The organism is Bacillus sp. SN1 (genome assembly GCF_002796895.1).
Taxonomy (GTDB): Bacteria; Bacillota; Bacilli; order Bacillales; family Bacillaceae; genus Bacillus; species Bacillus inaquosorum.
Genome location: NZ_PHIE01000003.1, coordinates 56,097 through 286,782 on the forward strand (window position 1 = coordinate 56,097; position 230,686 = coordinate 286,782).

Annotated in this window: 221 protein-coding genes, 1 tRNA gene, 3 pseudogenes, 1 riboswitch and 4 other annotated features (1 of these 230 running past the window's edge); of the genes and pseudogenes, 180 read left to right on the top strand and 45 right to left on the bottom strand. The window is 45.0% G+C overall.

Going from position 1 to position 230,686, the window contains the following annotated elements:
• Positions 1-288: the final stretch of a bacitracin ABC transporter permease BceB gene (gene bceB / locus CVV77_RS11945; protein ID WP_100275490.1), read on the top strand. It extends 1,653 nt beyond the left edge of the window; the window shows 288 of its 1,941 coding nt (coding positions 1,654-1,941); its start codon lies off the left edge, out of view; it ends in the stop codon at positions 286-288.
• A 36-nt stretch (positions 289-324) separates the two neighbouring features.
• Here bceB and CVV77_RS11950 read toward each other — a convergent pair.
• Positions 325-1,070: pseudogene (locus CVV77_RS11950) on the bottom strand (LMBR1 domain-containing protein).
• A gap of 188 nt (positions 1,071-1,258) precedes the next feature.
• Here CVV77_RS11950 and CVV77_RS11955 point away from each other — a divergent pair.
• The gene (locus tag CVV77_RS11955; RefSeq protein WP_100275491.1) at positions 1,259-2,452 is read left to right on the top strand and encodes an MDR family MFS transporter; all 1,194 of its coding nucleotides are present in this window, start codon (positions 1,259-1,261) and stop codon (positions 2,450-2,452) included.
• Positions 2,453-2,483: 31 nt separating this feature from the next.
• Here the strand turns inward: CVV77_RS11955 and ytvA are convergent, their stop codons facing one another.
• Positions 2,484-3,269 (bottom strand): YtvA family blue-light photoreceptor, encoded by a 786-nt coding sequence (ytvA, locus tag CVV77_RS11960; RefSeq protein ID WP_003238003.1) that lies wholly within the window; start codon positions 3,267-3,269, stop codon positions 2,484-2,486.
• A 402-nt stretch (positions 3,270-3,671) separates the two neighbouring features.
• On the opposite strand from ytvA, the gene CVV77_RS11965 reads away from it, so the two are divergent.
• The 3 genes from CVV77_RS11965 (at position 3,672) to CVV77_RS11975 (ending at position 7,276) form a co-directional block, all read left to right on the top strand.
• A complete protein-coding gene (locus CVV77_RS11965) occupies positions 3,672-4,007 on the top strand; it encodes a DUF4257 domain-containing protein (protein WP_003246114.1) in 336 nt (111 codons plus the stop codon).
• A gap of 103 nt (positions 4,008-4,110) precedes the next feature.
• Positions 4,111-4,325 (top strand) — a binding site (T-box leader).
• 109 nt (positions 4,326-4,434) lie between these two features.
• On the top strand, positions 4,435-6,849 hold the full coding sequence (gene leuS, locus CVV77_RS11970) for a leucine--tRNA ligase (RefSeq protein WP_019259235.1): 2,415 nt from the start codon (positions 4,435-4,437) through the stop codon (positions 6,847-6,849).
• Between the two features lie 115 nt (positions 6,850-6,964).
• A complete protein-coding gene (locus CVV77_RS11975; protein WP_003237998.1) occupies positions 6,965-7,276 on the top strand; it encodes a rhodanese-like domain-containing protein in 312 nt (103 codons plus the stop codon).
• A gap of 22 nt (positions 7,277-7,298) precedes the next feature.
• Here the strand turns inward: CVV77_RS11975 and melA are convergent, their stop codons facing one another.
• From melA to CVV77_RS12000, 5 genes are read right to left on the bottom strand one after another with little or no spacing between them, the layout of a single operon-like run.
• A complete protein-coding gene (gene melA, locus CVV77_RS11980) occupies positions 7,299-8,597 on the bottom strand; it encodes an alpha-galactosidase MelA (protein ID WP_003237996.1) in 1,299 nt (432 codons plus the stop codon).
• Between the two features lie 19 nt (positions 8,598-8,616).
• Positions 8,617-9,447 carry a carbohydrate ABC transporter permease gene (locus CVV77_RS11985; protein WP_100275492.1) on the bottom strand — a complete coding sequence of 277 codons (831 nt, stop codon included), beginning with the start codon at positions 9,445-9,447 and terminating at the stop codon, positions 8,617-8,619.
• Positions 9,444-10,355, bottom strand: coding sequence for a carbohydrate ABC transporter permease (locus CVV77_RS11990; RefSeq protein WP_003237991.1), 912 nt, complete (start codon positions 10,353-10,355; stop codon positions 9,444-9,446). Before CVV77_RS11990 ends, CVV77_RS11985 begins: the two co-directional genes overlap by 4 nt.
• Positions 10,348-11,628, bottom strand: a complete 1,281-nt coding sequence (locus tag CVV77_RS11995; protein ID WP_100275493.1) for an ABC transporter substrate-binding protein — start codon at positions 11,626-11,628, stop codon at positions 10,348-10,350. The genes CVV77_RS11990 and CVV77_RS11995 overlap by 8 nt, the downstream gene beginning before the upstream one ends.
• A 33-nt stretch (positions 11,629-11,661) precedes the next feature.
• On the bottom strand, positions 11,662-12,696 hold the full coding sequence (locus CVV77_RS12000; protein WP_088112231.1) for a LacI family DNA-binding transcriptional regulator: 1,035 nt from the start codon (positions 12,694-12,696) through the stop codon (positions 11,662-11,664).
• 217 nt (positions 12,697-12,913) lie between these two features.
• Here CVV77_RS12000 and CVV77_RS12005 point away from each other — a divergent pair, with 217 nt between their 5' ends.
• The 11 genes from CVV77_RS12005 to CVV77_RS12055 all read left to right on the top strand — a co-directional run bounded on the left by CVV77_RS12005 (position 12,914) and on the right by CVV77_RS12055 (position 24,224).
• The gene (locus CVV77_RS12005; protein ID WP_088112232.1) at positions 12,914-13,813 is read left to right on the top strand and encodes a dienelactone hydrolase family protein; all 900 of its coding nucleotides are present in this window, start codon (positions 12,914-12,916) and stop codon (positions 13,811-13,813) included.
• Positions 13,814-13,868: 55 nt separating this feature from the next.
• Positions 13,869-14,369: a hypothetical protein gene (locus tag CVV77_RS12010; RefSeq protein ID WP_100275494.1), complete on the top strand. Its 501-nt coding sequence runs from the start codon at positions 13,869-13,871 to the stop codon at positions 14,367-14,369.
• 200 nt (positions 14,370-14,569) lie between these two features.
• Positions 14,570-15,346 carry a 6-carboxyhexanoate--CoA ligase gene (gene bioW / locus CVV77_RS12015; RefSeq protein ID WP_100275495.1) on the top strand — a complete coding sequence of 259 codons (777 nt, stop codon included), beginning with the start codon at positions 14,570-14,572 and terminating at the stop codon, positions 15,344-15,346.
• A complete protein-coding gene (gene bioA, locus CVV77_RS12020) occupies positions 15,336-16,682 on the top strand; it encodes an adenosylmethionine--8-amino-7-oxononanoate transaminase (RefSeq protein ID WP_100275496.1) in 1,347 nt (448 codons plus the stop codon). Before bioW ends, bioA begins: the two co-directional genes overlap by 11 nt.
• Positions 16,672-17,841, top strand: a complete 1,170-nt coding sequence (gene bioF, locus CVV77_RS12025; protein WP_100275497.1) for an 8-amino-7-oxononanoate synthase — start codon at positions 16,672-16,674, stop codon at positions 17,839-17,841. Before bioA ends, bioF begins: the two co-directional genes overlap by 11 nt.
• Positions 17,838-18,533, top strand: coding sequence for a dethiobiotin synthase (gene bioD / locus CVV77_RS12030; RefSeq protein ID WP_100275498.1), 696 nt, complete (start codon positions 17,838-17,840; stop codon positions 18,531-18,533). The genes bioF and bioD overlap by 4 nt, the downstream gene beginning before the upstream one ends.
• Before the next feature lie 2 nt (positions 18,534-18,535).
• Positions 18,536-19,543 (top strand): biotin synthase BioB, encoded by a 1,008-nt coding sequence (gene bioB, locus CVV77_RS12035; protein WP_019259225.1) that lies wholly within the window; start codon positions 18,536-18,538, stop codon positions 19,541-19,543.
• Between the two features lie 68 nt (positions 19,544-19,611).
• Positions 19,612-20,799 carry a biotin biosynthesis cytochrome P450 gene (gene bioI / locus CVV77_RS12040; protein WP_100275499.1) on the top strand — a complete coding sequence of 396 codons (1,188 nt, stop codon included), beginning with the start codon at positions 19,612-19,614 and terminating at the stop codon, positions 20,797-20,799.
• 76 nt (positions 20,800-20,875) lie between these two features.
• The gene (locus tag CVV77_RS12045; protein WP_100275500.1) at positions 20,876-21,637 is read left to right on the top strand and encodes an NAD-dependent epimerase/dehydratase family protein; all 762 of its coding nucleotides are present in this window, start codon (positions 20,876-20,878) and stop codon (positions 21,635-21,637) included.
• A gap of 206 nt (positions 21,638-21,843) precedes the next feature.
• A complete protein-coding gene (locus tag CVV77_RS12050) occupies positions 21,844-22,704 on the top strand; it encodes a carbohydrate ABC transporter permease (RefSeq protein WP_019259222.1) in 861 nt (286 codons plus the stop codon).
• A gap of 23 nt (positions 22,705-22,727) precedes the next feature.
• Positions 22,728-24,224: an extracellular solute-binding protein gene (locus CVV77_RS12055; RefSeq protein WP_100275501.1), complete on the top strand. Its 1,497-nt coding sequence runs from the start codon at positions 22,728-22,730 to the stop codon at positions 24,222-24,224.
• Positions 24,225-24,263: 39 nt separating this feature from the next.
• On the opposite strand, the gene CVV77_RS12060 is transcribed toward CVV77_RS12055, so the two are convergent.
• The gene (locus CVV77_RS12060) at positions 24,264-26,579 is read right to left on the bottom strand and encodes a helix-turn-helix domain-containing protein (RefSeq protein ID WP_100275502.1); all 2,316 of its coding nucleotides are present in this window, start codon (positions 26,577-26,579) and stop codon (positions 24,264-24,266) included.
• A 215-nt stretch (positions 26,580-26,794) separates the two neighbouring features.
• Here CVV77_RS12060 and rmgP point away from each other — a divergent pair, with 215 nt between their 5' ends.
• The 6 genes from rmgP to CVV77_RS12090 all read left to right on the top strand — a co-directional run bounded on the left by rmgP (position 26,795) and on the right by CVV77_RS12090 (position 31,628).
• Entirely contained in the window at positions 26,795-27,760 is a 966-nt protein-coding gene (gene rmgP / locus CVV77_RS12065) for a polygalacturonan/rhamnogalacturonan ABC transporter permease (RefSeq protein ID WP_019259219.1), read from the top strand.
• Between the two features lie 7 nt (positions 27,761-27,767).
• Complete coding sequence (rmgQ, locus tag CVV77_RS12070) at positions 27,768-28,889, top strand: unsaturated rhamnogalacturonyl hydrolase (RefSeq protein WP_142397324.1); 1,122 nt, start codon at positions 27,768-27,770, stop codon at positions 28,887-28,889.
• The gene (locus tag CVV77_RS12075) at positions 28,886-29,389 is read left to right on the top strand and encodes a lipoprotein YteS (RefSeq protein WP_100275504.1); all 504 of its coding nucleotides are present in this window, start codon (positions 28,886-28,888) and stop codon (positions 29,387-29,389) included. Before rmgQ ends, CVV77_RS12075 begins: the two co-directional genes overlap by 4 nt.
• A 12-nt stretch (positions 29,390-29,401) precedes the next feature.
• Positions 29,402-30,688 (top strand): Gfo/Idh/MocA family oxidoreductase, encoded by a 1,287-nt coding sequence (locus CVV77_RS12080; protein WP_003237958.1) that lies wholly within the window; start codon positions 29,402-29,404, stop codon positions 30,686-30,688.
• Positions 30,689-30,709: 21 nt separating this feature from the next.
• Positions 30,710-31,378 carry a YesL family protein gene (locus CVV77_RS12085; protein WP_100275505.1) on the top strand — a complete coding sequence of 223 codons (669 nt, stop codon included), beginning with the start codon at positions 30,710-30,712 and terminating at the stop codon, positions 31,376-31,378.
• A 67-nt stretch (positions 31,379-31,445) separates the two neighbouring features.
• The gene (locus tag CVV77_RS12090; RefSeq protein WP_003223398.1) at positions 31,446-31,628 is read left to right on the top strand and encodes a sporulation protein Cse60; all 183 of its coding nucleotides are present in this window, start codon (positions 31,446-31,448) and stop codon (positions 31,626-31,628) included.
• A gap of 36 nt (positions 31,629-31,664) precedes the next feature.
• Here CVV77_RS12090 and opuD read toward each other — a convergent pair whose 3' ends face one another.
• Complete coding sequence (gene opuD, locus CVV77_RS12095; protein ID WP_029316884.1) at positions 31,665-33,203, bottom strand: glycine betaine transporter OpuD; 1,539 nt, start codon at positions 33,201-33,203, stop codon at positions 31,665-31,667.
• 188 nt (positions 33,204-33,391) lie between these two features.
• On the bottom strand, positions 33,392-34,654 hold the full coding sequence (locus CVV77_RS12100) for a BaiN/RdsA family NAD(P)/FAD-dependent oxidoreductase (RefSeq protein ID WP_029316883.1): 1,263 nt from the start codon (positions 34,652-34,654) through the stop codon (positions 33,392-33,394).
• Between the two features lie 205 nt (positions 34,655-34,859).
• Between CVV77_RS12100 and murJ the strand changes: the two genes are divergently transcribed.
• Both murJ and CVV77_RS12110 read left to right on the top strand, forming a co-directional pair.
• On the top strand, positions 34,860-36,494 hold the full coding sequence (gene murJ / locus CVV77_RS12105; RefSeq protein WP_100275506.1) for a lipid II flippase MurJ: 1,635 nt from the start codon (positions 34,860-34,862) through the stop codon (positions 36,492-36,494).
• A 68-nt stretch (positions 36,495-36,562) separates the two neighbouring features.
• Complete coding sequence (locus tag CVV77_RS12110) at positions 36,563-37,282, top strand: pseudouridine synthase (RefSeq protein WP_019259212.1); 720 nt, start codon at positions 36,563-36,565, stop codon at positions 37,280-37,282.
• Between the two features lie 119 nt (positions 37,283-37,401).
• Here CVV77_RS12110 and CVV77_RS12115 read toward each other — a convergent pair whose 3' ends face one another.
• Entirely contained in the window at positions 37,402-37,623 is a 222-nt protein-coding gene (locus CVV77_RS12115) for a DeoR family transcriptional regulator (RefSeq protein WP_003152337.1), read from the bottom strand.
• A gap of 287 nt (positions 37,624-37,910) precedes the next feature.
• Between CVV77_RS12115 and CVV77_RS12120 the strand changes: the two genes are divergently transcribed.
• A complete protein-coding gene (locus CVV77_RS12120; RefSeq protein ID WP_100275507.1) occupies positions 37,911-38,621 on the top strand; it encodes an ABC transporter ATP-binding protein in 711 nt (236 codons plus the stop codon).
• Positions 38,618-39,775: an ABC transporter permease gene (locus CVV77_RS12125; protein WP_100275508.1), complete on the top strand. Its 1,158-nt coding sequence runs from the start codon at positions 38,618-38,620 to the stop codon at positions 39,773-39,775. The genes CVV77_RS12120 and CVV77_RS12125 overlap by 4 nt, the downstream gene beginning before the upstream one ends.
• A gap of 38 nt (positions 39,776-39,813) precedes the next feature.
• Here CVV77_RS12125 and pbuO read toward each other — a convergent pair whose 3' ends face one another.
• Positions 39,814-41,112, bottom strand: a complete 1,299-nt coding sequence (pbuO, locus tag CVV77_RS12130; RefSeq protein WP_003237938.1) for a hypoxanthine/guanine permease PbuO — start codon at positions 41,110-41,112, stop codon at positions 39,814-39,816.
• 96 nt (positions 41,113-41,208) lie between these two features.
• Between pbuO and pepV the strand changes: the two genes are divergently transcribed.
• Positions 41,209-42,600 carry a dipeptidase PepV gene (gene pepV / locus CVV77_RS12135; RefSeq protein ID WP_100275509.1) on the top strand — a complete coding sequence of 464 codons (1,392 nt, stop codon included), beginning with the start codon at positions 41,209-41,211 and terminating at the stop codon, positions 42,598-42,600.
• A gap of 33 nt (positions 42,601-42,633) precedes the next feature.
• Here pepV and cysK read toward each other — a convergent pair whose 3' ends face one another.
• Positions 42,634-43,569 (bottom strand): cysteine synthase A, encoded by a 936-nt coding sequence (gene cysK / locus CVV77_RS12140; RefSeq protein ID WP_100275510.1) that lies wholly within the window; start codon positions 43,567-43,569, stop codon positions 42,634-42,636.
• 148 nt (positions 43,570-43,717) lie between these two features.
• Here cysK and thpR point away from each other — a divergent pair, with 148 nt between their 5' ends.
• The 5 genes from thpR to CVV77_RS12165 all read left to right on the top strand — a co-directional run bounded on the left by thpR (position 43,718) and on the right by CVV77_RS12165 (position 49,346).
• Complete coding sequence (gene thpR / locus CVV77_RS12145) at positions 43,718-44,269, top strand: RNA 2',3'-cyclic phosphodiesterase (protein WP_100275511.1); 552 nt, start codon at positions 43,718-43,720, stop codon at positions 44,267-44,269.
• Positions 44,270-44,294: 25 nt separating this feature from the next.
• Positions 44,295-45,209, top strand: coding sequence for a hypothetical protein (locus CVV77_RS12150; protein WP_100275512.1), 915 nt, complete (start codon positions 44,295-44,297; stop codon positions 45,207-45,209).
• Positions 45,210-45,257: 48 nt separating this feature from the next.
• Positions 45,258-46,187, top strand: a complete 930-nt coding sequence (locus CVV77_RS12155) for a YegS/Rv2252/BmrU family lipid kinase (RefSeq protein ID WP_100275513.1) — start codon at positions 45,258-45,260, stop codon at positions 46,185-46,187.
• Positions 46,188-46,212: 25 nt separating this feature from the next.
• Positions 46,213-48,369, top strand: a complete 2,157-nt coding sequence (pulA, locus tag CVV77_RS12160; RefSeq protein WP_100275514.1) for a type I pullulanase — start codon at positions 46,213-46,215, stop codon at positions 48,367-48,369.
• 179 nt (positions 48,370-48,548) lie between these two features.
• On the top strand, positions 48,549-49,346 hold the full coding sequence (locus tag CVV77_RS12165; protein WP_029316881.1) for a phosphotransferase family protein: 798 nt from the start codon (positions 48,549-48,551) through the stop codon (positions 49,344-49,346).
• Here CVV77_RS12165 and CVV77_RS12170 read toward each other — a convergent pair whose 3' ends face one another.
• On the bottom strand, positions 49,347-49,625 hold the full coding sequence (locus CVV77_RS12170) for a YtzH-like family protein (protein WP_003237926.1): 279 nt from the start codon (positions 49,623-49,625) through the stop codon (positions 49,347-49,349).
• A 204-nt stretch (positions 49,626-49,829) separates the two neighbouring features.
• On the opposite strand from CVV77_RS12170, the gene trmB reads away from it, so the two are divergent.
• From trmB to CVV77_RS12185, 3 genes are all read left to right on the top strand, one after another.
• Positions 49,830-50,471 (top strand): tRNA (guanosine(46)-N7)-methyltransferase TrmB, encoded by a 642-nt coding sequence (gene trmB / locus CVV77_RS12175; protein WP_100275515.1) that lies wholly within the window; start codon positions 49,830-49,832, stop codon positions 50,469-50,471.
• A gap of 68 nt (positions 50,472-50,539) precedes the next feature.
• Positions 50,540-51,385 (top strand): YtnP family quorum-quenching lactonase, encoded by an 846-nt coding sequence (locus tag CVV77_RS12180; RefSeq protein ID WP_181280848.1) that lies wholly within the window; start codon positions 50,540-50,542, stop codon positions 51,383-51,385.
• Between the two features lie 82 nt (positions 51,386-51,467).
• A complete protein-coding gene (locus CVV77_RS12185) occupies positions 51,468-53,168 on the top strand; it encodes an NAD-dependent malic enzyme (protein WP_100275516.1) in 1,701 nt (566 codons plus the stop codon).
• Between the two features lie 52 nt (positions 53,169-53,220).
• On the opposite strand, the gene CVV77_RS12190 is transcribed toward CVV77_RS12185, so the two are convergent.
• On the bottom strand, positions 53,221-53,538 hold the full coding sequence (locus CVV77_RS12190) for a PepSY domain-containing protein (RefSeq protein ID WP_003223432.1): 318 nt from the start codon (positions 53,536-53,538) through the stop codon (positions 53,221-53,223).
• A 158-nt stretch (positions 53,539-53,696) separates the two neighbouring features.
• Here CVV77_RS12190 and CVV77_RS12195 point away from each other — a divergent pair, with 158 nt between their 5' ends.
• Positions 53,697-54,770 carry a M42 family metallopeptidase gene (locus CVV77_RS12195; protein ID WP_100275517.1) on the top strand — a complete coding sequence of 358 codons (1,074 nt, stop codon included), beginning with the start codon at positions 53,697-53,699 and terminating at the stop codon, positions 54,768-54,770.
• Positions 54,771-54,826: 56 nt separating this feature from the next.
• On the opposite strand, the gene CVV77_RS12200 is transcribed toward CVV77_RS12195, so the two are convergent.
• Complete coding sequence (locus tag CVV77_RS12200) at positions 54,827-55,273, bottom strand: YtoQ family protein (RefSeq protein ID WP_019259201.1); 447 nt, start codon at positions 55,271-55,273, stop codon at positions 54,827-54,829.
• Between the two features lie 77 nt (positions 55,274-55,350).
• Between CVV77_RS12200 and CVV77_RS22035 the strand changes: the two genes are divergently transcribed.
• From CVV77_RS22035 to motS, 13 genes are all read left to right on the top strand, one after another.
• The gene (locus tag CVV77_RS22035) at positions 55,351-55,467 is read left to right on the top strand and encodes a hypothetical protein (protein ID WP_003237916.1); all 117 of its coding nucleotides are present in this window, start codon (positions 55,351-55,353) and stop codon (positions 55,465-55,467) included.
• A gap of 40 nt (positions 55,468-55,507) precedes the next feature.
• The gene (locus CVV77_RS12205) at positions 55,508-55,831 is read left to right on the top strand and encodes a thioredoxin family protein (RefSeq protein WP_003237915.1); all 324 of its coding nucleotides are present in this window, start codon (positions 55,508-55,510) and stop codon (positions 55,829-55,831) included.
• A gap of 15 nt (positions 55,832-55,846) precedes the next feature.
• Complete coding sequence (locus CVV77_RS12210; protein WP_019259200.1) at positions 55,847-56,656, top strand: DUF1444 domain-containing protein; 810 nt, start codon at positions 55,847-55,849, stop codon at positions 56,654-56,656.
• A gap of 15 nt (positions 56,657-56,671) precedes the next feature.
• Complete coding sequence (gene ytpR / locus CVV77_RS12215) at positions 56,672-57,277, top strand: YtpR family tRNA-binding protein (protein WP_019259199.1); 606 nt, start codon at positions 56,672-56,674, stop codon at positions 57,275-57,277.
• A 159-nt stretch (positions 57,278-57,436) separates the two neighbouring features.
• Entirely contained in the window at positions 57,437-60,292 is a 2,856-nt protein-coding gene (locus CVV77_RS12220) for a DNA translocase FtsK (RefSeq protein WP_100275518.1), read from the top strand.
• A 248-nt stretch (positions 60,293-60,540) separates the two neighbouring features.
• Positions 60,541-61,839 (top strand): UDP-N-acetylmuramate--L-alanine ligase, encoded by a 1,299-nt coding sequence (gene murC, locus CVV77_RS12225; RefSeq protein ID WP_003237911.1) that lies wholly within the window; start codon positions 60,541-60,543, stop codon positions 61,837-61,839.
• Positions 61,840-62,001: 162 nt separating this feature from the next.
• The gene (locus CVV77_RS12230) at positions 62,002-62,424 is read left to right on the top strand and encodes a DUF948 domain-containing protein (RefSeq protein ID WP_003237910.1); all 423 of its coding nucleotides are present in this window, start codon (positions 62,002-62,004) and stop codon (positions 62,422-62,424) included.
• A gap of 30 nt (positions 62,425-62,454) precedes the next feature.
• The gene (locus tag CVV77_RS12235; protein ID WP_019259197.1) at positions 62,455-62,910 is read left to right on the top strand and encodes a YtxH domain-containing protein; all 456 of its coding nucleotides are present in this window, start codon (positions 62,455-62,457) and stop codon (positions 62,908-62,910) included.
• A 23-nt stretch (positions 62,911-62,933) separates the two neighbouring features.
• Positions 62,934-63,260, top strand: a complete 327-nt coding sequence (ytxJ, locus tag CVV77_RS12240) for a bacillithiol system redox-active protein YtxJ (RefSeq protein ID WP_100275519.1) — start codon at positions 62,934-62,936, stop codon at positions 63,258-63,260.
• A 236-nt stretch (positions 63,261-63,496) separates the two neighbouring features.
• Positions 63,497-64,573, top strand: coding sequence for a bifunctional 3-deoxy-7-phosphoheptulonate synthase/chorismate mutase (locus CVV77_RS12245; RefSeq protein WP_003223454.1), 1,077 nt, complete (start codon positions 63,497-63,499; stop codon positions 64,571-64,573).
• 275 nt (positions 64,574-64,848) lie between these two features.
• Complete coding sequence (gene ccpA / locus CVV77_RS12250; protein ID WP_003237907.1) at positions 64,849-65,853, top strand: catabolite control protein A; 1,005 nt, start codon at positions 64,849-64,851, stop codon at positions 65,851-65,853.
• A 63-nt stretch (positions 65,854-65,916) separates the two neighbouring features.
• Complete coding sequence (gene motP / locus CVV77_RS12255; RefSeq protein ID WP_060400050.1) at positions 65,917-66,735, top strand: flagellar motor protein MotP; 819 nt, start codon at positions 65,917-65,919, stop codon at positions 66,733-66,735.
• Positions 66,725-67,447, top strand: a complete 723-nt coding sequence (gene motS / locus CVV77_RS12260; RefSeq protein WP_100275520.1) for a flagellar motor protein MotS — start codon at positions 66,725-66,727, stop codon at positions 67,445-67,447. Before motP ends, motS begins: the two co-directional genes overlap by 11 nt.
• 11 nt (positions 67,448-67,458) lie before the next feature.
• Here the strand turns inward: motS and CVV77_RS12265 are convergent, their stop codons facing one another.
• From CVV77_RS12265 to acuA, 3 genes are read right to left on the bottom strand one after another with little or no spacing between them, the layout of a single operon-like run.
• Positions 67,459-68,625 carry an acetoin utilization protein AcuC gene (locus CVV77_RS12265; RefSeq protein WP_100275521.1) on the bottom strand — a complete coding sequence of 389 codons (1,167 nt, stop codon included), beginning with the start codon at positions 68,623-68,625 and terminating at the stop codon, positions 67,459-67,461.
• On the bottom strand, positions 68,622-69,266 hold the full coding sequence (locus CVV77_RS12270) for an acetoin utilization AcuB family protein (RefSeq protein WP_100275522.1): 645 nt from the start codon (positions 69,264-69,266) through the stop codon (positions 68,622-68,624). Before CVV77_RS12270 ends, CVV77_RS12265 begins: the two co-directional genes overlap by 4 nt.
• 26 nt (positions 69,267-69,292) lie before the next feature.
• Positions 69,293-69,925, bottom strand: a complete 633-nt coding sequence (gene acuA, locus CVV77_RS12275) for an acetoin utilization protein acetyltransferase AcuA (protein WP_019259193.1) — start codon at positions 69,923-69,925, stop codon at positions 69,293-69,295.
• A 159-nt stretch (positions 69,926-70,084) separates the two neighbouring features.
• On the opposite strand from acuA, the gene acsA reads away from it, so the two are divergent.
• From acsA to sr7p, 3 genes are all read left to right on the top strand, one after another.
• Positions 70,085-71,803: an acetate--CoA ligase gene (gene acsA, locus CVV77_RS12280; RefSeq protein ID WP_100275523.1), complete on the top strand. Its 1,719-nt coding sequence runs from the start codon at positions 70,085-70,087 to the stop codon at positions 71,801-71,803.
• Positions 71,804-71,857: 54 nt separating this feature from the next.
• Positions 71,858-72,095, top strand: a binding site (T-box leader).
• A gap of 50 nt (positions 72,096-72,145) precedes the next feature.
• Complete coding sequence (gene tyrS, locus CVV77_RS12290) at positions 72,146-73,414, top strand: tyrosine--tRNA ligase (RefSeq protein WP_019259191.1); 1,269 nt, start codon at positions 72,146-72,148, stop codon at positions 73,412-73,414.
• A 129-nt stretch (positions 73,415-73,543) separates the two neighbouring features.
• Positions 73,544-73,672 carry a small protein SR7P gene (sr7p, locus tag CVV77_RS22400; RefSeq protein ID WP_003237888.1) on the top strand — a complete coding sequence of 43 codons (129 nt, stop codon included), beginning with the start codon at positions 73,544-73,546 and terminating at the stop codon, positions 73,670-73,672.
• A 21-nt stretch (positions 73,673-73,693) separates the two neighbouring features.
• Here sr7p and rpsD read toward each other — a convergent pair whose 3' ends face one another.
• Positions 73,694-74,296, bottom strand: coding sequence for a 30S ribosomal protein S4 (gene rpsD, locus CVV77_RS12295; protein WP_003237886.1), 603 nt, complete (start codon positions 74,294-74,296; stop codon positions 73,694-73,696).
• Between the two features lie 294 nt (positions 74,297-74,590).
• On the opposite strand from rpsD, the gene CVV77_RS12305 reads away from it, so the two are divergent.
• Positions 74,591-76,330: a diguanylate cyclase domain-containing protein gene (locus CVV77_RS12305; RefSeq protein WP_084992907.1), complete on the top strand. Its 1,740-nt coding sequence runs from the start codon at positions 74,591-74,593 to the stop codon at positions 76,328-76,330.
• 37 nt (positions 76,331-76,367) lie between these two features.
• Here CVV77_RS12305 and CVV77_RS12310 read toward each other — a convergent pair whose 3' ends face one another.
• Positions 76,368-76,859, bottom strand: a complete 492-nt coding sequence (locus CVV77_RS12310) for a GAF domain-containing protein (protein ID WP_100275524.1) — start codon at positions 76,857-76,859, stop codon at positions 76,368-76,370.
• Between the two features lie 126 nt (positions 76,860-76,985).
• On the opposite strand from CVV77_RS12310, the gene refZ reads away from it, so the two are divergent.
• On the top strand, positions 76,986-77,609 hold the full coding sequence (refZ, locus tag CVV77_RS12315) for a transcriptional regulator RefZ (RefSeq protein ID WP_019259189.1): 624 nt from the start codon (positions 76,986-76,988) through the stop codon (positions 77,607-77,609).
• Here the strand turns inward: refZ and hisJ are convergent.
• Positions 77,606-78,412: a histidinol-phosphatase HisJ gene (gene hisJ / locus CVV77_RS12320; RefSeq protein WP_003237875.1), complete on the bottom strand. Its 807-nt coding sequence runs from the start codon at positions 78,410-78,412 to the stop codon at positions 77,606-77,608. The genes refZ and hisJ overlap by 4 nt on opposite strands.
• A gap of 196 nt (positions 78,413-78,608) precedes the next feature.
• On the opposite strand from hisJ, the gene ezrA reads away from it, so the two are divergent.
• The gene (gene ezrA / locus CVV77_RS12325) at positions 78,609-80,297 is read left to right on the top strand and encodes a septation ring formation regulator EzrA (protein ID WP_100275525.1); all 1,689 of its coding nucleotides are present in this window, start codon (positions 78,609-78,611) and stop codon (positions 80,295-80,297) included.
• A gap of 93 nt (positions 80,298-80,390) precedes the next feature.
• Here ezrA and brnQ read toward each other — a convergent pair whose 3' ends face one another.
• A complete protein-coding gene (gene brnQ / locus CVV77_RS12330; RefSeq protein ID WP_019259186.1) occupies positions 80,391-81,728 on the bottom strand; it encodes a branched-chain amino acid transport system II carrier protein in 1,338 nt (445 codons plus the stop codon).
• Between the two features lie 194 nt (positions 81,729-81,922).
• On the opposite strand from brnQ, the gene CVV77_RS12335 reads away from it, so the two are divergent.
• The 5 genes from CVV77_RS12335 to CVV77_RS12355 all read left to right on the top strand — a co-directional run bounded on the left by CVV77_RS12335 (position 81,923) and on the right by CVV77_RS12355 (position 87,954).
• Positions 81,923-83,068, top strand: a complete 1,146-nt coding sequence (locus CVV77_RS12335) for a cysteine desulfurase family protein (protein WP_100275526.1) — start codon at positions 81,923-81,925, stop codon at positions 83,066-83,068.
• A gap of 3 nt (positions 83,069-83,071) precedes the next feature.
• Positions 83,072-84,277: a tRNA uracil 4-sulfurtransferase ThiI gene (thiI, locus tag CVV77_RS12340; RefSeq protein ID WP_100275527.1), complete on the top strand. Its 1,206-nt coding sequence runs from the start codon at positions 83,072-83,074 to the stop codon at positions 84,275-84,277.
• Positions 84,278-84,368: 91 nt separating this feature from the next.
• The gene (gene sspA, locus CVV77_RS12345) at positions 84,369-84,578 is read left to right on the top strand and encodes an alpha type acid-soluble spore protein SspA (RefSeq protein WP_003223491.1); all 210 of its coding nucleotides are present in this window, start codon (positions 84,369-84,371) and stop codon (positions 84,576-84,578) included.
• Positions 84,579-84,757: 179 nt separating this feature from the next.
• The gene (gene mbcS, locus CVV77_RS12350) at positions 84,758-86,347 is read left to right on the top strand and encodes an acyl-CoA synthetase MbcS (protein ID WP_084992919.1); all 1,590 of its coding nucleotides are present in this window, start codon (positions 84,758-84,760) and stop codon (positions 86,345-86,347) included.
• A gap of 20 nt (positions 86,348-86,367) precedes the next feature.
• Positions 86,368-87,954 carry an amidohydrolase gene (locus tag CVV77_RS12355; protein WP_100275528.1) on the top strand — a complete coding sequence of 529 codons (1,587 nt, stop codon included), beginning with the start codon at positions 86,368-86,370 and terminating at the stop codon, positions 87,952-87,954.
• Positions 87,955-87,989: 35 nt separating this feature from the next.
• Here the strand turns inward: CVV77_RS12355 and CVV77_RS12360 are convergent, their stop codons facing one another.
• Complete coding sequence (locus CVV77_RS12360; protein ID WP_003237863.1) at positions 87,990-88,793, bottom strand: NAD kinase; 804 nt, start codon at positions 88,791-88,793, stop codon at positions 87,990-87,992.
• 185 nt (positions 88,794-88,978) lie between these two features.
• Here CVV77_RS12360 and sppA point away from each other — a divergent pair, with 185 nt between their 5' ends.
• The 13 genes from sppA (at position 88,979) to CVV77_RS12425 (ending at position 100,108) form a co-directional block, all read left to right on the top strand.
• Entirely contained in the window at positions 88,979-89,986 is a 1,008-nt protein-coding gene (gene sppA, locus CVV77_RS12365) for a signal peptide peptidase SppA (RefSeq protein WP_100275529.1), read from the top strand.
• Positions 89,987-89,998: 12 nt separating this feature from the next.
• Positions 89,999-90,493, top strand: coding sequence for an RDD family protein (locus tag CVV77_RS12370; RefSeq protein ID WP_100275530.1), 495 nt, complete (start codon positions 89,999-90,001; stop codon positions 90,491-90,493).
• 74 nt (positions 90,494-90,567) lie between these two features.
• Complete coding sequence (locus tag CVV77_RS12375) at positions 90,568-91,248, top strand: DUF2953 domain-containing protein (RefSeq protein WP_019259179.1); 681 nt, start codon at positions 90,568-90,570, stop codon at positions 91,246-91,248.
• Between the two features lie 13 nt (positions 91,249-91,261).
• The gene (gene ytfJ / locus CVV77_RS12380) at positions 91,262-91,717 is read left to right on the top strand and encodes a GerW family sporulation protein (RefSeq protein ID WP_100275531.1); all 456 of its coding nucleotides are present in this window, start codon (positions 91,262-91,264) and stop codon (positions 91,715-91,717) included.
• 108 nt (positions 91,718-91,825) lie between these two features.
• Positions 91,826-92,329: a thiol peroxidase gene (gene tpx, locus CVV77_RS12385; RefSeq protein ID WP_003223506.1), complete on the top strand. Its 504-nt coding sequence runs from the start codon at positions 91,826-91,828 to the stop codon at positions 92,327-92,329.
• Between the two features lie 60 nt (positions 92,330-92,389).
• Positions 92,390-93,376, top strand: coding sequence for a class I SAM-dependent methyltransferase (locus CVV77_RS12390; protein WP_100275532.1), 987 nt, complete (start codon positions 92,390-92,392; stop codon positions 93,374-93,376).
• Between the two features lie 348 nt (positions 93,377-93,724).
• Complete coding sequence (locus tag CVV77_RS12395) at positions 93,725-94,912, top strand: acetate kinase (RefSeq protein ID WP_029316879.1); 1,188 nt, start codon at positions 93,725-93,727, stop codon at positions 94,910-94,912.
• Positions 94,913-94,997: 85 nt separating this feature from the next.
• Entirely contained in the window at positions 94,998-95,510 is a 513-nt protein-coding gene (locus CVV77_RS12400) for a MogA/MoaB family molybdenum cofactor biosynthesis protein (protein ID WP_019259174.1), read from the top strand.
• Positions 95,511-95,680: 170 nt separating this feature from the next.
• On the top strand, positions 95,681-96,892 hold the full coding sequence (locus CVV77_RS12405) for an argininosuccinate synthase (protein WP_003229357.1): 1,212 nt from the start codon (positions 95,681-95,683) through the stop codon (positions 96,890-96,892).
• Positions 96,889-98,274 (top strand): argininosuccinate lyase, encoded by a 1,386-nt coding sequence (gene argH / locus CVV77_RS12410; RefSeq protein WP_019259173.1) that lies wholly within the window; start codon positions 96,889-96,891, stop codon positions 98,272-98,274. The genes CVV77_RS12405 and argH overlap by 4 nt, the downstream gene beginning before the upstream one ends.
• A 64-nt stretch (positions 98,275-98,338) precedes the next feature.
• The gene (locus CVV77_RS22405; RefSeq protein WP_003237840.1) at positions 98,339-98,470 is read left to right on the top strand and encodes a hypothetical protein; all 132 of its coding nucleotides are present in this window, start codon (positions 98,339-98,341) and stop codon (positions 98,468-98,470) included.
• Positions 98,471-98,595: 125 nt separating this feature from the next.
• Positions 98,596-99,363: an SDR family oxidoreductase gene (locus CVV77_RS12420; RefSeq protein WP_003237838.1), complete on the top strand. Its 768-nt coding sequence runs from the start codon at positions 98,596-98,598 to the stop codon at positions 99,361-99,363.
• Between the two features lie 61 nt (positions 99,364-99,424).
• Complete coding sequence (locus tag CVV77_RS12425; RefSeq protein ID WP_003237834.1) at positions 99,425-100,108, top strand: metal-dependent hydrolase; 684 nt, start codon at positions 99,425-99,427, stop codon at positions 100,106-100,108.
• Positions 100,109-100,175: 67 nt separating this feature from the next.
• On the opposite strand, the gene CVV77_RS12430 is transcribed toward CVV77_RS12425, so the two are convergent.
• Positions 100,176-101,114, bottom strand: a complete 939-nt coding sequence (locus tag CVV77_RS12430; RefSeq protein WP_100275533.1) for a LysR family transcriptional regulator — start codon at positions 101,112-101,114, stop codon at positions 100,176-100,178.
• 152 nt (positions 101,115-101,266) lie between these two features.
• Here CVV77_RS12430 and snaA point away from each other — a divergent pair, with 152 nt between their 5' ends.
• From snaA to CVV77_RS12495, 13 genes and pseudogenes are all read left to right on the top strand, one after another.
• Positions 101,267-101,803, top strand: a complete 537-nt coding sequence (gene snaA, locus CVV77_RS12435; protein WP_100275534.1) for an N-acetyltransferase SnaA — start codon at positions 101,267-101,269, stop codon at positions 101,801-101,803.
• A gap of 13 nt (positions 101,804-101,816) precedes the next feature.
• Entirely contained in the window at positions 101,817-102,626 is an 810-nt protein-coding gene (gene tcyJ / locus CVV77_RS12440) for a sulfur-containing amino acid ABC transporter substrate-binding protein TcyJ (protein WP_100275535.1), read from the top strand.
• Between the two features lie 13 nt (positions 102,627-102,639).
• Positions 102,640-103,452, top strand: coding sequence for an amino acid ABC transporter substrate-binding protein (locus CVV77_RS12445; RefSeq protein WP_029316878.1), 813 nt, complete (start codon positions 102,640-102,642; stop codon positions 103,450-103,452).
• Positions 103,453-103,473: 21 nt separating this feature from the next.
• A complete protein-coding gene (gene tcyL / locus CVV77_RS12450; RefSeq protein WP_003237826.1) occupies positions 103,474-104,193 on the top strand; it encodes a sulfur-containing amino acid ABC transporter permease TcyL in 720 nt (239 codons plus the stop codon).
• A gap of 29 nt (positions 104,194-104,222) precedes the next feature.
• Positions 104,223-104,930 (top strand): amino acid ABC transporter permease, encoded by a 708-nt coding sequence (locus CVV77_RS12455; protein WP_100275536.1) that lies wholly within the window; start codon positions 104,223-104,225, stop codon positions 104,928-104,930.
• On the top strand, positions 104,927-105,706 hold the full coding sequence (gene tcyN / locus CVV77_RS12460; protein ID WP_100275537.1) for a sulfur-containing amino-acid ABC transporter ATP-binding protein TcyN: 780 nt from the start codon (positions 104,927-104,929) through the stop codon (positions 105,704-105,706). Before CVV77_RS12455 ends, tcyN begins: the two co-directional genes overlap by 4 nt.
• Complete coding sequence (locus CVV77_RS12465; protein WP_100275538.1) at positions 105,703-106,707, top strand: LLM class flavin-dependent oxidoreductase; 1,005 nt, start codon at positions 105,703-105,705, stop codon at positions 106,705-106,707. Before tcyN ends, CVV77_RS12465 begins: the two co-directional genes overlap by 4 nt.
• Before the next feature lie 13 nt (positions 106,708-106,720).
• Positions 106,721-107,002 (top strand): glutaredoxin family protein, encoded by a 282-nt coding sequence (locus CVV77_RS12470; RefSeq protein ID WP_100275539.1) that lies wholly within the window; start codon positions 106,721-106,723, stop codon positions 107,000-107,002.
• On the top strand, positions 106,999-108,324 hold the full coding sequence (locus CVV77_RS12475; protein WP_100275540.1) for an LLM class flavin-dependent oxidoreductase: 1,326 nt from the start codon (positions 106,999-107,001) through the stop codon (positions 108,322-108,324). Before CVV77_RS12470 ends, CVV77_RS12475 begins: the two co-directional genes overlap by 4 nt.
• Before the next feature lie 46 nt (positions 108,325-108,370).
• On the top strand, positions 108,371-109,063 hold the full coding sequence (ribR, locus tag CVV77_RS12480) for an RNA-binding riboflavin kinase RibR (protein ID WP_100275541.1): 693 nt from the start codon (positions 108,371-108,373) through the stop codon (positions 109,061-109,063).
• 17 nt (positions 109,064-109,080) lie between these two features.
• Positions 109,081-110,344, top strand: a pseudogene (locus CVV77_RS12485) (M20 peptidase aminoacylase family protein).
• An 18-nt stretch (positions 110,345-110,362) separates the two neighbouring features.
• Positions 110,363-111,265 carry a sulfite exporter TauE/SafE family protein gene (locus CVV77_RS12490; protein ID WP_100275542.1) on the top strand — a complete coding sequence of 301 codons (903 nt, stop codon included), beginning with the start codon at positions 110,363-110,365 and terminating at the stop codon, positions 111,263-111,265.
• Positions 111,266-111,440: 175 nt separating this feature from the next.
• Positions 111,441-112,760 (top strand): CBS domain-containing protein, encoded by a 1,320-nt coding sequence (locus CVV77_RS12495; protein ID WP_003237809.1) that lies wholly within the window; start codon positions 111,441-111,443, stop codon positions 112,758-112,760.
• Between the two features lie 18 nt (positions 112,761-112,778).
• Here CVV77_RS12495 and CVV77_RS12500 read toward each other — a convergent pair whose 3' ends face one another.
• On the bottom strand, positions 112,779-113,081 hold the full coding sequence (locus CVV77_RS12500; protein WP_003237807.1) for a YtpI family protein: 303 nt from the start codon (positions 113,079-113,081) through the stop codon (positions 112,779-112,781).
• Positions 113,082-113,211: 130 nt separating this feature from the next.
• Here CVV77_RS12500 and nrnA point away from each other — a divergent pair, with 130 nt between their 5' ends.
• Positions 113,212-114,153 (top strand): bifunctional oligoribonuclease/PAP phosphatase NrnA, encoded by a 942-nt coding sequence (gene nrnA, locus CVV77_RS12505; protein WP_003237803.1) that lies wholly within the window; start codon positions 113,212-113,214, stop codon positions 114,151-114,153.
• Between the two features lie 17 nt (positions 114,154-114,170).
• Here the strand turns inward: nrnA and CVV77_RS12510 are convergent, their stop codons facing one another.
• From CVV77_RS12510 to ytrH, 3 genes are all read right to left on the bottom strand, one after another.
• On the bottom strand, positions 114,171-114,362 hold the full coding sequence (locus CVV77_RS12510; RefSeq protein ID WP_003223533.1) for a YtzJ family protein: 192 nt from the start codon (positions 114,360-114,362) through the stop codon (positions 114,171-114,173).
• A 103-nt stretch (positions 114,363-114,465) separates the two neighbouring features.
• Entirely contained in the window at positions 114,466-114,969 is a 504-nt protein-coding gene (gene ytrI / locus CVV77_RS12515; protein ID WP_003237800.1) for a sporulation membrane protein YtrI, read from the bottom strand.
• Positions 114,966-115,307: a sporulation membrane protein YtrH gene (ytrH, locus tag CVV77_RS12520; RefSeq protein ID WP_003223537.1), complete on the bottom strand. Its 342-nt coding sequence runs from the start codon at positions 115,305-115,307 to the stop codon at positions 114,966-114,968. The genes ytrI and ytrH overlap by 4 nt, the downstream gene beginning before the upstream one ends.
• A 140-nt stretch (positions 115,308-115,447) precedes the next feature.
• Between ytrH and dnaE the strand changes: the two genes are divergently transcribed.
• From dnaE to CVV77_RS12555, 7 genes are all read left to right on the top strand, one after another.
• Positions 115,448-118,795: a DNA polymerase III subunit alpha gene (gene dnaE / locus CVV77_RS12525; RefSeq protein WP_100275543.1), complete on the top strand. Its 3,348-nt coding sequence runs from the start codon at positions 115,448-115,450 to the stop codon at positions 118,793-118,795.
• Between the two features lie 134 nt (positions 118,796-118,929).
• Positions 118,930-120,162 carry an NADP-dependent malic enzyme gene (gene ystJ / locus CVV77_RS12530; RefSeq protein WP_003237796.1) on the top strand — a complete coding sequence of 411 codons (1,233 nt, stop codon included), beginning with the start codon at positions 118,930-118,932 and terminating at the stop codon, positions 120,160-120,162.
• Positions 120,163-120,494: 332 nt separating this feature from the next.
• A complete protein-coding gene (gene accD, locus CVV77_RS12535) occupies positions 120,495-121,367 on the top strand; it encodes an acetyl-CoA carboxylase, carboxyltransferase subunit beta (RefSeq protein WP_100275544.1) in 873 nt (290 codons plus the stop codon).
• Entirely contained in the window at positions 121,352-122,329 is a 978-nt protein-coding gene (accA, locus tag CVV77_RS12540; protein WP_003237792.1) for an acetyl-CoA carboxylase carboxyl transferase subunit alpha, read from the top strand. The genes accD and accA overlap by 16 nt, the downstream gene beginning before the upstream one ends.
• Before the next feature lie 183 nt (positions 122,330-122,512).
• Entirely contained in the window at positions 122,513-123,472 is a 960-nt protein-coding gene (gene pfkA / locus CVV77_RS12545; RefSeq protein ID WP_003237788.1) for a 6-phosphofructokinase, read from the top strand.
• A 42-nt stretch (positions 123,473-123,514) separates the two neighbouring features.
• Positions 123,515-125,272, top strand: coding sequence for a pyruvate kinase (gene pyk / locus CVV77_RS12550; RefSeq protein WP_019259158.1), 1,758 nt, complete (start codon positions 123,515-123,517; stop codon positions 125,270-125,272).
• 83 nt (positions 125,273-125,355) lie between these two features.
• Positions 125,356-125,739, top strand: coding sequence for an FxsA family protein (locus CVV77_RS12555; RefSeq protein WP_019259157.1), 384 nt, complete (start codon positions 125,356-125,358; stop codon positions 125,737-125,739).
• A 31-nt stretch (positions 125,740-125,770) separates the two neighbouring features.
• Here CVV77_RS12555 and ytvI read toward each other — a convergent pair whose 3' ends face one another.
• Entirely contained in the window at positions 125,771-126,886 is a 1,116-nt protein-coding gene (gene ytvI, locus CVV77_RS12560; protein ID WP_019259156.1) for a sporulation integral membrane protein YtvI, read from the bottom strand.
• A 96-nt stretch (positions 126,887-126,982) separates the two neighbouring features.
• On the opposite strand from ytvI, the gene CVV77_RS12565 reads away from it, so the two are divergent.
• The 10 genes and pseudogenes from CVV77_RS12565 to coaE all read left to right on the top strand — a co-directional run bounded on the left by CVV77_RS12565 (position 126,983) and on the right by coaE (position 139,131).
• Entirely contained in the window at positions 126,983-127,447 is a 465-nt protein-coding gene (locus tag CVV77_RS12565) for a DUF441 domain-containing protein (RefSeq protein WP_029316876.1), read from the top strand.
• A gap of 333 nt (positions 127,448-127,780) precedes the next feature.
• Positions 127,781-128,899: a citrate synthase gene (gene citZ, locus CVV77_RS12570; protein ID WP_003237779.1), complete on the top strand. Its 1,119-nt coding sequence runs from the start codon at positions 127,781-127,783 to the stop codon at positions 128,897-128,899.
• 164 nt (positions 128,900-129,063) lie between these two features.
• Positions 129,064-130,335 (top strand): NADP-dependent isocitrate dehydrogenase, encoded by a 1,272-nt coding sequence (gene icd / locus CVV77_RS12575; protein WP_019259153.1) that lies wholly within the window; start codon positions 129,064-129,066, stop codon positions 130,333-130,335.
• A 43-nt stretch (positions 130,336-130,378) separates the two neighbouring features.
• Positions 130,379-131,317, top strand: a complete 939-nt coding sequence (gene mdh, locus CVV77_RS12580) for a malate dehydrogenase (RefSeq protein ID WP_100275545.1) — start codon at positions 130,379-130,381, stop codon at positions 131,315-131,317.
• Positions 131,318-131,530: 213 nt separating this feature from the next.
• A complete protein-coding gene (gene phoP / locus CVV77_RS12585; RefSeq protein ID WP_003237772.1) occupies positions 131,531-132,253 on the top strand; it encodes a two-component system response regulator PhoP in 723 nt (240 codons plus the stop codon).
• Entirely contained in the window at positions 132,246-133,985 is a 1,740-nt protein-coding gene (gene phoR, locus CVV77_RS12590; RefSeq protein WP_100275546.1) for a sensory box histidine kinase PhoR, read from the top strand. Before phoP ends, phoR begins: the two co-directional genes overlap by 8 nt.
• A gap of 241 nt (positions 133,986-134,226) precedes the next feature.
• The gene (polA, locus tag CVV77_RS12595) at positions 134,227-136,869 is read left to right on the top strand and encodes a DNA polymerase I (protein WP_100275547.1); all 2,643 of its coding nucleotides are present in this window, start codon (positions 134,227-134,229) and stop codon (positions 136,867-136,869) included.
• 22 nt (positions 136,870-136,891) lie between these two features.
• On the top strand, positions 136,892-137,722 hold the full coding sequence (gene mutM / locus CVV77_RS12600; RefSeq protein WP_100275548.1) for a DNA-formamidopyrimidine glycosylase: 831 nt from the start codon (positions 136,892-136,894) through the stop codon (positions 137,720-137,722).
• Positions 137,723-137,871: 149 nt separating this feature from the next.
• A pseudogene (gene ytaF / locus CVV77_RS12605) lies at positions 137,872-138,522 on the top strand (sporulation membrane protein YtaF); the annotation flags it as partial.
• 15 nt (positions 138,523-138,537) lie between these two features.
• The gene (gene coaE / locus CVV77_RS12610) at positions 138,538-139,131 is read left to right on the top strand and encodes a dephospho-CoA kinase (RefSeq protein WP_088112284.1); all 594 of its coding nucleotides are present in this window, start codon (positions 138,538-138,540) and stop codon (positions 139,129-139,131) included.
• A gap of 38 nt (positions 139,132-139,169) precedes the next feature.
• On the opposite strand, the gene ytbE is transcribed toward coaE, so the two are convergent.
• Both ytbE and CVV77_RS12620 read right to left on the bottom strand, forming a co-directional pair.
• Positions 139,170-140,012 (bottom strand): aldo/keto reductase YtbE, encoded by an 843-nt coding sequence (ytbE, locus tag CVV77_RS12615; protein ID WP_088112285.1) that lies wholly within the window; start codon positions 140,010-140,012, stop codon positions 139,170-139,172.
• A 23-nt stretch (positions 140,013-140,035) separates the two neighbouring features.
• On the bottom strand, positions 140,036-141,232 hold the full coding sequence (locus CVV77_RS12620; RefSeq protein WP_100275549.1) for an MFS transporter: 1,197 nt from the start codon (positions 141,230-141,232) through the stop codon (positions 140,036-140,038).
• A 183-nt stretch (positions 141,233-141,415) separates the two neighbouring features.
• On the opposite strand from CVV77_RS12620, the gene CVV77_RS12625 reads away from it, so the two are divergent.
• The 9 genes from CVV77_RS12625 to thrS all read left to right on the top strand — a co-directional run bounded on the left by CVV77_RS12625 (position 141,416) and on the right by thrS (position 150,799).
• Positions 141,416-141,796 carry a winged helix-turn-helix transcriptional regulator gene (locus CVV77_RS12625; protein WP_003229458.1) on the top strand — a complete coding sequence of 127 codons (381 nt, stop codon included), beginning with the start codon at positions 141,416-141,418 and terminating at the stop codon, positions 141,794-141,796.
• 201 nt (positions 141,797-141,997) lie between these two features.
• A complete protein-coding gene (locus tag CVV77_RS12630; protein ID WP_003237755.1) occupies positions 141,998-143,020 on the top strand; it encodes a glyceraldehyde-3-phosphate dehydrogenase in 1,023 nt (340 codons plus the stop codon).
• 238 nt (positions 143,021-143,258) lie between these two features.
• Positions 143,259-143,639 carry an adenosylmethionine decarboxylase gene (speD, locus tag CVV77_RS12635; RefSeq protein WP_003223584.1) on the top strand — a complete coding sequence of 127 codons (381 nt, stop codon included), beginning with the start codon at positions 143,259-143,261 and terminating at the stop codon, positions 143,637-143,639.
• Positions 143,640-143,912: 273 nt separating this feature from the next.
• Positions 143,913-144,371, top strand: a complete 459-nt coding sequence (gene nrdR / locus CVV77_RS12640) for a transcriptional regulator NrdR (RefSeq protein ID WP_003223586.1) — start codon at positions 143,913-143,915, stop codon at positions 144,369-144,371.
• A gap of 114 nt (positions 144,372-144,485) precedes the next feature.
• Complete coding sequence (gene dnaB / locus CVV77_RS12645) at positions 144,486-145,907, top strand: replicative helicase loading/DNA remodeling protein DnaB (RefSeq protein WP_100275550.1); 1,422 nt, start codon at positions 144,486-144,488, stop codon at positions 145,905-145,907.
• Between the two features lie 27 nt (positions 145,908-145,934).
• Positions 145,935-146,870: a primosomal protein DnaI gene (gene dnaI, locus CVV77_RS12650; protein ID WP_019259143.1), complete on the top strand. Its 936-nt coding sequence runs from the start codon at positions 145,935-145,937 to the stop codon at positions 146,868-146,870.
• 33 nt (positions 146,871-146,903) lie between these two features.
• Positions 146,904-147,545 (top strand): TVP38/TMEM64 family protein, encoded by a 642-nt coding sequence (locus CVV77_RS12655; RefSeq protein ID WP_088112287.1) that lies wholly within the window; start codon positions 146,904-146,906, stop codon positions 147,543-147,545.
• Between the two features lie 78 nt (positions 147,546-147,623).
• The gene (gene ytxC / locus CVV77_RS12660) at positions 147,624-148,469 is read left to right on the top strand and encodes a putative sporulation protein YtxC (RefSeq protein WP_100275551.1); all 846 of its coding nucleotides are present in this window, start codon (positions 147,624-147,626) and stop codon (positions 148,467-148,469) included.
• 398 nt (positions 148,470-148,867) lie between these two features.
• On the top strand, positions 148,868-150,799 hold the full coding sequence (gene thrS / locus CVV77_RS12665; protein WP_100275552.1) for a threonine--tRNA ligase: 1,932 nt from the start codon (positions 148,868-148,870) through the stop codon (positions 150,797-150,799).
• A gap of 43 nt (positions 150,800-150,842) precedes the next feature.
• On the opposite strand, the gene CVV77_RS12670 is transcribed toward thrS, so the two are convergent.
• Positions 150,843-151,625 (bottom strand): HAD family hydrolase, encoded by a 783-nt coding sequence (locus CVV77_RS12670; protein ID WP_100275553.1) that lies wholly within the window; start codon positions 151,623-151,625, stop codon positions 150,843-150,845.
• A gap of 175 nt (positions 151,626-151,800) precedes the next feature.
• Here CVV77_RS12670 and lytS point away from each other — a divergent pair, with 175 nt between their 5' ends.
• The 4 genes from lytS to lrgB all read left to right on the top strand — a co-directional run bounded on the left by lytS (position 151,801) and on the right by lrgB (position 155,575).
• On the top strand, positions 151,801-153,582 hold the full coding sequence (gene lytS, locus CVV77_RS12675) for a two-component system sensor histidine kinase LytS (protein ID WP_100275554.1): 1,782 nt from the start codon (positions 151,801-151,803) through the stop codon (positions 153,580-153,582).
• Positions 153,560-154,285: a two-component system response regulator LytT gene (gene lytT / locus CVV77_RS12680; RefSeq protein WP_019259139.1), complete on the top strand. Its 726-nt coding sequence runs from the start codon at positions 153,560-153,562 to the stop codon at positions 154,283-154,285. The genes lytS and lytT overlap by 23 nt, the downstream gene beginning before the upstream one ends.
• 133 nt (positions 154,286-154,418) lie before the next feature.
• Complete coding sequence (lrgA, locus tag CVV77_RS12685; protein ID WP_100275555.1) at positions 154,419-154,859, top strand: antiholin-like murein hydrolase modulator LrgA; 441 nt, start codon at positions 154,419-154,421, stop codon at positions 154,857-154,859.
• 20 nt (positions 154,860-154,879) lie between these two features.
• A complete protein-coding gene (gene lrgB / locus CVV77_RS12690) occupies positions 154,880-155,575 on the top strand; it encodes an antiholin-like protein LrgB (RefSeq protein ID WP_100275556.1) in 696 nt (231 codons plus the stop codon).
• A gap of 32 nt (positions 155,576-155,607) precedes the next feature.
• Here lrgB and CVV77_RS12695 read toward each other — a convergent pair whose 3' ends face one another.
• Positions 155,608-156,270 carry a hypothetical protein gene (locus CVV77_RS12695; protein ID WP_060399250.1) on the bottom strand — a complete coding sequence of 221 codons (663 nt, stop codon included), beginning with the start codon at positions 156,268-156,270 and terminating at the stop codon, positions 155,608-155,610.
• 116 nt (positions 156,271-156,386) lie between these two features.
• On the opposite strand from CVV77_RS12695, the gene CVV77_RS22170 reads away from it, so the two are divergent.
• From CVV77_RS22170 to CVV77_RS12715, 5 genes are all read left to right on the top strand, one after another.
• Positions 156,387-156,599 (top strand): hypothetical protein, encoded by a 213-nt coding sequence (locus CVV77_RS22170; protein ID WP_181280850.1) that lies wholly within the window; start codon positions 156,387-156,389, stop codon positions 156,597-156,599.
• Between the two features lie 129 nt (positions 156,600-156,728).
• Positions 156,729-156,859 (top strand) — a sequence feature (ribosomal protein L20 leader region).
• Between the two features lie 58 nt (positions 156,860-156,917).
• On the top strand, positions 156,918-157,439 hold the full coding sequence (infC, locus tag CVV77_RS12700; RefSeq protein WP_010886591.1) for a translation initiation factor IF-3: 522 nt from the start codon (positions 156,918-156,920) through the stop codon (positions 157,437-157,439).
• 12 nt (positions 157,440-157,451) lie between these two features.
• Positions 157,452-157,652 (top strand): 50S ribosomal protein L35, encoded by a 201-nt coding sequence (gene rpmI, locus CVV77_RS12705; RefSeq protein ID WP_003222418.1) that lies wholly within the window; start codon positions 157,452-157,454, stop codon positions 157,650-157,652.
• A gap of 31 nt (positions 157,653-157,683) precedes the next feature.
• Entirely contained in the window at positions 157,684-158,043 is a 360-nt protein-coding gene (gene rplT, locus CVV77_RS12710; RefSeq protein ID WP_003222420.1) for a 50S ribosomal protein L20, read from the top strand.
• A gap of 55 nt (positions 158,044-158,098) precedes the next feature.
• A complete protein-coding gene (locus CVV77_RS12715) occupies positions 158,099-158,368 on the top strand; it encodes a DUF1294 domain-containing protein (protein WP_100275557.1) in 270 nt (89 codons plus the stop codon).
• Positions 158,369-158,384: 16 nt separating this feature from the next.
• Here CVV77_RS12715 and ysdB read toward each other — a convergent pair whose 3' ends face one another.
• Positions 158,385-158,777, bottom strand: coding sequence for a sigma W pathway protein YsdB (gene ysdB / locus CVV77_RS12720; RefSeq protein WP_003237728.1), 393 nt, complete (start codon positions 158,775-158,777; stop codon positions 158,385-158,387).
• A 183-nt stretch (positions 158,778-158,960) separates the two neighbouring features.
• Between ysdB and CVV77_RS12725 the strand changes: the two genes are divergently transcribed.
• The 17 genes from CVV77_RS12725 to CVV77_RS12805 all read left to right on the top strand — a co-directional run bounded on the left by CVV77_RS12725 (position 158,961) and on the right by CVV77_RS12805 (position 176,177).
• Positions 158,961-160,046, top strand: a complete 1,086-nt coding sequence (locus CVV77_RS12725) for a M42 family metallopeptidase (protein ID WP_003237726.1) — start codon at positions 158,961-158,963, stop codon at positions 160,044-160,046.
• 197 nt (positions 160,047-160,243) lie between these two features.
• Positions 160,244-161,215, top strand: a complete 972-nt coding sequence (gene abnA / locus CVV77_RS12730) for an arabinan endo-1,5-alpha-L-arabinosidase AbnA (RefSeq protein WP_019259136.1) — start codon at positions 160,244-160,246, stop codon at positions 161,213-161,215.
• A gap of 176 nt (positions 161,216-161,391) precedes the next feature.
• On the top strand, positions 161,392-162,882 hold the full coding sequence (gene araA / locus CVV77_RS12735; protein ID WP_100275558.1) for an L-arabinose isomerase: 1,491 nt from the start codon (positions 161,392-161,394) through the stop codon (positions 162,880-162,882).
• Between the two features lie 15 nt (positions 162,883-162,897).
• Complete coding sequence (gene araB / locus CVV77_RS12740) at positions 162,898-164,580, top strand: ribulokinase (RefSeq protein ID WP_100275559.1); 1,683 nt, start codon at positions 162,898-162,900, stop codon at positions 164,578-164,580.
• Positions 164,581-164,596: 16 nt separating this feature from the next.
• Positions 164,597-165,286 (top strand): L-ribulose-5-phosphate 4-epimerase, encoded by a 690-nt coding sequence (gene araD / locus CVV77_RS12745; RefSeq protein ID WP_019259133.1) that lies wholly within the window; start codon positions 164,597-164,599, stop codon positions 165,284-165,286.
• Complete coding sequence (locus tag CVV77_RS12750; protein ID WP_100275560.1) at positions 165,264-166,082, top strand: sugar-phosphatase AraL; 819 nt, start codon at positions 165,264-165,266, stop codon at positions 166,080-166,082. Before araD ends, CVV77_RS12750 begins: the two co-directional genes overlap by 23 nt.
• Positions 166,079-167,263, top strand: coding sequence for a sn-glycerol-1-phosphate dehydrogenase (gene egsA, locus CVV77_RS12755; RefSeq protein WP_100275561.1), 1,185 nt, complete (start codon positions 166,079-166,081; stop codon positions 167,261-167,263). Before CVV77_RS12750 ends, egsA begins: the two co-directional genes overlap by 4 nt.
• 30 nt (positions 167,264-167,293) lie before the next feature.
• A complete protein-coding gene (gene araN / locus CVV77_RS12760) occupies positions 167,294-168,595 on the top strand; it encodes an arabinooligosaccharides ABC transporter substrate-binding protein AraN (RefSeq protein WP_100275562.1) in 1,302 nt (433 codons plus the stop codon).
• 35 nt (positions 168,596-168,630) lie between these two features.
• Positions 168,631-169,572, top strand: coding sequence for an arabinooligosaccharides ABC transporter permease AraP (araP, locus tag CVV77_RS12765; RefSeq protein ID WP_003237710.1), 942 nt, complete (start codon positions 168,631-168,633; stop codon positions 169,570-169,572).
• On the top strand, positions 169,573-170,418 hold the full coding sequence (gene araQ / locus CVV77_RS12770; protein ID WP_019259128.1) for an arabinooligosaccharides ABC transporter permease AraQ: 846 nt from the start codon (positions 169,573-169,575) through the stop codon (positions 170,416-170,418).
• 18 nt (positions 170,419-170,436) lie between these two features.
• Positions 170,437-171,939 carry an alpha-L-arabinofuranosidase AbfA gene (gene abfA / locus CVV77_RS12775; RefSeq protein ID WP_100275563.1) on the top strand — a complete coding sequence of 501 codons (1,503 nt, stop codon included), beginning with the start codon at positions 170,437-170,439 and terminating at the stop codon, positions 171,937-171,939.
• A 149-nt stretch (positions 171,940-172,088) separates the two neighbouring features.
• Entirely contained in the window at positions 172,089-172,415 is a 327-nt protein-coding gene (locus tag CVV77_RS12780) for a PadR family transcriptional regulator (protein WP_019259126.1), read from the top strand.
• The gene (locus CVV77_RS12785) at positions 172,412-172,966 is read left to right on the top strand and encodes an HAAS signaling domain-containing protein (protein WP_100275564.1); all 555 of its coding nucleotides are present in this window, start codon (positions 172,412-172,414) and stop codon (positions 172,964-172,966) included. Before CVV77_RS12780 ends, CVV77_RS12785 begins: the two co-directional genes overlap by 4 nt.
• Entirely contained in the window at positions 172,963-173,856 is an 894-nt protein-coding gene (locus CVV77_RS12790) for a DUF4097 family beta strand repeat-containing protein (RefSeq protein ID WP_100275565.1), read from the top strand. Before CVV77_RS12785 ends, CVV77_RS12790 begins: the two co-directional genes overlap by 4 nt.
• 110 nt (positions 173,857-173,966) lie before the next feature.
• On the top strand, positions 173,967-175,763 hold the full coding sequence (cstA, locus tag CVV77_RS12795; RefSeq protein ID WP_100275566.1) for a carbon starvation protein CstA: 1,797 nt from the start codon (positions 173,967-173,969) through the stop codon (positions 175,761-175,763).
• On the top strand, positions 175,706-175,894 hold the full coding sequence (locus CVV77_RS22410) for a hypothetical protein (protein ID WP_080010859.1): 189 nt from the start codon (positions 175,706-175,708) through the stop codon (positions 175,892-175,894). The genes cstA and CVV77_RS22410 overlap by 58 nt, the downstream gene beginning before the upstream one ends.
• Positions 175,809-176,177 (top strand): VOC family protein, encoded by a 369-nt coding sequence (locus tag CVV77_RS12805; protein ID WP_249033935.1) that lies wholly within the window; start codon positions 175,809-175,811, stop codon positions 176,175-176,177. The genes CVV77_RS22410 and CVV77_RS12805 overlap by 86 nt, the downstream gene beginning before the upstream one ends.
• Before the next feature lie 36 nt (positions 176,178-176,213).
• On the opposite strand, the gene CVV77_RS12810 is transcribed toward CVV77_RS12805, so the two are convergent.
• From CVV77_RS12810 to sspI, 4 genes are all read right to left on the bottom strand, one after another.
• On the bottom strand, positions 176,214-177,548 hold the full coding sequence (locus CVV77_RS12810) for a (Fe-S)-binding protein (protein WP_100275567.1): 1,335 nt from the start codon (positions 177,546-177,548) through the stop codon (positions 176,214-176,216).
• Positions 177,545-178,957, bottom strand: coding sequence for a glycolate oxidase subunit GlcD (gene glcD, locus CVV77_RS12815; protein ID WP_100275568.1), 1,413 nt, complete (start codon positions 178,955-178,957; stop codon positions 177,545-177,547). The genes CVV77_RS12810 and glcD overlap by 4 nt, the downstream gene beginning before the upstream one ends.
• A gap of 102 nt (positions 178,958-179,059) precedes the next feature.
• Positions 179,060-180,166 (bottom strand): CdaR family transcriptional regulator, encoded by a 1,107-nt coding sequence (locus tag CVV77_RS12820; protein WP_019259119.1) that lies wholly within the window; start codon positions 180,164-180,166, stop codon positions 179,060-179,062.
• Between the two features lie 68 nt (positions 180,167-180,234).
• On the bottom strand, positions 180,235-180,450 hold the full coding sequence (sspI, locus tag CVV77_RS12825) for a small acid-soluble spore protein SspI (protein WP_003222464.1): 216 nt from the start codon (positions 180,448-180,450) through the stop codon (positions 180,235-180,237).
• Positions 180,451-180,569: 119 nt separating this feature from the next.
• On the opposite strand from sspI, the gene CVV77_RS12830 reads away from it, so the two are divergent.
• Positions 180,570-181,316: a TrmH family RNA methyltransferase gene (locus tag CVV77_RS12830; protein ID WP_100275569.1), complete on the top strand. Its 747-nt coding sequence runs from the start codon at positions 180,570-180,572 to the stop codon at positions 181,314-181,316.
• 66 nt (positions 181,317-181,382) lie between these two features.
• On the opposite strand, the gene CVV77_RS12835 is transcribed toward CVV77_RS12830, so the two are convergent.
• Positions 181,383-181,589 carry a hypothetical protein gene (locus tag CVV77_RS12835; RefSeq protein ID WP_019259117.1) on the bottom strand — a complete coding sequence of 69 codons (207 nt, stop codon included), beginning with the start codon at positions 181,587-181,589 and terminating at the stop codon, positions 181,383-181,385.
• Positions 181,590-181,669: 80 nt separating this feature from the next.
• On the opposite strand from CVV77_RS12835, the gene pheS reads away from it, so the two are divergent.
• Both pheS and pheT read left to right on the top strand, forming a co-directional pair.
• Positions 181,670-182,704 carry a phenylalanine--tRNA ligase subunit alpha gene (pheS, locus tag CVV77_RS12840; RefSeq protein ID WP_003237687.1) on the top strand — a complete coding sequence of 345 codons (1,035 nt, stop codon included), beginning with the start codon at positions 181,670-181,672 and terminating at the stop codon, positions 182,702-182,704.
• A 15-nt stretch (positions 182,705-182,719) separates the two neighbouring features.
• Positions 182,720-185,134 (top strand): phenylalanine--tRNA ligase subunit beta, encoded by a 2,415-nt coding sequence (pheT, locus tag CVV77_RS12845; RefSeq protein WP_100275570.1) that lies wholly within the window; start codon positions 182,720-182,722, stop codon positions 185,132-185,134.
• 35 nt (positions 185,135-185,169) lie between these two features.
• Here the strand turns inward: pheT and rnhC are convergent, their stop codons facing one another.
• On the bottom strand, positions 185,170-186,111 hold the full coding sequence (gene rnhC / locus CVV77_RS12850; protein WP_019259115.1) for a ribonuclease HIII: 942 nt from the start codon (positions 186,109-186,111) through the stop codon (positions 185,170-185,172).
• A 133-nt stretch (positions 186,112-186,244) separates the two neighbouring features.
• Between rnhC and zapA the strand changes: the two genes are divergently transcribed.
• The 14 genes from zapA to CVV77_RS12935 all read left to right on the top strand — a co-directional run bounded on the left by zapA (position 186,245) and on the right by CVV77_RS12935 (position 202,632).
• Positions 186,245-186,502 (top strand): cell division protein ZapA, encoded by a 258-nt coding sequence (zapA, locus tag CVV77_RS12855; protein WP_003237682.1) that lies wholly within the window; start codon positions 186,245-186,247, stop codon positions 186,500-186,502.
• A gap of 6 nt (positions 186,503-186,508) precedes the next feature.
• Positions 186,509-187,042, top strand: coding sequence for a CvpA family protein (locus CVV77_RS12860; protein WP_100275571.1), 534 nt, complete (start codon positions 186,509-186,511; stop codon positions 187,040-187,042).
• A 72-nt stretch (positions 187,043-187,114) separates the two neighbouring features.
• Positions 187,115-188,827 (top strand): DNA polymerase/3'-5' exonuclease PolX, encoded by a 1,713-nt coding sequence (gene polX / locus CVV77_RS12865; protein ID WP_100275572.1) that lies wholly within the window; start codon positions 187,115-187,117, stop codon positions 188,825-188,827.
• A gap of 20 nt (positions 188,828-188,847) precedes the next feature.
• Entirely contained in the window at positions 188,848-191,205 is a 2,358-nt protein-coding gene (locus CVV77_RS12870; RefSeq protein WP_100275573.1) for an endonuclease MutS2, read from the top strand.
• Between the two features lie 14 nt (positions 191,206-191,219).
• Positions 191,220-191,624, top strand: coding sequence for a DUF350 domain-containing protein (locus CVV77_RS12875; RefSeq protein WP_003237674.1), 405 nt, complete (start codon positions 191,220-191,222; stop codon positions 191,622-191,624).
• A 188-nt stretch (positions 191,625-191,812) separates the two neighbouring features.
• Complete coding sequence (gene lcfA / locus CVV77_RS12885; protein WP_100275574.1) at positions 191,813-193,495, top strand: long-chain-fatty-acid--CoA ligase LcfA; 1,683 nt, start codon at positions 191,813-191,815, stop codon at positions 193,493-193,495.
• 110 nt (positions 193,496-193,605) lie between these two features.
• Positions 193,606-194,190: a fatty acid metabolism transcriptional regulator FadR gene (gene fadR / locus CVV77_RS12890; protein WP_003237670.1), complete on the top strand. Its 585-nt coding sequence runs from the start codon at positions 193,606-193,608 to the stop codon at positions 194,188-194,190.
• A gap of 14 nt (positions 194,191-194,204) precedes the next feature.
• On the top strand, positions 194,205-194,981 hold the full coding sequence (locus CVV77_RS12895; RefSeq protein ID WP_003237668.1) for an enoyl-CoA hydratase: 777 nt from the start codon (positions 194,205-194,207) through the stop codon (positions 194,979-194,981).
• 14 nt (positions 194,982-194,995) lie between these two features.
• Positions 194,996-195,769, top strand: a complete 774-nt coding sequence (gene etfB, locus CVV77_RS12900) for an electron transfer flavoprotein subunit beta (protein ID WP_019259110.1) — start codon at positions 194,996-194,998, stop codon at positions 195,767-195,769.
• Between the two features lie 35 nt (positions 195,770-195,804).
• A complete protein-coding gene (gene etfA, locus CVV77_RS12905; RefSeq protein WP_100275575.1) occupies positions 195,805-196,782 on the top strand; it encodes an electron transfer flavoprotein subunit alpha in 978 nt (325 codons plus the stop codon).
• A 213-nt stretch (positions 196,783-196,995) separates the two neighbouring features.
• Positions 196,996-198,483, top strand: a complete 1,488-nt coding sequence (abfB, locus tag CVV77_RS12910) for an alpha-L-arabinofuranosidase AbfB (RefSeq protein ID WP_100275576.1) — start codon at positions 196,996-196,998, stop codon at positions 198,481-198,483.
• A 326-nt stretch (positions 198,484-198,809) separates the two neighbouring features.
• Entirely contained in the window at positions 198,810-199,124 is a 315-nt protein-coding gene (trxA, locus tag CVV77_RS12920; protein WP_003222500.1) for a thioredoxin, read from the top strand.
• A gap of 135 nt (positions 199,125-199,259) precedes the next feature.
• The gene (gene uvrC / locus CVV77_RS12925) at positions 199,260-201,032 is read left to right on the top strand and encodes an excinuclease ABC subunit UvrC (RefSeq protein ID WP_084993011.1); all 1,773 of its coding nucleotides are present in this window, start codon (positions 199,260-199,262) and stop codon (positions 201,030-201,032) included.
• Positions 201,033-201,096: 64 nt separating this feature from the next.
• Positions 201,097-201,276: riboswitch (Lysine riboswitch) on the top strand.
• Positions 201,277-201,402: 126 nt separating this feature from the next.
• Positions 201,403-202,632 (top strand): aspartate kinase, encoded by a 1,230-nt coding sequence (locus CVV77_RS12935; protein ID WP_003237655.1) that lies wholly within the window; start codon positions 201,403-201,405, stop codon positions 202,630-202,632.
• Positions 202,633-202,677: 45 nt separating this feature from the next.
• Here CVV77_RS12935 and CVV77_RS12940 read toward each other — a convergent pair whose 3' ends face one another.
• Entirely contained in the window at positions 202,678-203,124 is a 447-nt protein-coding gene (locus CVV77_RS12940; RefSeq protein WP_003237653.1) for a YslB family protein, read from the bottom strand.
• Positions 203,125-203,415: 291 nt separating this feature from the next.
• On the opposite strand from CVV77_RS12940, the gene sdhC reads away from it, so the two are divergent.
• The 12 genes from sdhC (at position 203,416) to CVV77_RS13000 (ending at position 212,342) form a co-directional block, all read left to right on the top strand.
• On the top strand, positions 203,416-204,024 hold the full coding sequence (sdhC, locus tag CVV77_RS12945; protein WP_003237652.1) for a succinate dehydrogenase cytochrome B558: 609 nt from the start codon (positions 203,416-203,418) through the stop codon (positions 204,022-204,024).
• Between the two features lie 33 nt (positions 204,025-204,057).
• A complete protein-coding gene (gene sdhA / locus CVV77_RS12950) occupies positions 204,058-205,818 on the top strand; it encodes a succinate dehydrogenase flavoprotein subunit (protein ID WP_019259104.1) in 1,761 nt (586 codons plus the stop codon).
• Between the two features lie 2 nt (positions 205,819-205,820).
• The gene (gene sdhB / locus CVV77_RS12955; RefSeq protein WP_003222517.1) at positions 205,821-206,582 is read left to right on the top strand and encodes a succinate dehydrogenase iron-sulfur subunit; all 762 of its coding nucleotides are present in this window, start codon (positions 205,821-205,823) and stop codon (positions 206,580-206,582) included.
• Positions 206,583-206,641: 59 nt separating this feature from the next.
• Positions 206,642-207,085 (top strand): acyl-CoA thioesterase, encoded by a 444-nt coding sequence (locus CVV77_RS12960; protein WP_088112311.1) that lies wholly within the window; start codon positions 206,642-206,644, stop codon positions 207,083-207,085.
• 115 nt (positions 207,086-207,200) lie between these two features.
• A complete protein-coding gene (gene gerE, locus CVV77_RS12965) occupies positions 207,201-207,425 on the top strand; it encodes a spore germination transcription factor GerE (protein WP_003184172.1) in 225 nt (74 codons plus the stop codon).
• Between the two features lie 249 nt (positions 207,426-207,674).
• Positions 207,675-208,115 (top strand): MarR family winged helix-turn-helix transcriptional regulator, encoded by a 441-nt coding sequence (locus CVV77_RS12970; RefSeq protein WP_003237645.1) that lies wholly within the window; start codon positions 207,675-207,677, stop codon positions 208,113-208,115.
• A gap of 7 nt (positions 208,116-208,122) precedes the next feature.
• Positions 208,123-208,941: a glutamate racemase gene (racE, locus tag CVV77_RS12975; protein ID WP_080030800.1), complete on the top strand. Its 819-nt coding sequence runs from the start codon at positions 208,123-208,125 to the stop codon at positions 208,939-208,941.
• Positions 208,942-209,055: 114 nt separating this feature from the next.
• Entirely contained in the window at positions 209,056-210,156 is a 1,101-nt protein-coding gene (gene gerM, locus CVV77_RS12980) for a spore germination protein GerM (RefSeq protein WP_084993021.1), read from the top strand.
• 110 nt (positions 210,157-210,266) lie between these two features.
• Entirely contained in the window at positions 210,267-211,004 is a 738-nt protein-coding gene (gene rph, locus CVV77_RS12985; protein ID WP_019259098.1) for a ribonuclease PH, read from the top strand.
• A 12-nt stretch (positions 211,005-211,016) separates the two neighbouring features.
• A complete protein-coding gene (locus CVV77_RS12990) occupies positions 211,017-211,613 on the top strand; it encodes an XTP/dITP diphosphatase (protein ID WP_100275577.1) in 597 nt (198 codons plus the stop codon).
• Positions 211,614-211,628: 15 nt separating this feature from the next.
• A complete protein-coding gene (locus CVV77_RS12995; protein ID WP_019259096.1) occupies positions 211,629-212,138 on the top strand; it encodes a metallophosphoesterase in 510 nt (169 codons plus the stop codon).
• A gap of 130 nt (positions 212,139-212,268) precedes the next feature.
• Positions 212,269-212,342: transfer RNA gene (locus CVV77_RS13000), tRNA-Arg, on the top strand.
• Positions 212,343-212,404: 62 nt separating this feature from the next.
• Here the strand turns inward: CVV77_RS13000 and CVV77_RS13005 are convergent.
• Entirely contained in the window at positions 212,405-213,229 is an 825-nt protein-coding gene (locus tag CVV77_RS13005) for a YsnF/AvaK domain-containing protein (protein ID WP_100275578.1), read from the bottom strand.
• A 224-nt stretch (positions 213,230-213,453) separates the two neighbouring features.
• Here CVV77_RS13005 and CVV77_RS13010 point away from each other — a divergent pair, with 224 nt between their 5' ends.
• Complete coding sequence (locus CVV77_RS13010) at positions 213,454-214,716, top strand: Kelch repeat-containing protein (RefSeq protein ID WP_100275579.1); 1,263 nt, start codon at positions 213,454-213,456, stop codon at positions 214,714-214,716.
• Between the two features lie 165 nt (positions 214,717-214,881).
• Here CVV77_RS13010 and CVV77_RS13015 read toward each other — a convergent pair whose 3' ends face one another.
• Both CVV77_RS13015 and CVV77_RS13020 read right to left on the bottom strand, forming a co-directional pair.
• On the bottom strand, positions 214,882-215,337 hold the full coding sequence (locus CVV77_RS13015) for a GNAT family N-acetyltransferase (RefSeq protein ID WP_084993029.1): 456 nt from the start codon (positions 215,335-215,337) through the stop codon (positions 214,882-214,884).
• 187 nt (positions 215,338-215,524) lie between these two features.
• Positions 215,525-215,851: a hypothetical protein gene (locus tag CVV77_RS13020; protein WP_100275580.1), complete on the bottom strand. Its 327-nt coding sequence runs from the start codon at positions 215,849-215,851 to the stop codon at positions 215,525-215,527.
• 445 nt (positions 215,852-216,296) lie between these two features.
• Positions 216,297-216,542, top strand: a binding site (T-box leader).
• Positions 216,543-216,663: 121 nt separating this feature from the next.
• Between CVV77_RS13020 and ilvB the strand changes: the two genes are divergently transcribed.
• The 11 genes from ilvB (at position 216,664) to lonB (ending at position 230,667) form a co-directional block, all read left to right on the top strand.
• Entirely contained in the window at positions 216,664-218,388 is a 1,725-nt protein-coding gene (gene ilvB / locus CVV77_RS13025) for an acetolactate synthase large subunit (RefSeq protein ID WP_100275581.1), read from the top strand.
• Positions 218,385-218,903: an acetolactate synthase small subunit gene (gene ilvN / locus CVV77_RS13030; RefSeq protein WP_003237622.1), complete on the top strand. Its 519-nt coding sequence runs from the start codon at positions 218,385-218,387 to the stop codon at positions 218,901-218,903. Before ilvB ends, ilvN begins: the two co-directional genes overlap by 4 nt.
• 23 nt (positions 218,904-218,926) lie before the next feature.
• Positions 218,927-219,955 carry a ketol-acid reductoisomerase gene (gene ilvC, locus CVV77_RS13035; RefSeq protein ID WP_003222549.1) on the top strand — a complete coding sequence of 343 codons (1,029 nt, stop codon included), beginning with the start codon at positions 218,927-218,929 and terminating at the stop codon, positions 219,953-219,955.
• Entirely contained in the window at positions 219,942-221,498 is a 1,557-nt protein-coding gene (locus CVV77_RS13040; protein ID WP_100275582.1) for a 2-isopropylmalate synthase, read from the top strand. Before ilvC ends, CVV77_RS13040 begins: the two co-directional genes overlap by 14 nt.
• 20 nt (positions 221,499-221,518) lie before the next feature.
• Positions 221,519-222,616 carry a 3-isopropylmalate dehydrogenase gene (gene leuB, locus CVV77_RS13045; RefSeq protein ID WP_060399216.1) on the top strand — a complete coding sequence of 366 codons (1,098 nt, stop codon included), beginning with the start codon at positions 221,519-221,521 and terminating at the stop codon, positions 222,614-222,616.
• 49 nt (positions 222,617-222,665) lie between these two features.
• Positions 222,666-224,084 (top strand): 3-isopropylmalate dehydratase large subunit, encoded by a 1,419-nt coding sequence (gene leuC / locus CVV77_RS13050; protein WP_100275583.1) that lies wholly within the window; start codon positions 222,666-222,668, stop codon positions 224,082-224,084.
• Positions 224,085-224,096: 12 nt separating this feature from the next.
• Positions 224,097-224,696: a 3-isopropylmalate dehydratase small subunit gene (gene leuD, locus CVV77_RS13055; RefSeq protein ID WP_019259087.1), complete on the top strand. Its 600-nt coding sequence runs from the start codon at positions 224,097-224,099 to the stop codon at positions 224,694-224,696.
• A gap of 118 nt (positions 224,697-224,814) precedes the next feature.
• Positions 224,815-225,819, top strand: a complete 1,005-nt coding sequence (gene ddcA / locus CVV77_RS13060; RefSeq protein WP_100275584.1) for a DNA damage checkpoint antagonist DdcA — start codon at positions 224,815-224,817, stop codon at positions 225,817-225,819.
• Between the two features lie 227 nt (positions 225,820-226,046).
• Entirely contained in the window at positions 226,047-227,321 is a 1,275-nt protein-coding gene (gene tig / locus CVV77_RS13065; RefSeq protein WP_019259085.1) for a trigger factor, read from the top strand.
• 271 nt (positions 227,322-227,592) lie between these two features.
• Positions 227,593-228,855: an ATP-dependent protease ATP-binding subunit ClpX gene (gene clpX / locus CVV77_RS13070; protein WP_003222561.1), complete on the top strand. Its 1,263-nt coding sequence runs from the start codon at positions 227,593-227,595 to the stop codon at positions 228,853-228,855.
• 153 nt (positions 228,856-229,008) lie between these two features.
• Positions 229,009-230,667: an ATP-dependent protease LonB gene (gene lonB / locus CVV77_RS13075; protein WP_100275585.1), complete on the top strand. Its 1,659-nt coding sequence runs from the start codon at positions 229,009-229,011 to the stop codon at positions 230,665-230,667.
• Positions 230,668-230,686: the final 19 nt, after the last annotated feature.

The window sequence follows — 230,686 nt, forward strand, 5'->3', positions numbered from 1 at the left end:
GGTGAAAGTGAAGATGAAAAACCGAATTATACGATTTTGAGAAAACTCGGTTTTACGCAGGGCGACCTGATAAAGGGGATACGCATCAAACAAATGTACAACTTCGGCATTCCGCTGGTTGTCGGCCTCTTCCACAGCTACTTTGCCGTCCAATCCGGCTGGTTCTTATTCGGATCTGAGGTGTGGACGCCGATGATAGTGGTAATGGTGTTATACACTGCGCTTTACTCCATTTTTGGTTTTCTGTCAGTTCTTTATTATAAGAAGGTTATTAAATCGTCGTTGTAAAACAGCAAAAGCTCCAGAAATTCTGGAGCTTTTTGTTTATCGTTTTGGCGCCCGATAACCGGCGGCTTCAGCTTCTTCAACTGAGCAAAACATTTCAGCCGGGTCGGTTGTCCGGTCATAGTATGTACTGCCAGGCGTGTGGTAGATGCCGTTTTTGCTTCCTTTGATATCACAGCCTTCTGCTGTGTCAGCTGTTTTGGTTTCATCACTTTTATTCGTATTGCTTGAAGGATTTCCAGTATTTTCATGAGAACTGGCAGTTTGGCTTTTGCCTCTTTTAATTGTTTTTCAAGCTTTGTTTTATCTTGTTGGAGTGTTTCATTTTCAGCCTTTACCGTTTTTGTATCTTCTTTGAGCTGTTTTTGATTTTCTTGAAGCTCTTTCATCTCTGCTTTTAATGATTTCTCAGTCTTTTTGAGTTCGCTATTTTCTTTTTTTAGCTGTTCAAGCTTGCCTTGATCTTCTGTGTTGTCTTTCAATTTCTTTGCTTCAGAGCTGACAGATTTATATTCTTTCTCAAGTTCTTCATGCTCTTTTGTGAGACTTTTGTATTCGGCGTTTAGCGCTGAATATTTTTTCTCAGCATTTGCTGCAGCAGCATCAGGTTCTGACAATCCTGCTCCGGTGAAGAGCAGCACGAGGCCTCCTATGAAAAGTGGCCAAAAGAGTCTCTTAGAGAAACGTTTTTCCTTTTTCAGCACATATCTGACGAGGTGATACAATCCATAGCCAAGCGAAATGAGACATGCAAGAAAACCTAAAAATGCTAATGCCATTTCCATAAAATTACCCCTTTTTCTATTTATTTTACATTTTTTGAACAATATTTGTTAGATTTTTTCACGCTCATCAGTTGAAAAATGTGAGATAGACAGATAGAATGAATGTGCTATGATAACTGGATTCGTACGGAGCCGTTTTAGGTTTCGTTTTTTTCATGAGCTTTTTTAGGTAAGAAAGGGGGATGAGTATGCCGCGTGCTCTTAAAATTTTAATTATAGGAATGTTTATCAATGTGACAGGTGCTTCTTTTTTATGGCCGCTGAATACGATTTATATCCATAATCATTTAGGGAAGTCATTAACAGTAGCAGGGCTTGTCCTCATGCTGAATTCAGGCGCCAGTGTAGCCGGAAATTTATGCGGCGGTGTTTTGTTTGATAAAATCGGCGGCTTTAAATCGATTATGCTTGGGATTGCGATTACGTTAGCAAGCCTGATGGGCCTTGTCTTTTTTCATGATTGGCCGGCCTATATTGTGCTGCTGACGATTGTGGGCTTTGGTTCCGGTGTTGTTTTTCCGGCCAGCTACGCAATGGCAGGATCAGTGTGGCCTGAAGGGGGAAGGAAGGCATTTAATGCGATTTATGTCGCGCAAAACGCTGGTGTGGCTGTCGGATCAGCGCTCGGCGGTGTCGTGGCGTCTTTCTCGTTTTCATATGTATTTTTGGCGAATGCTGTATTGTATCTGATCTTTTTCTTTATCGTATATTTCGGGTTTCGAAATATTCAGACGAAGGATGCGTCTCAAACGTCTGTGCTTGATTATGATGCTATAAACAGCAAAGCAAAATTTGCCGCGCTCATCATATTATGCAGTGGCTATGTACTTGGATGGCTTGCTTATTCTCAGTGGTCTACCACGATTGCTTCGTACACACAAAGCATTGGAATATCTCTTTCCCTATACAGCGTGCTGTGGACGGTTAACGGAATTTTAATTGTGCTTGGCCAGCCGCTTGTCAGTTTTGTAGTGAAAAAATGGGCGGAGTCGCTGAAAGCGCAAATGGTCATCGGCTTTATCATTTTTATTGTATCCTTCAGCATGCTGCTGACGGCAAAGCACTTCCCGATGTTTCTGGCTGCAATGGTGATCCTGACTATCGGGGAAATGCTTGTCTGGCCTGCGGTGCCAACGATTGCCAACCAGCTTGCCCCTAAAGGGAAAGAAGGATTTTATCAAGGCTTTGTCAACAGCGCGGCGACAGGCGGAAGAATGATTGGCCCGCTGTTCGGCGGAGTGCTTGTCGATCATTTCGGCATTCAGGCTCTTGTTTTATCTCTTTTGGTTTTGCTGTTGATCAGTATTGCCACAACGCTTTTATATGACAAACGGATAAAACCGGCAAAAGAAACCAATAGGCAAGCAACAATCTCTTCATAATAAAAGATCCCGCCGGATGAGCGGGATCTTTTTACATGATCGGAAGCACGTTAACGGCATCCTTTACATTTGAATATGTTTTTAGCGATGAAAAATTGGCATCGAGTTTATTCATTTTCATAGCCAATTCGGGCTTAATGCCGGTAATAATTAATTCAGTTCCTGTCAATTTCAGCAAATGGCTCAGCTTGAAAATCTGGTCTGCAGTTTGTTCATTCACTTGTGCCAATCCTGATAAATCAATGATCAGATAATCATCCTTGGATGTTGATAAGATATTCGTCAATGTGCAGACGATGGAATTAAATCGTTCCTCTGTCAGGCTGCCGATCAGCGGAAGAGCCGAAATGCCGTTGCGAATCGGGACAATAGGCGTTGAAAGTGCAGTAATTTCTGTGAGGGAATCCTCGAGAAGCTTTTCATACTCTTTTTGCTTGGTGATGTCTTTTTGAATACCGACAAAATAGGTCTTGCCTTCAATCTCCAGTGGATCAATATTTAATTCATTCCAGAACATTGTTCCGTCTTTTTTGTAGTTTTGGATCTGAACGGTAACCGGCTCTTTATTTTGTAGCGCGGTTCTGATGTTGTCTACTTCAGCGGGGTCTGTGTGTTTTCCCTGTAAGAAGCGGCAGTTCTTTCCTAAAATCTCCTCAGCTTCATAGCCGGTCATTTGAACAAAGCCTTGGTTGACGTAGACAATAGGATTGTCTTCAAGTGCGGGATCTGTAATGACCACACCGACTCGCGCGTGATCAAGCGCTTTTTTGATGACTTCCAGCTGTCCTTGTACTCCAAATGATTGAAAACTAGCCATATAAATCCCCCTTAGGCTGTCAGCTAACTGTGCGAAAGCCTGGTACTCCCCTTTTTGTAATGAATTCTACAGTAACCGTAGCACAACACATGTTCTGATTCAAGCAAGCGCAGTTTGTTGTTTGTCATTAGGGCTTGTCCTCGTATACACTAAAAATAAGAACAGAGATTGAACATATGAACGGAAGAATATTGTATAAGCTTAATAAGTGACTAGGTCAATGTCACTGGGTGAAAAATGAATCCAATGCATCAAGCTTACCGATCATGTGTTCACATATAATGGAAGAAACAAGCTTTTTCAGATTTGCCAGTATGTAGATATCGAAAATCATCGGAATCGTTTAAGGGGGCTGGATGGCCTGAAGTCGCTTTACGAAATAAGGGCTTTAGGAAGGTGATGATGAAGATGCTGCATCAGGTACTCATTGCTTGTGTAATTGGAGGTATCATGGGGATTCTCGGTCATGTGAAAAAGAGAGGCAGGCTGGAGAAGCCCAGAATGACGAAGCGGTTTATCTACCTTGGATTTTTGGAAGATTGGTTTATCGGAATGACGGCTTCCATTTTACTTGTATTATCCGCTGACCCCGATTCAGGAATTCAACTTGTCATCTTATCCATTATCTCAGGCTACGGCGGTGAAGCTGTTCTCAGAAGTTTTGACTTTGTTAGAGAACTGAACAGCGGCGGCGAACCGGCCGAGTCCAAACGTCAAACCAAAACTCCACCCGAATAATTGTCCTCAATCCTCGCCCGTTCAGGGTACATTCCCATTGTATACAAACCTGCTTGCACTTATGAACAGAATTCTATAAAATACAGTTAAGATTACGGTTGCGATAAGAACAATGAAGAGGAGCAGTAAGAAGCAGATATTGTAACAGAGAGTTGACGGCTGGTGAAAGTCAATCAAGTTTGTTTCCGAACTCACCTCAGAGTTGCAGCGGTGAAAAGCCGCTGACGCATAACTGCGTTAAAAGTATCAAGTGAGTGCGGCGAATGCCGCGCTAACGAGGGTGGTACCGCGGGAAAACGAAAGTCTCTCGTCCCTTTTAGGGATGAGGGAGTTTTTTTTAGTTTGGGAATATTCTGAATATAATCCTCTCCTTCCCGTCAATACTTGAACCATAAACGCCGTATTCAATCAGAAGGAGGTTTTTACTTTGAGTTTTCAGCACAAAGAGATAGAAAAGAAATGGCAAACATATTGGCTTGAAAACAAAACATTTGCCACTCTTGATAATAATGAAAAACAAAAATTTTACGCGCTCGACATGTTCCCTTATCCGTCAGGAGCGGGATTGCACGTCGGCCATCCTGAAGGATATACAGCCACAGATATTCTGTCCCGCATGAAGCGCATGCAGGGCTACGATGTCCTTCATCCAATGGGCTGGGACGCATTCGGACTGCCGGCTGAACAATACGCGCTGGACACAGGGAACGATCCCGCTGTGTTTACGAAGCAGAATATCGATAATTTCCGCCGCCAAATTCAGTCGCTTGGCTTCTCGTATGACTGGGATCGTGAAATCAATACGACTGACCCTGAATACTATAAATGGACGCAATGGATTTTCTTAAAGCTTTACGAAAAAGGCCTTGCTTACGTTGACGAAGTGCCTGTAAACTGGTGCCCTGCGCTTGGAACGGTTCTTGCCAACGAAGAAGTTATTGACGGCAAGAGCGAACGCGGCGGCCATCCGGTCGAGAGACGCCCGATGAAGCAGTGGATGCTGAAAATTACAGCATATGCGGACAGGCTTCTTGAAGACTTGGAAGAGCTTGACTGGCCGGAAAGCATTAAAGATATGCAGCGCAACTGGATCGGCCGCTCTGAAGGCGCGCACGTTCATTTTGCTATAGATGGACATGATGAATCCTTTACGGTGTTTACGACAAGACCAGATACGCTGTTTGGCGCTACATACACTGTGCTTGCTCCGGAACACGCATTGGTGGAAAACATCACAACGGCAGAGCAAAAAGAAGCTGTTGAAGCATATATCAAAGAAATTCAATCAAAGAGTGACCTTGAGCGTACAGATCTTGCGAAAACAAAGACAGGCGTTTTCACAGGAGCTTATGCGATCAATCCTGTAAACGGAGAAAAATTGCCGATCTGGATTGCGGATTACGTTCTTGCATCATACGGAACAGGTGCAGTCATGGCTGTTCCTGGCCACGATGAGCGTGATTTTGAATTCGCCAAAACATTCGGCCTTCCGGTGAAGGAAGTTGTGAAAGGCGGAAACGTTGAGGAAGCAGTGTACACTGGCGACGGCGAACACGTGAACTCTGATTTTCTGAACGGCCTTAACAAGCAGGAAGCGATTGAGAAAGTGATTGCTTGGCTGGAAGAAACGAAAAACGGTGAGAAGAAAGTGACGTACCGTCTGCGCGACTGGCTCTTCAGCCGCCAGCGTTATTGGGGCGAGCCGATTCCGGTTATTCATTGGGAAGACGGAACATCTACGGCTGTGCCGGAAGAGGAGCTGCCACTGATTTTGCCGAAAACGGATGAAATCAAACCGAGCGGTACAGGCGAATCACCGCTTGCGAACATTAAAGATTGGGTGGAAGTCACAGACCCTGAGACAGGGAAAAAAGGAAGAAGAGAAACGAATACAATGCCGCAATGGGCGGGAAGCTGCTGGTATTTCTTGCGCTATATTGATCCGCGGAATCCGGATCAGCTGGCATCACCAGAGAAATTGGAAAAATGGCTTCCTGTTGATATGTATATCGGCGGCGCAGAACATGCCGTGCTTCACCTTCTGTATGCCCGCTTCTGGCATAAGTTCCTTTATGATATCGGCGTAGTGCCGACGAAAGAACCGTTCCAAAAGCTGTACAACCAAGGAATGATTCTCGGCGAAAACAATGAAAAAATGAGTAAATCTAAAGGGAACGTCGTTAACCCTGACGAAATCGTTGCCTCTCACGGCGCTGATACGCTGAGATTATACGAAATGTTCATGGGGCCGCTTGATGCTTCAATCGCCTGGTCTGAATCAGGATTAGACGGCGCGCGCCGCTTCCTTGATCGCGTATGGCGCCTGTTTGTTGAAGACAGCGGTGAGCTTAATGGCAAAATCGTTGAAGGCGCTGGTGAAACATTGGAGCGCGTGTATCATGAAACGGTCATGAAAGTCACAGACCATTACGAAGGCCTTCGTTTCAACACGGGTATTTCCCAGCTGATGGTCTTTATTAATGAAGCTTATAAAGCAACAGAGCTGCCGAAAGAATATATGGAAGGCTTCGTGAAGCTTCTTTCTCCTGTCGCGCCTCATTTAGCGGAAGAACTTTGGGAGAAGCTTGGCCATTCCGGCACGATTGCATATGAAGCTTGGCCTGTATATGATGAAACGAAACTTGTGGATGATGAAGTTGAAATCGTTGTTCAGCTGAACGGAAAAGTAAAAGCAAAATTACAGGTTCCTGCCGATGCGACGAAAGAACAGCTGGAACAGCTTGCTCAAGCAGATGAAAAGGTTAAAGAGCAGCTTGAAGGCAAAACGATTCGAAAAATCATCGCGGTGCCTGGCAAGCTTGTCAATATTGTGGCAAACTAAGCCTAGAAAAAATCCCCTTTGCCAAAGGGGATTTTTTTTCATCAGTCTCTAAATAGCAATCGCCCAGCTGACTTTGATATACTGAACATGATCATTGTGAATAGGAGTGTTTTCTTTGGAGATAAAAGAAATCAGCACAGCCGCTTTGAAAGAAAAAATTGAGGCGGACGAAGAACTATATTTAATTGATGTAAGAGAAGATGAAGAAGTGGCGGAAGGCATGATCCCGCAAGCCGTTCATATTCGGATGGGGGATATTCCTGAAAAAATGGACACCCTTGATAAAGACAAAGAGTACGTATTTATCTGCCGCTCAGGAATGCGCAGCATGAATGTCTGCAGGTACTTGGATGAGCAAGGCTTTAAAACAGTCAATGTTGAAGGCGGCATGATGGCCTGGGAAGGCGAAACAAAACCAAAAAACTAGGGGAGAGCGGTCCCCTAGTTTTTTATTTGTATTCCGGAAGCCAATCGCCGTGTGCTGCAAATAAATCGTCACACATGGAGATGATGTCAGTCATGGAAAGCTCCGCGCTTGTATGCGGATCAAGCATTGCCGCTTGGTAAACCGCTTCTTTTTTCCGTGTGACAGCGGCTTCAATTGTCATCAGCTGTGTATTAATATTCGTCCGGTTTAAGGCCGCAAGCTGCTCAGGCAGTTCTCCGGCGAAGCACGGGGTAATTTTTTTTCTGTCGGCGACGCATGTCACTTCCACAACCGCTTTTGAAGGCAGATTGGTGATCAATCCTGTATTCAAGACGTTTCCTCCGAAGGTGAACGGCTCGTTTGTTTCCATTGCTTCTATAATTCTTGAACCATACTCCTTTGAACGCTTGTGCGTAAGGTTTTTATTGTTGACGATATCATCCCGCATTTTCTCCCAATCTTGAATCTGTTTGACGCATCTTCTCGGATATTCGTCGAGCGGGATTTGCAGCTCGCTGATCAGCTCGGGATAGTTCCGTTTAATAAAGTATGGATGGTATTCTGCGTTGTGTTCGGACGATTCGGTGACATAATAGCCGAACTTATCCATCAATTCAAACCGCACCATATCATGATGCTTTGTTTTTTGTTTTTCTTTCGCTCTCCTTTTGATTTCCGGATAGAGATCTGCACCGTCTTTTTTGACTTCCAAAAGCCAAGCCATATGATTGATGCCCGCGATGCGTTCCTCGATTCCGTCATGCTCCATTCCGAGAGATTTGAATAAATCCTTCGTGCACACTTGAACACTGTGGCAGAGCCCGATTGTTTTGATATTCGTATAGCGGAGCATGGCGCCTGTAAGGGATGCCATTGGATTTGTATAGTTTAAAAACCACGCATCCGGGCACATGTCTTCCATATCTTTTGCGATATCAAATAAGACCGGGATGGTTCTGAGTGACCTGAAGATCCCGCCGATTCCGACTGTGTCGGCAATCGTCTGACGCAGTCCGTACCGTTTAGGAATCTCGAAATCTATGACTGTGCTCGGTTTATATCCTCCAACCTGGATCGCATTGATGACATAGCTTGCGTTCTGCAAGGCGAGTTTTCTGTCATCGTAGCTGTTGATGGCCACGCTCGGGTTATAGCGGTCTCTCAGATTTTCGAGCATGAGCTGGGATTCCTGCAAGCGTTTTGGATCAATGTCAAAAAGTGCGAATTCAAAGCCATTCAGCGCTTCTGTTAACAAGCAGTCTCCCAAAACATTTTTGGCGAAAATGGTGCTCCCTGCACCGATAAATGTAATCTTTTTCATATGGCTTCCTCCTTTAATGTTATCCCTTTACCGCTCCGGATGACAGGCCGGCAATAAAGTATTTTTGCAGCGTCAAAAACAGAATAACCATCGGCAGCATCGCCATGAGCGCGGCTGCGGCAACTAAATGCAGATTGTTGGCGTTTTCTCCGAAAAAACCTGCCATGGCCACTGTTAATGTTTGAACCTTTTGATCTTGTAAAAAGAAAATCGCAAATTGATAGTCGTTCCATATGAAGACACAGGAAATAATACAGATGGTCGCAGTGATCGGCTTCAGCAGAGGAAACACGATCGTAAAAAAGATTTTCAGCATGCCTGCGCCGTCAATTCTTGCGGCTTCTTCAAGCTCTTTTGGAATGGTCGAACGGATAAAGCCTGAATACAAGAATACGGTTAACGGCATATAAGCCGCTGTATTGATCAAAATGGCGATGGCGTGTGTATTGACCATTCCAGCGTCCACGACCATTCTGTACAAAGGCACCATGGACGTTAACGGAGGGATGATCATAATGGAAATCAGCAAGGCGAAAACGGCTTTATTCAGCTTCGTTTCCCGCCGGGCAAGAGGGTAGGCGGCAAGTGAGCCGAATACGATCAATAACAAGGCAGAAAAACCTGTGATGATAATGGTGTTCATAAAAGAGTTTCCAAGCGAAGCGCGCTCCCATGCCTCTGAAAAATTGTGAAAGGAGATGTCAGCCGGAAACAGCCATTTTGAACTGTAGTCTCCTTTTGCTTTTATTGAAGTGGTCAACAGGATGTAAAAAGGAATAAAATGCGCAAAGGCCACAATGGCGGCAAGAATCGTAATGATCCGCAGGTTTTTTGAACGGGCGGCTTTCATGACATTTCCGTCTCCTTTCTTTTAAAGTACGCAAGCGCGCAAAAGCTGATGATCAAAATGACAAATGCCATAAATATGCCTTGCGTTGCAGCATAGCCGGCATCCTGCCGTTTGAAGTACAAATCATACATAAACGTGGACATGGATTGCGACGCATTTCCGGGGCCGCCTGCGGTGAGCGCGATAATGACGTCAAACAGCTTTAAGCCTCCGATAATATTGATGACCATATTAATCGTGATCGAGGGCATTAGCAGCGGAAGCGTGATCGTGAAAAACTGCTGGCCTTGTTTCGCGCCATCCATTTGCGCCGCTTCGTAGTAGTCTTTCGGAATGCTTTGCAGGCCTGCTAAGTAGACTACCATAGCGATCCCGACATATTGATAGGTGTTAATCATGACAATGATCCACGGATTGAGCGATGGACTGGCTAGCGCATTGATCGGGCTGATGCCGAAAACACCGAGCAAATCGTTGAGCGCACCTCCATCATAGGAGAAGAAAAAGTACCAAATGTAGCCCATAATGAGCGGGCTGATCATCACCGGCAAATACACAATTGTTCTTGTTATCGCTTTCATTTTGATGCTTTGATTTAAGAGCAGGGCGTACAAGAGTCCGACCACGTTTTGAAAAAAGGTGCTGCCGAGTCCGTAAAGCAGCGTGTTTTTTAAGATGTGCCAAGTATCAGGATCAGAAAACAGCCTTTCATATTGTGCGAATCCCACCCATTGGTAGACTTGTGAAAAGCCGTTCCAGTTTGTAAAGGTGATCAATGCACCTTTCACAAACGGATAAATCATAAAGACCAGAACGGAGAGCAAAGCAGGAATATACATCCACCAAAGTGAGGACTGCTTTTTCGGCTTAACCTGTTCCACATGGACATCCCTTGCGATCTCACTCATTGTTTTCAGCTCCCTGTGTTTCCGATTGCTCCCGGAGTCGTTTATATTCTCTTTCCAGCTTCTTCGAAATCTCTTGAGGTGTCAAAATGTCAGCCGCAAGCTCCTGCCCGACCGTGCCCAGGACGTCCCACATTCCGTTTGGCAGGTATAAACGGTCGAAGTAAGGTTCGACTTTGACATCTTGATAATGCTCATAGTCATTTGCGTAGAAAATATCAGCTTTCACATTGGTCAGCCCTGAAGGAAGTGATGTGGCTTCAGCCATTTGTTTAGCATTGGCGGAACGGGCCATAAATGCGATAAATTCTTTTGCTTCTTTTAAGTGGGGCGAGTCTTTCCATGCCGCAAGCGTGTAGCGTTCGCCGCCGATCCATATTGGGTCATCTCCGGCATGTATGGCAGGTGTCGGGATAATGCCGACCTTGACGTTCGGGTTGATCTGAGCAACGTCCTGGCCGAGTGTGCCGCCTTGCATTGTAAAGGCGATTTTATTTTGGGCCATTAATTCGATGAGCTGTGATTTTTTTGCGGTTACGGCGTCAATATTGATTAGTTTTTCTTTCTGCATTTGTTTAAGGATGTCTGATAAATAAGTGAATTTGCTCCAATGAAAGGTACCGTTGATGAGCTGTTTTTTTTCATTATGGGCAGTATCTGTGATGAGAAGAGGTGTAGCGAATTGGTCGTAATATTGGGCGAATGAGCTTTTGTCATATCCGGCAAACCAGAAGGGCACAATCTTTCCCTTGCTCTTTTCTTTAATCGTTCTCAGCGCTTTCATAAAGTTATCCATCGTTTCCGGCGGATCAATGCCGTAACGGTCTAAAATATTGCGGTTATACGCCAAACCGTCTTTTGCCTGATTGATCGGATAGGCATACACCTTTCCGCTTTTATTTTTGAGGATGCTGTTTAAATTAGGATCGAGATCTTGAGTCCATTCCATATCCCGGAGATCTGCTGTATATTCTCCGTATCTGATTTTCCCCCAGCCATGTGTATCGAAAAGATCAGGCAAATCATTGGCTGCCATTCTGACACGCATCATATTTTCATAGTCATTGCCTGGGAAATGAAGGCTGACACGAATGTCACTGTGTTCCTTTTTAAACGCTGCCGCCAGTTTTCTGAACGTAGCTCTTTCACTGTCCGTTGACATTGTAGAATAAATGGTTAACGTCTTTTTTGCGGTATCTGCTGAGCTTTTTTCTGCTGAGCAGCCGGGCAGAATAAGCAGAATAAGAGAGAGAAATAAAACAAAAGTGTGTTTCATCTTTTCCTCCTTATCATCGTGATGAATCTTTTCTTATGTCACCTCCTTAGCTGTATATCCGCAGCTTTGTCTCACGATTAATGTTGTGGGCAGAGTGACGCGGTGGGGAAGCGTTCGGCCATTGAGGCGGTCAAGCAGCAGTTTTACGCCTGTACGGCCCATTTCCTCTGTGTACACCTTCACCGTCGTTAAAGGCGTGCTGGCAAATTCAGCTTCTTCAATGCCGTTAAAGCTGACGATCGCCGTATCCTGCGGCACTTGGAGTCCGGCTTCCTGGAGCGCTTTTAATGCGCCGATCGCCATGGAATCGCTGGCGATAAAGAATGCTTCCGGCAGATTGCCTTGATCAATTGCTTTCTTCATCAGGCGATAGCCCTCACGCATGCTGTATTCACCGACCAGCACATGCTCAGGTTGAGGGGCGGCAAACTCCAAAAAGGCGGTCAGCCGTTTGTCTTCAATGGTTCTGCGAATGCTTTGGCCGTCCTTCAGCGTATGCTCTTTTTCCTGCCCGCCAATGTAGCCTAACCGTTTGTAGCCTAGATCGAAAAGGTGATCAATCGCCTGGCGTGAAGCGGATTCAAAATCGATGCCAATCGAATCGTATGCTTGAGGATCAGGAGAATGATTGATAAATACGGCATGCTCCAGCCTTCCGCTAATATGCTTAACCGCTTCATCATGAACACGGCCGATGACAATAACACCGTCCAGTTCCCGAAAAATATGCTCTTGAAAGGAACCGAGATGAATCGAATTCGTAATGAAAATTTCCTGTTCAAAGCATTCTTTTTCAATGCCTTTGCGAATCGAAGAAAAATAAGGGTCCTGCCGTTCCTGATCGGGAGACAGGCAGCTCAGCACCCCGATCAGCGGCTGGGCCCGCTGTTTTTGCCCGCGGGCTTTCCGGCGTTTGGCAACCGTTTGATAGCCAAGCTCTTCAGCGATATTGATGACTCTTTGTCTCGTTTCGCCTGCAACAGAAAGCGACTCATCTTCATTTAAAATTCTGGACACAGTCGCACTTGAAACATTAGCTTTCAAGGCGATATCTTTAATCCTAACCATAGGTATCCCTCTCATCTATTTAGTAAAATATTAACTCATCTGTTTTTGATAAATTGATACTATCATATGGAAGTAAGCGGTTACAATAATTACTTTCAGAATATTTCGTTATATTTACTAAATATTTAGTAAATGATGCGATTTGCATTGGAAAAATAAAGGGGAAACCAGATCCATCTCGTAAATGTGAAGTAAGCGAATAAGGAAGGGTGATGGAATGAGAGCGAAAAGAAGAAAGCAGCTGTTTCAATTGCTTGGAGATTTGCCTGAACGGAGGGAAATCAGTACGGAGATATTGCGGATTGAAGAAAGAGAAGGAAACATCATTGAAACGCTCCTGCTCGATCTAAACGGATATGAAAAGGTGCCTGCTTATTTTGTGAAACCGAAGTCCGCAGAAGGGCCGTGTCCAGCCGTCTTGTTTCAGCATTCGCATGGCGGCCAGTATGATAGGGGGAAAAGTGAACTGATTGAAGGAGCGGATTATTTGAAAGCGCCTTCTTTTTCCCGTGAGCTCACGTCTCTCGGGTACAGTGTACTTGCGATAGATCATTGGGGATTTGGAGATCGGCGGGGAAAAGCGGAAAGCGAGATTTTTAAAGAAATGCTTCTTACCGGAAGAGTGATGTGGGGCATGATGATTTATGACAGTGTAAGAGCGTTAGATTATATGCAGTCTCGGCCTGATGTCCAGCCTGACAGAATCGGGACCATCGGCATGTCTATGGGAGGGTTGATGGCGTGGTGGACAGCGGCGCTCGATGACCGGATTAAGGTGTGCGTGGATTTGTGCAGCCAGGTAGATCATCACGTGCTGATAAAAACACAGAATCTTGACCGGCACGGCTTTTATTATTACGTCCCGTCGCTTGCAAAGCATTTTTCCGCATCGGAGATCCAAAGCATGATCGCGCCGCGTCCGCATCTTAGCCTTGTTGGTGAACACGACCAGTTAACGCCGGCTGAGGGTGTGAACAAAATCGAAAAAGAATTGACAGCTATGTATGCTGGACAGGGAGCTTCTGATTGCTATCGGGTGGTCCGTTCCGCTTCGGGGCATTTCGAAACAGCAGTCATGAGGCATGAAGCTGTCCGGTTTTTGCAAAAGTGGCTGTGACTGCCACGGGAAAATTGGCAGAAAGGTGCAGATTTGAGCGAGGGAAGTGGAACCAATGGAAGTACAAGACATATTGGATTGGGCTTTCCGGCGGCATCTCAATCCATTAAGTTGGTATATTCGCCCTCTCTTTTTACTAGTATTGGTTTATGCTGCGTATAAGCGCAGCTGGAAAGGGATTATCATCACTTTTGTATTGATGATGAGCAGTATGGTCTGGTTTCCGGAACCTAAGAGGATTTATCTGCAAATGCAAAAAGTGCTGGAATTTGAGCAAATGCTTTTAAGCAGTCCGGTCTCGGCTGTTTTAACAATTGTTTTCATGATGGTTTTGGTCGGTTTTATTTTGGCTGTTTTTTGGAAGCGTTCACTTGTATTAGGTGTAATCCTATTGAATGTAACACTCGTTGGGAAGGTGGCCCTGTCTTTATTTTTCACAGGTGAGAGTGGCTGGGCACCGTTAGGCAATACGATTTTTGGGCTGATGATGGTAAATGGGATCGGCTTGTTCATCAAGTATCGAAATCGAAAAAAACGCAGAGGAATAGACATCTAAGGGCCAGGACCGTTTTACTGTAAAGCGGTCTTTTTGCTCGTTTCAAGAACCTGCCCAAAAACAAATTGGAGATTTCTTATATTGACAGAATCATATGTGAATAATAATATTCTAATTGTTAACCTTTATTTATAATTGGTTAACAATTAGAATAGGATGTAATACACGTTCTTCAGTTATCAGTGAAAGGGCGAGAAACGATGCAAGAAGAAACATTTTATAGTGTCAGAATGAGGGCTTCTATGAATGGATCTCATGAAGATGGCGGAAAGCATATATCCGGCGGAGAACGGCTTATTCCTTTCCATGAGATGAAACGTACAATCAATGCCTTATTAGAAAAAGGGTTATCCCATTCAAGAGGAAAACCTGATTTTATGCAAATTCAATTTGAAGAGGTACATGAACCGTTAAAAACCATTCAGCCATTGCCTGTGCATACGAATGAAGTGAGCTGTCCGGAAGAGGGACAAAAGCTTGCTCGATTGTTATTGGAAAGAGAAGGCGTTCCGCGAAAAGTGATTGAAAAAGCATATGAACAAATCCCTGAATGGTCGGGTGTCAGGGGAGCTGTGGTGTTTGATATTCACACCGGCAAGCGATTCGATCAAACAAAAGAAAAAGGGGTGCGTGCCTCCAGAATGGATTGGCCGGACGCCAATTTTGAAAAATGGGCGCTTTACTGTCACGTGCCGGCACATTCAAGAATAAAAGAGGCCCTTGCACTCGCTTCAAAGGTCAGCCAGCACCCGGCAGCCGTTGCAGAATTATGCTGGTCAGATGACCCTGATTACATAACAGGCTACGTTGCGGGTAAGAAAATGGGCTATCAGCGTATTACAGCAATGAAAGAATACGGGACAGAAGATGGCTGCCGAATCTTTTTTATTGATGGCTCCAAAGATGTAAACACGTACATACATGATCTGGAGAAGCAGCCTATTTTGATAGAGTGGGAGGAAGAGCATGACTTATGATTTGATAGAAAAAAGCAAAAAGCACCTCTGGCTGCCGTTTACCCAAATGAAAGATTATGATGAAAACCCCTTAATCATCGAAAGCGGCACTGGAATCAAAGTCAAAGACATATACGGCAAGGAATACTATGACGGTTTTTCTTCTGTTTGGCTTAATGTCCACGGGCACCGCAAAAAGGAATTAGATGACGCGATAAAAAAGCAGCTCGGAAAAATCGCGCACTCCACGTTATTGGGCATGACCAACGTTCCTGCAACTCAGCTTGCCGAAACTTTAATCGACATCAGTCCAACAAAGCTCACACGGGTCTTTTATTCAGACAGCGGCGCAGAGGCGATGGAAATAGCCTTAAAAATGGCGTTTCAATATTGGAAGAACATCGGAAAGCCTGAGAAACAAAAATTTATCGCAATGAAAAATGGGTATCACGGTGATACGATTGGCGCCGTCAGTGTCGGTTCAATTGAACTGTTCCACCACGTATACGGGCCGTTAATGTTTGATAGTTACAAAGCTCCGATTCCTTATGTGTATCGCTCTGAAAGCGGCGATCCTGATGAGTGCCGTGATGAGTGCCTGCGAGAGCTTGAACAGCTTCTCGAGGAACATCATGAGGAAATTGCCGCGCTTTCCATTGAATCAATGGTTCAAGGAGCGTCCGGTATGATCGTGATGCCGGAAGGATATTTGGCAGGCGTGCGCGAGCTTTGTACAAAATACGATGTCTTAATGATTGTTGATGAAGTCGCTACAGGCTTTGGCCGTACCGGAAAAATGTTTGCGTGCGAGCACGAGAATGTCCAGCCTGATCTGATGGCTGCCGGTAAAGGCATTACGGGAGGCTATTTGCCAATTGCCGTTACGTTTGCCACTGAAGACATCTATAAGGCATTCTATGATGATTATGAAAACCTAAAAACCTTTTTCCATGGCCATTCCTATACAGGAAATCAGCTTGGCTGTGCGGTTGCGCTTGAAAATCTGGCATTATTTGAATCTGAAAACATTGTGGAACAAGTAGCACAAAAAAGTGCAAAACTCCATTGCCTTCTTCAAGACCTGCACACGCTTCCTCATGTTGGGGATATTCGGCAGCTTGGTTTTATGTGCGGCGCGGAGCTCGTTCAGTCAAAGGAAACCAAAAAGGCTTACCCTGCTGATTGGCGGGTTGGATACAAAGTTTCCTTAAAGATGCGAGAGCTTGGCATGCTGACAAGGCCGCTGGGGGACGTGATTGCATTTCTGCCTCCTCTCGCCAGCACAGCTGAAGAGCTCGCGGAAATGGTTGCCATTATGAAACAAGCGATCCAAGAGGTTACCAGTCTTGAAGATTGACGCCTGGTTAAACGAGCGGTTAGACAGGGTAAAGGAAGCCGGCGTTTACCGCAACCTGCGGACAATGAAGGGTGCTCCGATTCCAGAGAGGAAAATTGATGGCAAGAATCAAACGGTCTGGTCCTCAAACAATTATTTAGGACTCGCTAGCCACAGCCGCTTGATCTCTGCAGCCCAAGAGGCACTGCAGCAATTTGGGGCGGGAAGCAGCGGCTCACGTTTAACGACAGGCAATTCGGTCTGGCATGAAAAGCTTGAAAAAAAGATTGCCGGCTTTAAACGGACAGAAGCGGCTTTACTGTTTTCGAGCGGTTATTTGGCCAATGTCGGTGTCCTTTCATCATTACCAGAAAAAGAAGATGTCATTTTAAGTGATCAATTGAATCATGCAAGTATGATTGACGGCTGCCGTCTGTCTAAGGCTGATACAGTTGTTTATCAGCATATTGATATGGATGATCTTGAAAACAAGCTGAATGAAACACAGCGTTATCAGCGCCGTTTTATCGTTACAGACGGAATATTCAGCATGGATGGCACGATAGCCCCTCTTGATCAGATCATCTCACTTGCCAAACGCTATCATGCTTTCGTAATCGTTGATGATGCCCACGCCACAGGTGTTTTGGGTGAATCAGGAGGAGGAACGAGTGAATACTTTGGTGTTTGTCCTGACATTGTGATCGGCACCTTAAGCAAAGCTGTTGGCACAGAAGGAGGTTTTGCTGCAGGTTCAGCGGTCTTCATCGACTTTTTGCTGAACCATGCAAGAACATTTATCTTTCAAACCGCTATTCCGCCAGCCAGCTGTGCGGCGGCTCACGAGGCTTTCAACATCATTGAAGCCAGCGGGGAAAAACGTCAGCTTTTAATTTCTTATATCAACATGATCAGAACCAGTCTGAAGAACATGGGTTATTTAGTAAAGGGGGATCACACGCCGATTATTCCTGTGATCATCGGCGATGCCCGTAAAACGGTCACATTTGCTGAAAAGCTGCAGGACAAAGGGATTTATGCCCCTGCCATACGGCCGCCGACCGTACCGCCAGGTGAAAGCCGGATCCGGTTAACCATTACTGCTGACCACAGGGCGAGTGATATTGATCATTTGCTGACATCATTTCATTCAATTGGAAAGGAGCTGCATATCATTTGAGGGGTTTTTTTGTGACAGGAACAGATACAGAAGTGGGGAAAACGGTTATATCCAGCGGTCTTGCCGCTTTATTGCGAGAACATAACAGAGATGTCGGGGTGTTTAAACCTTTTTTAAGCGGTATTTCTCGTCATCATCCGGAGAGCGACACTAGTCTGCTGAAAGAGACGTCGCAGACGAGTCTTTCTCATGAAGACATTACGCCTTTTGCCTTCAAAGCACCGCTTGCGCCATACGTTGCAGGAAAGCTGGAGGGAAAGGCTGTCACCATGGAAGAGGTCTTGAGCCATTGGGAGCGGATAAGAGAAAAACATGAATGCTTCATCGTAGAAGGTGCGGGCGGTATATCTGTGCCGTTGGGAGAGGATTTTTTAGTCAGTCATGTCATAAAAGCGTTGCAGCTTCCCATGATCATTGTGGCACGTCCTCATCTCGGAACAATTAATCATACCTTTTTAACTGTCCAATATGCGAAAAGTATGAGTATTCCAATCGCCGGAATTGTCATCAATGGGATCAGTGATTCTCCTGATGATGATGAAAAAACCAATCCTGAGATGATTGAGCGCTTATGCGGTGTGCCGATTTTAGGGGTTACGCCTAAGCTTGCCAACGTTACGAAAGAAACGGTTCTACATATGGTAAAAGACCATATCAATCTATCATTACTGATGAATCAAGTGGGGGTATGAGAATGAATCAATGGATGGAACTCGCAGACCGGGTGCTGGCTGGAGCAGAAGTGACCGACGAAGAGGCGCTTTCGATATTAAACTGTCCAGATGAAGATATTTTGCTTTTGATGCACGGGGCTTTTCAAATCAGAAAACACTTTTATGGAAAAAAAGTGAAGCTCAATATGATTATGAATGCGAAATCAGGACTCTGTCCGGAAAATTGCGGCTATTGTTCACAGTCTTCAATTTCAAAAGCGCCGATACAGGCTTATCGGATGGTGAATAAGGAAACGCTTCTGGAAGGCGCAAAGCGGGCGCATGATCTGAATATCGGCACATATTGTATCGTGGCAAGCGGCAGGGGACCTTCAAACAGAGAAGTGGATCAGGTCGTAGACGCGGTGCAGGAAATTAAAGAAACGTATGGACTGAAGGTTTGTGCGTGTCTCGGACTGTTAAAGCCGGAGCAGGCGAAGCGGCTGAAAGAAGCCGGGGTAGACCGCTATAATCATAATTTGAATACGTCACAGAGAAACCATTCAAACATCACGACTTCACATACATACGATGACAGGGTCAATACAGTCGAACTCGCAAAAGAATCGGGGCTGTCTCCGTGTTCAGGCGCCATTATCGGTATGAAGGAGACGAAACAGGACGTCATCGATATTGCAAAAAGCTTAAAGGCCCTTGACGCGGATTCCATTCCGGTGAATTTTTTGCATGCGATTGACGGCACGCCATTAGAAGGCGTCAACGAATTAAACCCGCTCTATTGTTTAAAAGTGCTGGCGCTGTTCCGTTTTATCAATCCGTCAAAAGAAATCCGCATTTCTGGAGGAAGAGAGGTCAATCTCCGCTCATTGCAGCCATTAGGTCTTTACGCCGCTAACTCCATTTTTGTCGGAGATTACTTAACAACTGCCGGGCAGGAGGAGACGGAGGACCATAAAATGCTGAATGATTTAGGGTTTGAAGTCGAATCAGTCGAAGAAATGAAGGCCAGTTTAAGTGCGAAAAGCTGAGAGAATCACTAAAAGCAATCGGTGTGATGTCGATTGCTTTTATTTTTGAACAGAAAGGAGAAGATCACATGACAATTGCATTTCCAACTGCATCTTCTGAGTTTTTGAAAAACCCATATCCTTTTTACGAAACATTGCGCGCTATTCATCCTATATATAAAGGGAGTTTCTTGAAATACCCGGGCTGGTATGTTACAGGATATGAAGAAACGGCAGCTATTTTGAAAGATGCCAGATTCAAAGTCCGGCCCCCGCTCCCTGAGGCGTCAATCAAATATCAGGATCTTCAACATGTGCAAAGCCAGATGATGCTGTTTCAGAATCAGCCTGATCATAGACGATTACGGACGCTGGCCAGCGGAGCGTTTACTCCGAGAATGGCAGAGAGTTATCGTCCGTATATCGATGAAACTGTCCATCATTTGCTCGATCGAGTGCAAGGTGAAAAAAAGATGGAGGTGATTTCGGACTTTGCTTTTCCTTTAGCAAGCTTCGTCATAGCCAACATTATAGGTGTACCGGAGGAAGATAGGGAGCAGTTAAAAGAATGGGCTGCGAGTCTCATTCAAACGATTGATTTTACCCGGTCAAGAAAGGCATTAACAGAGGGCAATCATCTCGCTGTACAGGCCACGGCTTATTTTAGAGAGCTGATTCAAAAGCGAAAACGGCATCCGCAGCAGGATATGATCAGCATGCTCTTGAAGGGGAAAGAAAAGGATAAGCTGACGGAAGAGGAAGCGGCCTCTACGTGCATATTACTGGCGATTGCCGGACATGAGACAACCGTCAATCTCATCAGCAATTCAATTCTTTGCCTGCTGCAGCATCCACAACAGCTTTTAAAGCTAAAAGAAAACCCAGCTCTTATTGGGACCGCAGTTGAGGAATGTTTGCGCTATGAAAGCCCCACGCAAATGACAGCCAGAGTTGCGTCAGAAGATATTGATATCAGCGGGGTGACAATCCGTCAAGGGGAACAAGTCTATCTTCTGTTAGGGGCTGCCAATCGAGATCCAAGCATCTTCACGCACCCCGATGTCTTCGATATTACGAGAAGCCCTAATCCGCACGTTTCATTCGGGCATGGCCATCATATTTGCATGGGGTCCTCGCTGGCACGATTAGAAGCACAAATTGCGGTCAATACCCTGCTGCAGCGATTGCCCGGCCTTAAACTGGCTGATTGTGAACGGCGATATCGGCCGCTTTTTGGATTTCGGGCGCTTGAAGAGCTGCCGGTGACTTTTGAATAAACCTAGCATGTGAGTGCCAAAAAAAGTGTCACCCCCGCCAAAAATGGGCAATCTATAAAAAAGGGGAGTGAACACAGTGAAAAAAGTGCTGATCGCCGGCGGAAATGGTGTAATTGGAAGACTGCTGGCTGAAGGGCTTAGATCAGATTATGAAGTGACAGTGCTTGATAAAGGTCATTTCAATGGCACAGCCTCTTCCATTCAGGCTGATGCGGCAAATTATGATGAGCTATTAAAGAAGATTCCGAAAGACACTGATGTAATCTTGAATTTACTGGCTGTCAAAATCAAATACGATGTCATGGACATCGCTGAATTTGAGAAAATGACGGATGTTTTCTATAAGGCAAGCTATTATCTGTGCCGCGCCGCAGCGGAGCTGGGCATTGAAAAGCTCGTGTTCGCCAGCAGCAATCATGTCACAGATGTATACGAAAAAGACGGGCGTTCGCTCTTAGGGCGGGAGATCACAACAAGCGATTATCCGCTGTCAAAAAACTTGTACGGTGTATTAAAGCTGACCTCGGAACAGATCGGCCATTTGTTTTATTTGGAAAATAAGCTTTCAGTGATCAATCTTCGCATTGGAACAGTTGTCACTGATGAAATGGATACGCTGCATGAAAAAGAACGGACGAAAAAGACACTGCTTTCTCATCCCGATCTGCTGTCGATTTTCAAAGCCGCTATTGAAACCAATATCCGGTACGGCACTTATTACGCTGTCTCTGACAATCCGGGCCGGCCATGGTCCATTGAATCCGCTGTCAATGAACTTGGGTTTTCACCACAAATCAATACAGCCGAGCTTCTGAATGAGGAAGAGAACGGAGCATAATCATTTTCTAAGATTATGCTCTTTTTCTTTTGTCATCGGTTTTAATCCACGGCAGTCCCCGCCGGGCCGGGGACTCTGTTCAAATGATTATAGACATGGCAATCACAGATTTGCTACATTTTAGACACGATATCGTCACATGCTGCGCTCGTTCAGAAAAGAATGATAACGCTTACAAAAGAGAGGTGGGAGCTATCGCACATTCATTGAAAAGTCGCCTGTTTGATATTTTGATTTACGGGTTTTTGCTGATGTTCGCTTTAATATGTGTACTTCCGTTTATTCATGTCATCGCAGCATCCTTCGCCACAGTAGAAGAAGTCGTGTCGAAAAAATTCATTTTAATACCGACCACTTTTTCGCTTGATGCTTATCGTTACATTTTTTCAACAGATATTATTTATAAGAGTTTGCTTGTTTCTGTGTTTGTGACAGTGATAGGCACTGCGGTCAGCATGTTTCTTTCTTCACTGATGGCTTACGGGTTATCCCGCCGTGATTTAATCGGCCGGCAGCCGCTCATGTTTCTCGTCGTATTTACGATGCTTTTCAGCGGCGGCATGATTCCGACTTTCCTTGTGGTCAAATCACTTGGATTGCTTGATTCTTACTGGGCCCTCATTTTGCCGACAGCCATTAATGCCTTTAACCTGATCATTCTGAAAAACTTCTTTCAAAATATCCCGTCAAGCCTGGAAGAGTCCGCGAAAATCGACGGGTGCAATGACCTGGGCATTTTCTTTAAAATTGTGCTGCCGCTGTCACTTCCTGCGATCGCAACGATTTCACTATTTTATGCGGTAACATATTGGAACACGTATATGACGGCGATTTTGTACTTAAATGATTCAGCTAAATGGCCGATTCAGGTGCTTCTGCGCCAAATCGTGATTGTATCAAGCGGGATGCAGGGGGATATGTCAGAAATGGGGTCGGGCAGCCCGCCGCCTGAGCAAACCATTAAAATGGCCGTGATTGTGGTGGCGACCATCCCGGTTCTGCTCGTCTATCCATTTATACAAAAGCATTTTGCAAAAGGAGCTTTGCTGGGATCTGTCAAAGGATAAAGAAAATGAAACGGAGGGGTACGATGGGTAACAAATGGAGGGTGTTTTTGATTGTGCTTGTACTTGCATTTGGCGGAGTGCTGGCGGGCTGTAAAGGGGCTGATCAGTCTTCGGCTGAAGGCAAAGCTGACTCGGATTCAAAGGTGAAGCTGTCTTGGATGGCGATTTTGTATCACCAGCAGCCGCCGAAAGACAGGGCGATTAAAGAAATTGAAAAGCTGACAAATACAGAACTGGACATCACCTGGGTTCCGGATGCGGTGAAAGAAGACAGGCTGAATGCGGCGCTTGCAGCCGGCAATCTTCCGCAAATCGTGACCATCCAGGATATTAAAAATTCGTCAGTCATGAATGCCTTCAGATCAGGAATGTTCTGGGAGATTGGCGATTATATCAAAGATTATCCGAACTTAAGCAAAATGAACAAACTCATTAATAAAAACGTAACAATCGACGGCAAGCTCTACGGGATATACAGAGAGCGTCCGCTTTCCAGACAGGGCATCGTCATTCGGAAGGACTGGCTCGACAATTTGAATTTGAAAACGCCGGAAACGCTTGATGAACTTTATAAAGTGGCCAAAGCGTTTACGGAGGACGATCCGGACAAGGATGGGAAAGACGATACATTCGGGCTGACAGACCGCAATGACTTAATTTACGGCGCGTTTAAAACGCTCGGCTCGTATGAAGGCATGCCGACAGATTGGAAGGAATCAGGCGGCAAATTCACGCCTGATTTCATGACGAAAGAATACAAAGACACAATGAATTATATGAAAAAACTGCGTGACAACGGCTATATGAATAAGGATTTTCCCGTCACAAGCAAAACCCAGCAGCAGGAGCTGTTTTCTCAAGGAAAAGCCGGCATTTATATTGGGAATATGGTAGATGCGGTTAATCTGCGCGACCATGCCTCCGATAAATCGATGAAGCTTGAAATCATCAACCGCATAAAAGGACCAGATGGGAAAGAGCGGGTGTGGGCATCAGGAGGCCATAACGGCTTGCTTGCTTTCCCGAAAACGAGTGTGAAAACGGAAGCTGAGCTTAAAAGGATCTTAGCGTTTTTTGACCGAATTGCCGAAGAAGACGTCTATAGCCTGATGACTTACGGCATTGACGGCGTTCATTACAACAAAGAAGAGGGCAAAACGTTCACACGCGAGGAAAGCCAGGTGAAAGACTGGCAGACTGATATTCAGCCGCTGTCCGCCTTAATCGCCATTGATAAAGCCTACTTAAAAAATACTGGGGATCCGCTTCGGACGGCGTACGAGGAGCTGACGGAAGACAATGAAAAGATCATCGTCTCAAACCCTGCTGAAAGCCTGTACTCCGCCGCGGAGTCGGAGCGGGGAGATGAACTGAAGAAAATCATTGATGACGCGACCTATAAATATATGATAGGAGACATCACAGAAAGCCAGTTTGATAAAGAAGTGAAAAAATGGGAGTCAAGCGGCGGAAAGCAGATTATTCAGGAATACGAAGAAGCGTTTAAACAAACAAAATAACTTGGAAAAACCCAAAACGCGCGAGCGGTTTTGGGTTTTTTACATGCTTCTTTTTTGCTGGCGATAGTTACCCGGTGTAATTCCCTCCAGCTTCTTAAATGATCTGATAAAATTTTGCGAGTTTTTGTATTTCAGCTTTTCGGCAATGTCTTTGACCGCCATGTCAGTTTCGGCAAGCCAGCTTTTCGCCATATGGTGGCGGTAGCTGGAGACATACTCGCTGAATGAAATGCCCATTTCTTTTTTGAAAATGCTGCTTAAATAGTTTGGATTGTAATGCAGCCTGCGGGCGATTTCATCCAGTGTCAAATCGGATTCAAACTCGTGGTGGATGATATGAATGATGTTGTCGGAAATATTTTTGTACTGGGCATCCGCGCGGGCGTTTACTTTGTCTGTCATCGGGTCAATGAACTCATTTTTGAGCCAGTTTTCGGTATCCTCGAACGTTTTCAGCTCGAAAATTTGGTCATACAGCATTTTATTTTCTTCAAGCTCGAATAATTCGATCCCGAGCACATGCATCAGCTCAATCACATGGTTCAGAAAGCGGGCGATTGCGATTTGGAATTGATACGGGTTGGTGTTTTGGGTGAAGATTGATTGTAAAATCGCGTGCAGGCATTTGTCCGCTTTCTCCTTGTCCCCCGCTTTGACGGCATCGAACAGCTCATGCTGAAGCTGCTTTGGAAAATGGGTTTTGAAGGTTTTTTTCTGATCAAGGTCTTCGTAAAAGATAATCGATTTGTTTTCCGCTTTGAGCCGGTATTTCAACGCTTCTGAGCCTTCTGCATAGGCTGTTTTTGCCTTTGCCAGCGCATCAAACGGCTGGCTGATGCCGATGCTGACAGACAGCTGCAGCTCAGCTTCCGCTTTTTCCTGAATCATCCGCGCAGTCTCATTCAGCTCAGCCATGAATGCTTCCTTCGTCCCGTTCTGGTTGATCAAAATGGTTGCCTGCTGTTTATCCACGACGGCGGGGGCAAGATGCTTGTCCGCCGGGATGTTGCGCTCAATCAGGCTGTTGACGGCAAATAAAAGCAGATCCATATCTTTTTTCTCATAAGGCGTATGATTCAGCGTGTCAATTTGAAGCACAAGCAGGGCGAGATGCCGCCAATTTTGCTCTAAACCGAGGCTTTCAAAGCGGTTATTGACCTCCTCGTCCGTCAGTTTTCCAAGCATGAGCCTGACCATAAAATATTGCTGTAAATGAGTCGCCTGCTGTTTCATCGTTTCTTCAAGGTCGTCATTTCTGTCTTTCAGCTGCTTAAAGCTCTGTTCAATTAACTCAAATTCATTTTGAGGCGGCTGTTTCTCTTGTATGGCACCGTGTCTTGCGAATGATTCGTAAAGCACTCTGATCGGCTTGTAAAAATGGCGGGAGCCAAGCCAAGAGAATAATAATGAAAGCGTTAACAAAATAAAACATACCGTAAAGGTGATCCAGCCGATTGATTTTGCTTCTTTTTTTAATTCAGGCAAGGAAACGAGAGAAAAATAAGTCCATGTGTTATAGTCTGATTTTTGATAGGTGACTTTATATTGAATCCGGTCTATGACTGTTTCAAACTGTCCGCTTTTGGCGGTCTGCGCCAGCATTTTTTGGACAAAGTCGTCGTTTGGAAGAGATTCACCGATGTCAGACATGTTGTTATGCAGGATGATGCGGCCTTTTTCATCAATGATAAACAGGTTGTTGGCATTTGAATAGTCAGGCATATTTTTGACCAGCGAACAGCTCGGGATGCTTGCGGCGGCCAATCCCTTTGTATTTGTGCTGTTTAAAGGAAGCTGTTTAATCAAATTGATATTGTAGCGGCAGTTGTCTGATGTGCCTTCTTTTGTCGAAATCAAATGATTGTTTTCCTCAAGCATCCAATACGAGCGGCTCGCTTTGTGTTGCGTGTACGCTGCGGCTGCTTCATGAAGAGAGTCTGTATTCAAGCGGTACAAGCCGGAATTGTTCATGTACCATTTTTTCATATAACTGACTAGCGTCATGTTGGACAGGTCGGTATCAAAGCTTTGCAGATAGTTGAGCTCTTGGTTCACTTGATTATAGATTTGAAATTGGTCAGAGTGCAAAGGCTCGGACAGTGTGCGAAGGAGAGGCGGCGAACTCACATAGTGGGTTAAAGAGTGATCGACGGTTTTCAAGATATGCTCGATGCTTTGCTGGGTCTGCTGAAGTGTGTCGAGTTTTTCCTCCGAAACGTTGGAGATAGCCATTTTCTGAGAGTGCTCGTACGAAAACAATCCGACCAGAATGACCGGAATGGTGCTGAGCAGACAGAAAAACGTGATCAGTTTGTAATAAAACTTGTATTGGCTTCTTTTCATAAAACCCCCCATTTCATAACATCCACTTCACCTTAATACAATTAATCCAAAGATTGATAGATATTGTCAATAATCATTTTCTAATATCGGTGTCTTTTTTTCAGGTGGAATGGCTGAACCCTTGATCATAAAGGGATAAGGCAGGATGTGATCATATGATTGTAGACGGACTTTTGCCTGCTGCGCTACAGTGAATGCAAGAACCCGTGAAAGGAGGCTTGGAAAAGATGAAAACAGCAGAAGCGCAAGCGCCGGCTGTTGATGCAGTCATTTTTAAAAAAGAAAAAAGAAAGCGCTTACTAAGCAAGCTGATCCAGCAGAAATATTTGTACTTGATGATTTTGCCGGGGTGTATTTATTTTTTGCTTTTTAAATATGTCCCGATGTGGGGAATTGTGATTGCGTTTCAGGATTATCAGCCGTTTCTCGGCATTTTGGGCAGTGAATGGGTCGGGCTGAAGCATTTTATCAGGCTGTTTACTGAGCCTACATTTTTTCTCCTGTTAAAAAACACGCTCGTGTTATTTGCTTTGAACCTGGTTATATTTTTCCCGGTGCCGATTTTGCTGGCGCTTCTATTAAACGAAGTGCGGATCGCTCTCTTTAAAAAATTTGTTCAGACGCTGATTTATATCCCGCATTTTATGTCATGGGTTATTGTTGTATCGCTTTCGTTTGTGCTTTTAACAGTAGACGGAGGTTTGATTAATGAACTGATTGTGTTTTTTGGCGGCGAAAAAATCAACTTTCTGCTGAACGAAGAATGGTTCCGGCCCCTGTATATTCTGCAGGTCATCTGGAGGGAAGCGGGCTGGTCGACGATCATTTATCTGGCAGCCATTACAGCGGTTGACCCCCAGCTGTATGAAGCGGCGAAAATGGACGGAGCGGGACGGCTGCGGCAAATGTGGCATATTACGCTGCCCGCCATTAAAAGCGTTATCGTCGTTTTGCTGATTTTAAAAATCGGAGACACGCTGGAGCTTGGCTTCGAGCATGTGTATTTGCTGTTAAACGCGACAAACAGGGAAGTGGCGGAAATTTTTGATACGTACGTTTACACTGCAGGGCTGAAACAGGGCCAGTTCAGCTACAGTACAGCGGTCGGCGTATTTAAAGCGGCGGTCGGGCTGATTTTGGTCATGCTTGCGAATCGTTTGGCGAAGAAATTTGGCGAGGAAGGAATCTATTAAGAAAGGGATGGGATCAATGGATCAATCAATCGCTGTAAAATCGCCTCTTACGTACGCGGAGGCATTGGCAAAAACCATTATGAACACGTACACAGTGGAGGAGCTGCCGCCTGCAAACCGCTGGCACTACCATCAGGGTGTTTTCTTATGCGGTGTATTGGGGCTGTGGGAAGCAACCGGGCAAAAGCGGTATTTCGAGTATGCAAAGGCCTATGCAGATCTCTTAATTGATGATTATGGCAATCTATTATTCAGAAGAGATGAGCTGGACGCCATTCAAGCGGGTCTTATTCTTTTTCCATTATACGAGCATACGAAGGATGAACGGTATGTAAACGCGGCAAAAAGGCTGCGCGGTTTATATGGAACGCTGAACCGGACGTCTGAACAGGGGTTTTGGCATAAGGACGGCTATCCTTATCAAATGTGGCTTGACGGCTTATACATGGGCGGGCCGTTCGCACTGAAATATGCGAATCTGAAGCAGGAGCCGGAGCTGTTTGATCAGGTCGTGCTGCAGGAGTCGCTGATGAGAAAGCATACGAAGGATTCAAAAACCGGCCTCTTTTATCACGCCTGGGATGAAGCGAAAAAAATGCCTTGGGCCAATGAAAAGACAGGCTGTTCTCCGGAATTCTGGGCGCGTTCCATCGGGTGGTACGTCATGTCTCTTGCTGACATGATTGAAGAGCTGCCGAAGAAGCATCCAAACCGTCACGTGTGGAAAAAAACGCTGCAGGACATGATTGAAAGCATCTGCCGCTATCAAGACAAGGAGACGGGGTTATGGTACCAGATCGTTGATAAGGGCGACAGGTCCGATAACTGGCTGGAAAGCTCAGGATCCTGTCTGTACATGTACGCAATCGCAAAAGGAATCAATAAAGGATATCTAGACAGAGCTTACGAAACAACACTGTTAAAAGCGTATCAAGGTTTGATTCAGCATAAAACCGAAACGGCAGAAGACGGTGCGTTTCTCGTCAAAGATATATGTGTCGGAACGTCAGCCGGTTTCTATGACTATTATGTCAGCCGCGAAAGAAGCACAAACGATCTGCACGGGGCCGGTGCGTTTATTTTGGCTATGACAGAGCTGGAGACTCTTTTTAGGTCAGCAGAGAAATGATGACAGGTATACGTACGGCTTTGTGTGTGATTGTCTCAGTCCTCTTTTTGGCATCATGCTCAAGCAGGCCGGACGGAATGCATGTCATCCTCTTTTCTGATATGCGGGCAGGCGTACAGGAAAAAATAAAAGAGGCTGCTAAGCAGAATACCGGGAAGGTGGATATCTTTCCAGCCTATCCGGAAAAACTGCTGACTGAAATCACCGCTCATGAGGGAGATGTCTTCATCGTGCCTGAAGACATGTTTCAAGCTTACGATGATCCGGAAAATTTTCAGCCGTTAGACGAATTGCCATTGGACAAAACATCTCCTTATACAGCTGTTGATCAAAAAACGGGAGAAAAAACAGTCTATGCCGTTCAGATTGAAAAAGGGGGAAAACAGCTGAACGGCTATTCTTTTCGATTAAATCGCAATATGGCGGCGTTTATCCCTGTGTACGCTACAAAAACAGAGGAAGCGCTGCAGCTGATTTCTCAACTAACTGAAGTCCGATAGAGGTGAGGACCATTGAAAAACATCGTCATTTGCGGATTGAGCAGCAGAGCTCTCAGTATGTTTATCAAACCGCTGATGGAGCGGTTTTCAGCACATTATCAGATTACGGGATTGCTGGATGCCGATCCAAAACGTTTTGCCGTTTGCAAAAAGAAGTTTCCCGAGCTTTCCCGCGTGCCGGAGTTTAACGAAGACGCTTTTGATGAAATGATGCGCGTTTCAAAGCCTGATATCGTCATTGTGACAGGCAGAGATGACACACATGTCACATATATCTTAAGAAGCCTTCAGTGGGATACGGATGTGATTACAGAAAAACCAATGGTGACGACGGTGCAGGATGCGAATCGGGTGCTTGGGGCGGAGGCGAAAAGCAAAGGGAAAGTCATCGTCGCGTTTAACTACCGCTACAGCCCGTTTCATCGGAAAATTAAAGAAATGATTCTGGACGGAAAAATAGGCAGGGTAACCTCTGTTGATTTGAATTGGTATATTGATACGTATCACGGCGCCAGCTATTTTAAACGCTGGAACCGATCGAGGCCATTTTCAGGCGGTCTTTCTGTCCATAAATCAACACATCACTTTGACCTCGTCAATTGGTGGCTCGGGCAAAATCCGGCGGAGGTATTTGCTTATGGCGCCCTGAATTACTATGGGCCGGACAGTGAGTGGAACCCGCTGCCGGAAGAAGACGGGCGTTTTTGCGGGACGTGCCGGGTTAAAGAAAAATGCCATTACTATTCAAGATGGCATCCCCGCTCCTCCACAGCTTCTGTTAAGGATGATCATCTCCAAGCGGGAGACCAGTCCAGCTTATATACTGCATACAGGCCAGACGCGTGTATTTTTGACGAGGAGATTGACATCGAGGATACGTACGTGGCGGCGGTCAAATATGACGGCGGCGCGCTTTTAAGCTACTCGATCATATTCTCCGCCCCGTATGAAGGCTACCGGCTGACGATCAACGGCACAAAAGGGCGTATCGAATCAAATGAATTTCACGAGCCTTCCAGAATTCCGTTTGCTTTTCCTGAGCAGACAATTGAATACTATCCGCTTTTTGAATCAAAGCAGACCATACAAGTGGTCAAAAACGAGGGCGGACACGGCGGAGGCGATCCGCTTTTGCTTGAAGATCTTTTTTTAGGAAAAGATCCGCTGCGCCGCTATGACATTTTAGCCGGGGCTGAAGCAGGAGCCTACTCCATCGCGGTCGGTGAGGGAATGTGGCGCTCTGTTGCCGAAAAGAAGCCGATCGACATTAAGAGGCTTTTTCAGATGCAAAATGCATAATGCAGAAAAGGAGGGGCCGCCGTGGAGCATGATGGTTCAATGGGGCGGGTGCTGCGCTTTTGCGAGTGGGTCATGAGATTTGCGTATACAAATTTACTTTGGCTGTTTTTTACGATGATCGGTCTCGGGGTGTTCGGCATCATGCCCGCGACCGCAGCTTTATTCGCTGTCATGCGGAAATGGATCCAGGGGCAGGACAACGTTCCTGTGCTGCAGACTTTTTGGCGGGAATACAAGGCTGAGTTTCTCCGTTCTAATCTGATCGGCGCTGTACTGGCAGTGATCGGATTGATCATTTATATCGATTTGGCCTTTATTTATCCGAGCCATTTCCTTCTGTATGTCCTGCGCTTTGCCATTATGATATTTGGATTTTTGTTCATATCCATGCTTTTTTATGTATTTCCTTTGCTTGTCCATTTTGATTGGAAAAAACGTTTGTATGTGAAGTTTTCGCTCTTGCTCAGTGTGGCGTATTTGCAATATACGCTCGTCATGTTTGCGCTGACTGTCGCTCTCTTTTTCCTGCTTGCGTACCTGCCTGGCATTGTCCCTTTTTTCAGCGTCAGCCTGATCAGCTACTGTCATATGCGAATGGTTTATGCTGTGCTGCTGAAAGTGGAGCAGCAACACGGCGAGCCGCAGAGGAAACACCAGACACGGGAAGCTTTGTATCCGGAGACGAGGTGATCATCATTTCTCTATCATAACGCTGTTCCAAACGGAATAGATTGATAGAGAAAGGAGAGCGGATAAGATGCTGAAGGTGGCGGTATTTGATGAAGAGCATGAAAAAGACCTACAGACGGAAATCAATTCATTTCTAAAAGGGATATCGGAGGAGCAGCTGATTGATATCAAATATACGGTTTCGGCGGCGTGCGACCCAGACGGCGAGCAGCTTTACTGTTTTTCCGCCCTTATTTTATATCGCAAATAAAAAGATCTTTCCGCGGGCGCGGAAAGATCTTTTTTGTTAATAAGCCTTTTTCACTCTTGGACTTCTCGGTTTATCGATTTTCTCCGCTTTTCTGATCTCTCTTCGTTCTTTTGAGAGTGATTTATAGAGAGCGGCAATCATCAGCAGGATGACGATAGAAAACGGCAGTGCTGCCAGAATCGCTGTGTTTTGCAAAGCGGCAAGCCCGCCGGAATATAGGAGCACAGCCGCCATGGCGGACTGAATGATGCCCCAGCTGAGTTTCACAGAGTTCGCCGGGTTTAATGAACCGTACGACGTCTGCATGCCCAGCACGAATGTCGCTGAATCAGCAGATGTGATAAAGAATACAGCGATCAGAACCAATGCAAGGATCGATGTCACCATTGTCAGCGGATAGTGATCAAGTGTTCCGAACAGCATCGTTTCAGTTGACATCTTTGCCACATTGAACGTGCCTTTCTGCTGAAGATCCATGGCTGATACGCCAAAAATAGAGAACCATAGAAATGCCAAAATACAAGGTGTCACCAAGACGCCGATTAAAAATTCGCGGATCGTCCGGCCTCTGGACACACGGGCGATGAAAATGCCGACAAATGGTGACCAGGAAATCCACCATGCCCAATAGAAAATCGTCCAGCCGTTAATCCATTCGCGTTTTTCAGGATCGTTCGGTGCCAGTCTGAAGCTCATTTGAACGATATTTTGAATATATTGTCCGATAGAATCTGTAAATGAGTTCATAATCAGCACAGTAGGCCCGACGACGAGCATAAACAGCATTAACAATCCGGCCAATACCATGTTGATGTTGCTCAGATACTTAATGCCTTTTCCGAGTCCGCTCCACGCAGAAAGTAAAAAGAGCACTGTCACAATGGCAATTAAAATAAATTGAACGGCAAAGTTATTCGGAATGCCGAACAAATAATTCAAACCGCCGTTAATTTGGGTTGCACCGAGACCAAGACTCGTCGACACCCCGACAACAGTGGCGAAAACAGCAATACAGTCAATCAATTTGCCGATCGGGCCGTTTACTTTATCGCCGAGAATCGGTGACAGCGTGCTGCTGATTAATCCGGGAGCGCCTTTACGGAATTGGAAATAGGCGATGCATAATGCCACGACGGCATAAATGGCCCAAGCATGCAGACCCCAGTGGAAAAACGTATAGCGGAGCGCATCTCTGAAGGCTTGGGAGGTTTCTGTTTCACCTGATGGAGAGCTAATTGCGTAATGGCTGATCGGTTCAGCCGCACCATAGAATACTAAGCCGATTCCCATACCTGCGCTGAACAGCATGGCAAACCATGATAATAACCCGAATTCCGGTTTTTCATCGGGTTTTCCGAGTTTGATTTTTCCGATCGGGCTGAAAATCAAAAAGAGACAGAACCCGACAAACAAAGAGACAACTAAAAGATAATACCAACCAAATGAATTGGTGATAAATGCTTGTGCGGATTGAGACACGTTTTGCAGGCTGTCAGGAGAAATAACGCCCCACAATACAGCTGCAGCTGTGATAACAATCACAATCCAAAATACACTAGATATATGTTTCAAAATTTCTCACCCTCTAAATTTTTGTGTACGCCTATATCTTGCTCGTAGGCTTAGTATGGTCGTACGCTGGCAGATCATCCCTCTCTTAAAATTACCCCGCAATCAGGTGAAACAAAACAAGTCTCACCCTAACATGAATGCGGATAATGTTCAAATGTTCGGTTTGTGGTAAGAGTTTAAAAAAGTAATGGTTAAGAACGGGCGAATTGTCCGGCATTGAGCCCCGCAAGTCTGCCTGTGACAAGGGCGGACGTAATATTGTATCCGCCTGTGTAGCCGTGGATATCCAAGATTTCGCCGCAAAAATACAGGCCCTCCATTTTTTTAGATGCCATCTTTTTCGGGTCAATTTCTTTTACAGATACCCCGCCACCCGTAACAAATGCCTTATCAAGAGACAGCGTGCCGTTTGCGAGAACGGTAAACTGCTTGCAGTCCTTTACAAATTGTCTGAAAGGGTCCTTCGGCAGCTCAGAAAACGATACGTTAGGAGAGATGCCGTTTTTTTCGAGCAAGAATAGGAGATAGCGCTCCTGCATCCAAGGCTTCAGTACGTTTTTAATGGCTTTTTTCGGTGCTTCCTTCAGTTCTTTGTACATCTTTTGGAATAGCGTTTCTTCATTGATATCCGGATACAAGTCAATTCTGATCGGCACTTGAGGCTGTTTTTTCAGCTCTTTTACGACAAATTGGCTGCATCTGAGAATGGCAGGTCCCGAGAGGCCGAAATGGGTAAACAGCATGTCCATTTTATGTGTGATGATCGGTTTGCCTTTTTTATTTAACACACTGACGGCGACATCTCTTAGTGATAAGCCCTGAAGTGTTTTTTGCTTAATGAACGGTTCGGAAGATGTGACAGGAACCTCTGTCGGAAACAGCTCTGTTATAGTATGGCCTGCGGCTTCAGCCCATTCATAGCCGTCTCCCGTGCTTCCGGTATGAGGCACACTTTTACCGCCGACAGCGATAATGACTGCCTGGCTATGGATCATTTCGCCGTTATTCGTCACAATCCCTGCTGTCTGTCCATCTTCATATATGACAGATTTAATTTTCTCGTTCGTTCTGATCGTTACGCGGAGCTGTTTCAGCCTGTTTAACAGCGCGTCAACGACACTTTGGGCTTTGTCTGTCACAGGAAACATCCGGCCGTGATCTTCTTCCTTCAATTGAATGCCGAGATTTTCAAAAAACTTGATAATGTCTTCGTTATTAAATTCAGAAAACGCGCTGTATAAAAACCGCCCGTTGCCGGGGATGTGCTTAATAATTTCTTCCACAGGAAGGCGGTTCGTCACATTGCAGCGGCCGCCCCCGGAAATCGCGAGTTTTCGGCCTAATTTATTTCCTTTATCTATCAGCAAAACATCAGCGCCCTGTTCTCCTGCTGCAATTGCAGCCATCAAGCCTGAAGGGCCTCCGCCAATTACGATTACGTCATACTGTTTCATCTTTATCATCAACTTTCTTTTTCCATTTCGTATGCGAACACCCCGTCCGCAGTACTATTATAGCGAAAGAAAGCCTCTCCTTAAACGTCTTTTGCCGCGAACCTGAATCGTTCACAAGATTGCTTTTGTATTTATTACCGTCTAAATGCCCAGTTGTGGTAAAATAGAAAAGTTGAATCTTCGTAGAAAATGGTGATGAAGAAACATGTCAAGCAAACTGTTAAGAGGCACGTTTGTGTTAACGCTCGGTACATATATATCACGGATTCTGGGAATGGTCTATTTAATTCCTTTCAGCATTATGGTCGGGGCGACAGGCGGTGCATTATTTCAATACGGATACAACCAATATACTTTATTTTTGAATATTGCTACGATGGGCTTTCCTGCTGCCGTTTCTAAATTTGTTTCCAAATATAATTCCAAAGGGGATTATGAAACAAGCAGAAAAATGCTCAAGGCGGGCATGTCGATTATGCTTGTCACAGGAATGATTGCCTTCTTCATTCTGTATTTATCAGCTCCTATTTTTGCGGAAATATCGCTGGGAGGCAAGGATAATAACGGCCTGACAATTGACCATGTCGTTTATGTCATCCGCATGGTCAGCTTAGCGCTTTTGGTCGTGCCGATTATGAGCCTTGTCCGCGGATTCTTTCAAGGGCACCAAATGATGGGGCCGACAGCCGTTTCCCAAGTCGTTGAACAGATTGTCCGCATCATCTTTTTATTAAGTGCGACATTCTTAATTTTGAAGGTTTTCAACGGCGGCCTTGTGATCGCTGTCGGTTATGCGACCTTCGCAGCGCTGATCGGTGCCTTCGGAGGACTGATCGTGCTGTATATTTATTGGAACAAACGGAAGGGCAACCTATTGGCGATGATGCCGAATACGGGGCCGACAGCAAACTTAAGCTACAAGAAAATGTTTCTCGAGCTGTTCAGCTATGCCGCACCGTATGTTTTTGTAGGACTAGCCATCCCTTTGTATAACTATATTGATACAAATACGTTTAACAAAGCAATGATTGAAGCCGGCAATCAAGCCATCAGCCAGGACATGATGGCGATTCTTACCCTGTATGTGCAGAAGCTCGTCATGATCCCGGTTTCCCTTGCAACTGCTTTCGGACTGACATTAATTCCAACGATTACTGAATCGTTTACAAGCGGAAACTATAAACTGCTGAATCAGCAGATTAACCAAACGATGCAGACGATCCTGTTTTTAATTATTCCGGCTGTTGTCGGGATCTCTGTATTGGCAGGGCCGACGTATACATTCTTTTACGGGTCAGAAAGCCTGCATCCTGAACTGGGGGCCGACATTCTGCTTTGGTATTCGCCAGTTGCGATTTTGTTCTCTTTGTTTACGGTCAACGCAGCCATTCTGCAAGGAATCAATAAACAAAAATTTGCGGTTGTCAGCCTTGTGATCGGCGTTGTGATCAAGCTTGTGCTGAATGTTCCGCTGATCAAGCTGATGCAGGCTGACGGTGCGATTTTAGCAACGGCGCTTGGATATATCGCTTCGCTTTTATACGGATTTATCATGATTAAGCGCCATGCAGGCTATTCGTACATTGTATTAGTCAAACGGACAGTCTTGATGCTGCTATTATCAGCGGTAATGGGAATAACCGTAAAAATCGTGCAGTGGGTATTAAGCTTCTTTATTTCCTATCAGGATGGTCAGGTGCAAGCTGCGATCGTTGTGGTGATTGCGGCCGCTGTTGGCGGAGCTGTCTACCTGTATTGCGCCTACCGGTTAGGATTTTTGCAGAAAATATTAGGCCGCCGTTTGCCCGGTTTCTTAAAGAGAGGCAGACATGCCGGCTGATGAACAAGATATGAAGAAATAGAGGGCTCGCATGCTGCGGGCTTTCTTTTATAAAGGAGAGATTAGGAATGAGGCTTGATAAGCTGCTTGCCAACAGCGGATATGGTTCCAGAAAAGAAGTCAAAGCCGTTGTGAAGGCGGGGGCTGTCATGGTTGACGGCAAACCGGCCAAAGATGTAAAGACGCACGTTGATCCTGATACGCAGGAGGTAACCGTTTACGGAGAACCGATTGATTACCGAGAGTTCATTTATCTCATGATGAATAAGCCGCAGGGAGTGCTGTCGGCTACTGAGGACAGCCGGCAGCAAACAGTGGTTGATCTGCTGACGCCGGAAGAGATGAGATTTGAGCCGTTTCCGGCCGGCAGGCTTGATAAAGATACAGAGGGCTTTTTGCTACTCACAAACGACGGCCAGCTTGCACATCGGCTTCTATCGCCTAAAAAGCATGTTCCAAAAACGTATGAAGTCCATTTAAAATCACAGATTTCGCCGGAAGACATCTCCGATTTGGAAGCGGGTGTCTACATAGAAGGCGGCTATAAAACAAAGCCGGCAAAAGCGGAAATCAAAGCAAACGACAACGGCAATACCGTGATATACCTGACGATTACAGAAGGAAAATACCATCAGGTCAAGCAGATGGCTAAGGCTGTCGGCAATGAAGTGATTTATCTGAAGCGGCTTTCGATGGGGCGTGTTTCCTTGGATCCTGCCCTGGCGCCGGGAGAATACCGTGAGCTTACAGATGAAGAACTTAAGTGGCTGAACGAGCCGCAAGCATGAAAAAACCCCGCATACCGAATGCGGGGTTTTATTTATAAGCACACAAAAACAAGGCTCAGAAGTTTCTTCGCCCCGTATCTATCAGGCCGCTCTCAGGCGGCCCTATGTAATTTTCAAATTTATGAGGTAATCTTTACTTTCTTTCTCGTTGTCTCCCACTTGCCACGGCTTGGACTATGAACAAGATCATTGTATGCCAACACATTTAAGTCTCTTTGAATCGTTCTAGGTGTAATGCCGAATTCGTCAACCAGTTCCTGTGTTGTCACAAGACCTTTTTCTTGGATAAACATGTAAACTGATTTGATTCGAGTTAGCATACGGTTTGTTGAAGGTTTCAAAAAACCACTCCCTATCATAAGATCGGATGGACTTGACTAACCACAACTCACGACTATCAACTGCGTACGAAATAGCAACAAAGGCAGACATCTATCGTTTTAGATAATTCGCCCTCATTATACACGATATCGCAGTGATGAATCTAGGGATAACTCCTATTAATTTTTTCCAATTTTAGTTGGGCAGCCATCCTTGTTGGATTACTATGTATTCCGGCTCAATATTATTATGCTTAAAGAAACTTTTTTTATTCTGTTTCGTAGTAAATTTTGGAGGTGGGTGAGATTTGACAAAATTACTTGAAGCTTCGATAGAGCAGGCCGGGTACACAAGCCGAAAAAAAGTGCTCACCGATGTGTTTTTGGAAGTCGGAAAAGGGGAGCTTGTCGGGTTAATCGGAGCTAACGGCGCCGGAAAAAGCACCGCAATCAAGGCGATACTCGGCCTCTCAGAAGACTTTAAAGGGCATATTGCCTGGAATGACTGTTCATTTGCATATATTCCGGAGCATCCGTCCTTTTACGAAGAATTGACGCTGTGGGAGCATTTGGACCTGATCAGCACGCTGCACGGTATTGAGGAGAGTGAATTTGCGCCTCGGGCCGAACGCCTGCTGCAGACGTTTTCGCTTGATCATGTTATGCATGAGCTGCCTGTCACTTTTTCAAAAGGCATGCAGCAAAAATTGATGCTTATACAGGCTTTTCTCTCTAAGCCGGATATGTATGTGATCGATGAACCATTTATCGGCCTTGATCCGATATCGACGAAACGCTTTGTGGACATGCTTAAGGCTGAAAAAGAACGGGGAGCCGGCATCCTTATGTGCACACACGTACTCGATACCGCAGAAAAAATTTGCGATCGGTTTTACATGATTGAGAAAGGGTCTTTATTTCTCCAAGGCACGTTAAAAGACATTCAGGAGCAGACTGGATCAGAGGAGCAGTCATTGCTTGACTGTTTTTATCAGGCAGTCCAAGGTGATCGGTTATGAACGGCCGATCGCTCTTTTTTCGAAGGCTACTTGACTATTACAGGTATCAGTTTAAGGTATTGCATGCGGTCATTGACTGGACAGTCGCTCTCTACATTGTTTTGCCGGCGCTTGCTTTTGTCATCTACCAGTATATTGATTTGATGAACGGAAGAGGCCTTTTTTATGAGTGGTCTGAGGTGTTGGAATGGAGATGGCTGTACGCTGTATGCGTGCTGATCGTGTGTACCGGCTCGATCCATACGTTTTTAATGGAAGCGGACAAAGTGTTTTTGCTGCAAAAGAAAGAGATAATCTATCAGCTAAAACGGCATGCGCTGGTGTATTCTTTTTTGGTCACGCTGGCCAAATGGCTACTGCTCTTTTTCATTGTCCTTCCCTTTATCAGTCATTCTGTTCATATCACATTGGCAGAAGGCACAGCTCTATTGTGTTACCTGTTTGGTCTTCATACATTCTTTTTATCCTTAAAGCAAGACAGGATCAGAAAGCCGCGCTCCATTTCGAGACGGATTGCCGATATTCTTCTCAGAGCTGTTCTTTTCTCTGGTTCTGCTGTCCTGATCGTTTTCACTGAGTGGCGTTTGCTTACGCTCATTGGCATTTTGTTTTTGATTGTTGCATTCGTCCGCGGTTTGACAAAGGCAGCTTCGTTCTCGGCTTTTGAAGCAGAGGTGACTGAAGAGAAAAAAAGCAGGCTTGCGCTTGCCGGGCTTGTGATGATGATGAGCCAGGAGGCGGGAATCCCGAAAGTGAAAGACAGGATGAGAAGAAAACCGTTATTATACCGGAATTCAAGAAGGATATTTAAAAGTCGAACCATATGCACTGGCTATAAGGAATTGTTTTATAAAGTCATGCTGAGGAATGGCGAGTATACGAGGCGGATGTACATGCTGTTGTCAGCAGTCATCATTCTAATCTTTATGACCCCGATTTGGCTGAAGCTGATTGCGCTGCTGGTGTATACAATCGTTTGCCGTTATATCCTTACGCTTATCTTTGACAAAGTGATGGATGCGCCTATTTTAATTGGAGCCGATAAGGAAAGTGATGAGTATTACCGGGCCAGAAAAAGCTGTATACACACGCTGCATTATGCGTTTGTCGCCTGCTGTTTTTTTGCGGCCGCTGTCTCTTTATGGTTTACATAAAAAACCCAAACGGCTGGCGTTTGGGTTTTCTGTATGTGTTATAAAATAAACAGCTGGATGAAAAACAGAATGGCGAAAATAATGACGAGCGGATGAATCTCTCTCCATTTTCCCCGCGCTGCTTTTACGATCGGATATGAAATAAAGCCAAGCGCAATTCCTGTAGAAATGCTGGATGTCAAAGGCATGGCCAGAATGACGAGAAACGCTGGAAATGCCTCGTCCATCTCTTTCCAGTTCATATTGGAAACCGAGCCCATCATCAGGCTGCCGACAATAATCAAAGCAGGAGAGGTGATGGCGGCTATGCCGGACAAGGCGCTGACAAGCGGACTGAAAAACATTGAAACCGCAAACATCACCGCAACAGTCAAAGCCGTAAGCCCAGTTCTTCCCCCGGCTGCGACACCAGCGGAAGATTCGATAAATGCAGTCGTCGGACTTGTGCCGAAAACAGCTCCTACTGTCGTCGCCGTTGAATCGGCAAGCAGCGCTTTTCGCACGTTCGGAAGCTTGTTGTTCTTCATTAGCCCGGCTTGCTCTGCAACACCGATCATCGTGCCGGTCGTATCAAATATCGTTACCAAAAGAAAAGAAAAGACAACAGCGTACAGGCCGTGGTGAACGACATCGCCAAAAGCGGAAAACGGATTTGAGATGATCAATCCTTCCGGCAAATGAGGAAGCGACATAAAACCCTTCGAAAAATGCAGCTGGCCGGTAAAAAAGGCGATCAAAGCGGTAGCTGCCATTCCGATAAATAAAGCGCCGCGTACATTCAGCACCATCAGAACCACACTGATCAAAAGGCCGATCAGCGTTAAAATAACACCAGGTGAATGCAGATTGCCGAGAGTAACCAGATTTGACTCATCAGCCGCCACAATTCCCGCCTGCCGCAAACCGATAAAAGCAATAAACAGCCCGATCCCTGTTGTGATCCCGTATTTTAAATTGTTTGGAATCGCTTCTATAAGTTGTTTTCTTAAAGGCGTTAACGATAGAATAATGAAGAGAACCCCTGCTGTAAATACTGCGCTGAAAGCTGTTGCGTATGTGATGCCGCCATCGCTTGCGCTTACGACATGAAAGGCTAAATAAGCGTTCAAGCCCATGCCGGGCGCAATAGCAATCGGATAATTTGCTGCCAGGGCCATCCACAGCGTTCCGACAATGGAGGCAATAATCGTTGCGGTGAAAACCTGGTCGAAAGGAACTCCGGCGTTAGCCAGAATGACCGGATTAACCACGACGATATAGACCATTGTGAAAAAGGTCGTCAGCCCTGCTATGATTTCTTGCTTTATGGACGTTTGCTGCTCTTTTAGATGAAACATAGTATCCTCCAATTACGAACGTTTTAACAAAACACCATTAATATTATTCGTTTTATTTGGTTTTTGCAAGTCATTTCTTGCGGAAAGGGGATCGTTATGAACTGGGAAGTTGAAGTGATCAGAAAAAAAGAGGATTTAATTCGTGATACGCAGGAATTTTTGAAAATCAACAGTGTAATGGATGAAACAACCGCCGGACCCGGCAAACCGTTTGGAGAAGGAGTAAACGCCAGCTTGACTTCATTGCTGGAGCTAGGAGAAAAAGAAGGCTTTACAACAAAAAATCTTGACGGCTTCGCAGGCCATATTGAATGGGGCGAGGGCGATGACATTGTCGGCGTACTTTGCCATGTTGACGTCGTGCCGCCAGGAGACGGCTGGACGAGTGATCCGTTTTCAGCTGATATCCGCAACGGACGGATTTATGCAAGGGGCGCCATTGATGACAAAGGCCCGACGATGGCGGCATTCTACGCGCTGAAAATCGTGAAAGACATGAATCTGCCGCTGTCCAAGCGCGTCAGAATCATTATCGGAACAGATGAAGAAAGCGATTGGAGATGCGTGGAGCATTATTTCAAGCATGAAGAAATGCCAACGCTGGGATTTGCGCCTGACGCCGATTTTCCGATTATTAACGCTGAAAAAGGGATCATTGATGCTTCTTTACTTATCCCGCACCGCTCAAACCAAGCCAATGCAGAGGCAGTGCTTGTCTCGTTTCAGTCAGGCCTTCGCTTGAATATGGTGCCTGACGCTGCGGAAGCTGTCATTGAAGGGCCGAAAAAAGAAGAGATACTTGCTTCATTTAAAAACATGCTTCGCACGACAGATCAAAAAGGGGAAGCTGAAATAAAGAACGGCCAGCTTATTTTGCGTATGTACGGGGTTTCCTGCCATGCGATGGAACCGAACAATGGAATTAATGCCGGCATTTTATTATGTGAATTTCTGCAGCAGGCTGAGCTTGAGGATGCAGGACAGCGGTTTGTGCAAGTCGTGACAGACAAGTTCTCAAACGATACAAGAGGGAAGAAACTGAACATCGACTGCGAGGATGAAATCAGCGGCGAGCTAACATTAAATGTCGGAACACTGCGTTATACGGAAGGGCAAGGAGGAGAGCTCGGGATCAATATCCGCTATCCTGTGACCGCAGAAAGCAAAGTGATCCGCGATGCATTCGAGAGCGCATCTGAATTTGAGCTTGGAGAATTCAAAGACAGCAAGCCGCATCATGTGTCAGCTGACCATCCGTTAGTCAAAACCCTGCAAAAGGTTTATGAAGGCCAGCTGGGCAAAAAAGCTGATTTAATCTCAATCGGCGGGGGGACTTATGCCAGATCTTTAAAAGCAGGTGTCGCGTTCGGCCCGCTCTTCCCCGGACGTCCTGATAGCGCACACCAAAAGGATGAATATATTGAAATTGATGACCTGCTTAGATCGACAGCGTTATATGCGCAGGCAATCTACGAACTTGCAAAATAAAAGGACCGGCTTCTTCTGAAGCCAGTCCTTTTTTTAAACAAATGACCATAAATCAGTTGATAAATACCGTTCTCCTGTATCGGCTGTCATGCAGACCACAACTTGGTCAGGAGAGAGGCGTTTTGCTGTTTCGATTGCCGCGAAGCAGGCAGCACCTGACGAAGGCCCGACAAGAATTCCTTCTTCAGCAGCGAGGCGTCTTGTCGTCGTATAGGCGTCTTCATCAGAGATTTTGATAATTTCATCATATACGTCTTGATTTAAAATCGGTGGAATGAAGCCTGGGCTCGTCCCTACAAGCTTATGGGCGCCGGGTTTTCCTCCGGATAATACAGGAGAACCCGCAGGCTCGACAACATGAACCGTGATATCCGGGAAAAGCTCTTTGAGCGCTTCACCTGTTCCGGTAATGGTTCCGCCCGTTCCGGAAGAGGCGACAAAAGCGCCGAGCGGTTTTCCGATTTCCTCTATTGCCCGGGCAATTTCAGGCGCCGTCGTTTTCCGGTGCGCGTCAGGATTGGCGGTGTTATCGAACTGCATTGGTATATAGCTGTTTGGAATTTGTTCGGCAAGCTCCTTCGCTTTTTTGATGCTGCCCGGCATTCTTTCCGCTCCTGGTGTTAATACAACCTCTGCACCGTAAGCTTTCAGAAGGTTGATCCGTTCCTTCGTCATCGTATCAGGCATGACTAAAATCGCTTTATATCCACGTGCCGCCGCATTCATGGCGAGCCCGATTCCAGTATTTCCGCTTGTTGGCTCTATAATAACTGAGCCCGGCTTGAGCAAACCGTTTTGTTCTGCTTCTATGATCATTTGATAAGCGGCTCTGTCTTTCACACTGCCGCTCGGATTGAAAAATTCAAGCTTTAAATAGACTTGTGCCGCGTTTTCCGGCTGAAGCCGATTCAATTTCACAAGCGGTGTATCTCCTATCAGATCAGCTGTATTGTAAACGATTTTCAACATTGTCATTCCTTTCTGAATAAAACAAGTGTCATATAATATCCTAACATAATAAACGTTTGTGCGAGAGTGTTTTCATACACTGTTCCTCTATCCGCACAGCCTCTTTATTGATAAAATAATAGCTGTTAAAGAAGGGAGTGTCAGACGGATGCCAGATACATGGCCTCATTATTTCATCGGCGTTCCCATTCCTGAGGGAATTGCGAATCCGATTTACCGGGCTGCGAAAAACGAGCCGGTTTTGACGTTTCAAAAATGGGTGCACCCGCTTGACTATCATATCACGTTAATTTTTCTGGGAGCGGCGGATGAGACACAAATCCAGCAGCTTGAGGGTTCGCTTGCTGCGATTGCTTCAGAAACCGATCCGTTTCCGATTGAGTTTGGCAAAATAGATGTATTCGGCGACCGCAGAAGGCCACGTGTTTTACACCTAGAGCCAAAGAAAAACAGAACGCTTGAAATGTTGCGGGAACATACGAAACAGGCTGTTCTTCAAGCCGGCTTTCAAGTGGAAAAAAGACCGTATCACCCTCATATGACACTGGCTAGAAAATGGACAGGCGAAGAAGGATTTCCGGCACATGTTCCGTTTGAAAGCGGCGAGGTTTCGATGATGGCTGAACGGTTTTCGCTCTTTCAAATACACTTGAATCAATCACCAAAGTACGAGGAAATATTTAAATTTCATTTATCTTAATTCATTGCGGAGTGGAGAAACAAACATGGCACAAATCATCAAAATTCATGATTATATATCGAGATATGAGCTTGATCCGTACCATTATATCAACCAGTTTGTAAGGCTGAAAAAAGAGCGCTGGCTTTCACTATTAGAAGCAGCGGAGCGCCAGCATGAAGAAAGACAAGCCAGTGCCGAAGAGCCGGAACCGGTGCAGAAACGAAAAAAATTTTCATTGAAAAGAAGAAAAGAAGAGATAAAAGCCGATATACAAGAAGAGAGACACCAATGGTTTGAGGAAGAAGACGATATACATGTAAGGCTGCCGAAGAGCAGGATGGCGCTTGCTTCATTTTATAAAAGGCATTTATATGACTTTCAGCTCAAATGGGCAAGCTCAACTCTAGCAGAAATATCTCATCTCTCAAACCAGGTGAAGCAGGACCGCATTTTGCGTTATCTGACCCAGCAGCTGCCTGATTCTTATTTCATTATGTATAAGCCCGTGCTGCAAATTCAGCAGGCGGCGGTTGAATTAAGCATTGTGATTATTTCCCCGCTTGACATTTATTGCGTTTCTTTTTTAGAGGCGGAGGAAGACAGTGTGTACATAGGGTCTAAAAATCGTTTTTGGGAGAAGAAAACAGCCTCTCAGACTGCATCAGTGTTAAATCCGGGGCTGAGCCTGTTTCGCACTGACTCCGTCGTGTCAAAGATCATAAAGGAAAAACAGGCTGATATTCCGGTTCGAAAATTGCTTCTGAGCAGAACGTCGTACATTGATTACCCCGAGCCGCCATTCGGTTTAGAAATAGCGGATAAGCGGGGCGCGGAGGAATGGATTGAGCGGCAGAAGAAAAACACGGCTCCGATTAAACATCATCAGGTAAAGGCTGCAAAGGCTCTATTGTCTTACTGCATGTCTGACTCCTATCGCAGACAAGAGTGGCTGGAGTAAAAGAGAACGATTTGAGCGGTTTTCTCATAACATAAGCAGGTGAGAAAGATGAGCCATTGGTTTTTTATTATTAATCCGACAGCGGGACATCGAAACGGCCTGCGTGTTTGGAAGTCCATTCAAAAGGAATTAATCAAACGGAAAATTGAGCACCGCTCATTTTTAACTGAACATCCCGGGCACGCCGAAGTGCTCGCGAGACAGATTTCAACGATACAGGAATATAAGCTGAAGCGCCTGATTGTCATTGGCGGAGACGGAACGATGCATGAAGTTGTCAACGGGCTGAAAGATGTTGACGATATTGAACTGAGCTTTGTGCCGGCGGGCGCGTATAATGATTTTTCGCGAGGATTCTCTATTAAAAAAATCGATCTGATGCAGGAAATCAAAAAGCTGAAGCGTCCGTTAACCCGAACCTTTCATTTAGGAAGCGTCAATTTCCTTCAGGATAAATCGCAGATTCTTTATTTTATGAATCATATCGGAATCGGGTTTGACGCATATGTCAACAAAAAGGCGATGGAATTTCCTTTGAGACGGGTTTTTCTTTTTCTCCGCCTTCGATTTCTTGTGTATCCGCTTTCCCATTTGCACGCCTCGGCGACCTTTAAGCCATTTTCGTTAGCCTGTACAACGGAAGGCGAGACGCACGAATTTCATGATGTCTGGTTTGCGATTGTATCTAACCACCCATTTTACGGGGGCGGCATGAAGGCGGCGCCGCTTGCAAATCCGCGCGAGAAGGCATTTGATATCGTGATCGTTGAAAATCAGCCGTTTTTCAAAAAATATTGGCTTTTATGTCTGATGGCATTTGGAAAGCATACAAAGATGGACGGCGTTACGATGTTTAAAACAAAGGACATTACGTTTTACACGAAAGACAAAATTCCGTTCCATGCTGACGGAGAAATCATGGGCACCACCCCGTTTCGTCTGGCATCGAGTCCTTCGCCCCTAAGGATCAAAACATAAACGTGTTTGGAGGAGAGTGCTTCCGATGGTCAGCATCCGCCGCAGCTTCGAAGCGTATGTCGATGATATGAATGTCATTACCGTTTTAATTCCTGCTGAACAAAAAGAAATCATGACACCGCCGTTTCGGCTTGAGACAGATACAACCGATTTTCCTCTGGCTGTCAGGGAGGAATACCGTCTTGAAGGAAAATACAAATACGTCTGCGTATCCGACCATCCGGTGACATTCGGAAAAATACATGCCGTCAGAGCGTCCAGCGGCGACAAAACGGATCTCCAAATTGGCGCGGTCATCCGGACGGATGCGTTTGATGATGCATTTTATTATGACGGAGAGCTGGGGGCTGTTTATACTGCGGATTATACTGAATTTAAAGTATGGGCGCCTGCCGCATCCTCAGCTGCTGTCAAGCTTTCACATCCGAATAAAAGCGGGCGCACATTCCAAATGATTCGGATGGAAAAAGGCGTCTACACCGTTACTGTCACCGGCGATCTCCACGGATATGAGTATGTGTTCTGTATCTGCAACAATTCAGAGTGGACGGAAACCGTTGACCCGTATGCAAAAGCAGTGACGCTAAATGGAGAGAAGGGCGTCGTCCTGCGCCCGGATCAAATGAAATGGGCTGACTCGGTCAAACCATTCTCAAACCCTGTGGATGCCGTCATCTATGAGATGCACATCCGCGACTTCTCCATCCATAAAAACAGCGGCATGAAAAACAAGGGACAATACTTAGCGCTGACGGAAACCGATACGCAAACCACAAATGGCTGTTCTTCCGGACTGGCGTATGTAAAAGAGCTTGGTGTTACGCATGTAGAGCTTCTGCCGGTGAATGATTTTGCCGGAGTTGATGAAGAAAAGCCGCTTGATGCTTACAATTGGGGATATAACCCGCTTCATTTTTTTGCCCCGGAGGGAAGCTATGCCTCAAACCCTCATGAACCTCAAACAAGAAAAACAGAGTTAAAACAAATGATCAATACTCTTCACCAGCATGGCCTGCGAGTCATTCTGGATGTCGTCTTTAACCACGTGTATGAGAGGGAGAGTTCCCCCTTTGAAAAGACAGTGCCCGGTTATTTTTTTCGGCATGACGAATTTGGGATGCCGTCAAACGGCACCGGCGTTGGCAATGACATCGCGTCAGAAAGGCGGATGGCGAGAAAGTTCATTGCGGATTGCGTCATCTACTGGCTTGAGGAATACGATGCGGACGGCTTTCGCTTTGACCTGCTCGGCATTTTAGATATTGATACCGTGCTTTATATCAAAGAAAAAGCAGCTGCGGTAAAGCCCGGAATCCTGCTTTTTGGGGAAGGATGGGATTTGGCTACACCGCTGCCGCATGAACAGAAAGCCACCTTGGCGAACGCTTCAAAAATGCCGGGCATCGGCTTTTTTAATGATACGTTTCGTGACGCTGTGAAAGGGAACACCTTTCACCTCGCGGCTGCCGGCTTTGCGCTCGGAAACGGTGAAGCATCTGAAACCGTTATGCATGGGATTGCCGGGTCTTCCGGATGGAAGGCATTAGCACCGGTTGTTCCGGAACCCAGCCAGTCTATCAATTATGTCGAGTCACACGACAATCACACCTTTTGGGATAAAATGAGCGTTGCGCTTTCTCAAGAAACTGACAGCCGAAAGAGAAGCAGGCAAAGGCTGGCTGCCGCGATTATCTTGCTTGCCCAGGGGGTGCCGTTTATTCACAGCGGACAGGAATTTTTCCGGACGAAGTACGGAGTGGAAAACAGCTATCAATCCAGTGACAGCATCAACCAGCTGGATTGGGATCGGCGTGAAACGTTCAAAGAAGATGTTGACTATATCCGCAGGCTGATCTCGCTGAGAAAAACGCATCCGGCATTCCGTCTCAGATCGGCTGCAGACATCCAGCGCCATCTCGAATGTTTGACGCTAAAAAAGCACCTCATCGCATACAGGCTTTATGATCTCGGTGCGGTTGACGAATGGGAAGACATTATCGTCATCCATCACGCGAGTCCGGACTCCATGGAATGGAAGCTGCCAAACGACAAAACGTACCGGCTTTTAAGTGATACATCAGGTTTTCAGCATGACCCGAAAGAAATCAAGAAAGCGGTTGCGGTAAACGGCATCGGAACGGTTATCTTATATTTAGCATCAGATCTTAAGAGTTTTGCTTGACGAAGTTTGTGCTATAGCGCTAAAATTTAAAGGACGGCTATTGATTAGCATATGAGACTCTCAATAGCTGTCTTTTTTATTTTCATACGATTCGTACGAAAAAGGCACTCGCTGGATAGACTAGAGACGATTAGCCTTTATTCTAAAATATTTTAAGAAATGATGGGTTGAACATTGATATGAACTGGTTGGGACAATTACTAGGTAGCGATTGGGAGATCTTCCCCGCCGGAGGAGCTACAGGAGATGCATATTATGCGAAACATAACGGGCAGCAGCTTTTTTTAAAACGTAATAGCTCACCTTTTTTAGCTGTTTTATCCGCCGAAGGCATTGTTCCGAAGCTGGTTTGGACAAAACGGATGGAAAATGGAGACGTCATTACGGCTCAGCACTGGATGACCGGCAGAGAGCTGAAGCCTAAAGATATGAGCGGACGGCCCGTAGCTGAATTGCTTCGTAAAATACACACATCAAAAGCCTTGCTGGACATGCTGAAAAGACTTGGAAAAGAACCGCTGAACCCGGGGGCTCTACTGTCTCAGCTGAAGCAGGCTGTATTTGCTGTGCAGCAATCTTCGCCGCTGATTCAAGAAGGAATCAAGTATTTAGAAGAACATCTGCATGAAGTGCATTTCGGTGAGAAAGTCGTTTGCCATTGTGATGTCAATCATAATAACTGGCTATTGTCTGAAGACAACCAGCTGTATTTAATTGACTGGGACGGCGCCATGATCGCTGATCCGGCGATGGATCTCGGGCCTTTGCTGTACCACTACGTCGAAAAGCCAGCTTGGGAGAGCTGGCTGAGCATGTACGGCATTGAGTTAACGGAAGGCCTGCGGTTACGAATGGCTTGGTATGTGTTATCTGAAACAATCACTTTCATTGCGTGGCATAAAGCAAAAGGCAATGATAAGGAATTCCATGATGCAATGGAAGAACTGCATATTCTCATGAAACGTATCGTTGAATAATCAGGAATACGAATCCATTTGCTCTACCCATTGAGACAGGCTGTTCTGATGCTCTTGTATGTGTGAGTCGATGGATTTGGATGATATTCCTGATTGGCTGTAACGGTAAACATCTTCCAGCACGTTTTTGAAGTTTGAATCAAGCTCGGTGTTTGCCATCAGCGATTTAATCACACGCTCAAGCTGCTCGTACTCTGCGACGGTTCCGCAGCAGTCCAATTGATGGTCAGTCAATATATCCTTCAATAAATGAACTTGATGCTCATAATGTAAGCCCATAACGGTACACATCCCTTCAGTATCCTACGGGTTAAATTGTTCAAAACAGAGCGTTTTTATACATGTGAAAGGAGTGTTCCGGCAGACAGGAACCTCTTTTTTTATATGCTCAGCCTTAGCAGGCACACTGGAAAAACGAGCTTGCGGGTCTTTTTAATTCATGGTATGTTGTTAGTCGAAATAATAGATAGAGGTGTCAATCATATGAGAATGCGCCACAAGCCTTGGGCTGATGACTTTTTGGCTGAAAACGCAGATATTGCCATCAGCAATCCTGCTGATTATAAAGGAAAATGGAACACAGTGTTTGGCAATGACAATCCGATCCATATCGAGGTTGGGACAGGGAAAGGGCAATTTATTTCTGGAATGGCCAAACAAAATCCAGACATCAATTATATTGGGATTGAGTTATTTAAAAGCGTCATCGTGACAGCCGTCCAAAAAGTAAAAGACAGTGAAGCGCCGAATGTAAAGCTTCTGAATATAGATGCGGACACGCTGACAGATGTGTTTGAGCCGGGTGAAGTCAAACGGGTCTACTTGAACTTTTCTGATCCTTGGCCGAAGAAACGCCACGAAAAACGCCGTCTGACGTATTCCCACTTCCTCAAAAAATATGAAGAAGTGATGGGAAAAGGCGGAGAGATTCATTTTAAAACGGACAACCGCGGCTTGTTTGAGTACTCTTTGAAGAGCTTCTCCGAGTACGGCCTGCTGCTGACATACGTCAGTCTCGATTTGCATAACAGCAACCTGGAAGGCAATGTTATGACAGAATATGAAGAAAAATTCTCAGCACTCGGCCAGCCGATCTATCGGGCTGAGGTTGAATGGAGAACGTAAAACAGACTCTGACAGGAGTCTGTTTTTTTTATGGGCCGTTTGCTACCATGATGACAGGGGGGATGAAAATGGAAACAATGAAAATTGGAAACATGACGTTAACCTGGCTTGACGGAGGCGTGACACGTATGGACGGAGGCGCCATGTTCGGCGTTGTTCCAAAGCCGCTTTGGTCTAAAAAATATCCAGTCAATGAAAAAAACCAGATTGAACTAAGGACAGACCCTATCCTCATTCAAAAGGACGGGCTGAATATCATCGTCGACGCCGGAATTGGGTCCGGCAAGCTGACTGATAAACAAAAACGAAACTATGGCGTGACACAAGAATCGAATGTGAAAACATCATTAGCGGCACTCGGATTAACGGTTGCTGATATAGACGTGATCGCTATGACACACCTTCATTTCGACCATGCATGCGGTTTAACGGAATATGAAGATGAACAACTCATCTCTGTCTTTCCGAATGCAGTGATTTATGCATCAGCTGTTGAATGGAATGAAATGCGCCATCCGAATATCAGATCGAAAAATACGTACTGGAAAGAAAACTGGGAGGCAGTTGCCGACCAAGTCAAAACCTTTGAAGACACCTTAACGATCACAAAGGGAATTACGCTGCATCACACCGGAGGCCATAGTGACGGCCACAGTGTTCTTACATGCGAGGATGCGGGTGAAACCGCTGTACATATGGCAGATCTGATGCCGACACACGCCCACCGCAATCCGCTATGGGTGCTGGCTTATGATGATTATCCAATGACCTCTATACCGCAAAAGCAGAAATGGCAGGCATTCGCAGCGGAAAAAGACGCATGGTTTATTTTTTATCATGATGCCGAATATCGCGCGCTTAAATGGGATGAGGATGGAAGCATCAAAGATTCAGTGAAGCGAATCAAGCAATAGCATATTTTTATGTTTACCCTGCATGATTTCCGGCTAATAATGCAAACCTAGTACTAATTATGCTCAGAAAGGAAGAGGCAGGGTGAAACAATTTACAGTAACAAACGAAGGAGACATTCAAACAACATTAAGAGGCCTTGAAGTACTCTCTGTTCCTTTTTTGAACAAAGGTGTTGCTTTTACTGAGGAAGAAAGACAAGAACTTGGCTTAAAAGGCTTTCTGCCGCCAAAGGTATTAACGATTGAAGAGCAGGCGAAAAGAGCGTACGAACAGTTTTCCGCACAGCCTGACGATTTGAGCAAAAATGTCTATTTAACAGCACTGCATGATCGGAATGAAACGCTGTTTTACCGCCTGTTAAATGATCATTTAGGGGAAATGCTCCCGATTGTCTACACGCCAACAGTCGGAACGGCGATCCAAAGATACAGCCATGAATACAGAAAGCCAAGAGGACTCTATCTGTCAATCGATGATCCGGACGGTATGAGAGAAGCATTTAAACAGTATAAAGATCAAAGTGATACGATCGATTTAATAGTCGCAACTGATGCAGAAGGAATTTTAGGAATTGGAGACTGGGGTGTCGGAGGCATCGCAATTTCTATCGGCAAGCTAGCGGTTTATACAGCGGCTGCGGGGATTGATCCGAGCAGAGTGCTGGCTGTTGTTTTAGATGCGGGGACAAACCAGGAGAGCCTCCTGAACGACCCGCTTTATGTCGGCAACCAGCATTCCAGAGTGCGCGGGGAACGCTATGACCAATTTATTGACGATTATGTTGCGCTGGCAAGAGAAACGTTCCCAAATGCACTGCTGCATTGGGAGGATTTTGGAGCGAAAAACGCGCGCAGCATTTTGAAACGCTATAAAGAAAAAGTGTGTACGTTTAATGATGATATCCAAGGTACAGGCGCTGTTTCACTGGCGGCAGTTTTATCCTGTGCAAAAGCGTCTAAAGTGCCGCTGAGGGATCACAGAGTCGTGATATTTGGAGCGGGGACGGCAGGAATCGGAATTGCTGAACAGCTACGGGAAGCATTGGTGCGCGAAGGACTGAGCGAGGAAGAATCATTCGAGCGCTTCTGGTGCATAGACCGAAACGGATTGTTGACAGATGATATGGATCAGCTTCTCGATTTCCAAAAGCCTTATGCCCGATCAGCTGATGAGGTGAAGGATTATCAGCGGAACGGTGAAGGTGGAGGCATTGACCTCGCTGAGGTGGTCCGCCAGGCGAAACCGACGATTCTGATCGGTACGTCTACGGTTTCCGGCGCTTTTACTGAAGAAATTGTAAAAGAAATGGCGTCACACGTAAAACGACCGGCGATTTTACCGATGTCAAATCCGACAACTCTTTCTGAAGCAAAACCGCAGGATTTAATCGAATGGACGGAAGGCCGCGCACTGATTACAACAGGAAGCCCATTCCCTCCAGTAGAATATAACGGCGTGACGTACCATATCGGCCAAGCGAACAACGCGCTTGTCTTCCCGGGTCTCGGTCTTGGAACGATTGTCACCAAATCAAAATTAATTACTGACGGCATGTTTGAAGCATGTGCCCGGGCGATTGCAAGTATGGTCAATGTCGGAGTGCCTGGCGCGCCGATGCTTCCGAAAGTAGAGGATTTGCGGACTGTATCGGCAACCGTCGCAGTTGAAGTCGCTAAAACCGCAATTAAGGAAGGCGTTGCGACGGAAGAGCCTGAGGACATCATACAGGCTGTGCAGGACGCGATGTGGTATCCGGTATATAAACCGATTCGCGCGATATAATAAAAAAGAGCCGCTGCATGGGCAGCGGCTTTTATTTTACGCTTGTCCGGTGTTAAGAGGCGATTGTATCAATGACATCTACAATTTCCCCCGTTTTCGCATCCACCATGACTTCATACTGCTCTAATTCTCCGAAAGCTGATCGTGTAATGCCGGTTTTGTACACCTGTACCGTTTCTCCGTTCACATTGTAAGGCTCGGGCTGCGTGTAAATCCATGATCCGTCAATCGGCCCCCGCTGTTTAAAAGCGGATTTTACGATTCGAAGCGCTTTTTCTGACGAAATATAAGGCTTCATCACATATTGTTTCACAACGACTGCCGTACAAATGCCAAGTCCTGCTCCTAAAAGAAGATGACGCAATTTCAAAATAAAGCACCTCCTGGTTGATCGTACTTTTCATTATACAGAAACCGCCAAATCCTGTTAAGCAATACGCGGCTGTTCGAGCAGATTCGTCCAGGATGCTTGGAAAACTTGATTTTTTCTAATAAAATAAAAGGACTACATAGAAATGAGGGGAAAACATGAATCAAGAAACGAAAGCGCTTTTCCAAACACTGACGCAGCTTCCCGGCGCGCCGGGCAATGAGCATCAGGTTCGTGCTTTTATGAAGCGGGAGCTTGCCAAATATGCCGATGACATCGTTCAGGACAGACTGGGAAGTGTTTTCGGAGTCAGAAAAGGCGAAGCGGGCGCACCGAGAATCATGGTAGCCGGACATATGGATGAAGTCGGCTTCATGGTCACTTCCATTACAGATAACGGGCTGCTCAGATTCCAGACGCTCGGGGGCTGGTGGAGCCAGGTGCTGCTTGCACAGCGAGTTGAAATTCAAACAGATAACGGGCCGGTTCCGGGTGTGATTTCAAGCATACCGCCGCATCTGCTGACAGATGCTCAGCGAAACCGCCCGATGGATATCAAAAACATGATGATCGATATTGGAGCGGATGATAGGGGAGACGCCATCAAAATTGGCATAAAACCGGGACAGCAGATCGTGCCTGTCTGTCCGTTTACGACGATGGCGAATGAAAAGAAAATTTTATCAAAAGCGTGGGATAACCGGTACGGATGCGGCTTGAGCATTGAACTGCTAAAGGAATTGCATGGAAAAGAACTTCCGAACACGCTCTATGCGGGTGCAACGGTTCAGGAAGAAGTAGGGCTGAGGGGCGCACAGACGGCTTCTCATATGATTAAACCAGACTTGTTTTTCGCCCTTGACGCAAGCCCGGCAAACGATATGAGCGGTGACAAAAACGAATTTGGCCAGCTTGGTAAAGGCTTTTTGCTCCGCATCCTTGACAGAACGACAGTCATGCACCGCGGAATGAGAGAATTTGTTCTTGATATGGCGGAAACGCATGATATTCCATATCAATATTTTGTATCCGGCGGGGGAACAGATGCAGGCAGAGTTCATATTTCGAACAGCGGCGTTCCGTCAGCGGTTATCGGAATTTGTTCCCGCTACATTCATACGAACGCTTCTATCATTCATATTGATGATTATGCTGCTGCTAAAGAAATGCTTATTAAACTTGTGACAGCCTGCGATAAACAGACGGTTGATGCGATTAAAGAAAATATGTAGGATTACACAAAAGCTTGTTGAACGAGGCAGTTACCTCGGATCGACAAGCTTTTTTCTTATTCTGTTTCAAAGACATAGGAAAGGGCCTTAATGGCTTGGTTCACGGTTTCAACCGTTATATTTGCTTTGTTGGAAAGCTCTTTTAAAGGATGGTGGAGCGATTCCGGCCGGATGATAATCAGTGGTTTTCCTTTTGCGATGGCATATGATGCATCCATTGCCGTGTTCCACTGTTTGTATTTTTCGCCAAACAGGGCAATCACAAAGTCTGCTTTATTCATCAGGACGGCGGTTCTGAAGTTGTTCATGTCAGAGGCTTTGTCGTCCTTCAAAACGGCATTTGGCTGAACGCCCATAATTTCTTCTCCGATATTGTCTGAGCGGTCATGATTCTCCATCGGGCCGACAAACGTAATCGGCAGCTTCAGTGATTTTGTTTTCTCTTTGATTTCCTCGCGCCAATTGCTGTGGATTTCTCCTGCTAAATAGACGGTAAACTCCATACTGAATCCCTCCTTATGTATGTGCATCTGTAAATTTTACCCTCATGTACAAGATGTTAAACGAAACGAGCTTGATAATGCAAATAAAATATGATAATGATAATGGGAAAGCCAATCTTACATATTCATTCGTTGCAAATAAGTGGTTTTGCCGCAAGCAGTTTGGTATGATCCAAATGGACGAGTATCGATAAAACAACATGTAAGAACATAAAACAACTGGAGGGATATGAAATGAAAAAAATTGAATCAACTCAAGAGCTGGAAAAAGCGGTAAAGGATGATTGGGCGGTATTTATGTTTTCAGCCGACTGGTGCCCTGATTGCCGTTTTGTAGAGCCTTTTCTGCCTGAACTGGAAGCGAACTTCCCTGAATTCACTTACTACTACGTAGACCGCGACAAATTCATTGATACGTGTGCAGAGTGGGAAATTTACGGGATCCCAAGCTTTGTCGTGTTTAATGAAGGAAAAGAAGTGAATCGTTTTGTGAGCAAAGACCGCAAAACGAAAGAAGAAATTGAACAGTTTTTAACTGACTCTCTCGCTAAAGCGTAAAGGAGGACATCTGGTTTGAAAATGACCTCAAGGAAGCTGTCAGATATACTGAAGCAGCGCCTTCAGCACGAGAATCGCTCCTTTCTGTTTGACAGAGAAAAAGACACCCTCCGTGTTGAGGATCAAACGACCAAAAAAGGAATTACGCTCGACCTGCCGCCGATTATTGCAAAATGGGAACTGAAAAAAGACGAAGCCATTGATGAGATTGTGTACTATGTCTCCGAAGCGATGACGGCAATGGAAGGGAAGGCTCAGGAAATGACCGGCAAGGAAAGCCGCATTTACCCGGTTATCCGCTCGACTTCTTTCCCGGACAAGTCCAGCGAAGATATTCCGCTCATCTATGACGATCATACCGCAGAGACAAGAATTTATTACGCGCTCGATCTCGGGAAAACCTACCGTTTAATTGATCAGCGCATGCTTGAGAAAGAAAACTGGACAAAAGAGCGGATCAGAGAGACGGCCGCATTTAATCTCCGTTCCCTGCCGACGGTTGTCAAAGAGGATACGGTTGCCGGCAATCACTTTTATTTCTTCAGAGCAAACGACGGTTACGACGCCAGCCGGATTCTGAACGAAGCGGTTTTAAATGAGTACAAGCAACGTGCAGAAGGTGAACTGGCGATCTCTGTACCGCATCAGGACGTCCTGATTCTTGCTGACATCCGGAATGAATCGGGGTATGATATTCTAGGACAAATGTCGATGAGCTTCTTTGCAGGCGGCACCGTTCCGATTACCGCCCTTTCATTTTTGTACAATGAAGGAAAGCTGGAGCCGGTGTTTATCCTGGCGAAAAGCCGTCCGAAAAAGGATTAGAAAGGATTTTTACTTATGAACGCTTTTTATAATAAAGAAGGTGTGGGAGATACGCTCCTCATCTCTCTTCAAGATGTGACACGCGAACAAATAGGCTATGAAAAGCACGGCGACGTCGTCAAAATCTTCAATAACGAAACAAAGGAAACAACGGGCTTCAACATTTTCAATGCGTCTTCTTACTTGACCATTGATGAAAACGGCCCTGTTGCGCTCTCAGAAACATTCGTGCAAGATGTGAATGAGATACTGAACAGAAACGGCGTTGAAGAAACATTAGTCGTTGATTTATCTCCGAAGTTTGTTGTGGGATATGTGGAATCAAAAGAAAAACATCCGAATGCGGATAAACTAAGCGTATGTAAAGTCAATGTAGGAGAAGAAACGCTTCAGATCGTCTGCGGCGCGCCTAACGTTGATCAAGGCCAAAAAGTTGTCGTTGCCAAAGTCGGCGCCGTGATGCCGAGCGGACTTGTCATTAAGGATGCAGAGCTTCGCGGCGTTCCGTCAAGCGGAATGATCTGCTCAGCGAAAGAGCTCGCTTTGCCGGATGCCCCTGCTGAAAAAGGAATCCTCGTGTTAGAAGGAGACCATGAGGCGGGAGACGCATTTCAGTTTTAGACTCCCATAAATCCGCCCAAAAAAACGAATCATGTGAAAAGCCGCTAAGCCCTTGTTTAGCGGCTTTGTTTTTGCTGAAAGCTTAATCTTTTCTGGGCCGACCAGCAGTGGTATACTAAAAACCGTCCCAGAAAACTATAAGGGAGTTAGAGATAAATTATGAGTTGGCTTCATAAATTTTTTGATTTGTTTTTAGGCGAGAGCGAAGAGGATGCTGAACGGGAGACAAAACCCGCTCAAATTCCGCAGCAACAAGAAGTACATCAACATCACCCTGAAGGACAACTAAAAAGGTTGGAAGATCCTAAAATATATTATGAATATCCAAAAGGCAAGTTCCGTTTTCCAATCGTGCCTGACGGATACAAAAACCAAGACCTGAGAAGGCGCCGCGCACCATCGGACGAACCGAAATCCGCGCCTCGTCCAAGCGCCGCACCATACAGAGAACGTCCCAAAGATGAAAAAGAGCAGCATACATACCAAACATCAGAGCCGGCGAAGAAACCGTTTAAACCGACAAATATCCCTTCGCCTATATATGGATTCAATCAAAAACCATCCGTCAAAAAGGATGTGCCAAAACAGCCTTCTGAGGAGACATTGAAGGCACCGGACAAATCTGTAAAAGAGAAGGTAACACTGCTGTCAGAAGAAATCGAACGTGAACGCGGCTATCCTGCTCCAGACAGACCGGTACAGCACGTGAAAGAACGACCTTTCTTTCCGGATACCCAATTCGAAGAACAGCCTTCTGGCACCTTAGACGGAATGGCTGCAGAGCGTGACGAAGCGCTGGCGCAGCGTCCAGCCGAAGAGCCGTCAGACAACAGAATGCCATCTGCATCCGGCATCCAGCAGTCGGAAAAAGAGGAGTCTTTCTTCCCTGCTGAACATAATGAAGAGCAACCAGAACCTGCGACACTGGCAGATACGGTGGCTGAGGCACAAGAAGACCTTTCAGACCGTGAAGACATCATGCCTGTAACGGCTGAGATTCAAGAAGAACAAAGGGAACAACAGCCAGAGAAAGTAGAAGAGCCTGTCTTCCGCGCTGAACATGATGAAAAGCAACCAGAACCTGAGTCTCTGACAGAGGCAGTATCTGAGTGCGAAGAATCAGAAGAGCCGTCACACAGCATAGTAAATGCTCATGACGAAATCGCGGCAGCTGCTGAGGCCCCATCTGTTCAAGAAGAACAAACGGAAATTCAACAAGAAGAGCCTTCCTTATTTGCTGACCAAGCATATGAGTCTCTGACTCAAGCGGAAACTGAGGCCAAAGAATCAGAAGAGCCATCAGATAGCATAATAAACAATCAGTACGAAATCCCAGCAGAAGCTGAGGACACAAAGATAGACATTCAGGCAGAAAACCTTACAGAATCGGAGCAGGGTTCCGAACCGTTTTCTGCAGCCCATGAAAATCATCAGGAAATCCATGCGGGAGAAACACATGCACCTATAGCAGAACCGCAAAAAAAGCCTGTCATGCAGGAGAAACGTGCTGAACGAAGCGCATCTCTTCAAAAAGGGCCGTCCGTTCCTTTTAATGTCATGATGCTGAAAAGAGATACGCATAAACAGCAAAAAGCAGAGGAGCGCCGCGGCAGCTATGTGTTTCCGAATGTCGCACTGCTTGATGTCCCGCCAGCGCAAGTTCAGGACGATACTGCGTGGATCGAAGAACAGCGCCAGCTTCTTGATTTGACCCTGAAAAATTTCAATGTCCGCGCCAATGTGGTCCATGTGACCCAGGGGCCGTCTGTCACGAGGTTTGAAGTGCATCCTGAACCAGGCGTAAAGGTGAATAAAATCACCAACTTGTCTGATGATATTAAACTCAGCCTTTCTGCAAGAGATATTCGGATTGAAGCGCCGATTCCGGGGAAAAACACGATCGGAATAGAAGTGCCGAACCGCACGAGCAAGATGGTTGATTTGCGCCAGATGATTCGGAGCTCCGCTTTTAGGACAAGCAAGTCACCGCTCACGGCTGCGCTGGGATTGGATATCTCAGGAAATCCTGTCGTTATCGACTTAAAGAAAATGCCGCATGGCTTGATTGCCGGCGCTACGGGGTCGGGAAAAAGCGTATGCATTAACACAATATTAGTCAGCCTGCTTTATAAAGCTGATCCGAGTGAAGTAAAGGTGCTGCTGATTGATCCGAAAATGGTAGAGCTGGCCCCTTACAATAAAATTCCTCATCTCGTCAGCCCGGTCATTACTGACGCCAAAGCGGCTACCGCTGCTTTAAAATGGGTCGTTGAGGAAATGGAGCGGCGTTATGAGCTGTTTGCCCATTCCGGTGTACGCGACATTGACCGCTTTAATCAATTAACCGCTGATCACCAAATGGGCGAAAAGCTGCCGTATTTAGTGGTGGTTATTGATGAGCTTGCTGATTTGATGATGGTGGCTCCAAATGATGTCGAAGAGAGCATTGCGCGGATCGCCCAAAAAGCCAGAGCATGCGGAATCCATCTGCTCGTCGCGACTCAGCGGCCGTCAGTCGATGTCATTACAGGCCTGATTAAGGCAAATATCCCGACAAGAATCGCATTTTCTGTCTCAAGCCAGGTTGATTCGCGAACGATCATCGACATAGCCGGTGCGGAAAAACTTCTCGGAAAAGGGGATATGCTCTTTTTGGAAAACGGTTCAGGAAAACCTGTCCGCCTGCAGGGAAACTTTGTGTCGGACCGCGAAATCGACCGTGTCGTTTCCCACGTCAGAAACCAAATGCCGCCAACCTATTTATTTGAACAAGAAGAGCTGGTAAGACAAGGATCAGCCTTGAAAGAAGAGGATGAACTGTTTTACGAAGCATGTGAGTTTGTTGTTGAACAAAACAGCGCGAGCACTTCAAGCCTGCAAAGAAGATTCAGAATCGGATACAATCGCGCGGCAAGGCTGATCGATATGATGGAAGCGGAAGGCATGATCTCTGAGGCAAAAGGAAGCAAGCCTCGTGAGGTGCTGATCACAGCAAGTGATTTAATAAACGAATAATATGGGTTCATTTTCACACTAAACATGGTATGATAGTGTTTAGAGCATTTAACAGCTATGCCGCTTTACAGCAGATGCGCATAGACAAATCTTGATATTCAGGTTTAATCGGAAAGAAATAACCGGATACTGAACATAACAAAACATATATAATACGCCGCTAGGGCGGCTTTTCAGCCGCCGCGGTCGCAAATTGAAATGAGCGTCATATACTGGGGAACAGATAGACGTTTGTTGGAGGTACAATTATGACTGTTTATCATTTTGTTGGAATAAAAGGGACCGGTATGAGTCCGCTTGCCCAAATACTTCATGATAATGGATATACTGTCCAAGGATCGGATATCGAAAAATTTATTTTTACGCAAACTGCGCTTGAAAAAAGAAACATTACAATTCTTCCTTTTAGCGCGGACAATATCAAACCCGGCATGACAGTCATCGCCGGAAACGCATTCCCAGACACGCATCCAGAGATTGAAAAAGCCATGTCTGATGGAATTCCGGTGATACGTTATCATAAGTTTTTAGGCGACTATATGAAAAAATTCACCAGTGTTGCTGTTACAGGCGCACACGGCAAAACGTCAACTACGGGTCTGCTGGCTCACGTGATCCAAAACGCAAAACCGACGTCTTTCTTAATCGGGGACGGAACAGGCCAGGGAAATGAAAACAGCGAATACTTTGTGTTTGAAGCGTGCGAATACCGCCGCCATTTCTTAAGCTATCAGCCTGACTACGCGATCATGACGAATATTGATTTTGATCACCCTGATTACTTCTCGAGCATTGACGATGTGTTTGACGCTTTCCAAGAGATGGCTCTTCAAGTCAACAAAGGCATTATTGCCTGCGGCGACGATGAGCATCTGCCGAAAATCCATGCGAACGTCCCAGTTGTGTATTACGGCACGGGGGAAGAGAATGATTTTCAAGCCAGAAACATCGTAAAAAGCACGGAAGGGACAACTTTCGATGTATTTGTCCGCAATACATTCTATGATACGTTTTATATTCCTGCGTATGGCCACCACAATGTCTTAAACTCATTGGCGGTCATTGCGTTATGCCATTATGAAGAAATCGATGCCAGCGTTATTAAGCACGGCCTCAAATCATTCGGCGGCGTCAAACGCAGATTCAATGAGAAACAGCTCGGAAACCAAGTGTTAATTGATGACTACGCTCATCACCCGACAGAAATAAAGGTAACGATTGAGGCGGCAAGACAGAAATACCCTGATCGTGAAATCGTCGCGGTATTCCAGCCTCATACATTTACGCGGACGCAGCAATTCCTTGACGAATTCGCAGAAAGCCTGAGCGGGGCTGACTGTGTGTACTTATGCGATATTTTCGGTTCAGCCCGGGAGAATGCAGGAAAGCTGACGATCGGCGACCTGCAGGGAAAAATTCATAATGCCAAGCTGATTGAAGAAGATGACACATCTGTTTTAAAAGCTCATGATAAAGCCGTTCTCATCTTTATGGGAGCAGGAGATATCCAAAAATATATGAGAGCCTACGAAAACGTCATGGCATAATAAAAAGCAGTGATCTCACTGCTTTTTATTTATCTGATGGAAAAGCTTGTTAAAGGATTTTTTTACATAATGGAGAAATAATATGTATACAGCCCAGTACACATGTTTATGATTTAAGAAAACGGGTAAACAGCAGTATATCCTGCAGCAAGGAGGTTTGAGATGATTATTATTCTTTATTTAAGCGTTGCACTCATCGCAGTCGCATTTCTCGTATTAGTGATCTACTTGTCTAAAACATTGAAGTCACTGCAGCTGACACTAAAGCATGTTGCATCCACTCTCGAAGGGCTGGAGGGACAAATGAAAGGCATTACAACTGAAACAGCCGAGCTTTTACATAAGACCAACCGCCTGGCTGAAGATATTCAGGAAAAATCCGAAAAGCTGAACACGGTCGTTCATGCTGTTCAAGGGGTGGGAACTTCTGTACAGCAGTTCAATACATCCATGAAACAGGCGGCAGGGTCTGTATCGGCATCAGTAAGAGAAAATCAAGACAAGATCAATCAAGTTGTCACATGGAGCCAAGCAGCGATGGAAATTTGGGCGAAATGGAAGCAAAAGAAAAAATCAGCTCTGTAAGAGAAAAAAACACTATGAGGAGGAATAATGATGAGCAAAGATGGAATTAATAGTAAAGATTTTTTAATCGGAACTTTAATCGGGGGAATCATCGGTGCCACTACCGCTCTTTTTCTAGCGCCTAAATCAGGCAAAGAACTTCGTGATGATCTTGGCAGCCAAGCTGTTGCTTTGCGGGACAAAACTGACAAAATGACGGCTGATGCGAAGGAAAAAGGCACGCAATATGTCAGCATCGCTAAAGACAAAACATCGAACATCACACAGCTTGTAGCAGATCAGTCAGGGCAGATCATGAACAAGGTGAAGGATTTAAGAGACCGTTCCAAATCTGCAAAAACGGATTCATCAACAGCAATGCAAGATATGAGAGAAGAAGCGATGCAGGCGGCCGACGAAACAAAAGATCAAGTCCTCCAAACGAAAGAAGATGTAAAAGACGAACTGAAAGATGCACAAAAACAGGCCGAGCATATCAATCGCTGAGCTGGGAAGGAAGTTCTTGAGTAATGGCAAAACAGCTTATTCAATCTGAGGAAGAATTTAAACGGATTGCAGAACAGGAAGGCACTTTCGTCTTCTTTAAACACAGCATCACATGCCCGATCAGCCAGGCAGCATTTCATGAGTTTGATGCCTTTGCAAATCAGCATGAGGATGTACGGGCTTACTTTCTGCAAGTACAAGATGCCCGTCCGCTGTCAAATTTCATCGCAGAAACATACGGTGTAAAGCACGAAAGCCCTCAGGTTTTCGTCATCCAAAACGGTAAGGTGAAATGGCATATCTCACATTCACAAATTACAGAAGCGGCCATTGAGCAGCATTTGTCATAGAAAAAAGCGTCCAGATATGATCTGGCGCTTTTTTTTTTGAAAAAACCCTTGAACATTGCCCTCACATCATGTAGGATAACTTCATAGATTACTTTATCACTTAAAAGCGTTTGGGTAATAAAGTAGAGTTTTTATAAAATTTTTTGTATTTCAGTATTTCCATTTGGAATTACTTATAGTAAGATGCATGATAACTACAAAATAAAAAATGAATGTGCAGGGAAAGGATGAAAAAAATGAGCAACACAGAATTAGAGCTTTTAAGGCAGAAAGCAGACGAATTAAATCTACAAATTCTAAAATTAATCAACGAACGCGGAAATGTTGTAAAAGAGATCGGTAAAGCGAAGGAAGCACAGGGTGTCAATCGATTTGACCCTGTCAGAGAACGCACAATGTTAAACAACATCATTGAAAACAATGACGGGCCGTTCGAAAATTCTACCATCCAGCACATTTTTAAAGAGATATTCAAAGCCGGTTTAGAGCTTCAGGAAGAAGATCACAGCAAAGCGCTGCTTGTCTCCCGCAAGAAAAAACCTGAAGATACAATTGTTGATATCAAGGGTGAAAAAATCGGAGACGGCCAGCAAAGATTCATCGTCGGTCCATGCGCAGTAGAGAGCTACGAGCAGGTGGCTGAAGTGGCTGCAGCTGCGAAAAAACAAGGAATTAAAATTTTGCGTGGGGGAGCCTTTAAGCCTCGTACGAGCCCATACGATTTCCAAGGGCTTGGAGTTGAAGGTCTTCAAATTTTAAAACGTGTAGCGGACGAATTTGATCTGGCAGTTATCAGTGAAATTGTAACACCGGCTCATATCGAAGAAGCGCTGGACTACATTGATGTCATTCAAATCGGAGCACGCAACATGCAAAACTTCGAATTGCTGAAAGCGGCCGGCGCAGTGAAAAAGCCAGTGCTTCTGAAGCGCGGACTTGCTGCAACGATCTCTGAATTCATCAATGCGGCTGAATACATCATGTCACAAGGAAACGACCAAATCATCCTTTGTGAGCGCGGTATCAGAACATACGAAACAGCAACGAGAAATACGCTGGATATTTCTGCTGTGCCGATTTTGAAACAAGAAACGCATTTGCCGGTCTTTGTTGATGTAACGCATTCAACTGGCCGCCGCGACCTCTTGCTTCCGACAGCTAAAGCTGCTTTAGCGATCGGCGCAGACGGCGTAATGGCTGAGGTTCACCCTGATCCGTCAGTCGCACTTTCTGACTCTGCTCAGCAAATGGCGATTCCTGAATTCGAAAAATGGCTGAATGAACTGAAACCAATGGTGAAAGTCAACGCTTAATTGAACAATACAAAAGGCCGCGTCTGCGGCCTTTTTTTATGCTTTCTCGTTTATTTAGTTATAAAACCCAAGTATACGTTTTCATCATCTATAAAAACGTGTATAATTTCATGAGAAGTATTTAAATTTGATGAATAATGAAAAATAATGTACACTACTGACTTACGCTTACAAATCATAAACGACATAAATTCGGACATTATGACATTTCTCTACATAAAGTGTTTATGCTATAGATAAGGATAAGTGTATCCAGTAAAAGGAGTGGTTTTAGGATGAGCAATATTACGATCTACGATGTAGCGAGAGAAGCTAATGTAAGCATGGCAACCGTTTCCCGTGTCGTGAACGGCAACCCGAATGTAAAACCGACAACGCGGAAAAAAGTCTTGGAAGCCATTGACCGTCTCGGCTACCGTCCAAACGCGGTGGCAAGAGGGCTGGCAAGCAAAAAAACAACAACTGTAGGTGTCATCATTCCAGATATCTCAAGCATTTTCTATTCAGAGCTTGCACGCGGAATTGAAGATATCGCGACAATGTATAAATACAACATCATTTTGAGCAACTCTGACCAAAACCTGGAGAAAGAGCTGCACCTGTTAAACACAATGCTCGGCAAACAAGTGGACGGCATCGTGTTTATGGGCGGAAACATTACGGACGAGCATGTTGCGGAATTTAAACGCTCCCCAGTACCGATTGTACTTGCCGCTTCTGTAGAAGAGCAGGGGGAAACACCGTCAGTCGCCATCGATTACGAACAGGCGATTTATGATGCAGTTAAGCTTTTGGTTGATAAAGGACATACAGAAATTGCATTCGTATCTGGACCAATGACAGAACCGATCAACCGCTCGAAAAAACTCCAAGGCTACAAACGTGCGCTTGAAGAAGCGAACCTTCCGTTTAATGAACAATTTGTCGCTGAAGGGGATTACACATATGATTCCGGACTTGAAGCGCTGCAGCATTTGATGAGCCTGGACAAAAAACCGACAGCCATTCTTTCTGCAACTGATGAAATGGCACTCGGCATTATCCATGCCGCTCAGGATCAAGGCTTATCAATTCCTGAGGATCTCGACATTATCGGCTTTGATAATACAAGATTAAGCCTCATGGTTCGTCCGCAGCTTTCAACAGTTGTTCAGCCGACATATGATATTGGCGCCGTTGCGATGAGACTGCTGACAAAGCTCATGAATAAAGAGCCGGTTGAAGAGCATATCGTCGAACTGCCGCACCGTATAGAGTTAAGACAGTCAACCAAGTCATAAGAAAAACAAGAGAGCAAGCTTCACCTCTAAGGTGAATTCTTGCTTTTTTCATGGGGAGAAATGATGAAACGTTTTGATTATCTTACACCTGTTGGTTTTGTGTTAGGAACGATTATTATTGTGATCGGAATTATTTCGGGATCGGGAGTAAGCGGTTTCCGCTCTTTTCTTGATCTAACCTCTTTCTTCATCGTAACAGGGGGGCTTTGCGCCGCTGTTTTTATCAGTTTTCCGCCGAAAGAGCTGAAAAAAGCGCCGTCTGTGTTAAAGCAGGCATTTATCCGCCAGGAAGACAATGTGAAAGATCTTGTGAAAACCTTTGTCTCTCTTTCTGATCATGCGCGAAAACACGGGCTTTTATCATTGGATGATCAGGCTCGGGAGATCAAAGATCCATTCTTGAAAAAAGGGCTGCTTTTAGCAATTGACGGCTGGGATGAAGAAACGATTCGGCTCGTCATGGACTCAGAAATCGCAGCAATGGAGGAACGGCACCGCAAAGGACGGCGTGTTTTTGAAAAAGCGGGTGAATTCGCTCCGGCATGGGGCATGATCGGAACGCTCGTCGGGCTCGTGCTGATGCTCAAAAACTTAAATGATCCACAAATGCTTGGACCGAATATGGCCGTTGCGCTTCTGACGACCTTATATGGGTCATTGCTGGCAAACATGGTGTTCAACCCGATTGCGGCTAAGCTCGAAGAAAAAACAGAAAGTGAAATCTTCATCAAGCAGGTAATGGTTGAGGGCATTATCGGAATCCAATCCGGTAAAAACCCTCGCAATCTCGAAAGCCAGCTTGTCGTTTTCAGCTCCCGGGAAGAATGGCAGAAGCAGCCGAATCAAGTAAAAACAAAAAAGGGATCTGTACATGAAGCTTAGAAGAGAACGTTTTGAAAGAAGGAATGGAAGCGGGAAAAACAGTCAATCTTCATCCAGCTGGATGGTCACCTTTACAGATCTGATTACCTTGATCCTTGTGTTCTTTATTTTACTTTTTTCGATGTCCCAAATCGATCTGCAAAAATTTAAAGCCGCAGTCGACTCGATCCAAAAGGAAGGCCGCGGGCTCCAGCCGGACCAAACGTCCATAGAAAAAAAGGATACATCCCCAGCCGATGCGGAGAAGCAAGAGGATCAGCAGGATCAGCTTCTCAAGAAAGTAAATACATATATAAAAGACAATCATTTGAAGGCCACAGCCAAACGGGATGAACGCGGTGTCGTGCTCGTTCTGCAGGAGGCTGTGCTGTTTGATACAGGTGAGGCAAAGGTGCTGAAAAATGCCGAAACACTTCTTCACCAAATTGCCGTTCTTCTTCAAACCATTCCAAATGACATTCAGGTGGAGGGCCATACAGACAGCCGAAATATTTCGACATACCGATACCCGTCTAACTGGGAGCTGTCAGCAGCACGGGCGAGCGGAGTCATTCAATATTTCACATCAAAAGAGAATCTTCCATCGAAGCGCTTTATCGCTGTCGGTTATGCGGATACAAAGCCTGTAAAGGATAACAAGACAAACGAACACATGAAGGAAAACCGGCGTGTGGAAATTGTGATCAAAAAATCAAAAACGACCTCTTCGTGAAGGTCGTTTTTTTACTTTGTTCTTTGCTGCTGCTCAGATCGTATTGCATATAATGCTTTGCTGACAGTTTGAGCATTTTTTTCTGTAATTTCGGGCTTGCGGGGTATTGGAGGATATAAATCGTCCGGATCGCTCCAGCTGGACGGAAGGGTAACAGGGCATTGTTTTTGCCACTTAGCGATCCATTCGGGCGGGATATCGCGTCCGGGATCAATTCCCTTCATTTCAAGCCAGATTCTGGCCCAGGCGCGGGGCACGACACGCCAAATATCATATCCGCCGCCTCCGACTGCAATCCATTTTCCTCCGCAATATTGATGCGCTAAAGTGTGTGCAAGCCGGGGAATTTCTTCGTATATGTTGATAGTCGCAGATAAATGCGTCAGCGGGTCATAGTAATGGGCATCGGCGCCGTTTTGGCTGATAATGACATCCGGCTGAAAATAAGCGGCGACTTCTGAAGTTGCTGTCTGGTAAGCTTCAAGAAAAGAATCATCCTCTGTAAAAGCGTCAAGCGGGATATTAAAAGAATAGCCATATCCTTTTCCACTGCCTTTTTCCTGGACTTGGCCGGTTCCGGGGAATAAATACCTTCCTGTTTCATGAATGGACAGCGTGCATACGTCAGGGTTATCGTAAAACGTAAATTGCACACCGTCCCCGTGGTGGGCGTCGGTATCAATATAAAGTACCCTGGCGCTGTATTTTTTCTGGATATATTGAATCGCCACAGCGCTGTCATTATATATGCAAAACCCTGAAGCTCTCCCCCGAAAGCCGTGATGAAGGCCTCCTCCAAGGTTGGCCGCATGCAGGGCTTGTCCCGACATTACCCAGTCTGCGGCCGTTAAGGTGCCGCCGACTAAGAGTGATGCAGCTTCATGCATGCCTGCAAAGACAGGTGTATCTTCTGTGCCGAGCCCGTAGCTTTCTCCTTCTTCAGCGGGAAGTTTTCCTCCACCTGCAAGCTTTACCGCCTGAATGTAATCGTCTGTGTGGACAAGGGCAAGCTCCTCTTCAGCCGCGAGTCTTGGACTGACAATGTCTCCATCATCAAAGGCATTGATCGTCTTAAGCAAATCGTATGTTAACAGAACCCTCTGCTGATTAAATGGATGTTCCTGATGAAACATATAGGTTTGATAGGATGGAGAATAGATAAATACGCTGTCTCTCATAGCAGATCCCTTTGCTCTGACGGCCAGACGACGTGGTGACCATTTCTTTGTAATGCCTGCAAAAACGGCAGCGGATTCATCGTTTTTACACGGAAGACAAGCACTTTCACACCGGGATCATCATGCGGATAGACAAGCACACTCAATATTTTCACTTGAAGTTCTTGGCAAAGGCTGCTGATTTGCGCAAGGCTTTTGGTGATGTCGTTTACTTTTATTTCAATTTGCGACCCCGGCTGGTCAGCGCCAGTCAATTTGACAAATGTCCGCAGCAAATCCGTTTTTGTCAAAATGCCTATTAATTTTTGATGCTTTACCACTGGAAGACAGCCGATGCCATGCTCGTAGAACACGGCAGATATTTCTTCGACAAAATCAAGCGGGTGGGCGCAGACGACATCTTTTTTCATAATTGAATCTACTCTTCGTGTGAGAAATCGGCTTCGTTTGCTTTCTTCAAAAATACTCGGGCTGGCCTGTTTCATGTCTCTGTCTGTAATCATGCCGATCACATGGCGGTCTTCATCTACAACAGGCAGATGCCTGATATGGAATTCCTTCAGTTTGCATATGGCTGTTTCAAGCGTATCCGTCTTCGTTAATGTAATGACATCCCTTTTCATGATTTGCTCAACAATCATTATTTTTTCCCCTTTGTCAGTGTCAGTTAATACATAAAACGATGATAAAAACGGAGCCTGTCAAATTGTTCAATTGATTCCTGGCTGACGTTTTTTCCGATGCGTGCCATCAGACAGTTTGCAGGGTGGGAGCTGATCTCTGGCTCATCCGTCGCAAACCAGACCAATCCGCCTGCATTCATCATCTTCTCCATGAGCTTTCTGTATTCCCACACATCTTTTTTCATTCCTTTTAAATCCCAATGCCAGTAATATTCCGTTGTCATCACAATATAGTTTTCCATTTGCTCATCCATCATGCTGACGGTCAGAAGCGTCTTACCGACAGAACATCCCCGATAGGCCGGCGCCACCTCGATGGCCCCGAGCTCAAGCAAATCCTCCATATTTCCTTCAGACCATCTTTCGAGCGGGTCAGGATATAAATACGTCACATAGCCGACAATGGTTCGGCCGTCTCTGGCGATGATAATGCGCCCCTCGGGAAGGCCGGCAATGTCGACTAGCGCTTCATGCTGCTCGCGGGGCGGGCGAAATGCGGTTAAATCCTTATGAAACTCATAACCTGCCAAATCCTCTTGAGAGACAGGCCCTTCTATCAGTAAGGAGCCGGTTGCTGTTTTGATGTTTGCTGAATGGTATGTTTTATGATGTTCCACTGATCCACCGTCCCATCAATTCTTATAAAAATACATGCCTTCTTTAAGAATAACAAATTATAAAGCGTTTTCAATATGGTTTATATTTTAAAAATTGAGAAGAATATGAATATATACTATAATAAATGTGACAACTTCAGCAAAGGGGGATGTTTGGGCATGAATTTGAAAGCGTTACCAGCAGTGGAAGGGGATTATCATTTAAAAAACTATGAAGAAACGTACCGGCATTTTGATTGGACCGAGGCAGAGAAACATTTCTCCTGGCATGAGACAGGGAAACTGAATGCGGCATATGAAGCGATTGACCGCCATGCCGAATCGTTTCGAAAAAACAAAGTAGCGCTTTATTATAAAGACGCAAACCGGGATGAAAAATACACATTTAAAGAAATGAAGGATGAATCAAACAGAGCCGGGAATGTGCTGAAACGGTATGGAAATGTGGAAAAAGGGGACCGCGTTTTTATTTTTATGCCGAGATCACCCGAGCTTTATTTTATTATGCTGGGTGCTATCAAAATTGGCGCCATCGCCGGGCCGCTGTTCGAAGCATTTATGGAGGGAGCGGTGAAGGACCGGCTTGAAAACAGTGAGGCGAAGGTTGTTGTCACGACGCCTGAGCTGCTGGAGAGAATACCGGCTGACAAACTGCCTCACTTACAGCATATATTCGTAGTCGGCGGAGAGGCTGAGAGCGGCACAAACATCATCAATTATGATGAAGCAGCAAAGCGGGAGAGCACAAGACTGGATATCGAATGGATGGACAAAAAAGACGGCTATCTGCTTCACTATACATCGGGTTCTACCGGAACGCCAAAGGGTGTGCTTCATGTCCATGAAGCGATGATTCAGCAATATCAGACAGGAAAGTGGGTCCTTGATTTACAGGAAGAAGACATTTACTGGTGCACAGCTGATCCGGGCTGGGTGACAGGTACGGTATACGGCATTTTTGCACCGTGGCTGAACGGAGCGACAAATGTCATCGTCGGCGGACGTTTCAGCCCGGAAAGCTGGTATGGAACGATTGAGCAGCTTGGCGTCAATGTCTGGTACAGCGCGCCGACCGCTTTTCGGATGCTGATGGGTGCGGGAGATGAGATGGCTGCGAAATATGATCTAACCTCACTCCGGCATGTGCTCAGTGTCGGAGAGCCGTTAAATCCGGAAGTCATCAGATGGGGGCATAAAGTCTTTAACAAACGAATCCACGATACGTGGTGGATGACAGAAACGGGCAGCCAGCTCATCTGCAACTATCCTTGCATGGATATCAAACCGGGTTCAATGGGTAAGCCGATTCCCGGTGTGGAGGCAGCAATCGTTGACAATCAGGGCAACGAGCTTCCGCCGTATCGAATGGGCAATCTCGCCATTAAAAAGGGCTGGCCTTCCATGATGCATACCATTTGGAATAACCCTGAAAAGTACGAATCGTATTTCATGCCGGGCGGCTGGTATGTGTCTGGCGATTCTGCTTACATGGATGATGAGGGATATTTCTGGTTCCAAGGCAGAGTTGATGATGTCATTATGACCTCCGGTGAACGCGTCGGCCCATTTGAAGTGGAAAGCAAGCTTGTCGAACATCCGGCCATTGCAGAAGCGGGCGTGATCGGAAAGCCCGATCCGGTGCGGGGAGAAATCATTAAAGCCTTTATCGCACTCAGAGAAGGATTTGAGCCGTCCGATAAACTGAAAGACGAGATCCGCCTATTTGTAAAGCAGGGTCTTGCAGCCCATGCGGCTCCGCGTGAGATTGAATTTAAAGATAAGCTTCCGAAAACCCGGAGCGGAAAGATCATGAGACGCGTGCTTAAGGCGTGGGAGCTTAATCTGCCGGCCGGAGATCTGTCAACGATGGAGGATTAAAAGGCGACGTTGACACGGGATTTTATTTATGTTAAAAATGAGATAGCTTCATATGAAAAGGTAAAGATTGAGACAAGTAGAATATCCTTACGTTCCAGAGAGCTGATGGCCGGTGAAAATCAGCACAGACGGATATATCGAATACACTCATGAACCGCTTTTGCAAACAAAGCCAGCCAGGCTTTCAGTAGTGAAAGAACGGACCTGATCCGTTATCAGGCAAAGTGATAAGACGAATGTTTTGCGTTCTCTTATTAGTAGGGTGGTACCGCGATAATCAATCGTCCCTTCGTGTAAACGAAGGGGCGTTTTTTATTTTAATCAAAAAAGGAGCTATATCTCATGACAAACTTACTTGAAGACTTATCCTTCCGCGGATTGATTCAGCAAATGACGGATGAAGAAGGATTAAATAAACAGCTGAATGAAGAAAAAATCCGCCTGTACTCAGGCTTTGATCCGACAGCAGACAGCTTGCATATCGGACACCTGCTGCCCATTTTAACACTCCGCCGTTTTCAGCTTGCGGGGCATCATCCGATTGCACTTGTGGGCGGCGCGACTGGTCTCATCGGCGATCCGAGCGGAAAAAAAGCGGAGCGTACATTAAACACTGCTGACATCGTATCCGAATGGTCCCAAAAAATTAAAAACCAGCTGTCCAGATTTCTTGATTTTGACGCAGCAGAAAACCCTGCTGTCATCGCGAACAACTATGACTGGATCGGCAAAATGAATGTGATTGACTTCCTTCGTGACGTCGGTAAAAACTTCGGCATCAATTACATGCTGGCAAAAGACACGGTTAGCTCAAGAATTGAATCCGGCATTTCATACACGGAATTCAGCTACATGATTCTTCAATCTTATGATTTCTTAAATCTGTACAGAGAGAAAAACTGTAAGCTGCAAATCGGCGGAAGTGATCAGTGGGGCAACATCACAGCGGGCCTTGAACTGATCAGAAAATCAGAAGAAGAAGGAGCAAAAGCGTTCGGTCTCACCATTCCGCTTGTCACAAAAGCAGACGGCACGAAGTTCGGAAAAACGGAAGGCGGCGCGATCTGGCTTGATAAAGAAAAAACATCGCCGTATGAGTTCTATCAATTCTGGATCAACACAGATGACCGTGACGTTGTCAAATACTTAAAATACTTTACGTTCCTATCAAAAGAGGAAATTGAAGCATACGCTGAGAAAACAGAAACGGCGCCTGAAAAGCGTGAAGCGCAAAAACGCTTGGCAGAAGAAGTGACAGCGCTCGTTCATGGACGCGAGGCGCTGAAGCAAGCCATCAATATTTCCCAAGCATTGTTCAGCGGCAATATTAAAGAGCTTTCTGCCCAAGACGTAAAAGTGGGCTTTAAAGATGTCCCTTCTATGGAAGCTGACATCAGCCAAGAGCTTTCACTTGTAGATGTATTGGTGCAATCTACATTATCTCCTTCAAAACGCCAAGCGCGTGAAGACATTCAAAACGGAGCTGTTTACATTAACGGCGAACGCCAAACGGAGATCAATTATATCCTATCGGCTGAAGACCGCATCGAAGATCAATTTACTGTTCTGCGCCGCGGAAAGAAAAAATACTTCCTTGTGACGTACAAATAAGAAAAAAGATCCTTTGCCTAACGGCAAAGGATCTTTTTTTGTTTATCGCATAGGAATGACAGGAAAAGAGTATATTAGATAGGGCAAACACGACCAGTCACCACCTTTTAACAGAAAGGAGCGCTCACCGTGAATCTCATGTGCACGATTGCAAAAGAAAGGCTGCAGCGGGATTATTGGGAGCAGCAGGCGCAGGAAAGTGTTGGCCGGCAAGAGGCAAAAGACGAATCAGACGATAAAAAAACCCCGACCGCATAGCGGCAGGGGTTTTTTAAACGATTAACGAGAGTAGAACTCAACGATAAGCGCTTCGTTAATTTCCGGAGCAAGTTCAGAACGCTCAGGAAGACGAGTGAAAGTACCTTCAAGCTTTTCAGCGTCGAAAGTAAGGTATTCAGGAACGAAGTTGTTCACTTCTACAGATTCTTTGATGATAGAAAGGTTTCTTGATTTTTCGCGAACACCGATTGTTTGGCCAGGTTTCACTAGGTAAGACGGGATGTCAACGCGGCTTCCGTCTACAAGAATGTGACCGTGGTTAACCAATTGGCGAGCTTGACGGCGAGTACGTGCTAAACCTAGCTTGTACACAACGTTATCAAGACGAGAATCTAAAAGAATCATGAAGTTTTCACCATGTTTACCAGCTAGTTTGCCAGCTCTGTCAAACAAAGTGCGGAATTGGCGTTCGTTTACACCGTACATGTGACGAAGCTTTTGCTTTTCTTGCAATTGCAAACCGTATTCTGATAATTTTTTACGTTGTCCTGGACCGTGTGGGCCTGGAGCGTAAGGGCGTTTTTCTAATTCTTTTCCTGTACCGCTAAGAGAGATTCCTAGACGGCGGGACAGTTTCCAAGATGGACCTGTATAGCGAGCCATAATGTGACTCCTCCTTTGGTTTTATTTTTGTGGAAAATAAAAACCGTCTGCTCTATTCGACCATGCACATTTTGTTTTCATGTATCCTCGCTCCAGCAGCAGAGAGTTACACGATACACCTTATGGATAAGGAACAAAATGAAAACATAGAAGCTGAACAAAAAGGCTGCAATATTTCACACAAAGGTCATTATATAATTTATTTGTTTTGAAGTCAACCATTCCTCCATTATTGATTCGCCGTTTATGATATAATAAACAAAAATTAGTGGTAAACTTTTAGGTGATAAAAACATGGTAGAACAAACAAAAGATCAATTATCCGCCTTTCATTATCATATGCTCGATTTTTTATTGACCAAATCTGAGAAAGTCACATTCACCGACTCTTTCATATGGCTGACTTCGGCTATTCAAACCTATTTTTCATCCCTTTGTATTTCGCTTACACCGTCACCATCAGACTCTGTGGCAAATGTGGCAGATGATGAAGTGCGTTTTTCCGCTTATAAAATAAACGCTTCATTTTATAAGATTGAGGACGTCTCTGGCAGGCGCTTTCACCTTACATGCAGACAGGATGGAGAGATTCCTGAAGGGCTTCCGGACGTGGTTGCTTCATTTTTAAACCAGTCAAAGAAACAGGAAAGACTCTATATCCAAACGATCTATCAAAAAAAGATATATAAAATGACTGAGCTGTTCCATTCACTGCTTGATCAGACAGAGGTGCTGAAGCAGCTTTTAGAAAGCTTAACCCGCACGTTTTCTCTGTTTAAGTTCTCTTTATTTATATCGCACGACCAAGATCAATGTTTAGGCGTTCCTGCAAAAGAGCTGTATATGGAAGGGGAAAAATCTGATTCCTTTGCGCTCAAAGTGTATTTGACCGGAGATATTTTGCGGAAAAATGAATCTGCCGCCTACATTCCGATAAAAGGACAGCAGGGAACGTACGGAGTTTTGATGGCTGAAGGAACGGGAGGCAGTTTTATTACTGACGCCTATCTTGATGAAATGTCGCTGATAGCAAACGCGGCAGGAAAAGCGTTTGAAAATGCCCAGCTCTATGAACAATCAAAAGCAAGCATCGCAAATTTGGAATTGATCAATGAAACGTCACGCCGCCTGAATCAGCGGCTGACGCTGACCGATACGATGAATGATCTGGCTGTGAGAATGGCAGAATCGTTCCAAGCGGAAGAAGTCGGTTTTTTTCATATAGACCATTTTGAAAACCTAACATTGCTCCCCGGCAGCACAGCGTTTTTCAAAGAAGCGAAGCCATCTGATTTTTATCATGAATTGAAAGAAAAGCTGTATGAAGGGGAAAAAGGGGTTTTTATCGGAAATGGCCAGTCTGTTTTCGGGAAGGCCGGCTACGGCTCCCTGATGGCTGTTCCAATGATTGAGAACGACAGGCTTTTAGGCTTTGCGGTTTTATTGAAACAGGAGATGTACGCTTTTACTTTTGAAATGTACAAGCTGTTTCAGGCGCTGATTCATCACGCGACACTGGCTGTAACCAACTCAATGCTCCGGGACCGCCTTGAGCATCTTGTCAAAACAGATCAGCTGACTGAGCTGTATTCAAGGGTGTATTTAGATGAAAAAATTCAATACAGCATGAAAATCCACCAAAAGGGTGTTTTTATTCTTGTTGATATAGATAATTTCAAGAATGTAAATGATACGTACGGACATCAGACTGGGGACGAGATTTTAATTCAAGTCGCTTCGGTGATTAAAAGCAACATCCGCAAGCATGATGTCGGCGCCCGCTGGGGAGGCGAGGAGCTGGCGATTTATTTGCCGAATGTGACGGTTGCGGTGGGAAAACGGATTACTGAGAGACTGGTTTATGCGGTCAGAAAAAACACGAAACCCGAGGTGACCATATCCTGCGGGATTTCCTGCTGGACGGCAGAAACAAGAAAGTCCCTAAAAGAGCTTGTGCATGAGGCTGATGAAGCGCTCTACAGCGCGAAACGAAACGGAAAAAACCGCATGATGGTTCACGAATCAATAAAATAAAAAAAGCCCAAAACAATATCAGTTTTGGGCTTTTATGTTACTGTGCTAACGCTTTTTCAAGCGTTTCGGCAAATTGTGATAAGTACTTTTCATCAATTTCGTCGAAACGGTTTTTTACTGGACTGTCGATGTCCAAGACGCCGACAACTTTTCCGCCTACATGAATCGGAAGCACAATTTCTGATTGAGAAGCCGCATCGCAGGCGATGTGTCCCGGAAACGCATGAACGTCCTCAACACGCTCCACTTTTCCGTTTGCATATGCTGTGCCGCAAACGCCTCTGCCGAAAGGAATCCGAACACATGCCGGCAGACCTTGGAACGGCCCTAACACAAGCTGTCCATCCTCTTCTTTGGCAAAATAGAAACCCGCCCAGTTCACTTCAGGCAACGTATGATAAAGGAGCGCTGAAGCATTTGCATAGTTTGCAATTTGGTCTGTTTCGTCTTCGGTCATGGCTTCGAGCTGTTTTAGCAGAAGCTGATAGTCTTTTTCTTTATCTCCAGATTGTTTTTCGACATGGAACATGGAAAACCCTCACTTTTTCTATAATATAAAACAAAGTTCCGGCTTTTCTGCCGGCATTTGTCGATAAGTTCTTACAGGAACAGCGGTCTTCTGCTTGAATAGTATCAAGAGGAAGGAGTGAGCCGAATGAAAGTAAGCACCAAAGACAAAATTATTGAATCTGCTGTCATGCTCTTTAACCAAAAAGGATTTTCTGGCACGTCTGTCCGTGAAATCGCAAAGTCAGCCGGTGTAAATGTTGCGCACATCTCCTACTATTTTAAAGGCAAAGGAGGTTTGATGGAACACTTAGTTTCAGAGTTTTACGAAGGCTACAACAAAACACTTGAAACAGCGGCAGGCAATATCTCTTCTCAAAGCACGCAGGAACAGCTGCTCCAATTGGTTTTCGATATTTTATCCTATCAGCATAATCATCGTCAATTAACTCGTTTTGTCTACCGGGAAGTCACGATCGACTCCACGTTAATCAGAGAAATTATGTCGACATATCTAATGAAGGAAAAGTATATCTTTCAGCTGATCATTGAGGAAGGAGAAAAACAGCGTGAACATTTAACGCTGCCGCTGCCTCATTTTATTCTCCAATTAAAATCTCTCTTGATGATGCCTTATCTCCAGCCTCAATATATTTCAGAAGTGCTCTACATGCAGCCGCACGAACCGTACTTTTATAAAATGTATTTTGAAGAAATCAAGATTTGGATCAGAAGCGTCTTCCGGACAGGAGACGTGGCGCTCATCAATTAACACTGCTCCAAAAACGCCTCATATGCGTATCCGACATCTCCCGCTTGATGGGCATCAGACCCGAACACAAGCGGGATCTTCTTTTGCTTCGCTTCATTCAGCATCCAATCCTCGATATAAATGCCGCCTGCGTATGTTTTTCTTAATCCGGAAGTATTGAAGTCGAGCTCCATTCCGTTTTCTTCAATGGCATGCAGGCACTGAGAAACGAGTCCGCGAATATGTTCAGACATGCTGTACGGAAACAGCTTGATGAATTTTTGGACGAGTGTGATGTGACCGACTCTTTTTGGCTTATAGCCGCCGAGAGATGCTACAATGGAAGAATAGATGCTGCGGTAATACTGTTCGTATACAGCTTCAATGCTTCCGCAGGCTGAAATCAGCTCTTGAAAGGTATGCTCATCATAATCAAGGCACAGATAGGAAGAACCTGCGCGCAAAAAATGAACGGATAAGATGCTGTCATCTAAATATGGCCCGTATGTGTCCAGAAATAATGTAATCTCATCTTCAAATTCAGCAATATAATCGACCTCAAGCCCCGTTCGTATGGTAAGCTGTCCGCGATATTCTTTTTTTAATCCGGAAATTTCATCGATATAGCGTTCCATAGAGGCTTGCGCCATCGCGCTGTCTTTTAGCGGCGTCGGATCAGTAAAAGAGGAAGGCAATGGGGCGTGTTCGGTAAAAGTAATCGATTTAAAGCCTTTCTTTAAGGCTTCTTCTGCATATTGTCTGAGTGTGTCATTTGAGCCGTGAGGGCAAAATGGTGTGTGAATATGCCCGTCTCGCTTTTGCATTGGCGTCACCCCGTGAAAAAATAGTCAAATCCTGCCGATTTTGCACAAAAAGTTTTTGATTTCTGGTCAAAAAATGTTGGTTACATGGTATCATAATAACAATGAAAACGACAGTTTTTCTCAATACATATCCTGAAATCTTTCTGAATAAATAAAACACCCTGACAGATTAAGGTTAACAGCAAGGGGGCTCATTATGGAGTTTGTCATTGGATTATTAATTGTACTGCTTGCGTTGTTTGCGGCAGGCTACTTTTTCAGGAAAAAAATCTACGCCGAAATCGACCGGCTGGAATCGTGGAAGATTGAAATTCTGAACCGGTCGATTGTGGAAGAAATGTCCAAAATCAAACATTTGAAAATGACGGGTCAGACAGAAGAGTTCTTTGAGAAGTGGCGTGAAGAATGGGATGAGATTGTCACAGCCCATATGCCGAAAGTTGAAGAGCTCCTTTATGATGCCGAGGAAAATGCAGACAAATACCGATTTAAAAAAGCCAATCAAGTGCTCGTTCATATCGACGACCTGCTGACAGCGGCCGAATCGAACATTGAAAAGATTCTGCGGGAAATCAGCGACCTTGTCACAAGTGAGGAAAAGAGCCGTGAAGAGATTGAACTGGTGAGAGAGCGCTATTCAAAATCGCGAAAAAACCTGCTGGCTTACAGCCATCTTTACGGGGAGCTTTATGACAGCCTTGAAAAGGATCTTGACGAAATTTGGAGCGGGATCAAACAATTTGAAGCAGAAACAGAAGGCGGAAACTATATTACCGCACGAAAAGTGCTGCTTGAACAGGAACGCAATCTTGAAAGGCTTCAGTCATACATAGATGACGTGCCGAAGCTGTTAGCGGACTGCAAGCAGACGGTGCCCGGCCAGATTGCAAAGCTCAAGGACGGCTATCGCGAAATGAAAGAGAAAGGGTATAAGCTTGAGCATATCCAGCTTGATAAGGAATTAGAAAATCTGTCAAATCAGTTGAAACGGGCGGAACATGTCTTGATGACTGAGCTGGATATTGATGAAGCGTCCGCAATCCTGCAGCTCATAGACGAAAATATTCAATCTGTTTATCAGCAGCTGGAGGGTGAAGTCGAAGCCGGCCAATCTGTGCTTAGCAAAATGCCTGAATTGATCATTGCTTATGACAAGCTGAAAGAAGAGAAAGAACATACAAAGGCGGAAACTGAGCTGGTGAAGGAAAGCTACAGACTGACAGCTGGCGAGCTCGGCAAACAGCAGGCCTTTGAAAAGCGCCTTGATGAGATTGGCAAGCTGCTCTCATCCGTTAAAGATAAGCTCGATGCAGAGCATGTCGCCTACTCTCTTTTAGTAGAAGAGGTTGCTTCAATAGAGAAGCAGATTGAAGAAGTGAAAAAAGATCATGCCGAATACCGTGGAAAGCTGCAAGCGCTGAGAAAAGAAGAGCTTCAGGCGAGAGAGACGCTCAGTAATTTGAAAAAAACAATTGCTGAGACAGCAAGACTGCTGAAGACAAGCAACATTCCAGGCATTCCGAGTCATATTCAAGAGATGCTGGAAAACGCGCATCATCACATTCAAGAAACAGTCAATCAATTAAACGAACTCCCTTTAAATATGGAAGAAGCCGGAGCCCATTTGAAGCAAGCAGAAGATATTGTCAACAGGGCAAGCCGGGAATCAGAGGAACTTGTCGAGCAGGTGATCCTCATTGAAAAAATCATTCAGTTCGGAAACCGGTTCAGAAGCCAGAATCATATTTTATCTGAACAGCTGAAAGAAGCGGAAAGACGTTTTTATGCTTTTGACTATGAAGATTCTTATGAAATTGCAGCTGCCGCTGTAGAGAAAGCTGCGCCAGGTGCAGTTGCAAAAATCAAAGCTGATATATCCGCTTAATCAATCACGATATGAAAAAGAGCCCGCATTGTAATAAGCGGGCTCTTTTTCCATTATAAAATGCCTGCGCAATAACGCAGGCGTTCTATGACATTAATTTATGTCTTTAAGCTGTTTGGATGGGCCAATAAATAAGGTAAGCACATAGCCGATAACCGCTCCGATGATTCCTGGAAGCAACCAGCCGATGCCGAGACTGTAAAGAGGAAGGTTCGCACTTAGAAACGCATCTAAAGATCCAAGTGAAAAGCCGGCTGCTTTGATGCCGTCTAAAATACTGAATAATCCTGTACCGATCAAGCATGCGATGTACACTTCGCGTCTTTCCTTAAAGAGCTTATCAATAAATGAAAGAACAATGATGACAATGGCAAGCGGATAGATAGCTGATAAAATAGGAACAGAAAACGCGATAATTTGCGCGAGTCCGAAATTCGCAATGATCAAGCTGAATAACGTGACAATCGTAACGACAATTTTATATGATAATGCCGGGATAAGCTTTGAAAAGTACTGGCCGCAAGAAGTGACAAGGCCGATGCTTGTTGTTAAACATGCGACTGTAATCGCTGAACCGAGTACGATGTTTCCTAATGAACCGAATAAATAATGGGAAGACGCAGATAGAATTTTAGCTCCTTCGCCAACAGGACCGATTGCGTTCGTGCTTGTTGCACCCAGGTATGCAAGGGATACATAAATGAATGTCAGTCCTAAAGCGGCAATCACACCCGCTTTAATACATGCAGCGGCAAGAGCTTTAGACTGTGTAACGCCTTTGCTTTTTACAGCATTTACAACAACAACACCAAATACGATTGAAGCAAGTGCGTCCATTGTTTTGTAGCCTTCTAAAAATCCTTTAAATACCGGTGTTCCTTTATATGCTTCTGTAACTGCACCCAATCCGCCCATCGGTGTAAAAATGGCTTTAAGAACAATCACTAAAATAATGGTGAATTTGATTGGAGTAAGAATTTTTCCGACCCGGTCCACAACCTTGGATGGGTTTAACGCTAAATAGTACGTAATTCCGAAAAAGATCAGTGTGAATACAAATAAAGAAAGTCTTTCTGGTACGCCAGTCAAAAACGGAACAGCGCCGATTTCATATGAAACAGTTCCTGTTCTCGGGATAGCAAATAATGGACCGATTGATAAATAAAGCACGACAGTAAAGATTGTGCCGAAAACAGGGTGTGCTTTATCAGCAAGTCCTTTAGCGTCCTTGCCGGTTAATGCGATGGCGATAATACCGAGAAGCGGCAGGCCTACCCCAGTCAGTAAAAATCCGCCGATGGCCTTCCAGACGTTGTGTCCGGCTGCTTGTCCAAGTTCCGGCGGATAAATCATATTTCCTGCTCCAAAGAATAACGCAAATAGCATGAAACCAATAATAATGGTATCTTTGACAGGCAGTGAGTGTTTCATGAAAAAAATCCTCCTAATAATTATGTTAAAATATTCTGTCAATTAATTGTCAGATAATATGACGAAACGAACAAATCTTATTATATGGTAAAAAATTTAGAAGTCAATACTAGTTTTTCGTAATTTTCTATTAAAATTTGTTATGGTAACATAAATATCATACCTTGTACCGCTTTCATAAAGGAGTAAAAAAGATGATATATTTAGATAATAGTTCAACGACGAAGCCTTACGATGAAGTCTTGAACGTGTATGAACAGACAAGCAGCCGATATTTTGGCAATCCTTCATCTTTGCACCGATATGGAGCCGAAACGGAACAGCTGCTTCAGGCAGCCAAAAATCAAATCAAAAGGTCCTTAGGCCTAAAAAAATATGATATTGTATTTACGTCAGGCGCCACAGAAGCCAACAATGCGGCTTTAAAAGGAGCGGCGTTGTCAAAAATAAAAACAGGCAAACATATCATAGCCACTTCTATCGAACATCCATCCGTTACGGAATCGTTAGAACAGCTGACAGAGCTATTCGGGTTTGACGTCACTTATCTTTCAGTGAATGAAGACGGATTTGTTTCAATAGAAGAATTAAAAAAAGCCATCCGTCCTGATACTGTGCTTGTCAGTATGATGCATGTGAACAATGAAGTCGGTTCCGTGCAGCCGATTGAAGCGGCAGGGGAAGTGCTGAAGAAGCACCCGAACATTTTGTTCCACGTCGATTATGTGCAGGGCATCTATAAAGTGCCATTGGCAATTGAAAAGGCTGGCATTGATCTGTGTTCAATTTCCGGGCATAAATTTCACGGGCTGAAGGGGACAGGCGCACTTATTGTAAAAGAAGGAACACGCCTTATCCCGCTGATAACGGGGGGCTCTCAGCAAAAAGGCATACGGGCCGGAACGGAACATACTGCTGGTGCAGTTTCACTTGCCAAAGCCATTAATCTTGCCGCAGCTGACTTTGAGACCCGGCTTGACACAATGGCTGCCGCAAAGGAATTGTTTATGAAGAGACTGAGTGAAACTGAAGGTGTCGTTGTCAACACGCCTCAACTAAATAGTGCGCCGCACATTATTAATTTCTCTGTTCCGGGGATTAAAGCAGAGGTGCTTTTACACATGCTTGAGGAACAGGATATATTCGTCTCAACAACATCGGCCTGCTCGGCAAAAGAACATAAACCCAGCAAAGTTCTCTTACAGATGGGTAAGGGAGAGCAAATTGCCGGAAGCAGCATTAGAATCAGCTTAAACTACAGCCAGACAAGCGATGTGGCAGAACCGTTTATGAACGCGCTGCGTCCTGGCATCAAAAAATTAAAGAAAATGATGAGGTAGAACATGAATTACGATCATATATTAATTCGTTTTGGGGAAATTTCGACCAAAGGCAAAAACAGAAAAAGCTTTATTGAGCGCTTAAAGCAAAACGTCAGACTCGTTTTGAAAGACTATCCGAACTTAAAATACTTTTCCAATCGGGACCGCATGACGATTACATTAAATGGAGAAGATCTAGAGGCTCTTTTTCCTCATTTAAAGCAGGTGTTTGGCATTCAAAGCTTCAGCCTGGCGATTAAGTGTGACAGCCGCCTTGATGATATTAAGGCAACTGCTCTGCAGGCGATCGAGGATCAGTATCAGCCTGGTGATACGTTTAAAGTCGCGACGAAGAGAGCCTATAAACAATTTGAATTAGATACAAATCAAATGAACGCTGAAATCGGCGGCCATATTTTGCGAAATACAGAAGGTTTGACGGTCGATGTCCGCAATCCTGACATCCCGCTCAGAATCGAAATCAGGGAGGAAGCGACCTTTTTGACGATTCGCGATGAAAAAGGTGCAGGCGGCCTGCCCGTTGGTTCAGCAGGCAAAGCGATGCTGATGCTTTCCGGCGGTTTTGACAGCCCTGTGGCCGGTTTTTATGCGATGAAACGGGGATTGTCGGTAGAAGCTGTTCATTTCTTCAGCCCGCCATACACAAGCGAGCGCGCAAAGCAAAAGGTCATGGATCTGGCAAAATGCCTGTCCCGCTTTGGGGGAAGCATGACGCTTCATATCGTTCCGTTTACAAAAACGCAAGAGCTCATCCAAAAACAAATTCCTGAGAACTACACAATGACGGCAACACGCCGCCTCATGCTTCAAATTGCCGACAGAATCAGAGAAAAGAGAAACGGGCTTGCCATCATTACGGGAGAAAGCCTCGGTCAGGTAGCGAGCCAAACGCTTGAAAGCATGTATGCGATTAATGCGGTGACGGCAACACCGATTTTGCGTCCGTTAGTCGGTATGGATAAAACAGAAATCATCGAAAAATCACGGGAAATCGGCACATATGAGACAAGTATTCAGCCGTTTGAAGACTGCTGCACGATCTTTACGCCGCCAAGCCCGAAAACACGTCCTAAAAAAGAAAAAATTGAACACTTTGAAAGCTTTGTTGATTTTGAGCCGTATATTCAAGAAGCGGTTGAAAACATTGAGACAATGACGCTGTATAGCGAACAAGAAGCAAACGATAAATTCACAGAACTCTTTTAATCAGCTCCGGTTCCTGTATACAATTACCAAAGTTTTTTTGAATGAAGCCATGTGTTTTAACACATTCTATACTCACAAGGAGGTGAGACACATGGCTAACAATAACTCAGGTAACAGCAACAACCTTTTAGTACCAGGAGCTGCTCAAGCTATCGACCAAATGAAATTAGAAATCGCTTCTGAATTCGGTGTAAACCTTGGAGCAGACACAACTTCTCGCGCTAACGGTTCTGTTGGAGGAGAGATCACAAAACGTCTTGTATCTTTTGCTCAACAAAACATGGGCGGAGGACAATTCTAATTTACAATTTCACATAATGGCTTAGGAGTGGGGTTATCCCCACTCTTTTTCATTTTATATATAAAAAAAAGGACCAGCGGCCTATAAAATCCTATGTTTACAGAGCTTGATTTTAGGCATATCCTTACGGAAAGAGCCTGTATTTATGTATAATGGGTGGAGAAAGTGAGGAGTTGTTCGTGTTAAAACGAGAAGATCTAATTGCCCCTAAGCAATATAATTTAGTAAATGAAATGGAAAAGTTCAGTGCCGCTGGACAAAAAACCGCCCTTCTATGGGAGGATGAGTCAGGCAAGCAAGAATCTTGGTCATATGAAAAGCTGATGGAAGAAACAAATAAAATCGGAGCGGCTTTGGCTGACCTTGGATTTAAAAAGGGAGACAAGCTGATTGTAATGGTTCCGCGGGTGCTTGAAGCCTATGCTGTTTATTTGGCTATCCTGAAATCAGGAATGGTAGTCATTCCATGCTCTGAAATGCTTCGTGCGAAAGATCTTGAATACCGGATTGAACATGCCGAAGTGAAAGGCGCTATCGTCTATTCTGCATTTATCGGCGCTTTCCGTGATGTCAGTACTGCTGACAAACTGATTAAGCTCTCTATTGGCGAAAACGATGCCGGCTGGAAAAATCTCTTATCGATTGAAGCGGACGGAAGCCAATTCCAAACAGCAGACACAACAAGAGATGATATGGCTTTCTTATCTTATACATCCGGAACAACAGGTCAGCCTAAAGGTGTTGTACATACACATGGTTGGGCATTTGCTCATTTAAAAACATCTGCCGGCGCTTGGCTTGATATTTCTGAAAAGGATACCGTCTGGGCGACTGCTGCTCCTGGCTGGCAAAAGTGGGTGTGGAGCCCGTTTTTAGCGGTACTCGGCAGCGGAGCAACGGGTTTTGTGTACCACGGAAGATTCAAAGCAGAAAAATATTTAGAACTTTTAAACCGGTACAAAATCAATGTCTTCTGCTGTACGCCGACGGAATACCGCTTAATGGCGAAGGTCGAAGGCTTAGACCGCTATGATCTTTCTGCCCTGCACAGCGCCGTTTCCGCAGGCGAGCCGCTCAACCGTGAAGTCATTGATGTTTTTCAAAAGCACTTCGGCATTAAGGTGCGGGACGGATATGGCCAAACAGAAAGCACGCTTTTAGTCGGTGTCTTAAAAGATATGGATATTAAACCTGGAAGCATGGGAAAACCGACACCGGGAAATCAGGTGGAGATCATTAATGAAGACGGTGAAATCTGCAAACCTGGTGAGGTTGGAGATATCGCTGTTCACCTCAGCACGCCGGCGCTCTTTAAAGAATATTATAAAGATCCGGATAGAATGAAAACACAAATTCGCGGCGATTATTTCCTAACAGGAGACAGAGCAAAAAAAGATGAGGATGGTTACTTTTGGTTTGAAAGCCGAAATGACGATATCATTATCAGCTCCGGCTACACGATCGGGCCATTCGAAGTGGAAGACGCACTCGTTAAGCACCCTGAAGTAAAAGAATGTGCTGTTGTCGCAAGCCCTGATGAAATCAGAGGTTCCATCGTTAAGGCGTACGTTGTCCTGCAAGATCACGAAAAACGCAGTGATGAGCTTGTCAAAATTCTGCAAAATCATGTCAAGACCATTACCGCTCCATACAAATATCCTAGAGAGATAGAATTTGTGGAAAGCCTGCCGAAAACGGCTTCTGCAAAAATCAGACGAGTGGAATTAAGAAAACGTGAAGAACAGCTCAAAGCCAATAAAAAGGCGTAAAAGAAAGAGAGTGAACGTGAATGAAGGCGATATGGCACGGCGGTTTCATTTATACGATGCTCGAAGAAGGCGATCGGACAGAGGCAGTTTATGTTGAGGATGGTGTCATAAAGGGCATCGGCAGCTATGAGCTTCTGAAGAAAAAGTACGGGTCTCCGGAAACAGAAGAAATCAGTCTGGACGGGGCAGTGATGTTTCCCGGATTTGTCGACAGCCATTTACATTTGATCGGCCACGGGGAGAAACAGCTTCAGCTCGATCTGTCTGCACTGACGTCGAAGGAAGCTATTTTGCAGGCTGCGAAGGAAAGAGAGGGGCAGCTGCCTGAAGGCGATTGGCTCATTGGAGAGGGCTGGAATGAAAATCAGTTTGAGACACCGGACTATTTGACTAAGCATGATCTTGATCGTTTATTTCCCGACAGGCCCGTCTTGCTCAAGCGAATCTGCCGGCATGCGATAGCTGTCAATTCTGCTGCACTTCAAGCGGCAGGGATTTCACAAAGTACTCCTGACCCTGACGGCGGAGTCATCGTAAAAGATACAAATGGCGAGCCGATCGGGCTTCTGTTTGATAAGGCTCAGGATTTGATTCTGAAGGCTGTCCCGTCAGTCTCCCAGCACTATGTTGATGAGGCGCTTACGGCTGCGATAGAAGATTGCTGGACGAAAGGCCTGACGGGCGGACATTCGGAAGACTTGTCCTATTATGGTGATGCTTCGGTGCCGATGAAAGCTTATGGGAAAGCTGCCGCCAGCGGAAAGTATCCGTTCCGCTGTCATTTGCTCGTTCATCACGAAGCAGTCGATCGCTGGGAGCAGCTGGAGAAGCCATCCGGTCCGTATGTGGAGTTCGGTGCGATGAAAATCTTTGCTGACGGAGCGCTTGGCGGAAGAACGGCTTTATTAAAAGAACCATATCAGGACGATCCATCCACTAATGGTGTTCAAGTTCATGATGATGAAACCCTTGGCCGGCTCATTCAAAAAGCGAGAGAAAAAGGCATGGAGGTTGCCGTTCATGCAATCGGCGATTTAGCTTTTGAAAAAGTGCTGAATGCAATTGAGAAGCATCCACCCCGAAACGGTCGGCATGATCGGCTGATTCATGCCCAAGTGCTGGATGATGAATTAATCGAAAAAGCAGCACGCATGCCGATCGCGCTTGATCTTCAGCCTCATTTCGTTGCCAGTGATTTTCCGTGGGTCATTGACCGACTTGGAAAAGACCGGATGAACACAGCCTTTGCGTGGAAAACGCTCATGTCTAAAGGCATTTTATGCGCGGGCGGCTCAGACGCACCGATTGAGCCAGTTGACCCGCTTCTTGGCATTCAGTCCGCGGTGCTCCGGAAAAGCAGCCACGAGCCAAATGGTCCGAGCTATAATGAAAGCGAATGTTTAACTGTGTATGAAGCGATTAAGCTCTATACAGAGGGAAGCGCCGGGATCATTTATAAAGAGAAGTCACGCGGAAAAATTGCCGAAGGCTATGACGCGGATTTTACGGTTCTAAGTGACGATCCGTTTACAATTGATCCTGCACAGCTTCATCTTTTAGACATTAAAAAAACCGTGATCAACGGTCAGATTGTATATGAGAAATAATAAAAGGACAGGCAGCTGCCTGTCCTTTTCATTTCCTATAAAAAAGTACGCTTCACTTTCTCCCAAAATGAATTGTCCTTTAGTTTGACTGTTTTGATTTTCTTATCAGACAGTTTAATTTCGATCGTTTTCACGTTTCTCGTACTGAGTGCTTCATTGTCCAAGCCGATGATCGGGTGCTCATTGCCGTCTTGCACCACTCGAAGGGTCAGCTTTCGGTCAGAGCTAAGGACAAATGGCGAGCCGAGTGTCCGGTAGGTGTTATTGTTCAGGGAAGCAAGCTCAGATACCTGCATACATGGGAGCAGCGGATCAACAACCGCTCCTGCAACGGACTTGTTATATGCAGTGCTGCCTGTAGGTGTTGAGATAATCATTCCGTCTCCTCTAAATGTTTCAAAGTGCAGATCATCGATCAGCACGTCCATCACAAAGGTTTTTATGATGCTTGAACGGATGGAAACCTCGTTTAAGCAGTGAAAAGGGCTGGCGTTATCGACTGTCACTTCAATCAGCGGATATTTTCTGACTTCAATTTGTTCAAACGTCATCGCATCGACCATTTTTTCACGCTCATCACTATGAAAGTCGCAATATAAATGAGCTTTCCCCTTTTTGGTAATGCCGACGTACAAGCAGTCATCACGGAAATTCGTCTTTCTGACTGCCTGCAAAAATGTGCCGTCCCCGCCAATGCTTGCGATAATATTGGCGTCTGAGTGCTGATTCACAACGGTAAATCCATACTCTTCAGCCAATTGCGTTAAGGAGCTGACTTGTTCGTTTGTTTCCTGGTCCTGCTTGTGAAAAAAATAAACATTACGGCGTTGATCGGTCATATCCCATTTCCCCTTTGCTGTTATATTTAAGTTTTTCTGCCATCCAGTATTTGTGATAAAATACCTTTGGCCATAAGTGTACCACGTTTGCCGGCAGCCCGTTAAGCCGGAGCTTTCTCATCAATTGAAACATTTTTCATATTGAATCGTATAATGAGAGAGTTTGGGAAAAGGAGGAGAAAAAAATGAATGCAAAAAGATGGATCGCATTAGTTATTGCCTTGGGGATTTTCGGCGTGTCTATCATCGTCAGTATCTCAATGAGTTTCTTTGAAAGCGTCAAAGGGGCTCAAACGGATCTCACATCACTGACGGATGAATCGCAGGAAAAGACGCTGGAAAATGGCAGTCTCTCAAGTAAAATTGCCGTATTGGAGGTCAGCGGCACCATTCAGGATAATGGGGATTCAAGCAGTCTGCTCGGTTCAGACGGATATAACCACAGAACGTTCTTAAAAAACCTTGAACGTGCAAAAGATGACAAGGCAGTCAAAGGCATTGTTCTGAAGGTGAATTCTCCGGGCGGCGGAGTATATGAAAGTGCTGAAATACATAAGAAGCTGGAAGAAATCAAGAAAGAAACGAAAAAACCGATTTACGTGTCGATGGGATCGATGGCAGCATCCGGCGGTTATTATATCTCAACGGCGGCTGATAAAATTTTTGCGACACCGGAAACTCTGACTGGGTCACTCGGTGTCATTATGGAAAGCGTCAATTATTCAAAGCTTGCTGATAGCCTCGGCATTTCTTTTGAAACGATTAAGAGCGGGGTTCATAAGGACATTATGTCTCCTTCCCGTGAGATGACGAAAGAAGAAAAGAACATCATGCAATCCATGGTTGATAATTCGTATGAAGGCTTTGTTGATGTCATTTCTGATGGCCGCGGCATGTCGAAAGCAGAGGTAAAGAAAATTGCGGACGGACGCGTGTATGACGGACGCCAGGCGAAAAAACTGAATCTCGTTGATGAGCTTGGTTTTTATGACGATACCATTTCAGCGATGAAAAAGGATCATAAGGATTTGAAAAACGCCTCTGTCATTTCTTACGAGGAAAGCTTCGGTTTAGGCTCACTGTTTACCATGGGCGCGAACAAAATGTTTAAGAGTGAAATCGATTTTCTGAACATGAGAGAAATTCTTTCTCAATCCGGTTCGCCAAGAATGATGTATCTCTATGCGAAGTAGGAGGGATCAATAATGGACGCGACATATGAAGAGTTAGAGCGCAATGACATGAAAGGCCCGCAAGAAGAGGAGCAGCTGACACATGCCTATGCGGGGTTTTGGGTTCGTTTCTGGGCTTTCCTGCTTGATTGGCTCGTTGTATGGGGATTAAATCATTTACTTGTTTCTCCCCTCTTTACCGTATTGGATCTGCCGAAAACATCCGGCATGTTTACCTTCTCGGCCTACAGTGTGACAACGCTTGTTGTGTATCTTGCCTATTTTGCGCTGATGACAAAATGCTTCAGGCAGACGCTTGGTAAAATGGTGTTTGGCCTCAAAGTGGTTTCTGTGAAGGCGGATCGTAAGCTGACATGGAGCACAGTGATTTTCCGTGAAGTGGTCGGACGGTATATCGATAAGATTTGGATTTTATATATCGTTGTTGCTTTTTCACCCACAAAGCAGGGAATTCATGATTACATTGCAGATACGACTGTGGTGCATGAAAAACTATACCGCAAATAACTGATAAACCCGGACCTCGTCCGGGTTTATTTTTTTCTGAATTGGCGATAATGCTCCTAGAGGAAGTGAAGAGTATGGTATATGTGCTGACAGCCATTCTTATTCTAATAGGTATCGTGCTGCTACTCAGAATGAAAATTTATGTCGCTGCAGAGTATCTTCACGCTGATGATAACGACAAAATAACTTTGAAGATCACAGCGCTGTTTGGCCTGATCCGGGTTAAAAAAACAATTCCGGCGATTAAGGTGAACAAAAATGATGGAACAGTCGATCTCAAACAGAAATCAACATCTAAAGTGAAAAAAAGCAGCAGCAAGAAAAAGATTACGTTTGATGATGTGCAGCAAACTATCAAAAAAATTGAAATGCTTGTACATCAAGTTACTAATTTAAGGAAAACCGGCGCCTCTATTCTGGCGCATTTGCATATCACAAAACTCGAATGGGTTACAGTTGTCGGAATTCAGGACGCAGCAGTGACAGGTGTGTTAACAGGTGCTGTATGGGGTGTGAAAGGCGGTATCGCTGCCATGCTGTACGACCATCTGGACTTTGTGAATAAACCCGTCTATGAAGTGATTCCGTCGTTCCAGGTCCCTGTCTCCAAGACCCATTTTCAGTGTATATTCTTTTTTCGCTTTGGACATGCTATGCTTGCAGCTTTCAAATTCGTCAAATACGGACGGGAGCTATCCGCATTAAAAAAGAATCCGTCGTCTCGAATGACTTCAAAGAAAGATTCATCAGTTTAAGGAGGAAGCGTAAATGGCAGACCATCCCATCCAAGGTTTAATGAAAACCGCAATGGAAAACTTGAAGGAAATGATTGATGTTAACACCATCATCGGAGATCCGGTTGAAACGCCGGATGGAAGCGTGATTTTAACTGTTTCTAAAGTTGGATTCGGATTCGCCGCAGGCGGAAGCGAGTTTGGCCAAAAGCCGGCAGAAAAGAAATCAGAAGTCGATGAGACAAGAGAACAAAAACTTCCTTTCGGAGGTGGAAGCGGGGGCGGTGTGTCCATTACGCCGATCGCGTTTTTAATTGTCGGATCGACCGGCATCAGAATGCTTCATTTAGATGAAAATACCCATTTGATTGAGAAAATTTTAGACGCTGCCCCTCAAACTCTTGAACGCATCCAGCAAATGTTCAAGAAAAATAACAAGAACCAAAGCCAGGGCCAAAATCAAAACCAAATGAACAATATGAATTATTAAAGAAGGTTAACTGCGCCGGCCGCAGTTAACTTTTTTTTGGCATAAACTTTGCAGTTTGCAGGAAACTTTACTATGATAGAGACATACATACAAAAGGGAGGAATTATAATGGCTGAAATTACATTTAAAGGCGGTCCGGTTACACTTGTCGGACAAGAAGTGAAAGTAGGAGATCAAGCCCCTGATTTCACAGTGCTGACTAACAGCCTTGAAGAAAAATCGTTAGCTGATATGAAAGGAAAGGTAACGATTATTTCTGTTATCCCTTCAATTGATACAGGTGTTTGTGATGCACAAACACGCCGTTTTAACGAAGAAGCTGCAAAGCTTGGAGATGTCAACGTCTATACAATCAGTGCAGACCTTCCATTTGCACAAGCGCGCTGGTGCGGTGCTAACGGAATTGACAAAGTGGAAACGCTGTCTGACCATAGAGATATGTCATTCGGCGAAGCGTTCGGTGTGTATATTAAAGAACTTCGTCTGCTTGCGCGTTCCGTATTTGTCCTTGATGAGAACGGAAAAGTCGTTTACGCTGAATATGTAAGCGAAGCAACAAACCACCCGAACTATGAAAAGCCAATTGAGGCTGCCAAAGCATTAGTGAAGTAAGCAGGGAAAAAAGCTCCTGGCTGCCGCCGGAGCTTTTTTTATGGCAAGGAGGAACACAAGATGCAAAAAGACCATGTAGGCACGGTGTACGAGCTATTAGACGAAGCCGTGATCATCATAAAGAATGAATTGCAAATTTCATATATAGAGGCATTGGCTGAAGCGGGAGAAATGTATTTTCTTGAAAAAGCGGATCAGCTGAAACTGCCGGATAAGAAAGCCGAACAGATTCAGGCGCTGCTTGAAAAAGCGGAATTCGGCACATATGAGCACGAGTGGGTGCGCAAAGCTTTTCAGCTTGCCGTCCTGAAAGGGCTGAAAGATATTTCCCATCCGAACAGACAAATGACGCCGGACACGATCGGGCTTTTCATCAGTTATTTGGTGAATAAGTTTATGGCGGACAAAAAGGAACTGACGGTTCTAGATCCGGCTGTGGGAACGGGAAATCTTCTGTTCACCGTGCTGAACCAGCTATCTGAAAAAACGGCGAATAGCTATGGCATTGAAATTGATGACGTGCTGCTGAAGATCGCGTATGCCCAAGCGAACCTTCTGAAAAAAGAGCTTGAGCTTTTCCATCAGGACAGCCTTGAGCCGCTATTTATCGATCCTGTTGACACGGTCATATGCGATCTGCCGGTCGGCTATTATCCGAATGACGAAGGAGCAGAAGCGTTTGAGCTCAAAGCGGACGAAGGCCATTCCTTCGCGCATCATCTGTTTATTGAACAGAGCGTCAAGCATACCAAACCGGGCGGCTACTTATTTTTTATGATCCCGAATCAGTTGTTTGAGAGCTCCCAAAGCGACAAGCTGAAACAGTTTTTCAAAGATAAGGTTCATATTAACGCGCTGTTGCAGCTGCCAAAATCCATTTTTAAAGACGAGGCTCATGCCAAAAGCATTCTTGTGCTTCAGAAAAAAGGAGAGGAGACGAAAGCGCCGAGTCAAATTCTGCTTGCGAATCTTCCGTCTTTCTCTAATCAGAAGCCGATGCTTGATATAATGGCTCAAATGGATACGTGGTTTAAAAAAGAAAAATAGATGGTAAATAGCAGCTTAAGCAGCCGTCATATGATGGATGCTTAGGCTGTTTTTATTATGGCTACTTGACGATCGGGCTGACGAATTGAATCCGTCTTTGAAACACAAAATACAGAAGGAAAAACCGTAAAATGTAAGCGTTCGCCAATACGAAATTTATAGGTGATGTGTCTGAAAATAACGACTTCTTTTTGTAAGCGTTATCAATACACAAGTTGACTTGAAATGCTGACATGACAATGTTTAAATGGAAAAGTCAGATATTTTTCGGAGAAGATGATGAGATTCACCGGGAAAAAAGTACGAAAAAACGAAGTTGTTGATACAGAGTATAAAGGAGCGTCAATCATGTCCAAAATTATTGCAATTAACGCAGGAAGCTCGTCTTTGAAATTTCAGCTTTTCGAAATGCCTTCAGAAACCGTTTTAACGAAGGGTTTAGTTGAACGAATTGGTATCGCCGACAGCGTATTCACGATTTCTGTAAACGGCGAAAAAAATACAGAAGTAACTGATATTCCAGATCATGCGGTAGCTGTTAAAATGCTGCTGAATAAGTTAACGGAATTCGGCATTATTAAAGATTTGAATGAAATTGACGGAATTGGCCACCGCGTCGTGCACGGCGGAGAAAAATTCAGCGATTCTGTTTTATTGACTGATGAAACCATTAAGGAAATTGAAGATATTTCTGATTTGGCACCGCTTCACAACCCGGCAAATATCGTTGGAATTAAAGCGTTCAAAGAAGTGCTTCCAAATGTTCCTGCGGTAGCTGTTTTTGATACGGCATTCCACCAAACAATGCCTGAACAGTCTTACCTGTACAGCCTGCCGTATGAATACTATGAAAAATTCGGCATCCGTAAATACGGCTTCCACGGCACTTCACATAAATATGTGACTGAGCGCGCGGCAGAGCTTCTCGGCCGTCCGTTAAAAGATTTACGCCTGATTTCCTGCCACCTTGGAAACGGAGCAAGTATTGCTGCTGTTGAAGGCGGAAAATCAATTGATACATCTATGGGCTTTACGCCGCTTGCAGGTGTTGCAATGGGTACACGCTCTGGAAACATCGACCCTGCCCTGATCCCATACATCATGGAGAAAACAGGCCAGACAGCTGACGAAGTATTGAATACATTAAACAAAAAAAGCGGACTGCTCGGCATCTCCGGTTTCTCAAGCGATCTTCGTGACATCGTTGAAGCAACGAAAGAAGGAAATGAGCGCGCGGAAACTGCTCTTGAAGTCTTCGCAAGCAGAATCCACAAATACATCGGTTCTTACGCTGCAAGAATGAGCGGTGTTGATGCGATCATCTTTACTGCCGGTATTGGTGAAAACAGTGTGGAAGTCAGAGAACGCGTGCTTCGCGGCTTAGAATTCATGGGCGTGTACTGGGATCCTGCGCTTAATAACGTGCGCGGCGAGGAAGCTTTCATCAGCTATCCGCATTCTCCAGTAAAAGTCATGATCATTCCGACTGATGAAGAAGTCATGATTGCGCGCGACGTTGTCCGTTTAGCAAAATAAATCGCATGAAAGCACATTCTCTTGAATGTGCTTTTTTGTTGATGCATGATAGTGACAGACAGAAAAAAATAAAAGAGGTGGGCCAATGAGCGTTCAAGAGCATAAACAGGAAGCTCCCGATATCGTTCGGTGCAAAGTGATTACAGTCAGTGACACGAGGACAGAAGAAACGGATAAAAGCGGCAAGCTGATGATGTCGTTTTTAGAAGAAGCCGGTCACCACATTGCTGCATATGAAATTGTAAAAGACGATAAGGATGCTTTGCAGCGGGCTGTGCTTGCGGGCTGCATGGATGAACAGACAGACGCGGTTCTCTTAAACGGAGGGACAGGCATAGCAAATCGGGACGTCACAATTGAAGCCATTACGCCGCTGTTTTCGAAAGAGCTGCCCGGCTTTGGAGAAATATTCAGGATGCTGAGTTATACAGAGGATATCGGCTCTGCCGCAATCATGTCGAGAGCCACTGCTGGCGTCATCCAGCATACAGCCGTTTTCTCAACGCCAGGCTCAAGCGGCGCGGTAAAGCTGGCAATGAATAAGCTGATTATTCCCGAACTTACACATGTAATTAGAGAAATCAGAAAAGACAAGTAAATGAATAAATACTACGAAACTTCACCTGGAAATTTAGGTGAAGTTTTTTTTATAAAAGGCTTGAAAAAACGAAACGTACTTGTTAAAGTGTATACATACAAAATGTATTTTTATTAAATATAATTTATTTTTATACAAAAAAGAAACACGGTTGAGAGGGGATTTTTATCATGTCAGAACAGAAAAAAGTCGTATTAGCATACTCAGGAGGTCTTGATACTTCCGTTGCAATAAAATGGCTTCAGGAGCAAGGATATAATGTAATCGCATGCTGCCTGGACGTCGGTGAAGGCAAAGATTTGGCATTTGTTCAGCAGAAAGCGCTGGAAGTCGGCGCGACAAACTCCTACGTGATCGATGCGAAAGAAGAATTCGCACAGGACTACGCGCTTATCTCTCTGCAGGCCCACACGATGTATGAAGGAAAATATCCGCTCGTTTCGGCATTATCTCGACCGCTGATTGCGAAAAAACTGGTTGAAATCGCGGAAAAAGAAGATGCACAGGCGATTGCACACGGATGCACAGGGAAAGGAAATGACCAGGTTCGTTTCGAAGTCTCCATTAAATCATTAAACCCTGACCTTGAAGTCATCGCGCCGGTTCGCGAATGGCAGTGGTCACGTGAAGAAGAAATTGAATATGCGGCAAGCCGCGGCATTCCGATTCCGATCAATCTTGACAGCCCGTATTCTATCGACCAAAACCTGTGGGGACGCGCAAATGAGTGCGGCATTTTAGAAGATCCATGGGCGGCGCCGCCAGAAGGCGCATACGATTTAACAGCTCCGCTGGAAAAAACGCCGGACACGCCGGAAGTGATTGAAATTGCATTTGAACAAGGTGTGCCTGTCTCCATTGACGGCGTATCCTACTCGCTTTCTGAACTGATTTTGAAGCTGAATGAAATGGCAGGCGCACACGGTGTCGGACGTATCGACCATGTGGAAAACCGCCTTGTCGGCATTAAATCCCGGGAAGTATACGAATGCCCTGGTGCGATGACACTAATCAAAGCGCATAAAGAATTAGAAGATTTGACACTGGTTAAAGAGGTGGCTCACTTTAAACCGATCATCGAGCAAAAAATGTCAGAAATCATTTACAACGGCTTATGGTTCTCACCGTTAAAAGACGCGCTGCACGCTTTCTTAAAAGAAACGCAAAAACATGTTACAGGCATTGTCCGCGTGAAGCTGTTTAAAGGTCATGCGATTGTAGAGGGACGTAAATCAGAATACTCTCTATATGATGAAAAACTTGCAACGTATACAAAAGACGATGCGTTTGATCACCATGCGGCAATCGGGTTTATCGAGCTTTGGGGACTTCCGACAAAAGTGAACAGCATCGTGAAAAAGAAGGAGCAGATTAAAGCATGAAGAAGCTTTGGGGAGGCCGATTTCAAAAAACACCGGAAAAATGGGTCGACGAGTTCGGCGCGTCCATATCATTTGACCAAAATTTAGTCACTGAAGACATTACAGGGTCTCTCGCACATGCTGCTATGCTGAAAAAATGCGGTATCCTGACAGCGGAAGAAGAGCTGAAAATCCGTGAGGGACTGAAAACCCTTCTGAAAAAAGCAGAGGAGGGAGCATTGGAATTCTCAGTCGATTATGAGGATATACATTTGAACATTGAGAAAATGCTTATTGATGAAATCGGCCCTCTCGGCGGCAAGCTGCATACCGGAAGAAGCCGGAATGACCAGGTCGCTACTGACATGCATTTATATTTGAAAAATCATGTCGGCCACATCATTGAACTGATTGAGGCATTCCAAAGCGCGCTGGTCGAAAAGGCGGAAGTGAATATCGAAACGATTCTGCCGGGCTACACACATCTGCAGCGTGCCCAGCCGATTTCATTCGCTCACCATCTGCTTGCGTATTTCTGGATGCTGGAGCGCGACAAGGAGCGTTTTCAGGATTCAATGAAGCGGATTAACAAATCTCCGCTCGGCTGCGGAGCACTCGCGGGAACAACCTTCCCAATCGACCGTGATTATTCAGCAGAACTGCTCGGTTTTGATTCCATTTATGAAAACAGCCTGGACGGCGTCAGCGACAGAGATTTCATTTTGGAGTTTTTAAGCAACAGCAGTATGCTGATGATGCACCTATCCCGTTTCTCTGAAGAAATCATTCTATGGTGCTCTCAGGAGTTTAAATTCATCGAGCTTGACGATACGTACGCAACGGGAAGCAGCATGATGCCGCAAAAGAAAAACCCTGATATGGCAGAGCTGATCCGCGGCAAAACGGGACGCGTATACGGCGATATGATGGGGCTGTTTACAATCATGAAAGGCCTTCCGCTCGCTTACAACAAAGACCTGCAGGAAGACAAAGAGGGCATGTTTGACACGGTGAAAACGGTTGAGGGCAGCCTGCAAATCTTCACAGGCATGATCCAAACAATGACTGTAAACAAAGACGTCATGAAGCAAGCGACAAAACAAGACTTTTCAAATGCGACGGAATTGGCCGATTATTTAGCGAAAAAAGGAATGCCGTTCAGAGAAGCGCATGAAGTGGTCGGAAAACTTGTGTACACATGCATTGAAAAAGGGATCTATTTAAGCGATATGCCGTTTGGTGATTTTCAGCAGGCGAGCACGCTCTTCGAAGAAGATATTTACACTGTGTTAGACCCTTACCACGCAGTTGAAAAAAGAATGAGCGCCGGAGGCACCGGATTCAAACAGGTGGAGCAGGCGCTTGAAAAAGCGAAAGCTTGCGTGGCAGCAGGAGTTTGCTAAAATTTCCTTCATAAAATCCCGTCATTATAGCCAACCTACCTCTATAATGATGGGAGGCAGAAGGATGAAAAAAGAACCGGAACGCTATATTTATGATGAACAAGAAAGCCAGGAGACAACAAGGCTCATTTCAGAAGCATATCAAAGCGGTTATGTCGATATGCCTGATCAGGAGTCTTCATCTTCTGCAGAATAAGCTGTCTGTACAGGCAGCTTTTTTTGTATGTCAAAGTGTAAAAAGTGATATTGATGGGCTTTTATAGTAAAGTAGAAGAAGAAACACTTTATGAAAGCGGCGACGTTGCTTTGGGAGGTATTCATGTGCGACATGCTTTAATTACTGCCGGTTCGAAGGGTTTAGGCCGCAAAGTGACTGAGACGTTGCTTGCAAAGGGGTATTCAGTAACAGTCAATTACAGGCAGGATGAGGAGGCTGTGAGCCGCCTGAAGGAAGCCTGTCCTGATTGTCTTGACCGGCTGCAATTTGTAAAAGGAGATGTCACCAAAAAAGAAGATCTGCTGCGTATTGCAGAGACTGCTTTAAACCGCTTCGGAAGGATCGACTTTTTGATTAACAACGCGGGACCATACATATTTGAACGTAAAAAATTAGCCGATTATACTGATGATGAATGGTACGGTATGCTGGAAGGAAATTTAAGCGCCGTCTTTCATTTATTCAAAGCGGTTATTCCTATTATGAGAAAACAGCAATTCGGCCGCATCATCACGTACGGATTTCAAGGAGCGGCGCACGCACCCGGCTGGCTTCACCGATCGGCATTTGGCGCTGCGAAAGTGGGTTTGGCTTCTTTGACGAAGACCATTGCCATTGAAGAAGCCGAATTCGGCATAACCGCCAACATGGTTTGCCCGGGGGACATTGTCGGGGACATGAAGGAAGCGTCAATAGAGGAAGCCAGAAAGCGGATCGGCAAAGAAAAAACGCCGATAGGGAGATCCGGTACAGGCGAGGATATCGCCCGGATTATCGCCTTCTTGTGTGAAGAGAATTCAGACCTTGTGACAGGGACTGTCATTGAAGCCACCGGTGGCCTCAATGTCATTAATAAGAATCAAACAACATAAGTTTTTCAGCTTTTTGAAAAGGGAAATTAAAAAATTAAAATAACGTGACGAGGTGAAAGAAATGAAAGTGACATATCACGGACATTCTGTAATCACAGTGGAAACGAAGGACCATCATATTATATTTGATCCGTTTTTGACAGGGAATTCGTTAACGGATGTAAAGCCGGAGGATGTAAAAGCAGACGTCATCTTATTGACGCACGGCCACAATGATCATGTCGGCGACACTGAGCAAATCGCCAAGCAAAACAACGCGCTTGTTGTAGCTCCGAACGAGCTCGCCGTGTACCTAGGCTGGAAAGGCTTGAATGTTCATCCAATGCACATTGGCGGCTCCCGCCAGTTCGATTTTGGAAAAGTGAAGCTCACACAGGCCTTTCACGGATCAGCCATCACAGATGAGGAAAACAAGACGATTACTTATACAGGCATGCCAGCTGGTATTTTACTGACAGTAGAAGATAAAACGATTTTCCACGCGGGCGATACGGCTCTTTTCTCTGATATGAAGCTGATTGGCGAATTGAATCATATTGACCTTGCCTTCCTGCCGATTGGCGATAACTTTACGATGGGGCCTGAAGACGCCAAGCTTGCCGCTGAATGGCTGCGGGCAAAACAGGTCGTGCCGGTTCATTACAATACATTCCCGGTTATCGAACAAGACCCTGAGGCATTCGCTGACAGCCTGCCGGGCGGAGTCGGTAAAGTCATGGCGGTCGGTGAGACGATCGAGCTTTAAATGGTGATAACATCTCCTGATTGTTCAGGAGATGTTTTTTATTTTTTGAGAATCAGGTGGCAGCTTGTTATCCTGTAATGGCTTTATCAGAGTTTCTTTCCAGTCCTTCTTCCAATTCTTTGCTGCGCTGATGAAAATGCTTGGTCAGCCGAGCGATCAAGTCCTTCGTGGCGCAGTCAAAATGATTTTCTTTTCGATTTGTTAACAGTCCTATAGGCGGTGCAATATCCATATTCAGAATGGGGATGACTTTAGTGCCGTTAAGCGTTTTAGAATGTGCGGTGCTGGTGAAGATTGAAATCCCAATGTTTTCCCGCACGTAATATTTATGCGCCATGCTGCTTGTGAGCTCCATTTTTCTGTAACGATTGCCGAGTTCTTTATGTAAGTGTTGTTCAATTTGTATGCGAATAGGGCAATTGGCAGGCGTAAATATAAAGCACTCTCCTTCTAAATCAGATAAATGAACAGCCTTCTTCTCAGCGAGCGGATGGCGATCAGATACAAGCACATTTAATGTGTCATAAAAAAATGGGTGATAGTAGTTTTCGAGAATCAATTCCGGCTCGCCGCAGACTGCAAAATCAATCGTCCCGTCTAAGAGCTTTTGACTGCAGGTATTGGCGTCATCAACGTTGATATTAACCGTTATCTTTGGGTAATCCTTTAAGAAATCCTTTAAAATGTCAGGGAATATCAGACTGGCAGTCGGCTCTGAAACTCCTATGTTGATGATGCCTGCCTCTTCTTCCTTTAAGTCGGAGAGGTTGTGTTTAAGCGCCTCGTATTGCGTCAAAAGATCTCCTGTTCGTTCATAAAAAAGTTTCCCCGCTTTTGTCAGCTGCAGGTTTTTTCCTCTTTCAAACAACTGTACGCCTAAATCCTGCTCTAATTGCTTCATACGCATCGATATCGTCGGCTGCGAGTAGTTTAATATTTCCGCCGCTTTATAGAAGCTTCCGAATTTTACAATCGTATGAAACGTTTTAATTGAGCGAAACTCCAATGTGCTCCCCCCTGTTTTTCATCATCAAAATTACTGAAGTGAAGGTTTACTTTTTTTGATTAGTCAAAGATAAAAGTATGCTTTATAGTATAAACAATAAAAGCTTAGTAAACAAATAGGAATTGTATATTTTATGAGGGGGAGTGCCAGAAATGAGTAAGGATATTTTTCGATTGGCAACTGTTGAAGATGCACCGGAGTTGTTGAAATTGGTTAACAGCGCTTTTCAGCCAATTCGGCAGCTTGATATTGATTGGCCTTCCACGAGAGCTGACATCCATATGGTGTCAGAGAATATCGAAAATAATTCAGCGGTCGTGCTGGAGCGGGATGGGAGGCTAATTTCAACAATTACCATCAGGTTTCCATGGGAGAGTGAGACCCCTCCTTCAAAATATCCGTTTGTTTGGTGGTTTGCGACGCTTCCGGAATATAAAGGGCAGGGCGCCGGGAGCGAGCTGCTGACGTACGTAGAAGAAAAAGTGCTTCGAGATATGCTGAAGGCACCTGCGCTGACGCTAGGCACTTCGGCGCGCAAGCATCCTTGGCTTGCCGACATGTACAGAAGGAGAGGGTATGAAGTGTACTTTGAGCAGGAAAAAGACGGGGACATAGGTGTGATGATGCATAAGGTTCTGATTCCGGAACGATTTAACCCGGCGCTTTTAGGTGCGCCAAGCTGGGCATAATGTGAGGTAGCCTATGAATAAGCGTATGGGAATGGTTTTGCTGCTGTCGGTGGTTGCGTTACTTGGCGGGTGTGGCTCGGAAACAAATAATAAAACAGATCGTCAGGTTCAAACGGTCATAGTCGGTACTGGAACAGATTTTCCGAATATTGCGTTTTTAAATGAAAAAGGCGATTTGACCGGGTATGACATTGAAGTGATGAAAGCCATCGATAAGGAATTACCGCAATATACATTTGAATTTAAAACGATGGATTTCTCAAATCTGCTGACGAGCCTCGGAAATAAAAAAATTGATGTGATCGAGCACAACATGGCCAAAAATAAAGAACGAGAAAAGCGTTTTTTATATCATAAAGTGCCGTATAACTACTCGCCGATGTACATCACGGTGAGAGAGGATCATAACAAGATTCATACATTAAAAGACTTACACGGAAAAACAGTCATTGTCGGTGCCACGTCAAATGCGGCCGATTATATTACGAAGTACAACAAAACGCACGGCAGCCCGATTCATTTGAAATACGCAGGACAGGGAAGCAATGACACCGCCAATCAAATTGAAACCGGGCGCGCCGACGCAACGATATCAACACCGTTTGCCGTTGATTTTCAGAATAAAACGCACGCCTTCCGCCAAAAGACAGTCGGTGACGTGTTATTAGATACCGAGGTGTACTTTATGTTCAATAAAGGCAGCCAAACCTTGGCGGATGCCACGGATCAAGCGATTAAAAAGCTGGAGAAAAACGGAACGTTAAAAAAACTAAGCCGGAAATGGCTCGGTGCAGATTATTCAAAATCAAGTTTTGAAAAATAAATGGGGCGATGAGATGAGAACAAAAGCAGCATTTATAACAATATTATTTTCACTTATTACGGTTCTGTCGGCTTGCGGCGCAGACAATCAAACGACGGGAGCTGAACAAAAGAAGATAAAGACAATCACGGTCGGAACAGGAACTCAATTTCCGAATATTTGCTTTATCGATGAAAAAGGCGATTTAACCGGTTATGATGTCGAACTGATCAAAGAGCTTGATAAACGCCTGCCGAATTATAAATTCACATTTAAAACGATGGAATTTTCCAACCTGCTTGTCAGCCTCGGACAGCATAAAGTCGATATCGTGGCACACCAAATGGAGAAAAGCAAAGAGCGTGAGAAAAAATTTCTGTTTAACAAGGTAGCCTACAATCATTTTCCTTTAAAAATTACCGTGCTGCAAGATAACAATACGATTCAAGGGATTGAAGATTTAAAAGGAAAACGGGTAATTACGAGCGCAACCTCCAACGGAGCGCTTGTACTGAAGGAATGGAATGAGGAAAATGGACGCCCATTTAAGATTGCCTATGAGGGGCAAGGAGCGAATGAGACCGCGAATCAGCTGAAATCAGGGCGTGCGGACGCGACCATTTCAACGCCTTTTGCAGTAGATTTTCAAAACAAAACGAGTGCTATTAAAGAAAAAACCGTCGGTGATGTGCTTTCGAATGCCAAAGTGTATTTTATGTTTAACAAAAATGAACAAACGTTAAGTGACGATATTGATAAAGCCTTACAGGAAATCATTGATGACGGAACGCTGAAAAAACTCAGTTTGAAATGGCTTGGAGACGATTATTCCAAGGAGCAGTATTAAGTAAAAAGAGAGGGAGCAGTGATGGAAAAAGCGTTTGATATCAATATGATTGCAGATTTTGTGCCGACGTTAACCGGTTATTTGCCGGTTACATTATACATTTTAACACTGTCATTGCTTTTCGGATTTGTATTGGGGCTCTTTCTGGCGCTGCCCCGCATTTACAACATTCCTATTGTAAATCAATTGGCAAAAGTGTATATCTCGTTTTTCAGGGGAACGCCCATTATGGTGCAGCTTTTCATCGTGTTTTATGGAATCCCGGCTCTGACGGGGCTTATCGGGATTGATACATCAAAAATGGACCCGTTTTATGCTGCTGTCGCAACTTATGCGTTAAGCAATGCAGCGGCAGCCGCTGAAATCATTCGAGCGGGCGTGGGGAGTGTAGATAAAGGCCAAACGGAAGCGGCGTACAGCATTGGCCTGAGCGGAAGGCAGGCCTTCAGGCGCATCGTTCTGCCCCAGGCACTTGTGCAGGCTTTTCCGAATATGGGAAACATGGTGATCAGTTCTTTAAAAGATACGTCTCTTGCTTTTTCAATAGGTGTCATGGATATGTCCGGAAGAGGCCAAACCCTGATCACCTCAAGCAATCATTCTCTTGAAGTTTACATTGCGCTATCGATTGTTTATTATGCCGTTGCGGTTTTATTCGAATGGTTCTTTAGATTGGCCGAAAACCGAATCAAGAAGAATCAAACAAGGCTTGTTACCGTTTTTGACATGAACATCCATTGACATATTTCTTGGGATGAGGAGGGAGAAGATTGCAATTTGACTTTCCATTTATCGCTTCCGCCATGAAAGAAATGATAAAGACCATTCCGCTAACATTGATAATGGCTGTTTTGCCGATCGTGTTTGGATTTCTCGTGGCTCTTGGAAATATAATTATTAGAATTTTCAGGATTAAAGGTTTGATGGCTTGCTCAAGGTTTTATGTGTCATTTTTTCGAAGTACACCTGCAATCCTTCACATTATGCTGATTTATTTAGGGATACCGCCGATTGCAGATCAAGTCAGCAGTTTTTTTCATCTTGGCTGGTCCGCCAATCAGATACCGGTCGCCGTGTTTGTCATCATGGCTTTGTCTTTAACTGCCGGAGCTTATCTGACAGAAATCATCCGGTCGGGCATTCTGGCGATGGATACCGGACAGGTCGAAGCAGCTTATTCAATCGGCCTGACACATAGCCAAACCTTTCGCCGTGTGATATTGCCGCAGGCGCTGATGGTTTCAATCCCGAATTTCACAAATTTGGGCATCGGCTTTTTGCATACAACCTCTATCGCGGCTATAGTGGCTGTTCCTGAGATAACAGGGACGGCGACTATCGTTGCTTCTGATAATTATGCATTTTTAGAAGCTTTTATCGGAGCGGCGATTATCTATTGGGCGCTGACTCTAATCTTGGAAACCGCAAATGGATTATTAGAGAGAAAGGCAGCCAGATTTCAAGGAGGCGCATTATGATTGAGATTAAAAATATCCATAAACAGTTTGGCATTCACCATGTATTAAAAGGGATAAATCTCACTGTACGCAAGGGAGAAGTTGTAACCATTATAGGTCCTAGCGGTTCAGGGAAAACCACCTTTTTACGCTGCCTGAATTTATTAGAACGGCCGGACGAAGGGGTCATTTCTTTACACGACAAAGTGATTAATTGCAGCTATCCGTCCAAAAAAGACATTCACTGGCTGAGAAAACAGACGGCAATGGTATTTCAGCAATATCATCTGTTTGCTCACAAAACGGTGATTGAAAATGTCATGGAGGGCTTGACGATCGCACGGAAAATGAGAAAACAAGACGCGTATGCCATAGCTGAAAATGAACTGAGAAAGGTCGGTCTTCAAGACAAATTGAACGCTTATCCGAGTCAATTATCGGGTGGACAAAAACAGAGGGTTGGAATAGCGAGGGCACTTGCCATTCATCCGGATGTGCTGCTGTTCGATGAGCCGACGGCTGCGCTTGACCCGGAGCTGGTCGGTGAAGTCCTTGAAGTGATGCTGGATATCGTGAAAACCGGAGCCACCATGATTGTTGTTACACATGAAATGGAGTTTGCAAGAAGGGTCTCTGATCAAGTTGTTTTTATGGATAATGGAGCCATTGTTGAACAAGGAACTCCGGAAGAAGTCTTCCGCCATACCAAAAAAGAAAGAACGAGACAGTTTCTCCGCCGCGTTTCGCCGGAATATTTATTTGAACCAAATGAACACATAAAGGAGCCGGTGATATGATCCGCTTAAGTATTTTAGATCAAAGCTTGATTGGTGAAGGGGAGACAGCAGCCGATACATTACAGCACACGGTGAACTTGGCACAGATGGCTGAAGAGTGTGGGTATCATCGTTTTTGGGTGGCTGAACATCACAACAATGATGAAATCGCAGGCTCTGCGCCTGAGGTTCTTTTAGGCTATCTTGCCGCAAGCACAAAGAAAATTCGGTTAGCATCAGGCGGGGTGATGTTGCAGCATTACAGCCCTTACAAAGTGGCGGAGCAGTTCCATCTTCTGTCGGCGTTAGCTCCCGGCCGTATAGATCTCGGAGTGGGCAAAGCGCCCGGCGGGTTTCAGCTGTCCACAGACGCGCTGCAGGATGAATATGAAAAACCGGCGCGCCAGTTTGATGAAAAGCTGGAGGAGCTTACTCATTTCATTCGGGATGATTTTCCTGATAGCCACCGCTATGCGGCATTGCGTCCTGCTCCGCGGGTTGAACAGAAGCCGGGAATTTATCTGCTGGGAGGAAGCGCAGAGAGTGCCATTTCAGCTGCAAAACTGGGAATCTCTTTCGTCTTTGCTTACTTTATTAACGGTGAAGAGGAAGTGCTGAAAGAAGCGCGCCGAGCCTTTGACGCACATCTGCCGCCTGGCTCTGAGGCCGAATTTCATCTTGCTCCCGCTGTTTTTGCGGCACATACAAAAGAAGAAGCTGAAAAACATATTGTGTCGCGTGAATCGATAAAAGTGGTTTTACAAGACGGGCGGAGGGTCAACGTCGGCACCCGTGAACAGGCTGAAGCCTATCTAGAAAACGTCAGCCAGCCGTATGAGATCCTCGTGCAAAAAACCGGGGTGATTGCCGGAACGAAGGAAGAAGCGGCAGAAGAATTAAAACGTTTATCAGACACATACCAAATCAATGATTTTGTTATTTTTACACCGATCAAAAATGCTGGCGAAAAACAGCTTTCTTATCAGCTGCTGAGCGATGCGGTTTTAGCTGCAAAACGTTAAGGGGGACGGAAGCATGAGTGATGTTGTGAACATTGTGGTTTGGAGTAAAAAAGGCTGTTCATATTGCGGGGAAGTCAAGAATTATTTGAATGAAAAAGGATTATCGTTCCAAAATATCGATGTTTCGGAGAAAGAAGAGCTGCGGGATATTTTACAGGCGAAATATGGAATACGTCATGTGCCTGTGGTCGAAATCGGTAAAGGCAATCAGTATCAAGGGGTTACTGAAATCGGCCTTGAACACCTTGAGCTTGCACTTGCCAATTATGCACAGATAAGGGAGGCAAGAAGATGACACGATCAGATTTTATTCAGTTCGGAGCCATGATTCACGGTGTCGGGGGAACAACCGACGGCTGGCGTCATCCCGATATCGATCCCTCGGCGAGTACGAATATTGAATTCTACAGGCAAAAGGCGCAAACAGCCGAAAAAGGCTTGTTCAGTTTTATTTTCATTGCAGATGGCTTATTTATTTCTGAAAAATCAATTCCCCATTTTTTAAACCGATTTGAGCCTATCACCATATTATCGGCGCTTGCATCGGTCACGAAAAATATTGGTTTAGTAGGAACGTTCTCTACATCTTTTACTGAGCCATTCACCATCTCCAGACAATTGATGTCGCTGGACCATATCAGCGGGGGCAGGGCCGGATGGAATCTGGTTACTTCTCCGCAGGAAGGAGCGGCACGCAACCATAGTAAGACCAGCCTGCCAGAACACACCGAGCGTTACGAGATTGCACAGGAGCATTTGGAAGTTGTGCGCGGGCTGTGGAGTTCCTGGGAGCATGATGCATTTACACACAATAAAAAAACAGGGCAATTTTTTGATCCCGCGAAGCTTCATCGCCTGAATCACAAAGGAAAGTATTTTCAAGTAGAGGGGCCCTTGAATATCGGGCGTTCTAAACAGGGGGAGCCAGTAGTGTTTCAAGCGGGTTCATCAGAAACAGGACGGCAGTTTGCCGCCAAAAATGCAGATGCGATTTTTACCCATTCCAATTCATTAGAAGAGACAAAAGCGTTTTATGCGGATGTGAAAAGGCGCGCTGCTGCAGAAGGGCGTGATCCTTCCAGTGTGCGGATTTTTCCGGGGATCAGTCCGATTGTGGCAGATACGGAAGAAGAGGCAGAAAAGAAGTATCGTGAATTTGTTGAGTTGATTCCGATTGAAAATGCTGTTACCTATTTGGCCCGTTTTTTTGATGATTATGATCTGAGTGTTTACCCGCTGGATGAACCGTTCCCCGATATTGGCGATGTCGGAAAGAATGCGTTTCAAAGCACAACGGACCGGATTAAGAGAGAAGCAAAAGCCAGAAATCTGACATTGCGGGAGGTAGCACAGGAAATGGCTTTTCCGCGGCCTCTATTCATCGGCACACCAAAGCATGTCGCATCCTTAATTGAGACTTGGTTCAACGCTGAGGCGGCTGATGGATTTATCATCGGGTCGGATATACCGGGAACACTTGATGCTTTTGTAGAAAGAGTGATTCCGATTCTTCAAGAAAGAGGGCTTTATCGTCAAGATTATCGCGGCGGGACATTGCGGGAAAATCTCGGTCTCGGCATTCCCCTGCATCAGTCCGTGTTACATTCATCAAATTAGGTGCCGTTTGATCAGAAGCGGAAGCTGAGAGGGGAGGATGACTTTTTTGGCAATCATTGCGGGTACGGTTGTGAAAGGAAAACAATTAGGCAGAAAGCTGGGATTCCCCACGGCAAATGTAGATGCGAAAATGAATGGGCTGCATGATGGGGTTTATGGGGTTCTGGCGGCAATCAATCATCAATTTCATTTAGGGGTTATGAATATCGGTGTGAAACCGACGGTCGGCTCTCACCTTAAAAAGACTTTGGAGATTTTTTTGTTTGACTTTCATAAAGACATCTATGGAGAAAAGGTCGAATGCAGCATTCTCTTTAAAATTAGAGAAGAAAGAAGGTTTGATTCTTTGGAGTCTTTAAAAAAGCAAATCAAAAAAGATATTTCATGCGCGGCAAAACGCTTTGAACTGATTGGGATTACAACACAAAACAAAAAAGAAAACCTGCTTTCCCATCAGGAATTGAATCTTCCGGATCTCTGCTTTTACAAGAAATGTAACAATCTATATGGCATCAACCGAGGCGTTTACAATGTCATAGACAATTGGTTTTTTGAGTACGGAATTACACAAGTTGCTTACAGGCGTATTTATATTTTATCTTTTTTAAGCTATTTGAAAGAAGGCGATCAAAAAGTTTCCAGTAAGTATATAAAATTTGGGGCGGGCGGTCTTGCTGATAAGTTGAGCCGCTTTGTTGCAGCTTATATTGAAGAAACTGAAGAAAATATATTGGGATAGGGAAAGGAGCGGGAAACATGTCTTTGGATTATTGGAGAAATATAGAAGGCGCATATCCATTTCAGGTGGAAAATGAAAATGACATGCTCAAGTTGAAAGAGGGGCATAATCCCGTGAATCTCTCAACGCTGGAAAAACAGCTCATCGGCATTCGCCGGCACCTGCACCAATATCCTGAACTGTCGAAAGAAGAGTTTAAAACAACTGATTTTATAAAAAAATGCCTTGCAGAAAAGGGGATACAGATTCGTCCAACTTCACTGAAAACAGGTGTATTCGCAGACATAGCAGGGGAATCAGAAGGCCCATCAATTGCTTTGAGGGCTGATATTGACGCCTTGCCAATCGAAGAAAAAACAGGATTGCCTTATGCGTCTAAACATAAAGGAATCATGCATGCGTGCGGTCATGATTTTCATACGGCAGCGCTTCTTGGTGCGGCCTTTTTATTAAAGGAAAATCAAGACAGCCTAAAAGGAAAGATTCGTTTATTATTTCAGCCGGCAGAGGAATCAGGCGCCGGCGCTGCAAAAGTGATAGAGGACGGCCAGTTGGATGGTATTGATGCAGTGATTGGCCTTCACAATAAACCGGATATACCAGTGGGGACGATAGGGCTAAAAACAGGACCGCTTATGGCTGCTGTTGACCGATTTAAAGTAGAGATACAAGGAAAAGGCGCTCATGCAGCATTGCCGCATAATGGTTTTGATCCCATTGTCGGCGCCTCTCAGCTTATCGTCGCCCTGCAAACGATTGTAAGCAGAAATCTAAACCCGCTAAAAAGCGCGATTGTCACCGTGGGGAAAATCAACGGCGGCAGTACATGGAATGTCATCCCGGATACTGTTGCAATCGAGGGCACTGTTCGTACATTTGATCCGGAGGTTCGTAATCAAGTGAAGCAGCGTTTTTTGGCTGTCGCAGAGCAGATTTCTTCTGCTTTCTCGTTAAAGGCAAATGTGAAGTGGCAATCCGGACCGCCGCCGCTTTGTAATGATGAGGCAATAACTGAGCTGGTGCGAGGCGCTGCACATAAAGCAAGACTTCAGGTCATTGATCCCGACCCGTCAACTGCCGGAGAAGATTTCGCTTACTATCTGGAGCATATTCCTGGATCATTTGCGTTTTTTGGAACAGGCGGCGATCATGATTGGCATCACCCGGCATTTACAATTGATGAAACTGCCATTATAAAAGCCTCTTATTTTTTATGTGAAAGCGCTAAGAGATTGTTAGATTCATCCATGCAGGAATGAAGAGTCAAAAATATCTGATTGATATAGATGGGGTGTTCTGATGAAGAAATTAATCGTTTTTGCATTTATAGGCTTGTTATCGCAATTAATAGACGGTTCGTTAGGTATGGCTTATGGGGTTACCTCAACTTCCTTGCTATTGGCTTTCAGCATCACACCTGCTGTGGCTTCGGCCTCTGTCCATTTAGCGGAAGTCGTAACGACTGCCGCATCGGGAGTGTCGCATATTAAATTTGGCAATGTTGACAAACAAACCGTTTATCAGCTTGTCATTCCTGGTTCAATAGGCGCTTTTTTAGGCGCGGCATTGCTCAGCCGTTTACCTGGAGATGCGGCGAAACCCTATATTTCTTTGTTTTTGCTCCTGCTGGGCGGATATGTATTGATCAGATTTTTATTTCAATACAAGCCTGCTCTTGAGAAAAAACACGTGCCGTTAAGCCGAAAACAATCCATCCCATTAGGAGTGATCGCCGGTTTTGCAGATGCCACAGGCGGGGGCGGCTGGGGCCCCGTCACCACTCCGATTTTATTATCCCGCAAAGGCTTAAGCCCGAGGAAAGTCGTAGGGACTGTAGATACAAGTGAATTTGCTATCGCAGTATCTGCAACTGCCGGTTTTCTTATTTCATTAGGATGGGAGGATGTCAATTGGTTATGGGTCGGCTCGTTAATGGCGGGCGGAATCATCGCTGCTCCTATCGCAGCATGGCTGGTGCAAAAATTTCATCCGCAATTGATGGGTGTGCTTGTAGGAGGATTTATTATTCTAGTAAACGCCAGAACATTGATAAATGAATGGATCGAAAACACAGCTGTTTATCCATTGATCTATACGGTGATAGGAGCAATATGGCTGTTTGCTGTTTTATTCGCTTTATCTAAAATAGGGAATCGAAATATGGTTAAGACAGCGGTTGATGTCCATTTAAAAGAAAAATAAAGACTTTTCCGCTTTATAAAGTAAAAGGGATCACGAGGTCCTTGCGCTTGACTGGAACAAAATCAACGCTGTAAGAAGCCGGGCAGGCTTCTTTTTTTATTTTCCAGCCTCATTGCGTACAAATCCTCCGAGCCCTTATAATAAAAGCAGAAGACTGTCCTTAGAGGTGAAAGGCTTGGCAACGAAGCATGAACAAATATTAACGTATATTGATTCACTGCCTGTCGGTGAAAAAATTTCTGTGCGAAGAATTGCAAAGGAAATGAAAGTAAGTGAAGGGACCGCGTACAGAGCGATCAAGGAAGCAGAGAATAAAGGGTTTGTCAGCACGATTGAACGTGTGGGCACAATCAGGATTGAGCAAAAGAAAAAAGAGAATATTGAAAAGCTTACCTATGCAGAGGTTGTAAATGTCATAGACGGACAAGTGCTCGGAGGCCGGGCCGGACTCCATAAGACATTGAATAAATTCGTCATCGGCGCGATGGAGCTGGACGCGATGATGCGTTACACCGCAGCGGGGAATCTTTTGATTGTCGGAAACAGAATCAACGCACACAGACAGGCGCTTGAGGCGGGCGCGGCAGTATTGGTGACCGGGGGCTTCAACACGGATGACAGCATTGTGCAGCTGGCAGATGAGCTTGAGCTGCCGATTTTATCCACGAGCTATGACACGTTTACAGTCGCCGCAATGATTAACAGGGCGATTTATGACCAGCTGATCAAAAAAGAAATTGTCCTGGTGGAGGACATCCTAACGCCTGCTGACCGTACGGTATATCTTTCGCCTAAGGATAAACTTGAAAAGTGGTATGAGAAAAATTTTGAAACGGGACACGGCCGGTTCCCGGTTGTCGACGATCAGATGAAAATCCACGGCATCCTGACATCAAAAGATATTGCCGGCCATGATCGAAACGCACCCATTGAAAAGGTCATGACCAAAAATCCCGTTACGGTTATTGGGAAAACATCTGTCGCCTCAGCGGCGCAAACGATGGTATGGGAAGGGATCGAAGTGCTTCCCGTCACTGACGGCCACCAAAAACTGATCGGCATGATCAGCCGCCAAGACGTGTTAAAAGCCCTTCAAATGATTCAAAAGCAGCCCCAGGTCGGGGAGAAGCTTGATGATATCGTTTCAAGGGGATTTAAAGATGAGGATAATGATAAAGAGGATCAAACGGTTTACGAGTATGAAGTCACGCCGCAGATGACAAATCAGCTCGGAACCATTTCTTATGGTGTGTTTACAACCATTTTGACGCAAGCGGCAAACCGGTTTTTGCGCTCGAAAAAACGCGGCGAACTTGTAATAGAAAGCATCACCATTTTCTTTTTGAAGCCTGTGCAGATGGAATCGGTTATCGAAGTCAAACCGCGCATTTTGGAGGCCGGCAGAAAGTTCGGAAAAATGGAAGTTGAAGTGCACAGCCAAGGCCATATCGTGTCGAAAGCGATGCTGATGGTTCAGCTGATGGAAAGAAGCTAAGGGACGTTCAGGCGCCCCTTACGCGTGATCTCTTTCAGCTTCTTTGGCGTGAAGGGGATAGTAATGCCTGTAGGCTTTATAACCTGCCCAAGCGCTTCCTGCTCCTATGACGATAAAGATACCGCCGATTACTAACGTTAATACTGAATGGAATAATATCATTTGGTTAAGCCCGTAGAACAGGACCAGTGACCCTAAGGCCATGCTTGATTTTGCTGAACAGATTTCTTTTTCCAAAGATTGCTTTGACCGTACGCCTTTTACTTTATAGAACACATAAAAGCAGGCTGAAAGCCCAATCAAAAAAACAAGAACCAGCATAAATGAAATCCTCCATCGTAAAAGTTTACAAACCCATTCTATACAAAAACGGGCTTGGTTTTGACGTTATTTTTCTTTTCCGTCGGCAGAGAATGTGATTTAATGAATAAAAACAATAAAGGAGTATCAAATGAAAACAGAACTGATCAGAACCATATCATTATATGACACGATTATCTTACATAGACATGTGCGTCCTGATCCGGATGCCTACGGATCACAGTGCGGACTTACGGAAATCCTGCGGGAAACGTACCCTGAAAAAAATATTTTTGCAGTCGGCACGCCTGAGCCGTCCCTCTCTTTCTTATATTCCCTTGATGAGGTGGACAATGAAACATATGAAGGCGCACTTGTCATTGTCTGCGATACGGCAAATCAGGAAAGAATCGATGATCAGCGTTATCCTTCAGGCGCCAAACTGATGAAAATCGACCATCATCCGAACGAAGATCCATACGGTGACCTTCTCTGGGTCGATACAAGCGCAAGCTCAGTAAGTGAAATGATTTACGAGCTGTATTTAGAAGGAAAAGAGCACGGCTGGAAGCTGAATACGAAAGCGGCAGAGCTGATCTATGCCGGCATTGTCGGAGATACCGGCCGCTTTTTATTTCCGAATACCACGGAAAAAACATTAAAATATGCAGGCGAGCTCATTCAGTATCCATTCTCTTCCTCAGAGTTGTTTAATCAATTGTATGAAACAAAACTGAATGTGGTGAAGCTTAACGGCTTTATCTTTCAAAATGTGTCATTGTCCGAAAACGGCGCCGCTTCTGTTTTCATCAAAAAGGATACGCTTGAAAAGTTCGGCACAACGGCTTCTGAAGCGTCGCAGCTTGTCGGTACGCTTGGAAATATCTCAGGTATTCGCGCTTGGGTGTTTTTCGTAGAAGAAGATGATCAAATCAGAGTCAGATTCCGTTCTAAGGGCCCTGTCATTAACGGACTTGCCCGGAAATATAACGGCGGAGGGCATCCGTTTGCTTCAGGCGCCTCTATTTACAGCTGGGATGAAGCTGATCGGATTTTGGCTGATCTGGAAACATTATGTAAAGAACACAAGTAGAGGGGAGACCCTCTCTCTTAGTGTTCATCTGTGACGGGGATGAACCAGCAGCCGAAATCAGTAAGGTCCTCGTAGACTTGGAGATTGTGAGATTGAAGTTCTTTTTTGATGAGGGAAGCGAGTGAGTGTGTTTCGGCATATGCAGAAAAACCTTGTCTGAGCCGGGCTGCTTGATCTTTTGCTAACTGACGGTCACTGTAAACCTCCATTTCCCTTCCTCCTTCCTTTCGCCATTAAGCCTCTCACATATAGTTTATAAAAAAGAATGGGAAAAAGCGACAGAAGTTTGGAGAATTTGAAAAAAATCCATAATTACGCGGCGAATGATATTTCAAGTTCTACTGTCAGTCTTGTATAAATAATTAATTCCTTGACGGTTGCCTCGTATTTTTTTTCATTAATCATATAGACTTTATTTTCGATTGTCCTTTTCAAAAGATCCTTTGTTTGATAGACGCTCTCTATGTCTTTTGTAATTACCTCTGAAATATTATCCTTTACATGCTCCTCGAATTTTGTTTCTTCCGGCTGCGATATTTTATATTTTTCCCCATTCACTAATTTGACGCTGACGCTTTGGATCAGCAGTTTTCTTTTATTGTCTTCATTCAGTTTATGGAGGTCTTCCTGATAGATCGAAATTTGATTGTTTAAATCTTTTACGTGCTCTTTTTGTTTTTCGATGAGGCTGACCTGCTCCTCTTGGAATGTTCCGTAAGTAAACAGGAAAAAGAACCAGCTGATTACGGCTCCGCACATCATGCCCGCGAAAAAACGCTGCCACCCCGGTTTTTTGTAATGCTGTGGGACCCTCATGAAGAAAGATGCTCCTGGGTCAGCCATGAAATAATGAGCCAGCCGCTTTGCGCGCCGCCCATGGCCGAAATAATCAAAAGAAGCTGCTTAAAGATATCTCTCGTATTGCCTTCAAGAATGCCCCGTTCAAAGCTGTATACCGCATCAAAGGTGCCTCCGATAGCTGCGACAAGCGCCCATATTTTTAACCGGTTTGCAAGCTTTGTAATGGCCGTAAGCGGGGCTTCGCCTGCCAAATATGCTCCGAGTCCTCCGATGAGTGCGCCCCCGATCAGCACCCCTAACGCAATGAAGTAGCTATTGATAAAATTCACCATAAATCCTGCTTCTTGATCCATCTTTATCACCTCACCTTTTATATCATATTGAGCTTTCAGGACAAGTATGATGATGAGTCAAAAAAGAACATTTGTTTCTTTTGAAAACCCGCCTTATAATGAAGAAAGAAATGGATCGTAATGGAGAAAGAGGTGATAGCATGTCTTTTGTTCACCTGCAAGTGCATAGCGGGTACAGCCTGCTAAACAGCGCCGCGTCCGTGGAAGAGCTCGTCAAAGAAGCTGACAGGCTCGGATATGCGTCTTTGGCGCTGACAGATGATCATGTCATGTACGGAGCTATTCAATTTTATAAAGCATGCAAGGCGAGGGGAATCAACCCGATAATCGGTTTGACGGCCTCTGTTTTTACTGATGATAACGAGCTTGAAGCCTATCCGCTCGTCCTGCTGGCCAAATCAAATACAGGCTATCAAAACCTGCTGAAAATCAGCAGCGTCCTGCAATCGAAATCAAAAGGCGGGCTAAAGCCGAAATGGCTTAACAGTTATCGAGAAGGCATTATCGCGATGACGCCCGGCGAAAAAGGATATATTGAAATGCTTCTTGAAGGAGGGCTGTTTGAACAGGCCGCTCAAGCCGCGCTTGAATTTCAATCCATATTCGGAAAGGGAGCTTTCTATTTCTCCTATCAGCCTTTTAAAGGGAATAAAGCCTTGTCTGACCAGATACTGCGGCTGTCTGAAGAAACGGGTATCCCTGTTACAGCGACTGGCGATGTGCATTACATAAGGAAAGAAGATAAGGCTGCCTACCGCTGTCTGAAAGCGATTAAAGCAGGGGAGAAACTGACGGATGAACCAGCCGGAGATCTGCCTGATCTCGATTTGAAGCCACTCGAAGAAATGCAAAACATTTATCGAGAGCATCCCGAAGCACTGCAAGCTTCTGTTGAGATCGCAGAACAATGCCGAGTTGACGTCAGCCTCGGACAGACCCGTCTCCCATCTTTCCCGACTCCAGACGGAACGTCCGCTGATGCTTATTTAACGGACATCTGTATGGCAGGACTCCGCAGCCGTTTTGGCACGCCTGATGAACGATATCTTCGCCGTCTTCAATATGAGCTTGACGTCATCAAGCGGATGAAGTTCAGCGATTACTTTCTGATCGTATGGGATTTTATGAAACACGCCCATGAAAAAGGAATCGTTACAGGACCGGGAAGGGGATCTGCGGCAGGCTCTCTTGTGGCTTATGTGCTGTATATTACAGATGTTGACCCGATTAAACATCACCTGCTATTTGAACGATTTTTAAACCCCGAGCGCATCAGCATGCCGGATATTGATATTGACTTTCCGGATACAAGAAGAGATGAAGTCATCCAATATGTTCAGCAGAAATACGGTGCGATGCACGTTGCACAGATTATTACCTTTGGAACACTTGCGGCAAAAGCGGCGCTCCGGGACGTCGGCAGAGTATTCGGCGTCAGCCCTAAGGAAGCAGATCAGCTTGCAAAACTCATCCCTTCAAGGCCGGGCATGACGCTGGAGGAAGCGAGACAGCAATCACCGCAGCTGGATAAGAGGCTTCGGGAGTCAAGCCTGCTTCAGCAAGTCTATACAATTGCCCGAAAAATAGAAGGGCTGCCAAGGCATACCTCAACCCACGCAGCAGGTGTTGTCCTGAGTGAAGAACCGTTAACGGATGTTGTTCCGCTTCAGGAAGGGCATGAAGGGATATATTTGACGCAATACGCGATGGACCATCTTGAAGACTTGGGTCTTTTAAAAATGGATTTCTTAGGCTTACGCAACCTGACGCTTATCGAGTCCATCACTTCAATGATCGAAAAAGAAGAAAACATCAAAATAGATCTTTCAAATATTTCCTATCAGGATGACAAAACGTTCTCCTTGCTGTCAAAAGGGGATACGACAGGGATTTTCCAGCTTGAATCGTCAGGGATGAGAAGCGTCCTGAAGCGGCTAAAACCTTCAGGCCTCGAGGATATTGTGGCGGTCAATGCGCTGTACCGGCCTGGTCCGATGGAAAATATTCCGTTATTTATCGACCGTAAACACGGCCGGGCGCCTGTTCAATATCCCCATGAAGATGTAAGGAGCATCTTGGAAGATACATATGGCGTCATTGTGTATCAGGAACAAATTATGATGATTGCTTCCCGGATGGCAGGGTTTTCTTTAGGCGAAGCAGACCTGCTGAGACGGGCGGTCAGCAAAAAGAAAAAAGAAATCTTGGACAAAGAGCGAAGCCATTTTGTTGAAGGGTGCTTAAAAAAGGAGTATTCTGTAGACACTGCAAATGAAGTCTACGATTTAATCGTCAAATTCGCAAACTACGGCTTTAACCGAAGCCATGCGGTGGCATACAGCATGATCGGGTGCCAGCTTGCGTATTTGAAAGCTCATTATCCGTTATATTTTATGTGCGGATTGCTGACAAGCGTCATTGGCAATGAGGATAAAATATCTCAATATCTTTACGAAGCAAAGGGGAGCGGGATTCGTATCCTTCCTCCGTCAGTGAACAAAAGCAGTTTTCCGTTTACAGTTGAAGACGGATCTGTCAGATACAGCCTCCGCGCGATAAAAAGTGTAGGCGTCTCAGCAGTCAAAGATATATATAAAGCAAGAAAAGAGAAACCATTTGAAGATCTTTTCGATTTCTGCTTTCGCGTGCCGTCAAAAAGCGTAAATCGCAAAACGCTTGAAGCACTAATCTTTTCTGGTGCGATGGACGAATTCGGCCAAAACCGGGCCACGCTGCTCGCATCCATTGACGTTGCTTTGGAACATGTTGAGCTATTTGCCGCGGACGATGACCAAATGGGATTGTTTTTAGATGAATCGTTTTCGATTAAGCCGAAGTATGTGGAGACGGAGGAGCTACCGCTTGTAGATTTGCTTGCGTTCGAAAAAGAAACGCTTGGCATTTATTTTTCAAATCATCCGCTCTCTGCCTTCCGAAAACAGCTGGCTGCGCACGGAGCAGCATCCATTCTGGAGGCCCAGCAGGCAGTCAAGAGGCAGCTTTCTCTCGGAGTCCTCCTGTCGAAGATCAAAACGATTCGGACGAAAACAGGTCAAAACATGGCGTTTTTAACGCTAAGTGATGAAACCGGCGAAATAGAAGCTGTTGTCTTCCCAGAACAATTCAGACAGCTTTCTCCCGTTTTAAGAGAGGGCGCTCTTTTGTTCACAGCGGGCAAATGTGAAATAAGACAGGACAAGGTCCAGTTCATTATGTCCCGGGCAGAATTGTTAGAAAATATGGATGCCGAAAAAGCGCCATCGGTTTATATAAAGATAGAAAGCAGTCAGCACAGTCAGGAAATCCTGGCGAAAATTAAGCGCATTTTGCTGGAGCATAAAGGGGAAACAGGCGTTTATCTCTATTATGAAAGGCAAAAACAGACGATTAAGCTTCCTGAGTCGTTTCATATCGATGCGGATCACCAGGTGTTATATCGCTTAAAAGAGCTGTTGGGTCACCAAAACGTCGTTTTAAAACAGTGGTAACGATTCACTTTTTGTTATACAATTGGAGCAATTATGTGATCCTGTTTAAATATTCAGATAGATAACTCCGCAGAATGCAGCAATCAAAGCAGCAGTATACGAATCAAAAATATCCATAAGGAGTGTTTAGGAGAATGTCATTAAGAGAAGAAGCATTACACCTGCATAAAGTCAATCAGGGGAAACTGGAGTCTAAATCGAAAGTAGAAGTCAGAAACGCGAAAGATTTAAGCCTTGCGTATTCCCCGGGTGTTGCAGAACCGTGCAAGGATATTCATGAAGACATTAACAAAGTATATGATTATACAATGAAGGGGAACATGGTAGCAGTTGTAACTGATGGTACAGCTGTGCTCGGCCTTGGAAATATCGGCCCTGAAGCTGCGCTTCCTGTTATGGAAGGAAAAGCTGTTCTTTTCAAAAGCTTTGCAGGCGTAGACGCGTTCCCGATTGCTTTAAGCACAAACGATGTAGATAAAATTGTTGAAACTGTTAAATTGCTTGAACCGACATTTGGCGGCGTAAACCTTGAAGATATTGCAGCGCCAAACTGCTTTATCATTGAAGAGCGCCTCAAAAAAGAAACAAACATCCCAGTTTTCCATGATGATCAGCACGGTACTGCCATTGTAACTGTAGCAGGTCTTGTAAACGCGCTGAAACTGTCTGGAAAATCCATGTCTTCCATTAAAGTTGTCGCAAATGGAGCCGGTGCGGCAGGTATTGCGATTATCAAGCTTCTTCACCATTACGGCGTACGCGACATCGTGATGTGCGATTCAAAAGGAGCGATTTATGAAGGGCGCCCGAACGGCATGAACGATGTCAAAAATGAAGTGGCGAAATTCACAAACCAAGACCGCAAAGACGGTTCTCTGAAAGATGTCATCGTTGATGCTGACGTATTTATCGGCGTTTCAGTAGCAGGTGCGTTAACAAAAGAAATGGTTCAAAGCATGGCAAAGGATCCGATTATCTTTGCAATGGCAAATCCGAATCCGGAAATTATGCCGGAAGATGCGCGTGAAGCTGGCGCAAGCGTTATCGGAACGGGCCGTTCTGACTTCCCGAACCAAGTAAACAATGTTCTTGCATTCCCTGGCATTTTCCGCGGAGCGCTTGACGTTCGCGCCACTCACATTAACGAAGAAATGAAAATCGCTGCGGTTGAAGCTATTGCTTCACTGGTTTCAGAAGAAGAGCTTAGCGCAGACTACGTTATCCCTGCACCGTTTGATAAACGTGTTGCGCCTGCTGTTGCGAAGGCTGTGGCAAAAGCGGCGATGGAAACAGGTGTCGCAAGAATCACTGTTGACCCTGAGGAAGTTGCTGAAAAAACGAGAAAACTTACGATTATTGGTGAATAATTTTAGTTCATTCCAAAAATGGCAGCGCGTTGGCGGAGACCGGCGCGCTGTTCTCAAGTTAAACTGGCGGCGAAATTTTTTTAATGGCTGGTCTTAAAAAAATTTCAGCCGAGTTTAATGTTATTTTTGAATACGCTGCCAATCCTGTTATTTCAACGTTTTATCTGAATTCATCCGAGCCTTTCCGAACGCGTCATTGTATAAAAAGTTGTCGAATTGAGGATGACAGCGTTTGACAAAAAAAGTACAATAGTTTCGGTAAAGTTATTAGCAAGTCTATCTGTTTGATGACATGCGGTGAAGAGAACCCTTCACAAAAGGGAGGTAATCATTTGTTAAAGGATATATTCACTAAAAAGAAAAAGTATGCTTCCGTACCATCTGATCAAGCGAAGCACGATGTTCCGGAAGGCATTATGACAAAATGTCCCAAGTGTAAAAAAATCATGCTCACTAAAGAGTTGGATAAAAATATGCGGGTATGCATGAACTGCGATTATCATTTCCCTATGAACGCAAAACAGCGTATCGCAAGCTTAATGGATGAACAATCCTTTGAGGAATTCAATCAAGGAATGTTATCGGAAAACCCGCTCGGTTTCCCGGGATATCTTGAAAAGCTTGAAAAAGATCGCGAGAAAACATCCTTAAACGAGGCTGTTGTGACAGGCAAGGGCACCATCGGCGGACTCCCGGCTGTTGTCGCAGTCATGGATTCTTCATTCAGAATGGGAAGCATGGGTTCAGTCGTCGGTGAAAAAATCACGCTTGCGATTGAAAAAGCAAAAGCTGATAAAGTTCCGTTTATTATTTTTACGGCTTCTGGCGGCGCGAGAATGCAGGAAGGCATATTGAGTTTGATGCAGATGGCTAAGACAAGCTCTGCTTTAAAACTGTTCAGTGAAGAACAGGGCCTCATTATCTCAGTTATGACGCATCCGACTACCGGGGGCGTATCAGCCAGCTTTGCATCCCTTGGCGATTACAATTTCGCTGAGCCTGGCGCGCTGATCGGTTTTGCCGGAAGACGGATTATTGAACAAACGATAGGTGAAAAATTGCCTGAGGACTTCCAAACGGCAGAATTTTTATTAAAACATGGACAGCTTGATGCGGTTATTCACCGCGAAGACATGAAACAAACGTTAGAAAATCTGCTGGATATGCATCAATCGGGAGGTGACTTTGAGTGGCTGCAAGATTAGAATTTGAAAAACCGGTGATTGAACTGCAAACCAAAATCGCCGAACTGAAAAAATTCACCCAAGATTCCGATATGGATCTGAGTGCGGAAATCGAACGGCTCGAAGACCGTCTCGCTAAGCTTCAGGATGATATTTACAAAAATCTGAAGCCTTGGGACCGTGTTCAAATCGCGCGTCTGCCGGACCGTCCGACAACGCTTGATTATATTGAACACCTGTTTACCGACTTTTTTGAATGTCACGGAGACAGAGCGTACGGAGACGATGAAGCCATTGTCGGCGGCATTGCGAAGTTCCATGGCCTTCCTGTAACGGTAATCGGGCATCAGCGCGGCAAAGACACAAAGGAAAATCTTGTCCGTAATTTTGGGATGCCGCATCCTGAAGGCTACCGAAAAGCGCTTCGTCTCATGAAACAGGCTGACAAATTCAACAGACCGATTATCTGTTTTATTGATACGAAGGGAGCATATCCTGGACGAGCAGCGGAAGAAAGAGGACAAAGCGAAGCCATTGCCAAAAACCTGTTTGAGATGGCCGGTCTTCGAGTGCCTGTTATCTGCATCGTCATCGGTGAAGGCGGAAGCGGCGGAGCCCTGGGTCTGGGTGTAGGAAATCACTTGCATATGCTGGAAAACTCTACTTATTCTGTTATTTCTCCGGAAGGTGCCGCGGCACTTTTATGGAAGGACTCCAGTCTTGCTAAAAAAGCAGCAGAAACAATGAAAATCACTGCGCCGGATTTAAAAGAATTAGGTATTATAGATCATATGATAAAAGAAGTAAAAGGCGGAGCGCACCACGATGTAAAGCTGCAGGCAAGCTATATGGACGAAACCCTTAAACAATCGTTAAAAACTTTGCTGAAGCTGAGCGAAGAAGAATTAGTTCAGCAGCGCTATGAAAAATATAAAGCAATTGGCAAAGTCTCGATTGAAGATCAATATATCGGGGTAAACTAAATAAACGTGAAGCCTTTGGCTCACGTTTATTTTTTGTGACATTCCTTAAATTTTATTTAAAAACAATTTATTTAATTGTATAATAGGTAAGGTTTCATAGGGAAGATGGAGATCCCTTTTCATTGTTTTTAGGGCAATGATCATGTTATGTTTAATCATATATGTTGCTGAGGTGAATGGAGAATGAAACGTATAGGGGTATTAACGAGCGGCGGGGATTCCCCGGGAATGAACGCAGCAGTTCGCGCAGTAGTCAGAAAAGCGATTTATCATGACGTTGAAGTTTACGGCATTTACAACGGATACGCAGGATTGATCAGCGGAAAAATTGAAAAGCTTGAACTCGGATCTGTAGGCGATATTATACATCGCGGAGGAACAAAGCTTTATACGGCAAGATGTCCTGAATTCAAAACGGTTGAAGGCCGTGAAAAAGGGATAGAAAACTTGAAGAAGCTCGGTATTGAAGGCCTTGTTGTCATCGGCGGAGACGGTTCCTATATGGGTGCCAAAAAATTAACGGAACACGGGTTTCCATGTGTAGGTGTACCAGGTACAATTGATAACGACATTCCGGGCACTGATTTTACAATCGGCTTCGATACAGCTTTAAATACTGTAATTGACGCAATTGATAAGATTCGCGATACAGCGACTTCTCATGAACGTACATATGTGATCGAAGTAATGGGCCGCCATGCCGGCGATATCGCATTGTGGGCAGGTCTTGCAGGGGGCGCGGAATCAATCTTGATCCCTGAGGCAGACTATGACATGCACGAAATCATTGCCCGCTTAAAACGCGGCCACGAACGCGGCAAGAAGCACAGTATTATTATTGTTGCCGAAGGTGTAGGCAGCGGTGTTGAATTCGGGAAACGCATTGAAGAAGAAACAAATCTTGAAACTAGGGTATCTGTATTGGGCCATATCCAGCGCGGAGGTTCTCCGAGCGCTGCTGACCGCGTGCTGGCAAGCCGTCTTGGCGCATATGCAGTTGAACTGCTGCTTGAAGGAAAAGGCGGACGCTGTGTAGGTATACAAAACAATAAGCTTGTAGACCATGATATTATAGAAATACTGGAAACAAAACACACAGTTGAGCAAAACATGTATCAGCTTTCAAAAGAACTGTCTATTTAATGTGCAGCTGAAGGCTGAAGATTTCAGAAGGAAGTGAACCAAATGAGAAAAACTAAAATTGTTTGTACCATCGGTCCGGCAAGTGAAAGTATTGAAATGCTTACGAAATTAATGGAGTCAGGAATGAACGTGGCTCGTTTGAATTTTTCTCACGGAGATTTTGAGGAGCACGGTGCAAGAATCAAAAATATCCGCGAAGCAAGCAAAAAGCTTGGCAAAAACGTTGGTATCCTGCTTGATACAAAAGGTCCTGAAATCCGCACACATACAATGGAAAACGGCGGCATTGAGCTTGAAACAGGCAAAGAGCTTATCATTTCAATGGACGAGGTTGTAGGAACAACAGATAAAATTTCAGTGTCATATGAAGGTTTAGTCGATGACGTTGAACAAGGGTCAACGATTCTGTTAGATGACGGCCTTATCGGCCTTGAGGTGCTTGATGTTGATGCCGCTAATCGCGAAATCAAAACAAAAGTACTAAACAACGGAACACTCAAAAATAAAAAGGGTGTTAACGTACCGGGCGTCAGCGTTAACCTTCCTGGTATCACTGAAAAAGATGCGCGAGACATCGTTTTCGGTATTGAGCAAGGAGTAGATTTTATCGCAGCGTCTTTCGTACGCCGTTCTACGGACGTGCTTGAAATCCGTGAGCTTCTTGAAGAGCACAACGCTCAGGATATTCAAATCATCCCTAAAATCGAAAACCAAGAGGGCGTTGACAACATCGATTCTATTCTCGAAGTGTCTGACGGTTTAATGGTTGCACGCGGAGACTTAGGTGTGGAAATTCCAGCTGAAGAAGTGCCGCTCGTCCAAAAAGAACTGATCAAAAAATGCAACGCGCTGGGCAAACCTGTTATTACAGCGACACAAATGCTTGACAGCATGCAGCGCAACCCGCGTCCGACTCGTGCGGAAGCAAGTGACGTTGCAAATGCGATCTTCGACGGCACAGATGCAATCATGCTTTCTGGTGAAACAGCTGCCGGAAGCTATCCGGTTGAGGCGGTTCAAACAATGCACAACATTGCTTCCCGTTCTGAAGAAGCTTTAAATTATAAAGAAATTCTTTCTAAACGCAGAGATCAAGTAGGCATGACGATTACAGATGCTATTGGACAATCTGTCGCGCATACGGCGATTAACCTGAATGCTGCTGCAATCGTAACGCCGACTGAAAGCGGCCATACAGCACGTATGATCGCAAAATACCGTCCGCAGGCGCCGATTGTTGCGGTTACTGTAAATGACTCGATTTCCAGAAAGCTAGCGCTCGTATCAGGCGTATTTGCAGAAAGTGGCCAAAATGCGAACTCAACAGATGAGATGCTTGAGGATGCTGTCCAAAAATCATTGAACAGCGGAATTGTAAAACACGGCGATCTGATCGTCATTACAGCAGGATCTGTCGGTGAGTCTGGCACTACGAACTTAATGAAAGTGTACACTGTCGGCGATATCATCGCTAAAGGCCAAGGCATTGGACGCAAATCAGCTTACGGTCAGGTTGTCATTGCACAAAATGCAAAAGAAGCTGAGCAAAAAATGACTGACGGTGCGGTTCTTGTTACAAAAAGCACTGACCGTGACATGATTGCATCACTTGAAAAAGCGTCTGCCCTTATTACAGAAGAAGGCGGCTTGACAAGCCATGCTGCGGTAGTCGGATTAAGCCTTGGCATTCCGGTTATCGTTGGTCTGGAAAATGCGACATCTATTTTGGCAGATGGCCAGGATATTACAGTTGACGCTTCCAGAGGCGCAGTCTATCAAGGACGTGCGAGCGTTCTTTAATCAGAGGTGAAAACGGAAGGGGCTTCCCTTCCTTTTCTCTTTATGTTGAACAGAGGCGTGTTACACGTGTGGGGGGCTTGGATATGAGATTTTTATTTTTGCTTTTTATTGTGTTTCCGGCAATAGAAATCGGCATATTCCTATTTGCAGGCAAGCTGATCGGCATATTGCCGACGGTCCTTTTAATGATTCTGACGGGTATTATCGGCGCAGCAGCTGCAAAAAAACAAGGAACCGAAGTGTATTACAAGGTTCAGCGTGATCTTCAATATGGCAAAATGCCTGGCGAAGCGATTGCTGACGGCCTGTGCATTTTCATTGGCGGTCTTTTGCTGATGCTTCCGGGCTTTTTATCAGATTTGGCCGGTGCCTGTCTGCTTATCCCGTTCACCCGCAGCTGGTGTAAGCCGATTCTGTTCAAATGGCTGAGAGGAATGTCGAAGAACAAGCGGATTATCATCAAATAAAAAACGGCAGCCATGCAACATGGGCTGCTTTTTATTTTTGCTGAACGGTGATATAGGACCATATTTCCTTTAATGCGCCTGTTGTAATGAACGCCTGAATGATGACGAGAACAGCCGGTCCTGCAATTAGTCCTAAAAACCCGAATAATTTAAAACCGGCAAACAGGGCGATGAGCGTTGCCAGCGGATCGATACCGATTGATTTACTAAGTATTTTGGGTTCTGTCAGCTGCCTTTGAATAAGAACGACGAGGTACAGCACCCCGATTCCGATCGCCTGGGGCAGCTGGCCTGTAATCGATAAATACAAAATCCACGGCACAAATACCGAGCCAGCACCCAAATAAGGGAGAAGATCAACAAGCCCGATTAAAAAAGCAATTGTTGCGGCATGTTCAATTTTTAAGAGAGAAAGGCCGATAAATACAATCACCATCGTAATGAAAACAAGAACGGCCTGCGCTTTGATAAAACCGGTCATTGCTTTTTTTAATTCGCTGCTGATCGCTTTGCTGTTAGCTGTAACCCGATCCGGCAGAACCGAAACGAGCATGGCTTTCAGCTTGTGCCAATCCTTTGTCATAAAAAATGTTGCCAGAAGAGAAAAAATCAGAACCGCCGCTGTATTGGGAAGAAGCGCGAAAAACCTTGGGATCATTTCTAGAATGTGGGACAGCAGCAGCCCGGCATTTTTAGCGGCGGAATCACCAAGTGTCTGAATGTGGGTAACGATGGAAGCCTGCTGGTTGGTCTCCAATTCTTGAAACAAAAGGGTCAGTTCGTGATAGAGCGGCTGGATATGTGTTGTAAACAATTTTTCACAATATGAGATAAACGTGCTGATATGCGGAGGCAGCGTTTTTGCAAGATACGCTGTTCCCGTTATGATTTCGGCTACCAGAATGGTGAGTACGCCGAAGGCTGCGAGCAGAAAAAAAGCAAGCACGCCCAGAACGTTTATCGTTCGGGGGAATCCTGTCACTCTGTCCAAATAGTCAACAACAGGATGAATCGCTGATGAAAGAATAAGGGCGATCAGGAACGGATAAGTTAACGGAAACGAATAATAGGCCGCAGCTATCGATCCTGCGGTAATTGACATGACAAAGAGGGTTCTGAAAAAAATAGTGATATAAGATTGATTCACGAAAACGGTCCTCCTCTCGTCAGCATGTCCTATTTTTTATATGTATTCACGCCCCGGCTGAATATGAATACATTCATCTTAAAGGAGGGATGGCATGTGTTTACACAAGCGAATTTATTTTTAATATTACTCTTGGCTATCGCACTTATCGCAAAAAATCAATCATTGCTCTTTGCTGTATCCGTCCTTTTGATCATCAAAATCGTTGGACTTGACCAGAAATTATTTCCAACCATCCAGTCTAAAGGCATCAACTGGGGTGTGACCATTATTACAATCGCTGTTCTTGTTCCGATTGCAACAGGAGAAATCGGATTTAAGCAGCTTGGAGAAGCAATGCGGTCTTCCTACGCATGGATCGCCTTGGGAGCGGGAATCGCAGTGGCGCTGATTGCCAAAAACGGCCTGGCCCTGCTGGAAAATGACCCGCATATTACAACTGCTCTTGTGATCGGAACCATTCTTGCAGTCGCACTTTTTGGCGGAGTAGCGGTGGGTCCGCTGATCGGAGCGGGAATTGCTTATATTGCCATGCAGATCGTAAAATTGTTCACTTCATGAAAAAAAGCGGCTTTAAGCCGCTTTTTTTTGTATGCAAAAACCCGCAAATAAAGGCGTTTTTTCGGGGAAATCACAGAATGAAAAAAAAAATTATAGGTAAACATTTAACAAATGTCTGATTATTGTTTATAATGAGAATAGGCTTAAACTTAAATAAGCTTATAAGAATTTGTTATGTTCTTTCATAAGCAAAGGGTTTCATTACCAGCAGGCAGTAAAATGTAAGCATTTTCTTTTAGGGGGAGAGAAATACTTGCATCGTGCTTTTTAAGTAAGCCTCATGTTTTTACAACACTCTTAAAGGGGAAATTTATTGAAAAGGAGATGTTATATATGACAGCGACACGCGGTCTTGAAGGGGTTGTAGCAACAACATCATCTGTTAGTTCTATTATTGATGATACCCTTACATATGTGGGGTATGATATCGATGATTTAACAGAGAATGCAAGTTTTGAAGAAATCATCTACTTGCTTTGGCATTTAAGGCTGCCAAACAAAAAAGAGCTTGAAGAGTTAAAGCAGCAGCTTGCAAAGGAAGCTGCCGTTCCGCAAGAAATTATTGAGCACTTCAAATCTTATTCCCTCGAAAATGTTCATCCCATGGCTGCTCTTCGGACAGCAATTTCATTACTAGGCCTGCTTGACAGCGAGGCTGAAACCATGAACCCGGAAGCCAATTACAAAAAGGCGATCCGCCTTCAGGCAAAGGTGCCTGGTCTGGTTGCGGCGTTTTCCAGAATCCGCAAAGGCCTTGAGCCTGTTGAACCAAGAGAAGACTACGGCATTGCCGAGAATTTTCTCTACACATTAAACGGTGAAGAGCCTTCGCCAATTGAGGTTGAAGCCTTCAACAAAGCATTGATTTTACATGCTGACCATGAGCTGAACGCGTCAACGTTCACAGCGAGGGTCTGCGTCGCGACACTTTCTGATATCTATTCAGGCATTACTGCCGCAATCGGCGCGCTGAAAGGGCCTCTTCACGGCGGGGCGAATGAAGGCGTTATGAAAATGCTGACAGAAATCGGCGAAGTGGAAAACGCTGAGCCGTACATCCGCGCTAAGCTGGAAAAGAAAGAAAAAATCATGGGATTCGGCCACCGCGTTTATAAGCATGGCGACCCGCGCGCGAAGCATCTGAAAGAAATGAGCAAGCGCCTGACCAACCTTACAGGCGAAAGCAAATGGTATGAGATGTCGATTCGCATAGAAGAGATCGTCACATCAGAGAAAAAGCTTCCGCCTAATGTTGATTTCTATTCGGCTTCTGTTTATCACAGCCTCGGCATTGACCATGATTTGTTTACACCGATTTTTGCTGTAAGCAGAATGTCCGGCTGGCTCGCTCATATTCTTGAGCAGTATGACAACAACCGTCTGATCCGCCCGCGCGCAGATTACACGGGTCCTGATAAACAAGCATTTGTTCCGATTGAAGAAAGAGCCTAAAGAACCATTGGAGGCTGGCTTGCGTTAATGAGGTTAGCCTCTTGTTCAGAACATCAAAAGTGGTTTACACTTTAAATTGAATGTTGAGAAAAATCATTTTGTTTTCTATATAAGAAAAATAAAATGTTTTCTAAATATGAATTACATACTGGGAGGTTTTTATTGTGGCACAAGGTGAAAAAATTACAGTCTCTAACGGAGTATTAAACGTACCAAACAACCCGATTATCCCGTTTATCGAAGGAGACGGAACCGGTCCTGATATTTGGAACGCGGCTTCGAAGGTTTTGGAAGCAGCAGTTGAAAAAGCTTACAAAGGCGAAAAGAAAATTACATGGAAAGAAGTTTATGCCGGAGAAAAGGCTTATAATAAAACAGGTGAGTGGCTTCCTGCTGAAACATTAGATGTAATCCGCGAATATTTCATCGCGATTAAAGGGCCGTTAACGACACCTGTCGGCGGCGGTATCCGTTCTTTGAACGTAGCGCTCAGACAAGAGCTTGACCTATTCGTCTGCTTAAGACCTGTAAGATACTTTACTGGAGTGCCGTCACCGGTAAAACGCCCTGAAGATACTGATATGGTCATCTTCCGTGAAAATACAGAAGATATTTATGCAGGCATCGAGTACGCAAAAGGCTCTGAAGAAGTGCAAAAGCTCATCAGCTTCCTGCAAAATGAGTTAAACGTCAACAAAATCCGTTTCCCTGAAACATCAGGTATCGGCATTAAGCCTGTTTCTGAAGAAGGAACAAGCCGTTTGGTCAGAGCTGCAATTGATTATGCGATTGAGCATGGCCGCAAATCTGTAACGCTTGTTCACAAAGGAAACATCATGAAGTTCACAGAAGGCGCCTTCAAAAACTGGGGCTATGAACTTGCTGAAAGAGAATACGGCGAAAAAGTCTTCACATGGGCTCAATATGACCGCATTGCTGAAGAACAAGGAAAAGACGCTGCAAACAAAGCGCAAAGCGAAGCGGAAGCAGCAGGCAAAATCATTATCAAAGACAGCATTGCTGACATTTTCCTTCAGCAGATCTTAACGCGTCCGAACGAGTTTGATGTCGTTGCGACAATGAACCTGAACGGAGATTACATTTCTGATGCTCTTGCAGCGCAAGTAGGCGGAATCGGTATTGCTCCTGGAGCGAACATCAACTATGAAACAGGACATGCGATTTTCGAGGCGACGCACGGAACGGCTCCTAAATATGCAGGCCTTGATAAAGTAAACCCATCTTCAGTTATTCTTTCAGGCGTTCTGCTTCTTGAGCATTTAGGATGGAACGAAGCGGCTGATTTGGTTATCAAATCTATGGAAAAAACAATCGCTTCTAAAGTCGTAACTTACGATTTTGCCAGATTAATGGATGGCGCGACTGAAGTGAAATGTTCAGAGTTCGGAGAAGAACTAATTAAAAACATGGACTAAGCAAGGAAACAGCCTAAAACTAGCCATAAAGGAGAAGAGAGACATGGGAAATACTCGTAAAAAAGTTTCTGTTATCGGAGCAGGTTTTACCGGAGCGACAACCGCATTTTTAATCGCTCAAAAAGAGTTGGCAGACGTTGTTCTTGTTGATATTCCGCAATTGGAGAACCCGACAAAGGGAAAAGCGCTTGATATGCTTGAAGCAAGCCCTGTTCAAGGCTTTGACGCGAAAATTACGGGAACATCCAACTATGAGGATACAGCGGGTTCTGACATTGTTGTCATTACAGCCGGTATCGCAAGAAAACCTGGTATGAGCAGAGATGATCTGGTCTCTACAAACGAAAAAATTATGAGAAGCGTTACACGAGAAATCGTGAAATATTCTCCTGACTCTATCATTGTGGTGCTGACAAATCCTGTTGATGCAATGACTTACGCGGTGTATAAAGAATCAGGCTTCCCTAAAGAGCGCGTAATCGGCCAGTCCGGTGTGCTTGATACGGCAAGATTCAGAACATTTGTGGCAGAGGAATTAAACTTGTCAGTAAAAGACGTGACTGGTTTCGTTCTTGGCGGACACGGTGACGATATGGTACCGCTTGTGCGTTATTCTTATGCTGGCGGTATCCCGCTTGAAACCCTTATTTCGAAAGAACGGATTGACGCAATTGTGGAGCGCACAAGAAAAGGCGGAGGCGAAATCGTGAATCTTCTTGGAAACGGAAGCGCGTATTATGCGCCTGCTGCTTCTCTGACAGAAATGGTCGAAGCGATCTTGAAAGATCAGCGCCGCGTCCTTCCTACAATTGCTTATCTTGAAGGTGAATACGGCTATGAAGGCATCTACCTTGGTGTTCCTACAATTGTAGGCGGCAACGGTCTTGAGCAAATCATTGAACTTGAACTGACAGACTATGAAAGAGCACAGCTGAATAAATCAGTTGAATCTGTCAAAAATGTCATGAAAGTATTATCTTAATAAAAAGAGAGAAAGGCTTGCTTGATAGAGCCTTTCTCTTTTTACTATAAATGAAAGCGCTATCATTAACTCCTTTATTTCTTTTGAAAAAATGATGTAAAAGGCGAATTGTCGGAATGTCCTGCTTTCGTTAAAATAAAATCATGAAACATGTTAAGATGACATAAAATAGAGAAATAGGATGTCGGGGAATTATAATACTGGAGGCACAGCATGAACAAGAAAATTTTAGTTGTGGATGATGAAGAATCTATTGTTACTCTTTTACAGTACAATTTGGAACGGTCAGGCTATGATGTCATTACCGCCTCAGACGGGGAAGAAGCACTCAAAAAAGCGGAAACAGAGAAGCCTGATTTGATTGTGCTTGATGTGATGCTTCCAAAACTGGACGGAATCGAAGTATGCAAGCAGCTGAGACAGCAAAAATTGATGTTTCCCATTTTAATGCTGACAGCGAAGGATGAGGAATTCGACAAAGTATTAGGGCTTGAGCTTGGTGCTGATGATTATATGACCAAGCCGTTCAGTCCAAGGGAAGTAAATGCAAGAGTCAAAGCGATTTTAAGGCGTTCCGAAATGGCTGCGCCCTCTAGTGAAATGAAGAACGATGAAATGGAAGGTCAGATCGTGATTGGCGATCTGAAAATCCTGCCTGATCATTATGAAGCGTATTTTAAAGAAAATCAGCTTGAGCTGACACCGAAAGAATTCGAACTGCTGCTCTATTTGGGCAGACATAAAGGTAGAGTGCTGACGAGAGATCTGCTGCTGAGCGCTGTCTGGAATTATGATTTTGCCGGAGATACGAGAATTGTTGATGTGCATATCAGCCATCTCCGCGACAAAATCGAAAACAATACTAAAAAACCGATCTATATTAAAACAATTAGGGGATTGGGGTATAAACTGGAGGAGCCAAAAATGAATGAATAAATACCGTGTGCGCCTTTTTTCTGTACTTGTTGTCTGTATGATTCTGGTGTTTAGTGTCCTCGGGTTGTTTTTGCAGCAGCTCTTTGAATCATCTGATCAAAGAAAAGCAGAGGAACACATTGAAAAAGAAGCCAAATATATGGCCTCACTTCTTGATGCCGGCAATCTGAATGATCAAGCAAATGAGAAAATCATTCAAGATGCAGGCGGCGCGCTTGATGTGAACGCAACCGTTATCGATACAGACGGCAAGGTGCTGTACGGGTCAAACGGGAGTGCGGCAGATTCTCAAAAGGTGCAGGCGCTTGTTTCTGGCCATGAGGGTGTTCTCTCAACAGCAGATAACAAGCTTTATTACGGACTTTCGCTTAGAAGTGAAGGTGAAAAAACAGGATATGTGCTGCTTTCAGCCCCTGAACATAGCTCCGGCTTGAACGGCGAATTGTGGGGGATGCTGACGGCCAGTCTTTGTACTGCTTTTATCGTCATTGTTTATTTTTATTCCAGTATGACTTCACGTTATAAAAGGTCAATTGAAGCAGCGACAAACGTAGCAACAGAACTGTCCAAAGGGAACTATGATGCCCGGACGTACGGCGGCTATATCAGGCACTCTGATAAGCTCGGCCGTGCGATGAACAGCCTTGCCGTAGATCTGATGGAAATGACGAGAACGCAGGAAATGCAGCGGGACCGGCTGCTGACTGTCATTGAAAATATCGGCTCCGGGCTGATTATGATTGACGGAAGAGGCTTTATCAATCTCGTGAACAGGTCTTACGCCAAGCAGTTTCATATTAATCCGAATCAGATGCTGCGCCGTCTTTATCATGATGCATTTGAACATGAAGAAGTGATCCAGCTTGTCGAAGACATTTTTATGACGGAGACAAAGAAATGCAAGCTGTTAAGACTTCCGATCAAAATTGAGCGGCGTTATTTTGAAGTGGATGGCGTTCCGATTATGGGGCCGGACGATGAATGGAAAGGAATTGTGCTCGTTTTCCATGACATGACGGAGACGAAGAAATTAGAGCAGATGAGAAAGGATTTTGTGGCTAACGTTTCTCATGAACTGAAAACGCCGATTACCTCTATTAAAGGGTTTACGGAGACGTTATTGGACGGGGCGATGGAGGACAAAGAGGCGCTTTCTGAGTTTCTCTCTATTATTCTGAAAGAAAGCGAAAGGCTTCAGTCTTTGGTTCAGGATCTTCTCGATCTCTCAAAAATCGAGCAGCAAAATTTTACGCTCAGCATTGAAACATTTGATCCAGCCAAAATGCTTGGTGAGATTGAAACGCTTCTTAAGCATAAGGCGGATGAGAAAGGCATCTCCTTACAACTGAATGTCCCGAAAGACACGCTCTCTGTATCGGGAGACCCGCACAGGCTGAAACAGGTATTTCTTAATCTCGTAAATAATGCGTTAACCTATACGCCTGAGGGGGGCTCTGTAGCTATCAATGTAAAGCCCGGAGAAAAAAACATTCAAATTGAAGTTGCCGATTCCGGAATCGGAATTCAGAAAGAAGAAATTCCGCGCATCTTTGAACGTTTTTACCGCGTGGATAAAGACAGAAGCAGGAATTCGGGCGGAACAGGCCTAGGCCTCGCGATCGTAAAGCATTTAATAGAGGCTCATGAAGGGAAAATCGATGTCACAAGCGAGCTTGGACGAGGAACGGTCTTTACAGTGACGCTGAAACGGGCCGCTGAAACGTCCGCCTAATGTTTACAAAGGTTTAACAATATCTTCATGCACTGTTAAACCTATGCTGATAGGATGTAGTAGAACCCCTTCATCCAAGGAGCCAATTTTGACGGCGGGAACCATTTGTGTTCCCGTCCTTTTTTGTGTCTTCTCTTCAGTTCACGTATTTTCCTTTCAAATTGAACTTTGTTAAAATAAGAGGAGCTAATGACTATGTAAGAGATGAATAGAAGCCTGAGGCTTCTTAGGAGGATATTGAATGACGGAACGAAAAAAATTAGTGCTTGTAGACGGAAACAGTCTGGCTTACCGGGCGTTTTTTGCATTGCCGCTGTTAAGCAATGATAAAGGTGTTCATACGAATGCCGTATACGGTTTTGCGATGATTTTGATGAAGATGCTTGAGGATGAAAAACCGACACACATGCTGGTTGCATTTGATGCCGGGAAAACAACATTTCGTCATGGCACATTTAAAGAATATAAAGGCGGCAGACAGAAAACCCCGCCTGAGCTTTCCGAACAAATGCCGTTTATCCGCGAGCTGCTGGATGCCTATCAGGTCAGCCGCTACGAACTGGAACAATACGAAGCCGACGATATTATCGGCACACTGGCTAAATCGGCTGAAAAAGACGGATTTGAAGTAAAGGTTTTCTCTGGAGATAAGGATTTAACTCAGCTGGCAACAGACAAAACGACGGTTGCCATTACGCGAAAAGGAATTACCGATGTTGAATTTTACACACCGGAGCACGTAAAAGAGAAATACGGGCTTACCCCTGAGCAAATTATTGACATGAAGGGTCTGATGGGCGATTCCTCAGATAATATCCCAGGTGTGCCCGGCGTAGGAGAGAAGACAGCGATTAAGCTTTTAAAACAGTTCGATTCCGTTGAAAAACTGCTGGAGTCCATTGACGAGGTAAGCGGGAAGAAACTGAAGGAAAAGCTTGAGGAATTTAAAGATCAGGCATTGATGAGCAAAGAGCTTGCGACGATTATGACGGATGCGCCGATTGAGGTATCCGTTTCCGGCCTGGAATATCAAGGCTTTAATCGTGAACAGGTGATTTCCATCTTTAAAGATCTTGGTTTTAACACACTTCTTGAACGGCTTGGGGAAGACAGCGAAGAAGCAGAACAGGATCAGTCGTTAGAAGAAATTAATGTCGAAACTGTCACAGACGTAACAAGCGGCATATTGGTTTCTCCATCCGCATTTGTCGTTGAACAGATCGGCGATAATTATCATGAAGAGCCGATTCTCGGTTTTTCGATCGTTAATGAAACGGGATCTTATTTCATTCCGAAAGACATTGCCGTGGAGTCTCAGGTGTTTAAAGAATGGGTAGAAAATGACGAGCAGAAGAAATGGGTCTTCGACAGCAAGCGGGCTGTTGTCGCTTTGCGCTGGCAGGGCATTGAGCTGAAAGGAGCAGAGTTTGATACGCTTCTTGCGGCTTATATCATCAATCCGGGCAATTCATATGATGACGTTGCGAGTGTGGCTAAGGATTACGGCTTGCATATCGTTCAAAGCGACGAATCAGTTTACGGCAAAGGAGCAAAACGGGCTGTTCCGTCGGAAGATGTACTGTCTGAGCACCTTGTCAGAAAAGCGTTAGCCATTCAAAGCCTTCGGGAAAAGCTCGTTCAGGAGCTGGAAAACAACGATCAGCTTGAACTGTTTGAAGAGCTCGAAATGCCTCTCGCGCTTATTCTCGGCGAAATGGAATCAACTGGCGTCAAGGTCGATGTTGACCGTTTAAAGCGGATGGGTGAAGAACTGGGTGCGAAGCTGAAGGAATATGAAGAAAAAATCCATGAGATTGCGGGAGAGCCGTTTAATATCAATTCTCCGAAACAGCTCGGCGTCATCTTGTTTGAAAAGATCGGCCTGCCTGTCGTGAAGAAAACAAAAACAGGCTATTCAACGTCAGCCGATGTGCTTGAAAAGCTGGCAGACAAACATGATATTGTCGACTATATTTTGCAGTACAGACAAATTGGCAAGCTTCAATCGACATATATTGAAGGGCTTTTAAAGGTGACGAGACGGGATTCGCATAAGGTGCACACGCGCTTTAACCAGGCTTTAACGCAAACCGGCCGTCTCAGCTCGACTGATCCGAACCTGCAAAACATTCCGATCAGGCTTGAGGAAGGACGTAAAATCCGCCAAGCTTTTGTGCCGTCTGAAAAAGACTGGCTCATTTTTGCAGCCGATTACTCACAAATCGAGCTGCGGGTGCTTGCCCATATTTCAAAGGATCAAAATCTCATCGAAGCTTTTACAAATGATATGGATATTCATACGAAAACGGCAATGGATGTGTTCCATGTTTCTGAGGATGAAGTGACATCTGCAATGAGACGCCAGGCGAAAGCGGTCAATTTTGGCATCGTATACGGCATCAGCGATTACGGGCTGTCACAGAATCTCGGCATTACCCGGAAGGAAGCCGGAGCATTTATCGACCGCTATTTGGAAAGCTTCCAGGGCGTAAAAGCGTACATGGAGGATTCAGTTCAGGACGCGAAGCAAAAGGGCTACGTAACAACGCTTATGCATCGCCGCCGCTACATTCCTGAGCTGACGAGCCGAAACTTTAATATCCGCAGTTTTGCGGAGCGGACGGCAATGAATACACCGATTCAAGGAAGCGCCGCTGATATTATTAAAAAAGCCATGATTGATATGGCTGCCAAGCTGAAAGAAAAGCAATTGAAGGCAAGGCTGCTGCTTCAAGTGCACGATGAATTGATTTTTGAAGCGCCGCAGGAAGAAATTGAAATTCTTGAAAAGCTTGTTCCTGAAGTGATGGAGCATGCGCTTGCATTAGATGTGCCGTTAAAGGTGGACTTTGCATATGGCCCATCTTGGTACGATGCGAAATAAATAGAGATAGGAAGTGATGGATGTGCCGGAATTACCAGAGGTTGAAACGGTCCGGCGCACTCTGACCGGGCTTGTAAAGGGAAAAACAATCAAATCGGTAGAGATCAGATGGCCAAATATCATCAAACGGCCTGCCGAACCGGAGGAATTTGCGCGAAAACTAACAGGAGAAACGATACAGTCTATCGGAAGACGGGGAAAGTTTTTACTGTTTCATTTAGATCATTATGTCATGGTTTCCCACCTTCGAATGGAAGGGAAATACGGGCTTCATCAAGCGGAGGAGCCAGACGATAAACACGTGCATGTCATATTCACGATGACGGACGGAACTCAGCTTCGTTACAGGGATGTGCGGAAGTTCGGAACCATGCACTTATTTAAACCGGGAGAGGAAGCGGGCGAGCTTCCGCTTTCTCAGTTAGGGCCGGAGCCGGATGCAGAAGAATTTACGAGTGCATATTTAAAAGAACGCCTTGCTAAAACAAACCGTGCTGTCAAAACCGCCCTGCTGGATCAAAAAACGGTTGTCGGACTCGGAAACATTTATGTGGACGAGGCTCTTTTCAGAGCGGGTGTCCATCCCGAGACGAAAGCAAATCAATTATCAGACAAAACAATCAAAACACTTCACGCTGAAATCAAAAACACCCTGCAGGAAGCGATTGACGCGGGCGGCAGCACTGTCCGCTCATATATCAACTCCCAAGGGGAAATCGGAATGTTCCAGCTGCAGCATTTTGTGTACGGAAAAAAAGACGAACCGTGCAAACATTGTGGAACGATGATTTCAAAAATTGTCGTCGGAGGCAGGGGCACGCATTTTTGCGCGAAGTGCCAGAAAAAAGAGTAGCATAATGCTTCATCGTCCAAGCTGTCGGTGCATATATCAGTAATTCTGCAATAGAGGAATGCCATTTTCGAAACACGGATTTTTTACTTTTCCATATATATGATTGTGATGAATCCCGGGCATTTTACATCTGATACAAGAGCACCAACAGAAAGGAAGAAACGGATATGCAAATGGTTTCTATACTGCTGCTGGCGTTGGCTGTCAGCTTGGACAGTTTTTCTGTCGGATTTACGTACGGATTGAGAAAAATGAAAATACCGTTTAAAGCGATTTTGGTTATCGCCTGCTGTTCCGGTGCTGTCATGTTTATATCCATGCTGATCGGAAGCTTTCTCACAAAGTTTTTTCCTGTATATGTGACGGAGAAGCTTGGCGGTTTGATATTGGTCGGAATCGGTGCGTGGGTTCTGTATCAATTTTTCAGGCCGGCAAAAGACAAAGAATACTTATTGCATGAAAAAACGCTGCTTAATTTAGAGGTTCGGTCATTAGGGATTGTGATTCATATTTTGAGAAAGCCTATGAGTGCGGATATCGACAAATCGGGTGTGATCAATGGAATTGAGGCGGTCTTATTGGGATTTGCCTTATCAATTGATGCCTTCGGAGCAGGTATAGGGGCAGCCATTCTCGGTTTTTCACCGATTGTGATGAGCATCGCAGTGGCAGTCATGAGCTCGCTGTTTGTATCAATCGGAATCAATGCCGGCCATTTTCTGTCTAAGTGGAAATGGATCGATAAAATGGCGTTTTTGCCGGGGCTTCTGCTGATCACGATTGGGCTCTGGAAATTGTAAAAAGGAGTTGATCTCTTGACCTTAGTCATTGGTTTAACGGGAGGAATAGCTAGCGGCAAAAGCACGGTTGCCAATATGCTGTTTGAAAAAGGAATAACAGTTATAGATGCAGATATGATTGCAAAACAAGCGGTAGAAAAAGGGATGCCGGCCTACCGGCAAATCATTGACGAATTCGGTGAAGACATTCTGCTCCCAAATGGCGATATAGATCGGAAAAAGCTTGGGGCACTGGTATTTACAAATGAACAAAAGCGACTCGCTTTAAATGCAATTGTTCATCCCGCAGTCAGGCAGGAAATGCTTAAGCGCCGTGATGAAGCCATTGCAAATCGGGAGGCATTTGTTGTATTGGATATCCCGCTATTGTTTGAAAGCAAATTGGAATCTTTAGTTGATAAAATTATTGTGGTCAGTGTGACCAAAGAGCTTCAGCTTGAACGTCTTATGAAGCGCAATCAGCTGACGGAAGAAGAAGCGGTCAGCCGTATCCGCGCTCAAATGCCTTTAGAGGAAAAAACAGCAAGAGCAGACCGAGTCATCGATAACAGCGGCACGCTTGAAGAAACCAGACAGCAGCTTGATGAAGTCATCACTGGCTGGGCATAATACAAAAACACCGTTCAATATGAACGGTGTTTTTTTCATTAAAAATCAAAGTTGTCCGGATCAGGACCGACGCGCAGGTTTTCATTTAGCTCATCGATTCGGTTCATGTCATCCTGTGTTAATTCAAAGTCAAATACGCTGGCATTTTCTTTAATACGATGTTCTTTCGTTGATTTAGGAATCGTAATGATGCCATGCTGCAGATCCCAGCGCAAAATGATTTGCGCGACAGATTTGTTATATGTTTGAGCGATGTCTGCCAGTACAGGATGATCCAGCAGCTGCCCCTGCATTAAAGGTGACCAGGCTTCCATCTGGATGCCTTGTTTTTGGCAGTATGCCATCAGCTCTTTTTGTGTAAGGCGCGGATGGAATTCCACTTGGTTGATCATAGGCTTGATTTCAGCAGCCGTCATCAAATCTTCAAGATGATGGATTTGGAAGTTGCTCACGCCGATCGCTTTGACACGGCCTTCTTTATAAAGTGTTTCAAGCGCTCTCCATGCTTCTTTGTATTTTCCCTCTACAGGCCAGTGGATAAGGTATAAATCTAAATAATCCAAACCGAGTTTTGACAGGCTTGTTTCAAACGCGGCGAGTGTTTCCTCGTATCCTAAATCCGCATTCCACACTTTTGATGTAATAAATAGGTCCTCTCTTGAGATGCCTGCTTCGTCAATACCTTGCTGAAGTCCTTCTCCGACTCCAGCTTCATTTCCATAGATAGCGGCAGTATCAATACTGCGGTATCCGTGAACAATTGCGGTTCTAACGGCGTTTACCAGTTCAGATCCTTCTTCCACTTGGAACACGCCGAGGCCGAACCAAGGCATTTTTACCCCATTATGAAGTGTTGCTGTAGCTTGTAAATGTGTTGTCATGTTGATTTCCTCCTTTGAAATTGTCAGGCTGCCTGCCGATCTCGTTTTTCCATCAAGCGGCTCCAGCCTGTTAAGATAACTGCACCGACTACCATTAGTCCGCCTATCCAAGCGGTGTGAATCAGTCCGATTGAATCGGTAATCACACCTCCAAGGTATGAGCCAAGCGCAATCCCTGCATTAAAGGCAGCGATATTCATCGCGGATGCGACGTCAACTGCACTCGGGACAAAACGTTCAGCCAGCATAACGACATACACCTGAAGGCCGGGCACATTCATAAAGGCCAGCAAGCCCATACAGAGAATGGTGATGAGGCCAGCTGTTTGATATGGAGCCGTAAATGCTAGTACGAACAGAACGAGTGCCTGTACGATAAACATATAGAATAAAGCGGCAATCGGATTTCGGTTTGAGAGCCTTCCGCCGATCATATTGCCGATTGCGATGGCAATTCCGTATCCGAGCAGGATCACTGCTACAGTTCCGGCTTTGAAGCCTGTTACTTCTTGAAGCAAGGGAGACAGATACGTGAACACAACGAATGTTCCTCCGTATCCAAGCGCCGTAATGACAAATAAAAGCAATAACCGGCCGTTTGTCACAAGCTTCAATTGATCCCGCATCGTTGTTTTCGTCCCTTTTCGTAATTTCGATGGAACAAGGATGCCATTTGTAATGAAAGCAATAACTCCGACGGCGATAATAACCATAAAGGCAAAACGCCAGCCGAGCTGCTGGCCGATAAACGTGCCGAAAGGAACTCCGGTTACAGTTGCCACAGTGAGGCCTGTAAACATAATCGAAATCGCGCTGGCCCTTTTATCCTCAGGGACAATATCCGCTGCGATCGTCGAACCGATCGACATAAACACACCGTGTGAAAAAGCTGATATCACACGTGCTGCTAATAAAATCCCGATGCTTGAAGCGGTAGCGGCCATCGTATTCCCGGCAATGAAAATGAACATGATCCAAAGCAATAGCGTCTTTCGTGACATGCTTGACGTCAATGAAGTTAAAATAGGGGCTCCGAATGTAACGCCGAGCGCATATAGGGAAACGGTCAATCCCGCTGTTGTGACAGGAATGTCCAGATCATCAGAAATTAACGGCAAAAGGCCGACGCTGATAAATTCGGTTGTCCCTATGGCGAATGCACTTACAGCCAGAGCCAGGAGTGCAGGAATGCTGCTTTTGCTTTTATTGGCTGAAGACATCATATTCCTCCTTTGTGTAATGTGTTGTATGATTGAAATTCTGCCGAGTAAGCTATATAAATAAAATAGAGCAGATTCAAATCAGCCGGCAAATGTGATTATGAAAGATATCATCAAGAAAGAAAAGTACGTACTTTTAAGTGCTATAGTCACTTTTTAGTGCCTGTAAGGAGAATGAACGGTATGGAGAAGAAAAAATATAACATTTCTGTTGAAGCGACTCTTGAAGTAATCGGCGGGAAATGGAAGTGCGTCATTTTATGCCATCTGACGCACGGAAAAAAACGCACGAGTGAATTAAAGCGCCTGATGCCTAACATCACGCAAAAAATGCTGACCCAGCAGCTGCGTGAGCTGGAAGCGGACGGTGTCATTAACCGGATCGTGTACAATCAGGTTCCCCCCAAAGTGGAATACGAGCTCAGCGAATACGGCCGCAGCTTAGAAGGGATTTTAGACATGCTGTGTGCTTGGGGAGCGAATCATATTAACAGAGTGTACGGGGATACATTTTCTGTGTTAGAAGAAAGTGTGCTCAATGATAAGTTAAAACAGGAATCATAAAAAGGGCAGTCAGCGCGGAGCGCTGGCTGCTTTTTGGTTCTTACGCCTGATATTGTGTGCAAGAAAACCTATAATGCATCATAAATTAGCGTTATAATCGTTGATTTTTATCAATATGTACTGGCGATTTCATTTTAATATGTTATACTAATTTTAGATAGCAACAAATTAGGATGGCATAATTGATAAGGGGTGTCCAACATGAAGGTAAAAGTAGCGATCAACGGGTTTGGAAGAATCGGAAGAATGGTCTTTAGAAAAGCAATGTTAGACGATCAAATTCAAGTAGTGGCCATTAACGCCAGCTATTCCGCAGAAACGCTGGCTCATTTAATAAAGTATGACACAATTCACGGCAGGTACGACAAAGAGGTTGTGGCTGGTGAAGACAGCCTGATCGTGAATGGAAAGAAAGTGCTTTTATTAAACAGCCGTGATCCAAAACAGCTTCCTTGGGGCGAATATGATATTGACATTGTCGTTGAAGCAACAGGGAAATTTAATTCAAAAGATAAAGCGATGGGCCATATAGAAGCGGGTGCGAAAAAAGTCATTCTGACTGCTCCGGGAAAAAATGAAGACGTTACCATTGTGATGGGAGTAAATGAGGACCAATTCGACGCTGACCGTCATGTCATCATTTCAAATGCGTCATGCACGACAAACTGTCTTGCACCTGTAGTAAAAGTGCTGGATGAAGAGTTTGGCATTGAGAGCGGGCTGATGACCACGGTTCATGCGTATACGAATGACCAGAAAAATATTGATAATCCGCACAAAGATTTGCGCCGGGCGCGGGCCTGCGGTGAATCCATCATTCCAACGACAACTGGAGCGGCAAAGGCGCTTTCGCTCGTACTGCCGCATCTGAAAGGAAAGCTTCACGGCCTCGCCTTGCGTGTCCCTGTTCCGAACGTCTCATTAGTTGATCTCGTTGTCGATCTGAAATCAGATGTAACGGCTGAAGAGGTAAACGAGGCATTTAAACGGGCTGCCAAAACGTCGATGTACGGCGTGCTTGATTATTCAGATGAACCGCTCGTTTCAACTGACTACAATACGAATCCCCATTCAGCGGTCATTGACGGGCTTACAACAATGGTAATGGAAGACAGGAAAGTAAAGGTGCTCGCGTGGTATGACAACGAATGGGGCTACTCATGCAGAGTCGTTGATCTGATCCGCCATGTAGCGGCACGAATGAAACATCCGTCTGCTGTATAAAATAAGGTCATGGACGCACTTTGAAGAAAAAACCCTTAACAGCATATTTCTGAAAAAACGCACCTTGCAAATTAGACTTAAACACAGTATACTATTTTTCGTGAACTTCTTGCTTGAGACTGTTTCGGAATTACTTAAAGGGTTAGGACCTCTCCGGACTAACTTTCCCCCGTGGTAAATGGCCGACCCAGTTGTTGGAATTTCACTTTTTAATTCTTGTTAAGGGGGGTCCATGACTATGGAAACAATGGGGCGTCACGTTATCTCCGAGCTATGGGGATGCGATTTTGATAAGCTGAATGACATGGATTTTATTGAAAAAACGTTTGTAAATGCTGCTCTAAAATCAGGTGCTGAGGTGCGCGAGGTTGCATTTCACAAATTTGCACCGCAAGGCGTAAGCGGAGTTGTGATTATTTCTGAATCACACTTAACAATTCACAGTTTTCCTGAGCACGGATATGCGAGCATTGATGTTTATACTTGTGGAGACTTAGATCCTAATGTCGCTGCTGACTACATCGCAGAGGCATTACATGCTGATACAAGAGAAAACATTGAAATACCGAGAGGGATGGGGCCTGTGCAAATTAAACAGGCGCAAGCGAAGGTACTATAAAGTAAACACGACCACAAAGGGAGCTGAAGCTAGAAAGCCGTTATGCGCTTTTTAGCTTATGCTCCTTTTATTTTTATAAAGAAACAAGAGTGGTCAGCTTTTTCTTTTTTCATTTTTTTTGTAAAATAAGAAAGAGATTTTCACAAACCACCTGATGCTGTAGAATGCTTTACACAACGGCTCTCCCGACAGATGGCTGTCACATTTATTTTGAAAAGGCGGAGGCTGCCGAAAATACATTGCAGGGAACGAAATAGTTGGGAGCTGATTTTATTGAAATGTCCTTCATGCCAGCATAACGGAACGCGAGTCCTTGATTCACGGCCTGTGGATGACGGAAAATCCATTCGCCGAAGACGCGAGTGCGAATCCTGCCACTACCGGTTTACGACCTTTGAGAAAGTGGAGGAAACCCCACTCATCGTAGTGAAAAAAGAAGGCGTGCGTGAGGAATTCAGCAGAGAAAAAATGCTGCGCGGCCTCATAAAAGCATGTGAAAAAAGACCCGTTTCACTCAAAACGCTTGAAGACATGTGCTTTGATATTGAAAAAGAACTTCGCAATCAAGGCTGCTCTGAGGTAAAAAGCGAGCTCGTCGGAGAAATGGTCATGGACCGGCTGGCTAAGATTGATGAAGTCGCATATGTGCGGTTCGCGTCCGTCTATCGGCAGTTTAAAGATATAAATGTCTTTATCGACGAATTAAAAGACTTAATAAAGAAAGAGCGTTAAAAGAGCTAAGAGGATTCTTCTAGCTCTTTTCTCATGTGCAAAATTGGCATTTGATAGATATAAGAAACGGTGTAAAATGAAAGGTAGAAACAAATTCGGAAGGTTTGAGAATGTATGGCTGACTATTGGAAAGATGTACTGCCTGTAGATCCGTATGTGGTCAAAAGCAGATCGATGCTGCAGGATATAGACAGACAAATTATCACACAATTGTATCAGCCCTTAATCGGCCCTGTTGCATTCTCTCTTTATATGACATTGTGGGGAGAGCTTGAACAAAACCGTTTGTGGGGCGGAGAGTCCACACATAGACAGCTGATGGGGATGACACAGTCAAATTTAAAAACGATCCATCAGGAACAGGGGAAGCTCGAGGGTATCGGATTGCTAAAAGCATATATGAAAGAATCCGAGCGGCAGGAGCGCCTCTTTATATATGAACTCCTCCCGCCGCTCAGGCCAAATGAATTTTTTGAAGACGGAATGCTGAATGTTTTTCTGTACAATAGAGTCGGAAAAACAAAGTATCAGCAATTAAAACAATTTTTCACGCACCCGGCTATTTCAGAAGATGCGAAGGACATTACGCGGCCATTTAATCATGCGTTTGAATCGCTGCAGCCGAGTGAATGGAAGCTCACATCTGATATGGAGGAAACGGTGAGACTTGCGCCGGGCACAGAATATACTTCTGTCGGACAAGCGCCGTCTTATACCATAACGGAGGAAGTGTTTGATTTTGATTTGTTTTTAGCGGGACTTTCTGAGACGATGATTCCGAGAAAAGCGATGACCCAGCAGGTGCGCGACACAATCAAAAAGCTTTCTTATCTGTATGGCATAGATCCTTTGCAGATGCAAAATGTCGTGATGAGTGCGATTGATGAGCGTGATGTGATTACGACGGAGGCTTTAAGAAAAGCGGCCAGCGACTGGTATCAAATCGAAAGAAACGGACAGCTGCCTGACTTAGTGGAAAAAACACAGCCGGTGCACCTGCGTGAAGGCGAAAAGTCGGTGGAAGAGGATTCACTGGACGGAAAGCTGATCGCATTGCTGGAGGCGATTTCTCCGAAGAAGCTTCTTCAGGACATTGCCGACGGAACAGAGCCGTCAAAAGCGGATCTGAAAATCATTGAAGAAATTATGTTTGAACAGAAGCTCGAGCCAGGCGTTACAAATGTGTTAATTTATTATGTCATGCTGAAAACTGACATGAAGCTGTCGAAAAACTATATTCAAAAAATCGCCTCGCATTGGGCGCGCAAAAAGGTAAAAACGGTCAGAGAAGCGATGAAGCTCGCGATAGAAGAAAACCGCCAATACCTTGAATGGGCTGAGGGAAAAGCAAATCAGTCTTCAAAACGAAACCAAAAAGTGATTCGCGAAGAAAAACTTCCTGATTGGATGAAAGAAAAAGAGACAGCGTCCGATTCAGAAGCCGGACAGCAGAAGCTGCAACCGCAGGATTTGGAAGAACAGAAGAAAAAGATGATGGAAGAAATGCAAAAACTGAAAAAATACTCTGCCTATTAAAGACAGAGATGCGGGGTGAAGTAATAGATGGAACCAATCGGCCGTTCCCTGCAGGGCGTAACCGGCAGACCGGATTTCCAAAAACGCCTTGAACAAATGAAGGAAAAAGTCATGAATGATCAAGATGTTCAGGTATTTTTGAAGGAAAACGAAGAAATAATTGACCAAAAAATGATCGAAAAGAGCTTAAATAAGCTTTATGAATATATCGGGCAAAGCAAGAATTGCTCCTATTGTTCGGAAGATGAAGATTGCAACAATCTGTTGGAGGGCTACCATCCGAAGCTTGTTGTCAATGGCCGCTCTATTGATATCGAGTATTATGAATGTCCGGTCAAACGGAAGCTCGACCAGCAGAAAAAACAAAAGTCTCTTATGAAAAGCATGTATATCCAGCAGGATCTCCTCGGGGCAACGTTCCAGCAGGTCGATATCAGTGACCCGAGCAGGCTCGCGATGTTCCAGCATGTTACAGATTTTCTGAAAAGCTATAATGAGACGGGAAAAGGGAAAGGACTGTACTTATACGGGAAGTTCGGGGTAGGAAAAACGTTTATGCTCGCTGCGATTGCCAATGAGCTGGCGGAAAAAGAGTATTCCTCTATGATCGTCTATGTGCCCGAATTTGTGAGAGAGCTTAAAAATTCGCTGCAAGACCATTCATTGGAAGAGAAACTCAATATGGTCAAAACAACACCCGTATTGATGCTTGATGACATCGGGGCGGAATCAATGACAAGCTGGGTAAGGGATGAAGTCATCGGAACGGTGCTTCAGCATAGAATGTCCCAGCAGCTGCCGACTTTCTTTTCTTCTAATTTCTCACCTGACGAGCTGAAGCATCATTTTACGTATTCGCAAAGGGGAGAAAAGGAAGAAGTAAAAGCGGCAAGACTAATGGAGCGGATATTATATCTGGCTGCTCCGATCCGCCTTGACGGAGAAAACCGCCGCCATCCGTAATCGCTGCGGTTCAAAGGGGAAGGAACTGAGGGTATGAAAATAAAAACGGCTGTTAAATGGCTGGCAGTGCTTGCAGGTGCAGGTTTAATCTATTGGGGAAATAAAACGTATTTGAATTTATCGCCGAAAGAGATCAGAGTATGGGTATTGTCATTCGGGGTCTTTGCGCCGCTTATGTTTATCGGGATATCCATCGTCAGACCTCTTGTTTTATTTCCGGTATCTGTTATTTCTATAGCGGGCGGACTTGCGTTTGGCCCGCTTGTCGGCACGCTTTACACATTGTTCGGTTCGATGTGCGCTTCTGCTGTATCGTTTTTTGCGGCCGGTTTGTTTGCGGCGAAAAAGAACGGCCATTACGAAAAGCTGGAAGCCATTCAGAAGCAAATGGAGGATAACGGATTTTTTTATATCTTTCTTTTAAGAATCCTGCCGATCAATTTTGATTTCGTCAGCTATGCGGCAGGCCTTTCCAATGTCAAAGCGCTGCCGTATTTTGCAGCGACGGCCGTGGGAATCATCCCTGGAACCATTGCGCTGAATGTGCTGGGAGCGAGCTTTTTGACTGGGAATCTGCCCGCTTTCTTTATGGTGCTTACTTTGTATATCGTTTTTGTCTCGCTGCCATTTATCTTCAGAAAGAAAATGCAAAGCTTGTTTCAAGAATCAAATTAAGATTTGCCAGTGACCTTTACGTCTATTTTAAAAACATCCCCCATATACTTGTAACAGATGCCGTAAGGGGGGACAAACATGCTTGAAATAATCTTTGAAGATGACCATGATGCAGCCGCTTTTTTACATCTCATTCAGCATTCGGACGATCGGAACAACCTCATTGTCCGTGAAGGCATACGGAAAATCGGGATTGAAAAAGCGAAGCCGGCTTTCTCTATTCAGCGTTTTATGGAGCCGATTCTGGTCAAATTTTTTTTAGAATGCAAAGAAGACGAGCATATGCTGTCATTGATTGAGGGAACATACTGCTTCACGGACCAGGATGAACAGCAGCAAATCCTTCAGCTCGCACACAGTATTATTGAAGGAGAAGCAGACGATCTTCCTTTTGAGCCGCTAAAGCTTTCGCGGAAACAATCAATTTTGGATGAACTCCAAACGATCTGTTTAGAGGAAGGTGTATTTTCCATTCGTTCTTTTCAGACTTTCCGACTCGGACAATACTACAAACAGCTGAGAGACATTACGGAAGCGGCTATAGATGAATATAAGATGGAACAGGAATATCAAAACTTTATTCAAACACTCAGAGACTATGTAACAGCCAAACAGCCGCGAATCAAAAAGGTGCATATTGTCCATGATGGTTCATTTACATTATGGGAGCTGCGGTATGTGCCGGAACGGGAAAAAATGAAATACATAGACAGGCGATTTGTCCGGGATCATCCTATGTACATTGATTCTCATTTGCTTGCGCCGCTGATTTCCATCGCGCCTGATGAAGTGGTGCTTTACACCGACCAGCCCGAGCACATGATGGCAAGGACCATTCAAAACGTATTTCAAGAGCGATTGAAAATGCTTCCGCTGCACGCTTTTTCAGGTGCAGAAATACCGGTAAAGCACTCGGAAGGATAAGGGCCGGCAGCCTGTATATATAAGGCTGTCGGTTTGAAAAAAAGGAAATACGATCGTGTTGATTTTTTGGAATGAACAATTTATAATACATAGGAGATTAAGAAAGACACACGTATTGATAAGGACATGAAGGAATGATACCGGCTCAAAGAGAGGGAAGTCACGGCTGCAAGCTTCCCAGCTAAGGACCATTCGCTTTACCGCCTTTGAACTTCAGCTGTGAACTCCTTCATAAGGAACAGTAATGGCTGACGGGAACTCCCGTTACAGAGCTTAGAGCCGCAGGTGCCGGAGTATTGGCTATGCGGAAAAAAGGGTGGAACCACGATTCCGTTTATTCAACCTCGTCCCTTTCATAGGGGGCGGGGTTTTTATATGCAAAAAAAGGAGTGACAAAGATGTCAGATATGGTAAAAATCACATTTCCTGACGGAGCAGTCAAGGAGTTTGCGAAAGGAACAACAACAGAAGATATCGCGGCATCCATCAGTCCGGGATTAAAGAAGAAATCATTAGCCGGAAAACTGAACGGAAAAGAAATCGATTTGAGAACGCCGATCAATGAAGACGGTACAGTGGAAATCATTACAGAAGGCTCAGAAAAAGGTCTTCAAATTATGCGCCACAGTACGGCTCATTTGCTGGCTCAAGCGATTAAACGCATCTACAAAGATGTTAAATTCGGTGTCGGTCCAGTCATCGAAAACGGTTTTTACTACGATGTAGAAATGGAAGAAGCGATTACGCCGGAAGATCTGCCGAAAATTGAGAAAGAAATGAAAAAAATCGTCAATGCGAACCTTCCGATCGTTCGAAAAGAAGTCAGCCGTGAAGAAGCGAAAGCCCGTTTTGCAGAAATCGGCGACGACCTGAAGCTTGAACTATTGGATGCGATTCCTGAAGGAGAAACGGTTTCGATCTATGAGCAAGGCGAATTCTTTGACCTGTGCCGCGGCGTACACGTTCCTTCAACAGGAAAAATCAAAGAGTTTAAGCTGTTAAGCCTTGCAGGTGCATACTGGCGCGGTGACAGCAACAACCAAATGCTTCAGCGCGTATACGGCACAGCGTTCTTCAAAAAAGCTGATCTTGAAGAGCATCTTCGCATGCTTGAAGAAGCAAAAGAGCGCGACCACAGAAAGCTTGGCAAAGAATTAAAGCTGTTTGCGAATTCTCAAAAAGTCGGACAAGGCCTGCCGCTTTGGTTGCCAAAAGGCGCGACAATCCGCCGCGTCATCGAACGCTACATTGTCGATAAAGAAATCAGCCTCGGCTATGAGCACGTATACACACCTGTGCTTGGAAGCAAAGAGCTGTATGAAACATCAGGACACTGGGATCATTATCAGGAGGGCATGTTCCCTCCGATGGAAATGGATAATGAAACACTTGTGCTCCGCCCGATGAACTGCCCGCACCATATGATGATTTACAAAAACGACATCCACAGCTACCGCGAGCTTCCGATTCGTATTGCGGAGCTGGGAACAATGCACCGCTATGAAATGTCAGGTGCGCTGTCAGGTCTTCAGCGTGTGCGCGGCATGACATTAAACGATGCGCACATCTTTGTGCGTCCGGATCAAATTAAGGATGAGTTTATCCGTACAGTCCGTTTAATCCAGGAAGTATATGAAGACTTCGGCTTAAGTGATTACACATTCCGTCTGTCTTACCGTGATCCGGAAGACACAGAGAAATATTTTGATGACGATGAAATGTGGAACAAAGCACAATCCATGCTGAAAGAAGCAATGGACGAAATCGGCCATGATTATTACGAAGCAGAAGGTGAAGCGGCATTCTACGGCCCTAAACTTGATGTTCAGGTGAAAACAGCGATCGGCAAAGAAGAAACATTGTCTACGGTTCAGCTTGACTTCTTATTGCCTGAACGTTTCGATCTGACTTATATCGGCGAAGACGGCAAGCAGCACCGTCCGGTTGTTATTCACAGAGGTGTCGTATCAACAATGGAACGTTTTGTTGCCTTCTTAATCGAAGAACACAAAGGCGCGCTGCCAACATGGCTTGCACCGGTTCAATTCCAAGTCATCCCGGTTTCTCCGGCTGTGCATTTAGACTACGCGAAAAAAGTGCAGGAACGCCTGCAGCGTGAAGGCCTGCGCGTAGAAGTCGACAGCCGTGATGAAAAAATCGGCTACAAAATCCGTGAAGCGCAAATGCAAAAAATTCCGTATATGCTTGTGGTCGGTGACCAAGAGGCAGAAAACGGAGCGGTAAACGTTCGTAAGTACGGAGAGCAGAACTCTGAAACCATTTCACTTGATGATTTTGTGAAAAAGGCAGTAGCTGAAGCGAAAAAATAACATAATAAAAGAGCATGATCTCATTGAAGAGATCATGCTTTTTTTATTTCTCTAATATAGGAAACAAATCATGAAGGCTGCTGATGATGTAATCAGGCGTCACGTCAGTTTCGTTTTTCTTATCCGTCCGGTTGATCCAAACGGTTTTGATTCCGGCTCTTGAAGCGCCTAAAATATCAGTATTCAAATTATCGCCGACCATGATCGCATCGTCTTTTTCAATATTCATCAGCTTAAGGCAGTGTTCAAAGATTGAAACATCCGGTTTCCCTTTGCCGAAAGCGCCCGAAATGACGATTTCATTGAAATAAGGAGCGAGTTCAGGCACGCCTGCGAGCTTCTCCTTTTGCAGACTCGGATCGCCGTTTGTCAAAAGCAGCAATTCATACTTGCCTTTTAATTGATCGAGTACAGCAAATGTCTCATCATATACAAACGGGCGTCTTCTGCGCTCTGCCGCAAAAAACTCTCCTAAAAATTCGCCGTATGCCGGATCATCGATGCCAAGCGTTTTCAGTCCGTTTGTCCATGCGTTTCTTCTGTACTCCGGCACAATCTTGTTCAGCTTTTGAAAGCCTTCACTGATCGGCTCTGAGAAATTGGACCACAGTCCTTCAAACGGGTTAATGCCGATCATCACTGTATATGGATACGTCTCATATGACATGTACAATTCTCTCGCCGCTTCGCGAACAGCTGCTTCGAATGCCTGATGGTCAAGGCCATATTTTTTCTCCGCTTGTAAACAAGTTTCTGCAAATGTTGTTCTGACGCTTTTTTCATCCCAAAGTAGTGTATCGTCTAAATCAAAAAATACGGCTTTCATGATCTTCTCCTCTGCTTCAGATTCAAATCTTTCTGCCAAAAGGCTCATGTTTTATTTTACAATAGATAATAGCCTTGTGAAATATGTTTTCAGATGATTTTAAAAAAACAGTCAGCCATGAAATTCATGGACCGAAAACATGCTAGAATGAAAATGGAAAGAACAGGTGACATGCATGATTCATTTAATGATTATGATGCTTGAGAGGGTAGGGATTATTGTTATATTGGGGTTCATTCTCGCCCATACAAAGCTGTTCAGACAAGCGCTGCAACATCAGGACGGCTATAAAGGAAAAGCGGTTTTAATTTCTATTTTTTCTCTTTTCAGCATCATCAGCAATTATACAGGCATTGAAATTCAAAAAAATATGATTGTAAACAATGACTGGGTGTTTGCGATAGATCCGTCTGGCTCTATTGCGAATACCCGTATTTTGGGCGTGGAAATCGGAGGCCTTCTCGGAGGCCCGTTTGTAGGGGCTGGAATCGGCGTACTGGCGGGACTGCATCGTTTTTCGCTCGGCGGCAGCACGGCTTTTAGCTGTGCGGTATCATCTGTTTTAGCAGGTATTCTTGCAGGCTTGATCGGCAGGTATTTTACGAAGCGCTACCGAATGCCGACACCGCGTGTCGCCGCTCTTGTGGGAATCGGCATGGAGTCACTGCAGATGGTGATTATTTTGCTGATGGCAAAGCCGTTCAGTGACGCTTGGGAGCTTGTCAGCATGATCGGGATTCCGATGATACTCATCAATGGGACAGGCAGTTTTATTTTCCTATCGATTATTCAAGCGATCATTCGCAAGGAAGAGCAGGCAAGGGCGCTTGAAACGCACAGAGTGCTGACGATTGCTGACCAGACGCTTCCATTTTTTCGCCAAGGTCTAAATGAAAACTCCTGTAAAAGTGTAGCGTCTATTATCCATAAGCTGACCGGAACGGATGCGGTGTCTCTCACTGATAAAGAAAAGATCCTTGCGCATGTCGGCGCGGGAATTGATCATCACATCCCATCAAAAAGCTTGATCACCGGCCTGTCCAAAAAGGTGATTAAAACAGGGCAAATTATGAAGGCGATTTCACAGGAAGAGATTGAATGCACACATTCTGAATGCCCTTTGCACGCCGCAATAGTCCTGCCGCTGACATCAAACGGAAATACAATCGGCACCTTAAAAATGTACTTTAAAAACCCGGCAGGCCTGAGTCAGGTAGAGGAGGAGCTTGCTGAGGGGCTGGCCATGCTGTTTTCGACACAGCTTGAGCTTGGGGAAGCAGAGCTGCAAAGCAAGCTTCTCAAGGATGCTGAAATCAAAGCGCTTCAAGCACAGGTGAATCCGCATTTTTTATTTAATGCGATCAATACAATTTCTGCGTTATGCCGCACGGATGTTGAAAAAACCCGTAAGCTCTTATTGCAGCTTAGCGTTTATTTTCGTTCAAACCTTCAAGGAGCGAGACAGCTGCTGATTCCGCTCTCAAAGGAGCTGAACCACCTTCACGCCTATTTATCATTAGAACAGGCGCGTTTTCCCGGGAAATATAAGATTGAGCTCAATATCGACAGCAGGCTGGAGCAGATTGAAATCCCACCGTTTGTTTTACAGGTGCTTGTGGAGAACGCGCTTCGGCATGCGTTTCCGAAAAAACAAGACATGTGCAAAGTTACGGTCTGTGTCTTATCTGATGATACATCCGTCTATATGAAGGTGACGGATAACGGACGGGGAATTCCGCCGGACATCCTTCCGGAGCTGGGAAAGAAATCGTTTCCATCTAAGGAGGGAACCGGTACAGCGCTCTATAACCTGAATCAGCGGCTGATTGGTTTATTCGGACAGCAGGCCGCACTGCATATCAGGAGTGAGGTTCAGAAAGGGACAGAGGTTTCCTTTCGAGTGCCAATGCAACATATGAAAGAGGGAGAAGAACATGCTCAGGGTGTTAATAGTTGATGATGAGATGCTGGCAAGGGATGAACTGGCTTACTTGCTCAAGCGGACCAATGAGGAAATGGAAATCAATGAAGCGGAAAATATTGAATCTGCTTTTGACCAAATGATGGATCAAAAGCCTGACTTGCTGTTTTTAGACGTTGATTTATCCGGAGAAAACGGTTTTGATATCGCAAAGCGGTTGAAGAAAATGAAGCATCCTCCTGCTGTTGTGTTTGCGACGGCGTATGACCAGTATGCGCTCAAAGCATTTGAGGTGGACGCCCTTGATTATTTAACCAAGCCTTTCGATGAGGAAAGAATTCAGCAAACGCTGAAAAAATATAAAAAAGTCAATCGGGATATTGTTGAAACAGATCAGAGCAGTCATTCCGGCCAGCACAAACTCGCGCTATCTGTCGGAGAATCAATAGTGATCGTAGATACGAAGGACATTATCTATGCCGGAACGGAAGATGGTCACGTCAATGTAAAAACCTTCGATACATCGTATACGGTCAGCGATACGCTCGTTGTCATTGAGAAAAAGCTGTCTGATGCTGGTTTTATCCGCGTCCATCGGAGCTTTGTCGTCAATACCGAATATCTTAAAGAAATTCAGCCGTGGTTTAATTCAACCTATAACCTGATCATGAAAGACGGATCAAAAATACCGGTCAGCCGGACATATGCGAAGGAATTGAAAAAGCTGCTCCATATTTGATGGACGGCTTTTTGCATTTCAGCCATTTGTTTCTGCAACTCAGTCCCGCTATTCGGCATGTTATCTTGTAAGCGCTTTATAACAAGGGATTCTTATTTATAATGGGGGTACCAAAGAGAAAGAGGTGAAGAAAATGAGTGCTAAAAAAGTGTACGGGTTTTTAACACAAGCATTTATTTTTGCCGTCATTATGCTGGTTTCAAATATGATTGCCGCTATTGTCCCAATCCCTATCCCGGCATCGGTTGTAGGGTTGGTCTTATTATTTCTCCTATTATGTTTGAAAGTCATTAAACTGGAACAAGTAGAAACGCTCGGAACGTCTTTAACCTCTCTGATCGGATTTTTATTTGTTCCGTCTGGTATATCTGTTATGAATTCGCTTGGCGTGATGCAGCAATACGGTCTGCAAATTGTTCTTGTCATTCTGCTCGCAACGATTATTTTGCTGGGGGCTACGGGATTGTTTTCTCAGCTGATTCTTTCGCTGAGCGGAAAACGCAAAACCGCAGCGGACGTGAAAACAAAAACAGTGCAAAGTTCGCAGAACAATAAAGAACTCGTTCACCATTAAGGAAACAGGAGGTTCTTCAGATGGAAAGCACTATGAGTCCTTATTTCGGAATTGTTGTATCACTTGCTGCATTCGGCATCGGCACCTTTTTATTTAAGAAAACGAAAGGCTTCTTCCTTTTCACTCCATTGTTTGTTGCCATGGTGCTTGGGATCGCATTTTTAAAAATCGGCGGTTTTTCCTACGCGGACTATAATAACGGGGGAGAAATCATTAAGTTTTTCCTTGAACCGGCGACGATCGCTTTTGCAATTCCTTTGTACAAGCAAAGAGATAAGCTGAAAAAATACTGGTGGCAAATCATGTCCTCCATTATTGTCGGCTCTATCTGCTCTGTCACGATTGTTTATTTGCTCGCAAAAGGCATTCACCTCGATTCGGCTGTGATGAAAAGTATGCTCCCGCAGGCGGCAACAACGGCAATTGCGCTTCCTTTATCAAAAGACATCGGAGGCATCAGCGATATCACTGCCTTTGCGGTCATCTTTAACGCTGTCATTGTGTATGCGCTCGGAGCGTTGTTCTTGAAGGTGTTTAAAGTAAAGAATCCGATTTCTAAAGGATTGGCACTCGGAACGTCCGGACATGCACTCGGTGTAGCCGTCGGGATCGAGATGGGAGAAGTTGAAGCTGCGATGGCAAGTATTGCTGTTGTCGTAGTGGGAGTGGTAACGGTTCTGGTCATCCCTGTGTTCATGCAGCTGATCGGAGGATAAGCCAAGGCTATCAAGCCTTGGCTTTTTCTATTTTATGGTGCGTCTTCGGGATCAATATATCCTTGTTTAATGCCCCATTCCACTTGATCGTCATGCCACTTTTTTCGTTCTTCATAACCATAACCATCGTCATCAGGAAGCTCTGAAGCTGGCTGTTGAATGGTTTTATCCGTCTGGCTCGAGGAAGAAGGTGGATCTTGACTATTAGATGAGGGTGCCTCGGTCTGCTGCCGTTGTGCCTGCGATTGCCGCTTTTTTTCAGCGTTCGCTTTCTGTTCTTTTTGGATTGCTGCCTGCCGCTGTCTTTCAAGTTCAGCTTGTCTTTCCGCTTCCGCTAATCGCTGTCTCTCTGCAGCCTGCTGCTCTGCCAATCGCTGTCTCTCCGCTGCTTCCTCCTGCTGTTTCTTTCGTTTCGCCTCCCGCTCTTTTTCACGTTTTTTCTCGGCTGCGATCTGTCTTTGCTTCTCGGCTGCTTCTTTTGCCTTCCGCTTTCCTAACTCAGCAGCGAGTGGACTCTCGAAATCCATGTCCAGTGAAACGGGTTTTAGTTTTTTCAGCTCTTTCTCTAGTTCCTTTTGATTAAATACTACGGCTGTCTTAACCGTTTCAGCTTTTGGTTCAGAAGATGTGCTGCTATTCGAGCAACCGGTTAATATCAATGTGAAAAATAAAGCAAGCTGTATCAGTTTGTTCATGTGTCAGACTCCCTTCTGCTTCTTATATCGGTTAGGGATTAACTTTACTTTACATTTTTTCCTGTCAGTGGTTTTATGGGAAGCTGCGAAATAAGGAGAAGGATGGAAGGAGACTATTGATTCTATATACAATAGAATCAGGTGTTTACCATCCTCGGCTCATGGTCTTTATTCATGGCGGGGTGTCAGCGGCTGGATGTGGGAACAGCAAATCAGCTACTTTCAGCATTTCGGGGATCGGTCATGTAGCACCGCAGGCTGAACCGAGCTTATTAAACAGAACACTTGATGCGTGGCTAAGCGGTTCAGTAACTTTCCATTCTGGATGAGGATGAAAGATTTTCTTTTTCTCTCTTGCACTCATAGAAAACCCATGTTACAATGTAAAAGTTGTTCCGGATAAGTCGTCCTTGACTAAAGATCCGGTATTGTGTAGAATAGTTATTGAATTGAATATAAATCACAAGCAGAAGCACCCGCTTCTCACCTGATTGACACATGCATGTAGTTGGCAGGTTGACCGTACATTTTTATTGATACAGATGTTCGTAGTGTGGGTGTTTTATAATGCCCGCACTTTTTGTTTGCCTGCAGAATGCAGTCAAAATGAGTTGTGAATCAATTCGAAGAAACTATGGAGGTGGCTCATTATTAGCAAAGATCAATTGGTTAATGAGGGTATCCGTGCACGTGAGGTCCGTTTAATCGGACAAAATGGCGACCAGCTTGGAATCAAGTCCCGTCAGGAAGCACTTGAAATCGCCGGCCGCGCAAATCTTGACCTTGTGTTAGTTGCAGCGAATGCAAAACCGCCTGTCTGCCGAATCATGGACTACGGTAAGTTCCGATTTGAGCAGCAGAAAAAGGAAAAAGAAGCACGCAAGAATCAAAAAATCATTAACTTAAAAGAAGTTCGGTTAAGTCCGACAATCGATGAGCATGACTTTAACACGAAATTGCGCAATGCGATTAAATTCCTTGAAAAAGGCGATAAAGTAAAAGCTTCTATCCGCTTTAAAGGACGCGCAATCACTCATAAAGAAATCGGTCAGCGTGTGTTAGACCGTTTTTCTGAAGCATGTGCTGAGGTTGCGACTGTCGAAACAAAACCAAAAATGGACGGCCGCAGCATGTTCTTAATGCTCGCGCCGAAAAACGAAAAGCAATAAGGAGGAAATCCCATGCCAAAAATGAAAACTCACCGCGGATCTGCTAAACGTTTTAAAAAGACAGGTTCTGGGAAGTTAAAACGTTCTCATGCGTACACTAGTCACTTATTCGCCAACAAATCTCAAAAGCAAAAGCGTAAGCTTCGCAAGAGTGCTGTTGTAAGCGCAGGAGACTTCAAACGTATCAAACAAATGCTTGCTAACATCAAGTAATCGGACAAGGAACAATTAGGAGGGAAATTTAATGCCAAGAGTAAAAGGCGGAACTGTTACACGTAAGCGTCGTAAAAAGGTTCTTAAATTAGCAAAAGGTTATTTCGGTTCAAAACATACATTATACAAAGTAGCTAACCAGCAGGTCATGAAATCTGGAAACTATGCTTTCCGTGACCGTCGTCAGAAAAAACGTGATTTCCGTAAGCTTTGGATCACTCGTATCAACGCAGCTGCTCGCATGAACGGTCTTTCTTACAGCCGTTTAATGCACGGTCTTAAGCTTTCTGGTATCGAAGTAAACCGTAAAATGCTTGCTGATCTTGCTGTGAACGATCTTACTGCATTCAATCAGCTTGCTGATGCTGCTAAAGCTCAATTAAACAAGTAATCATATAGGGCCGCTCTCCAGCAGAGCGGTTTTTTTATATAAAGGATGAGGCAACATGGTTATCGCTGTCTATTTGGTACTGATCAATCTTTGCGGTTTTTGGGTGATGGGTGTTGACAAGCGAAAAGCGCAGAAGCATAAATGGAGAATTTCTGAAGACCGGCTGTGGCTGATTGCGATCGTGTTTGGAGCGCTCGGTGTATGGCTCGGCATGCAAACCTTCAGACATAAAACGAAACACGCGTCTTTTAAGTACGGAGTACCGCTTCTTCTGGTGATTGAAGCGATCTTGATCGGCATTTATTACAGCCCGCTTGATTTATAAAAAGCAGAAAAGCGTTTTAGCGCTCTTCTGCTTTTTTTGCGAGTTTAATGGGCTGGTCCCAGTCAATCTTACAATTTGGATATCGTTCCAGCACTTTTTCTTCAATGTTCTCAAAATCTTTTACAGAGAAATGCTTCAGCTTCTCAGGAGATTCTGTCCAGACAAAGATCGTGTGGATAAACAGCGGATGATCCTTGGAAGGGATATGCTTTTCTCCTTCAAAAAGCACGCCTTTATACGTCAGCTGAAAGTTTTTTCGGGTATTGTTCTGTTCATCGATAATATAAAAATGTTCTTTTGATTGGGCCAGCTTGAGCCTTCTTTTTGGATTCGCGACATATTTGACCGCGGCATAAATACAATAAGCAAAAAGTGCAAGCAATATAATCCTTAGAACCATGACAAACATTGTGTGAAGGCACCCCCCTTATTGTGATGATCTGATGTAATACGAAGAGCATAGAAAAAGGTTTCACTTTTTCTAAAGAAAGTTCTAAAAACATATACCCGATTTTCAAGTGAAATAGTCGTATGGTTAGCGCCAGGTTTTGTATAATAAGAATGCAGGACTGATGAAGGAGGTTTTTAGAACATGGCAAAATTAGATGAAACATTGACCATGCTGAAAGATTTAACAGATGCAAAAGGCATACCGGGCAATGAGAGAGAAGTAAGGCAAGTGATGAAATCATACATAGAACCATTTGCTGATGAGGTCACAACAGATCGGTTGGGCAGTTTAATTGCCAAAAAAACAGGTGCGGAAAACGGCCCGAAAATTATGATTGCTGGACATTTGGACGAAGTCGGCTTTATGGTGACACAAATCACTGATAAAGGTTTTATCCGTTTCCAAACCGTTGGCGGCTGGTGGGCTCAGGTCATGCTGGCCCAGCGTGTTACCATCGTAACGAAAAAAGGGGACATCACAGGGGTTATCGGCTCTAAGCCGCCGCATATTTTATCTCCTGAAGCGAGAAAAAAATCAGTAGAAATAAAAGAGATGTTTATTGACATTGGAGCTTCAAGCCGAGAAGAAGCCTTGGAATGGGGCGTACTCCCGGGAGACATGATCGTACCTCATTTTGAATTTACAGTCATGAATAATGAAAAATTCCTGTTGGCGAAGGCATGGGACAACCGCATCGGCTGTGCGATTGCCATTGATGTGTTAAGAAATTTACAAAACACAGATCATCCAAACATTGTGTATGGCGTTGGAACCGTGCAGGAGGAAGTCGGCCTCAGAGGAGCGAAAACGGCTGCGCATACCATTCAGCCTGATATTGCGTTTGGTGTTGATGTAGGGATAGCAGGAGACACGCCTGGCATTTCCGAGAAAGAAGCGCAAAGCAAAATGGGCAAAGGCCCGCAAATTATCATTTACGATGCATCCATGGTCTCTCATAAAGGCTTGCGTGATATAGTCGTCGCTACTGCAGAGGAAGCGGGCATTCCGTACCAATTTGATGCCATTGCCGGCGGCGGCACTGACTCGGGGGCCATCCATTTGACAGCAAATGGCGTTCCTGCACTGTCCATTACCATTGCTACCCGCTACATTCATACGCACGCGGCCATGCTGCATCGTGACGATTATGAAAACGCGGTAAAATTAATTACAGAAGTCATTAAGAAGTTAGACCGAAAAACGGTTGACGAGATTACGTATCAATAAAGATACGGAGGAATCCGCCTTTTAGGGCGGGTTCTATTTTTTTGTCTGTACAAATTACAGCAGAGTGACTACAATAAAGAAGATACCGAAAATTTCCTGAACATGATGACATACGATACGCAGCTCATTTGTAAGGAAGGGAGGATAAAACAATCTTTATTTGTAAGCGCTTTCTAATTTAAAGGAGGTTAGACAAGTTGAAAATGAAAAAAACATGGAAACGCTTCTTTCACTTTTCGAGCGCCGCTCTGGCTGCAGGGCTGATATTCACTTCCGCTGCTCCAGCAGAGGCCGCATTTTGGGGGGCATCCAATGAGCTGCTTCACGACCCGACTATGATCAAAGAGGGAAGTTCGTGGTACGCGCTTGGAACAGGGCTTACTGAAGAACGGGGACTGCGGGTTCTGAAGTCTTCGGACGCTAAAAACTGGACCGTACAAAAATCCATTTTCAGCACACCGCTATCGTGGTGGTCCAATTATGTGCCGAATTACGGCCAAAACCAGTGGGCGCCGGATATCCAATACTATAACGGTAAGTATTGGCTGTATTATTCAGTCTCTTCTTTTGGAAGCAATACATCTGCCATCGGACTGGCATCTTCAACAAGCATCAGTTCGGGGAGCTGGAAGGACGAGGGCTTGGTGATCCGTTCGACAAGCTCCAATAATTATAACGCCATTGATCCGGAGCTGACATTCGACAAGGATGGCAACCCGTGGCTTGCATTCGGCTCGTTTTGGAGCGGGATTAAGCTGACCAAGCTTGATAAGAGTACGATGAAGCCGACAGGCTCGCTCTATTCGATTGCAGCCAGACCGAATAATGGCGGGGCACTGGAAGCACCTACTCTTACGTATCAAAATGGCTATTACTATTTAATGGTCTCATTTGATAAATGCTGTAACGGGGTAAACAGTACGTACAAAATTGCTTACGGAAGATCTAAAAGCATTACAGGCCCTTATCTTGATAAAAGCGGAAAAAGCATGCTGGATGGCGGGGGCACCATTTTGGATTCCGGAAACGACCAATGGAAAGGTCCCGGAGGCCAGGATATTGTAAATGGAAACATTCTTGTTCGTCATGCCTACGACGCCAATGACAACGGCATTCCGAAGCTTCTCATCAATGATTTGAATTGGAGCTCGGGCTGGCCTTCCTATTGAATGAAAAAGCCGGGGCTGCGCCCGGCTTTTTTAAAAGAAAAGATTGACAGTATAATAGTCAATTACTATAATGAAATTGTTCGTACAAATTAATAGTTTTGATTTATTTTTCACCATTAGTACGTATCTTTTTTGTGTTTGAAAGCGTTTTATTTTATGTGAAAGGGGCAGTTTACATGCTTCAGACAAAGGATTATGAATTCTGGTTTGTAACAGGAAGCCAGCACCTATACGGGGAAGAGACGCTGGAACTGGTGGATCAGCATGCGAAAAGCATTTGTGAGGGGCTCAGCGGGGTTTCTTCTAGATATAAAATCACGCATAAGCCCATCGTCACTTCACCGGAAACCATCAGACAGCTGTTAAGGGAAGCAGAGTACAGTGAGACATGCGCCGGCATCATTACATGGATGCACACATTTTCTCCTGCAAAAATGTGGATAGAAGGCCTTTCCTCTTATCAAAAACCGCTTATGCATCTGCATACTCAATATAATCGCGATATCCCGTGGGGTACGATTGACATGGACTTTATGAACAGCAACCAATCCGCACATGGCGATCGTGAATACGGTTACATTAACTCGCGAATGGGTCTGAACCGGAAAGTCGTCGCCGGCTATTGGGATGATGAAGAAGTGAAGAAAGAGATTTCCCAGTGGATGGATACGGCGGCTGCATTAAATGAAAGCAGACATATTAAGGTTGCCAGATTCGGAGATAACATGCGTCACGTCGCGGTAACGGACGGAGACAAGGTGGGTGCGCATATTCAATTTGGCTGGCAGGTTGACGGATATGGCATCGGAGACCTTGTTGAAGTGATGAACCGCATTACGGACGACGAGGTTGACACGCTCTATGCGGAGTATGACAGGCTTTATGTGATCAGTGAGGAAACAAAACGTGACGAAGCAAAAGTAGCATCCATTAAGGAACAGGCGAAAATAGAACTTGGCTTAACCGCTTTTCTTGAACAAGGCGGATACACAGCTTTTACAACATCGTTTGAAGTGCTGCACGGAATGAAACAGCTGCCGGGACTTGCCGTTCAGCGCCTGATGGAGAAGGGCTACGGGTTCGCCGGCGAGGGAGATTGGAAGACAGCGGCTCTTGTGCGGATGATGAAAATCATGGCTGAAGGAAAAAGAACGTCCTTCATGGAAGATTATACGTATCATTTTGAACCGGGAAATGAAATGATTCTGGGCTCGCACATGCTTGAAGTGTGTCCGACTGTCGCTTTGGATCAGCCGAAAATCGAGGTTCATCCGCTATCTATTGGTGGCAAAGAGGATCCTGCGCGTTTTGTATTTAACGGGATCAGCGGTACAGCCATTCAAGCTAGCCTTGTTGATATCGGCGGGCGTTTCCGCCTTGTTTTGAATGAGGTCAACGGCCAGGAAATTGAAAAAGACATGCCGAATCTGCCTGTGGCCCGTGTTCTCTGGAAGCCGGAGCCGTCATTGAAAACAGCGGCGGAGGCATGGATTTTAGCCGGCGGCGCACACCATACCTGCTTGTCTTATGAACTGACAGCGGAGCAAATGCTCGATTGGGCGGAAATGGCGGGGATCGAAAGTGTTCTCATTTCCCGTGATACGACAATTCACAAGCTGAAACACGAATTAAAATGGAACGAGGCGCTTTATCGGCTTCAAAAGTAGAGAGGGGGATGTCACTTGGCTTACACAATAGGGGTTGATTTTGGAACTTTATCAGGAAGAGCGGTGCTCGTTCATGTCCAAACAGGGGAGGAACTGGCGGCTGCTGTAAAAGAATACAGGCATGCTGTCATTGATACCGTCCTTCCAAAAACGGGTCAAAGGCTGCCGCGCGACTGGGCGCTGCAGCATCCGGCTGATTACCTCGAAGTTTTGGAAACAACCATTCCGTCGTTACTCGAACAGACGGGGGTTGAACCGAAAGACATTGTCGGGATCGGAATTGATTTTACGGCATGTACGATCCTGCCTGTTGACAGTGCAGGACAGCCGTTATGCATGCTGCCGGAATATGAAGAGGAGCCGCACAGCTATGTGAAGCTCTGGAAGCATCATGCGGCCCAAAAACATGCTGATCGGCTCAATCAAATCGCGGAGGAAGAAGGAGAAGCTTTTTTACAGCGGTACGGAGGCAAAATTTCCTCTGAATGGATGATTCCGAAGGTCATGCAGATTGCCGAAGAAGCGCCTCATATATATGAAGCGGCTGACCGGATCATCGAGGCTGCGGACTGGATCGTGTACCAGCTGTGCGGCTCGCTTAAGCGAAGCAACTGTACTGCAGGATATAAAGCGATTTGGAGTGAAAAAGCGGGGTATCCGTCAGATGATTTCTTTGACAAATTACATCCATTAATGAAAACGATTACAAAAGACAAATTAGCAGGTTCTATTCATCCAGTGGGCGAAAAAGCCGGCGAATTGACAGAAAAAATGGCACAGCTGACAGGCCTTCTTCCGGGTACAGCTGTTGCTGTGGCCAATGTTGACGCGCATGTTTCCGTGCCGGCAGTCGGCATCACAGAGCCAGGGAAAATGCTGATGATTATGGGAACCTCAACGTGCCATGTTCTTCTAGGCGAAGAGGTGCATATCGTGCCTGGTATGTGCGGTGTCGTGGATAACGGGATTCTTCCCGGCTATGCGGGATATGAAGCCGGGCAGTCCTGTGTTGGCGATCATTTTGACTGGTTTGTGAAAACATGTGTCCCGCGAGCGTATCAAGAGGAAGCAGAGGAAAAAAACATTGGCATTCATGAACTCCTGAGCGAGAAGGCAAACCTTCAAGCGCCGGGTGAAAGCGGCCTGCTTGCTTTGGATTGGTGGAATGGAAACCGTTCAACCCTTGTTGATGCTGATTTAACAGGGATGCTGCTTGGCATGACACTGCTGACGAAGCCTGAAGAGATTTATAGAGCGCTAGTTGAAGCGACAGCTTACGGAACCCGGATGATTATCGAAACGTTCATAGAAAGCGGAGTTCCGATTGAGGAGCTGTACGCAGCCGGCGGAATAGCTGAAAAAAACCCGTTTGTCATGCAGATTTATGCGGATGTGACAAACATGGACATTAAAATCTCTGGTTCCCCGCAAGCCCCTGCCTTAGGATCTGCCATTTTCGGCGCGCTTGCCGCAGGTAAAGAAAACGGCGGATACGACGACATCAAAGAGGCAGCGGCGCACATGGGAAAACTGAAAGATATTTCTTATTCGCCAAACGCCGAAAACGCTGCGGTGTATGAAAAATTGTACGCTGAATATAAAGAGCTGGTTTACTATTTCGGAAAAGAAAACCATGTCATGAAGCGTCTGAAAGCAATTAAAAATCTTCAATTTTCATCTGCCGCCAAAAAGAATTGATAAAGGGTGATGGAGCATGCTTGAAACATTAAAAAAAGAAGTGCTGGCTGCCAACCTGAAGCTTCAAGAGCATCAGCTGGTAACCTTTACGTGGGGAAATGTCAGCGGCATTGACCGTGAAAATGAAAGAATTGTCATCAAACCTAGCGGAGTCGAATACAGCGACCTGACAGCAGATGACTTGGTTGTTTTAAACCTTGAAGGAGAGGTCGTCGAAGGCTCGCTTAAGCCTTCTTCAGATACGCCTACCCATGTTTATTTATATAAAGCCTTTCCGAATATCGGGGGAATTGTCCATACCCATTCTCAATGGGCGACAAGCTGGGCGCAATCGGGCAGAGACATTCCGCCGTTAGGCACGACACATGCTGATTATTTTGACAGCGCGATTCCGTGTACAAGAGAAATGTACGATGAAGAAATCATTCATGACTACGAACTGAATACTGGAAAAGTCATAGCGGAAACCTTTCAGCAACATAACTACGAACAGGTGCCGGGTGTGCTCGTGAATAATCACGGCCCGTTCTGCTGGGGCACGAATGCCTTAAATGCCATTCATAATGCAGTTGTATTAGAAACGGTAGCGGAAATGGCCTATCACTCCATTATGCTGAACAAAGATGTAAACCCAATCAATACAGTCCTTCATGAAAAGCATTTTTATCGAAAACACGGAGCAAATGCGTATTATGGCCAGTCATGATTCCGCAGTGTCACCGGCCGGCATTCTGATTGACTTGGACGGTACTGTATTCAGAGGAAATGAATTGATTGAAGGGGCAAGAGAAGCGATCCATACGCTTCGTGAAATGGGAAAGAAAATTGTTTTTCTGAGCAATCGCGGTAATATCTCCCGTGCCATGTGCAGAAAAAAACTTCTCGGCGCGGGGATTGATGCGGACGTAAATGACATTGTTCTGTCGTCAAGCGTGACAGCAGGTTTTCTGAAAAACCATTATCGGTTTTCAAAGGTGTGGGTGCTCGGAGAAGAAGGCTTGGTTGATGAACTGAGGCTGGCCGGCGTGCAGCAAGCGAACGAACCGAAGGAAGCGGATTGGCTTGTGATCTCCCTTCATGAAACGCTTACGTACGAAGACCTAAATCAAGCCTTTCAAGCGGCCGCCGGCGGCGCGCGTATTATTGCTACAAACAAAGACCGCTCTTTTCCGAACGAAGACGGCAATGCCATCGATGTGGCCGGAATGATTGGGGCGATAGAGGCTTCCGCTCAAGCGAAAACGGAGCTTGTTGTCGGAAAGCCGTCATGGCTGATGGCGGAGGCTGCCTGTACAGCAATGGGGCTGTCCGCACATGAATGCATGATTATTGGGGACAGCATTGAATCAGACATTGCGATGGGGAAGCTTTATGGCATGAAAAGCGCCTTAGTGCTTACTGGTTCTGCGAAACCGGGTGAACAGCGTTTGTACTCGCCGGATTACGTGCTGGAGTCCATTAAAGATGTAACCAAATTGGCTGAGGAGGGGATTCTGCTATGAATCATATCACAGCTGACGTTCAGCGTGCTTTTGAACACGCGGGAGAAAAGACGCTTCCTATAGAAGTTGAAGAAATTGTTATCGATAAACAAGCAGCTGATCCGTTATTGGATTATGTCAAAAGAAAAAACGGTAAGCATATCGTTCTTGTCTGCGACTCGAATACACACCGCATTGCGGGAATTGATCTGGAAAACCGACTGAATCAAGAAGGATTTCAGGCCGAGTGCCTGATCATTCCGGAAAATGAAGCCGGAGATGTGACGGCTGATGAACGGTCGCTCATTCATGTCCTGGTCCATACGAAAAAAACAACGGATGTCATGATCGCTGTCGGTTCGGGCACGATTCATGATATCGTGCGCTTTGCAGCGTTTCAGAGGGATTTGCCGTTTATTTCTTATCCAACTGCTCCATCTGTAGACGGATTTACATCAGCCGGGGCGCCTCTTATTTTATATGGTACGAAAACAACCATCCAAACGAAGGCTCCGTCCGCGCTGTTTGCTGATCTGGAACTATTAAAATCGGCACCCCAGTCAATGGTGGCGGCAGGATTTGGCGACATGCTCGGTAAAATAACGTCTTTAGCTGATTGGCAAATATCCCGCCATCTTGCCGGCGAGCCTTATTCGCCAGCAGGGGCTAAGCTCGTTCAGGAGGCGCTTGATGCCTGTATCGAACACACAGAAGACATTGCGATGAAAACGGAAACAGGCATACGGGTTTTGATGGAATCTTTAATTGTATCTGGGCTTGTCATGCTGGCCTTAGACCATTCCCGCCCGGCATCAGGCGGAGAGCATCATATTTCACATTGGATTGAGATGGAATTAATGGAGAAAAACCGGCCTCAGATTCTTCATGGGGCAAAGGTGGGATGTGCCGCTGTTTTATTGACTGACACATACAGAAAGCTCGCTCTGGATGACGGGCTGAACGAATTTTCTCCGCACCGGCGCCAAGCCATTCAATCGGCTTATGAAACGCTCCCGGAAGGAGAAGTGCTGGCCGATTGGCTGAGATCAGCCGGAGGCCCTGCGTCTTTTGACGAAATCGGTGTCGGACAGGATTCCGTCAAGAATGCCTTTAGACACGCCCACACCTTAAGAGACCGCTGCACCGGATTAAGAATTATCAATGAAAACAAAACGCTGATCAATCATGGTCTATATGAATAGCCCGCACCTCGAATGGAAGGGGTAACGCAGATGAAAAAAATGACTGCCTGTTTTCTTGTGCTCATGATGCTGCTGACATTATTCATTGCTGGCTGTTCAGCAGAACGATCATCCGGAAAATCGGGTGAAACCGAGCTGACCTTTTGGACATTTAACGGACTTCATGAGCAGTTTTATGTAGAAATGGTGAAGGAATGGAACAAAAAATATCCTGACCGCAAAATTAAACTGAATACGGTCGTTTATCCATATGGGCAAATGCACGATAACTTGTCTATCTCCTTAATCGCGGGAGAAGGCGTCCCTGATATTGCCGATGTCGAATTGGCCCGTTTTTCAAACTTTTTGAAGGGCTCTGACATACCGCTTGCCGACCTGTCTCCGCTGATTGAAAAGGACCGCGATAAATTCGTTGAGGCGCGGCTAACCTTGTACAGCAAAAACGGCAAGCTGTACGGGCTGGATACTCATGTAGGGACGACAGTCATGTTTTATAACATGGATGTGATGAAAAAAGCCGGCGTCAATCCTGATGATATTAAAACGTGGGATGATTACCATAAAGCCGGGCAGAAAGTGCGCAAAGTGACCGGGAAGCCGATGGGAACGGTGGAAACAAATGATTCCGGAACGTTCTTATCCATGATTTCACAGCAAAACTCAGGCTATTTTGATAAAAACGGCAAGCTGATCCTCAATAACGACACCAACGTCAAAACACTTCAATATTTAAAAGACATGATCAATGATAAAACGATGATTCCTGCGCCGGGCGGTGGGCATCACAGTGAAGAATACTACGGCTTTATGAACCAAGGCGGAGCCGCTTCAGTCCTGATGCCGATTTGGTATATGGGAAGATTCATAGATTATATGCCTGATCTGAAAGGGAAGATTGCTATCCGGCCGCTCCCGGCATGGAAAGAGGGAGGCGACCGTTCGGCAGGTTTGGGCGGTACGGCAACTGTTGTGCCGAAGCAAGCTAAGCATGTTGAATTAGCAAAAGAGTTTTTGGTCTTTGCGAAGGGCTCTAAAGAAGGAAACAAAAAGCTCTGGAGCGTACTCGGGTTTGATCCGCTTCGCTGGGATGTATGGAGCTCCAAGGAATTAAAAGAGAAAAACAAATACACGGATTACTTCCAAAACGGAACAGGCATTTTTTCTGTGCTGCTCGATATCAAGGATGAAATCAATCCGATTTATTTACATGAGGATTTTGCCAAGGCTTCAGACCTTGTCAACAGAAGCGTATTGTTCGACGCACTTAAATCTCAGCAAAAAACGCCTAAACAAGCCTTGGACAGAGCGGCAGGTGAACTGAAACAGAAATAGAATCCCATTCAAAAAGTGAAAGCGGGGAGGTTCTCATGAAACCTGTGAAAACGGGAACGGTTCATCCCGTTCCTTCAGCTGCGAAACAATCAGGCTGGCGAGATCTATTTTATTCGAAAAAAGCGGCGCCCTATCTGTTTACAGCGCCATTCGTTCTATCCTTTCTCGTATTTTTTCTATACCCCATCATTAGCGTCTTCATCATGAGCTTTCAAAGAATATTGCCGGGAGAGGTGACGTTTGTCGGATTGTCAAATTACACTGCGCTAAACAATCCGACGTTCTATACCGCCCTTTGGAATACGCTGAAATACACCTTTTGGACGCTGATTGTGCTGATTCCTGTCCCATTGCTTCTGGCCATATTCCTGAATTCAAAGCTGGTCAAATTCAGAAATATATTCAAATCAGCGCTATTCATTCCGGCATTGACCTCTACCATAGTGGCGGGGATCATTTTTCGGCTGATCTTCGGAGAAATGGAAACGTCGCTGGCCAATTCCATCTTACTCAAACTCGGCTTTTCACCTCAGAACTGGATGAACAATGAACATACCGGCATGTTTCTGATGGTGCTGCTTGCTTCGTGGAGATGGATGGGAATCAACATTCTTTACTTTTTGGCCGGCCTGCAAAATGTGCCGAAAGAGCTATACGAAGCCGCTGATATAGACGGCGCGAATACGATGAAAAAATTTATGCACATCACACTGCCGTTTCTCAAGCCTGTAACTGTATATGTGCTGACCATCAGCATCATCGGCGGATTCAGGATGTTTGAGGAAAGCTACGTCCTTTGGCAAAATAATTCCCCGGGTAATATCGGTCTGACGCTTGTCGGATATTTGTATCAGCAGGGGCTTGCTTACAATGAAATGGGATACGGAGCGGCCATCGGCATTGTGCTTTTGATTGTGATCCTTGTTGTCAGCCTGATTTCGTTAAAGCTGTCAGGTTCGTTTAAGGGGGAAGGATAAATGTTGCGGCACAGTCCTCAGTTTAGCGTTTACAGAATCGCGCTGACCCTGTTTTTTATTATGCTGAGCCTATTGTATATTTTTCCGATTTTCTGTTTGCTTTTAGGATCATTAAAGCCGTCATCTGAGCTTTTGCGTGTGGGTCTGAATCTTGACATTGATCCTAAAGTGATGAGTCTTGATAATTATACATTTCTGTTTAATGGCGGCAGCATTTATTTCAAATGGTTTTTTAACAGTCTTGTGCTTGGGCTTTTCACGACCGTGCTCACTTTGTTTTTTTCTTCGATGATCGGGTACGGGCTTGCGGTTTATGATTTTAAGGGCAGAAATATCATCTTTGTTCTTGTGCTGATTATCATGATGGTTCCGCTTGAAGTGATGATGCTTCCATTGTTTAAGCTTACCGTCGGACTGCATTTGATCGATTCATATACGGGTGTCATTTTGCCGTTCATCGTTTCACCTGTTGCTGTTTTCTTTTTCAGGCAATATGCGCTCGGTCTGCCAAGGGATCTGCTGGACTCTGCAAGGATGGACGGCTGTACAGAATTCGGAATCTTTTTCAGGATTATGGCGCCGCTGATGAAACCGGCTTTCGGTGCGATGATTATCCTCCAGTCCTTAAACAGCTGGAACAACTTCTTATGGCCGCTGATTGTGCTTCGGTCGAAAGAAATGTTTACGCTTCCAATTGGGCTGTCCAGCTTGCTGAGCCCTTATGGCAATAACTATGACATGCTTATATCCGGCTCAGTATTTGCGATTTTGCCGGTCATTATCATTTTCTTGTTTTTCCAAAAGTACTTTATCTCCGGCCTGACGGTAGGGGGAGTCAAAGGTTAATGAAGGAGGAAACGTGTGATGAAAAAAGCGCGAATGATTGTAGACAAAGAATATAAAATCGGTGAAGTAGACAAACGGATTTACGGCTCGTTTATCGAACATATGGGGCGTGCGGTATATGAAGGCATATATGAGCCTGATCATCCTGAAGCGGATGAAGATGGGTTTAGAAAAGATGTCCAGTCGCTGATCAAAGAATTGCAGGTTCCGATTATCCGCTATCCGGGCGGAAACTTTTTATCCGGATACAACTGGGAAGACGGTGTCGGGCCAGTCGAAAACCGCCCGAGACGGCTTGACTTGGCATGGCAAACGACAGAAACCAATGAAGTGGGAACAAATGAATTTTTATCTTGGGCAAAAAAGGTGAACACTGAGGTCAACATGGCGGTCAACCTCGGCACAAGAGGCATAGATGCCGCCCGTAATCTCGTTGAATACTGCAACCACCCGAAAGGCTCTTACTGGAGTGATTTAAGAAGATCGCATGGCTATGAACAGCCGTACGGCATCAAGACATGGTGCCTGGGAAACGAGATGGATGGCCCATGGCAAATCGGCCACAAAACAGCTGACGAATACGGACGGCTTGCCGCGGAAACGGCAAAGGTCATGAAATGGGTTGACCCATCAATTGAACTCGTAGCCTGCGGCAGCTCAAACAGCGGCATGCCGACCTTTATCGATTGGGAAGCAAAGGTGCTGGAGCATACGTATGAGCATGTCGACTATATTTCTCTCCATACGTATTACGGAAACCGGGATAACAATCTGCCAAACTACTTGGCCCGTTCCATGGATCTGGATCATTTTATTAAATCTGTCGCTGCAACCTGTGACTATGTTAAAGCGAAAACACGCAGCAAGAAAACAATTAATCTCTCTCTGGATGAATGGAACGTTTGGTATCACTCAAATGAGGCTGATAAAAAAGTCGAGCCATGGATTACTGCGCGTCCGATTTTAGAGGATATTTATAATTTTGAAGATGCCTTATTGGTCGGCTCTCTGCTCATTACGATGCTGCAGCACGCAGACCGTGTGAAAATCGCGTGTCTTGCACAGCTTGTAAATGTCATCGCGCCGATCATGACGGAAAAAGGCGGGGAAGCATGGAGACAGCCGATTTTCTATCCGTACATGCATGCTTCTGTTTACGGAAGGGGCGAGTCACTGAAACCGCTTATTTCTTCGCCGAAGTACGACTGCTCAGATTTTACTGATGTGCCATATGTTGATGCCGCTGTTGTGTATGCCGAAGAGGAAGAAACACTCACCATTTTTGCGGTAAACAAAGCTGAGGATCAGATGGAGACGGAGATTTCGCTCAGAGGCTTTGAATCCTATCAAATCGCAGAGCACATCGTACTCGAGCATCAGGATATCAAAGCGACAAACCAGCATAACAGAAAAAATGTCGTCCCGCATTCCAACGGAACATCGTCTGTCAGCGAAAACGGCTTAACCGCCCATTTCACGCCGCTTTCCTGGAATGTGATCCGCCTGAAAAAACAGTCATAAGAGAAACAAAACCGGAGCTCTCTCCGGTTTCTCTTTTTTTCTCAGTAGATATGGTTCAGTACCTTGTAATGTTCAGTAGTAGATGTTACCATATGGGTAAGTGGTGGAAAATGTAAACAAAATTGACGAGCCGCAGGGAGGATTTTATGATGAATGCTCAATTTAAAAAGGGAGCATTAGAGCTATGTGTGCTTGTATTAATATCCGAAAAAGATCAATACGGATATGAGCTATCTCAAAACATTTCCAGGTACATGGCGATTGCTGAAGGCACCTTATATCCTCTTCTCAGAAGACTGACGAAAGAAGAGTATTTAGAAACATATATGGCGCCGTCTTCCGAAGGGCCTGCCAGAAAATATTACACGATGTCAAAGCTTGGTTTCATGCGAATGAAACTGCTGCTGGCAGAATGGGATCAGTTCACAGCATCTGTCAATCAAATCATTGATACGGCAAGGGGAGGAGAACGATGAATCAAGAGCTGTTTTTGCAGGAGTTGAGTAAAGCGTTAAAGCCGCTTTCAGAAAAAGAGCGGAATGAGGTCTTATTTGATTTTGAAGAACATATTACCGAAGGGATCAAAGAAGGCAGGCCAGAAGCGGACATCATCAGGGAACTCGGCTCCCCAAAACAAATTGCAAAGGAATTGATGCAAGATGTCACGGAAACTGCTTTAGCAGAGCAGCACCCTAAAAAGAACCTCTTTCACATGGTATGTTCAGCAGCAGCGATAGGCTTCTTAAATATGATTTTCGTGCTGGGACCGGCTATTGGCATTTTAGGAGTGTACGTGGGATTATGCGGGGCGGCGCTTGCACTTTCTGTGTCACCGATCATTTTTGTCGGCATGGTGATGTTTCAAATGAATACGCACATGATGCTGGAGTTCTTTTTATCACTCGTGTTTGGGAGTCTGGGGCTGCTCCTGTGTATAGGGCTGTGGCACTTAGGCAAGCTGCTGTATGGCATGAGTTTACGATATATCAGATATAATCTAAAGCTGGTGACGGGGGCGCAGACATGAAAAAGATCATAATAGGATTGATCGCAGTATTTGCAGTCGGGGTAATCGGAGCTGTCATCTCTGCAGCTGCCTCAGATTTTACAAAAGATGAGGTGAAAGCTGCCGAAACATATGATGCTTCAGATATTAAAAAAATTAAGGTAACAACGACCTCCATGAATACAGAGGTTAAAAGCGGGCAAACGGATGATATTCAGGTAGCTGCTGAAGGAAAAGTCAGTGATAAAAGCAAAAAGCTGTTCGATGTGAGCCAAGATGGAAAATCATTAAAAATCAATCAAAAAGTACGCGAGAATATCATCTCTTTTATACCGTGGAGCAGCGAAAAGGATATGAAAATCACAATCACTATTCCGGAAAAGAAGTATGATGAGATAACCGTAACGACAACCTCTGGCGATATTCTGATAGAAAATGCGCAAACGGATCAATCAGCTGCTGACTCTACATCAGGAAATATTGAGATGAAGCATACACGCATCAAAAGCGAGCTAACGTTAAAAACAACGAGCGGAGATATTCAAGCTGACCAAAATTCATTCGGCCAAGGTGAGGTAAAGACAACAAGCGGATCAATAAAAAGCAGCGACACAACAGCTAAAAAGGTGAACTATAAGACAACCTCCGGGGATATTGATCTTCTTCAGGGTAATCAGAACGAAGAAATCGACATCGTCACTACGAGCGGAAGTGTGTCCGTAGAATATCAGAAAGAACCTGTATCCTTGGCAGTGGATTTTCAGGCTGACTCCGGTGATGCCGCGGTCAATCTCGATCAAATCCTTTATAAAGAAAAATCAGAGCACCGTATTGTAGGTTATGTAGGTGATAGCGGGATCTCTAACCATTTAAAAGTTCGTACAACATCTGGAGATATTGAACTAAACTAACTGTCTCAAGCCGGCCATTCCAGCCGGCATTTTTGTATAGGAAAAAATGACCGCTTTTCACTATGAAATTGTGATATATTTATGAAAAACAGCAAAGGGGTTGGGAGAAAATGAATGCGGTTACAATTGTGATAGCGTCAATGTGCATTTTGGCTATCGCCTATCGTTTATACGGAACATTTATGATGGTGAAGGTTCTCAAAGTGAATGATGATAAGCCGACGCCTGCTCACACGCTTGAGGATGGAAAAGACTATGTGCCTACAAATAAATGGGTTTCGTTCGGACACCATTTTGCGGCGATTGCAGCGGCCGGGCCGCTGGTCGGACCGATTCTGGCCGCGCAGTTCGGCTATTTGCCGGGATTATTATGGCTGTTAATCGGGGCGGTAATAGGGGGAGCCGTCCATGATATTGTTGTGCTCTTTGCATCGATGCGCAAAAATGGAAAGTCGCTGTCGGAAGTGGCGAAGGATGAGCTCGGCCCTGTTGCCGGATTTTGCACGGGACTGTCCATGCTGTTTATTATCACGATTACGATGGCGGGCCTGTCGATGGTTGTGCTGCACGCGCTTGAACGCAATCCGTGGGGAACGTTTGCGGTAGGGATTACGATTCCGATTGCGATGGGCGTGGGCTTATTTTATAAGAAAACAGGAAATTTAAAGCTCGCCTCAACAATCGGTTTTCTCTTTTTAATGGCAGGAGTCTTTATAGGCCCATGGGTGCAGACTACCGCGCTCGGTGACTTGTTAACGCTAGATACGAAAACGCTTTCGGTAGCACTTCCTGTTTATGCGTTCTTTGCAGCGGCGCTTCCTGTTTGGCTGCTTCTCGCACCGCGTGATTATTTAAGCAGCTTTATGAAAATCGGTGTTTTTATCGCTTTGATTGCTGGGGTGTTTGTCGTCAATCCCTCCATCCCGTTTCCTGCGTTTACAGAATTCGTAAAAGGCGGAGGGCCGGTGCTGGCAGGGCCCGTCTGGCCATTTATTTCAATAACCATTGCCTGCGGTGCGATCTCGGGATTCCATGCTTTTGTCGGTTCAGGAACGACGCCGAAAATGCTGAATAAGTGGAGTGATATGAAGCCGGTTGCGTTCGGTGCAATGCTTGTCGAGTGTCTTGTCGGTATCATGGCACTGATTGCGGCAACCGCTTTGCAGCCTGCTGATTACTTTGCGATTAACAGCACACCTGAGGTTTTCCGTACGCTCGGCATGGATGTCGTACATTTGCCTGAATTGAGCAGGGAAATCGGTTTGGACTTAGAAGGAAGAACAGGGGGAGCCGTCACGCTTGCGGTGGGAATGACTTATATTTTTACCGGAATGCCGTTTTTCAGCCATTTGGCCTCATACTTTTTCCAATTTGTCATTATGTTTGAAGCTGTATTTATTTTAACAGCGATTGACGCCGGCACACGTGTTGCCCGTTATTTGATTCAGGATTTCTTCGGAGAGGTGTATAAACCGCTGAAGAAAACAGACTGGATTCCGGGAGCTGTATTTGCCAGCGCACTTGCCTGTTTCATGTGGGGCTATTTGCTGTATTCAGGGGATATCGGTTCCATTTGGGCGCTGTTCGGCGTGTCCAATCAGCTGATGGCTTCAGTGGGGCTGATTATCGGAGCGACCATAGTACTGAAAATCGCCGATAAACGCCGTTACATTCTGACCTGCCTTATCCCGCTTGCCTATTTATATGTCACTGTCAATTATGCGGGCTATTGGATGGTGCGCCATGTGTATCTCAATCCAGAAGCAGCAGGCTATAGTGTATTGAATGGCGTATTATCGATCATCATGCTGCTGTTAGGCTTCATCATTATCATTGCAGCAGTAAAAAAATGGGCACAGATGTGGAAAGATCCGAGCTTAAGGATGGAAGCATCTATCCCGGGATAAAAGGGCTAATGAAAAATTTGAGGAGGATTGGAAATGAATCTATCAATGAAATATCTTATTCTATACGTATCAGACAGCAAGCGGGCCATTCATTTTTATCAGGATATTTTAGGACTGCCGATTCGTGCTGAACACGGCACGTATGTCGAATTTGAAACAGGTTCTACGATATTGGCGCTTAATACGCGAGAGAGCGCCAGAGAAATCACGCCGCTAGACATTCCAGATACATCTGCTTCGCACACATTTGAAATCGGATTTGTGACTGAAAATGTAGAAGCAGTCATCAAAAGGGTGAGAGAACAAGGCGTTACAATTATTGGAGAGCCTAAAGTGAAGCCATGGGGGCAGACGGTCGCCTATATCGCAGACCCAGATGGACATTATATTGAAATTTGCAGTCCGATGGAATAACGAACAAGCCCAAAACAATTTCTGTTTTGGGCTTTCTTATGATGTTATGTGTCCAGATGCTTCCAGCAGCAAATCAGCCAGGTGAACGGCTTTGACTTTATCGCTTAGTCCTTCGCGTTCAATGCCGAGTTTCATCTGCAGCAAACAGCCTGGATTTGCTGTCACAATGACGATCGCTTCGGTTGCTTTGACGGCAGCCATTTTACTGTCCAGTATTTTCATAGACATCTCAGCTTCCACGATGTTATAAATTCCCGCTGATCCGCAGCAGCTGTCCGCTTTATCCATCTCTCTGAATTCGGCCCCCTTGATGCTTTGAAGAAGCTGGCGGGGCTCGAGCGACGTATGCATCACATTTCTTAGATGGCATGAATCTTGATAGGTAATGATCTGCTGCGTCTCAAGTGCTAGGTCCATCTGATGGAAATCGAGCTCAACCAAAACGGACGAAAAATCTTTCAGCTTCTGAACAAACGCAGCAGCCCGCTCCGACCACTCAGGGTCATCCTTCAGCAAATGATCATATTCAGTGAGAAAGGCTCCGCATCCTCCTGCGTTTGTAATGACAGCATCCACGTCTAACGCTTCAAAAGCAGCGATATTTTGTTTCGCGAGCTCCTTGCCTGCGTTTTTTTCACCGCTGTGTCCATGCAGGGCACCGCAGCAAGCCTGTTCAGGCGGGATGACAATGTCACAGCCTGCCAGCTGTAAAAGTTTTAGTGTGGCATTGTTGGTCGGTAAAAACATTGTATCCATTAAGCAGCCCGAAAAAAAGGCAACCCGTTTTTTCATGGGGCCAATTGACGGCAGTAAACGAGGCCGATGTTTCATGTCTTTGCTTTTGGGAACATCAGGAAGAACAGCTTCCATCGTCCGCAAATGCTCTGGCAGGACGCGAAGCATACCAGTTTTACGCATAGCGGTTTGCAGCCCTGACCGCTGATACAAACCGATAAGGCTTACAGCTGAGCGCATGCGGTTTTGATGCGGAAACAGCTCGTGAAAAGCCGCCTTTCGCATGACACGTGCGCTGAGCGAGTGTTTTTTATTTTGGTGGATAATATCTCTGGCTTCCTCAAGCAGCTGTCCGTATTTCACGCCTGACGGGCATACAGGTTCACAGGCGCGGCAGCCGAGGCAAAGTGACAGCGACCGTTCGACATCTTCATCCGGTTCAATCATACCGTCGGCTACGGCTTTCATTAAGGCGATGCGCCCGCGCGGAGAGTGAGTTTCCTGAAATCCCGATTCGATATAGGTCGGGCAGGAAGGAAGACAGAAGCCGCAGCGCATACAATTCAAAAGCTCGCCTTCATCCATGCGCTCTTTAAACTCATCTTGGATCTGTTTCATTTCTTTTTCTGTTGTCATTTTTCCGTCACCACACGTTTTCTGGCGTCTTTCGCAAACATTTTGCCGGGATTTAATATGTTACGGGGATCAAATGCCGCTTTCAGCGCTTTCATCGCGGCAATGCCTTCTTTTTTCAGCTTCATTTCCAAGTAAGGCGCCTTCATGGCCCCGACTCCGTGCTCCCCGGTTATCGTCCCGCCAAGTTCAATCGCTTTCTCAAAAATCTCGGCAAAAGCCTGTTCGACACGTTCCATTTCATCCTCATTTCTTATGTCTGTCGTGCATGTCGGGTGAAGGTTCCCGTCTCCCGCATGGCCAAAGGTGCAGATGGAAATATCATATTTAGCAGCAATATCATTAATCGCTTTTACCATATTGGCGATTTCTGAGCGAGGAACGGTCGCATCCTCTAAAATCGTCGTCGGCTTGAGGCGGGCCAGGGCAGAAAGTGCAGAACGCCGGGCTTCAGTCAGGGCAAACGCTTCCTCCTCTGTTTGTGCGGTCTGAACGGAAACGGCGTCGCCTTTTTTGCAAATCGCCTCAATCTTTTCCATATCCCGTGCTACGATTTCAAGCGGTCCGTCTTGCTCAATTAACAGAACCGCCTTTGCGTTTGTCGGCAGTCCGATTTTGGCATAATCCTCAATCACCAAAAGTGTAGGCTGGTCGAGAAATTCAAGCGTGGCGGGTATGATTTTTGCGGCAATGATGTTTGATACCGTTTGAGCAGCGGCGTCGATATTTTCATAAAGGGCAAGCAGCGTCTTCTTTGTTTCCGGCTTTGGAACGAGTTTGACGATTGCCTCTGTCACAATGCCGAGCGTTCCTTCTGAGCCGACAAAAAGACGTGTGAGATCGTATCCGGCCACATCCTTTGCGAGTTTTCCGCCGGTGCGGATGATATCACCATTTGCGACCACAACCTCCAGTCCAATAACATAGTCGCGGGTGACGCCGTATTTTAATCCGCGGAGCCCGCCGGAATTTTCATTGATGTTTCCGCCCATGGTTGATATTTTCATAGAACTCGGATCAGGCGGATAAAACAAACCCTTGCTTTCAACCTCGCGGATCATATCCAGCGTAATGACGCCCGGCTGGACTGTGGCGGTCAAATTTTCTTCATCAATCTCAAGAATCCGGTTCATATGCTTAAAGAGAAGAACAAGTCCGCCTGCAGTCGGGCACGTGCCGCCGCACAGGTTTGTCCCTGATCCTCTTGGAACGATCGGCACTTGATGTTCGCTGCAAATCGCTAAAATTCGTGATACTTCATCTGTATTCCTCGGTGCAATCACGGCATCAGGCATAGACTGAAACTGCGGCGTCGCATCATATGAATAGACGAGACGCCCGGCATTGGAGTCATCAAAGTTTTCCGGTCCAACGATTTGTATCAGCTGTTCTTTTACATCTTTGGTGATCATTTCACCCATCCCCCTGTCAAAAAACGCTTTCAATCTATTGTAAAAGAAAAAAAGCAAAGCCTTCCATGGAGAAACATATAAATAATGAAACTGAAACTCTCTTTATTTTGTATCTTGATCTAAAAAACAGAGTGCAACATACATTGTGACGATGTCCTCGGTGCGGTCAAAACGCAAACCTGTCAGCTGTTCAGCCTTAGACAGACGATAACGCAAAGTATTGATGTGTATATGCATGTCTTCAGCGGTTTGTTTCAAAGACAAATCGTGATGAAAGAAAGTCCGTATCGTATTCATAAGCTCCAGACGTTGAAGTGCCTCACGGAATACTCTTTGCGGAAATTCATTACGGGTACCAGGGCTGATCTCAGTCAGGCACATATCAAGCTTCAGATCCTCTTCGAAGATGGGCGTTTTTCGCTTAAGGCTGACAGCCAGCGCTTTTTCCGCTTGCTCGTATGAGTCTGTCAGGCTGGAGCTTGCAACAGCCCTTCCGGCGCCAGCTGCTGCATATCGGCTGTTTGCGGTATGAGCAAACGAACAAATGAGAAGAATCTGCCGTAAAAGCCGATCCCTTTGTTCATGTTTTGGCACTTCGTGATTAATCAGAATCCGTTCATTTCCCCATCTGATGAACAAATCCGAAGGGTACGCTGATTTCCAGATATGTGTCATTTGTTCAATTTCATAGCGTGACCACTCATATCCTTGAATGAGAATCATTTGGCGCGGGGAGGCAAGGTCAATACCAAGAAGCTGGGCTTTCTCCAGAAAACCGGGTGACCATTCTTTTAATTGCAGCCAATCAATCATAAAGGACTCCAGCATTCTCTCACGCCACTGGGACTGCTCTAAATGCCACGATTCCTTAATGAACAGCTCTGTCATTTTCCGAAGCAGCTCCCCGTATGGCTGAATCTCAGCGGGCTCGCCTGTCAGCCCGAAGACGGCGATCACATCACGGTCAGAAAATACAGGGAGATTCAGGCCTGCCTTCACTCCTTTTAATTTCTTTTCATCTTCTTTTGCAATAATGACATTGCGCTTCTCTTTTGCGCAGATGAGCGCTCCCTCATGAAAACGCCCGACCCGCTCATCATTTGTGCTTGCCATAATGAGACCGTCTGTGTTCACAATAATGACTTCACGTTCGTACATTTTTTTGACTTCAGCAATGATTTTTTTCGCTAATAACGGTTGTAAAAACATGGCGATCCCCCTCATCATGTTTTTATTATATAAGAAAAAAACCGGGCGCTGTCACCCGGTTTCATGTCTTATTGGGCGGGTTTTAATCCGCCTTCAAGCGTTTTTAGCATTTCGTTTTTCTCACTCTCGGATGCGTGCTGCCAAATGACTTCGAATAAAACGCCGAGCCCCGGAAGCATTTTTTCTTCACCGCTTTGAATCGCATCCACAATTGTATGTTCAAGCTGCTCCTGATTATTGCCGGTTACATTGGCAATGACGGCATGACGTAAATTAAGATCCATGTGAAAACGCTCCTTTTCCTAAAATGTTATACGGATATTCTAACCCTGCACCTGGTTTATTATGTGCTGTTCTTGCGATATAATAACATCATGTTAAAAAAAGGAGAGCCACACAGACAGTGAAACAAATAGAATCCGCAAAAAACCAAAAAGTGAAGGATTGGAAAAAGCTTCACACGAAAAAAGAACGAACAAAAACGAATACATTTCTGATTGAGGGAGAACATCTTGTTGAAGAGGCGCTCAAGAGCCCGGGCACGGTGAAAGAAATCCTTGTAAAGGATGAAACGAAAATTCCGTCAGAACTTGATGTAAGCATCCAGTGCTACGTGCTGAGTGAAGATGCGTTTTCAGCTGTTACTGAAACTGAAACGCCTCAGCAGATCGCCGCTGTGTGCCATATGCCTGAAGAAAAACTGGCGTCGCCTCAGCGGGTGCTGCTGATTGACGCTGTTCAAGATCCGGGAAACCTCGGCACGATGATTCGGACAGCAGATGCGGCCGGTTTAGATGCGGTTGTGCTCGGTGACGGCACGGCGGACGCCTTTAACGGAAAAACGCTTCGATCCGCGCAAGGTGCTCACTTTCATATTCCTGTTGTGAGAAGAAACCTGCATACATATGTGGATGAATTGAAAGCAGAGGGGGTAAAAGTGTACGGCACGGCGCTGCAAAACGGAGCGCCTTACAGGGATATGCCTCAGGCTGAATCCTTTGCGCTCATTGTAGGAAATGAAGGAGCAGGGGTGGATGCCGCCTTGCTGGAAAAAACGGATTTGAACCTGTACGTGCCGCTTTACGGACAGGCTGAATCACTGAACGTTGCGATTGCGGCTGCCATCCTCGTGTATCACTTGCGAGGATAGTGTTGCGCGAAGCGTTGGATTTCTCTATAATAGAACATAATATTTGAAAAACCGTGACAGAGGATCTCAATTTCTGATCAACTGCTTTCCAGGGAGAAAATGCCGCTGACTGAGAGCATTTTTAACGCAGCCGGAAATTGTCTTCACCTCTTGAGTTGTCGCCGGGACCGCGCACACTGCGCGTAAAGGTGAACCGGAATCTGATTCCGTTATGTCAATGAAGCTGACGACAGCATCAGTCTGTCTGAAATAAGGGTGGTACCGCGGCCACAACTCGTCCCTTGTACAAGGGACGGGTTTTTTTTGTTTTCCAAAGACATATAACGGTTTGTTACATAAAAGGAGGATGCAAAATGGAAGAAAAGCTAAAACAGCTGGAACAAGAAGCTTTAGAACAAGTAGAAGCGGCAAGCTCATTAAAGATTGTCAATGATATTCGGGTGCAATATCTCGGAAAAAAAGGGCCGATTACAGAAGTGCTGCGCGGAATGGGCAAACTTTCTGCTGAGGAACGTCCGAAAATGGGCGCGCTCGCGAACGAAGTAAGAGAGCGTATCGCCAATGCGATTGCTATCAAAAACGAGAAGCTTGAAGAAGAAGAAATGAAGCAGAAGCTTGCGGGACAGACAATCGACGTCACGCTGCCGGGGAACCCTGTCGCAGTCGGCGGCCGCCATCCGCTCACAGTTGTCATTGAAGAAATTGAAGATTTATTTATCGGTATGGGCTACACAGTCGAGGAAGGACCTGAGGTTGAAACGGATTACTACAACTTCGAATCGCTCAACCTGCCGAAAGAACACCCTGCGCGCGATATGCAAGACAGCTTTTACATTACAGAGGAAACTCTGATGAGAACGCAAACTTCTCCAGTTCAGACACGGACGATGGAAAAGCACGAAGGCAAAGGGCCGGTTAAAATCATTTGTCCGGGTAAAGTATACCGCCGTGATAACGATGATGCGACGCACTCTCACCAATTTATGCAAATTGAAGGGCTTGTCGTTGACAAAAACATCAGCATGAGTGATTTAAAAGGAACGCTTGAACTCGTTGCGAAAAAAATGTTCGGGGAAGACCGCGAAATCAGACTCCGCCCAAGCTTCTTCCCGTTTACTGAGCCTTCAGTAGAAGTAGACGTGACATGCTTTAAATGCGGAGGAAACGGCTGCTCAGTATGTAAAGGAACAGGCTGGATCGAAATCCTCGGCGCCGGCATGGTTCACCCGAACGTGCTGAGAATGGCTGGCTTTGATCCGAAGGAATATCAGGGCTTCGCATTCGGAATGGGTGTTGAGCGCATCGCGATGCTGAAATACGGCATTGATGATATCCGCCACTTCTATACAAACGATGTCAGATTTATTTCGCAGTTTAAACAGGCGTAAGAGGAGGATGCTAGGATGTTTGTTTCTTATAAATGGTTAGAGGATTATGTTGACATAAAAGGCATGGATCCGGCTGTTCTTGCTGAGAAAATTACAAGAGCCGGTATTGAGGTTGAAGGAATTGAATACAAAGGGGAAGGCATCAAAGGCGTTGTCATCGGCCACGTGCTGGAGCGCGAGCAGCATCCGAATGCTGATAAGCTGAATAAGTGCCTTGTTGATATCGGAGCGGAAGCACCTGTACAAATCATTTGCGGCGCGCCGAATGTGGATAAAGGACAAAAAGTCGCAGTTGCAACAGTCGGAGCGGTGCTGCCGGGCAATTTCAAAATCAAAAAGGCAAAGCTTCGCGGTGAAGAATCAAACGGCATGATCTGTTCTTTACAGGAGCTTGGCATTGAAAGCAAGCTTGTGGCGAAGGAGTATACGGAAGGCATTTTCGTATTCCCGAATGACGCTGAAACAGGAAACGATGCCTTAGCGGCTTTACAGCTTGACGATGCGATCCTTGAGCTTGGTTTAACGCCAAACCGCGCGGATGCCATGAACATGCTTGGTGTTGCTTACGAGGTTGCGGCGATTTTAGATACAGAGGTAAAACTTCCGCAAACGGATTATCCGGCTGCTTCAGAACAAGCGTCTGATTACATCGCTGTCAAAGTCGAAGATCAAGAAGCGAACCCGCTGTATACTGCAAAAATCATTAAAAACGTCACGATTGCTCCGTCACCGCTTTGGATGCAGACAAAGCTGATGAATGCAGGCATTCGTCCGCACAACAACGTTGTTGACATCACAAACTTTGTCCTGCTGGAATACGGACAGCCGCTTCACGCGTTTGATTATGACAGATTCGGCTCCAAGGAAGTTGTAGTAAGAAAAGCAGCTGAAAATGAAACGATCTTAACCCTTGATGATCAAGAACGTAAGCTGTCTGCCGATCACCTTGTCATTACGAACGGAACGAAAGCGCAAGCCGTTGCCGGTGTCATGGGAGGAGCCGAGTCAGAGGTTCAGGAAGATACAAAAACGATTTTGCTTGAGGCTGCGTACTTCAACGGACAGACGGTTCGCAAGGCTTCCAAAGATCTTGGTTTGAGAAGTGAATCAAGCGTAAGATTTGAAAAAGGCATTGATCCGGCGCGCGTACGTCTTGCGGCAGAACGGGCTGCACAGCTAATCCATCTGTATGCAGGCGGTGAAGTGCTCGCTGGAACGGTTGAGGAAGATCACCTGACAATCGAAGCGAATAACATTCATGTTTCTGCTGACAAAGTGAGCAGCGTCCTCGGCATGACAATCAGCAAAGAAGAACTGATCAGCATTTATAATCGTCTCGGCTTTACTGTCGGTGAAGCAAATGATTTGCTCGTCGTGACAGTTCCATCACGCCGCGGTGACATTACAATCGAAGAGGATTTAATTGAAGAAGCGGCAAGACTGTACGGCTACGATAACATTCCGTCTAAGCTTCCTGAGACAGCGGGAACAACAGGCGGATTAACGCCATATCAGGCAAAACGCCGTAAAGTCAGACGTTTTCTTGAAGGCGCAGGCTTGTCACAAGCCATCTCTTACTCACTGACAAACGAGAAGAAAGCGGCAGCGTTTGCGATTGAAAAATCACTGAACACTGTGCTTGCGCTTCCGATGAGTGAAGAAAGAAGCATTCTCAGGCACAGTCTTGTTCCGAATCTGCTTGACTCCGTTTCTTACAACCTGGCGAGACAGACTGACTCAGTCGCACTGTACGAAGTCGGCTCCGTTTTCCTGACGAAGGAAGAGGACACAAAACCTGTTGAAACAGAACGCGTGGCAGGAGCTGTTACCGGATTATGGCGCAAGCAGCTGTGGCAGGGCGAGAAAAAAACGGTTGATTTCTTCGTCGCCAAAGGAATTGTAGAAGGGCTGTTAGAAAAACTGAACGTCCTCGACAGCATTGAATTTGTTCAGTCTGAACGCAAACAGCTGCACCCAGGCAGAACAGCGAACATTCTATTGAATGGTTCTCTTATCGGCTTCATCGGCCAAGTCCATCCTTCATTGGAAAAAGAACTGGATATAAAAGAGACATACGTGTTTGAGCTTGATCTTCATGCGTTACTCGCAGCGGAAACAGCGCCGCTTGTCTACACGGCGATTCCAAAATATCCGTCTGTGACACGTGATATCGCGCTTGTAACAGATAAATCCGTCACAAGCGGCCAGCTCGAAAGCGTCATTAAAGAGGCTGGTGGAAAGCTTCTGAAAGAAGTATCCGTCTTTGACGTATACGAAGGCGAGCATATGGAGGAAGGCAAAAAGTCAGTTGCTTTCTCACTTCAATATGTAAACCCTGAACAAACCCTGACTGAAGAAGAAGTGACAAAGGCGCACAGCAAAGTGCTGAAGGCGTTAGAAGACAAATATCAGGCCGTTTTAAGAGGCTAATAAAAAAGCTTGCAGATTTATCTGCAAGCTTTTTTCTATGAACGTTTTTTAGCGGCAAGGCGCTGCGCTTTCTGCGTATTGGCAAAATGGAGTTTTGTAAAGGCTCTGAGAGCGGATGCCCCTTTTTTAAGGATCAGCTTGGCAGCCGCCTCATCCACGTGCGGGCCGGCCCCTTTCGGAAGCGTCATTCCTGCCTCACGCGATAGTTTATCCATTTCCATTAAAAACGAATATCTTGCAATGATTGAAGCAGCGGCGACTGACAGGTGAATGCCTTCAGCCTTTGTGCTGAAATAGGTCCGCTCCTTCACAATGTCTCTGCCCTTTAAATGATTGAAGTAGACGCCAGGCTCAGCGAATTGGTCAATCAAAATGGCCTCAGGCTTTACCCCGTCCATTTTTCTTAACAAATGGGTGATGGCCTGATTGTGCAGCAAGGCTTTCATTTTCCCTTGGCTCATGCCTTTTTCCTGCATGCTGTTGTACTTTTCATTCTTTAATACAAGCAGGCTGTACGGAATGGTTTTGATCAGGTTTCGGGCAATCTCAATGATTTGCGGGTCCTTTAAGTCTTTAGAGTCCTTAACACCGAGTTCCTTCATTAAAGGAAGCATGGTTTTGTCGACGTACGCGCATACAACTGTCATCGGGCCAAAGTAATCTCCAGTTCCGACCTCGTCAGAGCCGATAACAGACATTCCGGCGATATCTGCCGGAGGAACATAGCGGGGATCAGCCGGCTTTTTGGCCGTTTTCTTCTTTTCCTGCGGCTCTGCTGTTCCCCAGCGCGCGGATTCTGCCGCTGCGTTTTTGCCTTGAAACAAGACCTTGCCGGATTTATATGCTGTAATGGTACAGCCTGGTGGTTTCGCCTGAAAAACGGCTCCCTGCGGAACAGAGGCAGTAAGCGAACCGCTATACGTCATTTTCATTTGGTCAATAGCAGACAACGGTACTTTTATCACAGAATGGGACACGTAATAATCTCCTTTTTTTACACTTTTCGCTGTATATACCAGTGTATCATAACAGCGGGAGGCTCGTCTTTCCATTCATTTAATAAACGTGTTATGATAAGAACTAGGATTCTCGCGGAATGGAGGAGAAACGTTGTCTGACGGCAAAAAAACAAAAACAACCGTTGACATTTACGGCCAGCACTTCACGATTGTCGGTGAAGAAAGCAAAGCCCATATGAGGTATGTCGCCGGAATTGTTGATGATAAAATGAGAGAAATCAATGAAAAAAATCCATACCTTGATATAAATAAACTTGCAGTGCTGACAGCGGTAAATGTGGTGCACGATTATGTCAAATTACAAGAAAAATATGAGAAACTGGAGCGTCAGCTTAAAGAAAAGGATTGAACAACTATGCTAGATATCATCATCTTAATCTTGCTCCTGATGGGGACTTTACTGGGATTAAAACGCGGTTTTATTCTGCAGTTTATCCGCTTGACGAGCTTTATTTTATCGATCGCCTTTGCGGCTTTATTCTATAAAAATGTGGCGCCGCATTTAAAGTGGATTCCCGCACCCGATTTTTCAGCGGGACAGCCGGCTCTTTCTTTTTTCACGGGAAATTTGGAAGCAGCCTACTATAATACGATTGCGTTTATCGTTTTATTTATTATCGCTAAAATTTTACTGAGAATCATAGGCTCATTCTTGAGTATTGTAGCCGGCATTCCGGTGATTAAACAAATCAACCAGGTGCTGGGCGCCGTTCTCGGTTTTCTTGAAGTCTATTTATTTACATTTGTGCTGCTGTATGTTGCATCCGTGCTTCCGGTAGATGCTTTGCAGCAAATGATGGGGCAATCGTCTCTCGCAAATGTGATCATTAACCATACACCGTATTTGTCAGGGCTCCTACAAGAGCTGTGGACACAGTACGGGGCATAAAAAACTTCTCTTGTCCGGAGAAGTTTTTTTCAAGTATGATGGAAACATATGTGAACGTCTGGGGGTTATTGTATGCATAAAAAAGATATTATCCGGCTGCTCGAAACCATTGCAGTCTACATGGAACTCAAAGGGGACAACCCGTTTAAAGTATCCGCCTTCCGAAAAGCAGCGGCAGCCCTGGAACAGGATGACCGCAGTTTATCAGAAATGGACGATATGATGTCGCTGTCCGGCATTGGAAAAGGAACGTACAGCGTCATTAAAGAGTATATAGATGAAGGAAAGTCAAGCACGCTCGAATCGCTGCAGAAAGAAGTGCCGGAAGGACTCGTGCCTTTATTGAAGCTGCCGGGCCTCGGCGGCAAAAAAATCGCAAAGCTGTATAAAGAGCTCGGCGTACATGATGCAGAATCTCTGAAGGAAGCCTGTGAACAGCAAAAGGTACAAGGTCTTGCGGGTTTTGGCAAAAAATCAGAAGAAAAAATATTACAGGCGCTCGGGGAAGCCGGAAAACAGCCTGAACGGTTCCCGATCGGCTACGCCCTCCGGATCGCCAGGGACATTGAAGAGCATCTTTCTCAATTTACGGATATCATCAAATTTTCCCGTGCCGGAAGTCTCCGCAGAGCGCGGGAAACGGTGAAGGATCTGGATTATATCATTGCCACAGATCGCCCTGCTGAAGTAAGAGAGCAGCTGCTTGCACTGCCAAACATCAAAAGCGTGATCGCGAGCGGAGATACGAAGGTGTCCGTTATCCTTTCCTTTGAATATGAAACAAGCGTTGATTTCCGTCTTGTCACGGAAGAGCAGTTTCCGACAACACTCCATCATTTTACGGGATCAAAGGATCACAACATTAAGATGCGCCAAATCGCGAAAGAACGCGGCGAGCGGATCAGTGAATACGGCGTCGAGACAGTTGAAACCGGAGATATCAAAACATTTCCGAGTGAACGTGAATTTTATGCGCACTTCGGCCTGCCGCTGATTCCGCCGGAGCTCCGTGAAAGCGGGCAAGAAGTGGAAACCTACAGCGACAGCACTGAATTGATAGAGCCCGAGCAAATCAAGGGAGATCTCCACATGCACTCAACGTGGAGCGATGGGGCGTTTTCTATCAGAGAGATGGCTGAAGCATGCATGGAAAAAGGCTATCAATATATGGCGATCACCGATCACTCGCAATATTTAAAGGTTGCCAACGGGCTGACTGCAGAAAGGCTCAAGCAGCAGGCAAAAGAAATTGACGCACTGAATGCTGAGTTCGAGAATTTCCGGATCTTGAAAGGCGTCGAGATGGATATTCTGCCTGACGGTACGCTTGATTATGATGACGACGTGCTGGCCGAAATGGATATCGTTATTGCATCGATTCATTCCAGCTTTAATCAGCCGGAACATGTCATTATGAAACGGCTTGAGACGGCACTGACCAACAAGCATGTTGACATTATCGCACATCCGACCGGACGCCTGATCGGCAGACGGGCCGGTTACGAAATCGATATTGATAAGCTGATTGAGCTTGCGAAGAAAACAAATACGGCGCTTGAACTCAACGCCAACCCTGCGCGCCTCGATTTGCGCACAGAACATTTAATCAAAGCAAACGAACAAGGGGTCACATTGGTCATTAATACCGATGCCCATAATATTGAGATGTTAGACGATATGAAAACCGGCGTTACTGCCGCGCGCAAAGGATGGATGGAAACGAAAAACGTTCTGAATGCCCGGTCGCTTAAAGACGTAGAGGCATTCCTGAAGCGCAACGATTAAGTAAGGAGGCTCACACAATCGTGCAGCAAAAAGTATTATCAGCTCTTGAATTTCATAAAGTGAAAGAACAGGTTATTGAGCACGCCGCTTCATCGCTCGGAAAAGAAATGCTTCTCGAGCTTAAGCCTTCTGCTTCTATAGACGAAATCAAAAAACAGCTTGATGAAGTAGATGAAGCTTCTGCCATTATCCGGCTGAGAGGGCAGGCGCCATTTGGCGGCCTTACTGATATTAGAGGAGCGTTAAGACGGGCGGAAATCGGCAGTGTTCTCAGTCCTTCAGAATTCACTGAGATCTCAGGTCTGCTTTACGCAGTTAAACAAATGAAACATTTTATCAGCCAAATGGCTGAAGACGGCGTCGACATTCCGCTGATCCATCAGCATGCTGAACAGCTTATCACGCTTTCCGATTTAGAACGGGACATTAATTCCTGCATTGATGATCACGGAGAAGTGCTTGATCATGCATCAGGAACATTAAGAGGAATCCGCACACAGCTCAAAACACTCGAATCGAGAATCAGAGACCGGTTAGAGTCCATGCTGCGCTCCTCCTCCGCTTCAAAAATGCTGTCTGATACGATCGTTACGATTCGGAATGACCGTTTTGTGATCCCGGTCAAACAAGAGTACAGATCAAGCTACGGAGGAATTGTGCATGATACCTCTTCCTCAGGCGCAACACTGTTCATTGAACCGCAGGCGATCGTAGATATGAACAACTCGCTTCAGCAGGCGAAAGTGAAAGAAAAGCAAGAAATTGAACGGATTTTGCGCGTGCTCACAGAGCATACGGCGGAGCACACAGAAGAGCTCTTTCAAGATTTGCAGGTGCTGCAGACGCTTGACTTTATTTTTGCAAAAGCAAGATATGCAAAAGCGGTCAAAGCGACAAAACCGATCGTGAACGACAACGGCTTTGTCCGTTTGAAAAAGGCACGCCACCCATTGCTTCCGCCTGATCAAGTGGTTGCTAATGACATCGAGCTTGGCGGCGATTTTTCAACCATTGTCATTACAGGGCCAAACACCGGGGGAAAAACAGTCACCCTTAAAACGTTAGGCCTGTTAACCTTGATGGCGCAATCCGGACTTCATATTCCGGCAGATGAAGGGTCAGAAGCCGCCGTATTTGAGCATGTGTTTGCTGATATCGGCGATGAACAATCGATTGAGCAAAGCTTAAGTACGTTCTCATCCCATATGGTGAACATTGTCGGCATTTTAGAACATGTCAATGAAAACAGTCTTGTGCTTTTCGATGAACTGGGCGCAGGGACAGACCCGCAGGAAGGGGCGGCCCTCGCCATGAGCATCTTGGATGACGTGCATCGCACCAATGCTAGAGTGTTAGCCACGACGCATTACCCGGAATTAAAGGCGTACGGCTATAACAGAGAAGGCGTCATGAATGCCAGTGTCGAATTTGACATTGAAACGCTGTCACCAACTTATAAACTTTTAATTGGTGTGCCGGGACGAAGCAACGCCTTCGAAATTTCAAAACGCCTCGGACTCCCGGACCATATTATCGGGCAGGCCAAATCAGAAATGACGGCCGAGCATAACGAAGTCGACACGATGATTGCGTCGCTTGAACAAAGCAAAAAACGCGCGGAAGAAGAACTTTCTGAGACGGAATCAATCAGAAAAGAAGCAGAAAAGCTGCATAAAGAGCTGCAGCAGCAAATCATCGAGCTCAACAGCAAAAAAGACAAAATGCTCGAAGAGGCTGAACAGCAAGCGGCTGAAAAAGTAAAAGCGGCAACGAAAGAAGCCGAAGATATTATTCATGAATTGCGCTCAATAAAAGAAGAACACAAATCCTTCAAGGATCACGAGCTGATCAACGCGAAGAAACGGTTAGAAGGTGCAGTTCCTACTTTTGAAAAGTTAAAAAAACCAGAAAAACCGAAAACGCAAAAACGAGACTTCAAGACTGGTGATGAGGTGAAAGTCCTCACCTTCGGGCAAAAAGGAACACTGCTTGAAAAAACCGGCGGCAATGAATGGAATGTTCAAATCGGAATTTTAAAAATGAAAGTAAAAGAAAAAGACCTGGAGTTTATCAAATCAGCTCCAGAACCAAAAAAAGAAAAAATTATTACGGCGGTCAAAGGGAAGGACTACCACGTATCGCTTGAACTTGACCTTCGCGGCGAACGCTATGAAAATGCCCTCAGCCGTGTTGAAAAATACTTGGATGATGCAGTATTAGCCGGATATCCAAGAGTGTCAATCATCCACGGAAAAGGAACCGGCGCTTTAAGAAAAGGCGTGCAGGATCTCCTGAAAAACCATCGCAGCGTTAAAAGCTCCCGTTTCGGTGAAGCAGGTGAGGGAGGATCAGGCGTTACGGTTGTTGAACTAAAATAAAAGGGAGTATGGCCATGAGTGATTTTTGGGAAAACGAGCTTGTGGAAATCGCGGCATATTACAGTGTCGCGGTTCTCTGCCTCGTCCTCTTTTTGACTGTGTTTGAGCTGGTGACGGCTTATAAAAACTGGGAAGAGATTCAAAAAGGAAATCTTGCGGTGGCAATGGCGACCGGCGGAAAAATTTTAGGAATCGCAAACGTGTTTCAGCATTCCATCTCCCAGCACAATTCTCTGCTGCAAATGATCGGCTGGGGCGTTTACGGGTTTGTTATGCTTCTGATCAGTTACTTTATTTTTGAGTTTTTGACTCCGCGGTTTAAAATTGATCAGGAAATCGAGAATGATAACCGGGCTGTCGGCTTTATTTCATTTGTCATTTCTGTCGGGCTTTCATTTGTGGTGGCAGCCGGAATATAAGGGGACGGAGAATAGATGGAAAAGCTTGCAAAAGTACTGCTCGCCGCGGCGGGAATCTTTTTGGTAATTGGTCTTATATATCTGTTCGTATCATGAGAAAAAGAAAGATTTACCTTTCTTTTTCTTTTTTTTGCCGTCCATCTGCTATAATGATAGGGTGGAACTCTAAAACCGAAAGGGGAGGTTTTATGCAGTCTCAAAAGCCGTGGCTTGCCGAGTATCCCGCCGATATCCCGCATGAGCTTCCATTGCCGAACAAAACCCTGCAATCCATCCTGACAGACTCCGCCGCACAATTCCCTGACAAAACCGCAATATCTTTTTATGGAAAAAAACTCACCTTTCATGACATTCTGACGGACGCTCTTAAACTCGCAGCTTTTTTGCAATGCAATGGCCTGCAAAAAGGAGACAGAGTGGCTGTTATGCTGCCCAATTGCCCGCAATCGGTCATTTCCTATTATGGCGTCTTGTTTGCCGGCGGCATCGTGGTGCAGACGAATCCGCTTTATACCGAGCACGAGCTAGAATACCAGCTGAGAGATGCTGAGGCAAGCGTGATCATCACCTTAGATTTGCTTTTCCCGAAGGCAATAAAAATGAAAACGTTATCAATTGTCGATCAGATTTTGATAACCAGCATAAAAGACTATTTGCCTTTTCCGAAAAATATTCTTTACCCGCTGACACAAAAACAAAAAGTGCACATCGATTTTGACAAAAAAGATCACATTCACACGTTCGCCTCCAGCATGAAGCAGGAAAAAATGGAACTTCTGACAATCCCGAAGATCGATCCTGAACATGATATTGCTGTTCTTCAGTATACCGGAGGAACAACGGGGGCTCCAAAAGGGGTTATGCTCACGCACCAAAATATTTTGGCCAATACTGAAATGTGCGCCGCTTGGATGCACGATGTGAACGAAGGCGCTGAAAAAGTGCTTGGCATCGTCCCGTTTTTTCATGTCTACGGGCTGACGGCAGTGATGAATTATTCGATTAAACTAGGCTTCGAAATGATTCTTCTTCCTAAGTTTGATCCGCTCGATACGCTCAAAATTATCGACAAACAAAAACCGACGCTCTTTCCGGGCGCACCAACAATTTATATTGGCCTTTTGCATCACCCCGAACTGCAGCATTATGATCTGTCATCCATTAAAAGCTGTCTTAGCGGATCTGCCGCGCTGCCTGTTGAGGTAAAGCAGAAATTTGAAAAGGTGACTGGCGGAAAGCTTGTGGAAGGCTATGGTTTGTCTGAGGCATCCCCAGTGACGCACGCCAATTTTATCAGGGGGAAAAACAAGCCAGGCAGTATCGGCTGTCCTTGGCCGGGTACTGACGCAGCGATCTATTCTGAGGAGACGGGTGAGTTTGCCGCTCCATATGAGCATGGAGAAATCATTGTAAAAGGTCCGCAAGTCATGAAAGGATATTGGAACAAACCGGAGGAAACCGCCGCTGTACTAAGAGACGGCTGGCTGTTCACCGGAGACATGGGTTATATGGATGAAGAGGGCTTTTTCTATATCGCCGACAGGAAGAAGGACATCATTATCGCCGGCGGCTATAATATTTACCCGCGTGAAGTCGAAGAGGTGCTTTATGAACATGAAGCCATCCAAGAAATTGTGGTTGCAGGTGTGCCCGATTCCTACAGGGGAGAAACAGTAAAAGCATTTGTCGTGTTAAAGAAAGATGCAAAAGCCGCTGCAGAAGAACTGGACGCTTTTGCCAGATCCCGCCTCGCTCCTTACAAGGTGCCGAAAGCCTATGAGTTCAGAAAAGAGCTGCCGAAAACAGCGGTCGGGAAAATTTTAAGAAGGCGTTTACTCGAAGAAGAAGTTGAAAATCATCACATCAAATAACAGAAGAAAAAGAGAACACCTGTGAATAAACTTGACAAAGCCGAAAATCCTTTTTATCATGAAATTATGAATGAATAGTCATTCATTTCTATAGGAAGGAACGATGAACATTGAAGCAAAAACGGCCAAAGTATATGCAGATTATTGATGCAGCAGTAGAAGTCATTGCGGAAAACGGCTACCACCAGTCACAGGTATCAAAAATTGCCAAACAAGCCGGAGTGGCGGACGGCACCATCTATCTTTACTTCAAGAACAAAGAAGACATTTTAATTTCTCTTTTCAAAGAAAAAATGGGCCAATTTATTGAGCGGATGGAAGAGGACATAAAAGAAAAGACAACAGCGAAAGAGAAACTGGCGCTTGTGATTTCAAAGCATTTTTCCCTTTTAGCCGATGACCATAATCTCGCGATTGTCACTCAGCTTGAGCTCCGCCAGTCAAACTTGGAGCTGCGCCAGAAAATCAATGAAATATTAAAAGGCTACTTAAATATTTTGGATGGCATTTTGACCGAAGGCATACAATCAGGCGAATTAAAAGAGGGCCTCGATGTCCGCCTCGCCCGGCAGATGATTTTTGGAACGATTGACGAAACTGTGACAACTTGGGTTATGAATGACCAAAAGTACGATCTCGCTGCCTTGTCAGACAGCGTTTTAGAATTGTTGGTGTCCGGAATTCACAATAAGTAAAGGGGTACTGTCCTATGAATGCAATATCACTGGCAGTTGATCAATTTGTGGCAGTTTTGACGATTCACCATCCGCCGGCAAATGCGCTTTCCAGCCGGATATTAGAAGAGCTGTCCTCCTGTCTTGATCAATGTGAGACAGATGCAGGCGTACGAAGCATTATCATTCACGGTGAGGGAAGATTTTTCTCAGCCGGCGCTGATATTAAAGAATTTACATCACTTAAAGGCAATGAGGATTCCTCACTGCTGGCTGAGCGCGGCCAGCAGCTGATGGAAAGAATTGAAGGCTTCCCGAAACCGATTATCGCAGCGATTCACGGTGCTGCTCTTGGCGGAGGGCTGGAGCTTGCGATGGCTTGTCATATCAGAATTGCGGCAGAAGATGCCAAACTGGGGCTCCCGGAGCTTAACCTCGGTATCATTCCGGGTTTTGCGGGAACTCAGCGTCTTCCGAGGTATATCGGTACAGCCAAAGCATTAGAGCTTATCGGATCAGGAGAACCAATATCAGGAAAAGAAGCGCTTGATCTCGGGCTTGTGTCAATTGGAGCAAAAGATGAAGCAGAAGTGCTTGAAAAAGCAAAGGCACTTGCCGCTAAGTTTGCAGAAAAAAGCCCGCAAACGCTGGCATCACTGCTTGAGCTTCTTTACTCAAACAAGGTGTATTCCTATGAAGGCAGCTTAAAGCTTGAAGCGAAGCGGTTTGGAGAAGCATTTGAGTCAGAGGACGCCAAAGAAGGCATCCAGGCATTTCTCGAAAAAAGAAAGCCTCAATTCAAAGGCGAATAAAAGGGGATATGATCATGAATCTATTTGTATTGCTGAAACGGACGTTTGACACAGAAGAAAAAATCGTCATTGAAGCAGGAAAAATTCAGGATGACGGAGCGGAATGGATCATTAATCCATACGACGAGTACGCGATAGAAGAAGCCATCCAGCTGAAGGAAAAGCACGGCGGCACGATCACTGCCGTCACTGTCGGCGGTGAAGATGCGGAGAAGGAATTGCGTACGGCGCTTGCCATGGGATGTGACCAAGCCGTTTTAATCAACATAGAAGATGATCTCGAAGAACCCGACCAATATTCCATTTCTCAAGTTTTATACCACTATATGAAGGATCAGGAGTTTGATTTGATTCTCGGCGGAAATGTTGCCATTGACGGAGGATCAGGACAAGTGGCGCCGCGGCTTGCCGAGCTTCTGGACATTCCGTGCATCACAACGATCACCAAACTCGAAATCAACGGCACTGATGCAGAAGCAGAAAGGGACGTCGAAGGGGATGTTGAAAAAATCAAAACGACACTCCCATTGCTTATCACAGCTCAGCAGGGCTTAAACGAACCGCGCTACCCATCGCTTCCGGGAATTATGAAGGCCAAGAAAAAACCGCTTGAAGAGCTTGAACTTGATGATCTTGATCTTGACGAAGAGGATGCTGAACCAAAGATGAAAACGATCGAACGTTTTCTACCGCCGAAAAAAGAAGCCGGGAAGCTTCTCCAAGGTGAGCCTGCCGAACAGGCAAAAGAGCTCGTCTCATTGCTCCGCAGCGAAGCTAAAGTCATTTAAAGCTTGGACATTCAAAGAAACAGGGGGATGTTAGAATGGGAAAAAAAGTGATCGTACTCGGAGAAATTCGCGACGGAGAATTGCGGAATGTCACCTTTGAAGCAATAGCTGCAGGAAGAACCATTTCAGGCGATGGAGAAGTCATCGGTGTTCTGATTGGAGAAAATGTACAAAGCGTTGCACAGGAGCTTATCCATTACGGAGCCGATAAAGTTCTCACAGCCGAGGATCCGAAGCTGAAAGCATATACGGCAGATGGATACAGCCAGGTCATGAGGGCCATTATTGACCAAGAAAAGCCCGATTCCGTTATATGCGGGCACACGGCAATGGGAAAGGACCTTTCACCGAAGCTTGCCGCCCGGCTGCAAACAGGCTTAATTTCTGATGCTACAGATGTAAGCGTTACCGGAGAAAATATCGTATTTACAAGGCCAATTTATTCGGGGAAAGCATTTGAACGCGTCATTTCAACCGATCCGCTGATTTTTGCAACGATTCGCCCCAATAACATTCAAGCTGCAGAAAAAGACGCCAGCAGGTCGGGGAGTATCGATAGCATTGATGTTTCTCTTACTGACCTCCGCACCGTTATCCAAGAAGTCGTGAAAAAAACAGCGGACGGTGTTGATCTCTCCGAAGCAAAAATTATTGTTGCGGGCGGCCGCGGAGTCAAAAGCAAGGAAGGATTTCAGCCGCTGCAGGATCTTGCAGAAGTGCTGGGGGCCGCAGTCGGGGCATCTCGCGGGGCATGCGACGCTGATTATTGCGATTACGCTCTCCAAATCGGACAGACCGGAAAAGTCGTTACCCCGGATTTGTATATTGCCTGCGGCATTTCCGGCGCCATCCAGCATTTGGCCGGCATGTCAAACAGCAAGGTGATTGTCGCCATCAATAAAGATCCCGAAGCAGATATTTTTAAAATAGCGGATTACGGCATTGTAGGCGATTTATTTGATGTCGTCCCGTTATTAACTGAGGAATTCAAACAATTAAATATACACTCGTAAAGAAAACCCCGGACTGCTGAAGTTCGGGGTTTTTACATTTTCAAATACATACGTACAAATATAAAGTTTAGAAAAAATGACATTGACATGTACGAACATATATAATATGGTTACTTTAAAAGCGCTTACATTCATGCTGACTCCTCAGGCAAAAGACAGATCACATATTTGACTGTGGTGCTTTTCATATTCGTATGAAAGGAATGATCAAGCATGTCTGAACATCAAGCAGTGATCCAGACGGATATTGTAAAAGGAACTATTAACAAAAATATATACGGTCATTTTGCGGAGCATCTAGGAAGAGGGATTTATGAGGGGATTTGGGTCGGAACGGAGTCAAGCATTCCCAACATAAACGGAATTCGAAAGGATGTGCTGGAAGCGCTCAAGCAGCTTCATATCCCTGTCCTCAGGTGGCCGGGCGGGTGCTTTGCGGACGAATACCATTGGGCAAACGGTGTCGGTGACCGTAAGACGATGCTTAACACTCACTGGGGCGGAACAATTGAATCAAATGAATTCGGAACGCATGAATTTATGATGCTTTGCGAGCTGCTTGAATGCGAGCCTTATATTTGCGGCAATGTCGGAAGCGGAACCGTTCAGGAAATGGCGGAATGGATCGAGTATATGACGTTTGAAGCCGGCACGCCGATGTCAGACTGGAGAAAACAAAATGGAAGAGAGGAGCCCTGGAAGCTGAAATATTTCGGCGTGGGCAATGAGAACTGGGGCTGCGGCGGCAACATGCATCCTGAATACTACGCTGATCTGTACCGGCGTTTTCAAACCTATGTCCGCAATTACAGCGGCAATGAAATATATAAAATTGCAGGCGGCGCAAATGTAGATGACTTTAATTGGACAGACGTGCTCATGAAAAAAGCTGCTGGCCTGATGGACGGATTGAGCCTTCATTATTATACGATTCCGGGTGATTTCTGGAAGGGCAAAGGATCAGCCACAGAATTCACGGAAGATGAATGGTTTATTACAATGAAAAAAGCCAAATACATTGATGAATTGATTCAAAAACACGGAACGATTATGGACCGGTACGATCCGGAGCAGCGGGTCGGGCTGATCATTGACGAATGGGGCACGTGGTTTGATCCTGAGCCAGGCACGAACCCTGGTTTCCTTTATCAGCAAAACACCATTCGTGATGCACTGGTGGCGGCTTCTCATTTCCACATTTTCCATCAGCATTGCCGCCGGGTGCAAATGACCAACATCGCCCAAACGGTAAACGTTCTTCAAGCGATGATTTTGACTGAGGGAGAACGGATGCTTTTGACACCGACGTACCATGTATTTGATATGTTTAAGGTACACCAGGACGCTTCTCTTTTAGAGACTGACACAACGTCTGCTGACTATGAATGGAAGGGTGAAACGCTGCCGCAAATCAGTATTTCAGCATCGAAACATGCAGAAGGCGATATCAATATCACGATCTGCAACATCGACCACCAAAACAAAGCGGAGGCTGAGATTCAGCTGAGAGGCCTTCACAAGACAGCGGACCATTCTGGAGTCATTCTCACGGCAGAAAAAATGAATGCGCATAACACGTTTGACGATCCTCATCACGTCAAACCGGAGCCTTTCAGCCGATATACGCTCAACAAAAACAAACTGAAAGTAAAACTGCCGCCAATGTCAGTCGTTTTACTCACACTGCGTGCTGATTCTTAATCGAGCGAGAGCGCCGGAGCTTCATGCCGGCGCTCTCTTTCATGTTTTAAAACAGCTCCGGCAGGGCATGGTAAAGTACATGACAGTGAAGAGGAGATGTTATCCTATGCTTCGTACCATTTTAATGATCATCGGGGCTATTGTAGTGATCGGGGCCATTATCAGATTCGTGTTTTAATGAAAAGTGACATATCCCATTCAATCCAGATAAAAATGAGTAAACCGATTGTGATCAGGAAAAAATAATTTGCAAGCATTAAAATAGCGTGAACGAATGGGAGATGCTATACTAAAAATCATCATTTCACAATTGGAGGAATTCAATAATGGCTATCGTAAAAGCAACTGATCAATCTTTCTCAGCTGAAACTAGCGAAGGCGTCGTACTGGCAGACTTCTGGGCTCCTTGGTGCGGACCTTGCAAAATGATTGCACCTGTTCTTGAAGAACTGGATCAAGAAATGGGAGACAAACTGAAAATCGTAAAAATCGATGTGGATGAAAACCAAGAAACAGCCGGAAAATACGGCGTTATGAGCATCCCGACACTTCTTGTGTTAAAAGACGGAGAAGTAGTTGAAACTTCTGTCGGCTTCAAACCGAAAGAAGCGCTTCAAGAGCTTGTCAACAAACATCTTTAATTTTCGGCTGCTTACATGCCAGAGCGATTCCGATTGAGGGATCGCTTTTTTTATTCGCCAATCGTGAATCATAGAGAAAAACAAACGTTCGTGTTAAACTGGAAACAAAGGATTAAACATAAGGAAGGGTAGCATATGAACAAACAACTGAAAGAAAAACTCGCCCTCCTTCCTGATCAGCCCGGATGTTATCTCATGAAGGACCGGCAGCAGACTGTGATCTACGTAGGAAAAGCAAAAGTGCTGAAAAACAGAGTGCGCTCCTATTTCACCGGTTCTCACGATGCGAAAACACAAAGGCTTGTGACGGAAATCGAGGATTTTGAATATATCGTGACGTCCTCCAATCTTGAAGCGCTTATTTTAGAAATGAATCTAATCAAAAAGCATGATCCGAAATACAACGTCATGCTCAAAGACGACAAAACCTATCCTTTCATAAAAATCACCCATGAACGCCACCCAAGGCTGATCGTCACCCGCAATGTCAAAAAAGACAAAGGACGCTATTTCGGGCCGTACCCGAACGTGCAGGCCGCAAGGGAAACTAAAAAACTGCTCGACCGTCTGTATCCTCTCAGAAAATGCTCCAAGCTGCCGGACAGAGTATGTCTATACTATCATCTGGGTCAATGTCTCGCTCCGTGCGTAAAGGACATTTCCGAAGAGACGAACAGAGAGCTGGTTGAGAGCATTACCCGTTTCTTAAAGGGCGGCTATAATGAGGTCAAAAAAGAGCTTGAAGAGAAAATGCATGAAGCTGCCGAGAATCTTGAGTTTGAACGGGCAAAAGAGCTTCGTGACCAAATCGCCCATATTGAATCAACGATGGAAAAACAAAAAATGGCGATGAACGATCTAGTCGACCGTGACGTATTTGCGTACGCATATGATAAGGGCTGGATGTGCGTACAGGTCTTTTTCATCCGCCAAGGAAAGCTCATTGAACGCGATGTCAGCATGTTCCCGCTCTATCAGGAAGCAGATGATGAGTTTCTTACGTTCATCGGACAGTTCTATTCGAAAAACAACCACTTTCTTCCGAAGGAAATTTTAGTTCCGGACAGCGTAGATCAATCTATGATTGAGCAGCTGCTGGAAACAAACGTCCATCAGCCGAAGAAGGGCCCGAAAAAAGAACTGCTCATGCTGGCTCATAAAAATGCGAAAATCGCGCTGAAAGAAAAATTCTCCTTAATCGAACGGGACGAGGAGCGCTCAATTGGGGCTGTACAGAAACTCGGAGAAGCATTGAATATTTATACGCCTCACAGAATCGAAGCGTTTGATAACTCAAACATACAGGGGACAAACCCGGTTTCCGCGATGATCGTGTTTATCGACGGCAAACCGAACAAAAAAGAATACCGCAAATATAAAATCAAAACCGTTACAGGGCCGGATGATTACGGTTCTATGAGAGAGGTTGTCAGAAGGCGCTATACGAGAGTGCTTCGCGAAAACCTGCCGCTGCCTGATCTGATCATCATTGACGGAGGAAAAGGGCAGATCAACGCTGCAAGGGATGTCATTGAAAACGAACTCGGCTTGGATATCCCGATCGCCGGTTTAGCCAAAGACGAAAAACACAGAACTTCAAATTTATTAATCGGGGATCCGCTGGAGGCGGTATATCTGGAACGGAACAGCCAGGAATTTTACCTCCTGCAGCGTATTCAAGACGAGGTGCACCGTTTTGCGATCAGTTTTCACAGACAAATCCGCGGAAAAAGCGCGTTTCAATCCGTCTTGGACGACATCCCGGGTATCGGAGAGAAAAGAAAGAAAATGCTGTTAAAGCATTTCGGTTCCGTAAAAAAAATGAAGGAAGCAAGCCTTGAGGACATCAAAAAAGCGGGTGTTCCCGCAGCGGCGGCTCAGCTGCTTTACGATAAATTGCAAAAATAATGTTGTCCTTTTAAAAAAGATCTGATAAAATGTGAACTAATTTCATAGTTAGATCGTGTTATATGGTGAAGATAGAGGTGCGAACTTCAAGAGTAAGCCTTTGGAGAAAGATGGATTCTGTGAAAAAGGCTGAAAGGGGAGCGTCGCCGAAGCAAATAAAATCCCATCGGTATTATTTGCTGGCCGTGCATTGAATAAATGTAAGGCTGTCAAGAAATCATTTTCTTGGAGGGCTATCTCGTTGTTCATAATCATTCATGATGATTAATTGATAAGCAATGAGAGCAATTCCTCTCATTGCTTTTTTTATTGTGGACAAAGCGCTCTTTCTCCTCACCCGCACGAACCAAAATGTAAAGGGTGGTAATACATGGGTCTTATCGTACAAAAATTCGGAGGTACTTCCGTCGGCTCAGTTGAAAAAATTCAAAATGCGGCAAACCGCGCGATTGCAGAAAAACAGAAGGGCCATCAAGTCGTTGTTGTCGTTTCAGCTATGGGGAAATCCACTGACGAATTGGTCAGCCTTGCAAAAGCAATTACTGACCAGCCGAGCAAACGCGAAATGGATATGCTGCTGGCGACAGGCGAGCAGGTTACAATTTCCCTGCTTTCTATGGCGCTGCAGGAAAAAGGCTATGACGCTGTGTCTTATACTGGCTGGCAGGCGGGAATCCGCACGGAAGCCGTTCACGGAAACGCCAGAATTACAGATATCGACACTTCGGTTTTAGGAGACCAGCTCGAGCAAGGAAAGATTGTCATTGTCGCAGGATTCCAAGGCATGACAGAGGACTGTGAAATCACGACATTGGGCCGTGGCGGGTCAGACACAACAGCAGTCGCTTTGGCTGCCGCATTAAAAGCGGATAAATGTGACATTTACACGGACGTGCCCGGAGTGTTTACTACCGATCCGCGCTATGTGAAATCTGCGAGAAAGCTTGCCGGCATCTCATACGATGAAATGCTTGAGCTTGCCAATTTAGGCGCCGGCGTTCTTCATCCGAGAGCCGTTGAATTCGCGAAAAATTACCAAGTGCCGTTAGAAGTGCGTTCAAGTACAGAAACAGAAGCTGGAACATTAATTGAGGAGGAATCATCCATGGAGCAAAATTTAATTGTCAGAGGCATTGCGTTTGAAGATCAAATCACAAGGGTAACCATTTACGGGCTGACTGGCGGCCTGACAACTTTGTCAACTATTTTTACAACACTTGCCAAAAGAAACATTAACGTCGATATCATTATCCAAACGCAGGCCGGAGACAATCAGACCGGAATTTCCTTCTCTGTCAAAACAGAAGACACAGACCAAACCGTTGCGGTGCTTGAAGAGTATAAAGACGCGCTTGAATTCGAGAAAATCGAGACAGAAAGCAAATTGGCTAAAGTATCCATTGTCGGATCCGGCATGGTCTCAAACCCTGGTGTAGCCGCTGAAATGTTTGCTGTACTGGCGGAAAAAAACATTTTAATCAAAATGGTCAGCACATCTGAAATCAAAGTATCAACAGTCGTAAGCGAAAATGACATGGTGAAAGCAGTCGAAGCGCTGCACGATGCATTTGAGCTTTCAAAACACCCTTCAGCTGTGTAATGACAATCAAAAAAGGCGGGACTATGCAGTCACCGCCTTTTTTGATTACACTGGGTCTTTCATATCCCATTTCACAGTCAGAACCACTTTATCGGCTCTCTTTTTCACTTGTTCATATGATTCGGCAATTTGGTCATTCATCAATTGAATTTGTTCAGCAATAAAACCAGCTTCCAGCTGAAAGCATGGTTCTTTTTGATGTTTAAGCCGATTGGAAATGATCGGCCCTTCAAGTTCAAATTCAAGCTCTTGTTTTTTAGCGCTTACGTTGGTGAGGGTTCCCCAGCCCGCTTCTTCAAAGAAGGCCGGAAATTCCTCCCATGATTCAAGAGGAAACTTACGGGCGAGATGCTTCCCTGCCCAATACATCATGGAAGAGTAATCTTGGCCAAGCATATCTGGGAGAACGATCTCTCGTATTAGTTCGTAGGCATAGGCGTTCATTTCAAATTCTTTTAGATTGTCAATAGATGCTTCAAATTTAGACTTCATATCTGTCTCCCCTCTCTCCTTCGTATATTATAGCCCAAACAGGGGGGAGGATTACAGAATGATCCTGTAATTCTAATGAAAAATTAAGCAGAAATATATATTGATAAAATAAAATTTTTAAATCAACTATTCAATTCGGAAAATTATAATTTATGTACGCGTTTTCTTGACGCCCTTTTGAGGGAGGAGTAAAATGAAATTGTCAATAAATCTTAATAAAGTGCTTACAATTGAAAGAAGTGGGGGAAGAGATTTAGCACATTTCGCACTTATCAAACAGGGGGTAAAGTAATGTCTGGGAACAGAGAGTTTTATTTTCGAAGATTGCATTCCTTGCTTGGCGTCATACCGGTCGGCATCTTTCTCATTCAGCATTTAGTCGTCAACCAGTTTGCCGCAAGGGGCGCTGAAGCATTCAATAATGCTGCTCATTTTATGGATAGTCTGCCTTTCAGGTATGCCTTGGAAATTTTTATTATCTTCTTACCATTAATTTATCATGCAGTTTATGGTGTGTACATAGCGTTTACTGCAAAAAATAACGCAGGCCAATACAGCTATATGAGAAACTGGCTCTTCGTCCTGCAGCGTGTAACCGGTATCATCACCCTCATTTTCGTGAGCTGGCACGTGTGGGAAACCCGCATTGCAGCACAAATGGGCGCTGAGGTCAATTTCGACATGATGGCGAATATTTTGAGCTCTCCGGCTATGCTTGGCTTTTACATTGTCGGTGTTTTATCAACAATTTTCCACTTCTCGAACGGTTTATGGTCTTTCGCTGTTACATGGGGCATCACGGTAACGCCTCGTTCTCAAAGAATTTCGACATACGTTACGCTGATTATTTTTGTTGCACTGTCATACGTAGGCTTAAAAGCGATTTTTGCATTTGTATAAGAGTACAAGATTACTAGAGGGAGAGGGGCTATCATGAGTCAATCAAGCATTATCGTAGTCGGCGGGGGTCTTGCCGGCCTCATGGCGACAATTAAAGCAGCGGAATCAGGAATGGCGGTTAAGCTGTTTTCCATCGTTCCTGTCAAACGTTCTCATTCGGTTTGTGCCCAAGGCGGCATAAACGGAGCGGTCAATACAAAAGGGGAAGGCGACTCTCCGTGGGAACATTTCGATGACACTGTATACGGGGGAGACTTTCTTGCCAACCAGCCGCCGGTCAAGGCGATGTGTGAAGCGGCGCCTTCTATCATCCACTTATTAGACAGGATGGGCGTCATGTTTAACCGGACGCCTGAAGGGCTGCTTGATTTCCGCCGATTCGGGGGTACACAGCATCACAGAACAGCTTATGCGGGTGCGACGACGGGGCAGCAGCTGCTTTACGCACTGGACGAGCAAGTGCGCAGATACGAAGTTGCGGGTTTGGTCACAAAATACGAAGGCTGGGAATTCCTTGGCGCTGTATTAGATGATGACAGAACCTGCCGCGGAATTGTTGCGCAAAACCTGACAAACATGCAAATTGAATCCTTCCGTTCAGACGCGGTCATTATGGCGACGGGCGGACCGGGAATCATTTTTGGAAAATCAACTAACTCCATGATTAATACAGGCTCTGCTGCGTCGATCGTTTATCAGCAGGGAGCGTACTATGCAAACGGAGAATTCATTCAAATCCACCCGACAGCCATACCGGGCGATGACAAACTAAGACTGATGAGTGAATCAGCGCGCGGTGAAGGCGGACGCGTGTGGACATATAAAGACGGTAAACCATGGTATTTCCTAGAGGAAAAATATCCGGCTTACGGAAACCTGGTGCCGCGTGATATTGCGACACGCGAAATATTTGATGTGTGTGTCAACCAGAAGCTCGGTATTAACGGCGAAAACATGGTGTATCTCGATCTATCTCATAAAGATCCGAAAGAGCTTGATATTAAGCTTGGCGGCATCATTGAGATTTATGAGAAATTCATGGGAGACGACCCGCGGAAGCTTCCGATGAAAATCTTCCCAGCGGTCCATTATTCAATGGGCGGTTTATGGGTGGATTACGATCAAATGACAAACATCCCGGGACTGTTTGCAGCTGGGGAATGTGATTACTCTATGCACGGCGGCAACCGTTTGGGAGCAAACTCCCTGCTTTCTGCGATTTACGGAGGAATGGTGGCCGGACCGAATGCAGTGAAATATGTAAACGGTTTGGAATCTTCAGCAGAAGACATGTCTTCCTCTTTATTCGACGCTCACGTCAAAAAAGAAGAAGAAAAATGGTCTGAGATTATGAGTATGGACGGAACCGAAAATGCCTATGTTCTTCACAAAGAACTCGGTGAGTGGATGACGGCGAATGTCACGGTTGTCCGCCATAACGACAAGCTATTGAAAACGGATGACAAAATTCAGGAATTAATGGAGCGGTTTAAAAAGATTAACATCAATGACACGACAAAATGGAGCAACCAAGGGGCAATGTTCACACGCCAGTTCTCGAACATGCTTCAGCTTGCAAGGGTGATTACCCTTGGTGCATACAACCGTAATGAAAGCCGGGGCGCCCATTATAAACCGGATTATCCTGAACGTAATGATGATGAATGGCTCAAAACAACAATGGCTAAACATGTAAGCCCGTATGAAGCGCCGGAATTTGAGTATCAGGATGTTGATGTATCACTGATAACGCCTCGGAAACGGGATTACTCGAAGAAGAAGGTGGCGAAATAATCATGAGTGAACAAAAAACCATACGATTTATTATCACACGTCAAGATACAGCCGACAGCACGCCTTACGATGAAGAATTTGAGGTTCCATACCGCCCGAACCTGAACGTCATTTCCGCTCTGATGGAAATTCGCCGGAATCCGGTTAACGTAAAAGGTGAAAAGACAACTCCTGTCACATGGGATATGAACTGTCTTGAAGAAGTATGCGGCGCATGTTCAATGGTCATAAACGGAAAACCCCGCCAGTCTTGTACGGCACTTATAGACCAGCTTGAGCAGCCGATCCGCTTAAAACCAATGAAAACATTCCCGGTCGTGCGTGATTTGCAGGTCGACCGAAGCAGAATGTTTGATTCATTGAAAAAAGTAAAAGCGTGGATACCGATTGACGGTACGTACGATTTAGGACCGGGACCGAGAATGCCGGAAAAACGCCGTCAATGGGCATATGAATTATCAAAGTGCATGACGTGCGGTGTCTGCCTCGAAGCCTGCCCGAATGTGAACAGCAAATCGAAGTTTATGGGGCCTGCACCGATGTCTCAAGTCCGCCTGTTTAACGCCCATCCGACAGGTGCCATGAATAAGTCTGATCGGTTAGAAGCACTGATGGATGAAGGCGGCCTAGCAGATTGCGGCAACTCGCAAAACTGTGTTCAATCCTGCCCGAAAGGCATCCCGCTCACTACTTCGATTGCAGCCTTAAACAGAGATACAAACTTACAAGCGTTCCGCAATTTCTTCGGAAGCGACAGAGTATAAGAAGAAAAAACCTCTTCCGCATGGGAGAGGTTTTTTTAACAATAAGGAGATGAGGAAAGATGAAGCTTCCCGCTTATATTGATATGCCGTTTCAAGAATGGAAAACAACCTTTTCTTTTTTTTATGAAGTATCCGTGCGATTTTCCGAGACGGACATGTTTGGGCATATGAATAATGTAACTCCTTTTATATATTTTGAGGAGGCACGGATTTCTTATTTTAAAAAGCTGAATATGATGAATGAACACAAACAGACCATGACAGTCGTGGCAAGCCAGCAATGCGATTATCTGCGCCAAGTCATGCCTTATGAAGAGTTGCGCATCTATGTGAAAACAAGTGCCGTCGGCAGCTCATCCCTTACCTTGCATTATCTCGGAGAGAACCGCAATGGTGAGCCCTGCTTTACCGGAGCGGTTGTGATGGTCCAGGTCTCAAAGGAAAGCGGCAAGGCTGTCAGCTGGACGAATGAGGAGAAAGAAACGCTTCTCCATACACCATAAACTAATTCTCTTGTAAACGTCACCTCCTGCGCCCTTCTTACATATGATATCTCGACTATATCAAAACCCATTCGTTTCTGATTCGCTCTCACCTTAGCAAGGAGGGTTACAATACTTGAAGGAGAAAGAATTTCAATCGAAGCCGCTGCTAACGAAAAGAGAAAGAGAAGTGTTCGAATTGCTCGTTCAAGATAAGACAACAAAGGAGATTGCAAGCGAGCTATTTATCAGTGAGAAAACCGTTCGAAACCATATTTCAAATGCCATGCAGAAATTGGGTGTGAAAGGGCGTTCGCAAGCCGTTGTTGAGCTTCTTAGAATGGGTGAGCTAGAGCTTTAATCCTTGCCGGTATTCCTTCTTTTCAGGAAGGAGCCGGTTATTGCTGTTTGTTTGGAAAGTTCAAAACCATATTTGGAATGCTATGCAAAACTTGGATAGCGAGGCATAAAACAAATTTTTCTATTTTGATGTTGTTTGCCTAAAGTCCTCTATTTCTCTTCCGCGAGTCTTGCATTTTCTTCAAAAAAGAAGGAAAATAGACACGGAACGCTTTTGTGCGTAAGAGATCCTTGAGTGAGGGATGGACAAATGACATCAAAACCTTTGGAGCATGTTGCGGATATTGAAAAGTCACTCCGCCACATTGCCGCGATCATTAAGCAAAAAGGACGAGAAATCCTTAACCAATATGCGATTACGCCGCCGCAATTTGTCGGCCTGCAATGGCTTTATGAATTAGGAGATATGACAATCGGCGAACTATCGGGCAAAATGTATCTGGCATGCAGCACAACGACGGATTTAATCGACCGCATGCAAAAAAATCAGCTTGTCGAGCGGGTCAAGGACCCGGCGGACAGACGTGTTGTCCGGATACATCTGCTGCCTGAAGGAGAACGGATTATCCAAGAGGTCATTACAAAAAGGCAGGAATATCTGCGTGATATGTTCGAAACGTTTACAGATGAAGAAATAGCCATCTTCGAAAAATCATTGATGAAACTGCAGCATGAAATGAAGAGAAAATGAGGCGATTTTGTTGGAGCAACCAATAGGAGTCATTGATTCCGGGGTTGGCGGTTTAACCGTTGCAAAGGAAATCATGAGACAGCTACCAAAAGAGAATATTATCTACGTCGGGGATACGAAACGGTGTCCATACGGGCCGCGTCCTGAAGAAGAAGTGCTTCAATATACGTGGGAGCTGACGAATTATTTACTCGAAAACCACCACATCAAAATGCTCGTGATCGCCTGCAACACAGCAACAGCGATCGCATTGGAGGACATCCAGCGCAGCGTCGGTATACCGGTGGTCGGAGTGATCCAGCCGGGTGCGAGAGCAGCGATAAAAGTGACGGAGAACCAGCATATCGGTGTCATCGGCACAGAGAATACGATTAAGAGCAATGCGTACGAAGAGGCGCTTTTGGCATTAAATCCTGATCTGAAGGTTGAGAACCTTGCCTGTCCGCTGCTTGTGCCTTTTGTGGAAAGCGGAAAGTTTCTCGACAAAACAGCAGACGAGATTGTCAAAACATCGCTGAATCCGTTAAAAGACACATCGATTGATTCGCTGATTCTAGGCTGCACCCACTATCCTATTTTAAAAGAATCCATTCAGAGATATATGGGAGAGCACGTGAACATTATATCATCCGGCGATGAAACAGCCCGGGAAGTCAGCACAATTCTCTCATATAAAGGGCTGCTGAACCAGTCTCCGTTTGTCCCGGATCATCAGTTCCTGACAACAGGAGCACGTGATCAGTTTGCGAAAATCGCAGACGACTGGTTTGGCCATGAGGTGGGTCATGTGGAATGCATCTCACTGCAAGAACCGATTAGAAGATAGTTTTCCCCCGCAACGGTATGTTGCGGGTTTTTTCTGTTTTGCCGGAATTCTTCGGTCTATTTCCTAAAGAGGCTCGTATACATAATAGTACAAACAGCCTTAGGAGGGAAAAGTATGCTGAAAAAAGGACCTGCAGTCATTGGTGCCACTTGTCTCACCTCTGTCTTGCTTTTATCCGGATGCGGTTTGTTTCAATCTGATAAGGCAGCCGAGGAAATTGATCCGCCTCAAGACGTTACATACGTGAATGATGAAGCGGGGGCCGATTCAAATACAACAGCAGCCGAAAAAACAGAAAGTGAAAAAAGCGATACCGCCAAAGCGGATCAAGCCTCATCTGCAGTCATGAGGGAGCTTTATCTCATTGATAAAAACGGGTATGTCGTTGCGCAAACGCTGCCCCTTCCGAAAAGTGAAGGCACGGCCAAACAGGCGCTTGAATACCTCGTTCAGGGCGGACCTGTGTCAGAAATTCTTCCGAATGGCTTCAGAGCCGTATTGCCGGCTGACACAACCGTTAACGTTGACATCAAAAAAGATGGGACTGCAATAGCTGATTTCTCTAATGAATTTAAAAATTACAAGAAGGAAGACGAACAGAAAATTGTTCAATCTGTGACGTGGACGCTTACACAATTCAGTTCGATAGATAAAGTGAAGCTGAGAATAAACGGCCATGAACTGAAGGAGATGCCTGTAGGCGGGACGCCGATCTCAGATGACTTAAGCCGTAAGGACGGCATTAATTTGGAAACAGCCGGTGTAAATGACCTCACTGCAACCCATCCGCTGACAGTCTACTATTTGGCGGAAAACGATGACAGTGAGTATTATGTGCCGGTGACAAAACGGATCGACAATTCGGAAAAAGACGACATCACAGCAGCTATCAATGAATTGGCTAAAGGCCCAAGCAAGGTGAGCGGACTGTTAACAGACTTCAGTGGAGACGTAAAGCTGATCAGCAAGCCGAAGATCAAAGACGGACGGGTGACGTTAGATTTCAATCAATCTATATTCGGTAGCGCCGATGAAAAGACGAAAATGATTTCTTCAGAAGTGCTGAACAGCATTGTGCTGACGTTGACGGAGCAGCCTGATGTAAAAAGTGTCTCTGTTAAAGTAAACGGGAAATCAGAGCTTGTAAATGAAAAAGGTGAAAAACTTACAGAACCGGTCTCCAGACCTTCTCAAGTGAATACGGGTAGTTTTTAAATTGGGATTTTTGATATACTAGAAAGAAAGAGGTTAGCGTTCCGGCTGCCTCTTTCTTTATTCAATTCCGGGACAAAAATGGTTTATGTACATATAATCGGAGGTAAAACATGAGACATGACGGAAGACAACATGATGAGCTGCGTCCAATCACATTCGATTTGGATTTTATCAGCCATCCGGAAGGTTCTGTTTTAATAACAGCGGGAAATACAAAAGTAATCTGCAACGCATCTGTTGAGGACCGCGTGCCGCCGTTTTTGCGGGGCGGGGGAAAAGGCTGGATTACTGCTGAATACAGCATGCTGCCGCGGGCAACAAACCAAAGAACAATCAGAGAATCTTCTAAGGGGAAAATTTCCGGCAGAACAATGGAAATTCAGCGCCTGATCGGCCGCGCGCTTCGGGCAGTCGTAGATTTAGAAAAGCTCGGTGAACGGACGATTTGGATTGACTGCGATGTCATTCAGGCTGATGGCGGAACAAGAACCGCTTCCATTACAGGAGCATTTCTTGCGATGTCGATTGCGATTGCCAAGCTGCTCAAAGCGGGAACAATCAAGGCAAACCCGATCACTGATTTTCTCGCCGCGATCTCTGTCGGAATTGATAAGGAACAGAGAATTTTGTTAGATTTAAATTATGAAGAAGATTCCTCCGCAGAAGTTGACATGAATGTCATTATGACAGGCAGCGGCCGTTTTGTGGAACTGCAGGGAACCGGGGAAGAGGCGACTTTTTCAAGGGAAGATCTAAACGGACTTCTCGGTCTTGCAGAAAAAGGCATTCAAGAGCTGATTGACAAGCAAAAAGAAGTGCTGGGTGATTCTCTGCCAGAACTGAAATAAAGACAGAAAGGCTTGATCATCATGAAAGAAGCAATTATTGCGACACATAATCCGGGAAAAGTAAAGGAATTTAAAGAAATCCTTGAGCCAAAAGGCTATGATGTCAAATCGTTAGCTGAAATTGGATTCACTGAAGAAGTTGAGGAAACAGGCCATACGTTTGAAGAAAATGCCATTCTGAAAGCAGAAGCTGTTGCCAAAGCAGTGAACAAAATGGTGATTGCGGACGACTCCGGTCTGTCCATCGATAATCTTGGAGGCAGACCCGGCGTTTATTCTGCCCGCTATGCAGGGGAACAGAAAGACGATCAGGCAAATATCGATAAAGTGCTTAGTGAGCTGAAAGCAATCGAAAAAGAACAGCGCACGGCCCGTTTCCGCTGCGCGCTGGCTGTGAGTATCCCTGGAGAGGGAACAAAAACAGTCGAAGGCCATGTTGAAGGGTATATTGCTGAAGAACCGAGAGGGGAATACGGCTTTGGCTATGACCCGATCTTTATCGTGAAAGATAAAGATAAGACAATGGCTGAACTGACAAGTGATGAAAAAAATAAAATCAGCCATAGGGCTGACGCGCTTAAAAAGCTGTCTAAGCTTTTGGAGGCATAAGGAGGAAGCTTGTACATGAACGTGCTGATTATCAGTGACAGCCATGGCCTTGAAGAAGAACTCCAAACCATCGCGAAACGACATGAAGCAGACGTTGATCTCATGATTCACTGCGGAGACTCTGAGCTTGAAACCGGGCATCCCGCATTGGATTCTTATGAGGTTGTAAAAGGCAATTGCGATTTCACCGGCGATTTTAAGGACGAGCTTCTTCTGACTGCGGGTTCAAAAAAAATACTGGTCACGCATGGCCACCTTCATGGTATAAAACAAACCTTGTTAAACGTATACTATCGTGCAGAGGAGCTCGGAGCGGATATTATCTGTTTCGGGCATTCGCACATCGCGGGAAGCGAGGTGCTGCGCGGAAAACTGATGATTAACCCTGGCAGCATCCGCCTTCCGAGGGTGCGCAGGACAGAAAGCTATGCTATACTGACATTAGAAAATGGCGCCGCAACCGTGCGTTTTTACGACCAAGCAGGCCATGAAATTGAGGATCTGAAAAACCGAGTCACACTATGAAAATGTCATGAGGAAGAAAATTTTCTTCCTCATGAAAAAAATTCTAAAAAACCGTTGACTTATTGTTGTATCCCATATATAATAAATCTTGTCGCTGATAGTTAAAGCGAAAAACGAAAAAACAAAACATGTCCCAGTAGCTCAGCTGGATAGAGCAACGGCCTTCTAAGCCGTCGGTCGGGAGTTCGAATCTCTCCTGGGACGTACCAAAAGAAAAACCTCAAATCCTTAAGGATTTGAGGTTTTTTGTTGTCGGTTTATAATTTTTATTTGTTATTTAACGTATCATCATCCAAGCCGTCAACTTTTCCTTCTTTATTCAGCCGAGGCTCTTCTTTCTTCACAGTTTCAGAAATATGTTCATTTTCTTCAACAGTGCGTTTTCCGACAACTACTTCATCAGTGACAACAGGTTTTTTAGTCACTTCCAGCTTTTCCTCAACGATTGGAACTCTGACCGTTTCTGAATCATTGACGGGAGAAGCATCCGCTGTGTTTTCATCCACTGCGCGGCGTTCAACATAAATTTCATCGTGTCTCACTGGAATGTCCATATCTCTTTGTTCTGTTTTCACTTCTTTTCCTATCTCTACTTCTCCAGTTTGAACGTCTTCCTTACCGACTTTTAGCTGTTCTTCCCGCAGCGGCATGGTTTTTTCTTCTTTCGTTGTATAATCCGCCATTTCATTTGTGTTGGAAAAACCGCCTGAAAGGGCATTGCCGTTATCAAGAGGAGCATTTACATCTGCATCTGTCTCAACAGCCACAAGGAGTTTTCCGTCATCCAGATCCTCTTGATACTTGTCGATTTCGTCAGTTGTGATATCCAAATCGGATAATGCCTTGCTATGTGCAGCAGTATCATCCATTGTGAAATAATCTTTCAGTTTATCGAAAAAAGATTCAGAATCGCCCTCATGTGCATCGATGGCCTGATTGACTTCTGTTCCTGTGCGTGATTCAAGATAATCTGTATCTCGACGGCTTGTCACAACAGAAATGTCGTCAGAATCATACCCTTTTGTTAATAAGCCTTCAATTACTGCGATTGTTTCCTGCGGAGTTTCGTATACACCAACTATGCTTTTCATATCAATCTCCTCCTTTATCAAATTTATATTTTATCGTTCATGTCGTTTGTAATTCCCGATGCTCTTTAAAATAAACAAAATTGAAAACATTCGTGTTTTTTCAGAGCAAATCTTTTATTCTATGAATTTCCTGAAAAATGAATATTCCAGAAATGATATGAAAAAATTTATAGTTATGCCGATATTTGTTAAGTAAAACAATTAAATAAAAGGAGTGTTTTCTTTTGAAAAAGTGGTTCATTGTTTTTTTCTTATTCGTTATTACGCTGTTTCAGTCGCTCCAGACAGTTAGCGCGGAAACGGTTGAATGGAAAGAAAGAGCAGATTTGCCTGAGCCGCGTGTCGGTGCAAGCAGCAGTGTGGTAGATGGAAAGATATATGTGATTGGTGGCGGGACGCAAAAACAAGGTACTTATGGTAATCAAACGTTTGTCTACGATCCTAAAACAAATGAATGGACAAAAAAAGCCGACATGCCCACAGAGAGGGGAGGAGCTGCGACTATTACAGTTGAGGGTAAAATTTATGTCATGGGTGGAATGTCAAACGATGGAGCTGTCAACACAATAGAAGCATATGATCCAAAAAAAGATACGTGGGAGAAATTGGGTGATCTTCCTTTTGAAAAAAAGGTTCCAGCTTATAAGATTTATGCAGAAGCTATTGGAAAGAAAATTTATGTTGTAGGTTATGAAAATAACTCATATGCAACCACTTACAGTTACGATCTCGAAACGAAGAAATGGGAGAAAAAACAGAAGTTAGATTATGAAGCAACTGCGGCTTCTACAGCGGTTATCGATAATAAACTATATATCCTTGGCGGAACGCAATTAATCCCTCAAATTGTTTATGTCTATGATCCAGAAAAAGATAGCTGGACAAAAAATGGAAAAGGATTTACAGCAGGATATTATTCTGCGCTTGTTTATAAAGGAAAAATACTGATGACAGGAGGTGTAAACCGAATTAAGGTGTACGATCCTAAAAGTCAATCGGTTACAGCAGTAACAAACCCTAAAGCCCCATACAGAATGGCTCATTCTTCTGCCATTATTGATGATACTCTTTACGTAATCGGTGGAAGAGAGGAAACATCCAGTTTTACTGGCAATGCAGCCTCTAATTTTAAATCAGTTATGTCAATTTCATTAAAGGATTTAAACATACCATTCGATTCGGAGGAGAGTCCGGGAGATAAGGATAAAGGATCAACAACACCTTCTGATCCTTCTGAGGATAATTCAGCAGAAGACGGAGACGCTCTCCTAGTTATCACAATGGTAAACGGTTTGCAAAAAGAGTATCAGCTTCCCATGAAAGAAGTGAACGGGTTCCTCAAATGGTACAAGCAGCGTGATGCTGGAGAGGGACCAGGCTTTTATGAAATTGATGAGCATGACAACAACAAAGGGCCTTTTGAAAGTAAAAAGGATTATGTTGTGTTTAAGAACATTTTGATGTATGAAGTAAATAAATATAAATAATTCATACAAAAACCATCCAGTGCAGTGCTGGATGGTTTTTGTATAATAAAACAATAACCGATTTTGTTAAGTGCTTTTTCTCAATTAAATTTTGGGGGAATTAGATTATATATAGGATAGATAAGAAATCCTCCCCTGCATGTATCTACCCTCATAAAAAATGCCTCACAATTCCTTAGTCATAAACACACTGTTCGGATCTTCAACATAGTCTGCAAACGGTTCACAGTACTGAAAACCGAAGCTTTCATACAATTTTCTTGCCGGCTCAAATGAAGCCATTGAACCCGTTTCCAAGCTTAACCGCTCATAGCCTCGCTTCCCAGCCTCCTCTAGGATGTGCTGAAGAATTTGTTTGGCAACACCTTTTCTTAAATGGGATGCAGACGTCCGCATTGATTTGATTTCTCCATGCCGGCTGTCCAGTTCTTTAATCGCTCCGCAGCCGGCTAGTTCATCACCCTCCCATGCGCTCCAAAATGTTATTTCAGGCTTTCTCAGTCTTTCTAAGCCTAAGGCGTGGATGCTTTCGGGCGGGGACATGAGTGTCATGCTATGTAAATGCTCCTTCACAAGTGAGATCACTTGATGTCCAGTTAAATCATCTATTTTTATATACAATTCTAGATCCTCCTCAGAAACTTGTTGATTTGCAGAACGTATTTTCATTTCATCTTAATCATATTCCGTCCTGTTTCCAAATAGAAAGACAGAAAATCTGACAGTATGGGATTATTGTTTAGAATGATAAGACGTTTCAAAGCAAAAAAAAGAGCCGAAATAGATGTTCGGCCCCTTGTGGTTTTCTTTAATATCTAAAGCCTCCGTGTACACCGGCTGCTCCGCTGAATCCGCCAGCGTGCGTTGCCGGGATACTGAAACCGCCGCTGTGACCGCTATAGCCGCCACCTGCAAATTGCTGTCCGTAAAATCCTGAAGCATATGGAAATGAGGAGTACATAGCAGATGGAGTGCTTAGCGGGCTGTATGCTTGGCTGTACGGCTGTCCGTATCCATAGCCTCCAAACGGCTGATAGCTTTGTTGATAAAAGGCAGGAGCCGTCGGATAATATGGCTGCGGAAAGCTTGGAAAACCTCCGGGGAATCCTTGGATGTCTGCTAATGATTTATTCATCGTATCACCTTTTCTATGCAAGATATCACCAGTCTATGCCGGGAATTGATGAAAGAGCCTATCTGAATTGAAAATGTTTGCAAGAAGATCTTTCATACATATATCTCATCGAAATAATAGCACGTCATATTTTATGACATGTTTATATCAGATTAAAAAATTCTGGTGTATCCTTGATAGATTAATAAAAAAATTATAAAAACTTTTAACATTTGCAATTCCTTACATACCAATAATGAAAGCGTATACAATATAGATTGATTAATCAAAATTGTCTAATAATTTTAAAAAATGCTGTTGACACTACGTCCAAAGCGGCGTAATATGAGTTCAACAAAAGATAAACGCAAGCTTCACAAGCAAAAATGATCGCAATATGATTCTGAAAAATCAAAAAACAATCGACCCTCTTGAACTGCTGAAAAGCCGTTCCGGAGACTGAATATGAAAAGCGCAGATGAGGATAAGTAGCCTTGCTGAAGTTTTCCACAGAGAACCGGATTAGCTGAGAACCGGTGAAGCTTTACAAGGTGAACTCGCCTCAGAGTGCCAGTCTGAAATCATAGTAGGACTTGGCCGGGTGAACTTGATTCACTCGTTATTAAAGCGGATAGAAATATCCATGAGACGGCCGATTAAAGGCTGTAAACAAGGGTGGTACCGCGGAAAGAAGAGCCTTTTCGCCCCTTTTAGCTATCGCATTCATTGCGCGGCTGATTGTGGGTGGAAGGGCTTTTTTTATTGAATAATCAGCTATCAAGCTAATTTAAGATGATCTTTAGAGGATGAAAATCCAAAAGGAGGAACTAAAAATGGGGACTAATGTACAGGTGGATTCAGCATCTGCCAAATGTACACAGACGATGAGCGGAGCATTAATGCTGATTGAATCATTAAAAAAAGAGAAAGTAGAAATGATATTCGGTTATCCGGGCGGGGCAGTGCTTCCGATCTACGATAAGCTATACAATTCAGGGATGGTACATATCCTTCCCCGTCACGAACAAGGTGCGATTCATGCAGCGGAAGGATACGCAAGAGTATCTGGAAAACCGGGTGTTGTCATTGCCACATCAGGCCCGGGGGCGACAAACCTCGTTACAGGCCTTGCGGATGCCATGATTGATTCATTGCCATTAGTCGTCTTTACAGGGCAGGTAGCGACCTCCGTTATCGGAAGCGATGCATTTCAGGAAGCGGACATTTTAGGAATTACCATGCCGGTGACAAAACACAGCTACCAGGTTCGCCAGCCGGAAGATCTGCCGCGCATCATTAAAGAAGCGTTCCATATTGCAACAACTGGAAGACCCGGACCTGTACTGATTGATATTCCGAAAGATGTAGCAACAATTGAAGGAGAATTCAGCTACGATCATGAGATGAATCTCCCTGGATACCAGCCGACAACAGAGCCGAATTATTTGCAGATCCGCAAGCTTGTGGAAGCCGTAAGCAGCGCTAAGAAACCGGTGATCCTGGCGGGTGCGGGCGTACTGCACGGAAAAGCGTCAGAAGAATTAAAAAATTATGCAGAACAGCAGCAAATCCCTGTGGCACACACCCTTTTGGGGCTCGGAGGCTTCCCGGCTGACCATCCGCTTTTCCTTGGAATGGCGGGAATGCACGGTACTTATACAGCCAATATGGCCCTACATGATTGTGATCTTTTAATCAGCATCGGCGCCCGTTTTGATGACCGCGTCACAGGAAACCTGAAGCACTTTGCAAGAAACGCAAAGGTTGCTCACATCGATATTGATCCGGCTGAAATCGGAAAAATCATGAAAACACAAATTCCTGTAGTCGGAGACAGCAAAATTGTCCTGCAGGAGCTGATCAAACAAGACGGCAAACAAAGCGATTCAAGCGAATGGAAAAAACAGCTCGCCGAGTGGAAAGAAGAGTACCCGCTCTGGTATGTAGATAATGAAGAAGAGGGCTTTAAACCTCAGAAATTGATTGAATATATTCATCAATTTACAAATGGCGAGGCTATTGTTGCAACGGATGTCGGCCAGCATCAAATGTGGTCAGCGCAATTTTATCCATTCCAAAAAGCAGATAAATGGGTCACATCAGGCGGACTTGGAACGATGGGATTCGGCCTTCCGGCAGCGATTGGCGCACAGCTGGCAGATAGAGATGCTACTGTAGTCGCGGTTCTCGGAGACGGCGGTTTTCAAATGACGCTCCAAGAACTAGATGTCATTCGCGAAATGAATCTTCCCGTCAAAGTCGTGATTTTAAATAACGCTTGTCTCGGAATGGTCAGACAGTGGCAAGAAATTTTCTATGAAGAACGGTATTCAGAGTCTAAATTCGCTTCTCAGCCTGACTTCGTCAAATTGTCAGAAGCATACAGCATTAAAGGCATCAGAATTTCAACAGAAGCGGAAGCGAAAGAAAAGCTGGAAGAGGCATTATCATCAAAAGAACCGGTTGTCATTGACGTGCGGGTTGCAAGCGAAGAAAAAGTATTCCCGATGGTGGCTCCGGGAAAAGGGCTGCATGAAATGGTGGGGGTGAAACCTTGAAAAGAATTATCACATTGACAGTGGTGAACCGTTCCGGGGTGTTAAACCGGATCACCGGTCTATTTACAAAAAGACATTACAACATTGAAAGCATTACAGTTGGACACACAGAAACAACCGGCGTTTCCAGAATCACCTTTGTTGTTCACGTTGAAGGAGAAAATGATGTTGAACAGCTGACAAAACAGCTCAACAAACAGATTGATGTGCTGAAAGTCACAGACATCACTAATCAATCGATTGTCCAGAGGGAACTGGCCTTAATTAAGGTCGTTTCCGCACCGTCAACGAGAACAGAGATTAATGGAATCATAGAGCCGTTCAGAGCCTCTGTCGTTGATGTCAGCAGAGACAGCATCGTTGTTCAGGTGACAGGCGAATCTAACAAAATCGAAGCGCTTATTGAACTGTTAAAACCTTACGGCATTAAAGAAATCGCGAGAACAGGTACAACGGCTTTTGCGAGGGGAACCCAGCAAAAGGCGTCATCCAATAAAACAATATCTATTGTATAAAACATAACAAGGGAGAGATTGAAATGGTAAAAGTATATTATAACGGTGATATCAAAGAAAACGTATTGGCTGGAAAAACAGTAGCGGTTATCGGGTACGGTTCGCAAGGTCACGCACATGCCCTGAACCTAAAAGAAAGCGGCGTTGACGTTATCGTCGGTGTTAGACAAGGAAAATCTTTCACTCAGGCCCAAGAAGACGGACATAAAGTATTTTCAGTAAAAGAAGCGGCAGCTCAAGCCGAAATCATCATGGTTCTGCTTCCGGATGAACAGCAGCAAAAAGTATACGAAGCTGAAATCAAAGATGAATTGACAGCTGGAAAATCATTGGTGTTCGCTCACGGATTTAACGTTCATTTCCATCAAATTGTTCCTCCGGCGGATGTAGATGTATTCTTGGTTGCTCCTAAAGGTCCGGGACACTTGGTAAGAAGAACATATGAGCAAGGAGCTGGCGTACCGGCATTGTTCGCGATTTATCAAGATGTGACTGGAGAAGCAAGAGACAAAGCCCTTGCATATGCAAAAGGAATCGGCGGCGCAAGAGCAGGCGTTTTGGAAACGACATTTAAAGAAGAAACAGAAACAGATTTGTTCGGTGAGCAAGCAGTTCTTTGCGGCGGATTAAGCGCACTTGTAAAAGCCGGATTTGAAACATTAACTGAAGCGGGTTATCAGCCTGAACTTGCATACTTCGAGTGTCTTCACGAGCTGAAATTAATCGTAGACCTTATGTACGAAGAAGGACTGGCAGGAATGAGATATTCAATCTCTGACACAGCGCAGTGGGGAGATTTTGTATCAGGACCTCGCGTTGTTGACGCTAAAGTAAAAGAATCTATGAAAGAAGTTTTAAAAGACATCCAAAACGGTACATTCGCAAAAGAGTGGATCGTCGAAAACCAAGTAAACCGTCCTCGTTTCAACGCCATCAATGCGAGCGAGAACGAACATCAAATCGAAGTGGTGGGAAGAAAGCTTCGTGAAATGATGCCGTTTGTGAAACAAGGCAAGAAGAAGGAAGCGGTGGTCTCCGTTGCGCAAAATTAATTTTTTCGATACGACGCTTCGTGATGGTGAACAGTCCCCTGGCGTGAACTTAAATACTCAGGAGAAACTTGCCATAGCAAAGCAGCTCGAAAGACTCGGGGCAGATATCATTGAAGCGGGGTTTCCCGCTTCGTCCCGAGGTGACTTTTTAGCTGTTCAGGAAATTGCAAGAACCATTAAAAATTGTTCGGTGACTGGTCTTGCCCGTTGTGTAAAAGGTGATATTGATGCTGCTTGGGAAGCGTTAAAGGACGGTGCTTACCCTAGAATTCACGTATTTATTGCTACATCGGACATTCATTTGAAACACAAGCTGAAAATGACTCGTGAGCAAGTGATTGAAAGAGCCGTTGAAATGGTGAAATACGCAAAAGAACGTTTTCCTGTTGTGCAATGGTCAGCTGAAGATGCCTGCCGCACTGAACTGCCGTTTTTAGCGGAAATCGTTGAGAAAGTCATTGACGCAGGCGCAAGTGTTATTAATCTTCCGGACACGGTCGGCTACCTGGCCCCAGCGGAATACGGAAATATCTTTAAATATATGAAGGAAAACGTTCCGAACATTCATCAAGCAAACCTTTCGGCCCACTGTCATGATGATTTGGGAATGGCAGTCGCAAACTCTCTTGCTGCGATTGAAAATGGCGCTGATCAAATTGAATGCGCTGTGAACGGAATCGGTGAAAGAGCCGGAAACGCGGCATTAGAGGAAATTGCCGTTGCCCTTCATATCAGAAAAGATTTCTATCAAGTTGAAACAGGCATTACATTGAACGAGATTAAGCGAACAAGCGATTTAGTAAGCAAGCTGACAGGCATGGCTGTTCCGCGTAATAAAGCGGTTGTGGGCGATAATGCATTTGCTCATGAATCAGGCATCCATCAGGACGGCTTCTTAAAAGAAAAATCGACTTATGAAATTATTTCACCGGAGCTTGTCGGCGTAACAGCAGATGCGCTTGTCCTAGGAAAACATTCCGGACGCCACGCATTTAAAGACCGGCTGACTGCTTTAGGATTCCAATTTGATAGTGAAGAGATTAATAAATTCTTTACGATGTTCAAAGAGTTGACTGAGAAGAAAAAAGAAATCACTGATGAGGATCTTGTTTCTCTTATTTTAGAAGAAAAAGTAACAGATCGCAAGATTGGGTATGAATTTCTTTCCCTGCAAGTGCATTACGGAACAAGTCAGGTTCCTACGGCTACACTTTCTTTGAAAAATCAAGAAAACGCAGAGCTTATTCAGGAAGCGGCAACTGGAGCCGGAAGCGTGGAAGCGATCTACAACACGCTTGAGCGCTGCATCGATAAAGACGTGGAGCTCTTGGACTACCGCATTCAGTCCAACAGAAGAGGCGAAGACGCATTTGCCCAGGTTTATGTAAGAGTTTTGGTAAACGGAAAAGAATCAGCAGGGCGGGGCATAGCGCAAGACGTATTAGAAGCTTCAGCGAAAGCCTATTTGAATGCAGTCAACCGTCAACTGGTTTTCCAGTCGAATATGAGCGGACTTAAAAACCATACAGCTGTCGGATCATAAAAGAAAGGAGTACGGTTAACTTGAAGAAACGTATTGCTCTATTGCCCGGAGACGGGATCGGCCCTGAAGTATTAGAATCAGCGACAGACGTACTGAAAAGTGTTGCCGAACGCTTTAACCATGAATTTGAATTTGAATATGGCCTGATTGGAGGGGCGGCGATTGATGAACATAACAATCCCCTTCCGGAGGAAACAGTTACGGCTTGTAAAAATGCGGACGCTATATTGCTTGGCGCTGTCGGCGGACCGAAATGGGATCAAAATCCTTCGGAGCTGAGACCTGAAAAAGGGCTGCTCAGCATCAGAAAACAGCTTGATTTGTTTGCGAATTTGCGGCCTGTGAAGGTGTTTGAAAGCCTTTCTGACGCTTCGCCTTTGAAAAAAGAATATATAGATAACGTTGATTTTGTTATCGTCCGTGAGCTGACAGGCGGCTTGTATTTCGGCCAGCCGAGCAAACGCTATGTAAACACTGAAGGTGAGCAGGAAGCTGTAGACACGCTGTTTTATAAGCGGACGGAAATTGAACGTGTGATCAGAGAGGGCTTTAAAATGGCGGCAGCCAGAAAAGGCAAAGTGACCTCTGTTGATAAAGCGAACGTACTTGAATCAAGCAGGCTTTGGCGTGAAGTGGCTGAAGACGTTGCAAAAGATTTTCCTGATGTGAAGCTGGAGCACATGCTTGTGGATAACGCGGCCATGCAGCTGATTTATGCACCGAATCAATTTGATGTCGTGGTGACTGAAAATATGTTCGGTGATATTTTAAGCGATGAAGCGTCCATGCTTACAGGCTCACTCGGAATGCTCCCGTCAGCCAGCCTATCAAGCTCAGGCCTTCATCTGTTTGAGCCTGTTCATGGCTCCGCGCCTGACATAGCCGGCAAAGGGATGGCTAATCCATTCGCGGCCATATTGTCAGCGGCAATGCTTTTGAGAACATCTTTCGGGCTTGAAGAGGAAGCGAAAGCTGTAGAGGATGCGGTTAACAAAGTCTTGGCTTCCGGAAAAAGAACAAGAGACTTGGCACGAGGCGAAGAGTTCAGCAGCACTCAGGCCATTACAGAGGAAGTTAAGGCAGCAATAATGAGTGAAAATACAATTTCTAATGTGTGACAGCTTTGTTAAGCGGTCTTAGTTCATAGGTAGAGGGAGGAAATAAAAGATGATGCCTCGAACAATCATCGAAAAGATTTGGGATCAGCATATTGTAAAACATGGTGAGGGAAAACCGGATCTTCTCTATATTGATTTGCATCTTATTCATGAGGTGACGTCTCCTCAGGCATTTGAAGGGTTGAGACAAAAGGGAAGGAAGGTCAGAAGACCGCAAAACACATTTGCGACAATGGACCACAACATCCCGACCGTCAATCGTTTTGAGATAAAGGATGAAGTTGCGAAACGCCAGGTGACTGCGCTTGAACGAAACTGTGAAGAATTTGGTGTGCGCCTTGCTGATCTTCACAGTGTGGATCAAGGGATTGTCCATGTCGTCGGTCCTGAACTGGGCTTAACACTTCCGGGAAAAACGATTGTATGCGGCGACAGCCATACATCAACCCATGGCGCATTCGGCGCCCTTGCATTTGGAATCGGGACGAGTGAAGTTGAACATGTTCTTTCCACACAGACACTTTGGCAGCAGCGTCCGAAAACACTTGAAGTGCGCGTAGACGGAACGCTTCAAAAAGGGGTAACGGCAAAGGATGTCATTCTTGCTGTCATCGGCAAATACGGGGTGAAATTCGGCACTGGCTACGTCATTGAATACACTGGGGAAGTATTCAGAAATATGACGATGGATGAGCGGATGACCGTTTGTAACATGTCAATTGAAGCAGGGGCAAGAGCAGGTTTGATTGCACCTGACGAAGTGACATTTGAATATTGCAAAAACCGCAAGTACACGCCAAAAGGCGAAGAATTTGACAATGCCGTAGAGGAATGGAAGGCGTTGCGCACAGATCCAGGCGCTGTTTACGATAAATCTATCGTCCTTGACGGCAACGAAATTTCTCCTATGGTGACATGGGGCATCAACCCGGGAATGGTTCTTCCTGTCGATTCTGAGGTTCCTGCGCCGGAAAGCTTTTCCGCGGAAGATGACAAAAAAGAAGCGATTCGCGCTTATGAATATATGGGGCTGACTCCTCATCAGAAAATAGAAGATATCAAAGTGGAGCACGTATTTATCGGTTCCTGCACAAATTCTCGCATGACTGACCTTCGCCAGGCTGCTGATATGATCAAAGGGAAGAAGGTAGCTGACAGCGTAAGAGCCATTGTTGTTCCCGGATCTCAAAGCGTGAAGCTACAGGCTGAGAAAGAAGGGATTGACCAAATTTTCTTGGAAGCTGGATTTGAATGGAGAGAGTCAGGCTGCAGCATGTGTTTAAGCATGAATAATGACGTTGTTCCTGAGGGAGAGCGCTGTGCGTCAACCTCTAACCGCAACTTCGAGGGCAGACAAGGAAAAGGTGCGAGAACACATCTCGTCAGCCCGGCAATGGCTGCGATGGCCGCCATTCACGGACACTTCGTTGATGTCAGAAAGTTTTATCAGGAAAAATCAGTTGTGTAAGGAGTGCGCGAGATGGAACCTTTGAAAACACATACGGGGAAAGCGGCCGTATTAAATCGAATCAATGTTGACACAGACCAAATTATTCCTAAGCAATTTTTGAAGAGGATTGAAAGAACAGGCTACGGCCGTTTTGCATTCTTTGACTGGAGATATGATGCAAACGGTGAACCGAACCCTGAATTTGAATTAAACCAGCCGGCTTATCAAGGCGCCTCCATTTTAATAGCAGGAGAAAACTTCGGCTGCGGATCATCTCGAGAACACGCTCCGTGGGCACTTGATGATTATGGATTTAAAATCATTATTGCGCCGTCATTTGCTGATATTTTCCACCAGAACTGCTTTAAAAACGGTATGCTGCCGATTCGCATGCCATATGACAATTGGAAAAAGCTTGTCGGTCAGTATGAAAACCAGTCATTGCAGATGACTGTTGACCTTGAAAATCAGCTTATTCATGATAGTGAAGGCAATCAAATTTCATTTGAAGTAGATCCGCATTGGAAAGAGATGCTCATCAACGGCTATGATGAAATTTCATTAACGCTTTTGCTTGAAGACGAAATCAAGGAATTTGAATCACAAAGAAGTTCTTGGCTTAAAGCCTGAAAAAGCTGCCGGCATTTGTCCGGCGGCTTTTTTTGCCTGATGAAACCTTTCATTTCTTGTGTTTGTTCACAGGTGTTGATACACTTGAACAAAATAAATGCCTGAAAGGAATATAGGTATGACGCATGACAAGAAGAACGCAAAAATTATTCCTTTTCCTCATCTGAAAGACCGTCTTGTGGAAAAAGGGATGGCATCACTGAAGGAAAAAAAGTATCAAGAAGCGCTTGAGCTGTTTTCGGAAGCGATGAAATATGATGATACTGAATCCGATCTTCACTTAGGGATGGCCATCTGCTTTTTAGAGCTGGGCGAATTGGAAGAGGCAAAAAGAGTGTGCGAGAAGATGCTCAAAGAAGGCTATGGCCATTATTTTACGGTTTTGCAGGTGTACATGACCATCTTAATTCAGCTCAAAAAATACGAAGAAGTCAAAAGCACCATTGAAGCCGTTTTAGTAGAAAACCAGCTGCCTGCGGAAAGTGCAGAGCAATTTTATAAGCTGCTTGATTTCAGCCGCAAAATGACTGATCCGGAGCGTGAGGACGAGGCTTGGGCCGAGGAATATGAGGATACAATTGACACTGAGAAAGTGCTGGCAAGCCCTGAGGAGCAAATGAATTTAATTCATTCCTTAAAAGACCGCAATGTAGCGAAGTATACAGGACTGCTGAAAACAATCCTTCAAGACCCCTCAGCTCACCCGATTATCAAAACGATGATTGTCATGCTATTGGCGGAGCACGAGTATAGCAAAACGGTGCACATTACTAAATTTGGCGAGTCTTTGACAATTGAACCGTCTGAGATTGTCCCGCCTGATGCCGCTCCGATTTTACACCGTGTGCTCCGGGTGCTGGATGAGACGCTTGGAAATGAAAATCCAACCTTATACGCGGCAGTAGAAGAACTGTGGAGAAGACATCTGTACGTTTTATATCCGTTCCAGCCGAAATTGCTGTCGGCCGATCTTTGGGCGGCTGCCCTGCATAAAGTCGGTTACGAGATGCACGGAATTGAAATTGAAAGAGAAGAACTTCATATGATGTATGAGTTTACCGACAGAGAACTAGATGAAGCGTGCACAATGATAAAAGATATTGAAGAAATTTCTTATTTGTAAATCGCGCCATATAGTTGAAAGCGCTATGTGTTATGTTATAATATAATGGTTGTATTTGTGTATAACGGGTTATAAGAAATACGGTTGGACAGGCTTTGCAGTTCATTATTAACATCTATACATAATGATTCTGATCTTTGGCAGCTTTGTTTTTGTTGGACGAAGCCGAATGATTGCTTTAGAATGGAAGACCGACACAACCTGAATAGATTTTTGGAGGGAAACACATGTCTGTAAAATGGGAAAAACAAGAAGGCAACGAAGGCGTTTTAACGGTTGAAGTTGATGCTGAAACGTTTAAAACAGCACTTGATGATGCATTTAAAAAAGTAGTAAAACAAGTTTCAATTCCTGGATTCCGTAAAGGTAAAATTCCTCGCGGATTATTCGAACAGCGCTTTGGCGTAGAAGCTCTTTACCAAGATGCTTTGGATATTCTTCTTCCTGTAGAATACCCTAAAGCGGTTGAAGAAGCTGGAATCGAGCCGGTAGACCGTCCTGAAATCGATGTTGAAAAAATCGAAAAAGGCGAAAGCTTAATCTTCACTGCGAAAGTAACAGTAAAACCTGAAGTGAAGCTTGGCGATTACAAAGGCCTAGGCATTGAAAAAGACGACACAGCTGTAACTGACGAAGATGTTCAAAATGAACTAAAAGCGCTTCAAGAGCGTCAAGCTGAGCTTGTGGTAAAAGAAGAAGGCGCTGTTGAAGAAGGAAACACAGTTGTTCTTGATTTCGAAGGATTCGTTGACGGCGAAGCATTCGAAGGCGGAAAAGCTGAAAACTACTCTCTTGAAGTAGGTTCTGGTTCATTCATCCCTGGTTTCGAAGATCAGTTAGTCGGCCTTGAAGCAGGTGCTGAAAAGGATGTTGAAGTGACATTCCCTGAAGAGTATCACGCTGAAGAGCTTGCAGGCAAACCAGCTGTGTTCAAAGTGAAAATTCACGAAATCAAAGCGAAAGAGCTTCCTGAGCTTGACGATGAATTCGCAAAAGATATCGATGAAGAAGTGGAAACACTTGCTGAATTAACTGAAAAAACAAAGAAACGTTTAGAAGAAGCAAAAGAAAACGAAGCTGACGCTAAATTGCGTGAAGAGCTTGTTCTGAAAGCTTCTGAAAATGCTGAAATCGATGTGCCGCAAGCAATGGTCGACACTGAGCTTGACCGCATGCTGAAAGAATTCGAACAGCGTCTGCAAATGCAAGGCATGAACCTTGAGCTTTACACTCAATTCTCAGGCCAAGATGAAGCTGCGTTAAAAGAGCAAATGAAAGAAGATGCTGAAAAACGCGTAAAATCTAACCTGACTCTTGAGGCGATTGCGAAAGCGGAAAACCTTGAAGTATCAGATGAGGAAGTTGATGCTGAGCTTTCTAAAATGGCTGAAGCATACAACATGCCTGTTGAAAATATTAAACAAGCCATCGGTTCTACTGACGCGATGAAGGAAGATTTAAAAGTTCGCAAAGCAATTGATTTTCTTGTAGAAAACCGTTAATATGGTGCATAATAATAGTAATAATAAAACAGGGCGCGAATGATTCGTGCCTTGTTTTGTACAATTATGATATATCTCTTTTTCTTGGGGCAAGATAGTTAATGCAAGGCTGTTTTTTGTCATACATATAGAATGTGCAAGTCAGAAACACATTGTTACCGTCTTTTTGGAAAGTATGGTAAAATGCAATACATACTCGTTCGTTTCAAGAATCATTTTCTTTTGCTCTGCCGGTAAAAGAAAAAGTGAGACAAGATTAAGGGGTGAAAGAATGTTTAAATTTAACGAGGAAAAAGGACAATTAAAATGCTCGTTCTGTGGAAAAACACAAGATCAGGTTCGTAAGCTTGTAGCCGGACCTGGTGTATATATATGTGACGAATGTATCGAACTCTGCACTGAAATTGTGGAAGAAGAACTCGGAACTGAAGAAGAAGTAGAATTTAAAGACGTACCGAAGCCTCAGGAAATCCGCGAAATTCTGAATGAATATGTCATAGGCCAGGATCAAGCGAAGAAATCACTCGCTGTTGCTGTGTATAACCACTATAAGCGTATTAACTCCAACAGCAAAGTTGATGATGTTGAGCTTTCGAAAAGTAATATTTCATTAATCGGTCCTACAGGAAGCGGTAAAACCCTTCTGGCGCAAACATTGGCTCGCATTTTAAATGTGCCGTTTGCGATTGCGGACGCTACGTCTTTGACTGAAGCTGGATACGTGGGTGAAGATGTAGAGAATATTCTCTTGAAGCTCATCCAAGCTGCTGACTATGATGTAGAAAAAGCTGAAAAAGGCATTATCTATATTGATGAAATCGATAAAGTGGCAAGAAAATCAGAAAACCCGTCTATTACACGTGACGTGTCAGGTGAAGGTGTTCAGCAGGCGTTGCTTAAAATTCTTGAGGGTACAGTGGCAAGCGTGCCGCCTCAAGGAGGACGTAAGCATCCTCATCAAGAATTCATTCAAATTGACACAACAAATATTTTGTTCATTTGCGGCGGTGCTTTCGATGGCATCGAACAAATCATCAAACGACGTTTAGGCCAAAAAGTGATTGGATTCGGTGGGGACAATAAAGCTGCTGATCTGGAGAAAGAAGACCTTCTTTCAAAAGTGCTTCCTGAAGACTTGCTTCGCTTCGGGTTAATTCCTGAATTTATCGGACGTCTTCCGGTTATTGCAAGTCTTGAAAAGCTCGACGAGGAAGCGTTGGTTGCGATCTTAACAAAACCGAAAAACGCTCTTGTTAAGCAATTCAAGAAAATGCTTGAGCTTGACAATGTTGAGCTTGAGTTTGAAGAAGAAGCGCTTTCTGAAATTGCTAAAAAAGCAATTGAACGCAAGACTGGAGCGCGCGGACTCCGTTCTATCATTGAAGGTATTATGCTTGATGTGATGTTTGAGCTGCCTTCCCGTGATGACATTGAAAAATGTGTGATTACCGGGGCAACTGTAACACATGGAGAGCCTCCTCGCCTCTTATTAAAAGACGGCACTGAGGTAAGCCAAGATAAAACATCTGCATAAAGATAAGCACGAACCTCCTGAGTGGTGACATTCAGGAGGTTTTTTTGTCCTGCAAACTCTTCCGGAAAAACGTTTATTCCCGTCTTCTATGGGAGATACTAGCAATCAGAGGAATGAATTGGATACATAAATTGTTTTTCAGGAGGGACCATCATGAGTTGGACAGGGATCGCGTTATTTATTCAGCTGTTTTTTGGGATCATCATTGGTTTGTATTTTTGGAATTTGCTTAAAAATCAAAGGACACAAAAGGTCACGATAGATAAGGAATCAAAAAAGGAAATGGAGCAGCTTCGGAAAATGCGCGCTATCAGCTTGTCCGAGCCGTTATCTGAAAAAGTCCGCCCCAAAAGCTTTCAAGATATCGTCGGACAGGAAGACGGCATTAAAGCATTAAAGGCGGCTTTGTGCGGGCCGAATCCACAGCATGTCATTGTCTATGGGCCTCCGGGCGTTGGGAAAACAGCTGCTGCACGGCTTGTGTTAGAAGAAGCGAAAAAACATAAACAATCACCGTTTAAAGAACAGGCTGTTTTTGTGGAACTCGATGCGACAACAGCTCGTTTTGATGAAAGAGGAATTGCCGATCCGCTCATCGGCTCTGTCCATGACCCCATATACCAAGGGGCCGGAGCAATGGGACAGGCGGGGATTCCGCAGCCGAAGCAGGGAGCTGTTACCCATGCCCATGGCGGTGTGCTGTTTATTGATGAAATAGGTGAGCTGCATCCTATTCAAATGAATAAAATGCTGAAGGTGCTTGAGGACAGAAAAGTCTTTTTAGACAGTGCCTATTACAGTGAGGAAAACACACAAATCCCGAATCATATTCACGATATTTTTCAAAATGGGCTGCCGGCTGATTTTCGTCTGATTGGCGCGACGACAAGAATGCCGAACGAAATTCCGCCAGCTATCCGATCCCGCTGTTTAGAGGTGTTTTTCCGTGAGCTTGAAAAGGATGAGCTGAAAACCGTTGCCAAAACAGCAGCGGATAAAATTGAAAAAAACATTTCCGGTGAAAGTCTGGATCTGCTGACCAGCTATACGCGGAACGGGCGGGAAGCTGTTAATATGATTCAAATCGCAGCGGGAATGGCGGTAACGGAGAATCGGAAAGACATTACGATTGAGGATATTGAATGGGTCATTCATTCCAGCCAGCTTACTCCGAAGCACGAGCAGAAAATCGGCGTTGAACCGCAGGTCGGCATTGTAAATGGGCTTGCCGTATATGGACCTAACAGCGGGGCGCTGCTGGAAATCGAAGTGAGTGTAACCCCGGCTCAGGATAAAGGGTCAATTAATATCACGGGAATAGCTGAAGAAGAAAGCATCGGCAGCCAATCAAAATCAATCCGGCGAAAAAGCATGGCGAAGGGTTCGGTTGAAAATGTGTTAACCGTACTCCGGACAATGGGAATGAAGCCGTCTGATTATGATATTCACATCAATTTCCCAGGAGGGATTCCAATTGACGGTCCGTCGGCTGGCATCGCGATGGCTGCAGGGATTTTCTCGGCAATTCACAAAATTCCAATTGACAATACCATTGCCATGACGGGCGAAATCAGCTTGAACGGTCTTGTGAAACCCATTGGAGGCGTGATTCCGAAAATAAAAGCGGCCAAGCAGTCCGGTGCGAAAAAGGTGATTATCCCATATGAAAATCAGCAGTCGATCTTAAAGCAGATTGATGGAATCACGATTATTGCAGTAAAGACGTTCCAGGAAGTGCTTGATGAAATTTTAGTGAATCCGCCAACGGAACAAAAACCGTTTAATATTGAAATCAATAAAGAATCTGTTTAACCCTATTTTTTAAAATAGG

Excerpts from the sequence above, each read along its gene's own strand:
- CVV77_RS11955 (WP_100275491.1), top strand. The coding sequence starts at position 1,259 with ATGCCGCGTGCTCTTAAAATTTTAATTATAGGAATGTTTATCAATGTG.
- ytvA (WP_003238003.1), bottom strand. The coding sequence starts at position 3,269 with ATGGCTAGTTTTCAATCATTTGGAGTACAAGGACAGCTGGAAGTCATC.
- CVV77_RS11965 (WP_003246114.1), top strand. The coding sequence starts at position 3,672 with ATGAAGATGCTGCATCAGGTACTCATTGCTTGTGTAATTGGAGGTATC.
- melA (WP_003237996.1), bottom strand. The coding sequence starts at position 8,597 with ATGAAAAAGATTACATTTATCGGTGCAGGGAGCACCATTTTCGCCAAA.
- CVV77_RS11985 (WP_100275492.1), bottom strand. The coding sequence starts at position 9,447 with ATGAAAGCCGCCCGTTCAAAAAACCTGCGGATCATTACGATTCTTGCC.
- CVV77_RS11990 (WP_003237991.1), bottom strand. The coding sequence starts at position 10,355 with ATGAGTGAGATCGCAAGGGATGTCCATGTGGAACAGGTTAAGCCGAAA.
- CVV77_RS11995 (WP_100275493.1), bottom strand. The coding sequence starts at position 11,628 with ATGAAACACACTTTTGTTTTATTTCTCTCTCTTATTCTGCTTATTCTG.
- CVV77_RS12000 (WP_088112231.1), bottom strand. The coding sequence starts at position 12,696 with ATGGTTAGGATTAAAGATATCGCCTTGAAAGCTAATGTTTCAAGTGCG.
- CVV77_RS12005 (WP_088112232.1), top strand. The coding sequence starts at position 12,914 with ATGAGAGCGAAAAGAAGAAAGCAGCTGTTTCAATTGCTTGGAGATTTG.
- CVV77_RS12010 (WP_100275494.1), top strand. The coding sequence starts at position 13,869 with ATGGAAGTACAAGACATATTGGATTGGGCTTTCCGGCGGCATCTCAAT.
- bioW (WP_100275495.1), top strand. The coding sequence starts at position 14,570 with ATGCAAGAAGAAACATTTTATAGTGTCAGAATGAGGGCTTCTATGAAT.
- bioA (WP_100275496.1), top strand. The coding sequence starts at position 15,336 with ATGACTTATGATTTGATAGAAAAAAGCAAAAAGCACCTCTGGCTGCCG.
- bioB (WP_019259225.1), top strand. The coding sequence starts at position 18,536 with ATGAATCAATGGATGGAACTCGCAGACCGGGTGCTGGCTGGAGCAGAA.
- bioI (WP_100275499.1), top strand. The coding sequence starts at position 19,612 with ATGACAATTGCATTTCCAACTGCATCTTCTGAGTTTTTGAAAAACCCA.
- CVV77_RS12055 (WP_100275501.1), top strand. The coding sequence starts at position 22,728 with ATGGGTAACAAATGGAGGGTGTTTTTGATTGTGCTTGTACTTGCATTT.
- CVV77_RS12060 (WP_100275502.1), bottom strand. The coding sequence starts at position 26,579 with ATGGGGGGTTTTATGAAAAGAAGCCAATACAAGTTTTATTACAAACTG.
- rmgP (WP_019259219.1), top strand. The coding sequence starts at position 26,795 with ATGAAAACAGCAGAAGCGCAAGCGCCGGCTGTTGATGCAGTCATTTTT.
- rmgQ (WP_142397324.1), top strand. The coding sequence starts at position 27,768 with ATGGGATCAATGGATCAATCAATCGCTGTAAAATCGCCTCTTACGTAC.
- CVV77_RS12075 (WP_100275504.1), top strand. The coding sequence starts at position 28,886 with ATGATGACAGGTATACGTACGGCTTTGTGTGTGATTGTCTCAGTCCTC.
- CVV77_RS12090 (WP_003223398.1), top strand. The coding sequence starts at position 31,446 with ATGCTGAAGGTGGCGGTATTTGATGAAGAGCATGAAAAAGACCTACAG.
- CVV77_RS12100 (WP_029316883.1), bottom strand. The coding sequence starts at position 34,654 with ATGAAACAGTATGACGTAATCGTAATTGGCGGAGGCCCTTCAGGCTTG.
- murJ (WP_100275506.1), top strand. The coding sequence starts at position 34,860 with ATGTCAAGCAAACTGTTAAGAGGCACGTTTGTGTTAACGCTCGGTACA.
- CVV77_RS12110 (WP_019259212.1), top strand. The coding sequence starts at position 36,563 with ATGAGGCTTGATAAGCTGCTTGCCAACAGCGGATATGGTTCCAGAAAA.
- CVV77_RS12125 (WP_100275508.1), top strand. The coding sequence starts at position 38,618 with ATGAACGGCCGATCGCTCTTTTTTCGAAGGCTACTTGACTATTACAGG.
- pbuO (WP_003237938.1), bottom strand. The coding sequence starts at position 41,112 with ATGTTTCATCTAAAAGAGCAGCAAACGTCCATAAAGCAAGAAATCATA.
- pepV (WP_100275509.1), top strand. The coding sequence starts at position 41,209 with ATGAACTGGGAAGTTGAAGTGATCAGAAAAAAAGAGGATTTAATTCGT.
- cysK (WP_100275510.1), bottom strand. The coding sequence starts at position 43,569 with ATGTTGAAAATCGTTTACAATACAGCTGATCTGATAGGAGATACACCG.
- thpR (WP_100275511.1), top strand. The coding sequence starts at position 43,718 with ATGCCAGATACATGGCCTCATTATTTCATCGGCGTTCCCATTCCTGAG.
- CVV77_RS12150 (WP_100275512.1), top strand. The coding sequence starts at position 44,295 with ATGGCACAAATCATCAAAATTCATGATTATATATCGAGATATGAGCTT.
- CVV77_RS12155 (WP_100275513.1), top strand. The coding sequence starts at position 45,258 with ATGAGCCATTGGTTTTTTATTATTAATCCGACAGCGGGACATCGAAAC.
- pulA (WP_100275514.1), top strand. The coding sequence starts at position 46,213 with ATGGTCAGCATCCGCCGCAGCTTCGAAGCGTATGTCGATGATATGAAT.
- CVV77_RS12165 (WP_029316881.1), top strand. The coding sequence starts at position 48,549 with ATGAACTGGTTGGGACAATTACTAGGTAGCGATTGGGAGATCTTCCCC.
- CVV77_RS12170 (WP_003237926.1), bottom strand. The coding sequence starts at position 49,625 with ATGGGCTTACATTATGAGCATCAAGTTCATTTATTGAAGGATATATTG.
- trmB (WP_100275515.1), top strand. The coding sequence starts at position 49,830 with ATGAGAATGCGCCACAAGCCTTGGGCTGATGACTTTTTGGCTGAAAAC.
- CVV77_RS12180 (WP_181280848.1), top strand. The coding sequence starts at position 50,540 with ATGGAAACAATGAAAATTGGAAACATGACGTTAACCTGGCTTGACGGA.
- CVV77_RS12195 (WP_100275517.1), top strand. The coding sequence starts at position 53,697 with ATGAATCAAGAAACGAAAGCGCTTTTCCAAACACTGACGCAGCTTCCC.
- CVV77_RS12200 (WP_019259201.1), bottom strand. The coding sequence starts at position 55,273 with ATGGAGTTTACCGTCTATTTAGCAGGAGAAATCCACAGCAATTGGCGC.
- CVV77_RS22035 (WP_003237916.1), top strand. The coding sequence starts at position 55,351 with ATGCAAATAAAATATGATAATGATAATGGGAAAGCCAATCTTACATAT.
- CVV77_RS12205 (WP_003237915.1), top strand. The coding sequence starts at position 55,508 with ATGAAAAAAATTGAATCAACTCAAGAGCTGGAAAAAGCGGTAAAGGAT.
- ytpR (WP_019259199.1), top strand. The coding sequence starts at position 56,672 with ATGAACGCTTTTTATAATAAAGAAGGTGTGGGAGATACGCTCCTCATC.
- CVV77_RS12220 (WP_100275518.1), top strand. The coding sequence starts at position 57,437 with ATGAGTTGGCTTCATAAATTTTTTGATTTGTTTTTAGGCGAGAGCGAA.
- murC (WP_003237911.1), top strand. The coding sequence starts at position 60,541 with ATGACTGTTTATCATTTTGTTGGAATAAAAGGGACCGGTATGAGTCCG.
- CVV77_RS12230 (WP_003237910.1), top strand. The coding sequence starts at position 62,002 with ATGATTATTATTCTTTATTTAAGCGTTGCACTCATCGCAGTCGCATTT.
- CVV77_RS12235 (WP_019259197.1), top strand. The coding sequence starts at position 62,455 with ATGAGCAAAGATGGAATTAATAGTAAAGATTTTTTAATCGGAACTTTA.
- ytxJ (WP_100275519.1), top strand. The coding sequence starts at position 62,934 with ATGGCAAAACAGCTTATTCAATCTGAGGAAGAATTTAAACGGATTGCA.
- CVV77_RS12245 (WP_003223454.1), top strand. The coding sequence starts at position 63,497 with ATGAGCAACACAGAATTAGAGCTTTTAAGGCAGAAAGCAGACGAATTA.
- ccpA (WP_003237907.1), top strand. The coding sequence starts at position 64,849 with ATGAGCAATATTACGATCTACGATGTAGCGAGAGAAGCTAATGTAAGC.
- motP (WP_060400050.1), top strand. The coding sequence starts at position 65,917 with ATGAAACGTTTTGATTATCTTACACCTGTTGGTTTTGTGTTAGGAACG.
- motS (WP_100275520.1), top strand. The coding sequence starts at position 66,725 with ATGAAGCTTAGAAGAGAACGTTTTGAAAGAAGGAATGGAAGCGGGAAA.
- CVV77_RS12265 (WP_100275521.1), bottom strand. The coding sequence starts at position 68,625 with ATGAGAGACAGCGTATTTATCTATTCTCCATCCTATCAAACCTATATG.
- CVV77_RS12270 (WP_100275522.1), bottom strand. The coding sequence starts at position 69,266 with ATGATTGTTGAGCAAATCATGAAAAGGGATGTCATTACATTAACGAAG.
- acsA (WP_100275523.1), top strand. The coding sequence starts at position 70,085 with ATGAATTTGAAAGCGTTACCAGCAGTGGAAGGGGATTATCATTTAAAA.
- tyrS (WP_019259191.1), top strand. The coding sequence starts at position 72,146 with ATGACAAACTTACTTGAAGACTTATCCTTCCGCGGATTGATTCAGCAA.
- rpsD (WP_003237886.1), bottom strand. The coding sequence starts at position 74,296 with ATGGCTCGCTATACAGGTCCATCTTGGAAACTGTCCCGCCGTCTAGGA.
- CVV77_RS12305 (WP_084992907.1), top strand. The coding sequence starts at position 74,591 with ATGGTAGAACAAACAAAAGATCAATTATCCGCCTTTCATTATCATATG.
- CVV77_RS12310 (WP_100275524.1), bottom strand. The coding sequence starts at position 76,859 with ATGTTCCATGTCGAAAAACAATCTGGAGATAAAGAAAAAGACTATCAG.
- refZ (WP_019259189.1), top strand. The coding sequence starts at position 76,986 with ATGAAAGTAAGCACCAAAGACAAAATTATTGAATCTGCTGTCATGCTC.
- hisJ (WP_003237875.1), bottom strand. The coding sequence starts at position 78,412 with ATGCAAAAGCGAGACGGGCATATTCACACACCATTTTGCCCTCACGGC.
- ezrA (WP_100275525.1), top strand. The coding sequence starts at position 78,609 with ATGGAGTTTGTCATTGGATTATTAATTGTACTGCTTGCGTTGTTTGCG.
- brnQ (WP_019259186.1), bottom strand. The coding sequence starts at position 81,728 with ATGAAACACTCACTGCCTGTCAAAGATACCATTATTATTGGTTTCATG.
- CVV77_RS12335 (WP_100275526.1), top strand. The coding sequence starts at position 81,923 with ATGATATATTTAGATAATAGTTCAACGACGAAGCCTTACGATGAAGTC.
- thiI (WP_100275527.1), top strand. The coding sequence starts at position 83,072 with ATGAATTACGATCATATATTAATTCGTTTTGGGGAAATTTCGACCAAA.
- sspA (WP_003223491.1), top strand. The coding sequence starts at position 84,369 with ATGGCTAACAATAACTCAGGTAACAGCAACAACCTTTTAGTACCAGGA.
- CVV77_RS12355 (WP_100275528.1), top strand. The coding sequence starts at position 86,368 with ATGAAGGCGATATGGCACGGCGGTTTCATTTATACGATGCTCGAAGAA.
- CVV77_RS12360 (WP_003237863.1), bottom strand. The coding sequence starts at position 88,793 with ATGACCGATCAACGCCGTAATGTTTATTTTTTTCACAAGCAGGACCAG.
- sppA (WP_100275529.1), top strand. The coding sequence starts at position 88,979 with ATGAATGCAAAAAGATGGATCGCATTAGTTATTGCCTTGGGGATTTTC.
- CVV77_RS12370 (WP_100275530.1), top strand. The coding sequence starts at position 89,999 with ATGGACGCGACATATGAAGAGTTAGAGCGCAATGACATGAAAGGCCCG.
- CVV77_RS12375 (WP_019259179.1), top strand. The coding sequence starts at position 90,568 with ATGGTATATGTGCTGACAGCCATTCTTATTCTAATAGGTATCGTGCTG.
- ytfJ (WP_100275531.1), top strand. The coding sequence starts at position 91,262 with ATGGCAGACCATCCCATCCAAGGTTTAATGAAAACCGCAATGGAAAAC.
- tpx (WP_003223506.1), top strand. The coding sequence starts at position 91,826 with ATGGCTGAAATTACATTTAAAGGCGGTCCGGTTACACTTGTCGGACAA.
- CVV77_RS12390 (WP_100275532.1), top strand. The coding sequence starts at position 92,390 with ATGCAAAAAGACCATGTAGGCACGGTGTACGAGCTATTAGACGAAGCC.
- CVV77_RS12395 (WP_029316879.1), top strand. The coding sequence starts at position 93,725 with ATGTCCAAAATTATTGCAATTAACGCAGGAAGCTCGTCTTTGAAATTT.
- CVV77_RS12400 (WP_019259174.1), top strand. The coding sequence starts at position 94,998 with ATGAGCGTTCAAGAGCATAAACAGGAAGCTCCCGATATCGTTCGGTGC.
- CVV77_RS12405 (WP_003229357.1), top strand. The coding sequence starts at position 95,681 with ATGTCAGAACAGAAAAAAGTCGTATTAGCATACTCAGGAGGTCTTGAT.
- argH (WP_019259173.1), top strand. The coding sequence starts at position 96,889 with ATGAAGAAGCTTTGGGGAGGCCGATTTCAAAAAACACCGGAAAAATGG.
- CVV77_RS22405 (WP_003237840.1), top strand. The coding sequence starts at position 98,339 with ATGAAAAAAGAACCGGAACGCTATATTTATGATGAACAAGAAAGCCAG.
- CVV77_RS12425 (WP_003237834.1), top strand. The coding sequence starts at position 99,425 with ATGAAAGTGACATATCACGGACATTCTGTAATCACAGTGGAAACGAAG.
- snaA (WP_100275534.1), top strand. The coding sequence starts at position 101,267 with ATGAGTAAGGATATTTTTCGATTGGCAACTGTTGAAGATGCACCGGAG.
- tcyJ (WP_100275535.1), top strand. The coding sequence starts at position 101,817 with ATGAATAAGCGTATGGGAATGGTTTTGCTGCTGTCGGTGGTTGCGTTA.
- CVV77_RS12445 (WP_029316878.1), top strand. The coding sequence starts at position 102,640 with ATGAGAACAAAAGCAGCATTTATAACAATATTATTTTCACTTATTACG.
- tcyL (WP_003237826.1), top strand. The coding sequence starts at position 103,474 with ATGGAAAAAGCGTTTGATATCAATATGATTGCAGATTTTGTGCCGACG.
- tcyN (WP_100275537.1), top strand. The coding sequence starts at position 104,927 with ATGATTGAGATTAAAAATATCCATAAACAGTTTGGCATTCACCATGTA.
- CVV77_RS12465 (WP_100275538.1), top strand. The coding sequence starts at position 105,703 with ATGATCCGCTTAAGTATTTTAGATCAAAGCTTGATTGGTGAAGGGGAG.
- CVV77_RS12470 (WP_100275539.1), top strand. The coding sequence starts at position 106,721 with ATGAGTGATGTTGTGAACATTGTGGTTTGGAGTAAAAAAGGCTGTTCA.
- CVV77_RS12475 (WP_100275540.1), top strand. The coding sequence starts at position 106,999 with ATGACACGATCAGATTTTATTCAGTTCGGAGCCATGATTCACGGTGTC.
- CVV77_RS12490 (WP_100275542.1), top strand. The coding sequence starts at position 110,363 with ATGAAGAAATTAATCGTTTTTGCATTTATAGGCTTGTTATCGCAATTA.
- CVV77_RS12500 (WP_003237807.1), bottom strand. The coding sequence starts at position 113,081 with ATGCTGGTTCTTGTTTTTTTGATTGGGCTTTCAGCCTGCTTTTATGTG.
- nrnA (WP_003237803.1), top strand. The coding sequence starts at position 113,212 with ATGAAAACAGAACTGATCAGAACCATATCATTATATGACACGATTATC.
- CVV77_RS12510 (WP_003223533.1), bottom strand. The coding sequence starts at position 114,362 with ATGGAGGTTTACAGTGACCGTCAGTTAGCAAAAGATCAAGCAGCCCGG.
- ytrI (WP_003237800.1), bottom strand. The coding sequence starts at position 114,969 with ATGAGGGTCCCACAGCATTACAAAAAACCGGGGTGGCAGCGTTTTTTC.
- ytrH (WP_003223537.1), bottom strand. The coding sequence starts at position 115,307 with ATGGATCAAGAAGCAGGATTTATGGTGAATTTTATCAATAGCTACTTC.
- dnaE (WP_100275543.1), top strand. The coding sequence starts at position 115,448 with ATGTCTTTTGTTCACCTGCAAGTGCATAGCGGGTACAGCCTGCTAAAC.
- ystJ (WP_003237796.1), top strand. The coding sequence starts at position 118,930 with ATGTCATTAAGAGAAGAAGCATTACACCTGCATAAAGTCAATCAGGGG.
- pfkA (WP_003237788.1), top strand. The coding sequence starts at position 122,513 with ATGAAACGTATAGGGGTATTAACGAGCGGCGGGGATTCCCCGGGAATG.
- pyk (WP_019259158.1), top strand. The coding sequence starts at position 123,515 with ATGAGAAAAACTAAAATTGTTTGTACCATCGGTCCGGCAAGTGAAAGT.
- CVV77_RS12555 (WP_019259157.1), top strand. The coding sequence starts at position 125,356 with ATGAGATTTTTATTTTTGCTTTTTATTGTGTTTCCGGCAATAGAAATC.
- citZ (WP_003237779.1), top strand. The coding sequence starts at position 127,781 with ATGACAGCGACACGCGGTCTTGAAGGGGTTGTAGCAACAACATCATCT.
- mdh (WP_100275545.1), top strand. The coding sequence starts at position 130,379 with ATGGGAAATACTCGTAAAAAAGTTTCTGTTATCGGAGCAGGTTTTACC.
- phoP (WP_003237772.1), top strand. The coding sequence starts at position 131,531 with ATGAACAAGAAAATTTTAGTTGTGGATGATGAAGAATCTATTGTTACT.
- phoR (WP_100275546.1), top strand. The coding sequence starts at position 132,246 with ATGAATAAATACCGTGTGCGCCTTTTTTCTGTACTTGTTGTCTGTATG.
- polA (WP_100275547.1), top strand. The coding sequence starts at position 134,227 with ATGACGGAACGAAAAAAATTAGTGCTTGTAGACGGAAACAGTCTGGCT.
- ytbE (WP_088112285.1), bottom strand. The coding sequence starts at position 140,012 with ATGACAACACATTTACAAGCTACAGCAACACTTCATAATGGGGTAAAA.
- CVV77_RS12620 (WP_100275549.1), bottom strand. The coding sequence starts at position 141,232 with ATGTCTTCAGCCAATAAAAGCAAAAGCAGCATTCCTGCACTCCTGGCT.
- CVV77_RS12625 (WP_003229458.1), top strand. The coding sequence starts at position 141,416 with ATGGAGAAGAAAAAATATAACATTTCTGTTGAAGCGACTCTTGAAGTA.
- CVV77_RS12630 (WP_003237755.1), top strand. The coding sequence starts at position 141,998 with ATGAAGGTAAAAGTAGCGATCAACGGGTTTGGAAGAATCGGAAGAATG.
- speD (WP_003223584.1), top strand. The coding sequence starts at position 143,259 with ATGGAAACAATGGGGCGTCACGTTATCTCCGAGCTATGGGGATGCGAT.
- dnaB (WP_100275550.1), top strand. The coding sequence starts at position 144,486 with ATGGCTGACTATTGGAAAGATGTACTGCCTGTAGATCCGTATGTGGTC.
- dnaI (WP_019259143.1), top strand. The coding sequence starts at position 145,935 with ATGGAACCAATCGGCCGTTCCCTGCAGGGCGTAACCGGCAGACCGGAT.
- CVV77_RS12655 (WP_088112287.1), top strand. The coding sequence starts at position 146,904 with ATGAAAATAAAAACGGCTGTTAAATGGCTGGCAGTGCTTGCAGGTGCA.
- ytxC (WP_100275551.1), top strand. The coding sequence starts at position 147,624 with ATGCTTGAAATAATCTTTGAAGATGACCATGATGCAGCCGCTTTTTTA.
- thrS (WP_100275552.1), top strand. The coding sequence starts at position 148,868 with ATGTCAGATATGGTAAAAATCACATTTCCTGACGGAGCAGTCAAGGAG.
- CVV77_RS12670 (WP_100275553.1), bottom strand. The coding sequence starts at position 151,625 with ATGAAAGCCGTATTTTTTGATTTAGACGATACACTACTTTGGGATGAA.
- lytS (WP_100275554.1), top strand. The coding sequence starts at position 151,801 with ATGATTCATTTAATGATTATGATGCTTGAGAGGGTAGGGATTATTGTT.
- lytT (WP_019259139.1), top strand. The coding sequence starts at position 153,560 with ATGCTCAGGGTGTTAATAGTTGATGATGAGATGCTGGCAAGGGATGAA.
- lrgA (WP_100275555.1), top strand. The coding sequence starts at position 154,419 with ATGAGTGCTAAAAAAGTGTACGGGTTTTTAACACAAGCATTTATTTTT.
- lrgB (WP_100275556.1), top strand. The coding sequence starts at position 154,880 with ATGGAAAGCACTATGAGTCCTTATTTCGGAATTGTTGTATCACTTGCT.
- CVV77_RS12695 (WP_060399250.1), bottom strand. The coding sequence starts at position 156,270 with ATGAACAAACTGATACAGCTTGCTTTATTTTTCACATTGATATTAACC.
- rpmI (WP_003222418.1), top strand. The coding sequence starts at position 157,452 with ATGCCAAAAATGAAAACTCACCGCGGATCTGCTAAACGTTTTAAAAAG.
- rplT (WP_003222420.1), top strand. The coding sequence starts at position 157,684 with ATGCCAAGAGTAAAAGGCGGAACTGTTACACGTAAGCGTCGTAAAAAG.
- CVV77_RS12715 (WP_100275557.1), top strand. The coding sequence starts at position 158,099 with ATGGTTATCGCTGTCTATTTGGTACTGATCAATCTTTGCGGTTTTTGG.
- ysdB (WP_003237728.1), bottom strand. The coding sequence starts at position 158,777 with ATGTTTGTCATGGTTCTAAGGATTATATTGCTTGCACTTTTTGCTTAT.
- CVV77_RS12725 (WP_003237726.1), top strand. The coding sequence starts at position 158,961 with ATGGCAAAATTAGATGAAACATTGACCATGCTGAAAGATTTAACAGAT.
- araA (WP_100275558.1), top strand. The coding sequence starts at position 161,392 with ATGCTTCAGACAAAGGATTATGAATTCTGGTTTGTAACAGGAAGCCAG.
- araD (WP_019259133.1), top strand. The coding sequence starts at position 164,597 with ATGCTTGAAACATTAAAAAAAGAAGTGCTGGCTGCCAACCTGAAGCTT.
- CVV77_RS12750 (WP_100275560.1), top strand. The coding sequence starts at position 165,264 with ATGCGTATTATGGCCAGTCATGATTCCGCAGTGTCACCGGCCGGCATT.
- egsA (WP_100275561.1), top strand. The coding sequence starts at position 166,079 with ATGAATCATATCACAGCTGACGTTCAGCGTGCTTTTGAACACGCGGGA.
- araN (WP_100275562.1), top strand. The coding sequence starts at position 167,294 with ATGAAAAAAATGACTGCCTGTTTTCTTGTGCTCATGATGCTGCTGACA.
- araP (WP_003237710.1), top strand. The coding sequence starts at position 168,631 with ATGAAACCTGTGAAAACGGGAACGGTTCATCCCGTTCCTTCAGCTGCG.
- araQ (WP_019259128.1), top strand. The coding sequence starts at position 169,573 with ATGTTGCGGCACAGTCCTCAGTTTAGCGTTTACAGAATCGCGCTGACC.
- abfA (WP_100275563.1), top strand. The coding sequence starts at position 170,437 with ATGAAAAAAGCGCGAATGATTGTAGACAAAGAATATAAAATCGGTGAA.
- CVV77_RS12780 (WP_019259126.1), top strand. The coding sequence starts at position 172,089 with ATGAATGCTCAATTTAAAAAGGGAGCATTAGAGCTATGTGTGCTTGTA.
- CVV77_RS12785 (WP_100275564.1), top strand. The coding sequence starts at position 172,412 with ATGAATCAAGAGCTGTTTTTGCAGGAGTTGAGTAAAGCGTTAAAGCCG.
- CVV77_RS12790 (WP_100275565.1), top strand. The coding sequence starts at position 172,963 with ATGAAAAAGATCATAATAGGATTGATCGCAGTATTTGCAGTCGGGGTA.
- cstA (WP_100275566.1), top strand. The coding sequence starts at position 173,967 with ATGAATGCGGTTACAATTGTGATAGCGTCAATGTGCATTTTGGCTATC.
- CVV77_RS22410 (WP_080010859.1), top strand. The coding sequence starts at position 175,706 with ATGGGCACAGATGTGGAAAGATCCGAGCTTAAGGATGGAAGCATCTAT.
- CVV77_RS12805 (WP_249033935.1), top strand. The coding sequence starts at position 175,809 with ATGAAATATCTTATTCTATACGTATCAGACAGCAAGCGGGCCATTCAT.
- CVV77_RS12810 (WP_100275567.1), bottom strand. The coding sequence starts at position 177,548 with ATGACAACAGAAAAAGAAATGAAACAGATCCAAGATGAGTTTAAAGAG.
- glcD (WP_100275568.1), bottom strand. The coding sequence starts at position 178,957 with ATGATCACCAAAGATGTAAAAGAACAGCTGATACAAATCGTTGGACCG.
- CVV77_RS12820 (WP_019259119.1), bottom strand. The coding sequence starts at position 180,166 with ATGTTTTTACAACCGTTATTAGCGAAAAAAATCATTGCTGAAGTCAAA.
- sspI (WP_003222464.1), bottom strand. The coding sequence starts at position 180,450 with ATGGATCTTAATTTACGTCATGCCGTCATTGCCAATGTAACCGGCAAT.
- pheS (WP_003237687.1), top strand. The coding sequence starts at position 181,670 with ATGGAAGAAAAGCTAAAACAGCTGGAACAAGAAGCTTTAGAACAAGTA.
- pheT (WP_100275570.1), top strand. The coding sequence starts at position 182,720 with ATGTTTGTTTCTTATAAATGGTTAGAGGATTATGTTGACATAAAAGGC.
- CVV77_RS12860 (WP_100275571.1), top strand. The coding sequence starts at position 186,509 with ATGCTAGATATCATCATCTTAATCTTGCTCCTGATGGGGACTTTACTG.
- polX (WP_100275572.1), top strand. The coding sequence starts at position 187,115 with ATGCATAAAAAAGATATTATCCGGCTGCTCGAAACCATTGCAGTCTAC.
- CVV77_RS12875 (WP_003237674.1), top strand. The coding sequence starts at position 191,220 with ATGAGTGATTTTTGGGAAAACGAGCTTGTGGAAATCGCGGCATATTAC.
- lcfA (WP_100275574.1), top strand. The coding sequence starts at position 191,813 with ATGCAGTCTCAAAAGCCGTGGCTTGCCGAGTATCCCGCCGATATCCCG.
- CVV77_RS12895 (WP_003237668.1), top strand. The coding sequence starts at position 194,205 with ATGAATGCAATATCACTGGCAGTTGATCAATTTGTGGCAGTTTTGACG.
- etfB (WP_019259110.1), top strand. The coding sequence starts at position 194,996 with ATGAATCTATTTGTATTGCTGAAACGGACGTTTGACACAGAAGAAAAA.
- etfA (WP_100275575.1), top strand. The coding sequence starts at position 195,805 with ATGGGAAAAAAAGTGATCGTACTCGGAGAAATTCGCGACGGAGAATTG.
- abfB (WP_100275576.1), top strand. The coding sequence starts at position 196,996 with ATGTCTGAACATCAAGCAGTGATCCAGACGGATATTGTAAAAGGAACT.
- trxA (WP_003222500.1), top strand. The coding sequence starts at position 198,810 with ATGGCTATCGTAAAAGCAACTGATCAATCTTTCTCAGCTGAAACTAGC.
- uvrC (WP_084993011.1), top strand. The coding sequence starts at position 199,260 with ATGAACAAACAACTGAAAGAAAAACTCGCCCTCCTTCCTGATCAGCCC.
- CVV77_RS12935 (WP_003237655.1), top strand. The coding sequence starts at position 201,403 with ATGGGTCTTATCGTACAAAAATTCGGAGGTACTTCCGTCGGCTCAGTT.
- CVV77_RS12940 (WP_003237653.1), bottom strand. The coding sequence starts at position 203,124 with ATGAAGTCTAAATTTGAAGCATCTATTGACAATCTAAAAGAATTTGAA.
- sdhC (WP_003237652.1), top strand. The coding sequence starts at position 203,416 with ATGTCTGGGAACAGAGAGTTTTATTTTCGAAGATTGCATTCCTTGCTT.
- sdhA (WP_019259104.1), top strand. The coding sequence starts at position 204,058 with ATGAGTCAATCAAGCATTATCGTAGTCGGCGGGGGTCTTGCCGGCCTC.
- sdhB (WP_003222517.1), top strand. The coding sequence starts at position 205,821 with ATGAGTGAACAAAAAACCATACGATTTATTATCACACGTCAAGATACA.
- CVV77_RS12960 (WP_088112311.1), top strand. The coding sequence starts at position 206,642 with ATGAAGCTTCCCGCTTATATTGATATGCCGTTTCAAGAATGGAAAACA.
- CVV77_RS12970 (WP_003237645.1), top strand. The coding sequence starts at position 207,675 with ATGACATCAAAACCTTTGGAGCATGTTGCGGATATTGAAAAGTCACTC.
- gerM (WP_084993021.1), top strand. The coding sequence starts at position 209,056 with ATGCTGAAAAAAGGACCTGCAGTCATTGGTGCCACTTGTCTCACCTCT.
- rph (WP_019259098.1), top strand. The coding sequence starts at position 210,267 with ATGAGACATGACGGAAGACAACATGATGAGCTGCGTCCAATCACATTC.
- CVV77_RS12995 (WP_019259096.1), top strand. The coding sequence starts at position 211,629 with ATGAACGTGCTGATTATCAGTGACAGCCATGGCCTTGAAGAAGAACTC.
- CVV77_RS13005 (WP_100275578.1), bottom strand. The coding sequence starts at position 213,229 with ATGAAAAGCATAGTTGGTGTATACGAAACTCCGCAGGAAACAATCGCA.
- CVV77_RS13020 (WP_100275580.1), bottom strand. The coding sequence starts at position 215,851 with ATGAATAAATCATTAGCAGACATCCAAGGATTCCCCGGAGGTTTTCCA.
- ilvB (WP_100275581.1), top strand. The coding sequence starts at position 216,664 with ATGGGGACTAATGTACAGGTGGATTCAGCATCTGCCAAATGTACACAG.
- ilvC (WP_003222549.1), top strand. The coding sequence starts at position 218,927 with ATGGTAAAAGTATATTATAACGGTGATATCAAAGAAAACGTATTGGCT.
- leuC (WP_100275583.1), top strand. The coding sequence starts at position 222,666 with ATGATGCCTCGAACAATCATCGAAAAGATTTGGGATCAGCATATTGTA.
- leuD (WP_019259087.1), top strand. The coding sequence starts at position 224,097 with ATGGAACCTTTGAAAACACATACGGGGAAAGCGGCCGTATTAAATCGA.
- ddcA (WP_100275584.1), top strand. The coding sequence starts at position 224,815 with ATGACGCATGACAAGAAGAACGCAAAAATTATTCCTTTTCCTCATCTG.
- tig (WP_019259085.1), top strand. The coding sequence starts at position 226,047 with ATGTCTGTAAAATGGGAAAAACAAGAAGGCAACGAAGGCGTTTTAACG.
- clpX (WP_003222561.1), top strand. The coding sequence starts at position 227,593 with ATGTTTAAATTTAACGAGGAAAAAGGACAATTAAAATGCTCGTTCTGT.
- lonB (WP_100275585.1), top strand. The coding sequence starts at position 229,009 with ATGAGTTGGACAGGGATCGCGTTATTTATTCAGCTGTTTTTTGGGATC.